The 230,686-nt window shown below is 71.4% G+C and carries 182 protein-coding genes, 9 tRNA genes, 3 rRNA genes, 1 pseudogene and 1 riboswitch (2 of these 196 only partly in view); of the genes and pseudogenes, 132 read left to right on the forward strand and 63 right to left on the reverse strand.

What is annotated here, in order from left to right:
- From ACI1MP_RS24850 to ACI1MP_RS24875, 6 genes are all read right to left on the reverse strand, one after another.
- Window positions 1-115, reverse strand: partial view of a Uma2 family endonuclease gene (locus ACI1MP_RS24850; RefSeq protein ID WP_404869502.1) — the 5' portion only. The gene continues 440 nt to the left of window position 1, outside the view; the window shows 115 of its 555 coding nt (coding positions 1-115); it begins with the start codon at window positions 113-115; its stop codon lies off the left edge, out of view.
- A 4-nt stretch (window positions 116-119) separates the two neighbouring features.
- On the reverse strand, window positions 120-851 hold the full coding sequence (locus ACI1MP_RS24855) for a hypothetical protein (RefSeq protein WP_404869503.1): 732 nt from the start codon (window positions 849-851) through the stop codon (window positions 120-122).
- A gap of 77 nt (window positions 852-928) precedes the next feature.
- A complete protein-coding gene (locus ACI1MP_RS24860; protein WP_404869504.1) occupies window positions 929-2,398 on the reverse strand; it encodes a glycoside hydrolase family 1 protein in 1,470 nt (489 codons plus the stop codon).
- Between the two features lie 52 nt (window positions 2,399-2,450).
- A complete protein-coding gene (locus ACI1MP_RS24865) occupies window positions 2,451-3,365 on the reverse strand; it encodes a carbohydrate ABC transporter permease (RefSeq protein ID WP_380341577.1) in 915 nt (304 codons plus the stop codon).
- A 1-nt stretch (window position 3,366) separates the two neighbouring features.
- Window positions 3,367-4,335: a carbohydrate ABC transporter permease gene (locus tag ACI1MP_RS24870; protein WP_380341574.1), complete on the reverse strand. Its 969-nt coding sequence runs from the start codon at window positions 4,333-4,335 to the stop codon at window positions 3,367-3,369.
- 109 nt (window positions 4,336-4,444) lie between these two features.
- Window positions 4,445-5,767, reverse strand: a complete 1,323-nt coding sequence (locus ACI1MP_RS24875) for an ABC transporter substrate-binding protein (RefSeq protein WP_404869505.1) — start codon at window positions 5,765-5,767, stop codon at window positions 4,445-4,447.
- 540 nt (window positions 5,768-6,307) lie between these two features.
- On the opposite strand from ACI1MP_RS24875, the gene ACI1MP_RS24880 reads away from it, so the two are divergent.
- Window positions 6,308-7,372 carry a LacI family DNA-binding transcriptional regulator gene (locus ACI1MP_RS24880; RefSeq protein WP_404869506.1) on the forward strand — a complete coding sequence of 355 codons (1,065 nt, stop codon included), beginning with the start codon at window positions 6,308-6,310 and terminating at the stop codon, window positions 7,370-7,372.
- A gap of 261 nt (window positions 7,373-7,633) precedes the next feature.
- On the opposite strand, the gene ACI1MP_RS24885 is transcribed toward ACI1MP_RS24880, so the two are convergent.
- The 5 genes and pseudogenes from ACI1MP_RS24885 to ACI1MP_RS24905 all read right to left on the reverse strand — a co-directional run bounded on the left by ACI1MP_RS24885 (window position 7,634) and on the right by ACI1MP_RS24905 (window position 12,995).
- Window positions 7,634-8,080: a DUF4442 domain-containing protein gene (locus ACI1MP_RS24885; RefSeq protein WP_043914047.1), complete on the reverse strand. Its 447-nt coding sequence runs from the start codon at window positions 8,078-8,080 to the stop codon at window positions 7,634-7,636.
- A gap of 290 nt (window positions 8,081-8,370) precedes the next feature.
- Window positions 8,371-8,446, reverse strand: a tRNA-His gene (locus ACI1MP_RS24890).
- A 114-nt stretch (window positions 8,447-8,560) separates the two neighbouring features.
- On the reverse strand, window positions 8,561-9,163 hold the full coding sequence (gene orn, locus ACI1MP_RS24895; protein WP_043914045.1) for an oligoribonuclease: 603 nt from the start codon (window positions 9,161-9,163) through the stop codon (window positions 8,561-8,563).
- Between the two features lie 581 nt (window positions 9,164-9,744).
- Window positions 9,745-10,902, reverse strand: a pseudogene (locus tag ACI1MP_RS24900) (helix-turn-helix domain-containing protein); the annotation flags it as partial.
- Window positions 10,903-12,035: 1,133 nt separating this feature from the next.
- Window positions 12,036-12,995: an HAD family hydrolase gene (locus ACI1MP_RS24905; RefSeq protein WP_404869507.1), complete on the reverse strand. Its 960-nt coding sequence runs from the start codon at window positions 12,993-12,995 to the stop codon at window positions 12,036-12,038.
- A gap of 1,031 nt (window positions 12,996-14,026) precedes the next feature.
- On the opposite strand from ACI1MP_RS24905, the gene ACI1MP_RS24910 reads away from it, so the two are divergent.
- The 3 genes from ACI1MP_RS24910 to ACI1MP_RS24920 all read left to right on the forward strand — a co-directional run bounded on the left by ACI1MP_RS24910 (window position 14,027) and on the right by ACI1MP_RS24920 (window position 17,710).
- Entirely contained in the window at window positions 14,027-14,536 is a 510-nt protein-coding gene (locus ACI1MP_RS24910; RefSeq protein ID WP_043914044.1) for a universal stress protein, read from the forward strand.
- Window positions 14,537-16,503: 1,967 nt separating this feature from the next.
- Window positions 16,504-16,662: a hypothetical protein gene (locus ACI1MP_RS24915; RefSeq protein WP_404869508.1), complete on the forward strand. Its 159-nt coding sequence runs from the start codon at window positions 16,504-16,506 to the stop codon at window positions 16,660-16,662.
- Window positions 16,663-16,903: 241 nt separating this feature from the next.
- Complete coding sequence (locus ACI1MP_RS24920; RefSeq protein ID WP_404869509.1) at window positions 16,904-17,710, forward strand: hypothetical protein; 807 nt, start codon at window positions 16,904-16,906, stop codon at window positions 17,708-17,710.
- 80 nt (window positions 17,711-17,790) lie between these two features.
- On the opposite strand, the gene ACI1MP_RS24925 is transcribed toward ACI1MP_RS24920, so the two are convergent.
- From ACI1MP_RS24925 to ACI1MP_RS24940, 4 genes are all read right to left on the reverse strand, one after another.
- Window positions 17,791-18,981 carry an acyl-CoA dehydrogenase family protein gene (locus ACI1MP_RS24925; RefSeq protein ID WP_043914037.1) on the reverse strand — a complete coding sequence of 397 codons (1,191 nt, stop codon included), beginning with the start codon at window positions 18,979-18,981 and terminating at the stop codon, window positions 17,791-17,793.
- A 59-nt stretch (window positions 18,982-19,040) separates the two neighbouring features.
- Window positions 19,041-20,036: a hydroxymethylglutaryl-CoA lyase gene (locus tag ACI1MP_RS24930; protein ID WP_404869510.1), complete on the reverse strand. Its 996-nt coding sequence runs from the start codon at window positions 20,034-20,036 to the stop codon at window positions 19,041-19,043.
- Window positions 20,033-22,258 (reverse strand): acetyl/propionyl/methylcrotonyl-CoA carboxylase subunit alpha, encoded by a 2,226-nt coding sequence (locus ACI1MP_RS24935; protein WP_404869511.1) that lies wholly within the window; start codon window positions 22,256-22,258, stop codon window positions 20,033-20,035. The genes ACI1MP_RS24930 and ACI1MP_RS24935 overlap by 4 nt, the downstream gene beginning before the upstream one ends.
- A gap of 92 nt (window positions 22,259-22,350) precedes the next feature.
- A complete protein-coding gene (locus tag ACI1MP_RS24940; RefSeq protein ID WP_404869512.1) occupies window positions 22,351-24,069 on the reverse strand; it encodes a carboxyl transferase domain-containing protein in 1,719 nt (572 codons plus the stop codon).
- Between the two features lie 130 nt (window positions 24,070-24,199).
- On the opposite strand from ACI1MP_RS24940, the gene ACI1MP_RS24945 reads away from it, so the two are divergent.
- Both ACI1MP_RS24945 and ACI1MP_RS24950 read left to right on the forward strand, forming a co-directional pair.
- Window positions 24,200-24,862, forward strand: a complete 663-nt coding sequence (locus tag ACI1MP_RS24945) for a TetR/AcrR family transcriptional regulator (protein WP_404869513.1) — start codon at window positions 24,200-24,202, stop codon at window positions 24,860-24,862.
- Window positions 24,863-25,085: 223 nt separating this feature from the next.
- Window positions 25,086-28,796, forward strand: coding sequence for an ABC transporter ATP-binding protein (locus ACI1MP_RS24950; protein ID WP_380341535.1), 3,711 nt, complete (start codon window positions 25,086-25,088; stop codon window positions 28,794-28,796).
- Between the two features lie 72 nt (window positions 28,797-28,868).
- On the opposite strand, the gene ACI1MP_RS24955 is transcribed toward ACI1MP_RS24950, so the two are convergent.
- Entirely contained in the window at window positions 28,869-29,792 is a 924-nt protein-coding gene (locus tag ACI1MP_RS24955) for an ATP-grasp domain-containing protein (protein WP_380341532.1), read from the reverse strand.
- Window positions 29,793-29,941: 149 nt separating this feature from the next.
- Between ACI1MP_RS24955 and ACI1MP_RS24960 the strand changes: the two genes are divergently transcribed.
- Complete coding sequence (locus tag ACI1MP_RS24960; RefSeq protein ID WP_380341529.1) at window positions 29,942-30,481, forward strand: NUDIX hydrolase; 540 nt, start codon at window positions 29,942-29,944, stop codon at window positions 30,479-30,481.
- 168 nt (window positions 30,482-30,649) lie between these two features.
- On the opposite strand, the gene ACI1MP_RS24965 is transcribed toward ACI1MP_RS24960, so the two are convergent.
- Entirely contained in the window at window positions 30,650-30,988 is a 339-nt protein-coding gene (locus ACI1MP_RS24965; protein ID WP_404869514.1) for a hypothetical protein, read from the reverse strand.
- Window positions 30,989-31,791: 803 nt separating this feature from the next.
- Here ACI1MP_RS24965 and trpS point away from each other — a divergent pair.
- From trpS to ACI1MP_RS25015, 10 genes are all read left to right on the forward strand, one after another.
- Complete coding sequence (gene trpS, locus ACI1MP_RS24970) at window positions 31,792-32,829, forward strand: tryptophan--tRNA ligase (protein WP_380341523.1); 1,038 nt, start codon at window positions 31,792-31,794, stop codon at window positions 32,827-32,829.
- 260 nt (window positions 32,830-33,089) lie between these two features.
- Window positions 33,090-34,019 (forward strand): LD-carboxypeptidase, encoded by a 930-nt coding sequence (locus tag ACI1MP_RS24975; protein ID WP_380341520.1) that lies wholly within the window; start codon window positions 33,090-33,092, stop codon window positions 34,017-34,019.
- 11 nt (window positions 34,020-34,030) lie between these two features.
- Window positions 34,031-34,765: a nucleoside/nucleotide kinase family protein gene (locus tag ACI1MP_RS24980; RefSeq protein WP_380341517.1), complete on the forward strand. Its 735-nt coding sequence runs from the start codon at window positions 34,031-34,033 to the stop codon at window positions 34,763-34,765.
- A gap of 514 nt (window positions 34,766-35,279) precedes the next feature.
- Window positions 35,280-36,796: ribosomal RNA gene (locus ACI1MP_RS24985) — 16S ribosomal RNA — on the forward strand.
- Between the two features lie 279 nt (window positions 36,797-37,075).
- Window positions 37,076-40,181, forward strand: a 23S ribosomal RNA gene (locus tag ACI1MP_RS24990).
- Between the two features lie 97 nt (window positions 40,182-40,278).
- Window positions 40,279-40,395 (forward strand): 5S ribosomal RNA (rrf, locus tag ACI1MP_RS24995).
- Together the 16S, 23S and 5S rRNA genes form the textbook arrangement of a ribosomal RNA operon.
- Window positions 40,396-40,514: 119 nt before the next feature.
- Entirely contained in the window at window positions 40,515-41,207 is a 693-nt protein-coding gene (locus tag ACI1MP_RS25000) for a SigE family RNA polymerase sigma factor (RefSeq protein WP_404869515.1), read from the forward strand.
- Window positions 41,200-42,309, forward strand: coding sequence for a hypothetical protein (locus tag ACI1MP_RS25005; RefSeq protein ID WP_404869516.1), 1,110 nt, complete (start codon window positions 41,200-41,202; stop codon window positions 42,307-42,309). The genes ACI1MP_RS25000 and ACI1MP_RS25005 overlap by 8 nt, the downstream gene beginning before the upstream one ends.
- A 300-nt stretch (window positions 42,310-42,609) precedes the next feature.
- Window positions 42,610-43,533: an ABC transporter ATP-binding protein gene (locus ACI1MP_RS25010; RefSeq protein WP_369879997.1), complete on the forward strand. Its 924-nt coding sequence runs from the start codon at window positions 42,610-42,612 to the stop codon at window positions 43,531-43,533.
- Window positions 43,534-43,541: 8 nt separating this feature from the next.
- A complete protein-coding gene (locus tag ACI1MP_RS25015) occupies window positions 43,542-44,207 on the forward strand; it encodes an ABC transporter ATP-binding protein (RefSeq protein ID WP_043914025.1) in 666 nt (221 codons plus the stop codon).
- 11 nt (window positions 44,208-44,218) lie between these two features.
- Here ACI1MP_RS25015 and ACI1MP_RS25020 read toward each other — a convergent pair whose 3' ends face one another.
- Complete coding sequence (locus tag ACI1MP_RS25020; RefSeq protein WP_380335625.1) at window positions 44,219-45,046, reverse strand: patatin-like phospholipase family protein; 828 nt, start codon at window positions 45,044-45,046, stop codon at window positions 44,219-44,221.
- A gap of 127 nt (window positions 45,047-45,173) precedes the next feature.
- On the opposite strand from ACI1MP_RS25020, the gene ACI1MP_RS25025 reads away from it, so the two are divergent.
- The 4 genes from ACI1MP_RS25025 (at window position 45,174) to ACI1MP_RS25040 (ending at window position 49,609) form a co-directional block, all read left to right on the forward strand.
- Complete coding sequence (locus ACI1MP_RS25025) at window positions 45,174-47,735, forward strand: ATP-binding protein (RefSeq protein ID WP_404869517.1); 2,562 nt, start codon at window positions 45,174-45,176, stop codon at window positions 47,733-47,735.
- The gene (locus ACI1MP_RS25030) at window positions 47,732-48,412 is read left to right on the forward strand and encodes a response regulator (protein WP_043914021.1); all 681 of its coding nucleotides are present in this window, start codon (window positions 47,732-47,734) and stop codon (window positions 48,410-48,412) included. Before ACI1MP_RS25025 ends, ACI1MP_RS25030 begins: the two co-directional genes overlap by 4 nt.
- Window positions 48,413-48,488: 76 nt before the next feature.
- The gene (locus tag ACI1MP_RS25035; RefSeq protein ID WP_043916373.1) at window positions 48,489-48,899 is read left to right on the forward strand and encodes an OB-fold nucleic acid binding domain-containing protein; all 411 of its coding nucleotides are present in this window, start codon (window positions 48,489-48,491) and stop codon (window positions 48,897-48,899) included.
- On the forward strand, window positions 48,896-49,609 hold the full coding sequence (locus ACI1MP_RS25040) for a DUF3159 domain-containing protein (RefSeq protein ID WP_232733894.1): 714 nt from the start codon (window positions 48,896-48,898) through the stop codon (window positions 49,607-49,609). The genes ACI1MP_RS25035 and ACI1MP_RS25040 overlap by 4 nt, the downstream gene beginning before the upstream one ends.
- Before the next feature lie 62 nt (window positions 49,610-49,671).
- Here the strand turns inward: ACI1MP_RS25040 and ACI1MP_RS25045 are convergent, their stop codons facing one another.
- Together ACI1MP_RS25045 and ACI1MP_RS25050 are read right to left on the reverse strand one after the other, a co-directional pair.
- Window positions 49,672-50,328: a TrkA family potassium uptake protein gene (locus ACI1MP_RS25045; RefSeq protein ID WP_035862848.1), complete on the reverse strand. Its 657-nt coding sequence runs from the start codon at window positions 50,326-50,328 to the stop codon at window positions 49,672-49,674.
- Window positions 50,328-50,996 (reverse strand): TrkA family potassium uptake protein, encoded by a 669-nt coding sequence (locus ACI1MP_RS25050; protein ID WP_100585654.1) that lies wholly within the window; start codon window positions 50,994-50,996, stop codon window positions 50,328-50,330. Before ACI1MP_RS25050 ends, ACI1MP_RS25045 begins: the two co-directional genes overlap by 1 nt.
- A gap of 246 nt (window positions 50,997-51,242) precedes the next feature.
- Here ACI1MP_RS25050 and ACI1MP_RS25055 point away from each other — a divergent pair, with 246 nt between their 5' ends.
- From ACI1MP_RS25055 to ACI1MP_RS25090, 8 genes are all read left to right on the forward strand, one after another.
- A complete protein-coding gene (locus tag ACI1MP_RS25055; protein WP_100585655.1) occupies window positions 51,243-53,294 on the forward strand; it encodes an APC family permease in 2,052 nt (683 codons plus the stop codon).
- A 495-nt stretch (window positions 53,295-53,789) separates the two neighbouring features.
- Window positions 53,790-55,112: a class I SAM-dependent RNA methyltransferase gene (locus tag ACI1MP_RS25060; protein ID WP_404870829.1), complete on the forward strand. Its 1,323-nt coding sequence runs from the start codon at window positions 53,790-53,792 to the stop codon at window positions 55,110-55,112.
- 202 nt (window positions 55,113-55,314) lie between these two features.
- Window positions 55,315-55,551: a toxin-antitoxin system HicB family antitoxin gene (locus tag ACI1MP_RS25065; RefSeq protein ID WP_035862820.1), complete on the forward strand. Its 237-nt coding sequence runs from the start codon at window positions 55,315-55,317 to the stop codon at window positions 55,549-55,551.
- Window positions 55,548-55,961: a fic family toxin-antitoxin system, toxin component gene (locus ACI1MP_RS25070; RefSeq protein WP_100585656.1), complete on the forward strand. Its 414-nt coding sequence runs from the start codon at window positions 55,548-55,550 to the stop codon at window positions 55,959-55,961. Before ACI1MP_RS25065 ends, ACI1MP_RS25070 begins: the two co-directional genes overlap by 4 nt.
- Window positions 55,962-56,078: 117 nt before the next feature.
- Window positions 56,079-56,909 carry a putative RNA methyltransferase gene (locus ACI1MP_RS25075; protein WP_404869518.1) on the forward strand — a complete coding sequence of 277 codons (831 nt, stop codon included), beginning with the start codon at window positions 56,079-56,081 and terminating at the stop codon, window positions 56,907-56,909.
- 98 nt (window positions 56,910-57,007) lie between these two features.
- Complete coding sequence (locus ACI1MP_RS25080; RefSeq protein ID WP_404869519.1) at window positions 57,008-58,360, forward strand: AAA family ATPase; 1,353 nt, start codon at window positions 57,008-57,010, stop codon at window positions 58,358-58,360.
- Window positions 58,357-58,683, forward strand: a complete 327-nt coding sequence (locus tag ACI1MP_RS25085; RefSeq protein WP_404869520.1) for a nucleotide pyrophosphohydrolase — start codon at window positions 58,357-58,359, stop codon at window positions 58,681-58,683. Before ACI1MP_RS25080 ends, ACI1MP_RS25085 begins: the two co-directional genes overlap by 4 nt.
- 262 nt (window positions 58,684-58,945) lie before the next feature.
- A complete protein-coding gene (locus tag ACI1MP_RS25090) occupies window positions 58,946-59,851 on the forward strand; it encodes a DUF6099 family protein (RefSeq protein ID WP_404869521.1) in 906 nt (301 codons plus the stop codon).
- A gap of 236 nt (window positions 59,852-60,087) precedes the next feature.
- Here the strand turns inward: ACI1MP_RS25090 and dapD are convergent, their stop codons facing one another.
- Window positions 60,088-61,077, reverse strand: a complete 990-nt coding sequence (dapD, locus tag ACI1MP_RS25095; RefSeq protein ID WP_100585661.1) for a 2,3,4,5-tetrahydropyridine-2,6-dicarboxylate N-succinyltransferase — start codon at window positions 61,075-61,077, stop codon at window positions 60,088-60,090.
- A gap of 101 nt (window positions 61,078-61,178) precedes the next feature.
- On the opposite strand from dapD, the gene ACI1MP_RS25100 reads away from it, so the two are divergent.
- The 3 genes from ACI1MP_RS25100 (at window position 61,179) to argF (ending at window position 66,936) form a co-directional block, all read left to right on the forward strand.
- A complete protein-coding gene (locus ACI1MP_RS25100; RefSeq protein ID WP_404869522.1) occupies window positions 61,179-62,993 on the forward strand; it encodes a 3' terminal RNA ribose 2'-O-methyltransferase Hen1 in 1,815 nt (604 codons plus the stop codon).
- On the forward strand, window positions 62,990-65,593 hold the full coding sequence (locus ACI1MP_RS25105) for a polynucleotide kinase-phosphatase (RefSeq protein ID WP_404869523.1): 2,604 nt from the start codon (window positions 62,990-62,992) through the stop codon (window positions 65,591-65,593). Before ACI1MP_RS25100 ends, ACI1MP_RS25105 begins: the two co-directional genes overlap by 4 nt.
- 341 nt (window positions 65,594-65,934) lie before the next feature.
- Window positions 65,935-66,936, forward strand: a complete 1,002-nt coding sequence (argF, locus tag ACI1MP_RS25110) for an ornithine carbamoyltransferase (RefSeq protein WP_043914012.1) — start codon at window positions 65,935-65,937, stop codon at window positions 66,934-66,936.
- A gap of 157 nt (window positions 66,937-67,093) precedes the next feature.
- Here argF and ACI1MP_RS25115 read toward each other — a convergent pair whose 3' ends face one another.
- The 4 genes from ACI1MP_RS25115 to ACI1MP_RS25130 all read right to left on the reverse strand — a co-directional run bounded on the left by ACI1MP_RS25115 (window position 67,094) and on the right by ACI1MP_RS25130 (window position 69,841).
- Complete coding sequence (locus ACI1MP_RS25115; RefSeq protein WP_404869524.1) at window positions 67,094-67,642, reverse strand: hypothetical protein; 549 nt, start codon at window positions 67,640-67,642, stop codon at window positions 67,094-67,096.
- A 192-nt stretch (window positions 67,643-67,834) separates the two neighbouring features.
- A complete protein-coding gene (locus ACI1MP_RS25120) occupies window positions 67,835-68,239 on the reverse strand; it encodes a type II toxin-antitoxin system VapC family toxin (RefSeq protein WP_043916367.1) in 405 nt (134 codons plus the stop codon).
- Between the two features lie 88 nt (window positions 68,240-68,327).
- On the reverse strand, window positions 68,328-69,206 hold the full coding sequence (locus tag ACI1MP_RS25125; RefSeq protein WP_404869525.1) for a hypothetical protein: 879 nt from the start codon (window positions 69,204-69,206) through the stop codon (window positions 68,328-68,330).
- Between the two features lie 116 nt (window positions 69,207-69,322).
- Window positions 69,323-69,841: a SigE family RNA polymerase sigma factor gene (locus ACI1MP_RS25130; protein ID WP_100585667.1), complete on the reverse strand. Its 519-nt coding sequence runs from the start codon at window positions 69,839-69,841 to the stop codon at window positions 69,323-69,325.
- 317 nt (window positions 69,842-70,158) lie between these two features.
- On the opposite strand from ACI1MP_RS25130, the gene acnA reads away from it, so the two are divergent.
- From acnA to ACI1MP_RS25155, 5 genes are all read left to right on the forward strand, one after another.
- A complete protein-coding gene (gene acnA, locus ACI1MP_RS25135; RefSeq protein ID WP_404869526.1) occupies window positions 70,159-72,804 on the forward strand; it encodes an aconitate hydratase AcnA in 2,646 nt (881 codons plus the stop codon).
- Between the two features lie 168 nt (window positions 72,805-72,972).
- Window positions 72,973-74,289: a glycoside hydrolase family 18 protein gene (locus ACI1MP_RS25140; protein WP_404869527.1), complete on the forward strand. Its 1,317-nt coding sequence runs from the start codon at window positions 72,973-72,975 to the stop codon at window positions 74,287-74,289.
- 379 nt (window positions 74,290-74,668) lie between these two features.
- Window positions 74,669-76,075 carry an N-acetylglucosamine/diacetylchitobiose ABC transporter substrate-binding protein gene (ngcE, locus tag ACI1MP_RS25145; RefSeq protein WP_380335582.1) on the forward strand — a complete coding sequence of 469 codons (1,407 nt, stop codon included), beginning with the start codon at window positions 74,669-74,671 and terminating at the stop codon, window positions 76,073-76,075.
- Between the two features lie 76 nt (window positions 76,076-76,151).
- Window positions 76,152-77,084, forward strand: a complete 933-nt coding sequence (locus tag ACI1MP_RS25150) for a carbohydrate ABC transporter permease (RefSeq protein ID WP_043914005.1) — start codon at window positions 76,152-76,154, stop codon at window positions 77,082-77,084.
- 13 nt (window positions 77,085-77,097) lie between these two features.
- Window positions 77,098-78,036 (forward strand): carbohydrate ABC transporter permease, encoded by a 939-nt coding sequence (locus ACI1MP_RS25155; RefSeq protein WP_100585672.1) that lies wholly within the window; start codon window positions 77,098-77,100, stop codon window positions 78,034-78,036.
- A gap of 74 nt (window positions 78,037-78,110) precedes the next feature.
- Here ACI1MP_RS25155 and pepN read toward each other — a convergent pair whose 3' ends face one another.
- Window positions 78,111-80,678: an aminopeptidase N gene (pepN, locus tag ACI1MP_RS25160; RefSeq protein ID WP_404869528.1), complete on the reverse strand. Its 2,568-nt coding sequence runs from the start codon at window positions 80,676-80,678 to the stop codon at window positions 78,111-78,113.
- A 173-nt stretch (window positions 80,679-80,851) separates the two neighbouring features.
- Between pepN and ACI1MP_RS25165 the strand changes: the two genes are divergently transcribed.
- Window positions 80,852-81,502: a disulfide bond formation protein DsbA gene (locus tag ACI1MP_RS25165; protein WP_404869529.1), complete on the forward strand. Its 651-nt coding sequence runs from the start codon at window positions 80,852-80,854 to the stop codon at window positions 81,500-81,502.
- A gap of 57 nt (window positions 81,503-81,559) precedes the next feature.
- Here ACI1MP_RS25165 and ACI1MP_RS25170 read toward each other — a convergent pair whose 3' ends face one another.
- The gene (locus tag ACI1MP_RS25170; RefSeq protein ID WP_380335572.1) at window positions 81,560-82,960 is read right to left on the reverse strand and encodes an amino acid permease; all 1,401 of its coding nucleotides are present in this window, start codon (window positions 82,958-82,960) and stop codon (window positions 81,560-81,562) included.
- A 280-nt stretch (window positions 82,961-83,240) separates the two neighbouring features.
- Between ACI1MP_RS25170 and ACI1MP_RS25175 the strand changes: the two genes are divergently transcribed.
- Window positions 83,241-83,837, forward strand: coding sequence for a biotin transporter BioY (locus tag ACI1MP_RS25175; protein ID WP_404869530.1), 597 nt, complete (start codon window positions 83,241-83,243; stop codon window positions 83,835-83,837).
- 69 nt (window positions 83,838-83,906) lie between these two features.
- Window positions 83,907-84,392, forward strand: coding sequence for a ribose-5-phosphate isomerase (locus ACI1MP_RS25180; protein WP_100585677.1), 486 nt, complete (start codon window positions 83,907-83,909; stop codon window positions 84,390-84,392).
- A 66-nt stretch (window positions 84,393-84,458) separates the two neighbouring features.
- On the opposite strand, the gene ACI1MP_RS25185 is transcribed toward ACI1MP_RS25180, so the two are convergent.
- On the reverse strand, window positions 84,459-85,712 hold the full coding sequence (locus ACI1MP_RS25185; protein WP_404869531.1) for a GNAT family N-acetyltransferase: 1,254 nt from the start codon (window positions 85,710-85,712) through the stop codon (window positions 84,459-84,461).
- A gap of 187 nt (window positions 85,713-85,899) precedes the next feature.
- Here ACI1MP_RS25185 and ACI1MP_RS25190 point away from each other — a divergent pair, with 187 nt between their 5' ends.
- From ACI1MP_RS25190 to ACI1MP_RS25200, 3 genes are all read left to right on the forward strand, one after another.
- Window positions 85,900-87,111, forward strand: a complete 1,212-nt coding sequence (locus ACI1MP_RS25190) for a PP2C family protein-serine/threonine phosphatase (RefSeq protein WP_380335563.1) — start codon at window positions 85,900-85,902, stop codon at window positions 87,109-87,111.
- A 388-nt stretch (window positions 87,112-87,499) separates the two neighbouring features.
- On the forward strand, window positions 87,500-87,694 hold the full coding sequence (locus tag ACI1MP_RS25195) for a hypothetical protein (protein ID WP_043913995.1): 195 nt from the start codon (window positions 87,500-87,502) through the stop codon (window positions 87,692-87,694).
- Window positions 87,695-88,066: 372 nt separating this feature from the next.
- Window positions 88,067-88,222, forward strand: a riboswitch (cyclic di-AMP (ydaO/yuaA leader).
- Between the two features lie 2 nt (window positions 88,223-88,224).
- Window positions 88,225-89,226 carry a peptidoglycan DD-metalloendopeptidase family protein gene (locus tag ACI1MP_RS25200; protein WP_404869532.1) on the forward strand — a complete coding sequence of 334 codons (1,002 nt, stop codon included), beginning with the start codon at window positions 88,225-88,227 and terminating at the stop codon, window positions 89,224-89,226.
- Window positions 89,227-89,452: 226 nt separating this feature from the next.
- Here ACI1MP_RS25200 and ACI1MP_RS25205 read toward each other — a convergent pair.
- Window positions 89,453-89,526, reverse strand: a tRNA-Gly gene (locus ACI1MP_RS25205).
- Window positions 89,527-89,676: 150 nt separating this feature from the next.
- Here ACI1MP_RS25205 and ACI1MP_RS25210 point away from each other — a divergent pair.
- The 5 genes from ACI1MP_RS25210 to clpX all read left to right on the forward strand — a co-directional run bounded on the left by ACI1MP_RS25210 (window position 89,677) and on the right by clpX (window position 94,465).
- Window positions 89,677-89,750, forward strand: a tRNA-Pro gene (locus tag ACI1MP_RS25210).
- Between the two features lie 205 nt (window positions 89,751-89,955).
- A complete protein-coding gene (tig, locus tag ACI1MP_RS25215) occupies window positions 89,956-91,341 on the forward strand; it encodes a trigger factor (RefSeq protein WP_380335558.1) in 1,386 nt (461 codons plus the stop codon).
- Between the two features lie 234 nt (window positions 91,342-91,575).
- Window positions 91,576-92,193, forward strand: coding sequence for an ATP-dependent Clp protease proteolytic subunit (locus tag ACI1MP_RS25220; RefSeq protein WP_100586005.1), 618 nt, complete (start codon window positions 91,576-91,578; stop codon window positions 92,191-92,193).
- Window positions 92,194-92,237: 44 nt separating this feature from the next.
- Window positions 92,238-92,900, forward strand: a complete 663-nt coding sequence (locus ACI1MP_RS25225) for an ATP-dependent Clp protease proteolytic subunit (RefSeq protein WP_043913990.1) — start codon at window positions 92,238-92,240, stop codon at window positions 92,898-92,900.
- A gap of 278 nt (window positions 92,901-93,178) precedes the next feature.
- A complete protein-coding gene (gene clpX, locus ACI1MP_RS25230; protein WP_043913988.1) occupies window positions 93,179-94,465 on the forward strand; it encodes an ATP-dependent Clp protease ATP-binding subunit ClpX in 1,287 nt (428 codons plus the stop codon).
- A gap of 83 nt (window positions 94,466-94,548) precedes the next feature.
- Here clpX and ACI1MP_RS25235 read toward each other — a convergent pair whose 3' ends face one another.
- Both ACI1MP_RS25235 and ACI1MP_RS25240 read right to left on the reverse strand, forming a co-directional pair.
- On the reverse strand, window positions 94,549-95,355 hold the full coding sequence (locus tag ACI1MP_RS25235; RefSeq protein ID WP_363475343.1) for a hypothetical protein: 807 nt from the start codon (window positions 95,353-95,355) through the stop codon (window positions 94,549-94,551).
- Window positions 95,356-95,394: 39 nt separating this feature from the next.
- On the reverse strand, window positions 95,395-96,438 hold the full coding sequence (locus ACI1MP_RS25240; protein ID WP_380335553.1) for a hypothetical protein: 1,044 nt from the start codon (window positions 96,436-96,438) through the stop codon (window positions 95,395-95,397).
- A 149-nt stretch (window positions 96,439-96,587) separates the two neighbouring features.
- Between ACI1MP_RS25240 and ACI1MP_RS25245 the strand changes: the two genes are divergently transcribed.
- Window positions 96,588-99,227: a valine--tRNA ligase gene (locus ACI1MP_RS25245; RefSeq protein ID WP_404869533.1), complete on the forward strand. Its 2,640-nt coding sequence runs from the start codon at window positions 96,588-96,590 to the stop codon at window positions 99,225-99,227.
- A gap of 276 nt (window positions 99,228-99,503) precedes the next feature.
- Window positions 99,504-100,022 carry a hypothetical protein gene (locus ACI1MP_RS25250; protein ID WP_100585685.1) on the forward strand — a complete coding sequence of 173 codons (519 nt, stop codon included), beginning with the start codon at window positions 99,504-99,506 and terminating at the stop codon, window positions 100,020-100,022.
- Window positions 100,023-100,085: 63 nt separating this feature from the next.
- On the opposite strand, the gene ACI1MP_RS25255 is transcribed toward ACI1MP_RS25250, so the two are convergent.
- Entirely contained in the window at window positions 100,086-101,630 is a 1,545-nt protein-coding gene (locus tag ACI1MP_RS25255; protein ID WP_404869534.1) for a chitinase, read from the reverse strand.
- Between the two features lie 175 nt (window positions 101,631-101,805).
- Here ACI1MP_RS25255 and ACI1MP_RS25260 point away from each other — a divergent pair, with 175 nt between their 5' ends.
- The 19 genes from ACI1MP_RS25260 (at window position 101,806) to ACI1MP_RS25350 (ending at window position 124,966) form a co-directional block, all read left to right on the forward strand.
- Window positions 101,806-103,200, forward strand: a complete 1,395-nt coding sequence (locus ACI1MP_RS25260; protein WP_043913984.1) for a folylpolyglutamate synthase/dihydrofolate synthase family protein — start codon at window positions 101,806-101,808, stop codon at window positions 103,198-103,200.
- A gap of 6 nt (window positions 103,201-103,206) precedes the next feature.
- Entirely contained in the window at window positions 103,207-103,563 is a 357-nt protein-coding gene (locus ACI1MP_RS25265) for a DUF4233 domain-containing protein (protein WP_100585687.1), read from the forward strand.
- Between the two features lie 84 nt (window positions 103,564-103,647).
- Complete coding sequence (ndk, locus tag ACI1MP_RS25270) at window positions 103,648-104,061, forward strand: nucleoside-diphosphate kinase (RefSeq protein WP_043913981.1); 414 nt, start codon at window positions 103,648-103,650, stop codon at window positions 104,059-104,061.
- 335 nt (window positions 104,062-104,396) lie between these two features.
- Window positions 104,397-105,422, forward strand: coding sequence for a rod shape-determining protein (locus ACI1MP_RS25275; RefSeq protein WP_043916362.1), 1,026 nt, complete (start codon window positions 104,397-104,399; stop codon window positions 105,420-105,422).
- 88 nt (window positions 105,423-105,510) lie between these two features.
- Complete coding sequence (gene mreC, locus ACI1MP_RS25280) at window positions 105,511-106,446, forward strand: rod shape-determining protein MreC (RefSeq protein WP_043913979.1); 936 nt, start codon at window positions 105,511-105,513, stop codon at window positions 106,444-106,446.
- A complete protein-coding gene (gene mreD, locus ACI1MP_RS25285) occupies window positions 106,446-107,093 on the forward strand; it encodes a rod shape-determining protein MreD (RefSeq protein ID WP_380335540.1) in 648 nt (215 codons plus the stop codon). The genes mreC and mreD overlap by 1 nt, the downstream gene beginning before the upstream one ends.
- Before the next feature lie 22 nt (window positions 107,094-107,115).
- Window positions 107,116-109,350 carry a penicillin-binding protein 2 gene (mrdA, locus tag ACI1MP_RS25290; protein WP_380335537.1) on the forward strand — a complete coding sequence of 745 codons (2,235 nt, stop codon included), beginning with the start codon at window positions 107,116-107,118 and terminating at the stop codon, window positions 109,348-109,350.
- A complete protein-coding gene (rodA, locus tag ACI1MP_RS25295; RefSeq protein ID WP_404869535.1) occupies window positions 109,347-110,546 on the forward strand; it encodes a rod shape-determining protein RodA in 1,200 nt (399 codons plus the stop codon). Before mrdA ends, rodA begins: the two co-directional genes overlap by 4 nt.
- Window positions 110,547-110,629: 83 nt before the next feature.
- The gene (locus ACI1MP_RS25300) at window positions 110,630-112,558 is read left to right on the forward strand and encodes a TIGR03960 family B12-binding radical SAM protein (protein WP_100585691.1); all 1,929 of its coding nucleotides are present in this window, start codon (window positions 110,630-110,632) and stop codon (window positions 112,556-112,558) included.
- Between the two features lie 281 nt (window positions 112,559-112,839).
- A complete protein-coding gene (locus ACI1MP_RS25305; RefSeq protein WP_043913969.1) occupies window positions 112,840-113,613 on the forward strand; it encodes a TIGR03936 family radical SAM-associated protein in 774 nt (257 codons plus the stop codon).
- A gap of 363 nt (window positions 113,614-113,976) precedes the next feature.
- Window positions 113,977-117,468, forward strand: coding sequence for a ribonuclease E/G (locus ACI1MP_RS25310; RefSeq protein WP_404869536.1), 3,492 nt, complete (start codon window positions 113,977-113,979; stop codon window positions 117,466-117,468).
- Between the two features lie 237 nt (window positions 117,469-117,705).
- On the forward strand, window positions 117,706-118,023 hold the full coding sequence (gene rplU, locus ACI1MP_RS25315; protein ID WP_043913967.1) for a 50S ribosomal protein L21: 318 nt from the start codon (window positions 117,706-117,708) through the stop codon (window positions 118,021-118,023).
- A gap of 39 nt (window positions 118,024-118,062) precedes the next feature.
- The gene (gene rpmA / locus ACI1MP_RS25320) at window positions 118,063-118,320 is read left to right on the forward strand and encodes a 50S ribosomal protein L27 (RefSeq protein WP_014135732.1); all 258 of its coding nucleotides are present in this window, start codon (window positions 118,063-118,065) and stop codon (window positions 118,318-118,320) included.
- 102 nt (window positions 118,321-118,422) lie between these two features.
- On the forward strand, window positions 118,423-119,883 hold the full coding sequence (obgE, locus tag ACI1MP_RS25325; protein WP_043913964.1) for a GTPase ObgE: 1,461 nt from the start codon (window positions 118,423-118,425) through the stop codon (window positions 119,881-119,883).
- Between the two features lie 239 nt (window positions 119,884-120,122).
- Window positions 120,123-121,259, forward strand: coding sequence for a glutamate 5-kinase (proB, locus tag ACI1MP_RS25330; RefSeq protein WP_380335526.1), 1,137 nt, complete (start codon window positions 120,123-120,125; stop codon window positions 121,257-121,259).
- A gap of 80 nt (window positions 121,260-121,339) precedes the next feature.
- Window positions 121,340-121,792, forward strand: coding sequence for a hypothetical protein (locus ACI1MP_RS25335; RefSeq protein WP_052509560.1), 453 nt, complete (start codon window positions 121,340-121,342; stop codon window positions 121,790-121,792).
- 74 nt (window positions 121,793-121,866) lie between these two features.
- Window positions 121,867-123,174 carry a glutamate-5-semialdehyde dehydrogenase gene (locus tag ACI1MP_RS25340; RefSeq protein WP_404869537.1) on the forward strand — a complete coding sequence of 436 codons (1,308 nt, stop codon included), beginning with the start codon at window positions 121,867-121,869 and terminating at the stop codon, window positions 123,172-123,174.
- A gap of 66 nt (window positions 123,175-123,240) precedes the next feature.
- Complete coding sequence (locus ACI1MP_RS25345; RefSeq protein WP_043913961.1) at window positions 123,241-123,810, forward strand: hypothetical protein; 570 nt, start codon at window positions 123,241-123,243, stop codon at window positions 123,808-123,810.
- Window positions 123,811-123,904: 94 nt separating this feature from the next.
- The gene (locus ACI1MP_RS25350) at window positions 123,905-124,966 is read left to right on the forward strand and encodes a hypothetical protein (protein WP_380335520.1); all 1,062 of its coding nucleotides are present in this window, start codon (window positions 123,905-123,907) and stop codon (window positions 124,964-124,966) included.
- 12 nt (window positions 124,967-124,978) lie between these two features.
- Here the strand turns inward: ACI1MP_RS25350 and ACI1MP_RS25355 are convergent, their stop codons facing one another.
- The gene (locus ACI1MP_RS25355; RefSeq protein ID WP_380335517.1) at window positions 124,979-126,046 is read right to left on the reverse strand and encodes a M48 family metallopeptidase; all 1,068 of its coding nucleotides are present in this window, start codon (window positions 126,044-126,046) and stop codon (window positions 124,979-124,981) included.
- A gap of 213 nt (window positions 126,047-126,259) precedes the next feature.
- Between ACI1MP_RS25355 and ACI1MP_RS25360 the strand changes: the two genes are divergently transcribed.
- The 15 genes from ACI1MP_RS25360 (at window position 126,260) to ACI1MP_RS25430 (ending at window position 142,953) form a co-directional block, all read left to right on the forward strand.
- Window positions 126,260-126,460, forward strand: a complete 201-nt coding sequence (locus ACI1MP_RS25360) for a hypothetical protein (RefSeq protein WP_380335514.1) — start codon at window positions 126,260-126,262, stop codon at window positions 126,458-126,460.
- A gap of 254 nt (window positions 126,461-126,714) precedes the next feature.
- On the forward strand, window positions 126,715-126,864 hold the full coding sequence (locus ACI1MP_RS25365) for a hypothetical protein (protein ID WP_167349406.1): 150 nt from the start codon (window positions 126,715-126,717) through the stop codon (window positions 126,862-126,864).
- A gap of 100 nt (window positions 126,865-126,964) precedes the next feature.
- Complete coding sequence (gene nadD / locus ACI1MP_RS25370; RefSeq protein WP_189270451.1) at window positions 126,965-127,630, forward strand: nicotinate-nucleotide adenylyltransferase; 666 nt, start codon at window positions 126,965-126,967, stop codon at window positions 127,628-127,630.
- A gap of 17 nt (window positions 127,631-127,647) precedes the next feature.
- Window positions 127,648-129,831, forward strand: a complete 2,184-nt coding sequence (locus ACI1MP_RS25375; RefSeq protein ID WP_404869538.1) for a LytR C-terminal domain-containing protein — start codon at window positions 127,648-127,650, stop codon at window positions 129,829-129,831.
- Window positions 129,832-129,998: 167 nt separating this feature from the next.
- Window positions 129,999-130,436 carry a ribosome silencing factor gene (gene rsfS, locus ACI1MP_RS25380; protein ID WP_043913955.1) on the forward strand — a complete coding sequence of 146 codons (438 nt, stop codon included), beginning with the start codon at window positions 129,999-130,001 and terminating at the stop codon, window positions 130,434-130,436.
- Window positions 130,433-131,080 carry a histidine phosphatase family protein gene (locus ACI1MP_RS25385; protein ID WP_404870830.1) on the forward strand — a complete coding sequence of 216 codons (648 nt, stop codon included), beginning with the start codon at window positions 130,433-130,435 and terminating at the stop codon, window positions 131,078-131,080. Before rsfS ends, ACI1MP_RS25385 begins: the two co-directional genes overlap by 4 nt.
- 143 nt (window positions 131,081-131,223) lie before the next feature.
- Window positions 131,224-131,296, forward strand: a tRNA-Ala gene (locus ACI1MP_RS25390).
- Between the two features lie 38 nt (window positions 131,297-131,334).
- Window positions 131,335-131,407, forward strand: a tRNA-Ala gene (locus tag ACI1MP_RS25395).
- A 170-nt stretch (window positions 131,408-131,577) separates the two neighbouring features.
- Window positions 131,578-131,650: transfer RNA gene (locus ACI1MP_RS25400), tRNA-Ala, on the forward strand.
- A 92-nt stretch (window positions 131,651-131,742) separates the two neighbouring features.
- Window positions 131,743-133,035, forward strand: a complete 1,293-nt coding sequence (locus ACI1MP_RS25405) for a tetratricopeptide repeat protein (protein WP_404869539.1) — start codon at window positions 131,743-131,745, stop codon at window positions 133,033-133,035.
- A gap of 387 nt (window positions 133,036-133,422) precedes the next feature.
- A complete protein-coding gene (gene leuS / locus ACI1MP_RS25410) occupies window positions 133,423-136,296 on the forward strand; it encodes a leucine--tRNA ligase (RefSeq protein WP_380335502.1) in 2,874 nt (957 codons plus the stop codon).
- Between the two features lie 483 nt (window positions 136,297-136,779).
- A complete protein-coding gene (locus ACI1MP_RS25415; protein WP_189270446.1) occupies window positions 136,780-137,559 on the forward strand; it encodes a hypothetical protein in 780 nt (259 codons plus the stop codon).
- A 117-nt stretch (window positions 137,560-137,676) separates the two neighbouring features.
- On the forward strand, window positions 137,677-138,591 hold the full coding sequence (locus tag ACI1MP_RS25420) for a DegV family protein (RefSeq protein WP_380335499.1): 915 nt from the start codon (window positions 137,677-137,679) through the stop codon (window positions 138,589-138,591).
- Window positions 138,592-138,703: 112 nt separating this feature from the next.
- Complete coding sequence (locus tag ACI1MP_RS25425; RefSeq protein ID WP_404869540.1) at window positions 138,704-139,888, forward strand: helix-hairpin-helix domain-containing protein; 1,185 nt, start codon at window positions 138,704-138,706, stop codon at window positions 139,886-139,888.
- Window positions 139,889-140,130: 242 nt separating this feature from the next.
- On the forward strand, window positions 140,131-142,953 hold the full coding sequence (locus ACI1MP_RS25430) for a ComEC/Rec2 family competence protein (protein WP_404869541.1): 2,823 nt from the start codon (window positions 140,131-140,133) through the stop codon (window positions 142,951-142,953).
- Window positions 142,954-143,112: 159 nt separating this feature from the next.
- On the opposite strand, the gene ACI1MP_RS25435 is transcribed toward ACI1MP_RS25430, so the two are convergent.
- Window positions 143,113-143,376: a hypothetical protein gene (locus ACI1MP_RS25435; RefSeq protein ID WP_404869542.1), complete on the reverse strand. Its 264-nt coding sequence runs from the start codon at window positions 143,374-143,376 to the stop codon at window positions 143,113-143,115.
- A gap of 150 nt (window positions 143,377-143,526) precedes the next feature.
- Between ACI1MP_RS25435 and holA the strand changes: the two genes are divergently transcribed.
- A complete protein-coding gene (holA, locus tag ACI1MP_RS25440) occupies window positions 143,527-144,522 on the forward strand; it encodes a DNA polymerase III subunit delta (RefSeq protein ID WP_043913947.1) in 996 nt (331 codons plus the stop codon).
- A 76-nt stretch (window positions 144,523-144,598) separates the two neighbouring features.
- Here the strand turns inward: holA and ACI1MP_RS25445 are convergent, their stop codons facing one another.
- The 3 genes from ACI1MP_RS25445 to ACI1MP_RS25455 form a co-directional block, all read right to left on the reverse strand.
- Window positions 144,599-145,189, reverse strand: a complete 591-nt coding sequence (locus ACI1MP_RS25445) for a hypothetical protein (RefSeq protein WP_404869543.1) — start codon at window positions 145,187-145,189, stop codon at window positions 144,599-144,601.
- Window positions 145,190-145,839: 650 nt separating this feature from the next.
- Window positions 145,840-146,103, reverse strand: a complete 264-nt coding sequence (gene rpsT / locus ACI1MP_RS25450; RefSeq protein WP_100585710.1) for a 30S ribosomal protein S20 — start codon at window positions 146,101-146,103, stop codon at window positions 145,840-145,842.
- Between the two features lie 164 nt (window positions 146,104-146,267).
- Window positions 146,268-146,573 carry an antibiotic biosynthesis monooxygenase family protein gene (locus tag ACI1MP_RS25455; RefSeq protein WP_404869544.1) on the reverse strand — a complete coding sequence of 102 codons (306 nt, stop codon included), beginning with the start codon at window positions 146,571-146,573 and terminating at the stop codon, window positions 146,268-146,270.
- A gap of 104 nt (window positions 146,574-146,677) precedes the next feature.
- Between ACI1MP_RS25455 and lepA the strand changes: the two genes are divergently transcribed.
- Window positions 146,678-148,546, forward strand: a complete 1,869-nt coding sequence (gene lepA, locus ACI1MP_RS25460) for a translation elongation factor 4 (RefSeq protein ID WP_380335481.1) — start codon at window positions 146,678-146,680, stop codon at window positions 148,544-148,546.
- Window positions 148,547-148,690: 144 nt separating this feature from the next.
- Here the strand turns inward: lepA and ACI1MP_RS25465 are convergent, their stop codons facing one another.
- The 3 genes from ACI1MP_RS25465 to ACI1MP_RS25475 all read right to left on the reverse strand — a co-directional run bounded on the left by ACI1MP_RS25465 (window position 148,691) and on the right by ACI1MP_RS25475 (window position 151,403).
- Complete coding sequence (locus ACI1MP_RS25465) at window positions 148,691-149,761, reverse strand: NAD(P)/FAD-dependent oxidoreductase (RefSeq protein WP_404869545.1); 1,071 nt, start codon at window positions 149,759-149,761, stop codon at window positions 148,691-148,693.
- 83 nt (window positions 149,762-149,844) lie between these two features.
- The gene (gene sigJ / locus ACI1MP_RS25470; protein WP_404869546.1) at window positions 149,845-150,747 is read right to left on the reverse strand and encodes an RNA polymerase sigma factor SigJ; all 903 of its coding nucleotides are present in this window, start codon (window positions 150,745-150,747) and stop codon (window positions 149,845-149,847) included.
- A 107-nt stretch (window positions 150,748-150,854) separates the two neighbouring features.
- The gene (locus ACI1MP_RS25475; RefSeq protein WP_404869547.1) at window positions 150,855-151,403 is read right to left on the reverse strand and encodes a MarR family winged helix-turn-helix transcriptional regulator; all 549 of its coding nucleotides are present in this window, start codon (window positions 151,401-151,403) and stop codon (window positions 150,855-150,857) included.
- A 104-nt stretch (window positions 151,404-151,507) separates the two neighbouring features.
- On the opposite strand from ACI1MP_RS25475, the gene ACI1MP_RS25480 reads away from it, so the two are divergent.
- A complete protein-coding gene (locus ACI1MP_RS25480; protein WP_404869548.1) occupies window positions 151,508-152,599 on the forward strand; it encodes an EamA family transporter in 1,092 nt (363 codons plus the stop codon).
- Window positions 152,600-152,606: 7 nt separating this feature from the next.
- Here ACI1MP_RS25480 and ACI1MP_RS25485 read toward each other — a convergent pair whose 3' ends face one another.
- A complete protein-coding gene (locus tag ACI1MP_RS25485) occupies window positions 152,607-154,505 on the reverse strand; it encodes an ABC transporter ATP-binding protein (RefSeq protein WP_404870831.1) in 1,899 nt (632 codons plus the stop codon).
- A 296-nt stretch (window positions 154,506-154,801) separates the two neighbouring features.
- A complete protein-coding gene (locus ACI1MP_RS25490) occupies window positions 154,802-156,538 on the reverse strand; it encodes an ABC transporter ATP-binding protein (RefSeq protein WP_404869549.1) in 1,737 nt (578 codons plus the stop codon).
- A 275-nt stretch (window positions 156,539-156,813) separates the two neighbouring features.
- Between ACI1MP_RS25490 and ACI1MP_RS25495 the strand changes: the two genes are divergently transcribed.
- From ACI1MP_RS25495 to ACI1MP_RS25510, 4 genes are all read left to right on the forward strand, one after another.
- Complete coding sequence (locus tag ACI1MP_RS25495) at window positions 156,814-158,715, forward strand: AMP-dependent synthetase/ligase (protein WP_380335466.1); 1,902 nt, start codon at window positions 156,814-156,816, stop codon at window positions 158,713-158,715.
- A 59-nt stretch (window positions 158,716-158,774) separates the two neighbouring features.
- Window positions 158,775-160,004 (forward strand): radical SAM family heme chaperone HemW, encoded by a 1,230-nt coding sequence (gene hemW, locus ACI1MP_RS25500; protein WP_189270435.1) that lies wholly within the window; start codon window positions 158,775-158,777, stop codon window positions 160,002-160,004.
- A gap of 146 nt (window positions 160,005-160,150) precedes the next feature.
- On the forward strand, window positions 160,151-160,804 hold the full coding sequence (locus tag ACI1MP_RS25505; protein WP_380335462.1) for an RNA polymerase sigma factor: 654 nt from the start codon (window positions 160,151-160,153) through the stop codon (window positions 160,802-160,804).
- On the forward strand, window positions 160,801-161,481 hold the full coding sequence (locus ACI1MP_RS25510; protein ID WP_404869550.1) for a hypothetical protein: 681 nt from the start codon (window positions 160,801-160,803) through the stop codon (window positions 161,479-161,481). The genes ACI1MP_RS25505 and ACI1MP_RS25510 overlap by 4 nt, the downstream gene beginning before the upstream one ends.
- Before the next feature lie 7 nt (window positions 161,482-161,488).
- Here the strand turns inward: ACI1MP_RS25510 and ACI1MP_RS25515 are convergent, their stop codons facing one another.
- The 3 genes from ACI1MP_RS25515 to htpX form a co-directional block, all read right to left on the reverse strand.
- A complete protein-coding gene (locus tag ACI1MP_RS25515; RefSeq protein WP_380335456.1) occupies window positions 161,489-162,322 on the reverse strand; it encodes a DUF3097 domain-containing protein in 834 nt (277 codons plus the stop codon).
- A 66-nt stretch (window positions 162,323-162,388) separates the two neighbouring features.
- Window positions 162,389-162,976 (reverse strand): hypothetical protein, encoded by a 588-nt coding sequence (locus ACI1MP_RS25520; RefSeq protein WP_043913931.1) that lies wholly within the window; start codon window positions 162,974-162,976, stop codon window positions 162,389-162,391.
- Between the two features lie 34 nt (window positions 162,977-163,010).
- Window positions 163,011-163,934 (reverse strand): zinc metalloprotease HtpX, encoded by a 924-nt coding sequence (gene htpX, locus ACI1MP_RS25525; RefSeq protein WP_100585722.1) that lies wholly within the window; start codon window positions 163,932-163,934, stop codon window positions 163,011-163,013.
- Between the two features lie 271 nt (window positions 163,935-164,205).
- Between htpX and hrcA the strand changes: the two genes are divergently transcribed.
- From hrcA to ACI1MP_RS25605, 16 genes are all read left to right on the forward strand, one after another.
- Entirely contained in the window at window positions 164,206-165,279 is a 1,074-nt protein-coding gene (hrcA, locus tag ACI1MP_RS25530; RefSeq protein WP_043913928.1) for a heat-inducible transcriptional repressor HrcA, read from the forward strand.
- Window positions 165,280-165,348: 69 nt separating this feature from the next.
- Window positions 165,349-166,488: a molecular chaperone DnaJ gene (dnaJ, locus tag ACI1MP_RS25535; RefSeq protein ID WP_380335449.1), complete on the forward strand. Its 1,140-nt coding sequence runs from the start codon at window positions 165,349-165,351 to the stop codon at window positions 166,486-166,488.
- Window positions 166,489-166,601: 113 nt separating this feature from the next.
- Entirely contained in the window at window positions 166,602-167,345 is a 744-nt protein-coding gene (locus ACI1MP_RS25540) for a 16S rRNA (uracil(1498)-N(3))-methyltransferase (RefSeq protein ID WP_380335446.1), read from the forward strand.
- Between the two features lie 212 nt (window positions 167,346-167,557).
- On the forward strand, window positions 167,558-170,761 hold the full coding sequence (locus tag ACI1MP_RS25545; protein ID WP_404869551.1) for a PDZ domain-containing protein: 3,204 nt from the start codon (window positions 167,558-167,560) through the stop codon (window positions 170,759-170,761).
- Window positions 170,762-170,853: 92 nt separating this feature from the next.
- The gene (locus ACI1MP_RS25550) at window positions 170,854-171,207 is read left to right on the forward strand and encodes an HIT domain-containing protein (RefSeq protein WP_043913922.1); all 354 of its coding nucleotides are present in this window, start codon (window positions 170,854-170,856) and stop codon (window positions 171,205-171,207) included.
- A 3-nt stretch (window positions 171,208-171,210) separates the two neighbouring features.
- Entirely contained in the window at window positions 171,211-172,128 is a 918-nt protein-coding gene (locus ACI1MP_RS25555; protein ID WP_404869552.1) for a ribonuclease Z, read from the forward strand.
- A 174-nt stretch (window positions 172,129-172,302) separates the two neighbouring features.
- Window positions 172,303-173,406: a PhoH family protein gene (locus ACI1MP_RS25560; protein ID WP_100585727.1), complete on the forward strand. Its 1,104-nt coding sequence runs from the start codon at window positions 172,303-172,305 to the stop codon at window positions 173,404-173,406.
- A 14-nt stretch (window positions 173,407-173,420) separates the two neighbouring features.
- The gene (gene ybeY, locus ACI1MP_RS25565; protein ID WP_043913920.1) at window positions 173,421-173,915 is read left to right on the forward strand and encodes an rRNA maturation RNase YbeY; all 495 of its coding nucleotides are present in this window, start codon (window positions 173,421-173,423) and stop codon (window positions 173,913-173,915) included.
- A gap of 13 nt (window positions 173,916-173,928) precedes the next feature.
- On the forward strand, window positions 173,929-175,257 hold the full coding sequence (locus ACI1MP_RS25570; RefSeq protein WP_189270427.1) for a hemolysin family protein: 1,329 nt from the start codon (window positions 173,929-173,931) through the stop codon (window positions 175,255-175,257).
- 115 nt (window positions 175,258-175,372) lie between these two features.
- Complete coding sequence (locus ACI1MP_RS25575) at window positions 175,373-175,612, forward strand: hypothetical protein (RefSeq protein ID WP_157815491.1); 240 nt, start codon at window positions 175,373-175,375, stop codon at window positions 175,610-175,612.
- Window positions 175,612-176,151: a DUF4383 domain-containing protein gene (locus ACI1MP_RS25580; protein WP_189270426.1), complete on the forward strand. Its 540-nt coding sequence runs from the start codon at window positions 175,612-175,614 to the stop codon at window positions 176,149-176,151. Before ACI1MP_RS25575 ends, ACI1MP_RS25580 begins: the two co-directional genes overlap by 1 nt.
- Before the next feature lie 83 nt (window positions 176,152-176,234).
- Window positions 176,235-177,221 (forward strand): aldo/keto reductase, encoded by a 987-nt coding sequence (locus ACI1MP_RS25585; protein WP_404869553.1) that lies wholly within the window; start codon window positions 176,235-176,237, stop codon window positions 177,219-177,221.
- A gap of 98 nt (window positions 177,222-177,319) precedes the next feature.
- On the forward strand, window positions 177,320-177,673 hold the full coding sequence (locus ACI1MP_RS25590) for a cytidine deaminase (RefSeq protein WP_100585730.1): 354 nt from the start codon (window positions 177,320-177,322) through the stop codon (window positions 177,671-177,673).
- A gap of 95 nt (window positions 177,674-177,768) precedes the next feature.
- Entirely contained in the window at window positions 177,769-177,930 is a 162-nt protein-coding gene (locus ACI1MP_RS25595; RefSeq protein ID WP_157815492.1) for a hypothetical protein, read from the forward strand.
- A 47-nt stretch (window positions 177,931-177,977) separates the two neighbouring features.
- Window positions 177,978-178,910 carry a GTPase Era gene (era, locus tag ACI1MP_RS25600; RefSeq protein ID WP_369880022.1) on the forward strand — a complete coding sequence of 311 codons (933 nt, stop codon included), beginning with the start codon at window positions 177,978-177,980 and terminating at the stop codon, window positions 178,908-178,910.
- A gap of 82 nt (window positions 178,911-178,992) precedes the next feature.
- A complete protein-coding gene (locus tag ACI1MP_RS25605; RefSeq protein WP_100585731.1) occupies window positions 178,993-179,706 on the forward strand; it encodes an alpha/beta fold hydrolase in 714 nt (237 codons plus the stop codon).
- Window positions 179,707-179,742: 36 nt separating this feature from the next.
- Here the strand turns inward: ACI1MP_RS25605 and ACI1MP_RS25610 are convergent, their stop codons facing one another.
- On the reverse strand, window positions 179,743-180,009 hold the full coding sequence (locus ACI1MP_RS25610; RefSeq protein WP_100585732.1) for a protealysin inhibitor emfourin: 267 nt from the start codon (window positions 180,007-180,009) through the stop codon (window positions 179,743-179,745).
- 376 nt (window positions 180,010-180,385) lie between these two features.
- Here ACI1MP_RS25610 and leuA point away from each other — a divergent pair, with 376 nt between their 5' ends.
- The 4 genes from leuA to ACI1MP_RS25630 all read left to right on the forward strand — a co-directional run bounded on the left by leuA (window position 180,386) and on the right by ACI1MP_RS25630 (window position 184,937).
- A complete protein-coding gene (gene leuA, locus ACI1MP_RS25615) occupies window positions 180,386-182,170 on the forward strand; it encodes a 2-isopropylmalate synthase (protein ID WP_043913907.1) in 1,785 nt (594 codons plus the stop codon).
- A gap of 403 nt (window positions 182,171-182,573) precedes the next feature.
- Window positions 182,574-183,119 carry a TerB family tellurite resistance protein gene (locus ACI1MP_RS25620; RefSeq protein ID WP_380335426.1) on the forward strand — a complete coding sequence of 182 codons (546 nt, stop codon included), beginning with the start codon at window positions 182,574-182,576 and terminating at the stop codon, window positions 183,117-183,119.
- Window positions 183,120-183,354: 235 nt separating this feature from the next.
- The gene (gene recO, locus ACI1MP_RS25625) at window positions 183,355-184,101 is read left to right on the forward strand and encodes a DNA repair protein RecO (protein WP_043913904.1); all 747 of its coding nucleotides are present in this window, start codon (window positions 183,355-183,357) and stop codon (window positions 184,099-184,101) included.
- Between the two features lie 2 nt (window positions 184,102-184,103).
- Window positions 184,104-184,937, forward strand: a complete 834-nt coding sequence (locus ACI1MP_RS25630) for an isoprenyl transferase (RefSeq protein WP_100585736.1) — start codon at window positions 184,104-184,106, stop codon at window positions 184,935-184,937.
- A 132-nt stretch (window positions 184,938-185,069) separates the two neighbouring features.
- Here the strand turns inward: ACI1MP_RS25630 and ACI1MP_RS25635 are convergent, their stop codons facing one another.
- The 4 genes from ACI1MP_RS25635 to ACI1MP_RS25650 all read right to left on the reverse strand — a co-directional run bounded on the left by ACI1MP_RS25635 (window position 185,070) and on the right by ACI1MP_RS25650 (window position 188,497).
- Window positions 185,070-185,492 (reverse strand): Fur family transcriptional regulator, encoded by a 423-nt coding sequence (locus tag ACI1MP_RS25635; protein ID WP_043913902.1) that lies wholly within the window; start codon window positions 185,490-185,492, stop codon window positions 185,070-185,072.
- A 35-nt stretch (window positions 185,493-185,527) separates the two neighbouring features.
- Window positions 185,528-186,547: a metal ABC transporter permease gene (locus ACI1MP_RS25640; RefSeq protein WP_404870832.1), complete on the reverse strand. Its 1,020-nt coding sequence runs from the start codon at window positions 186,545-186,547 to the stop codon at window positions 185,528-185,530.
- Entirely contained in the window at window positions 186,547-187,374 is an 828-nt protein-coding gene (locus ACI1MP_RS25645) for a metal ABC transporter ATP-binding protein (RefSeq protein ID WP_404869554.1), read from the reverse strand. Before ACI1MP_RS25645 ends, ACI1MP_RS25640 begins: the two co-directional genes overlap by 1 nt.
- Window positions 187,375-187,537: 163 nt before the next feature.
- Window positions 187,538-188,497, reverse strand: coding sequence for a metal ABC transporter substrate-binding protein (locus ACI1MP_RS25650; RefSeq protein WP_380335420.1), 960 nt, complete (start codon window positions 188,495-188,497; stop codon window positions 187,538-187,540).
- A 401-nt stretch (window positions 188,498-188,898) separates the two neighbouring features.
- On the opposite strand from ACI1MP_RS25650, the gene ACI1MP_RS25655 reads away from it, so the two are divergent.
- Entirely contained in the window at window positions 188,899-190,281 is a 1,383-nt protein-coding gene (locus ACI1MP_RS25655; protein WP_380335417.1) for a glycine--tRNA ligase, read from the forward strand.
- Window positions 190,282-190,474: 193 nt separating this feature from the next.
- On the opposite strand, the gene ACI1MP_RS25660 is transcribed toward ACI1MP_RS25655, so the two are convergent.
- The 3 genes from ACI1MP_RS25660 to ACI1MP_RS25670 all read right to left on the reverse strand — a co-directional run bounded on the left by ACI1MP_RS25660 (window position 190,475) and on the right by ACI1MP_RS25670 (window position 194,557).
- Window positions 190,475-191,209: a hypothetical protein gene (locus ACI1MP_RS25660; protein ID WP_404869555.1), complete on the reverse strand. Its 735-nt coding sequence runs from the start codon at window positions 191,207-191,209 to the stop codon at window positions 190,475-190,477.
- Window positions 191,210-192,424: 1,215 nt separating this feature from the next.
- Complete coding sequence (locus ACI1MP_RS25665) at window positions 192,425-193,000, reverse strand: NADAR family protein (protein ID WP_404869556.1); 576 nt, start codon at window positions 192,998-193,000, stop codon at window positions 192,425-192,427.
- Window positions 193,001-193,123: 123 nt separating this feature from the next.
- The gene (locus ACI1MP_RS25670) at window positions 193,124-194,557 is read right to left on the reverse strand and encodes an MFS transporter (RefSeq protein WP_404869557.1); all 1,434 of its coding nucleotides are present in this window, start codon (window positions 194,555-194,557) and stop codon (window positions 193,124-193,126) included.
- A 101-nt stretch (window positions 194,558-194,658) separates the two neighbouring features.
- Here ACI1MP_RS25670 and ACI1MP_RS25675 point away from each other — a divergent pair, with 101 nt between their 5' ends.
- A complete protein-coding gene (locus ACI1MP_RS25675; RefSeq protein WP_100585743.1) occupies window positions 194,659-195,510 on the forward strand; it encodes a helix-turn-helix transcriptional regulator in 852 nt (283 codons plus the stop codon).
- A 457-nt stretch (window positions 195,511-195,967) separates the two neighbouring features.
- Here the strand turns inward: ACI1MP_RS25675 and ACI1MP_RS25680 are convergent, their stop codons facing one another.
- On the reverse strand, window positions 195,968-196,468 hold the full coding sequence (locus ACI1MP_RS25680) for a hypothetical protein (RefSeq protein WP_404869558.1): 501 nt from the start codon (window positions 196,466-196,468) through the stop codon (window positions 195,968-195,970).
- Between the two features lie 135 nt (window positions 196,469-196,603).
- Here ACI1MP_RS25680 and ACI1MP_RS25685 point away from each other — a divergent pair, with 135 nt between their 5' ends.
- The 8 genes from ACI1MP_RS25685 to ACI1MP_RS25720 all read left to right on the forward strand — a co-directional run bounded on the left by ACI1MP_RS25685 (window position 196,604) and on the right by ACI1MP_RS25720 (window position 205,874).
- Window positions 196,604-197,875: a histidine kinase gene (locus ACI1MP_RS25685; RefSeq protein ID WP_380335403.1), complete on the forward strand. Its 1,272-nt coding sequence runs from the start codon at window positions 196,604-196,606 to the stop codon at window positions 197,873-197,875.
- A complete protein-coding gene (locus tag ACI1MP_RS25690; protein WP_043913889.1) occupies window positions 197,863-198,510 on the forward strand; it encodes a response regulator transcription factor in 648 nt (215 codons plus the stop codon). Before ACI1MP_RS25685 ends, ACI1MP_RS25690 begins: the two co-directional genes overlap by 13 nt.
- Window positions 198,511-198,701: 191 nt before the next feature.
- The gene (locus ACI1MP_RS25695) at window positions 198,702-199,448 is read left to right on the forward strand and encodes a DUF4097 family beta strand repeat-containing protein (protein WP_404869559.1); all 747 of its coding nucleotides are present in this window, start codon (window positions 198,702-198,704) and stop codon (window positions 199,446-199,448) included.
- A gap of 299 nt (window positions 199,449-199,747) precedes the next feature.
- On the forward strand, window positions 199,748-200,854 hold the full coding sequence (dusB, locus tag ACI1MP_RS25700; RefSeq protein ID WP_363475393.1) for a tRNA dihydrouridine synthase DusB: 1,107 nt from the start codon (window positions 199,748-199,750) through the stop codon (window positions 200,852-200,854).
- Between the two features lie 566 nt (window positions 200,855-201,420).
- Window positions 201,421-204,129, forward strand: coding sequence for a pyruvate, phosphate dikinase (ppdK, locus tag ACI1MP_RS25705; protein WP_229847143.1), 2,709 nt, complete (start codon window positions 201,421-201,423; stop codon window positions 204,127-204,129).
- Between the two features lie 272 nt (window positions 204,130-204,401).
- Window positions 204,402-204,917, forward strand: a complete 516-nt coding sequence (locus ACI1MP_RS25710) for a ribonuclease domain-containing protein (protein ID WP_404869560.1) — start codon at window positions 204,402-204,404, stop codon at window positions 204,915-204,917.
- Window positions 204,918-205,032: 115 nt separating this feature from the next.
- The gene (locus ACI1MP_RS25715) at window positions 205,033-205,545 is read left to right on the forward strand and encodes a hypothetical protein (RefSeq protein ID WP_404869561.1); all 513 of its coding nucleotides are present in this window, start codon (window positions 205,033-205,035) and stop codon (window positions 205,543-205,545) included.
- Entirely contained in the window at window positions 205,542-205,874 is a 333-nt protein-coding gene (locus ACI1MP_RS25720) for a transcriptional regulator (RefSeq protein WP_404869562.1), read from the forward strand. Before ACI1MP_RS25715 ends, ACI1MP_RS25720 begins: the two co-directional genes overlap by 4 nt.
- Window positions 205,875-206,101: 227 nt before the next feature.
- Here the strand turns inward: ACI1MP_RS25720 and ACI1MP_RS25725 are convergent, their stop codons facing one another.
- On the reverse strand, window positions 206,102-206,857 hold the full coding sequence (locus ACI1MP_RS25725) for a GNAT family N-acetyltransferase (RefSeq protein WP_404869563.1): 756 nt from the start codon (window positions 206,855-206,857) through the stop codon (window positions 206,102-206,104).
- Between the two features lie 651 nt (window positions 206,858-207,508).
- Between ACI1MP_RS25725 and ACI1MP_RS25730 the strand changes: the two genes are divergently transcribed.
- From ACI1MP_RS25730 to ACI1MP_RS25740, 3 genes are all read left to right on the forward strand, one after another.
- Window positions 207,509-208,450, forward strand: a complete 942-nt coding sequence (locus ACI1MP_RS25730; protein WP_189270409.1) for a PAC2 family protein — start codon at window positions 207,509-207,511, stop codon at window positions 208,448-208,450.
- A complete protein-coding gene (locus ACI1MP_RS25735; protein WP_404869564.1) occupies window positions 208,451-209,392 on the forward strand; it encodes a GDSL-type esterase/lipase family protein in 942 nt (313 codons plus the stop codon).
- 219 nt (window positions 209,393-209,611) lie between these two features.
- Entirely contained in the window at window positions 209,612-211,537 is a 1,926-nt protein-coding gene (locus ACI1MP_RS25740) for a hypothetical protein (protein WP_404869565.1), read from the forward strand.
- 190 nt (window positions 211,538-211,727) lie between these two features.
- Here ACI1MP_RS25740 and ACI1MP_RS25745 read toward each other — a convergent pair whose 3' ends face one another.
- Both ACI1MP_RS25745 and ACI1MP_RS25750 read right to left on the reverse strand, forming a co-directional pair.
- Entirely contained in the window at window positions 211,728-213,116 is a 1,389-nt protein-coding gene (locus ACI1MP_RS25745) for an MFS transporter (RefSeq protein ID WP_404869566.1), read from the reverse strand.
- Complete coding sequence (locus ACI1MP_RS25750; RefSeq protein ID WP_363475221.1) at window positions 213,113-213,736, reverse strand: helix-turn-helix domain-containing protein; 624 nt, start codon at window positions 213,734-213,736, stop codon at window positions 213,113-213,115. Before ACI1MP_RS25750 ends, ACI1MP_RS25745 begins: the two co-directional genes overlap by 4 nt.
- Before the next feature lie 193 nt (window positions 213,737-213,929).
- On the opposite strand from ACI1MP_RS25750, the gene ACI1MP_RS25755 reads away from it, so the two are divergent.
- From ACI1MP_RS25755 to ACI1MP_RS25765, 3 genes are all read left to right on the forward strand, one after another.
- Complete coding sequence (locus ACI1MP_RS25755) at window positions 213,930-215,204, forward strand: deoxyguanosinetriphosphate triphosphohydrolase (protein ID WP_380335377.1); 1,275 nt, start codon at window positions 213,930-213,932, stop codon at window positions 215,202-215,204.
- A 65-nt stretch (window positions 215,205-215,269) separates the two neighbouring features.
- Window positions 215,270-217,180 carry a DNA primase gene (gene dnaG, locus ACI1MP_RS25760; RefSeq protein ID WP_380335374.1) on the forward strand — a complete coding sequence of 637 codons (1,911 nt, stop codon included), beginning with the start codon at window positions 215,270-215,272 and terminating at the stop codon, window positions 217,178-217,180.
- Window positions 217,181-217,391: 211 nt separating this feature from the next.
- Window positions 217,392-218,612 carry an RNA polymerase sigma factor gene (locus ACI1MP_RS25765; RefSeq protein ID WP_404869567.1) on the forward strand — a complete coding sequence of 407 codons (1,221 nt, stop codon included), beginning with the start codon at window positions 217,392-217,394 and terminating at the stop codon, window positions 218,610-218,612.
- A gap of 31 nt (window positions 218,613-218,643) precedes the next feature.
- Here the strand turns inward: ACI1MP_RS25765 and ACI1MP_RS25770 are convergent, their stop codons facing one another.
- The 3 genes from ACI1MP_RS25770 to ACI1MP_RS25780 form a co-directional block, all read right to left on the reverse strand.
- Window positions 218,644-220,056: a glutamate decarboxylase gene (locus ACI1MP_RS25770; RefSeq protein ID WP_404869568.1), complete on the reverse strand. Its 1,413-nt coding sequence runs from the start codon at window positions 220,054-220,056 to the stop codon at window positions 218,644-218,646.
- Between the two features lie 98 nt (window positions 220,057-220,154).
- Window positions 220,155-221,594: an FGGY family carbohydrate kinase gene (locus ACI1MP_RS25775; RefSeq protein ID WP_380335366.1), complete on the reverse strand. Its 1,440-nt coding sequence runs from the start codon at window positions 221,592-221,594 to the stop codon at window positions 220,155-220,157.
- A 142-nt stretch (window positions 221,595-221,736) separates the two neighbouring features.
- Window positions 221,737-222,030 (reverse strand): hypothetical protein, encoded by a 294-nt coding sequence (locus ACI1MP_RS25780; protein ID WP_100585761.1) that lies wholly within the window; start codon window positions 222,028-222,030, stop codon window positions 221,737-221,739.
- Between the two features lie 301 nt (window positions 222,031-222,331).
- Between ACI1MP_RS25780 and ACI1MP_RS25785 the strand changes: the two genes are divergently transcribed.
- Together ACI1MP_RS25785 and ACI1MP_RS25790 are read left to right on the forward strand one after the other, a co-directional pair.
- Window positions 222,332-222,404, forward strand: a tRNA-Asn gene (locus ACI1MP_RS25785).
- A gap of 5 nt (window positions 222,405-222,409) precedes the next feature.
- Window positions 222,410-222,482 (forward strand) — tRNA-Asn (locus ACI1MP_RS25790).
- 152 nt (window positions 222,483-222,634) lie between these two features.
- Here the strand turns inward: ACI1MP_RS25790 and ACI1MP_RS25795 are convergent.
- Complete coding sequence (locus tag ACI1MP_RS25795; RefSeq protein WP_404869569.1) at window positions 222,635-223,396, reverse strand: trypsin-like serine peptidase; 762 nt, start codon at window positions 223,394-223,396, stop codon at window positions 222,635-222,637.
- A 696-nt stretch (window positions 223,397-224,092) separates the two neighbouring features.
- Here ACI1MP_RS25795 and ACI1MP_RS25800 point away from each other — a divergent pair.
- Window positions 224,093-224,166, forward strand: a tRNA-Ile gene (locus ACI1MP_RS25800).
- Window positions 224,167-224,628: 462 nt separating this feature from the next.
- Here the strand turns inward: ACI1MP_RS25800 and ACI1MP_RS25805 are convergent.
- Window positions 224,629-226,944, reverse strand: coding sequence for a collagenase (locus ACI1MP_RS25805; RefSeq protein WP_404869570.1), 2,316 nt, complete (start codon window positions 226,942-226,944; stop codon window positions 224,629-224,631).
- A 430-nt stretch (window positions 226,945-227,374) separates the two neighbouring features.
- Here ACI1MP_RS25805 and ACI1MP_RS25810 point away from each other — a divergent pair, with 430 nt between their 5' ends.
- Window positions 227,375-227,986, forward strand: a complete 612-nt coding sequence (locus tag ACI1MP_RS25810) for an ankyrin repeat domain-containing protein (RefSeq protein ID WP_380335358.1) — start codon at window positions 227,375-227,377, stop codon at window positions 227,984-227,986.
- 269 nt (window positions 227,987-228,255) lie between these two features.
- Window positions 228,256-229,227: a 1-aminocyclopropane-1-carboxylate deaminase/D-cysteine desulfhydrase gene (locus tag ACI1MP_RS25815; RefSeq protein ID WP_404869571.1), complete on the forward strand. Its 972-nt coding sequence runs from the start codon at window positions 228,256-228,258 to the stop codon at window positions 229,225-229,227.
- On the opposite strand, the gene ACI1MP_RS25820 is transcribed toward ACI1MP_RS25815, so the two are convergent.
- On the reverse strand, window positions 229,214-230,686 hold the 3' portion of the coding sequence (locus ACI1MP_RS25820; protein WP_404869572.1) for an LCP family protein. It continues 132 nt past the right edge of the window; 1,473 of the gene's 1,605 nt are visible here — the last part of the coding sequence; its start codon lies off the right edge, out of view — the gene reads right to left on this strand; it ends in the stop codon at window positions 229,214-229,216. The genes ACI1MP_RS25815 and ACI1MP_RS25820 overlap by 14 nt on opposite strands.

Here is a 230,686-nt window from a genome sequence, read left to right on the forward strand (position 1 = left end):
GGGTCAGCAGCAGGGATCCGCCGACCAGTTCGATTCGCCGGTGGGTGTCCTCGGGCAGGGTGCGCAGGTCTTCGACCGTCCACGGGCCGGGGTGGGCGGGGAGCGCCGGGTGCATGGGGTCAGTGTCCGCCCGGGAGGCCGCGGTGCTTGTAGGTGGCGGCGGCGGTGAGGAGGAGGCCGGCGGCGATGGGGAGCAGGACGGCGGCGGTGGAGTCGCCGTCGTCGGGGTCGGCGGGGTCGGCCGCGGTGAGGGCGAGGGGGGCGTCGCCCTCGGGGGTGGGGGTGGAGGGCGGGGGGAGCCGGTCGGGCGTGGTGGTGGTGAGGTTGTCGACATGCCGGCGGGACGGGATCGGGGTGGCCTGGTCGGGTGCCGGGTCGGCGGGGGGGTTGGGGGCCGAGGCCCGGGCTGCGGGTTTGCCGGGACGGCCTTCGGCGGGGCCGGAGCGGGAGGCGCGGTCCTCGGTGCGGTCCTGCGAGGGGATGGCGGAGAGCAGGCGGGCGGCGATGGCGAAGGCGTCGGGGCCGTCGGCGTGCTGGCCGGGGAGCGGGAGTTCACCGGTGCCGAGGTGCTGCTGAATCACGGTGCCGAGTTCGCCGACCGCACCGTCCAGGGCGGGCCCGGTGCTGCCGAGCAGCCCGCTCTCGTCGGCGGGGGAGCCCGGCCCGAGGGTGCGGGCGCGGGTGCTGAGGCCGGCCCGGCCGCTCTCGGCGGCCTGGGCGTCGGAGGTGCCGAGGGCCAGGCCGAGCAGCTGGACGGCGAGTATCCCGCTCGCCGCCAGCGCCCCGGGCCGGCCCCACCGGTGCCGAGGGGTGTCCGAACGTCGCAGCCGTTTCGCGTGGTTGGTTCGCACACCAGGGGAGAACGAGCCGGGCCCCCGGCAGTCACGCCCGTCGCTCACACTCCGTCACATCGAGTGGAGGGCGGAGGTCAGTCGAGCCCCCCGCGTCGGATCACCCCCGTGTACCAGTGGGCGCTGGACTTGGGGGTGCGCCGCTGGGTCTCGTAGTCGACGTGCACGATGCCGAAGCGCTTGTCGTAGCCGTACGCCCACTCGAAGTTGTCCATCAGCGACCAGAGGTAGTAGCCGCGGACGTCCGCCCCGGCGGCGATCGCGTCGGCCACCGCCGACAGGTGCAGCCGGAGGTAGCGGATCCGCTCCGGGTCGTCGACCCGGCCGTCCGGGCCGACCACGTCCTCGAAGGCGGCGCCGTTCTCGGTGACCATCAGCGGCAGGCCGAAGTCGCGGTGCATGCCGATCAGCGACTCGGACAGGCCGGTGGCGTCGATCGGCCAACCCATCGCGGTGAGGTCGTCGTTGGCGAGGTGGAAGACCACGTCCTCGGCGCCGGGCCAGGGGCTGTGCGCGCTGTCGCCGTGGCCGTCGAAGCGGGCGGGCCCACCGGTGTCCTCGGGGTTCTCGACGGGAGCCTTCCGCGGGGCCGAGACGACCGTCGGGTTGTAGTAGTTGAGGCCGAGCAGGTCGATCGGCCGGCCGATCTCGGCCTCGTCGCCGGGCCGGACCAGTTCGTCCCAGTCGACGATCGAGGCGGTGTCGGCGATCAGGTCCGCCGGGTAGCCGCCGCCGAACATGGGGCCGGTCCAGATCCGGTTGCCGACGGCCTCGATCCGGCGGGCCGCCTCCCGGTCCTCGGGGCGGTCGGTGAGCGGGCGGACCAGGTGCAGGTTGAGCGAGACGCCGATCTGCGCGGAGGCGGGCAGCAGTTCGCGCAGCGCGCCGACGGCCAGGCCGTGGCCGAGGTTGAGGTGGTGGGCGGCCCTGAGGGCGTCCGCCGGGTTGGTGCGGCCGGGCGCGTGCACGCCGGAGCCGTAGCCCAGGAAGGCGCTGCACCAGGGCTCGTTGAGGGTGGTCCAGAGCGGGACCCGGTCGCCGAGCGCACGGGCGGCGATCGACGCGTACTCGGCGAAGCGGTGGGCGGTCTCGCGGATCGGCCAGCCGCCGGCCTGCTCCAGGTCCTCCGGGAGGTCCCAGTGGTAGAGGGTGGCGACGGGGGAGATGCCGTGCTCCAGCAGGGTGTCCACCAGGGCCCGGTAGAAGTCGAGTCCGCGTTCCACGGCGGGGCCGCGGCCGGTCGGCTGGATCCGCGGCCAGGAGAGCGAGAACCGGTACGAGGTGAGGCCGAGGTCGGCCATCAGCCGGACGTCCTCGCGGAAGCGGTGGTAGTGGTCCACCGCGATGTCGCCGGTGTCGCCGTTCGCGACCTTCCCGGGGGTGCGGCTGAAGGTGTCCCAGATGGAGGGAGTGCGGCCGTCCTCGGCGACGGCGCCCTCGATCTGGTAGGCCGCGGTGGCGGCGCCCCAGGCGAAGCCGGACGGGAAGGCGCCCCGGGGGGCCGCGGCGGCGGCGTGGGAGGCGGTGGTCGGATCGGTCATGGTCATACGGGAGCGCTCCCATGGCTGAGGAATGGACAGGGCGGGGTCTTCCGGAGGGTCAGCTCTTGACGGCGCCGGACGTGATCCCGCCGACAATGTGCTTCCCCAGAACGGCGAATATCAGTAGCAGCGGCAGGGTGCCGACCAACGCGCCGGTCATGACCACGGCCTGGTTGATGTCGTGGCCCGAGCCGCCACCGATCGCCGAGAGCGCGACCTGCACGGTCGGGTTCTGCTGGGTGAGGACCACGAAGGGCCAGAAGAAGTCGTTCCAGGACTGCACGAACACCAGCATGCCGAGCACCGCCATCGCGGGCCGGGCCACCGGGAACACCACGTGCCAGATGATCCGCAGGCTGTGCGCGCCGTCCACCCGGGCCGCCTCGATCAGCTCGAACGGCAGTGCCTCGGACAGGAATTGACGCATGAAGAAGACGCCGAACGCGGCCACCAGCGAGGGCAGGATCACCGACTGCAGGTGGTTCCCCCAGTCCAGCTCGGTGATGATCCGGTAGAGCGGGATCACGCTGAGCTGCGGCGGGACGGTCATGGTGGCGACCACCAGGGTGAGCAGCGCGTTCCGGCCGCGGAAGCGCAGCTTGGCGAAGGCGAAGCCGGCCAGCGTGGAGAACAGCACCGTGGACAGCGCCACACAGCCCGCCACCACGGTGGAGTTCAGCAGTGCGGTGCCCATCTCGGCCTGCTCCCAGGCGGTGGAGACGTTGGTCCACAGCTGGCCTCCGGGCACCATCGGCGGCGGTGACTGGGCCACCCGCTCGCCGGTGTTCGAGGCCGCGACGAAGGTCCAGTACAGCGGGAACAGCGAGATCACCGCGGCGACGGCCAGCAGCAGGTAGGCGACCGGGCCGGCCTTGTCGTGCTCGCCGGCCCGGCGGCGGAACAGGCCGCGCGGACGTTCCCGCTCGGTGGGCCGGGCGCTGCCGGCGGTGGGGGTGGACAGGGTGGCGGCCATGTCAGCCTCCCAGCTCGTGGCGCTTGCGGTAACGGGTGATCAGGAACTGCACCAGGCCGACCAGCAGCAGGAGCAGCAGCATCGTCCAGGCCACCGCCGAGGCGCGACCCAACTGGCGCGACGGCCAGCCCAGTTCGTACATGTACAGGCTGAGCGTCTGGAACTGGTGCGCGGAGCCGCCGGAGACCCCCACCCCGCCGCCGAACAGCAGCGGCTCGCCGAACAGCTGGGTCGCGCCGATGCTGGAGACGATGATCGTGAACAGGATGGTCGGCCGGATCGACGGGACGGTGATCCGGGTGAACTGCTGCCAGCGGTTGGCCCCGTCCAGACCGGCCGCCTCGTACAGGTCCTTCGGCACCGCCTGCATCGCGGCCAGGTAGATCAGCGCGTTGTAGCCGGTCCAGCGCCAGGTCACGATGGCGGAGATGGCGATCTGCGAGGGCCAGGTGTCGGCGTACCAGTTGGTGTGGTGGACGCCGACCGCGTCCAGCGCCCAGTTGATGAACCCGTAGTCCGGGTTGAACAGTTGGACGAACACCAGGGTCGCGGCGGCGATCGAGGTGGCGTACGGGGCGAGGATCGCGACCCGGAAGAAACCGCGGGCCCGCATCCGGTAGTTCAGCAGGTGGGCGAGCCCCAGCGCCATCAGCAGCTGCGGGACGGTGGAGATCACCCCGATCGTGAAGGTGTTGCGCAGCGCCGTCCAGAACTGGTCGTTGGACCACAGCCGGGTGTAGTTGCCGAGGCCCCTCCACTCCATCACGTCGGGCTTCAGCAGGTCGACGTAGTGCAGCGACAGCCAGCCCGTCCAGATCAGCGGGAACAGGCCGAAGGCGGCGAAGCAGAGGAAGAACGGGGCGATGAAGGCGTACGGGGAGGCCTTCAGGTCGAACCGGTACAGGCGGGAGCGCCAGGCGGGGCGCGCCGGGGCGACGGGCGAGGCCTCGGCGCGGACGTTGGTGGCCACTTGGGGTTTCCTTCCCGGAGGTGGCGAGGGGGCGGCGGAACGGCGCCCGGCCGGGTGGGCGGACCCGGCCGGGCAGTTGGGATCGGTCACCGGCGCGTGCCGGCCCGGATCAGTGGCCGACCTTGTCGTCGACCAGCTTGGTGACGTTGCTCCAGGCCTTGGCCGGGTCGGTGCCGTGCTCCTCGATGTCGAGGACACCGTTGTCGGTGATGATCGTCTTCACGTTGCCGTCCTGCTCACCGATCGGCGCCGGCTTGATGGAGGTGGCGGACGCGGCGAAGATCTGGCCGGTCGGGGCGTTGCTGAAGTACTCCAGCTTGGCGCCCTGGACGGCGGGCTGCTGCAGGCCGCCCACGGTGGAGGGCAGGTTGCCGACCTTGGTGAAGACCTTGGCCTGCTGCTCCGGCGCGGTCAGCCAGGCGGCCAGTTCGGTGGCCTCCTTGATGTGCTTGCCGGCCTTCGGGACGGTCAGGAAGGCGCCACCCCAGTTCGAGGCGACCGGCGCGGCGGCGACGTCCCACTTGCCCTTGCCGGCCTCGCCGCCGTACTTGCTGAGGGAGGAGGTCATCCAGGACGGGCAGACCACGGCGGCGAACTTGGCGTTCGCGACGGCCGCGTTCCACGGCTCCTGGAACTGGCGCAGGCCGGCGCTGATCTTCGCCTTCGAGGCGGAGACCGCGAGGTCCCAGGCGGTCTTCACACCGGCGCTGGTCTTGTAGACGAGCTTGCCGGAGGAGTCCGAGTACTGCTCCGGCTGGGCCGACAGCACGGCGTTGAACAGGCCGGAGGCCGAGTCGGTGAAGAAAGTGCCGGCCGGGGCGTTCTGCTGGAACTGCTGGCCGACCGAGACGAACTTCGACCAGTCGCCCGTCCACAGCTTGCCGACCTGCTCGCGGTCGGTCGGCAGGCCGGCCTGCTGGAACAGGTCGGTGCGGTAGCAGATCGCCATCGGGCCGATGTCGGTGCCCAGGCCGATCAGCGCCCCGGACGGGGTGGTGGCCTGCTGCGACTTCCAGGGCAGCCAGTTGGAGGCGTTGACGCCCTCGGCCTTGCCGAGGTCGACGAACTTGTCGCCCAGGGTGTTGGTGGCCTGCGCGATGTAGCCGACCTCGACCGCCTGGATGTCGGACAGACCGCTGCCGGACGCCAGGTGGGTGGTCAGCGCGTCCCAGTACTTCTGGCCGTCCTGGACGGTGTCGTACTTGATCGTGACGTTCGGGTGCGCGGCCATGTACTCGTCGTACAGGCCGGCCTCCTTGTAACCGAAGGTGCCGAAGTCGCCGACGGTCAGGGTGATCTTCGCGTTGGCGTCGCTCGATCCGCTGCCGCCGCTGTCCGAGCCGGACGAGCAGGCCGAGAGCAGCAGCGCGGAGGCGGCCACGGCCACGGTGGCGAGGACGGCGGCTCTGCGGGGGCGGGAGGTGGTGCGCATGGGGGCGAACTCCTTTGTCCGGGTGGTGATCCGGGTCTTCCGGGGTGGAGCGGAGAGGTTCAGGGATGTTCTCTGTGCGCCGAATGTTGGCTACAGTGTGGGAGCGCTCCCACAATTGGCATGCCGGAAGGTTGCTGGGTCGCGGGGGTGAGTGTCAAGACGTGGTGACGCAAACGTTGCCGGAGCGTTTCCGGCACCGGGGCTCCGTCGGGCGGCGCGGTGGTGAGGGTGCCGGCGTCGGGGCTGCGGCGGTGGCTGCGGGTTTCTCGACGGCGGGACGGTGCCGGGATTCAGGCTGCCCGGGCGGCGGGCGCGGGTTGCCCCGAAGGTCGGGTGCGAGTTGCCCGGGGGCGGGCGTGGGTTGCCCGGGGCTCGGGGTGCGGTCCGCCCCGGATGCTTGTGGGCGGCTCGGGACCGGCCACAATGAACCTTCCGCACTGGGGTGGGAGGCCCGGCCGGAACCGGTGCCGACCGTCCCGCCCTGCCCCGTTCGTTCCGTCCGCCCCGTCCCATCCGTCCCAGAGACCGAGAGGTGCAGCGATGAGCCCGACTGCACAGCGCCCCGAGGCACCCCACCCGGGTGCCGGGGGCAGAGCCGCCGCGCGCCCCACCCTGGAGGAGGTGGCCGCGCTGGCCGGCGTCGGCCGCGGCACCGTCTCCCGGGTCGTCAACGGCTCGCCCCGGGTCAGCGCCAAGGCCCGCGAGGCCGTCCAGAACGCCATCGCCGAACTCGGCTACGTCCCCAACCGGGCCGCCCGCACGCTGGTCACCTCGCGCACCGACTCCATCGCGCTGGTCGTCCCCGAGGCCGAGACCCGGCTGTTCTCGGAGCCGTACTTCTCCGACATCATCAGCGGCGTCTCGGCCGAACTCGCCGAGACCGACCTGCAGTTGCTGCTGATCCTGGTCCGCAACCAGCGTGAGCGCGAACGCCTCTCGGCCTACCTGACCGCCCAGCGGGTCGACGGCGTCCTGGTGGTGTCGGTGCACCGGGACGACCCGCTGCCCGCCCTGCTGGAGAGCCTGGAGATCCCGTCCGTGCTGGCCGGCCGGCGCGGCGACCTCGAACCGCTCAGCTACGTCCACGCCGACAACGCCGGCGGCGCCCGGATGGCTGTCCGGCACCTGCTGCGCCGCGGCTGCCGCCAGGTCGCCACCCTCACCGGACCGCTGGACATGGAGGTCGCCCAGGCCCGCCTCGGCGGCTACCGCCGGGCCCTGGAGGAGGCCGGGCACCCCTACGACGAGGAGCTGGTCGGCCTGGCGGACTTCACCGAGGAGGGCGGCCGGAACGCGATGCGCGAACTCCTGGAGCGGCGGCTCGACCTGGACGGCGTCTTCTGCGCGTCCGACGTGATGGCGGCCGGCGCCATGCAGGTGCTGCGGGCCGCCGGCCGACGGATCCCCGACGACGTCGCGGTGATCGGCTTCGACGACTCGATCGTGGCCCGGCACACCGATCCGCCGATGACCAGCGTGCGCCAGCCGATCGAGGAGATGGGGCGCACGATGGTCCGGCTGCTGCTGGACGAGATCGCCGAACGCGGCCGGGCGCGGCGGCAGGTGGTGCTGGCGACGGAGCTGATCGTTCGGGACTCGGCCTGAGGGCTGCCGAGGTGCTGCGTCGCTGCGCGCGGGTGGGGCCGGTGCGGGGTGCCGCGCGGGTGGGGCCGGTGCGGGGTGCGGGCCGCGCGGGTGGGGCCGGTGCGGGGTGCCGCGCGGGTGGGGCCGGTGCGGGGTGCGGGCCGCGCGGGTGGGGCCGGTGCGGTGCGTGGGGTGCGCGGGTGGGGCCGGTGCGGTGCGTGGGGTGCTGGGCTCGGGCCCGTGCTCGGTGTGCTGGTTCCGGGCCCGAGATTCCGGCGTGGGTCAGGAGTTGGGGCGGAGCGTCCAGACGATCTCCAGCACGCCGGTGACGGCGCCGTCCTCGCGGGTGATCTCCACGGTGATCGGGAACTCGGGGCGCTTGCCCTCGTCCAGCTCGGCGAGCACCTCGGCGACCGGGCGGCCCAGGGTGGCCGTGGCCGTCACCACGCCGCGGGCGAGCTTCTTGAACGAGATCTCGCCGACGGTGGGCAGCGGCACCGCGCGGCCCAGCTGGTCGCCGAACGCGGCCAGCACGATCGCGCCGCTCGCCGACTCGGCCAGCGTGAACATCGCCCCCGCGTGCGGTCCGCCCACGTGGTTGCGGTACTCCGGCAGGTCGGGCAGCCGCAGCACGGCCCGCTCCGGAGTGGTCTCCAGGTACTCCAGCTGCAGGGTCTTCACCATCGGGACGGTGTCGGTGAGCAGCTGGCCGATCGCAGTAGTGGTCATGGGGCCGATGTTACTGACAGGTAGCTTCGACGTCCATGGCGGAACGGGTCGCCGTTCGCACTGATCTCCCGTCAGGTGTGCGGGTGGACGTTCGGGCTCGGTACTCGCGGCTCGGTGCTCGCGGCTCGGTACTCATGGCTCGGCGCGCGAGGCTCTGCGTGCGTGGCTCTGCGTTCCGTGTGCGGGCCGGTTCGAATCGGGGCTCCGGCTCGGGGCGGACGCGGCGACAGGTGCGTGCGGAGACGCAAGAAGAGCCCTGGCCAATTCCCTTGGCCAGGGCCCTTCTTTGATGGGGTGAGCGACGGGACTCGAACCCGCGGCCACCTGGACCACAACCAGGTGCTCTACCAACTGAGCTACGCCCACCATCTGTCCGGCGCTTTCCCGCTTTCGCGTTCCCGCTCCGACAGAAAGAACTCTACAGGATGCTGAGGGGTGCTCGTGCCAGGGTTTTCCCGGCGGTCCGGACCCGAGCCCTGATCAGGTGGTGGGCACCTGGTGGCGGGCGGCGATCTCCCGGGCGGTGTCGGTGTCCGGACCGGGCTGCGGAACGAACACCGTCTCGCGGTAGTACCGGAGTTCGGCGATCGATTCGCGGATGTCCGCCAGCGCGCGGTGGCTGCCGCCCTTCTGCGGGCTGTTGTAGTAGGCGCGCGGGTACCAGCGGCGGGCGAGCTCCTTGATCGAGGAGACGTCCACGATCCGGTAGTGCAGGTGGCCCTCCAGCTCCGGCATGTCCCGGGACAGGAAGCCGCGGTCGGTGGCCACCGAGTTGCCGCACAGCGGCGTCTTGCCGGCCTCCGGCACGTGCTTGCGGATGTACGCCAGCACCTGCTCCTGTGCCTCGGCCATGGTCAGGCCGTCCGCGAGCTCGTCGAGCAGACCCGAGGCGGTGTGCATCTCCCGCACCACCTCGGGCATGTTCTCGAGCGCCTCGGCGGGCGGACGGATGATCACATCCACGCCTTCGCCGAGCACGTTCAGCTCGGAGTCGGTCACCAGGGCGGCGACCTCGATCAGGGCGTCCCGATCGAGGTCGAGGCCGGTCATCTCACAGTCGATCCATACCAAACGGTCATTCACGCCCCTCACCCTACGGCGCGATCACGCGCCCCCGACACCGCACGCGCCCCGTCCGGGCCGAAGTCCGCCGTCCCCCGCGCCCTGCGCTCCGGCTCGGTCTCCGGACGCACCGACTGCCGACCGCGCGCGCTCGGCTGCTGGCTGTCCGGGTCCTCCGCGATCGCGTGCTCCACCGGACGGTCGGCACGCTCCGGACCGTTGGCACGGTCGGGCCGGTCGGCCGGGGTCGAGCCGCGACCGCCCGGGTACGCCGCACTGGGCCGCACCGGCTGACCGGGCGACGGCTGCGCGTGCGCATGCGCGGGCGGAGGGCCCTGGTGGGCACTCGGGTACGGGACGCCGGACTGCCCGTTCGGGACGCCGCCCGGGTGGCCCGGTTGCGCCGCACCCGCGCCGCCACCGGTGGGGCGGACGCCGTACCGGGGGTCGCCCGGACGTTCCGGCACCCGCGAGCCGAACGCCCCCGCCGGCGGACCGGCCTGCGGCGGCACCAGCGGACGCTGCCGCGGACGCCCCGCCGCACCACCCGCACCGGGGCCGTTCGCCGCGGTCTGGCCGTGCGTCACCCCGACGTTCCCGGACGGGCCCTGGGCCTGCTGCCCGTGCCCGCCCTGACCCGTCGCCGGACCGCCCGGCGCACCGGCGATCCGCTCGGCCGGAACGCCCGGCGAGGGCATCGCCGAGTTGCCGACCGCCGGACGGCGGGCCCGGAAGGTGGTCCGGTACGCGGCCGGGGAGACACCGAGCTGGCGGCGGAAGTGACCGCGCAGCGCCACCGGGGAACGGAAGCCGCAGCGGCGGGCCACGTCGTCCACCGACAGGTCGGAGGTCTCCAGCAGCCGCTGCGCCTGCAGCACCCGCTGGGTGATCAGCCACTGCAATGGGGCACTGCCGGTGAGCGTGCGGAACCGGCGGTCGAAGGTGCGCCGCGACATGTAGGCGCGGGCCGCCAGGACCTCGACGTCGAACTGCTGGTTGAGGTTCTCCAACGCCCAGGTGACCACCTCGGCCAGCGGGTCGTTGCCGATCTCTTCAGGTAAAGACTGATCGATGTACTGGGCCTGACCTCCGCCACCGCGCCGGTTGGGCACCACCAGCCTTCGGGCGAGCGCGTTGGCGGCCTCCGCGCCGTGGTCGCTGCGGACCACGTGCAGGCAGAGGTCGATGCCGGCCGCGGTGCCGGCGGAGGTCAGCACGTCGCCGTCGTCCACGAACAGTTCGCGCGGATCGACGTGGACCCGCGGGTACCGCTTGGCCAGCGTCGGTGCGTACATCCAGTGGGTGGTCGCCGGGCGCCCGTCGAGCAGCCCGGCTGCGGCCAGGACGAAGGCGCCGGTGCAGAGGCCGATGATCCGGGCCCCCTCGTGGTGGGCCTTGCGCAGGGCGGCGATGGCCTCGACCGGCGGCGGCTGCGAGATCGACCGCCAGGCGGGCACCACGATGGTCCCGGCCCGGGACAGCGCCTCCAGCCCGTAGGGTGCGGTGAGGGTGAGGCCGCCGGTGGTGGTCAGCGGTCCCTCCTCGCCGGCGCACACCAGCAGACGGTAGCGGGGGACCCCGGCGTCCTGGCGGTCCACGCCGAACACCGACAGCGGGATCGAACTCTCGAAGATCGGCGCCCCGCTGAACAGCAGCACCGCCACCGTCTCGCGCCGCCGACGCCCCGCCAGCTTGCGCGGTGCTCCCAGCAGGCCCGGGCCGGCGGCGGTGAGGGTGTCGGAGCCGGCTCCGGCACCCATGACGGAGGAGCTGGAAGGGCCGTTGGCGAGGTTGCCGTGACCGGCGACGGAGGACGGGGGCTGCGTGGCCGGATTCGTGGTGTACTGACCGGACGTCAATGGCGCGTTGCCACCATGAAGCTGACTGGCCGTCGATCCTGAGCCGAGTGAACCGGCCGACGTGCCACCGAACTTGCCGAGTCTTGAGCCGCCACCGGGAAGGCCCGACGGCTGACGGCCGCCTTCAGGACCCGCGTCGCTCCTACTCACCCTGCTCAAGGCGCTCCAGCCCCCTCGGTGGTGTGGTGGTCTCGGCTGCCGCTCTGCGAGCCAAGATCGAATCTACTTGGTGGACCGTTGCCGTTGTGACAAGTTCACCATCCGACGCTATGTCGACATGGCAATTTGGCGTGAAGCATTCGATCACGAAGCGTGGCACCCGTCGACCCCGCTGTGAAGGGGGCGCGGACAACCGTGGCTGGTTGTCGCACGACCTGCTCGTGATTCACCCACCAGCGGCGCACCCGCCGGCCGCTGTGTGCTGCGGCTTTGTCCGAAGGGTGGGTCGGGCCTGCAAGTTGGCTGAAAACATGCGGTTCAAATCAGGGGCGTGAACATACCTTCTGCGCGCCACAGCGCACACCTGAGCCAAGACTCCCGCGCCCCGTCAGCCCCTTGGCCCAACCCGAACTGGCCATCTCCGAACGCCTCCCACCTCACAATCCGTCACTTCGCACCCCTTGCGTCCCTCCTGTCACACCAGCCCCAGTAGCCTCATCCGCCCCACCGTCACCATCGGCCAGTCGCTCCGTCCGGTGCCCCACGGCGCCGCACATTCGTCCGAATCCGACCCCTGTCGGATGTGCCGCTCACGCCCTCGCCGCCGGGCCCTTGTTGCCGGGCCCTTGTTGCCCGCGCCGTCCTCGCCGACCGGGGGTGGGGGAGGGCCGTGCGGGCGGTGTGGGCGGGAGGTGTCCAACTCCGATGGAGGAGAGCTGTGGTGAGCGCGCGTGGGGGCGTGGCACCGGACGAATGCGCCGCCGGTCTCGCGTGCGGATCGTCGCCGGCGCGGCTTGGCCGGCGTGACAACTCGACGTTCTCTGCCGAAAGTTCGGGTGTCCCCGAGGCGGCCTGCGGGTGCCGCTCCGGCGGACCTAGGCGACGGGTGGCAGGGCCGGCGGCCGAACGGGCTGGGCGGCAGGCGATGTGCCGACCGATGCGCCGACCGTTGTGGCGGGCTGGGCGGCGGGAGCGGTGACCGGTCCGAGGTGGGTCAGCGGCACGGCCCGGGTGAACGATGCGGACTGGGCGAAGGGCGGCCTCAGCCCGTTCGCGGTGGGCGAGGGGGCCAGCCTGGAGGCCGGCACGGCGATGCGAGTGCGAGGCGGGCGCTTGCGGCCGGACGCCGTCGCGGCAGCGAAGTGCCGGGCGGCGTTGGGGCGTTCGGCTGCGCCGAGGACGAGGCGCACCGCCTCCGGAAGGCTCGGCGCGCTGACCGTCGGACGGTAGCCCCGTTCGGCCCAGGGCCGACCGTGGTGCAGCCAGACACTGCGGAGCCCCGTTGCCTCCGCTCCCGCGATGTCGGACGGACCGTAGTCGCCGACCATCCAGGTCTGCGCGGTCCAGTCTCCCGCCGGGCGGAACCCGCAGCGGCGGGCGGCGATTTCGAAGATCAACGGATCCGGCTTGATGCAGCGGGCCTCCTCGGAGATGACCCAGCCGTCCACCATGGCGGCCAGCCCGGTGAGTCGGATCTTCTCCAGCTGGGGCAGCGTCCCCCCGTTGCTGACGATTCCCAGCGTCCACCCCTCCTCGCGGGCCGCGCGTAACGCGCTCGCATGTGAATCCGGGCAGGCGATATGGGAGTTGATGCTGCGGCGATAGTGCTCGAGCATCGCATCGATCGACCGATCGATGCCGTAGCGACGCTTCGTTGCGCCCAGTACGGTGCTGCGCGGCACGTAGCCGCTGCCGTCGAGCATGACCAACCAGTCGAGGTCGCTTGCGGGCAGGCCGTTCTCGGCGAGGAAGTCTTCCGCCCAGGCTCTGAACGCGGCATCCCTGGGCAGCAAGGTGTTGTCGAGGTCGAGCAGGAGCAGCGGCATGTCGAGCATGCTGCCAGTGGGCGGCTCGTATGCATGTGGCAATTGCCAAAGGCGAATCGAATTCCCATGAATTGGCCGAATCCATCCGCTACGCACCCATCTCGGGTCATGATCGCCCGAATGCGCCCCTCGCGCCCCGCCGACTGCCCTTCGCAGCTCGGCTCGACCGTTCACTCGCACCGTCCTCGGGCAGCGACGATCTCTGGCGATGACAGTCGGATCACGTTGTGTGCCTGCCCTGTTGCGCGTACTGCGGGTCGTCGGTCAAGCTCCATGGAACCCGCCGCAGAAGGGGCGCACACGCCGGCGTGTGATTCCCCCACAAGCGGGAACCTTGTCGTACCGAGGGCTTCGCCGCTGGGTGCGGCCCATTCCGCGCCGTACTCTGAAAGGCACAGGTCGCCAACGGTGGTAGTCGTTTCCGAACGGTCCGCTGCCTCGGTCGTGCCTTTCCCCGGGCCAGGGCGGTCCGCCGCCATGTCCCCCTGTGTATTCCTCTCCCGGTTGAAGAGTTTTGAGCCATGGCTGGTCGAGATCCTTCCGGTTCTGCCCACGGCAGTTCGCGGGACGACAGTTCCCCTGCCGAGCTCCTCGGCATCCCGCCGGGAGCCGATTCGGCACGCCGCCCCGACGCCGACGCCACCGGGGACGGAGATGTCCGTGGAGGCGGCGGAGGGTGCCGTGAAGACGGGCGTGGAGGCGACCGTGGAGACGCGCGCGGGTGCGACTCCGGAGACGGCCCCGAGGGTGGACGCCATGGCGTTGAGGACGCGCCCGACTGTTCCATCCACCTGGAACGCTCCGATCGGACGGGCCACTCCGATCGGGCGGGCGACTCGAGCCGTTCTGGTTGGGCGAGTTGGACGTCCTGGGCGGGTCGGGCGGCTCCAACCGGGCGCGTCGGCATGTTCGGACGTCCCGCCCGCCCCCGAGGTTCGGACCGGCCCGGGCCCGACGACCCGAGACACTCGACCCCTGCTACTCCAGGCGCGGCGGCGGATCCTGCCGTCGCCCCACAACCCGGCACTGCGGAGGACGCGATGACCGACAGCTCCCGTCCGACCGTCGGCCGCCGCGATGGCGATGGCGAACCGCAGCTCCAGGAGCACGGCTCCCGCGCTTGCGACCCGCAGTTCCAGCACGGTGTAGTGGTCGGCTTCGACGGCTCGCTCTCCAGCGAACGCGCCCTGGCCTACGCCGTCGGCATGGCCCGCCGCTCCCAGTGCGGACTGGTGATCGTCCACGTCGCCAACCGGCTCCCCGCCACGGTCTGGGCCGGCTGCGAACCGCCCGTCTTCGTGGACCTCCCCGACCAGCGCACCGAGATCCTCGGCCTCGAACTCGCCTGCGCAGACTTCCTTTCAGGCGTCCCCTGGATCCTGGTCGAACGCGGCGGGGACATCTGTCACGAGATCGAAGAGGTCGGCCGCGAGTACGCCGCGGACGCCATCGTGGTCGGCAGCACCCACGGGCTGCTCGGGAAGATCTTCGGCTCGGTCTCCGGCCGCCTCGCCCGCCGCGCGAACCGTCCGGTCATCGTCATCCCCTAGCCGGGCTGACCGGGCTGACCGGGCCGACCGGCCCTCGCGCCTGTGCTCGCCGCGGCTTTGCGCTGTCCCGGTGCCATCTCCCGGTTCCGCTCCGTTGTTCCCGCTTTCCCGGGCCTATTCCCGGGCCTACTTCCCGGCCTCCTCCGCCCCCGTGCTCTCGCCTGACGTCCTCGCACGGCACCGGATCATGGCCGGATGCGGGCGGGAGGAACCGGCCATCCGCGGCGCGGGGAAACGTGCGGGGCCGGGCCGTTCGGCGCTCGGATACGGCCGAACGAGTCGTTCAAACGCTGCGGCGTGAGTCATATCAGCTGCCGAACCGGAGCATGGTGAACCATTCGTAGGTGATCCATCGTCATATCGGCCTACTGGCGGCCAGATGGTGTTCGGGCGAGGTGACCGCCGCTCGTCGCCCCATGCCGCCCTTACTCGGAGCTGCCCTGCTGGTGCCGGCCGTCCTCGCGACCTGGGCCTCGGAACCTGGGGCCACTCGGGGTGGGGAAGTGGGCGAGGTGCTGACCCTGAGCGTCAGCACCAACATCAGCACCGACCTCAACGTGCGGCTCCGCGCCGACGAGGTGGCCAGCCGGACCTACCACCTCGTCAACCACGCCGACTATCAGCTCACTGATCTCGTGCTGAACGACCCTCAACTTCCGGGCGGGCAAGCCCAATGTGACGCCGGTCGAAGCATCCCGCCGGGTGGCATCCTCGACTGCACAGCCTCCTTCACTGCCCTGGGCGGATCGCAGGCCGCCCAGGCCACTGCGACCGCCGATGCCCCGAACCGACTGCCACAGGCCCACGCGGATGCACCCGTGGGCTACTGGGGCATCACTGCAGGCCTTCGCCTCACCCGGGTGGGATCACCCACCGGTACGGGCGTGTCTCGATCCCGAAGGACCATCCCGGAGGCGGTGCCGCCCGCTGGCACCCGTCGCACCGCGCCGAGAGCGCTGACCGCAGTCGCGGGGACCCTTGAACTCCGGTACCACCTGGAGGCGTTCGGTGATGTCCCGATCACCGACATCTCGGTGGTCGAAGGGTTGCCCGATGTGGGCGCAGTGACCTGCTCCGGCCCCGATGCCGGCCGCACCCTCGCCCCTGGACAGGGCGTCGACTGCCAGGCCGCCGGGACCGCTCTCGCGGGCCACCAGACCGGTACGGTGCACGCCGACGGCTTGGCGGACGATGCGACCGTCGGACCGGACGGCAGCCGCCAAGCGCCGCGCCACGTGTTCGCCGACGCGCCCGGAGCCTATGACGGACTCAGTCCGACTCCTCCTGCCGCGGCACCGCTTCCGCCCGGTACAACGGGCGGAGGAACCGGCCCCGGCGCGGCCCCCGGCAGTGGTGTCGGTACGGGCACCGCGGCCGGCGCGGGCACGGCTACCGGCGTCGGCGCCGGAGGCGGCATCGGGACGGTGGCAGGAGTCGGTGCGGGCGCGGTCGGTGTTCCTGGTGCTGCCGCTCCCGGAGCTGCGGCCCCTGGAGTCGCTGCCCCCGGTGCCGCCCCAGGAGTTGCCGCCCCTGGCGTCGCGGGCGTGGGCGCGGCTGTTGGAGCGGCAGCCGCGGCGGGGCTGCTCCCCGTACCCGTCCCAGCCGGCGGGGCTGCCGCGGCCGCACCAGGGCTGCTGCCCGGTGTCCCGGCTCCCGGGCAGGCCGCAGCAGCGGCTCCCGCAGGCTTGCTGCTGACGCCCTTCCTGCCGGGGGCAGCACCAGCGTTGGTCCCCGGTGGGACGGCCTTCGCGCTGCCGGGCTCGCCCTTTGCGGCGCCGGGGGTGATCGGCACTTCAACCGGGCCTGGCGGCAGCCTGATTGGGGTCGGGACAGCCAGCCCGGGCGGGGGACTGGCGAGCAGTGGGACGGCAGTGCTCGCGCCGACTTCGAGCGCGGCTGCCGGACGGAGTGAGGGGGCGGGCTCGGGAGCGGGGGCGTCCGGCGGTGGGTCGTCACCAGGTGGACAGGTGCAGGCCCAGCCCGGGGCGGAGGACTGGACGCCCGAGGAGGGGGAGGACAACCAGTGGGACATCACAGAGGTGATGATGCTGCTGTTGGCGATCCTTCTTCCTGTGCTGTGCGTGCTGGCGGCGGCGTTCTCCGTTCGGGGTCGGTGGAAGCAGTGAGCGCGCGCGAAGAGATGATCCGACCGGCTGGCGATGGGCCCGTAACCGACCTGGTGATGTCCGGGGTTGTCGATGGCGCAACTGTTGTCGAGTCAAGGAACGATGCACCGCAGGCGGGAGCGCGAGGCCTGCGGCTGCTGGTGCCGGCCGACGGCAGACCCGGTGCGAGGCCGGTGGCGCGGTCGGGTGCGAGGCCCAGCGCGAGGGCGGGCCTCCGCGGCGGTGGGAGCAGGTGGTGCCGATGCTGATCGTCGCGATCGCCGCCGTCTCGGGTGCGGCGCTCGCGCTGGTGATCGGTCTGCTGCTCGGGCGGACCAGTCGGGCGCGGGAGGGGTCCACGACACCGCAAGCGCTGTCCTTTGCCGGGGCGGCGATCCTCGGCTTCTTCGCGCTCTTCCTGGGATTCAGCATCGCCGGCACCTGGCAGCAGTTGAACTCCGCGCGTCAGCACACCTACGAGGAGTCGCGGGCTCTCGCGGAGGCTTATTGGAACGCGGGCGGTCTGCCGGTCGCCGACCGGTCACTGGTGCGGGATCGGCTGCGGAACTACACCAGGGTGGTGATCGACGACGAGTGGGCGACGATGCAGCACGACACCGGCAGCCAGGCCGCCTGGCAGGCGGTCGACGAGGTGCGGGCCGCGGTCGATCACGCCGCGGTGCAGACTCCGGCGGAGACCAGCGCACGGACCGATGTGCTGCACAGCCTGTCCGACGTCAACGCCAAACGGAACGCGCGGTTGGGTGATATTCGTGCGTCCGTGCCGGTGGTGGCGATCGGTGGCCTGCTCGTGGGCGCGGTGTTCGTCCTCGCCACGCCGTCGGTGATCGGCCTGATGGCCAACACACGGAATCTGATGTTGATGTGCTTCGTGGGTGCCTCCGTGGCGTTCGGGGTGAGCATGGTGGCGGTGATGAGCGGGCCGTTCTCCGGCGCGGTGCGGATCGAACCGACTGCGTTCCAACTGGCGTTGGAGCGCTACGACCAGATCGACACCGACGCCAGGACGCCGGCACTGCCGCCGTTCCAGCCTTGGCCGACGCACTGACCTGCGGGTGGTCCGGGACGCGACGGTCCGGACACTCCGGCAGGCAGTGATCCGTCAGCAGGGCCGTGTCAGCGCATGGTTCAGGAGTTGACGCCGAGTTCGCGCGCGATCAGCATCCGCTGGACCTCGGAGGTGCCCTCGCCGATCTCCAGAATCTTGCAGTCGCGCCAGAACCTGGCGACCGGGTACTCGTTCATGAAGCCGTAGCCACCGTGGATCTGGGTCGCTTCGCGCGCGTTGTCGACCGCGGCCTCGGAGGCGAACAGCTTGGCGATGGCTGCCTCCTTCTTGAAGGGCTCGGAGTGCAGCAGCCGGGAGGCGGCGTCCCGCCAGGCCAGGCGGGAGGTGTGTGCGCGCATCTCCATGTCGGCGAGCTTGAACTGGATGACCTGGTTGGCGCCGATCGGCCGGCCGAAGGCGCGACGAGTGGCGGCGTAGGACAGGGACTGGTCGACGCATCCCTGGGCCAGACCGGTGGCCAGGGCCGCGATGGCGATGCGGCCCTCGTCGAGGATGCGAAGGAACTGGGCGTAGCCGCGGCCCTGGCGACCAAGCAGGTTGGCCGCGGGGACTCGGCAGTCGGTGAAGGACAGTTCGCGGGTGTCGGAGGCGTTCCACCCGACCTTCGAGTACTTCTTCGATACCTGGAACCCGGGAGTTCCAGTGGGGACGATGATGGAGGAGATTTCCCTCGTGGGCGAGTGATTTACGCCCTCGTCACTCGAATGTGCGATCGGTTCGGTCAGTGCGGTGACGGTCACCAGCCCGGTGATATCGGTGCCGGAATTGGTGATGAAGCACTTGCTTCCGTTGATCACCCACTCGTCGGTGGCCGCGTCGTAGCGCGCGGTGGTGCGAGTCCCGCCGGCGTCCGTGCCGCCCTCGGGCTCGGTCAGGCCGAATGCGCCGAGCATTTGGCCGGACGTCAACTTCGGCAGCCACTCACGCTTCTGCTCCTCGGTGCCGAAGAGGTGGATCGGCATGGCGCCGAGCGAGACCGCGGCCTCCAGCGTGATCGCCACCGAGGAGTCGACCCGGGCCAGTTCCTCCAGGGCCAGGCAGAGCGCGAAGTAGTCGCCGCCCATGCCGCCGTACTCCTCGGGGAAGGGCAGGCCGAACAGGCCCATCCGACCCATTTCCCGAATGATTTCGTACGGGAATTCATTCTGCTCGTAGTATTCGCCGATCTTCGGCGCAACTACATCGTTGGCAAACTCCGCGACGGTGCGCCGGAGTTCCTCGTAGTCACTGCTCAGCCGGTGGTCGAGCATGGGTGATCCTCCCGGGATCGAGGCCTGGTGGGCCGGGTGGGGGGTTTTGGAGTCAGCGGTCAGGCCGTGGGCCCGAGCAGGGCGCGGACGGTCCGCGAGGGGCTGGGGCGGCCGAGCTGACGCGCCATCCAGCCGCTGGTTTCGGTGAGCGACGCCAGGTCGACGCCGGTCTCGATGCCCAGGCCGTGCAGCATCCAGACCAGGTCCTCGGTCGCCAGGTTGCCGGTCGCACTCTTGGCGTACGGGCAGCCGCCGAGGCCGCCGGCGGAGGCGTCCACCACCGTCACGCCGGACCGGAGCGCGGCCAGCGTGTTGGCCAGCGCCTGCCCGTACGTGTCGTGGAAGTGCACCGCGACCTGGTCGACCGGAACGCCGGAACGAGTGAATTCGTCGATCAGCGCCTTGACCTGGCCGGGCGTTGCGACGCCGATGGTGTCGCCGAGGCTCAGCTCGGTGCAGCCCATTTCCAGCAGCGTCAGGCCGTGCCGGACCACCTGGGCGATCGGCACGGGGCCCTCCCACGGGTCGCCGAAGCACATCGACAGGTAGCCGCGAACCGGGACTCCCGCTGCCGTGGCACGTTCGACCACGGGCCGGAACATGGCCATCGCCTCGTCCGCCGAGCGGTTGAGGTTGCGTCGGGCGAACGTGTCGGTGGCGCTGGCGAACACCGCGACCTCACCGGCATGGTGGGCCAGCGCCCGGTCCAGTCCACGCTCGTTCGGCACCAGGACGGGCAGACGGAGCCCCGGGTACCGCGCGGGCAGCTCGGCCAGCCGAGGCATCAGTTCCTCGGCGTCGGCCAGCTGCGGCACCCACTTGGGGTGGACGAAGCTGGTGGCTTCCACGGTGCGCAGCCCGGCGTCGGCGAGTCGTGCGATGAACTCCGCCTTGACCTCGACGGGGACGAGGCTGCTCTCGTTCTGCAGCCCGTCACGGGCGCCGACCTCGTGGATGCGCACTCGGGCGGGCAGATCGGGGTCACGCACGGGGTCCGGAAGGCCGAGTTCCAGCACGGTCGGTTCGACTGCGGCCCGATCGGGAGCGGTGGTCATCCTGCGGCCTCCTGCAGTTTCGCGGTGGCGTCGGCTTCCGCTTCGGTGCGGACATCGGCTTCCGCCTCGGCGGTGGTGGCTTCCTCGTCGGCGGGGGCGACTGCGACCAGGGGCTCATCCATGGCGACGGTCGCACCGGCAGTGACCCTCAGGTCCTCGACGATGCCGTCGTGCGGCGCGGAGATGACGTGCTCCATCTTCATGGCCTCCAGGACGAGCAGCGCCTGTCCGCGGCTGACCTGTTCGCCGGCCTGGACCTTCACCACCGTGACGGTGCCGGGCATCGGAGCAGTCAGCGTTCCGTGGTGCACGGTTCCGGCAGCGGCACGCTCGGTGATTGCGTCGAACGGGTGAACGAGCCACGCATCTCCGTCGGCGCCGAGCCAGTGCGCAATGCCCTCCGCCGTACGCTCCTCGGCGACCGTGAAGGTGGCCTGCAGGCCGTCAACCGCAAGGCGGAGCAGGCTTCCGTCCCGGGTGGCGCGAGCCTTCCGGGCGGGGCCGTCGCCGAGTCGGATGTCCCACTCGGGAGTCTTCACGGCGGAAAAACCGATAGCGCTCTCGAATTCACCGCTGGTAGTCATTCGGCAACTCACGGCGACCGGTTCGCGGCCGGCGAGCCGGAGCCGGTGCGTGGTCCATGCGGCTTCGCCACCGAGTCGCCACCCAGAAGGGAGGGAGAAGGGATCGGTCCAGCCGTCGGAGGCGTCGGCGCGGCCGAGTTCGAGCTGCCGCACCAGTGCGGCGGCGAAGTAGAGCAGGTCGATCGTTTCGGGCCGGGTGTACGGAGAGCTGAGCAGGGAGGGGTCCTGCTGGGCGCTGCGTTCCACCAGGCCGGTGTCGAGCCGACCTGCCGTCACCTCGGGCTGAGCCAGCAGTCGGCGCAGGTAGCCGGTGTTGGTGGTGACGCCCAGGATGCGGGTCTCGGCGAGTGCGGCCCGCAGCCGACGGATCGCGGTCGGACGGTCGGGCCCATACGCGATCACCTTGGCGAGCATCGGGTCGTACAGGCTGCCGATCCGGTCGCCGGGTGCGATTCCGGAGTCCACCCGGATGCCCTCGCCCGAGGGTTCGTCCAGCAGCAGTACCTCGCCGCCGGTGGGCAGGAAGTCCCGTTCCGGGTCCTCGGCGCAGATGCGGGCCTCGATCGCGTGGCCCAGGAAGGAGATGTCGGACTGTGTGAACGACAGCGTCTCGCCCGCGGCGACGCGCAGCTGCCACTCGACCAGGTCGAGCCGCTGCGGGCCCTCGGGGCCGTCGACAGAGACGGCCAGCTCAGTGACGGGGTGTTCCACCTGGAGGCGGGTGTTCATCTCCATGAAGAAGAAGTCGAGGACGTCGTCCGCGTCGGACCCTGCGGGGTCACCACCGGGAACGATGAACTCGACCGTGCCGGCGCCGGTGTATCCGCAGGCTTCGGCAGCACGCACCGCGGCCGCGCCCATCGCGGCCCGGGTCCGGGCGTTCAACAGGACGGAAGGGGCCTCTTCGATGAGTTTCTGATGGCGGCGCTGGAGACTGCACTCGCGCTCGCCGAGGTGAACAGTCCGGCCGTGGGTGTCGGCCAGGACCTGCACCTCGATGTGGCGCGGTTGGTCCACCCAGCGCTCGAGCAGCAGGGTGTCGTCGCCGAACGCGGTGCGGGCCACCCGGCGGGCGGCGGCGAGCTCGGCGGGCAGGTCGGCCGGGTCGCGGACCAGCCGCATGCCCTTGCCGCCGCCACCGGCCGAGGGCTTGAGCAGCACCGGGTAGCCGATTCGGGCCGCCGCCTCGATCAGCTGCTCGTCGGTGGGCGCGCCGTCCTCGCTGCCGGGGACGACGGGCACCCCGGCGGCCCGGACGGCCTCCTTGGCGTTGATCTTGTCGCCCATCAGCTCCACCGCAGCCGGCGGTGGGCCGATGAAGACCAACCCGGCCTGCGTGCAGGCCTCCGCGAAGGCGGGGTTCTCGGCGAGGAACCCGTAGCCGGGGTGGACGGCCTGCGCGCCGGTCCGGCGGGCGGCGTCGAGGATCAGGTCGGTGCGCAGGTAGGTCTCGGCGGCCGAGCTGTCGCTCCGGTCGGCGGGCCCGAGTCGGACCGCGAGGTCGGCGGCCCGGACGTGCGGGGCGTCCGCGTCCGCGTCGCTGTGCACGGCGACCGAGCGCACGCCCAGCCGTCGCAGGGTGCGGATCACCCGCAGCGCGATCTCGCCGCGGTTGGCGACGAGCACGGTGTCGAACATGGAGGTGTGCCTCCGTTGCGAGGAGAACGGGTGAGCGAATTGACGATGCATCAGAAGCGGTGGCCGGTCGGTGGCTCGGCCCCGGCCGGGCGTTACATGCGGAAGACGCCGAACGGGCGGGGTTCGGGGAGCGGGGCGTTGGCGCACGCAGTGAGCGCCAGGCCGAGCGCGGTCCGGGTCTGCATGGGGTCGATCACGCCGTCGTCCCACAGCCGCGCGGAGGCGTAGTAGGCGTTGCCCTGCCGCTCGTACTGCTCGCGGACCGGGCGCTTGAACTCGTCCTCGGCCTCGACCGACCAGTCCTCCCCCCGGGCCTCGAACTGGTCGCGTCGGACCGTGGCGAGCACGGAGGCGGCCTGTTCGCCACCCATCACGGAGATCTTCGCGTTCGGCCACATCCACAGGAAGCGAGGTGAGTAGGCCCGGCCGCACATCGAGTAGTTGCCCGCGCCGTACGAACCGCCGATCACCACCGTCAGCTTCGGCACCCGGGTGCAGGCCACCGCGGTGACCATCTTGGCGCCGTGCTTGGCGATGCCGCCGGCCTCGTACTGGCGACCCACCATGAAACCGGTGATGTTCTGCAGGAAGAGGAGGGGGATGCCCCGCTGGTCGCACAACTCGATGAAGTGCGCGCCCTTGAGCGCGGACTCGGCGAACAGGACGCCGTTGTTGGCGACGATGCCGACCGGATGCCCGTGAATGCGGGCGAACCCGGTCACCAGGGTGGTGCCGTACTCCGCCTTGAACTCGGCGAACCGGCTGCCGTCGACCAGGCGGGCGATCACCTCGCGCACGTCATAAGGGGTGCGCGGGTCCACCGGCACCACGCCGTAGAGGCCGGCCGGGTCGACCGCGGGCGGCTCGACCGGGGCGAGCGGCCAGGGCTTCGCGGCGCGCGGGCCGAGTCCGGCCACGATGGTGCGGACGATGGAGAGCGCGTGGGCGTCGTCCTCCGCCAGGTGGTCCGTCACGCCGGAGGTCCGCGAGTGGAGGTCGCCGCCGCCGAGTTCCTCGGCGGTCACCACCTCTCCGGTGGCGGCCTTCACCAGCGGCGGGCCACCCAGGAAGATGGTGCCCTGGTTGCGGACGATCACCGCCTGGTCGCTCATCGCCGGGACGTAGGCGCCGCCCGCGGTGCACGAGCCGAGCACCGCCGCGATCTGCGGGATCCCGGCGGCGGACAGGCGCGCCTGGTTGTAGAAGATCCGGCCGAAGTGGTCGCGGTCGGGGAACACCTCGTCCTGCATCGGCAGGAACGCGCCGCCCGAGTCCACCAGATAGATGCAGGGCAGCCGGTTCTCCAGGGCCACCTCCTGCGCGCGCAGGTGCTTCTTCACCGTCATCGGGTAATAGGTGCCGCCCTTGACCGTGGCGTCGTTCGCCACCACCAGGACCTCGCGCCCGGCGACCCGTCCGATGCCGGCGATCACACCTGCGGCGGGGGCGGCCCCGTCGTACAGGCCGTCGGCGGCCAGGGGGGCCAGCTCCAGGAAGGGCGAGCCCGGGTCGAGCAGGGTGTCCACCCGGTCGCGGGGCAGGAGCTTGCCGCGGGCGGTGTGCTTGGCGCGCGCCTTCTCGCCGCCGCCGAGTGCCGCTGCGGCGAGCTTCTCGCGCAGCTCGGAGACCAGTGCCCGGTGGGCCTGGGCGTTGGCGAGTCCGGCGGGTGACGCCGGGTCGACCGTGCTCTCCAGACGCGGTGCCGGTGCGGCGGCCGCGTCGAACAGCAATACCGGCTGTGTCGACGCGGAAGCGTTCCGCGACGAAGCCGGAGACCACGATGAGGTCGGTGCCGAAGAAGAGGGGACCATCCCAGGAGCTCCCTTGCCCTCGGATTCGGATCCGGGCAGGCCGAAGGGCGAGCCGGCCAGCCCGTGTTAATGAGCGTTAACTCTGCCGCCAGGTTAACCAGCGATAACCCGACTGTCTACGATGGGCAGCATGCCCAACCGCCCTGCCGCCCCCGTGCTCCCACGCCGTGACCAGATCCGGAAGGAGGCCGCCAGGCTGTTCGCCGCCCGCGGTTTCCTCGGCGTCGGCGTGGACGAGATCGGTAAGGCGGTCGGCATCAGCGGACCCGGCCTGTACCGGCATTTCGCGGGCAAGGACGCGATGCTCGCCGACCTCCTGGTCGGCATCAGCGAGCGCCTGCTGGAAGAGGGCCGCCGACGGGCCGGAGCGGCCGACGGGCCGCAGGCCGCATTGGACTCCCTGATCGACGGCCACATCGACTTCGCCCTGGACGACCGGGACCTGATCATCCTGCACGACCGCGAGCTGCTCCACCTCAAGGAGGAGGACCGCCACCGGGTCCGTCGACTGCAGCGCGGTTACGTCGAACTGTGGGTCGCGGTGGTGCGCGAGGCCTTCACCGCACTGGCCGCCGCCGAAGCCGAACCGGTCGCCCGCGCCGCCGTGCACGCAGTCTTCGGCCTGCTCAACTCCACCCCGCACAGCGCTGCGCCGCAGGCCGCCCCGACGGAGCTCGTCGCCGAGCGGGCCGGACTGAGCCGCGAAGCGATGGCAGCCCTGCTGCGCGCGTTGGCCCAGGGCGCGTTCGTGGCGGCGGCCGCTGCGGTCGTGGCGCCGAGCCCGGCTGCCTGACCTGCAGGTTTCCAGGCAGGGCCAGGGTCTGGCGTGAAGTCTGCTGCACCCCCGCCTAGGACGATCGGCTGACCCAGGTGCAGCCGACCGTTGGAGGCGCACCCCCGCGTGCCGCGGGCAGGCTGTAGACGGGAAGGAAGCTCGACCTCGGGTCGTTCAGCCTCCTATGCGCCCGTCGAATCCGATGGACGCCCAATCGGCCGAATGGTTAGCATCACTAAATATGCCCGAGACTCATGGTTTCCCAGAGCAAGGCTGGCTCCGCCGGCTCGGTGGCTACTGCTGGCGCTACCGTCGCAACCTGTCGCTGTCCTTCGGGTCGTCGCTGGTCGGCATGGCGATCACCGCGATCGTCCCGCTCATCACCAAGCTGATCATCGATGACGTGATCACCACGCACCGCCGCCCGCTCACCCCCTGGGCAGTGCTGCTGCTGGTCGCGGCCGCCGCGGTGTTCCTGTGTACACAGATCCGCCGCTACTACGGCGGGCAGCTCGCGCTGGACGTCCAGCACGACATGCGCGCCGACCTGTTCCGCTCGCTGACCAGGCTCGACGGGCACCGCCAGGACCGGTTGGACGTCGGTCAGGTGGTCGGGCGCGCCACCTCGGACCTGCAACTGGTCAACGGGTTGCTCTCGATGCTGCCGATGATGACGGGCTACGCCCTGATGTTCGGCATGTCGTTGGTGGTCATGTTCTGGCTGTCGCTGCCGCTCACCCTGATCGCGCTGGTGATGGCCCCGGCCCTGTGGTGGATTTCCACCCTCAGCCGCAAGCGCCTCTTCCCGGCGACCTGGGCAGCCCAGCAGCAGGCCGCGGAGGTCGCCGGTGTGGTGGATGCCGCGGTCGGCGGCGTCCGGGTGGTCAAGGGCTTCGGTCAGGAGGCCCAGGAACGCGGCAAGCTGGAGCGGGTCTCGCGAGGGCTGTTCGCCGCTCGGCTCCGTTCGATCCGATTGAATGCCCGCTACACCCCCGCGATGCAGGCCGTTCCCGCGCTCGGGCAGGTCGCAGTGCTCGCCCTCGGCGGCTGGCTGGCCGTCCGGGGCGATGTCACCCTCGGCACCTTCGTCGCCTTCTCCACCTACCTCGCGCAGATGACGGGCCCGGTCCGGATGCTCGCCGTGGTGGTCACCGTCGCTCAGCAGACCCGCGCCGGCGTGGAACGCGTCATGCAACTGATCGACCAGCGCCCGCTGGTCGCCGAGACCCCGGACGCCCGGCCCCTCGATCCGGATGCGGCCCCGGCCGGCACGCCCGCGCTGGAGCTCGACCGGGTCGCCTTCCACTACCGGGCCGAGGAGCACCCCGAGCCGGGCAGCGTTCCCGACGGCGCCCCGGTGCTCGACGGTCTCAGCCTGCGGATCGCGCCGGGGGAGACCCTGGCCCTGGTCGGTGCGTCCGGCTCCGGCAAGTCGACCGTCGCCCAGCTGGTGCCCCGCTTCTACGACCCCACCTCCGGCGCCGTCCGACTGTTCGGACAGGACCTCCGCGAAGCCACTGTCGATTCGGTGCGCGCCGCCATCGGCATCGTGCCGGAGGAGAGCTTCCTGTTCTCCGACACGGTCCGCACCAATATTTCCTACGGCCACCCCGAGGCCACCGAGGAGCAGATCCTCGCCGCCGCCCGGATCGCCCAGGCCGACGGTTTCATCCGCGAGCTCCCCGGCGGCTACGACACCAAGGTCGGCGAGCAGGGCCTCACCCTCTCCGGCGGCCAGCGCCAGCGCATCGCCCTGGCCCGTGCGGTCCTCACCGACCCGCGCATCCTGTTGCTCGACGACGCCACCTCCGCGGTCGACCCGCAGATCGAGGCCGAGATCCACGACGCGTTGCACAGCGTGATGGCCGGCCGTACCACCCTGCTGATCGCACACCGCCGGTCCACCCTGCAGCTCGCCGACCGCATCGCCGTCCTCGACGCCGGTCGGCTGATCGACATCGGCACCCACGAGGAACTCACCGCCCGATGTCCGCGCTACCGGTCGCTGATCACCGACCCGGACGCCCTGGCTGCCCCCGCCGCCGAGCCCCAGCAGGACGAGGAACCCGCAGAGACCGAGAAGGCCGCACCGGTCGCGGAGAAGCCCGCCGCCGACACCGAGTTGCTGGCCCAGGTCGCCGCCCTGCCGGCGGCGAACGACACCCCCGACGTCCCCGTGGAGCTGGCCGAGACCGCCGACGCCAAGTTCAACCTGGCCCGACTGCTCGCCCCGTTCCGCCGTCCGCTGCTGCTCGCACTGCTGCTGGTCGCACTGGACACCGCCGCCGGCCTGACCTTGCCGGTGCTGATCCGGCACGGCATCGACGACGGCGTCAGCAAGGCCGCCATCGGGGGCGTTGCGATCGCCGCTCTGCTGGCACTCGTCGTGGTCCTGCTCGACTGGCTGGTGCAGGCCACCGAGAGCAAGGTCTCCGGGCGCACCGGCGAACGCGTCCTCTACACCCTGCGGCTGAAGATCTTCGCCCACCTCAACCGGCTCGGCCTCGACTACTACGAGCGCGAGCTGGCCGGCCGGATCATGACCCGCATGACGACCGATGTGGACTCCATATCTTCGTTCCTGCAGACCGGCGTGGTCACCGCCGTCGTCAGCCTGTTCACCTTCGTCGGGATCTTCGTGGCCCTCGTCGTGATCGACCCGGGTCTCGCCCTGGTGGTCCTCGCGGTGCTGCCGCCGCTGATCATCGCCACCCTGGTGTTCCGCAAGAAGTCCGCCCAGCAGTACCAGATCTCCCGCGACCTGATCAGCACCGTCAACGCCGATCTGCAGGAGAACGTCGCGGGCATGCGGATCGTCCAGGCCTTCCGTCGCCAGGACGCCAACATCGACCGGTTCGTCGAGCGCGGCCTCGCCTACCGGCACGCCCGGGTCAAGGCCCAGCTGTACATCTCGCTGTACTTCCCGTTCGTGCAGTTCCTGTCCAGCGTCGCCGCCACCCTGGTCCTGATCGTCGGCGCCTCCCGGGTCGACCACGGCACCCTGACCATCGGCGCCCTGGTCGCGTACCTGCTGTACATCGACCTGTTCTTCGCCCCGGTCAACCAGCTCTCACAGATCTTCGACGGCTACCAGCAGGCTGCCGTCGGCCTCGGCCGGATCCGTGAGCTGCTGCGCACCCCGACCAGCACGCCCCAGGCCGAACAGCCCATTCCGGTCGAGACGCTGCGCGGTGAGATCACCTTCGAGAACGTCGGCTTCGCCTACAACGGCGGAGGAGAGGGCAACCCCGAGGTGCTCGCCGGCATCGACCTGCACATACCCGCCGGCCAGACCGTCGCGCTGGTCGGCGAGACCGGCGCCGGCAAGTCCACCCTGGTCAAGCTGGTCGCCCGGTTCTACGACGCCACCGGCGGCACCGTTCGGGTCGACGGCACCGATCTGACGCGGTACGACCTGGAGGGTTACCGGCACCGGCTCGGCGTCGTCCCGCAGGAGGCGTACCTGTTCGCCGGGACGGTCCGCGACGCCATCGCCTACGGGCGCCCCGGGGCGAGCGACGCCGAAGTCGAAGCCGCCGCCAAGGCGGTCGGCGCACACGACATGATCACCCGGCTCACCGGCGGCTACCGGCACACCGTCGCCGCCCGCGGTCGCAACCTCTCCGCCGGGCAGCGCCAGCTCATCGCCCTCGCCCGGGCCGAACTGGTCGACCCCGACATCCTGCTCCTCGACGAGGCCACCGCCGCTCTCGACCTCGCGACCGAAGCAGCCGTCAACCACGCTGCCGACCGGCTCAGCGGCGGACGCACCACCCTGGTCATCGCCCACCGGCTCACCACCGCCGAACGTGCCGACCGGATCGTCGTCCTCGACCACGGACGAATAGTGGAGGACGGCACCCACACCGATCTGCTCGACCGCGACGGCGCCTACGCCAAGCTGTGGAAGGCCTTCATCGCGGAGGGGCACCCTGCCCCGGTACTCGGCTGACCGTCCCGACAACGGCTCCCGGGCCCGGCGCCTCGTCGGGTCCGGGAGCCGTCCGGTCGAGAGCCGGCCTGCTCAGGCCTGCGCGGACTGCGCAGCACCCACCAGTGCCCGGAACAGCACCTCGGCATCCACCCCGGACGGCAGCTCGCTGACCTGACCGTCCCCGACCTCCACCACCCGCCATCCGCTTTCGGCACCGCCGTTGTGGTCGCCCGTGCCCGGGGCCGGTCGCGCCAGGTCGGTGGTGACGAAGCGGCACCCCAACTTCCGCACCAGCGGGCGTACGGCGGACAGGTCGGGCTCGACCCGGCTCAGCGGGCAGTCGGGGTGCGGTCCGATCAGCACGGGCTCGCCGTCCAACCACCAGACCCGGGCCTCCTCGGCCCGGCCGTCCGCCGTCCGTGCGAAGTCTTCGAAGCGACGGAGCACCAGCCCGCCCGCGAGGAACTCGCCCTGCAGTTCGGCGAAGCGTGCAGCCACGCGCTCCACCGCTTCGAGGTCGGCCAACTCGGGCACGTAACAGGCCTCGTGCCACTCGTGCTTGCGGGACTTGACGTAGTCCTTCACGATCGCTGGTCCCTGCCCGCCCAGGGTCGAGGCGGCGGAAGCCAGGGCGGAGCGGTCCCAGGAGCGGCCGGGGAGCCAACTGCTGGCAGGTGTCACGGGCTCGAACGTCCGGTACCAGCCGGGCAGTTCATGAGCGGTGGCGTACTCGCCCGAGCCGGTCAGCAGGTTGCAGCCGCGGTCGACCAGTGCCTCGGCCAGCGCGGCATAGCGGGCGACGGGAATCATCCAACCCCGGTACCAGAGCCCGCCCGACCCGGCGGGGACGCGCCGGACGGCAGCCTCGACGTCCCCGGCCAGCAGAGCGTCGTGGTCGAGCAGCGCCGGACGGCCGCCGGCGCCCCGAATCAGCCCGGCCTCCCAGGCGAAGTGCGGGTCGGTCCGACGCGGCAGGAGCGGGTCCGAGGGGAGGATGACGGTGGGGTCGACCATGCGGCTCAGATTAGATCCACCGATCGGTTGACAGGCTGTCCTTGACCCTGCGTTGACCAGGCATTCTGTTCCACGTTCCCGCGCCGGGCGGGTCGCAACGGCCGAAAACTCGATCGACAGTCCGTCACTTGCACTGCCAGGCTTCCCGTGTGCGATGGATCACAGGACGTCAGAAGTCCAAGGGCGAACGGCTACCCCGTCGAGCGGCGCGAACGGTGGTGCTCTCGCCGGAGGGCGAGGTGTTCCTGTTCCGATCGGACAACTCCGAAGTCGGGGTGCATTGGAACGCTCCGGGCGGCGGCCTGGAGCCGGGCGAAACGCCTGCCGAGGGAGCACTCCGTGAGCTGCGCGAGGAGACCGGCTGGACCGACCTCCGGCCCGGTGAACTCCTCTGCACCTGGGAGCACGACTTCACCTGGCACGGCACGCCTGTCCGTCAGCACGAGCACATATTCCTGACTCGCGGTCCGCGACGTGAGCCCGGAGACGTGGCGGCGGTCCACCGCGTCGACGGCATCCTCGGATGGCGCTGGTGGACGCCGGACGAGTTGGCCGCGCCGGACGCCGATCCGCTCTGGCCGCCGAACCTGGCGGCCCTGGTCGCCGGACTCCGCACTGCGGAAGCCGGGCCGATCGCCCCCGTCCACCTCGGCTACGTGCCCAACGCCACTACACATCAGCGCAGTTGACGCCAGTCCGGCGAGTCGCCGCGCCCCGGCCGCGCCGAACTCCGGCAGCCCGCAGAGAGGAGCCGCCCAGCCCGGGCACCCACATCCGTCACCCGCCTCGCCCGACACCAGCCGCCCCGGCGCACCTGCACTCGCAACTGCCCCGCAGCTGAAGCCGGTCGAGACCGCTCAACGGACCTGGCGCCGCCCCCTCCGGCGTCCGCGAGCCGCCGGGACCTCGGCCTGCCAGTCGCGCAGCCCCAGTTCGCGGTCGTGCACGGCCTCCGGGTTGATCACCACCGACAGCAGAGCGGAGCGCAACTCCTCCGGGCTCATCCCGGTCGAGCGCTGCAACTGCTCGGTGGGGACCGACACGGCGATGGCCGACCGCCACTCCGGCAGCACCACCTGGCAGGTACCGGAGCCGAACCGCAGCAACTGGGCGGACACCCGGCGCTCCGCGGTCCGGGCCGCGCCGGGGCCGGCACTGTCGGTCGGTCCGAGCGACCCGCCGATCAGCACGCCCATCGGCACCCCCACGGGGGAGATCGGTGCGCTCTCCGGCTCGGCGCCGACCAGCCCGCTCGCCGCTGTGTCGTCGAACGGTGCCGACGCGGGCGGAACGGCCCGTACCTGGCTCAGCCGCCGCGAGGGGGTCGGCCGTCGTGGTGGCCGGACCCGTCCTGCCACCGCGCCCGCGCCCCAGGCCCCCGACGACCAGCCGGGCGACCTCGGAGTGCCCGCGGCCCTGCCCGTCACCAAGCCATCGGCACCTGCCGCTGCGAGAGCATCGCCTTCCCGTGCAGGCCCGGGCACTGCCGGCAAGCCGGTGGGAGCTCCGCCGCGGCCGTTCGGCGCTCTGTGGCTGTCCGTATCGGCGTCCGAGTGCCCGCCCAGGTCCGATCCGGACGGCGTCGAGCCGTGCCCCGAACCGGAGCCTGTCGAATCCGCGCTCGCCGCAGGGCTGTTGGCATCCGCGGCCGGCCGGTTCGGCGCGTTCTGGTCGAGCGAGGTCATGGCTGCAAACCCTCCGGATTCTCGGCTCGCCCGATCCTGCACCACCAGGGCACGCCGGGCCAAGGGACGTGTGTGGACAGCCTGACGGTTCCTTCCCACCCCGCCCGAAATCCGCCCGCCTACCCGCGCGACCGCGTTATGGTGAACGCATGTCTCTCATGTCATGCCTGTGCTGGTGGCCGTCCTAGGACGGCCGATCCCCTCGCATGACTCCAGGGCCGTCCGTACGGGCGGCCCCGGTACGAGCATCTCCGACGGACACGGGCTCACCCCGGCGGGCGGTCACCACCGCAAACCGGAGGAGAACTCCCGCCATGACCACCGTCCCGGACACCGCACCCGGCACCGCCAACCCGCTGATCGCCCCCACCGCCGAAGGCCACCGCCGTGTCCTGACCGGCGACCGCCCGACCGGACCACTGCACCTCGGGCACTACTTCGGCACGCTCCAGAACCGCGTCCAACTCCAGCTCCAGGACATCGAGTTGATGATCGTGATCGCCGACTACCAGGTGATCGCCGACCGGGACCGGGCCGACCGGGTCGCCGAGCACGCCGAGAACCTGGTCCTCGACTACCTGGCAGCCGGAGTCGACCCGGACCGGGCCACGATCTTCGCCCACAGCGCCGTCCCTGCCCTCAACCAGCTGATGCTGCCCTTTCTCAGCCTGATCAGCGTCGCCGAACTCTCCCGCAACCCCACCGTCAAGGACGAGATCACCCACTCCCGGCAGGCGGCGGTCAGCGGGCTGATGTTCACCTACCCCGTCCATCAGGCCGCCGACCTGTTGTTCTGCAAGGCCGACCTGGTCCCGGTCGGTCAGGACCAACTGCCGCACCCGGAGATCACCCGCACCATCGCCCGCCGCTTCAACGACCGCTACACCCCGCTGTTCCCCGAACCGCAGGCTCTGCTGTCCGAGGCCCCGCTGCTCCTCGGCACCGACGCCGGCAAGATGAGCAAGAGCCGGGGCAACGCCATCACCCTCGGCGCCGACGAGGACGAGACCGCGCGACTGCTGCGCGGCGCGGTCACCGACAACGACCGGCACATCAGCTACGACCCCGAGACCCGCCCCGGCGTCTCCAACCTGGTGCTGCTGATCGCCCTCTGCCAGGGTCGCGACCCGCATGCCGTCGCCGAGGAGATCGGTTCCGGCGGCGCCGCCCGGCTCAAGCGCACCGCCACCGAGGCGGTCAACGAACACCTCCGCCCGCTGCGCGCCCGGCGCACCGAGCTGGCCGCCGACCGCGCCCTGCTCCGAGAGGTCCTGCACACCGGGAACGCCCGCGCCAACGCCATCGCCGACCGCACCCTCGCCGAAGTCCGCACCGCGATGGGCACCTTCTGACCGATCCCGTGGCCGGTGTGCGGGTCGTCCGCGGCGACGACCCGCACACCGGCCACGGTCGGGCATCCCGTTGATCACGAGCCGGGGTGCCGCGCGGTACCGAGCACTGGAAGAGGTGATGGGCCGGCAGTCATCGCACCAGGGTGGTGAGTTCACGACCGGGGGATACCGTCAGCAGGCAGATCGTCCGTCCTGCGGACAGACCATGTGCACCCCGTTCGCGGTCCCACCCGCGCTCCACACCATGAAGGAGCCTCCTGATGTCCTTGCGCCCGCTCCGTCCCGGTGACCGCATCGCCCTCGTCGCCCCCAGTGGCGCAGTCGACCCCGTACGGCTCGCCCTCGGAACCGACATCCTCCGGTCCTGGGGCCTGGAGGTGGTCGTCCTCCCGCACGTCCACGACACCCACCCCACCCTGCCGTACCTCGCCGGCACCGATGCTCACCGCGCCGCCGACCTGCAAGCCGCCTGGCTGGACCCCGACATCGCCGCCGTCCTCTGTGTACGCGGAGGCTTCGGCGTCCACCGGATGGTCGACCTCCTGGACTGGGACGCGATGCGCGCCGCCCCGCCCAAGCTGCTGATCGGCTTCAGCGACACCACCGTTCTGCACGAGGCCGTCGCGCAGCAGCTGGGCACTCCCACTCTCTACGGGCCGATGTCCGCCGCCGGCGTGTTCACCACTGACGCCCCGACCGCGGAACACCTGCGCCGCACCCTGTTCGAGCCGGCCACCACGACCGTCCTCGGCGGACCCGACGCCGCGACCCTCGTTCCCGGCCGTGCCCATGGCGTCCTGATGGGCGGGTGCGCCTCCCTGCTGGCCGCCGACCGAGGCACCCCCGGTGCCCGACCGTCCTTCGCGGGCGGGCTGCTCCTCCTGGAGGACATCAATGAGCAGCCCTACCAGCTCGACCGCATCCTCACCCAGCTGCGACGCAGCGGAGCCCTGAAAGGAGTGGCCGGCGTGGCCCTCGGCTCCTGGGACCTCTGCGGGCCGCTCGACGGCGTACGCGCCGTGATGCTCGACCACTTCGGCGACCTCGGAATCCCGGTCGTCTGGGAACTCGGTTTCGGTCACGCTCCGTCCGCCATCACCGTCCCGCTCGGCGTCCCCGCCACGCTCGACGCCGATGCCGCCACGCTCACGCTCGACGCCCCCGTTCTCACCCCCTCCACCGACGCGTAGGGTGGCGGGCCATGCACGTCGAAGGCACCTCCGCCGTAGGAACATCTCCCACCGCACCGGCCGCCGAACGCATGCCCGCCCCCGCGGCGGCGGCCGTGACCCGCGCGCTCGGCCTGCTGCGCGGCCCGGGCAGTGGAACCGGCCGAGCACTCCTCGGCCTGGCCGGCCCGCCCGCGGCCGGGAAGTCCACTCTCGCCCGCCTGCTGATCGACGAGGTCAACCGCCACGAGGGCCCCGATACCGCGGCCTACCTCCCGCTGGACGGCTTCCACCTCTCGAACGCCCAGCTCGATCGTCTCGGTCTGCGTTCCCGCAAGGGCGCCCCCGAGACCTTCGACGCCTTCGGCTACCTCGCCCTCGTCCAGCGCGTCGCCACCGACCGCTTCCACGACATCTACGCGCCCGACTTCGACCGCACCCTGGACGAGCCCGTCGCCGCCCGTCACCTGATCCGCCCCTGCACCCGCCTGGTCATCACCGAAGGCAACTACCTCGCGTCCCCCGCCACCCCCTGGACGAACGCCCGGGCACTGCTGCGCGAGCTCTGGTACGTGGACGCCGACCACACCACCCGGGACGCCCGACTCCTCGCCCGCCACACCGCCGGCGGCCAGGACCACCCCACCGCGCGCCGCCGGATCGACAGCAACGACCAACCCAACGCCGCTCAGGTGGAGGCCACCCGAAGGGCCTGCGACTGGGTGGTTCGTCCAGAGGCATTTGCACCTGCCCACCGATCGGCGTAGTGTTACCTAGTCGCTCGGCAGGGAGCACCGGACACGCATCTGTGTGGACGGTCCCGGGGCGGCCAATCCTCAAGAACCATCCAGTTGATCCGTGCCGGGTCGCGTCTTTTTCGCGTCTCCGTTCGTATTTGCTGTGCGCGTTTTCGGAGATTGCGGCGGATTCGCTTTTCGGAGCGGGGATCGGCTAGAGTTTGAAACGTCGGACGGGCCGTCAGGTCGGGAAGACGAACAGCAAGTCGGATCGAAACTCCGGAAAACGGAGCGGAAAACATCTGATAAGCTGGGAACACGAAAGAACGAAGCGCCCGGAGGGCCGGTCGGAAGGCCGCCTGAAGGAAGTGTCCGTTCCTTGAGAACTCAACAGCGTGCCAAAAGTCAACGCCAGATATGTTGACATCCCCGGCCGGTCCTTATGGATCGGTTGGAGATTCCTTTATGAAGTATCACTAGCGAGGACGCAGTGCGCAGGGCCGCCTTATTCCGGTGGTTGCTGTGCCGCTCTTTCGTGGAAGCATTCACGGAGAGTTTGATCCTGGCTCAGGACGAACGCTGGCGGCGTGCTTAACACATGCAAGTCGAACGGTGAAGCCCTTCGGGGTGGATCAGTGGCGAACGGGTGAGTAACACGTGGGAAATCTGCCCTGCACTCTGGGACAAGCCTTGGAAACGAGGTCTAATACCGGATATGACCTGCTCCTGCATGGGAGTGGGTGGAAAGCTCCGGCGGTGCAGGATGATCCCGCGGCCTATCAGCTTGTTGGTGGGGTAATGGCCTACCAAGGCGACGACGGGTAGCCGGCCTGAGAGGGCGACCGGCCACACTGGGACTGAGACACGGCCCAGACTCCTACGGGAGGCAGCAGTGGGGAATATTGCACAATGGGCGAAAGCCTGATGCAGCGACGCCGCGTGAGGGATGACGGCCTTCGGGTTGTAAACCTCTTTCAGCAGGGAAGAAGCGCAAGTGACGGTACCTGCAGAAGAAGCACCGGCTAACTACGTGCCAGCAGCCGCGGTAATACGTAGGGTGCGAGCGTTGTCCGGAATTATTGGGCGTAAAGAGCTCGTAGGCGGCCTGTCGCGTCGGATGTGAAAGCCCGGGGCTTAACCCCGGGTCTGCATTCGATACGGGCAGGCTAGAGTGTGGTAGGGGAGATCGGAATTCCTGGTGTAGCGGTGAAATGCGCAGATATCAGGAGGAACACCGGTGGCGAAGGCGGATCTCTGGGCCATTACTGACGCTGAGGAGCGAAAGCGTGGGGAGCGAACAGGATTAGATACCCTGGTAGTCCACGCCGTAAACGTTGGGAACTAGGTGTTGGCGACATTCCACGTCGTCGGTGCCGCAGCTAACGCATTAAGTTCCCCGCCTGGGGAGTACGGCCGCAAGGCTAAAACTCAAAGGAATTGACGGGGGCCCGCACAAGCAGCGGAGCATGTGGCTTAATTCGACGCAACGCGAAGAACCTTACCAAGGCTTGACATACACCGGAAACTGGTAGAGATATCAGCCCCCTTGTGGTCGGTGTACAGGTGGTGCATGGTTGTCGTCAGCTCGTGTCGTGAGATGTTGGGTTAAGTCCCGCAACGAGCGCAACCCTTGTTCTGTGTTGCCAGCGAGTAATGTCGGGGACTCACAGGAGACTGCCGGGGTCAACTCGGAGGAAGGTGGGGACGACGTCAAATCATCATGCCCCTTATGTCTTGGGCTGCACACGTGCTACAATGGCCGGTACAAAGGGCTGCGATGCCGTGAGGCGGAGCGAATCCCAAAAAGCCGGTCTCAGTTCGGATTGGGGTCTGCAACTCGACCCCATGAAGTTGGAGTTGCTAGTAATCGCAGATCAGCATGCTGCGGTGAATACGTTCCCGGGCCTTGTACACACCGCCCGTCACGTCACGAAAGTCGGTAACACCCGAAGCCGGTGGCCTAACCCGTAAGGGGAGGAGCCGTCGAAGGTGGGACCAGCGATTGGGACGAAGTCGTAACAAGGTAGCCGTACCGGAAGGTGCGGCTGGATCACCTCCTTTCTAAGGAGCACATAGCCAGATCCGAGCGAACGTCTCGGATTGGTTGCTCATGGGTGGAACGTTGACTATTCGGCACACACGGTGATGACCGCAAGTACTGCCCCTCGGGGTGTGGAACGCGGGTTCGGAGTCGGGTGTGTCGGGCACGTTGTTGGGTCCTGAGGGAACGAGTGATCGTTTCTTCTGGGATGCCGGCCTCATGCGAGGCGCCCGCAAGGGTTGCCGAGTTTGGGTGTCTGGTCGTTGTTTGAGAACTGCACAGTGGACGCGAGCATCTGTGGCCAAGTTTTTAAGGGCGCACGGTGGATGCCTTGGCACCAGGAACCGATGAAGGACGTGGGAGGCCGCGATAGGCCCCGGGGAGCTGTCAACCGAGCTTTGATCCGGGGGTGTCCGAATGGGGAAACCCGGCAGTCGTCATGGGCTGTCACCCGCTGCTGAACACATAGGCAGTGTGGAGGGAACGCGGGGAAGTGAAACATCTCAGTACCCGCAGGAAGAGAAAACAACCGTGATTCCGGGAGTAGTGGCGAGCGAAACCGGATGAGGCCAAACCGGCATGGTGTGAGACCCGGCAGGGGTTGCCATGTTGGGGTTGTGGGAAAGTTCTTCAGTCGTCTGCCGGCGGCTGGGCGAGTCAGAAACCGTATGGGTAGTCGAAGGACATGCGAAAGGTCCGGCGTAGAGGGTAAGACCCCCGTAGACGAAATCTGTACGGCTCGCTTGAGCTTCTCCCAAGTAGCACGGGGCCCGAGAAATCCCGTGTGAATCTGGCGGGACCACCCGCTAAGCCTAAATATTCCCTGGTGACCGATAGCGGATAGTACCGTGAGGGAATGGTGAAAAGTACCGCGGGAGCGGAGTGAAATAGTACCTGAAACCGTGTGCCTACAAGCCGTGGGGGCAGCCTTCGGGCTGTGACTGCGTGCCTTTTGAAGAATGAGCCTGCGAGTTTGCGGTGTGTAGCGAGGTTAACCCGTGTGGGGTAGCCGTAGCGAAAGCGAGTCCGAACAGGGCGTTTGAGTTGCATGCCCAAGACCCGAAGCGGAGTGATCTAGCCATGGGCAGGTTGAAGCGCGGGTAAGACCGTGTGGAGGACCGAACCCACCAGGGTTGAAAACCTGGGGGATGACCTGTGGTTAGGGGTGAAAGGCCAATCAAACTCCGTGATAGCTGGTTCTCCCCGAAATGCATTTAGGTGCAGCGTCGTGTGTTTCTTGCCGGAGGTAGAGCACTGGATAGGCGATGGGCCTCACCGGGTTACTGACCTTAGCCAAACTCCGAATGCCGGTAAGTGAGAGCACGGCAGTGAGACTGTGGGGGATAAGCTCCATGGTCGAGAGGGAAACAGCCCAGAACACCGACTAAGGTCCCTAAGCGTGTGCTAAGTGGGAAAGGATGTGGAGTCGCAGAGACAACCAGGAGGTTGGCTTAGAAGCAGCCACCCTTGAAAGAGTGCGTAATAGCTCACTGGTCAAGTGATTCCGCGCCGACAATGTAGCGGGGCTCAAGCACATCACCGAAGTCGTGTCATTGCAGCAATACTCCCAACGGAGGCTGTGATGGGTAGGGGAGCGTCGTGTGCCGGGTGAAGCAGCCGAGGAATCGAGTTGTGGACGGTTCACGAGTGAGAATGCAGGCATGAGTAGCGATACAAGAGTGGGAAACTCTTGCGCCGATTGACCAAGGGTTCCTGGGTCAAGCTGATCTGCCCAGGGTAAGTCGGGACCTAAGGCGAGGCCGACAGGCGTAGTCGATGGACAACGGGTTGATATTCCCGTACCCGCTTTGAAGCGCCAACGCTGAACCTCTTGATGCTAAGCCCGTGAAGCCGGCCCGGAGTCTTCGGACAATGGGACGTGGTGGAGCCGGTGGCCCAACGGGGTAGTAGGTGAGCGATGGGGTGACGCAGGAAGGTAGTCCAGCCCGGGCGGTGGTAGTCCCGGGGTAAGGGTGTAGGCCGTGAGGTAGGCAAATCCGCCTCACATCAAGGCTGAGACCTGATGCCGAGCCGATTGTGGTGAAGTGGATGATCCTATGCTGTCGAGAAAAGCCTCTAGCGAGTTTCATGGCGGCCCGTACCCCAAACCGACTCAGGTGGTCAGGTAGAGAATACCGAGGCGTTCGGGTGAACTGTGGTTAAGGAACTCGGCAAAATGCCCCCGTAACTTCGGGAGAAGGGGGGCCATTGCTGGTGATGGGACTTGCTCCTTGAGCTGGTGGTGGCCGCAGAGACCAGCGAGAAGCGACTGTTTACTAAAAACACAGGTCCGTGCGAAGCCGTAAGGCGATGTATACGGACTGACGCCTGCCCGGTGCTGGAACGTTAAGGGGACCGGTTAGTCCGATTTCGGTCGGGCGAAGCTGAGAACTTAAGCGCCAGTAAACGGCGGTGGTAACTATAACCATCCTAAGGTAGCGAAATTCCTTGTCGGGTAAGTTCCGACCTGCACGAATGGCGTAACGACTTCTCGACTGTCTCAACCACAGGCCCGGTGAAATTGCATTACGAGTAAAGATGCTCGTTTCGCGCAGCAGGACGGAAAGACCCCGGGACCTTTACTATAGCTTGATATTGGTGTTCGGTTCGGCTTGTGTAGGATAGGTGGGAGACTTTGAAGCCGTGACGCCAGTCATGGTGGAGTCGCCGTTGAAATACCACTCTGGTCGTGCTGGATGTCTAACCTGGGTCCGTGATCCGGATCAGGGACAGTGTCTGGTGGGTAGTTTAACTGGGGCGGTTGCCTCCTAAAGAGTAACGGAGGCGCCCAAAGGTTCCCTCAGCCTGGTTGGCAATCAGGTGTTGAGTGTAAGTGCACAAGGGAGCTTGACTGTGAGACTGACGGGTCGAGCAGGTACGAAAGTAGGGACTAGTGATCCGGCGGTGGCTTGTGGAAGCGCCGTCGCTCAACGGATAAAAGGTACCCCGGGGATAACAGGCTGATCTTCCCCAAGAGTCCATATCGACGGGATGGTTTGGCACCTCGATGTCGGCTCGTCGCATCCTGGGGCTGGAGTAGGTCCCAAGGGTTGGGCTGTTCGCCCATTAAAGCGGTACGCGAGCTGGGTTTAGAACGTCGTGAGACAGTTCGGTCCCTATCCGCTGTGCGCGTAGGAGTGTTGAGAAGGGCTGTCCCTAGTACGAGAGGACCGGGACGGACGAACCTCTGGTGTGCCAGTTGTCCTGCCAAGGGCATGGCTGGTTGGCTACGTTCGGGAGGGATAACCGCTGAAAGCATCTAAGCGGGAAGCCTGCTTCGAGATGAGCACTCCCACCTCCTTGAGAGGGTAAGGCTCCCAGTAGACGACTGGGTTGATAGGCCGGATATGGAAGCCCTGTGAGGGGTGGAGTTGACCGGTACTAATAGGCCGAGGGCTTGTCCTCAGTTGCTCGCGTCCACTGTGTTGGTTCTGAAACCACGAACAGAACCCCGCCCCACTTTGTGGGGTGTGTGGGTTCCGGTTCGACAGTTTCATAGTGTTTCGGTGGTCATAGCGTGAGGGAAACGCCCGGTTACATTCCGAACCCGGAAGCTAAGCCTCACAGCGCCGATGGTACTGCAGGGGGGACCCTGTGGGAGAGTAGGACGCCGCCGAACAATTATTCAGGGAAAGCCCCTCGCCTTTACGGCGGGGGGCTTTTTCGCGTTCCCGGACAGCGGGCGAACAAGTCCGAGGCTGTTGCCGGGTGCCTCGGTGCACGGCACACTGTGGCGTCATGGTCGTGGAGCAGGGCGAGGGGGCCGGCGGCAGAGCCGGCCGGGGCGGCGACGACTTTCGAGTGTTCTACGAGGCCGCGTACGGTCAACTGGTCGCGCACTTGTATGCGCTGACGGGTGATCTGGGTGAGGCGCAGGATGCTGCCCAGGAGGCGTTCGTCCGGGCGTGGAACCACTGGGGGCGGCTGGTGTCGCACGAGAACCCGGTGGCGTGGGTCCGGCTGACGGGGCAGCGGATCGCGATCAGTCGCTGGCGGCGGGCGCGGACGGCGTTGCAGAGCTGGATCCGGCATGGGGACGCGAGTTCGCCGGTTCCGGGGCCGGGGCCGGAGACGGTGGCCTTGGTGGAGGCGCTGCGGAAGCTGCCGGAGGCGCAGCGCTCGGCCCTGGTGTGGCATCACATGGGGGGTCGTTCGGTGGCGGAGATCGCCGCGGACGAAGGGGTGCCGGTAGGGACGGTCAAGGCGCGGTTGCATCGCGGGCGGCAGGCGTTGGCGGTGCTGCTGGGGGAAGAATCGGCGGCGGTCGCGGAGGAGTCGACGGTCGCGCCGCTGCGGTCGGCTCCGGCGGCTGCCGCGGGTGAACGGGCTGCGGGGAGAGCGGAGTTGACGGGGGTCGGCGAGGGTGACGGGGAGCCGGTGGCGATGCGGTTGACGGAGGCTCGGCTGCGAGTGGCGGATTCGCATGTCTAGACCCGAGGTGGAGACGCCGGGGTCGGTGGCGGAGGACCGTCCGGCGATCGGCGCGGCGCGGCTGGACGCGATGTTCGACGGGTTGCGGCGCGAGGTGGTGCTGGGAGTGTCGGCGCCGCCGAGTGCGGAGGTGGTGCGGCGCGGGATGAGGCGTCGTCGCCGTCGGGCGGGTGCGGTGGCGGTGGCGGGCGTGCTGGGCGTCGCGGTGCTGTGGTCCGTGGCGGCGGTGGTGCCGGCGCCGACGGGGCACGGGGTGGCGGGGTATCCGGTGCCGCCGACGGCTGCGGCGCCGCGGCCGACGGTGGATCTGCCGTTCCCGGAGCCGCGGTTGTCGGCACCGCCGTCGGTGGACGGGGCGGCGGAGTGGGCGTCGTTGGAGTCGGCCGATGCCGCGGTGCGGGCGCTGGTGCTGGATGCGTCGCGGCTGCCGAGCGTGCTGGGCGGGTACGGCCCGTGGACGGTGCCTCAGGCGGAGGGCCCGTCCACGTCCGGTTCGCCGGCGCAGCCCACCGCGCCGGCTTCGCCTGCAGGCGGCAACTCCGCGGGCACCGGCGGTACTTCACCGTCCGGCAGTCCGTCCGGAAGTGGAAGTCAGTCCGAAAGCGGAAGTCCGTCCGGGAGCCCCTCCGGACCTGCCGCAAGCCCATCGGGAGGCGTGACCGGAACCCCTGGTGCGGGCTCGTTCGCGGACGGCTGTGTGTCGCGGCTGGTCCGTACGGCTGGCGCCGAGCAGTTGTGGGGGCAGCGGTACGTGGACGCCGGTCACCCGGAGGCATCGGCGCAGCAGGTGGTGATGCGGTTCGGGTCTCCGTTGGCGGCGGAGTACCAGGCGACCCGGCTGATGCGGGGTGGGGAGTGTGTGAGCTCGGGGGCCGGCTGGACGGTGGAGCAACAGGTCGGTGCGGTGGTGTCGTTGGGGGTGCGGCAGCCGGTGGCGTACGCGGAGGAGGTGGCGGTGCACATCAGCGGGACGATGGTGGCGGTGTTGACGGTGCGTCGCGGTGGTCGGGGGGTGACGCCGGCGGCGGGGTTGTCGGATCCGTTCCGGGCCTCGGCAGAGGAGTTCCTGCAGCTGCGGGCGTCCGATCCCGGGGTCGGCTGAGGCCCGCGCGGGAGCGGAACGGCCGGGTGGGGCGAGGTGGCCGGGCGGTGTTCGGAGGGTTTCGAAAAAAGTCCGCGAACCGATGCAACCGGGCTGCTGCGGGCCGCGTTGGTGTGGTGAGGTCGCTGCCGATCGGGGTGGTGGCCTACGGGGGTACGCCCGGTCGGGTGGTCGGGGCAGAACAGGGGACTGCCCCGCCCGCCCGGCCGGGTGTCGGACCGGAACGCAGGCCGTGGTGAGCGGTGGCTCCGGCGGCCGGAGGGGAACGCGGTGGGGGCTGAGACGGTGGGGGTGCCGGCGGTGTCGGAGCCCGAGGGGCTGGACGAACTGCGCAGGCGGGCGGTCGCGGCGGGGCCGCCGCCGGTCGAGGGCATGGTGGTGTGCGAGAACCTGGTGCGGATCCACCGTTCCGAGGGCGTCGAGGTGCAGGCCCTGCAGGGGCTCGATCTGACGGTCGAGGACGGCGAGTTGATCGCGGTGGTGGGCGCCTCGGGTTCCGGCAAGTCGACGTTGCTGGGGATCCTCGCGGGGCTGGACGTGCCGACGGCGGGCAGTGCCCGGGTGGCGGGGTACGACCTGCTGGCGATGGACAAGAAGGAGCGATTGGCGTTCCGGCGCCGGACGGTGGGGTTCGTCTGGCAGCAGACGGCACGGAATCTGTTGCCGTACCTGACCGCGGTGGAGAACGTGATGCTGCCGATGGGGTACGCGCGGGTGCCGCGGCGGGATCGGCAGCGGCTGGCGGCGGACCTGTTGGGGATGCTGGGCATCGCGCATCTGGCGGGTCGTCGGCCGGCGGAGATGTCGGGCGGTGAGCAGCAGCGGGTGGCGATCGCGGTGGCGAACGCGAACTCGCCGGCACTGCTGCTGGCGGACGAGCCGACGGGTGAGCTGGACAGTGCGACCAGCGAGGAGATCTTCGCGGCGCTGCGTTCGGTGAACGAGGAGTTGGGGGTGACGGTGCTGATCGTCACCCATGACCCGATGGTCGCTCAGGAGGTGCGGCGCACCGTGCGGATCCGCAACGGGCGGACCTCGACGGAGGTGCTGCGTCCGGAGCGGGGCGAGCCGGGAGTGGAGTACGCGGTGCTGGACCGGGTGGGCCGGTTGCAGTTGCCGCAGGACTTCACGGAGGCGTTGGGGCTGAGCCGCCGGGTGCGGCTGGCGTTGGAGGAGGACCACATCGGGGTGTGGCGTGCGGAGGGATCGGAGGTTCGCGGGTGACCGGCGCAATGGTGGTCGTGGAGGACGTGCACCGGACGTTCGGCGCGGGTGACCGGGCGGTGCACGCGGTGCGCGGGGTGTCGTTCACGGCGAAGGCCGGGGAGTTGACGGCGCTGCGGGGCCGGTCGGGGTCGGGGAAGACGACGCTGCTGAACCTGGTGGGCGGTCTGGACATGCCGTCGGCGGGGCGGATCAGCATCGCGGGGATGGACCTGTCGGGTCTGGACGAGTCGGGCCGGTTGGCGCTGCGGCGGGACCGGATCGGTTTCGTGTTCCAGTCGTTCGGGCTGATCTCGGTGCTGACGGCGGCGGAGAACGTCGGGGTGCCGATGCGGTTGCGCCGGGTGGCGGTGAAGGAGCGCGAGGAGCGGGTCCGGACGCTGCTGGCGCTGGTGGGCCTGGCCGATCACGCGGCGCAGCGGCCGACGGAGCTGTCGGGTGGTCAGCAGCAGCGGGTGGCGGTGGCGCGGGCGTTGGCGAACGAGCCGGCGCTGCTGATCGCGGACGAGCCGACCGGGCAGCTGGACTCGGACACCGGTCTGGCGATCATGGAGCTGCTGCGGGCGGTGGTGCGCAGCGAGGGCGTGACGGCGCTGGTGGCGACGCACGACCCGCAGCTCATGGACCTGGCGGACCGGGTGCTGGAGCTGCGGGACGGCAAGATCGTCGAGTAGCCGCGCGAAGGTCAGGCCCAGAGTTCGCGGACCTGGTCGGCGACCCGTCGGGCCTGGGTGCGGCCGGCCTCGGCGGCGGGGGCGCGGACGGTGGTGTCGAGCGGGTTGACGCCGAAGGCGGCGAGCGCGTCCTCGTCGGGGGTGAGGGCGAGGGCGGTGCCGGTGGCCCGGAGCGTCTCCAGTTCGGTGGCAAGGTGGTGGTCGGTCATCGGGGCGATGACCAGGACGGTCTGCCGGCCGGCCATCAGGTCGGCGTTGGTGTAGCTGCGGATGCCGCCGTCCATGTAGCGGTGGCCGTCGATCTCGACGGTGGGCCAGATGCCGGGGATGGCGCAGCTGGCGGCGACGGCGTCGACCAGGGGGACGCCGCTGTGGCGGTCGAAGGTGCGGAGTTCGCCGGTGTCGGCGTCGACGGCGGTGAGGGTGAGCGGACGGTCGGGCCAGTCGTGGGCGGGGAGCCGGCCGGCGATGACGTGGCGTCGTTCGGCGGCGGGGACGGTGTCGGCGTCCAGGGCGAGGCGGCCGAGGCGGCGGCGCAGCTCGGCGGGGTCGGTGATCTCGGCGAGCAGGGCGCCGTAGGTTTCGAGGAAGGCGCCGAGGGTTTCGGTGGGCGGGACGATCTCGTGGTTCTGCCGGGCGGGGTCGGTCTGTCGGAGGTGGAGTTCGGCGAGCGGGAGTCCGGAGGCGAGTTGGCCGCCGACGGTGGCTCCGGCGGAGGTGCCGAGGATGTGGTCGGCGGTGCCGGGGAGGTCGAGGCCGGCTTCGGCGAGGCCGTGGAGCAGGCCGGTCTCCCAGGCGATGCCGGCGAGTCCGCCGCCGCCGAGTACGAGTCCGCGCATGTGGTCCCCCTGGAGTCGATCGATTCGTTCGGCATTGTGGCGCAACGGGCGTCAAGAAGTTGACAATTCTTCAGCCAAGCCAGCCTGATCAGCGGATATTCCGATTGCAGGGCTTAATCTCAGGGGCATGGTGCACACGGGCCGCGGCCGGCTGCGGATCTACCTCGGGGCGGCCCCGGGCGTCGGCAAGACGTACGCCATGCTCGCCGAGGCGCACCGCCGACTCGAGCGCGGCGCGGACGTGGTGGTCGGATTCGTGGAGACCCACGGGCGCGCCCGCACCGCCGAACTGCTGGACGGCCTGGAGATCGTCCCGCGCCGCACCATGACCCATCGCGGCGCCGAGTTCACCGAACTCGACCTGGACGCGGTGCTGGACCGCGACCCCGCGGTGGTGCTGATCGACGAGCTCGCCCACACCAACGTCCCCGGTTCGCGGCACGCCAAGCGCTGGCAGGACGTCGAGGAGCTGCTGGCGGCCGGGATCGACGTGATCTCCACCGTCAACATCCAGCACCTGGAGTCGCTCGGCGACGTGGTCGAGGGCATCACCGGCGTCCGCCAGCGGGAGACCGTCCCGGACGAGGTGGTGCGGCGCGCCGACCAGATCGAGCTGGTCGACATGTCGCCGCAGGCGCTGCGCCGCCGCCTGGCGCACGGCAACGTGTACGCGCCGGAGAAGGTGGACGCGGCGCTCGCCCACTACTTCCGGCCCGGCAACCTGACGGCGCTGCGCGAGCTGGCGCTGCTGTGGACGGCCGACCGGGTCGACGAGTACCTGCAGCGGTACCGGGCCGAGCAGGGCATCCAGGGCACCTGGCAGGCCCGGGAGCGGATCGTGGTCGGCCTGACCGGCGGCCCGGAGGGCGCCACGCTGATCCGCCGGGCCGCCAGGATCGCGGCCCGCGGCAGCGCCGGCGAACTGCTGGCGGTGCACATCTCGCGCTCCGACGGCCTGTCGGGTTCCTCGCCGCAAACGTTGATCGAGCAGCGCGCGCTGGTGGAGAGCCTCGGCGGCAGCTTCCACTCGGTGCTCGGCGACGACCCGGCGGCCGGGCTGCTGGACTTCGCGCGCGGCGTCAACGCCACCCAGATCGTGATCGGCACCAGCCGCCGCAAGGTCTGGCAGTACGTGTACGGGCCGGGCGTCGGCTACACGGTGACCCGGGACTCCGGGGACATCGACGTCCACATGGTCAACCACGAGCACGCGGCGCGCGGCCGGGGCCGGATCCCGATCCGGAAGGTCACCGACCTGGGCCGGACCCGGACGGTGGCGGGCTGGCTGATCGGCGTGGCCGGGCCGCCGCTGCTGGCGCTGGTGCTGAGCCGGTTCCACGGGCAGGGGCTCTCCACCGACATGCTGCTGTTCCTGTCGCTGACGGTGTGCGCGGCGCTGGTCGGCGGGCTGTACCCGGCGATCGCCTCGGCGCTGGTCGGATCGACGGCGCTCAACTACTACTTCGCGCCCCCCATCCACGCCTTCACCATCGCCGAGCCGCAGAACATCCTGGCGGTGGCGATCTTCACCGCGGTCGGCATCGCGGTCGCCACCGTGGTCGACCTGGCCGCCCGGCGCAGCCATCAGGCGGCCCGCGCCCAGGCCGAGGCGCAGACCATGTCGGCGCTGGCCGGCACCGTGCTGCGCGGCGCCCCCACCGGCGAGGGGGTGCTGACAGCGCTGCTGGAGCAGGTCCGGGAGACCTTCCAGCAGGAGGCCGTGGCGCTGGTCGAGCGCGCCGACCCGCACGCCCCCTGGCGCGCCGCCGCCGCGGTCGGTCCGCGCCCGCCCGCCGGGCCCGAGCAGGCGGACGTGGACGTGCCGGTCGGCGAACGCCTCGCCCTGGTGCTGCGCGGCCGGGTGCTGCCCGCCGCGGACCGGCGGATGCTCGGCGCGTTCGCCAACCAGGCCGCCGTGCTGCTGGAGCGCCGCCGGCTGGCGGGGGAGGCCGTCGCCGCCCGCCGCGAGGCCGAGGGCAACCGGATCCGCACCGCGCTGCTGGCCGCCGTCTCGCACGACCTGCGCACCCCGCTGGCCGGGATCAAGGCCGCCGTCACCTCGCTGCGCGCCGAGGACGTCGAGTGGGACCCGGAGGACGAGGCCGAGCTGCTGGCCGGCATCGAGTCCGGCGCGGACCGCCTCGATCATCTGATCAACAACCTGCTGGACATGAGCCGCCTGCAGACCGGCACCGTCACCCCGCTGCTCCAGCCCACCGACCTGGACGAGGTGGTGCCGTTCGCCCTCGGCGGCGTACCGCCCGGCAGCGTCCGGCTGGACGTGGCGGAGTCGCTGCCGATGGTGCGCGCCGACACCGGGCTGCTGGAGCGGGTGCTCGCCAACCTGGTGGAGAACGCCGTCAAGTACGGCCCGCCCGGCAGCCCGGTGCTGGTCAAGGCGGACCTGCTGCCCCGCGACGGCCGGGTCGAGCTGCGCGTCGTCGACCGCGGCCCGGGCGTCCCCGAGGAGGCCCGGGAGCGGATCTTCGCCCCGTTCCAGCGCTACGGCGACGCCCCGCGCGGCACCGGCGTCGGCCTCGGCCTGGCGGTGGCGCGCGGCTTCGCCGAGGCGATGGGCGGCGCCGTCACCGCCGAGGACACTCCCGGCGGCGGGCTGACCATGGTGGTCTCCCTGCCCGCCGTCGACCTGCACGACCACGCTGACAACGGAAAGGCCGGTCCCGCATGACCCGGGTCCTCGTGGTGGACGACGAACCGCAGATCGTCCGCGCCCTGGTGATCAACCTCAAGGCCCGCAAGTACGAGGTGGACTCCGCGCACGACGGCGCGAGCGCCCTGGAACTGGCCGCCGCCCGCCACCCCGACGTGGTGGTGCTCGACCTCGGCCTGCCCGACATGGACGGCGTCGAGGTGATCCGCGGCCTGCGCGGCTGGACCCGGGTGCCGATCATCGTGCTGTCCGCCCGGCACGCCTCCGACGAGAAGGTCGAGGCACTGGACGCCGGCGCCGACGACTACGTCACCAAGCCGTTCGGCATGGACGAGCTGCTGGCCCGGATGCGGGCCGCGGTGCGCCGCGCCGAGCCGGTCACCGCCGAGGGCGAGCCGGTGGTCGCCACCGAGTCGTTCACCGTCGACCTGGCCGCCAAGAAGGTCAACCGTCAGGGCCACGACGTCCGACTCACCCCCACCGAATGGCACCTGCTGGAAGTGCTGGTGCGCAACTCCGGGCGGCTGGTCAGCCAGACCCAGCTGCTGCAGGAGGTGTGGGGACCGGCCTACCGCAAGGAGACCAACTACCTGCGGGTCTACCTGGCACAGCTGCGTCGGAAGCTGGAGGCCGACCCGTCGCACCCCCGCCACTTCATCACCGAACCGGGCATGGGCTACCGCTTCGAGCCGTGACCGGGGCGTGACCGGGGCGTGACCGGCGCGGCCGGAGCTCTGCCGCCCGGCGGGGGTGAACCGGTACCCTTCCGGCATGAGTGGTGACAACATCGGCGACCAGCCGCAGGGCCGTTTCCGCCGCATGCTGAGTCGGCTGACGACCTCCTCGGAGGAGCTGGCGGCCGAGGAACTGCGGCAGGACACCGCCGAGGCGGGCTGCACCCCGATCGCCGCCTGCGGCGACCGTGAGATCGTCACGGTGGCCGGCACGCTGCGGACCGTCACGCTGCGCCCGCGCGCGGGCGTGCCCGCGCTGGAGGCCGAGCTGTTCGACGGCACGGAGGCGCTGGACGTGGTATGGCTGGGCCGTCGCTCGATCGTGGGGATCGAGCCGGGCCGCCGCCTGATCGCCAGCGGCCGGATCGGCCACGCACGCGGGCGCCGCGTGCTCTTCAACCCCCGCTACGAGCTGCGTCCGGTGGGACACGGGAGCGAGTCCGCGTGAGCAACGAGGCCGAGGCGGTCAGGATGGCCGCGCACGACCCCCAGGGCGGCGATGACGAGCGGGACGCCTCCAAGGAGGCGGCCGAGACGGTGCTGAAGGCGTTCGGCGGCGTCCGCGGCATGATCGACATGACGCTGCCCGGCCTGGTGTTCATCGTCGCCTTCAACATCACCCACAAGGTGCCGGTGGCCGCCTGGTCGGCGCTGGCCCTGTGCGCGGTGTTCGTGGTGGTCCGACTGGCCCGCCGGGAGACCATCCAGCACGCCTTCTCCGGCGTGTTCGGCGTGGCGCTCGGCGCCTGGATCTCGATGAAGACCGGCAAGGCCGAGGACTTCTACCTGCCGGGTCTGCTGTGGAACGTCGGCTACTGCGTGGCGCTGGCGATCTCCGCACTGGTGCGCTGGCCGATGATCGGACTGATGCTGGGCCCGATCACCGGCGAGATGTTCACCTGGCGCAAGCAGAACCCGGGCCGGCTCGCCGCCTACACCCGGGCGACCTGGGCCTGGGTGGTGATCATGGGCCTGAAGCCGATGATCCTGTTCCCGCTGTACTTCACCCACAACGTCAACCTGCTGGGCTGGCTGAAGGTCGCCCTCGGTATTCCGCCGATGCTGCTGGCGATGTACGTCACCTGGCAGATCCTGCTGAAGGCGCCGCCGCCGATCAAGGCGGAGCTGCCCGAGGACGAGGAAGAGCCGCAGAAGTAGAGCCCCGGATGCGACGAAGGGCCCGCGCATCGCGCGGGCCCTTCGTCGTACGGCGGGGCGGATCAGCCGGCGAGCAGCGTCTCCAGCTCCTCCTCGCGCTCCTGGGCGGCCACGAACAGCAGCTCGTCGCCGGCCTCCAGGGTGTCGCTGCCGCCGGGGACCAGCACCCGGCCCGCGCGGATGATGGTGACCAGCGCGGTGTCCACCGGCCAGGCCACGTCCGCGACCCGGGTGCCGACCAGGCCGGTGTCGGCGGCCAGGGTGAGTTCGACCAGGTTGGCGTTGCCCTGCGAGAAGCGCATCAGCCGGACCAGGTCGCCGACGCTCACGGCCTCCTCGACCAGCGCCGACATCAGGCGCGGGGTGGAGACTGCGACGTCCACGCCCCAGGACTCGTTGTACAGCCACTCGTTCTTCGGGTTGTTCACCCGGGCGACCACCCGGGGCACCCCGTACTCGGTCTTGGCGAGCAGCGAGACGACCAGGTTGACCTTGTCGTCACCGGTGGCGGCGATCACCACGTGGCAGCGCTGCAGGGCGGCCTCGTCCAGCGAGGTGATCTCGCAGGCGTCGGCGAGCAGCCACTCCGCCAGCGGGACCCGCTCCACCGAGATGGAGTTCGGGTTCTTGTCGATCAGCAGGACCTCGTGGCCGTTCTCCAGCAGCTCTCCGGCAATGGAACGACCGACGGCACCGGCTCCGGCGATTGCGACGCGCATCAGTGACCAGCCTCCTCGGGGCCCTTGGCGAAGGCCGCCTCGACCGCGGTCAGTTCGTTGCGGCGCAGCATCACGTGCACCAGGTCGCCCTCCTGCACCACCATCTGCGGGGTGGGCAGCACGCCCTCGCCGACCCGCGTGACGAACGCCACCCGGACACCGGCCTCGGCCTCCAGCTCGGACAGGCGGTGGCCTATCCAGGCGGGGTTGAAGGCCACCTCGGCGAGCTGCACGGCGCCCGACGGGTCCTGCCAGACCGGCTCGGCGCCGCTGGGCAGCAGCCGGCGCAGCATCTGGTCGGCCGTCCAGCGGACGGTGGCGACGGTCGGGATGCCCAGGCGCTGGTAGACCTCGGCGCGGCGCGGGTCGTAGATGCGGGCCGCGACGTGCTCGACGCCGAAGTTCTCGCGGGCCACCCGGGCCGCGATGATGTTCGAGTTGTCACCGCTGGAAACGGCGGCGAAGGCGCCCGCCTCCTCGATTCCGGCTTCCCTCAGGGTGTCCTGGTCGAAGCCGACACCGGTGACCCGGCGGCCGTTGAAGCCCGCTCCGAGCCGACGGAAGGCGGTCGGGTCCTGGTCGATGACCGCGACCGAGTGGCCTTGTTTCTCGAGCGTTCTGGCGAGGGCGGAGCCCACGCGCCCGCAGCCCATGATGACGATGTGCACGCGACTACCTCACCCGATCCGTTGGGGTCATGACCTGCGTAAACACCGCTCATCGTCCTTCCGTGCCCCCGATTGCGGGGGCGAGTTCTCGATCGCGCCTGTGATCCGACGCGAGGGGGCAACGAGGTGTTGCCCGCTAACCCGTATTCCGACACGCTAGCCGGTCCGCCGAACACAGTCGCGACCAAGGTGCCCCCGTGCGGCGTCGGTTGCCGCCGCGAGCCTTTAGCATTCCTTGCTGTGCCTATGCCTGCTGACCTACCGAAACGCATCCTGATCGGGCGTGCGCTGCGCAGCGACAAGCTGGGGGAGACGCTGCTCCCCAAGCGGATCGCGCTGCCGGTGTTCGCCTCGGACGCGCTCTCCTCCGTGGCGTACGCGCCCGAGGAGATCCTGCTCACGCTGTCGCTGGCCGGCGCCGGGGCGATCCACTTCTCCTGGCAGATCGGCGTCGTCGTCGCCATCGTGATGCTCGCGGTGGTCGCCTCGTACCGGCAGAACGTGCACGCGTACCCGAGCGGCGGCGGCGACTACGAGGTCGCCACCGTCAACCACGGGCCGAACTCCGGCCTGGTGGTGGCGAGTGCGCTGATGGTCGACTACATCCTGACCGTGGCGGTGTCCACCACCTCCGGCGTGGCCAACGTGGTGTCGGCGGTGCCGGCGCTGCGCGGGCACGAGATGGCGCTGTCGGTCTTCGTGGTCATCCTGCTGATGGGCATGAACCTGCGCGGTGTCCGCGAGTCCGGTTCCGCGTTCGCGGTGCCGACGTACGCGTTCATGGTGGGCGTGCTCGGCATGGTGGTCTACGGCCTGGTGCGGCACTTCGGGTTCGGTGCGGCGCTGCCCGCGGAGAGCTCGGCGTACCACCTGGAGGCGACGCCCGGGAACGGGGCGCTGGGCGGGTTCGCGCTGGTGTTCCTGCTGCTCAAGGCGTTCTCGTCGGGCTGTGCGGCGCTGACCGGTGTGGAGGCCATCTCCAACGGCGTGCCGGCCTTCCGCAAGCCGAAGAGCAAGAACGCGGCGACCACGCTGCTGATGATGGCGTCCATCGCCGTCACGATGTTCATGGGCATCATCTACCTGGCGCACCTGACCGGGACGCAGATGGCCGAGAACCCGACCGAGCAGCTGATCGGCGCGCCCGAGGGCTACCACCAGAAGACCGTGCTGGCGCAGATCTCCGAGGCGGTGTTCTCCAACTTCACCCCGGGCTTCTACTTCGTCGCGGGCACCACCGGCCTGATCCTGGTGCTGGCCGCGAACACCGCGTTCAACGGCTTCCCGGTGCTCGGCTCGATCCTGGCCCAGGACCGCTACCTGCCGCGGCAGCTGCACACCCGCGGCGACCGGCTGGCGTTCTCCAACGGCATCGTGCTGCTGGCCGGCGCGGCGGTCCTGTTCATCGTGGCGTTCGGCGCCGACCCGAACCGGCTGATCCAGCTGTACATCGTCGGCGTGTTCGTGGCGTTCAACATGAGTCAGTCCGGCATGATCCGGCACTGGACCCGGCTGCTGAAGACCGAGACCGACCCGAAGAAGCGCGCCCGCATGCAGCGCAGCCGGGCGATCAACACCTTCGGCCTGGTGATGACCATGGCCGTGCTGATCGTGGTGCTCGCCACCAAGATCGGCCACGCCTGGATCGCCATCGCGCTGATGGTGGTGCTGTTCGTGATGATGAAGGCGATCCGCCGGCACTACGACAGCGTCAACGCCGAGCTGAAGGCCGCCGAGGAGCCCGCGGACGTCGCCCCGCCGACCCGGGTGCACGCCGTCGTGCTGGTCTCCAAGCTGCACAAGCCCGCGCTGCGCGCCCTCGCCTACGCCCAGCTGTCCCGGGCGCACATCCTGGAAGCCGTCACCGTCAACGTCGACCCGGTCGACACCGCGGCACTGCGCAAGGAGTGGGACGAACGCGGCATCGAGGTGCCGCTGAAGGTCCTCGACTCGCCGTACCGCGAGATCACCGGCCCGGTGCTGGAGTACGTGAAGAACCTGCGCCGGGACAGCCCGCGCGACGTGGTCGCGGTCTACATCCCCGAGTACGTGGTCGGCCACTGGTACGAGCACCTGCTGCACAACCAGAGCGCGCTGCGGCTCAAGGGACGTCTGCTGTTCAAGCCCGGTGTGATGGTGACGTCCGTACCCTGGCAGTTGGAGTCCTCGGAACGGCGCAAGGCGCCCAAGGCGTGGTCCGCGCCCGGCGCGGTGCGCCGCGGCGAGCCCCGTCCGCGACGCGGACAGGCTCCCGGGGAGTCCCGGGGCGGCAAGGACGACGCCGCGCCGCGCGACTAGCCGCGCAAGCCCGTCCGGCCTCCCGATGGCCTTCAATGGGCCCGTGGCGGATCGTTCCCGGTCCGCCACGGGCCGCCGTGTTCTCCACCGTCCGTCCCCCGTCTTTCGTATCGCGTAAGGAAGCGCCCCGTGACCCGCAACAACCCGCCCCGCTCCTCCGGTCGCCAGGGCCGCCCCGGCCGCACGTCCGGCGCCAAGCCCGGGCAGGTGGCGCACCCGCGCTGGAGCAGCCGGCCGTCCCGGCCCGAGGCCACCGACCGGGAGGGCAACACCGCCCGCAGCCTGCCGCCGGTGCCCGGCGAGCAGCGCCCCGCCGCCGAGCGGCAGGCGGTCGCGAAGCCGGCGGTCGAGAAGTCGGCCAAGGGCGCGGCGAAGGGCGCCCAGGGCGCTCGGGACGGCAAGGGCGCCCAGGGCGCCGCGGCGAAGAAGGCCGAGCGGCAGGGTCGCAAGCCCGGCGCGGTGCGGGCGCCCAAGGCGGTGCGGCCGACCAAGCCGGTGCTGCGGCAGCCCTCCGGGGACCCGCTGGTCGGCGAGCGCTACGAGGTCGAGGTCGGGCCGGTCGCGCACGGCGGGCACTGCGTGGCCCGGCACGAGGGCCGAGTGCTGTTCGTCCGGCACGCGCTGCCCGGCGAGCGGGTGATCGTGCAGGTCACCGACGGCACCACCACCTCGCGGTTCCTGCGGGCGGACGCGGTGGAGGTGCTGGAGGCCGCCAAGGAGCGGATCGAGGCCCCCTGCCCGTTCTCCGGCCCCGGCAAGTGCGGCGGCTGCGACTGGCAGCACGTCACCCCCGGCGGGCAGCGCAAGCTCAAGGGTTCGGTGCTCACCGAGCAGCTCGCCAAGCTGGCCGGCCTCACCCCCGAGGAGGCCCACTGGGACGGCTCGGTCGAGCCGGTCGGCGGCAAGCTCCAGGCCGGCGAGGTCCCGGCCTGGCGCACCCGGGTGCAGTACGCCGTCGACGAGGACGGCACCATCGGGCTGCGCAAGCACCGCTCGCACGACATCCAGCCGATCGACCGCTGCCTGATCGCCGCGCCCGGCGTCACCGAACTCGGCATCGAGTCCCGCGACTGGACCGGCGTCGCCGCCGTCGACGTGATCGCGGCGTCCGGCTCCTCCGACCGGCAGGTGATCCTGCGGCCGCAGCCCGGCGAGCAGCTGCCGCTGGTCGAGCTCGACCGGGAGACCTCGATCGCCCGGATCGACGAGCAGGACCTGTTCCACCGCGTGCACGGCCGCACCTTCGTCCGCGAGCGCGCCGCCGGCCGCACCTGGCGGGTCTCCAACGGCGGCTTCTGGCAGATCCACCCCGAGGCCCCGGACACCCTGGTCGACGCCGTCCTCAGCGGCCTCGACCCGCAGTGGGGCGAGAACGCCCTCGACCTGTACTGCGGCGTCGGCCTGTTCGCCGGCGCGCTCGCCGAGCGGGTCGGCGAGGACGGCGCGGTGCTCGGCATCGAGTCCGGCAAGCAGGCCGTCGCGGACGCCCGGCACAACCTCGCGGCGCTGGAGAACGTCCGCATCGAGTGCGACAAGGTCGAGACCCTGCTGCCCCGCACCGGCATCACCTCCACCGACCTGATCGTCCTCGACCCGCCCCGGGCCGGCGCCGGCCGCGACACCGTCGCCCACCTCTGCTCGCTCTCCGCCCGCCGCATCGCCTACGTCGCCTGCGACCCCGCCGCGCTCTCCCGCGACCTGGCCTTCTTCCGCGAGGGCGGCTACCGCCCGGTCTCGCTGCGCGCCTTCGACCTGTTCCCGATGACCCACCACTTCGAGTGCGTGGCCATCCTGGAGCCGATCGCCGGCCGGCAGTAGCCGATTCACTGTCGCAACGGGCGCGGGAGCCTCCCCCGCGCCCGTTCGGCGTTTCCGGGCGGGCGGCGCCCAGGTGTGAGGTGTCGGCGGATCGGGCCCGGTGGCCGGTTTTCGCGGGGGCGCGGGCGGACAGGGTGGGGGAGTGGGGGGTGCGGCCGGTTTGCGCCCTTGTTGTGCTAGCACCACGGCGCTAGCGTGAAGCATGGCCAAGAAGCAGCTGAACGTCAGGGTGGATGCGACCACCGCCGAGATGGCCCGCGAGCGGGCCGAACAGCAGGGGATCAGCATGAACCAGTACATCGAGCGTCTGGTCCAGCAGGACATGGGCGAGGCGGGGCGCAACTTCGTGGATGCCGCGGCGCAGTTCATGAAGGAGCACGAGGCGGCGTTCCTCGCCGAGTTCGGGTCGCCGAGCGAACTCCAGGACGTGCGCCGTTGAAACTTGAGGTCGACCTCTCGTGGCTGCTCATGACCGCCGAGCAGTACACGCCCGGTGACCCGCAGGTCACCGACTACGGATCGCTGCTCGCAGCGGTCACCAGGCACCAGGCCGAGATCTTCGACATCGCCGTCTACCCGGAGCCGCAGGACCGTGCGGCCGCGCTGATGCACCAGCTGATCCGGGTCCCCGCGCTGGAGCGCAACAACGAGCTGTTCGCCACCGCCGTGGCCTACGCGTACCTGGTGGCCAGCGGCTGCCGGGTGGCGACCACCGCGCGGGAGGTGCGCAGCCTGGCCCGGGCGATCCGGGAGGGCAAGCTCGGCATCACGGGTGTGGCGGAGCGGCTGGCGATGTGGGTGGTCGACGAGGCGGAGGAGGAAGAGGTCGGCGACGACGGCGAGGAGTGAGCCGTCGGCAGGTCGGCGCAGGTGGGGTCAGGGGCAGGGAGAGCGACGAGGCGTCCGCAGCCGGGATACCCTCGACGTTCCCCCGGCCCCTGACGATCCCGCGAGGATGCGACCGAGTTGCTGCAGGACATCGAGCCCTATCTGGTCTGCCCGCACTGCGCCCGCCCACTGACCCTGGACGGTCGGACCCTGCGCTGCCCGCAGGGCCACAGCTTCGACCAGGCCCGGCAGGGCTACGTCAGCCTGCTGGCCGGTGACGCGAAGGCGGGCACCGCCGACACTGCGGAGATGGTCGCCGCCCGCAGCGAGTTCCTGGCGGCCGGCCACTACCGTCCGCTGGAGCAGGCGCTGGCCGAGGCCGCCGCCGACGTCGCGGTGGACACCGGCCTGGTGGCCGACCTGGGCGCGGGCACCGGCCACTACCTGGCGCGGGTGCTCCAGGCGCGGCCCGGCGCGGCCGGCGCGGCCCTCGACCTGTCGAAGTACGCGCTGCGGCGCGCCGCGAAGGCGCACCCGAGGATCGGCGCCGTGGTGTGCGACGCCTGGCGCCCGCTGCCGCTGCGGGACGGTGCGGCGGACGTGCTGCTGAACGTGTTCGCGCCGCGCAACGGACCGGAGATGCGCCGGGTGCTGCGCCCGGGCGGGCAACTGCTGGTGGCCGCGCCGACCTCCCGCCACCTGCGGGAACTGGTGGGCGCGCTGGGCCTGCTGTCGGTGGACGAGGACAAGGACCGGCGGATCGAGGAGAAGCTCGGCCCCTGGTTCGCGCCGGTGGGGCGCACCGAGGTGGAGTTCACGCTGCGGCTGTCGCGGACGGACGCCGCCGCGGTGGTCGGGATGGGCCCGAGCGCCTGGCACACCGACCCGGCCGCGCTGGCCGCCGCGCTGGACGCGCTGCCGCAGCCGGTGGAGGTCACCGGTTCGGTACGGATCACCGCGTACGGGTGACACTTCGCCGGCGGCCCGGGGACGGTTGGGACTCGAAGGGGTGAAAGGCCGTCAGGAGAGACGTTTCTCCAGCTCACTGCGGGCCTAGAGTGCTCGGAGTGACCAGCGAAGCCCCCTTGGCCCCGCCTCCGGTCGGCCCGCCCGACCGCTCCTCCGTCCAGTCGGGCGGACGCCCGCCCGCGGAGCCCACCCCTCTGGTGAAGCGCCCCACCGTCGAGGAACTGCGGCTGACGTCCTTCAAGTCCTACCGGCGCGCCACCCTGCCGCTGTCGCCGCTGACCGTCCTGCACGGCCCGTCCGGGGCGGGCAAGTCCAACGCCCTGGACGCTCTCGCCGTGCTCTCCCGGCTCGCCCTCGGCGAGGAGATCAAGCCCTCGCTGGACGGCATCGGCGGGATCGGCGGCCCGCTCGCCGTCCCGGTGCGCGGCGGGCTGATCGGCTGCGTGCCGCACGGGCGCAACGCGATCATCCTGGGCTGCACCGTGCGCTCCAGCGTCGGGCCGGTCCGGCTCGAAGTGGTGGTGCGCACCGACGAACGCGTCCGGATCGCCCGTGAGTGGCTCACCCTGGACGGCCGGACCCTGATGGAGACCGGCGAGCAGGACCTCGCCCGCGGCCGGGTCAACGTCACCTGGCACAACGACTCCCGGCAGGGCGACATCCGCGCACCGCTGTCCAGCAGCAGCCTGATCACCGCCCAACTGCCGCTGCGGGTGGCCGGATCGTCCAACGGCGAGCGCAAGGTCCTGGCCGCCTCCGAACAACTGCTCACCGCACTGCGCGAGGTGTTCGCCCTGCACCCGGTGCCCGCCGCGATGCGCGGCTGGGCCAGGCCCGAACCGCAGGCCCGGTTGCTCGGCACCGCAGCCAACATCTCCGCCGTCCTCGGTCGCCTCGAACACGAATGCCAGCGCCGGTGGGCCCGGCTGCTGCGCACCGTCCAGGCCGCCGCCCCGCACCCGCTGCTCGGCCTGGACGTCGCCCGGCGCGGCGACGGCGCGCAGCAGCGACTGATCGCCGTCTTCGACGAGGGCGTGCTCGGTCGGACCGGCGCCGACCAGGCCTCCGACGGCATGCTGCGGCTGCTCGCCTTCGCCGCCGTCCTGCTCACCGGCGCCGACGTCATCGACGTCGACCCGGCCGCCGAGGTCCCCGACGCGCACCGGCAGTTGGTGCTGCTCGCCGAGGACCTCGGGGCCGGCCTGGCGGCCGAGCAGGTCGCCGCGCTGCTGCGGCTGGCCCGCGAAGTCACCGGCAAGGGCGACATCCGGCTGCTCGCCACCCTTCAGGAACCCGGTCTGGCGCTCGGCCTGGACGGCGTCGAACTGGTCGAGTGCCGCCGCGATCCGGCCACCGGCCACAGCCTGCTGCGGCGCACCGAACCCGCCGCCCGGGTGCCCGTCCAGGGCGCGGCCCGCGACGGCTCCGCAGTGGTAGACCTGGGGGAATGAACGACGATCTCACGGTGCCCGAACTCCAGCGGCGACTGGCCGAGTTCGCGGCCGCCAGGAACTGGCAACCGTTCCACACCCCGAAGAACCTGGCCTCGGCGCTGAGCGTCGAGGCCGGTGAACTGCTGGAGATCTTCCAGTGGTTGACGCCCGAACAGGCCGCCACGGTGATGACGGACCCGGACACGGCGCACCGCGTCCGGGACGAGGTCGCCGACGTGCTGGCCTACCTGCTGCAGCTGTGCACGGTGCTGGAGGTGGACCCGCTGCGGGCGCTCGCGGAGAAGATCGAGCGCAACGAGAGCCGGTTCCCGGCGGCCTGACGCGGTTCCCGGGTGGGCGGCTGTCGGTTGAGGTGGTGCTCGTTCCGGACGGTTCCGGCAGAGGCGCCTCAAGTTCGGGGCGGTTCCCGGCGGGCGGAGAAATCATCCGGTTTTCCCTCCTACGGGGGACCGGAGTTTTCCACAGGACCGGGTTGTCCACAGGTGCGGCGAATGCGCTGGGAGTGCCCGGCCGACGGCGGCACGCTGAGCCCCTGACCGACCGCCGACCGACGGCGGCGGCGAACGAGGGGAGCGCTGCACCGTGGAGGCACTGCGACTGATCAAGACCGTCCGGCACGCCCTGGTCGAGTCCCGGGCGACCGGAGACATCCTGCACCAGGCCTGGCAGTCCGGGCTGCTCACCGAGGCGGTCGGGGCCCGGATCGGCGACCACGACGGCGAGGAGTTCGCCACCCTCGGGCAACTGCTCTCGGAGGCCGGTTCGCACGCCGCGAGCTGCCTGCGACCGCCGCCCGATCGCAGCCGCTACGGGCCCGGCGGCGTGCTGGGCAGCGGGCCGGGCGACTGGTCCGGGCCACCGCTCGTGGAGCGGCTCACCGAACTCGGCGAGCTGGAACCGGTGCTGACGGAGCTCGCCGGGTTGCTGGCGGAGGCCGGCGAGAACCTGGTGGTGCTGGCCTGCGGAGCGGAGACCGAGAGCCTGTACTGGGCCTGCATCGACGGGCTCGACGCGAACTCCGAATGCCGCGACCTGGTCGCCGAGTTGCTGCGCGAGCAGCAGCGGCGGACGACGGTGCCCGACGGGGCGTCACCGGAGGACGGGGAAGCCGCGCAGGACGCCGAAGATCCGGCGGACGCGGCGGCACTGGTGGCAGCGGCGGCGCTCCCGGAGCCGGAGGAGGGGAGTGCGCCGCCGGGCGGGGCCCGGCGGGAGGAGCCGAGGCTCGTGGTCCCGCTGGGCCCGCCGGTTCCGGCGGCGCGCGCTCAGGCGCGGGCCGAGTCGTCCGGCTCGCTCGTGGGTGCGGTGTCCCGCAGGTCGGAGTCGAGTCCGGCCAGGTCGGTGTTGATCGAGGCGAGCAGCTCCTGCATCTGCTCCAGCAGCGACTTGGTGGTGACGGGCGCGCCGTCCGTGGGGGTGCCCGGGGTGGGCGGCTCGGTCCAGGGCTCGGACATGAGAGGGCCCCTTCAGCTCGGTGGTGCGGGGTGAAGCGCCGGGGGTCGACGCCGCCGGTCCAACGAGCCCCCGCCGCGCGCGGTCACCCCGGACCACCCGTAGCGGTCCAACCCCGCGGCCCGGTCAGCCCCAGGGGTGAGCCGAGTTTGCGAGCCCGGCCCCCGCTCGGCTACGGCGCCGAGCGGGGGCGGGGAGAGCTCCGCCGGCAGCCGTCGGACGGCTGCCGGGCAGCCGCGGCCGCGGCTGCTGAAGCGTGACCTGGAAGGAGGTCAGTTGTGCGAGTGCAGATCCGCGTTCAGGCCGCCCCACGAACCGCTGCGGGCGATCACCTCGACCGCGCCGGACTGCGAGTTGCGGCGGAACAGCAGGTTGTCCTGGCCGGACAGCTCCACGGCCTTCGCCACCGTGCCGTCCGGGGCGGTGACCCGGGTGCCGGCGGTGACGTACAGGCCCGCCTCCACCACGCAGTCGTTGCCCAGCGAGATGCCGATGCCCGCGTTGGCGCCCAGCAGGCAGCGCTCGCCCACCGAGACGACCTGCTTGCCACCGCCGGACAGGGTGCCCATGATCGAGGCGCCGCCACCGATGTCGCTGTGGTCGCCGACCACCACGCCCGCGCTGATCCGGCCCTCCACCATCGAGGTGCCCAGGGTGCCGGCGTTGAAGTTGACGAAGCCCTCGTGCATCACGGTGGTGCCCTCGGCCAGGTGCGCGCCGAGGCGGACCCGGTCGGCGTGCGCGATGCGCACCCCACTCGGCGCCACGTAGTCGGTCATCCGCGGGAACTTGTCGATGCCGTACACGGCGAGCTGCCCGCCCTGGGCACGCACCGCCAGCCGGGCCTGCTCCACGTTGCCCACCGGCACCGGGCCGATCGAAGTCCAGGCGACGTTCGCCAGCAGGCCGAAGACGCCGTCCAGGTTCTGGCCGTGCGGCTTCACCAGCCGGGAGGAGAGCAGGTGCAGGCGAAGGTAGACGTCGTGCGCGTCCAGCGGCTTCTCGTCCAGCGAGGAGATCACGGTGCGCACCGCCACCACCTCGACGCCGCGCCGTGCGTCGGCGCGCAGCGCCTCGGCGGCGCCGGGACCGAGCGCTTGCTCGGCCTCCTCGGCGCTCAGCCGGACGGTGCCCGACGGGCCGGGGGCGGCGGCCAGCTCGGGCGCGGGGAACCAGGTGTCGAGGACGGTGCCGTCGGCGGCGATGGTCGCCAGGCCGGCGGCCACCGCGCCGCTTGCGGAAGTGGAGGTCTCAGCAGTCACATCCCGCACGTTAACCAATCAGGGCAAGGGCTGACCAACACGCTCACCGGACGGACAAAACCTGATGCCCGGAAACCGGCCCAACAGCCATACTCGGCCGGGTGTTCGTATCCATCTCCACCACCGGCACTGCCGAGAATCCTGCCTCCGACCTGGGCTTCCTCCTGCACAAGCACCCTGACAAGGTGCAGCGGTTCACCACCGCGCACGGCACCGCGCACGTCTTCTACCCCGAGTCCGGGGAGCAAACGTGCACCGCCGCGCTGCTGCTGGAGATCGACCCCGCGGCGCTGCTGCGCCACGGCCGTGGCAAGGGTCGCTCCGGGTCGCCCGACCTGGCCCTCGCCGAGTACGTCAACGACCGGCCGTACGCCGCGTCCTCGCTGCTCGCGGTGGCGCTGCGCACGGTGTTCCGGTCCGCGATGAAGGGCGAGTGCCCGCACCGCCCCGAACTGCCCGGCCGTGCCATGCCGCTGCGGATCGTGCTGCCCTCCGTCCCGGTGGCGGGCGGCGGACCGGAGCTGGTGGATCGACTGTTCGAGCCGCTGGGCTGGCAGGTCGGGGCGACGCCCGTCCCGCTGGACGAGTCCTTCCCCGAGTGGGGCGACTCCCGGTATGTGCGACTCGAACTCACCGGCACCCTGCGGCTCGCCGACGCCCTGCAGCACCTGTACGTGCTGCTGCCGGTGCTGGACGGAGCCAAGCACTACTGGGTCGCGCCCGAAGAGGTCGACAAGCTGCTGGCGGCCGGCCAGGGCTGGCTCGCCGACCACCCCGAACGCGCCCTGATCACCCGCCGCTACCTGTCCCGCCGCTGGTCGCTGACCCGGCTCGCGATGGAACGCCTCGCCCTGGCCCGCCTGGCTGAGGCCGACGACCGCGAGGCCGAGGAAATCGACAACGCCGTCCCCGACACCCCGGAGGAGGTGACTGCCACCGACCTGACCACCGACCTGACCACCGATTCGGGTGCCGTTCTTCCGGCCGACGCCGCTGCAACTCCGGTACGTCCGGTACAGGGGTCGCCGACCACAGAGCCGGAGTCGATATCGGAGCCGGAGCCGGGCCGTTCCACCGTCACCGGTGCCGTCACCGGTACCGAGGCCGACGGCGAGGGCGCCGGGCGCGGCGAGTCGCTGGCGGCTCAGCGGCGCACCGCGATCCTGGCCGCGCTGGCCCGCACCGGTGCCGCCCGGGTGCTCGACCTGGGCTGCGGCCAGGGCGAGTTGGTGGGCGCGCTGCTCAAGGAGCCGCGGGTGACCGAAGTGCTCGGTGTGGACGTGTCCTCCCGGGCGCTGACGATCGCCGCCCGCCGGCTGCGGCTGGACCGGATGCCGGAGCGTCTGGCGAGCCGGGTTCGGCTGGTCCAGGGCGCGCTGACGTACACCGATGCCCGGCTGAAGGGCTACGACGCGGCAGTGCTGTGCGAGGTGATCGAGCACCTCGACCTGCCCCGGCTGCCCGCGCTGGAGTACGCCGTGTTCGGTGCGGCCCGGCCGGCCGCGGTCGTGGTCACCACCCCGAACGCGGAGTACAACGTGCGCTGGGAGACCCTGCCCGCCGGACACCTGCGGCACGGCGACCACCGGTTCGAGTGGAACCGCGCCGAGTTCACCGCCTGGGCGGAGCAGGTGGCCGACAGCTTCGGCTACACGGTCGCGTTCGAGCCGGTCGGCCCGGTCGACCCGGAGGTCGGCGCACCCACCCAGCTCGCACACTTCCGCCTCACCGAGCCCGCTCCGACCACCGTCGAAACCGCAGGAACGACCGCCACCACCGACAACACCACCACCATCGACAACGCCATCACCGACCGCACCGACGCCGACCGCACCGCCACCGACCGCACGACCGCCACCGACCGCACCGACGCCCCGTCGAACGACCTCGCCCCGGAAGGGAGCGCCCACCGATGACCACCGAAACCCTGGAGGCCGGCACCCCCACCGGCCGGCGCCTCCCCGTCACCGACGTCTCGCTGGTGGTGCTGATCGGCAGCACCGGCGCCGGAAAGTCGAGCTTCGCCAGGAAGCACTTCCTGCCCACCCAGGTGATCTCGTCGGACTCCTGCCGGGGGCTGGTCTCCGACGACGAGAACGACCAGTCCGCCTCGGCCGACGCCTTCGACGTGCTGCACTACATCGTCGGCAAGCGGCTCGCGGCCGGCCGGCTCACCGTGGTCGACGCCACCAACGTGCAGCAGCACGCCAGGCGTGCGCTGATTGCGTTGGCCCGGGAGCACCACGTGCTGCCGATCGCGATCGTGCTGGACGTGCCCGCCGAGGTGTGCGCCGAACGCAACCGGGCCCGGCCGGACCGGCAGCTGCCGGCCCACGTGATCCCCCGCCACCAGCGCGACCTGCGGCGTTCGTTGCGCGGCCTGGAGCGCGAGGGCTTCCGCAAGGTGCACGTGCTGCGCGGGGTCGAGGAGATCGAGCACGCCGAGATCGTCCCGGAGAAGCGGTACAACGATCTGCGGCACCTGACCGGCCCGTTCGACATCATCGGTGACATCCACGGCTGCCGCTCCGAGCTGGAGACCCTGCTCGGCCGGCTCGGTTACGCGATCACCCGGGACGAAGCGGGCCGCCCGGTCGACGCCGCGCACCCGGACGGCCGGACCGCCGTGTTCGTCGGCGACCTGGTCGACCGCGGCCCGGACAGCCCGGGCGTGCTGCGCCTGGTGATGGGCATGGTCGCGGCCGGCCACGCGCTCTGCGTGCCCGGCAACCACGAGAACAAGCTCGGCCGCTGGATGGACGGCCGCAAGGTCACCGTCTCGCACGGCCTGCAGGAGACGATCGATCAGCTGTCCGGCGAGAGCGAGGAGTTCCGCGCCCAGGTGCGGGCGTTCATGCGCGGCCTGGTCAGCCACTACCTGCTGGACGGCGGCGAGCTGGTGGTCTGCCACGCCGGCCTGCCGGAGAAGCTCCACGGCCGGGCCTCCGGCCGGGTCCGCTCGCACGCGCTGTACGGCGAGACCACCGGTGAGACCGACGAGTACGGCCTGCCGGTCCGCTACCCGTGGGCCGAGGAGTACCGCGGCCGCGCCATGGTGGTCTACGGCCACACCCCGGTGCCGGTGGCGAGTTTCCTCAACAACACCATCTGCCTGGACACCGGCTGCGTCTTCGGCGGCAGCCTCACCGCGCTGCGCTACCCGGAGCGGGAGATCGTCGGCGTGCCCGCCGAACAGGAGTGGTACGAGCCGGTCCGCCCGCTGCGCGCGGACGCGCCCGGCGGCCGGGAGGGCCGTCCGCTGGACCTCGCCGACGTGGCCGGCCGCCGCGTGGTGGAGACCGCCACCCTCGGCAACGTCTCCGTCCGGGAGGAGAACGCCGCCGCCGCGCTGGAGGTGATGAGCCGCTTCGCGCTCGACCCGCGGCTGCTCGCCTACCTGCCGCCGACCATGGCGCCCTCGCCGACCTCCCGTCGCGAAGGCTTCCTGGAACACCCCGAGGAGGCGTTCTTCGCCTACCGGCACGACGGGGTGCGGCAGGTGATCTGCGAGGAGAAGCACATGGGCTCCCGCGCCGTCGTCCTGGTCGCCCGCGACGACACCGCGCTGGACAAGCGCTTCGGCCTGCCCGGCCGGGGCGCGATCTGGACCAGGACCGGCCGCGCCTTCCTGTCCGACGAGCAGCTCACCGACGCGATACTCGACCGGCTGCGGGCCGCCGCCGAGCAGTCCGGCCTGTTCGACGAACTCGACACCGGCTGGCTGCTGCTGGACGCCGAGCTGATGCCGTGGTCGCTGAAGGCCGTCGAACTGCTGCGCCGTCAGTACGCCGCGGTCGGCGCGGCCGCCGGTGCCGCGCTGCCAGTCGCGCTCGACGCCCTCGCCCGGGCCGCCGCCCGCGGCCTGGACGTGGCGGAGCTGACGGACCGCCAGCAGCAGCGCGCCGCCGACGCGCTGGCCTTCACCGAGGTGTACCGGCGCTACTGCTGGCCGACCGAGGGCCTCGGCGGCATCCGGCTGGCGCCGTTCCAGCTGCTCGCCGCCGAGGGCGCCAACCTGGCGCTGCGCCCGCACACCGAGCACCTCGACCTGATCGACCGCCTGGTGGACGCCGACCACCGGCTCGCGGCGGAGGCCGACGGCGTCACTCCGCTGCTGCACCGCACCGGGCGGATGCTGGTCGACACCGAGGACGAGTCCTCGGTGGCCGCCGCCGTCGCCTGGTGGGAGGAGCTGACCGGTGCGGGCGGCGAGGGCATGGTGGTCAAGCCGGTCGAGGCGCTGCACCGCGAGAGCAACGGGCGGCCGGTCCAGCCCGGGCTGAAGGTCCGCGGCCGTGAGTACCTGCGGATCATCTACGGCCCGGACTACACCCGGCAGCTGGACCGACTGCGGCAGCGCTCGCTGGCCCACAAGCGCTCGCTCGCCCTGCGCGAGTACGCGCTCGGCATGGAGGCGCTGGACCGGCTGGCGGCCGGCGAGCCGCTCTGGCGGGTGCACGAGGCGGTGTTCGCGGTGCTGGCCCTGGAGTCCGAGCCGGTCGACCCCCGTCTCTGACACCACCCGGGGAGTCCCGCTCCCGACCGCGCCCGGGGCGGACGGTTCGCCGTCCGCCCCGGGCGCGGTCGCCCGCCCCGGGCGCGGTCGCCCGCCCCGGGCGCGGTCGCCCGCCCCGGGTCCGGTCGCCCGCCCCGGGTCCGGTCGCCCGCCCCGGGTCCGGTCGCCCGCCCCGGGTCCGCCGTCCCGCTGCCGTCCTCGCTGTCCCGCCGTCCTCGCCCATCTCCCCGTCCTCGCCGCCCCGCCGTCTTCGGCAGGCCTGGCAACCTCGATGTGCATGATTATTCGATGACTCGTATACACTTCCTACTTCGGCCCATTGACTGACCCAGGAGACGGGTATGGCGTTCAACCTCCGGAACAGGCACTTCCTCAAGGAGATCGACTTCACTCCCCAGGAGTTCCGTCACCTGGTCGACCTCTCCGCGCAGCTCAAGGCCGCCAAGTACGCCGGTACCGAGCAGCCGCGGCTGCGGGGCAAGAACATCGCGCTGATCTTCGCCAAGACCTCCACCCGCACCCGCTGCGCGTTCGAGGTGGCGGCCCACGACCAGGGCGCGTCCACCACCTACCTGGACCCGGCGGGGTCGCAGATGGGCCACAAGGAGTCGATCAAGGACACCGCCCGGGTGCTGGGCCGGATGTTCGACGGTATCGAGTACCGGGGCGACGGCCAGGAGATCGTCGAGGAGCTGGCCGCCCACGCCGGCGTCCCGGTCTGGAACGGCCTGACCGACGAGTGGCACCCCACCCAGATGCTGGCCGACGTGCTCACCATCCAGGAGCACTCCACCAAGCCGCTGAGCGAGACCACGCTGGTCTACCTCGGCGACGCCCGCTCCAACATGGGCAACTCGCTGCTGGTCACCGGCGCGCTGCTGGGCATGGACATCCGGATCGTCACCCCGGCGCAGCTGTGGCCGTCGGAGGAGGTCCAGAAGGCCGCCCACACGCTGGCCGAGGCCAGCGGCGCCATGATCACGCTGACCGAGGACGTGGCGGCGGGCGTGGCCGGCGCGGACTTCCTGTACACCGACGTCTGGGTGTCGATGGGCGAGCCCAAGGAGGTCTGGGCCGAGCGGATCGCCCTGCTGAAGCCCTACCAGGTCTCGATGGACACGGTGCGCGCCACCGGAAACCCGGCGGTCAAGTTCATGCACTGCCTGCCCGCGTACCACGACCTCGGCACCGAGATCGGCCGGCAGATGTTCGAACTCACCGGCATGGCCGAACTGGAGTGCACCGACGAGCTCTTCGAGTCGCCGCACTCCGTGGTCTTCGACCAGGCCGAGAACCGCCTGCACACCATCAAGGCCGTGATGGTGGCGACCCTCGGCTCCTGACGCTCCCGACCCCCCCGGCTCCCGACCCCCCGGCTCCCGACCCCCCGGCTCCCGACCCCCGGCTCCGAGGCGCCCGCTCCCGAGGCCGGTCCCGCCGCCCGCTCCCGCGCCCGCGCCGAGGCCCCCGGCTCCCGGGCGCTCGTTCCCGGGCGCTGGTTCAGAAGTCGACGTCCACGCAGCCCACCCGGTCGGCGGGCGCGTGGGCTCCGGCGGCGGGGCCGGCGTGCAGCACCAGCGAGTGCGCCTCGTCGGGCCGGAACGTCCAGGGGACGGTTGCCGAGGCGTCGCCGCCCCCGCCGGGATCGGTGCGCACCGTCATCCGGACTTCGTTGTCCGCGGCGTCCGAGCCCGTCGTGTGCTGGTAGTGCGGTCCGGACGCCGCGGGGTCGGTGGCGCAGTGGCCCGTGTGCACATGCGCCGGGAACTCGTGCGAGCCGGCCACCTCGGCGAGTTCCACCGCGACGGTCGTCCGGCCCGCCTCCCGGTGGACGGTGACCCGCACCTGCGCGCCGTACGGCACCAGATCGGGCGCGTGGGTGATCGCCTTGGCGGGGACGATGCCGTTCGCCCGGTCGAACTGGGCGTCCACCACCTGGTCGGGGACGGTCGCGGCGGGCGTCCCGCCGGGGCCGGTGATTTCGGGCGGCCCGATCGGCAGCAGGGTGAGCGGCGCCAGCAGTGCACCGGCGGCGGAGGACAGGGGCATCGCGGACCTTCCGACGGACCGTCAGGGAACACCGCCCACCGTGGCCGTCGCCCGCCCCGTCACGCACGTCGCCGTGCCGCAGCACCGCCCGCAGTCACCCGTACGAGAACGCCCGGTCGGGCACCGCCCGGCAGCTCCTCGCCGGACCGGGCGGGCCGGAGGCCGGCCGTCCGCCCGCCCGTCCGCCCCGGCTCAGCCGGCGGCGGTGATGCCGCGGATCTCGCAGCGCGGCCCGCTGGCGCGCATCAGCCGCAGGTCGGCGGTGATCAGCGGGGCACCGCAGTGTTCGGCGACCGCGACGTAGGCGGCGTCGTCCGGGGTCAGGTTGTCCTTGAGTTCCCAGATCCGGCCGAGCAGCGGTGCGATCTCCATCTTCCGGATCGTCAGCTCCGGCAGCCGCTGGGCGATCCGGGCCGCCTGCTCGGCGGTCACCTCCTTGGCGAGGTAGAGCCCGCGCAGCGACTGCATCACCTCGATCAGCACGTGTTCGGGCGCGACCCAGTCGGGGTCGGCGGCCAGTGCGGCCCGGGCTGCGGCCCCTCGCGGGCCCTGGTCGGCGAGCGAGAGCACCACCGCGGAAGCGTCCACCACGATCACCCGCCCACGGTAGCCCGCGCGCGCCGCGGTCCGGCACCGGGGTGCCCGACGACGGATCCGGCCCGCCGATCAGGTCCCGCACGGCTGCCTACTGCACGGTCACTGCGCGGTCCCGCTCGTCGGCGCGGGTGCCCTTGGCCGGTTCCTGCACCACCGAACTCGGCCGGCCCGTCGGGCTCCTGATGAGGTCGGGCGTCGGCTGCGCGCCGAGGTCCGCAGGCTCCTCCCGCGCGACGAGGGCCGACCAGTCCGGGTCGGTCGTCCAGCGCGTGACGTTCTGCCAGGTCACCAGCGGCGCGTTCCCGTCGGCGCCGGTGGCGACCAGGGTGACCAGCAAGCCGTCGCCCCGCCGCAGCTCCGCCACGTAGCTGAGCTGCCCGGCCTCGTCGTACCTGGTGACGGCGATCCCGGTGCCGCCGGCGCCGGTGAGAGTCGCGCACTTCTCGCCGACGGGGCGGGTGGCGCAGTCGAGGCCGTCGGAGGGCCACGGCGAGCGGCGGCCGGTCGGGGCCGTCAGCTGGATCCTGAGGGTGCCGGTGTGGTCGTCGCCGAGGCTGCGCAGGCCGGCCAGGAAGACGGTCTGCACCTCGGCGTCGGAAGTGGAGCGGCGGCCGTCCCAGGTGTCGACGACCAGCATCGGGCCGAGCAGCTTGCCCAGCAGGGCCCGGGCGTTGGAGCCGTTCACCGGCACCAGGCCCGACGGCAGGGTCGACTGCGGCGTGGGAACGGGCGGCATCGATCCGCCGGCACCCGGGGAGACGGTGAGGGCGGGCGGGGCGGGGCGCAGCAGCAGTCCGCCGCCGAGGGCCAGGCCGGCGACCGCGAGGACCGTCCCGGCGAGCGCGGCCCGCCGTCGCAGCCGGATGGCCCGGCCTTCGGCGGTGGCTCCGGCGACGAGCAGGCCGAGGTCGGGCACGGCGTCGCCGACCGCCCGTTCGAAGACGTCGCTCAGCTCCTGCTCAGGCATCGGGGCGTTCTCGCTTTCTGACGGCGCATCGGTCGGTTCGGTGGACGGCCGGTCGGCCGGACGGTTCTCCGCAGGGGCGGCGGGGCCCGGGTGACGGGGGCGGGGCGAGGGTCCGGTCACGGGACGAGGGTGTGCAGCTGCGGGGCGAGCTGGCGGCGCAGCCGGGTGAGGGCGCGCAGCGCGCGGACCCGGACGGTGCCGGGGGCGAGCTGGAGTTCCGCGGCGGTCTCCTCGACACTGCGGTCCTCCCAGTAGCGCAGCACCAGGACGGCCCGGTCCTTGGGCGGCAGTTCGGCGAGGGCGGCGAGCAGGGCGACGCGCAGTGCGGGGTCGGTGTCGGGGGCGGCCTGTTCGGGGAGCAGGTCGAGGCCGGGCAGTTCGCTGCTGCGGCGCAGCCGCCGGTGCGAGAGGTAGCAGCGCAGCAGCACGGTGCGGGCGTAGGCGACGGGGTTGTCGGCCTGCCTGACCCGGCCCCAGGAGGCGTAGATGCGGGCGAGCGCGGTCTGGGTGAGGTCCTCGGCGAGGTGCCAGTCGCCGCACAGCAGCAGGGCGGTGCGGAACAGCGCGGTGCCGCGGGCGTGCGCGAACTCCTCGAACTCGCGCCGCTCCTCGGCCCTTCGCCGCCCCACCGCCATCCGCACCCCTCGTCACGTGCCGGGTTCCGGCGGCGCTGCGGGCTGGACGCGGAGCCGCTCGGTACATGAGGACAGATGCGCCGGGGCTGCGGTTGCGTTACAGGATGTGCGGGTGAAGTTTGGACGGAGCCATGCACTATGGTTTATCTCGACATCGAGATACATTCGGCGTTAGACTTTATCTTGACGTCAAGATACTTGCCGAGAGGCGCAGGCCCCGCGTCCGGCGGGCCTTCCATCATCGGCTCGGTGGGCCGGCGGCCATCAGGTTAGCCAAGCCTTACCTTATCACCGGGTGGACCAAGAAGGAGTCAGTCGTGTCCGCGAACAGCTTCGACGCCCGCAGCTCGCTGCAGGTGGGCGACGAGTCGTACGAGATCTTCAAGCTCTCCGCCGTCGAGGGTTCCGAGCGGCTGCCGTACAGCCTCAAGGTCCTGCTGGAGAACCTGCTCCGCACCGAGGACGGCGCCAACATCACCGCCGACCACATCCGCGCGCTGGGCGGCTGGGACCCGACGGCCGAGCCGTCCGAGGAGATCCAGTTCACCCCGGCCCGCGTGATCATGCAGGACTTCACCGGCGTGCCCTGCGTGGTCGACCTGGCCACCATGCGCGAGGCCGTGAAGGAGCTGGGCGGCGACCCGTCCAAGATCAACCCGCTGGCGCCGGCCGAGCTGGTCATCGACCACTCCGTCATCGCCGACAAGTTCGGCACCCCGGACGCCTTCGTCCAGAACGTCGAGATCGAGTACGGCCGCAACAAGGAGCGCTACCAGTTCCTGCGCTGGGGCCAGACCGCGTTCGACGAGTTCAAGGTCGTCCCGCCGGGCACCGGCATCGTCCACCAGGTGAACATCGAGCACCTGGCCCGCACCGTCATGGTCCGGGGTGGCCAGGCGTACCCGGACACCTGCGTCGGCACCGACTCGCACACCACCATGGTCAACGGCCTGGGCGTGCTGGGCTGGGGCGTCGGCGGCATCGAGGCCGAGGCCGCGATGCTCGGCCAGCCGGTCTCGATGCTGATCCCGCGCGTGGTCGGCTTCAAGCTCAACGGCCAGCTGCCGGCCGGCACCACCGCCACCGACCTGGTGCTCACCATCACCGAGATGCTGCGCAAGCACGGTGTGGTCGGCAAGTTCGTCGAGTTCTACGGCGAGGGCGTCACCTCGATCCCGCTGGCGAACCGCGCCACCATCGGCAACATGTCGCCGGAGTTCGGCTCGACCTGTGCGATCTTCCCGATCGACGCCGAGACCATCAACTACCTGAAGCTCACCGGCCGCGACGCGCAGCAGCTCGCCCTGGTCGAGGCGTACGCCAAGGAGCAGGGCCTCTGGCACGACCCGTCGGTCGAGCCGGTCTACTCCGAGTACCTGGAGCTGGACGTCTCCACCGTCGTCCCGTCGATCTCCGGCCCGAAGCGCCCGCAGGACCGGGTGATCCTGGCCGAGGCCGCCGAGAAGTTCGCCGAGGCGCTGCCGACCTACTCCGCCGAGGCCTCGAAGCCGACCGCGGTCACCGCGGCCGACGGCTCGACCTACACGATCGACAACGGCGCGGTCGTGATCGCCTCGATCACCTCCTGCACCAACACCTCCAACCCCTCCGTCATGCTGGGCGCCGCCCTGCTGGCGAAGAAGGCCGTGGAGAAGGGCCTCACGGTCAAGCCGTGGGTCAAGACCACCCTGGCGCCCGGCTCCAAGGTCGTCATGGACTACTACGAGAAGGCCGGCCTGCTCCCGTACATGGAGAAGCTGGGCTTCAACCTGGTCGGCTACGGCTGCGTCACCTGCATCGGCAACTCGGGCCCGCTGCCCGAGGAGGTCTCCGCCGCGGTGAACGAGTCCGACCTCGCGGTCGTCTCGGTGCTCTCCGGCAACCGCAACTTCGAGGGCCGGATCAACCCGGACGTCAAGATGAACTACCTGGCGTCCCCGCCGCTGGTGGTCGCCTACGCCCTCGCCGGCAACATGAACATCGACCTGACCAAGGACGCGCTGGGCCAGGACGCCGACGGCAACGACGTCTTCCTCGCCGACATCTGGCCGTCCGAGCAGGAGGTCGCCAACGCGGTCGCCGGCTCGATCGACGAGGCCATGTTCGACAAGGGCTACCAGGACGTCTTCGCCGGCGACCACCGCTGGCAGTCGCTCCCGGTCCCGACCGGCAACACCTTCGAGTGGGACGCCGAGTCGACCTACGTCCGGAAGCCCCCGTACTTCGAGGGCATGGCCAAGACCCCGAGCCCGGTGACGGACATCGCCGGCGCCCGCGTGCTGGCCAAGCTGGGCGACTCGGTCACCACCGACCACATCTCCCCGGCCGGCAACATCAAGCCGGGCACCCCGGCGGCGCAGTACCTCACCGAGCACGGTGTGGAGAAGCGTGACTTCAACTCCTACGGCTCGCGCCGTGGCAACCACGAGGTCATGATCCGCGGCACCTTCGCCAACATCCGCCTGCGCAACCAGATCGCGCCGGGCACCGAGGGCGGCTACACCCGCGACTTCACCCAGGCCGACGCGCCGGTGTCGTTCATCTACGACGCGTCGCAGAACTACCAGGCCGCGGGCATCCCGCTGGTGGTCCTGGCCGGCAAGGAGTACGGCTCCGGCTCGTCCCGCGACTGGGCGGCCAAGGGCACCGCGCTACTCGGCGTCAAGGCCGTCATCGCCGAGTCCTACGAGCGCATCCACCGCTCCAACCTGATCGGCATGGGCGTCCTGCCGCTGCAGTTCCCGGCCGGCCAGAACGCCGACTCGCTGGGCCTGACCGGCGAGGAGACCTTCGAGTTCACCGGTGTCACCGAGCTGAACGAGGGCCGCACCCCGAAGACCGTCAAGGTCAAGGCCGGAGATGTCGAGTTCGACGCGGTGGTGCGCATCGACACCCCCGGTGAGGCGGACTACTACCGCAACGGCGGCATCCTGCAGTACGTGCTGCGCAGCCTGATCGGCTGACAAGGCGTCACCGAAGAGCCGCACCGCCCCGCGAGGGACGGTGCGGCTCTTTGCCATTTCTTGGAGGAATCCCGGCCATCCCCTTGTGCGGTGCCCGCAGGGTGGACTAGACCTCTCCATCAGCACTTGGTCCATACCAATTGACGCTGAATCGGAGAGATTCACGGAATGACCACCAGACGAACCTCCGCACTCCTCGCCGCCGCGACCATCGGCGCCCTGCTCGTCTCCCCGGCCACCGCGCAGGCCCAGGAGAAGGGCCACCGGCTGAACGGACAGCGGGTCGGCTACTTCACCCAGTGGGGCATCTACAGCGGGTTCTCCGCCAAGAAGGTCCAGGACAGCGGCCAGGCCGGCCGGCTGACCGTGATCAACTACGCCTTCGGCAACGTCTCCGCCGACGGCTCCTGCTTCGAGGCGAACGCGGCCGGGGCGGGCGACGCCTGGGCCGACTACCAGCGCCCGGTGGGCGCCGAGGAGTCGGTGGACGGCGTGGCGGACGTCCCGGGCCAGGCGCTCAAGGGCAACTTCAACCAGCTGCGCAAGCTGAAGGCGAAGAACCCGCAGCTGCGCGCGGTGATCTCGCTGGGCGGCTGGAGCTGGTCCAAGCACTTCTCGGACGCGGCGCTCACCGACGCCTCCCGGAAGAAGTTCGTCTCCTCCTGCATCGACCTGTACCTCAAGGGCGACCTGCCGCAGCTGGGCTCGGCCGAGGGCGGCGCGGGCGCGGGCGCCGGGGTGTTCGACGGCATCGACATCGACTGGGAGTACCCGGGCAGCCCCGGCGACGAGGGCAACGTGGTGCGTCCCGAGGACGGGCGGAACTTCACCCTGCTGATGCAGGAGTTCCGCACCCAGCTGGACGCGCTGTCCGGCAGGAAGGGCCCGCACTACCTGCTCACCGCGGCGGTGCCGGCCGGCGAGTCCGCGATCGACAAGTTCGAGATCGACAAGGTCGCCAGGTCGGTGGACTGGCTGAACCTGATGGCCTACGAGCTGCACGGCCCGTGGGAGACCAAGGGCCCGACCAACCACGAGTCGAACCTGTACTCCGACCCGAACGACCCCACCGGGCTGCAGCTGAGCGTGGACCGGCTGGTCGGCACCTACACGGACCGCGGCCTGCCGTCGAAGAAGGCCGTGGTGGGCGTCCCGCTCTACGGCTTCGGCTGGACGGGCGTGCCGGGCGGCCCGCGGGGCAACGGCCTGTACCAGTCGGCCACCGGGCTGGCCCGGGGCGGCACCCTGTCCTACAAGCAGATCAAGGAGCTGCCCGGCACGGTCCACAACGACCGGGCGCACGGGGCGAGCTGGAAGTTCGACGGCACCGACTTCTGGACGTACGACACCCCGGAGCTGGCCACCCGCAAGGCCCGCTACGTCCAGGAGAACGACCTGGGCGGGGTGATGGTCTGGTCGCTGGACGGCGATGACGCCCAGGGCAGCATGATCGCCGCGCTGGACAAGGGGCTTCGGGACGACTGAGGATAACTGAGGGTTCGTCAGGCGCTCACCGATGCGCGGCTTCGTCGTCACGGTTCTCGAACCGTAATGCGCGAAGCTGCGCATTTCTATGTTCAAACGAACATTTGCGCGCTAGATTCGCGCTCATGGCTGGCGCGGACACGTAATGTGCAGGGTCCCTGCACATTGCACATGCTGCACCGCCGACAACGCTTTGACTGTCAGGTTTGTTATCAGACCGGCGGCCTATTGCTGTCAGATGAACAGTGGACTATACCTTTGCGCATCATCACACAGCCTCTGACCGGCATCTTCGCCGCTGGGCACCTTTCGGGCCAAGGAAGTTGACGCGTCGTCAGCTTCGGCTCATATCTTCTGGAACTGAGGGGTTAGGGCACGCATGGGCTCTGCAACTGAGTACAACCGCCGCGACCTGTTCAAGCGCGCGGCCGCGATCACCGTCCTGGCGGCCGGCAGCAGCTCGCTGCTCGCGGCCTGCGCCGGCGGTACCGGGAGCTCCGACAAGGGCACCAAGGCGGCGGGCGGCTTCAACCTGAGCGACGCCAAGAACCCGTTCGGGGTGAAGGACGCCGACGGTCTCGAGGTCTTCATCTTCGACGGCGGCTACGGCAACGAGTACGCCAAGGCGTTCGAGGCGATCTACTCGAAGCAGTTCCCGGGTGCGAAGATCAACCACCAGGCCGACAAGGACGTCACCGGCAAGCTCCAGCCGCGCTTCAACGCCGGCTCCCCGCCGGACGTCATCGACGACTCGGGCGCCAAGCAGATGAAGCTGGACGTCCTCGCGGACTCCAACCAGCTCACCGACCTGGCCCCGCTGCTGGACGCGCCGTACATCGACGACCCGTCGAAGAAGGTCCGCGACGTGCTGATGCCCGGCACGATCGAGTCCGGCACGGTCAAGGGCAAGGTCTACAACCTGTCCTACGTGTACACCGTGTTCGGCTGGTGGTACTCCGGCAAGCTGTTCAAGGACAACGGCTGGACCGCGCCGAAGACCTGGGCCGAGTTCATCACCCTGTGCGAGCAGATCAAGGCCAAGGGCATCGCCCCGGTCGCGCACCAGGGCAAGTACCCGTACTACATCAACGTCGTCATGATGGACATGATCGCCAAGCAGGGCGGCCTGGACCTCATGAAGCGGATCGACTCCCTCGACGCCACCGCGTGGGACGACCCGGCCGTGAAGACCGTGCTCGACGCGTTCTACCAGATCGTCGACAAGGACTTCCTGCTCCCCGGCACCAACGGCATGACCCACACCGAGTCGCAGACGGCGTGGAACCAGTACAAGGCCGCGTTCATCCCGTCCGGCTCCTGGCTGGAGAACGAGCAGCTGCCGACCACCCCGGCCGACTTCGACATGAAGTTCCTGCCGATGCCGTCGCTGCCCGGCGACAAGCTGCCCTTCGAGGCCATCCGGGCCGGTGCCGGCGAGCCGTTCATCGTCCCGTCGAAGGCCAAGAACGTGGCCGGCGGCCTGGAGTTCCTGCGGATGATGCTGACCAAGGAGGCCTCGGGCAAGTTCGCCCAGACCGCCAACAGCCTCACCTGCCTGAAGGACGGCGTCGGCCCGGAGGTCCAGCTGAAGCCGGGCACCGCCTCCACCGTGGTGGCGCTGAAGGCCGCGGGCGACAAGACCTTCAACTTCCAGTACCCGAACACCGCTTCGAAGTTCGACGAGGACCTGCAGAACGCCTCGGGCGAGCTGATGGCCAAGCGCATCACTCCCGCCGAGTGGATCAAGCGGGCCAAGGAATCGGCCACCAAGAACAAGACCGCCTGATCGGTCACTCGATCAACGCACCGGGGGCATCGAGACGCCCCCGGTGCGTCTTCCTGACGGACAGGAGAAAGTGACCATGCGTCACGGCAAGTACCCCTTCATCGTGGGGTTCCTCTTCCTTCCGATCGTGCTGTACGTCGGCCTGGTGCTCTGGCCGTACCTGCAGACCTTCGGATACTCCCTGACCAACTGGTCCGGGGCGAGCCAGGAGATGGATTTCATCGGCCTGGACAACTACACGAGACTCCTCGATGACGAGGTCTTCGCCGGTGCCCTCTGGCACAACCTGCTGCTGCTGATCCTGCTGCCGGTCGTCACCATCCTGATCGCGCTGTTCTTCGCCTTCATGCTGAACGTCGGCGGCAAGGGCGGCACCGGTGGCGTGCAGGGCGTCAAGGGCGCGCCGTTCTACAAGGTCGTCTTCTTCTTCCCGCAGGTGCTGTCGATCGCGATCCTCGCCGTGCTCTGGGGCGCGGTGTACCGCACCGACCAGTCCGGCCTGGCCAACGGCATCCTGATCAAGCTCGGCCTGGCCACCGTGAACGACCCGGTGCAGTGGCTGTCCGACCCCGACCTGGTCATGTGGTGCGTGCTGGCGGTGCTGGTCTGGTCCGGCGTCGGCTTCTACCTGGTGCTGTTCTCGGCCGCCATGCAGGGCATCCCGAAGGACATCTACGAGGCCGCCCTGCTGGACGGCGCCAAGCGCGGCCAGACCTTCTTCAAGATCACCCTGCCGCTGCTCTGGGAGACCGTCCAGACCGCCTGGGTCTACCTGGCCATCGTCGCCATGGACGCCTTCGCGCTGGTCTCCTCGATCACTCCCGGCGCGTACTTCGGCGGTGGTCCCGACCACCACAGCGAGCTCATCTCGACCTACCTGATGCGCAGCTTCCTGCGCAACGGCGAGGCGGGCTACGCCTGTGCGATGGGTGTGGTGATCTTCTTCTTCACCCTCATTCTGACCATCGTCTCGCTGTGGGCCACCAAGCGCGACAAGATCGAGTACTGAGCGGGGACCGGACATGACCACTCTCGACAAGACCGCGAGCGTCCCCGGTCAGCGCGGTACCAAGCCCAAGCCGGGCAAGGACCAGCGCTTCGCCGACGGCGGCGGCGCACTGAACGTCTTCTCGCACGGCTTCCTGGCCGTCTGGGCCGTGCTGATCCTCCTGCCGCTGCTCTGGGTCGTCCTCGGCTCGTTCAAGACCGACGCGCAGATCAACGGCTCGGCCTGGAGCTGGCCGGCCCACTGGGGCTTCGACGCCTTCTCCCGTGCCTGGTCCAAGGGCATCGGCGGCTTCTTCGCCAACACCGTCATCGTGCTGCTGGGCTCCGTCACCCTGACCATGCTGCTCGGCTCGATGGCCGCCTACGTGCTGGCCCGCTACGAGTTCAAGGGCAACCGGTTCATCTACTACCTGTTCGTCGCGGGTTCGATGTTCCCGGTGTACCTGGCCCTGGTGCCGCTGTTCTTCATGGTCCGCAACCTCGGTGAGATCTCGCCGTACCTCGGTCTGAACAGCTACGCCGGCCTGATCCTGGTGTACGTCGCCTACTCGCTGCCGTTCACCGTGTTCTTCATGTACTCGTTCTTCCGCACCCTGCCGAGCGCGGTGCACGAGGCCGCGATGCTGGACGGCTGCTCGCACACCCGGACGTTCTTCCAGATCATGGTGCCGATGGCCAAGCCCGGCCTGATCAGCGTGGGCATCTTCAACGTGCTCGGCCAGTGGAACCAGTACATCCTGCCGGTCACCCTGATGCAGCCCACCACGGCCGGCGAGGCCGACCACTCGATGCTCGCCCAGGGCCTGGTCAACCTGGCCCTGCAGTCCGGCTACAAGAGCGACGCCCCGGCGCTGTTCGCCGGTATGACGATCGCGATGCTGCCGGTGCTGGTGGTGTACCTGTCCTTCCAGCGCCAGGTCCAGGCGGGTCTGACCTCCGCCACTCTCAAGTAGCGTCCGCCGTACGGCAGAAGGCCCGGCCCCCGTTCCAACTCGGAGCGGGGGCCGGGCCGTTGCGCGCGGGTGGGCTACTGGACGTCGCAGGCCTGGGCGCGCAGGGCGCGGTCCAGGTCGTCGCGGCACTCCAGCACCAGGCGGCGCAGCGCGGGCGCGGCGTCCTGGTGGGCGGTCAGCCAGGCGTCGGTGGCCGCCAGGGTCTCGGGCGTGGTCTGGTACTGCGGGAAGAAGCCGCCGACGATCCGCATCGCGATCTCGATCGAGCGGTCTGCCCAGATCGACTCCAGCATCGCGAAGTACGGCTCGGCGTAGCCGGCCGTCAGCTCGCGCTGCCCGGCCTGGTTGAAGCCGGCGATCTGCGCCTCGACCAGGGCGTTGGGCAGCTCGTCGGAGTCGACCACGGCGCTCCAGGCCGCGGCCTTGGCCCCCGGGGTGGGGAGCGCGGCCAGGCACTGGGTGTGCTGGCGGCGGCCGCTGGCGGTGTTGTCGCGGGCCAGTTCGGCGGCCAGCTCCTCGGTGCCGGCGTCGCCGTTGGCAGCGAGGGCCAGCCAGAAGCTCCAGCGCAGTTCCTGGTCCACCGTCAGGCCGTCGATCCGGGCGGTGTCCTCCAGCAGGCCGCGCAGCAGCTGCAGGTGGTCGGCGCGCTCGGCGGTGTCGGCCAGGAAGCGGGCCCAGGCGAGCTGGTGGTCGCTGCCGGGGGCGGCCTGCGCGAGCTCGCGCAGCGCGACCTCGGCGAGCGCGGTGCCGTACTCGGCGCGGCGGGCCGGGTCGGCGTACAGCTCCAGGGCGGTGCCGGCCTGCTGGTGCAGGGACTGCAGCACGCCGATGTCGGACTCCCGGCCGGCGAAGCGCTGCACCAGGTCGAGGTAGTCGCGGGTGGGCATCAGCCCGTCCCGGGTCAGGTTCCACACCGCGGACCAGGCCAGTGCCCGGGCCAGGCCGGTCTCACCGGTGAGGTCGCCGAGGCCGGTGCGCAGGGTCTCCAGTGAGCGCTCGTCGAAGCGGACCTTGCAGTACGTCAGGTCGTCGTCGTTGAGCAGCACCAGCGCGGGCAGTGAACGGCCGGCCGCGTCGGCGACCACGGTGCGGGCGCCGGTGACGTCCAGCTCGTAGCGGTCGGTGCGGCGCAGCGCGCCGTCCTCGGCGAGGTCGTACAGGCCGACCGCGATCCGGTGCGGGCGGATCACCTCGCCGTCCTGGCGGATCGCCAGTTCGGTGATCCGGCCCTCGGCGTCGTAGGTGACCTCCGGGGTGAGGGTGTTGACGCCGGAGGTCTGCAGCCAGGCGGCGGACCAGCTGCGCAGGTCGCGGCCGCTGGTCTCCTCCAGGGCGTCCAGCAGGTCGCCGAGGACGGTGTTGCCGAAGGCGTGCTTCTTGAAGTAGCGGCGGGCGCCCTCGAAGAACGCGTCCCGGCCGACGTAGGCGACCAGCTGCTTGAGGACGGACGCACCCTTGGCGTAGGTGATGCCGTCGAAGTTGAGCTTGGCGTCCTCCAGGTCGCGGATGTCCGCGGTGATCGGGTGGGTGGTGGGGAACTGGTCCTGCCGGTACGCCCAGGCCTTGCGGCGGTTGGCGAAGGTGATCCAGGCGGCGCTGTACTTGGTGGCCTCGATCTGCGCGAAGGAGCCCATGAAGTCGGCGAACGACTCCTTCAGCCACAGGTCGTCCCACCACTTCATGGTGACCAGGTCGCCGAACCACATGTGCGCCATCTCGTGCAGGATCACGTTGGCGCGCGCCTCGTAGGCGGCCTCGGTGACCTTCGAGCGGTAGATGAACTCCTCGCGGAAGGTCACGCAGCCGGGGTTCTCCATCGCGCCGATGTTGTACTCGGGGACGAAGCACTGGTCGTACTTGCCGAACGGGTACGGGTAGTCGAACTCGTCGTGGAAGAAGTCCAGGCCCTGCTTGGTGACGGTGAGGATCTCGTCGGCGTCGAAGTAGGGGGCCAGCGACCGGCGGCAGGTGGCGGCGAGCGGGATCTCCAGCACGCTGCCGTCGGCCAGCCTGCGCGAGTAGTGGTCGCGCACCACGTGGTACGGGCCGGCCACCACGGCGGTCAGGTAGGTGGAGATCGGCTTGGTCGGCGCGAACTCCCAGGTGCGGGCGGCGCCGTCCTCGGTGATCTTCTCGTGCACCGCGTTGGCGTACACGTCCCAGGCCGCAGGGGCGGTCACCGTGAAGCTGAACGGGGCCTTCAGGTCAGGCTGTTCGAAGTCGGCGAACACCCGGCGGGCGTCGGCCGGCTCGTAGTGGGTGTACAGGTAGGTCTCGCCGTCCACCGGGTCGACGAAGCGGTGCAGGCCCTCGCCGGTGCGGCTGTAGGCGCACTCGGCGACCACCGTCAGCTCGTTGTGCGCGGCGAGCTCCGGCAGCGCGACCCGGGCCCCGTCGAACACCTCGGCCGGGTCGAGCCGGCGCCCGTTCAGCTCGACGGAGACCACCTCGGGGGCGAGCAGGTCGGCGAAGCTCGACGCGCCCGGGGTGTTGCAGTCGAACGAAATCCGGGTGGTGGAACGGAAGGTGGGTCGGCCGGGGTCGGCCGCCGCACTCACGTCCAGGTGGACGCGGTAGCTCTCCACCCGGATGATCCCGGCCCGGTCGCGGGCCTCCTCACGGCTCAGGTTCTTGCCCGGCACGGCGGTACTCCTCTGTACGGAACACACGGCTTTCGGAGTGTTCATGGCACCCCGTCGGGGGCAATCCTTTCACGCCCTCCCCACGGTGCCATTGCACTGGGCGAGGAATCATCACGGCCGGGTCCGGGTTGCAGCTCCGCGGGGGAGACCCCGCACCGCTCGACCGCCGATTCATGGGGACGCCGCACGTGAGCACTGCCGACAGCCGCAAGACCGCCGACTTCTGGTTCGACCCGATCTGCCCGTGGGCCTGGATGACCTCCCGCTGGATGCTGGAGGTCGAGCGGCTCCGCCCGGTGGACGTCCGCTGGCACGTGATGAGCCTGTCCGTCCTCAACGAGAACCGGGACGACGTGCCCGAGCAGTACCGCGAGCTGCTGGCCGCCGGCTGGGGCCCGGTCCGGGTGCTGATCGCGGCCGCTGAGGCGTACGGCGAGGAGGTGCTCGGCCGGCTCTACACCGAACTCGGCCTCCGCTTCCACAACCAGGGCCTGCCCAACACCCGGGAGACCGTGGTCGCCGCGCTCACCGCCGCCGGGCTGCCCGCCGAGCTCGCGGACGCCGCCGACACGGACGCGTTCGACGAGAAGCTGCGCGCCTCCCACCGGGAGGGCATCGGCCTGGTCGGCGAGGACGTCGGCACCCCGGTCATCGCCGTGGAAGGCCCGGACGGCGACCGGGTCGCCTTCTTCGGCCCGGTCGTCACCCCGACGCCGCGCGGCGAGGCCGCGGCCCGGCTCTGGGACGGCACGCTGCTGGTGGCGTCGACGCCCGGCTTCTACGAGATCAAGCGCACCCGCACCGCGGGGCCCTCGTTCGAGTAGCCGGACACGGAGGAGCCCCCGCGCCCGCTCCGGGGTGCGGGGGCTCCTCCAGGTGCGTCAGACCGCCGGTCGGCGGCTCCGCAGCTGGCCGACGACCGCCAGCGCGACCGTCAGGCCGGCGGTGAAGTACAGCTGGATGCGGTTGGCGGAGTCCATCGTCATCAGCACCAGGACCACCGCGATCGCCGCCAGCGCGGCGTACGTCAGGTACGGGAACGCCCACATCCGGACGGGGAGCTGCGCCGTGGGCACGTGGCGGCGCATCCGGAGCTGGGCGACGGCGATGAAGGCCCAGACCACCAGGACGGCCGCGCCGACCATGTTGAGCAGCCAGGTGAAGACCGTCTCCGGCCACCAGTAGGAGAGCAGCACGGCGAGGAACCCGAACGCGCAGGACGCCAGCACCGCGCGCCGCGGGACGCCGCCGGACAGCCGGGCCATCGCCCGGGGGCCGTGGCCGCGGGCGACCAGCGAGTGTGCCATCCGGGACGAGCCGTAGATGTTGGCGTTCATCGCGGACAGCAGCGCGATCAGCACCACCACGTTCATCAGCTGCGCGGCGCCCGGGATGCCGAGGGTCTGCAGCACGGCCACGTAGGGCCCGGGCCGGACCACGGCCGGGTCGTCCCACGGCACCAGGGTGACGATCACCGCCATCGAGCCGACGTAGAACAGGGCGATCCGCCACATCGCGGTGCGCACCGCGAGGGCCACGCTGCGCCGGGGGTTCTCGGACTCGGCGGCGGCGATGGTGACGGTCTCCAGACCGCCGTACGCGAAGACCGAGGCGAGCAGGCCGGTGACCAGCCCGCTCGCGCCGTGCGGCAGGAAGCCGTGGTGGCCGGTCAGGTTGTCGGCGCCGGGGGAGGCGGTGCCGGGCAGCAGGCCGAGCACGGCCAGCACGCCGATCACCAGGAAGGCGCTGATCGCCAGCACCTTGATCGCGGCGAACCAGAACTCGAACTCGCCGAAGTTGCGGACGGCCGCCAGGTTGGTGGCGCAGAAGAACGCCATGAACATCGCGACCCAGGCCCAGGACGGCACGGCGGGCAGCCAGCCGGAGACGATGCCGGCCGCGCCGATCGCCTCCACCGCGACGCCCACGCACAGCAGCACCCAGAACAGCCAGCCGACGGTGAAGCCGGCCCACGGGCCGATCTCCCGGTCGGCGTGCACCGAGAACGAGCCGGAGGCGGGCCGGGCCGCGGACATCTCACCGAGCATCCGCATCACCAGCATCACCAGCAGCCCGGAGGCGGCGAAGGCGAGCACCACGGCGGGGCCGGCGGCGGCGATGCCGGAGCCGGAGCCGACGAACAGGCCGGCGCCGATCACTCCGCCGAGCGCGATCATCGACAGGTGGCGCTGCTTGAGTCCGTGGGCCAGGCCGGTGTCCTCGGCCGCGCCGTCGGCGGCCGGCCGGGCGGTCGCCTTGGCGGTGGGTGGAGTACGGGTCATGCGGAGGGTTTTCCAGACTGTGTGACGGTCCGACCGTTTCGGAGGGATCTGTCCACTATTCGGCATGTGACGTGGACGCCCCAACCGGGACCGGCATCCGGACGCCGTTCCGACGGACAGTGACGGCGGAACCACCGTGAGCACCCGGTGAGGGCTTGGTCACAGGCCGGACCCGACAAGCCCGGCCCGGTCGGCTTTGTCGTGCCCCGACGCGGTGGCGGAGCCCTGACAGCGCGTAGGTTCACAGATGATCCATTCCGTCGGAATCCCGGGAGCAGCCATGGCCATCGCCGCGTCGACACCGTCCACCGCCGTCCTTGCCGACCTGCTGCCGCAGGCGTCCACCCGGATCGGCGCGCGGACCCGCGACCTGGCCCTGGTGGCCGGCGGCGCCGCGCTGACCGGCATCGCCGCCCAGCTGTCCGTCCCCGTGCCGGGTTCGCCGGTGCCGGTGACCGGGCAGACCTTCGCCGCGCTGCTGGTCGGCACCGCGCTCGGCGCCCGCCGCGGCGTCGCCGCGCTCGGCCTCTACCTGGCGGCCGGCGCGGCCGGCCTGCCCTGGTTCGCCGAGGGCACCTCCGGCGCGGGCATGGCCACCTTCGGCTACGTGATCGGCTTCGTGCTGGCCGCCGCCCTCACCGGCGTGCTGGCCCGCCGCGGCGCCGACCGCAGCCCGCTGCGCACCGCCGGCGCGATGGCGCTCGGTAGCCTGGTGATCTACGCGGTCGGCGTGCCGTACCTGGCGTTCGCCCTGGACGTCCCGCTGGCCAGGGCCGCAAGCCTCGGCATGTACCCGTACCTGATCGGCGACGCGCTGAAGATGGCGCTCGCGATGGGCGCCCTGCCGCTCACCTGGAAGCTCCTCGGCCGCCGCTGACGACCCGTCCGAACCGGGCCCGCCGCCCCTGCCGGGGCGCGGGCCCGGTGGCATGTCACACTCGTGTCCATGCGCGTCTACCTGGGCTCCGACCACGCCGGATACGAACTGAAGAACCACCTCGTCGAGTGGCTGAAGGAGGCCGGGCACGAGCCGGTCGACTGCGGCCCGCACATCTACGACGCCGAGGACGACTACCCGCCGTTCTGCCTGCGGGCGGCCGAGCGCACCGCCGCCGACCCCGAGGCGCTGGGCGTGGTGATCGGCGGCTCCGGCAACGGCGAGGCGATCGCCGCCAACAAGGTCAAGGGCGTCCGCGCCGCGCTGGCCTGGAGCGAGCAGACCGCCGCCCTCGGCCGCGAGCACAACAACGCCAACGTGATCTCGGTCGGCGGCCGGATGCACACCCTGGACGAGGCCACCAAGTTCGTCGAGATCTTCCTCAACACCCCGTACAGCGGCGAGCCCCGGCACACCCGCCGGATCGAGATGCTCTCCGAGTACGAGACCACCGGCGAGCTGCCGCCCATTCCGGCGCACCACCCGCAGGGCTGATCCGGCCACAACGCACCGCGCCCGCCCGGGAGTTGCCCGGGCGGGCGCGCGTATTCCGGCAGCCGGTCAGAAGCCGTGCGGCAGCCAGGGCTCCAGCCCCGAGCGGAACGCCGCCGACACCGGCTCCAGCACACCCGGCCGCAGCTCGTGCACCAGACCCGCCGCGGCCAACGCCGTCAGCGAGGTGCCGCCCAGGTAGGCCGAGCCCAACTCGCGCACGTCCAACGCCAGATCGGCCGGCTCGTCGGTCGGCACGCAGGTGGCCGGCTTGCCCGGCGCGGCCGTCAGCCGCCAACGGCCCGCGTTCCACGGGCAGAACGCGTCGGTGACCTCCAGCACCGCGTCCACCGGCTGCGCCCAGCCGCGCGCCCCGAGCGCCTTCGGCAGGTCCACCAGCCGCACGAACATGGCGTCCACCATCCGGGGCGTCAGGTGCCGGACGTCCGACACCAGGTGCAGCAGCGGGTCGTCCGCCGGCAGGTTGAACGCCTCCACCCGCTCCGTCAGGTCCAGGTCCAGCAGGAACTCCCACAGCCGGGCGTACACCCAGGGCTGCTCCGCCTGCACCGCACGGACCCGGACCACGCCGGCCGCGCCGCGCTCGTTCCAGTCGTCCTTCACCGCGTACCGCGCGTAGCCGAGCAGCTCTCCCGTCTCCGGGTCCTCCGCCAGCACCGACTGCAGCGGGGAGAAGCCGCTGCGGGACTCCGGCGCGTCCAGCACCGGGAGCTTCTCCCAGCCGGGCTGCCGCAGCAGGGTGCCCGGGCGGCGAGTGGCGAGGCGGGCGTACAGCTCCTCGCAGCGCGCCAGTTCGGCCGTCGGATCGGCCAGCCGCAGCACCAGCTCGCCGCGGCGCTCCGGCGTGTGCACCTTCGCCCGGCCGCGGAGCATCGACACCACGGCCTTGCGGGTGCCCTGCCCGTAGCCGAACCGCCCGTAGATCGCCGGCTCGGACGCCGTCAGCACCGCCAGCGACTCCCCGGCCGCCCGCACGTCCGCCAACTGACGGCGCATCATGGCGGTCAGCGCGCCCCGGCGCCGGTGGGTGGGCAGCACGCCCACCATCGTCACGCCCGCCGCCGGGACCACCGCGCCGCCCGGCACCACCAGTCGGAAGCTGAACGCCGAGCCGCCGCCGACGATGCGCTCGCCCTCGCAGATCGCCAGCGAACGCTCCACCTCCGTCAACTCGTGCCACAGCGCGCGCTCCGCGGGGGCCTCCCCGCCGCCGCCGAACGCCACGTCCAGGGTGCTGTACCAGGTCTCCCACTCCTCGACGCGCAACGGCCGCAGGGTCAGTTCGGGGTGTCGAATCGTCATGAGGCCCTGCCTACCACCCGAACCGGAAGCGTGCGACCGATTTGTCGCGCCCATGCCGGTCTCCGGTCTCCGGTGCTCCCCGTCGCGGCGCCCGCGGCCGAAACCCACCGGAGCGTGCCGCTCTCGTTGCACTCGGTGCCACCCGGGCCGTCGACGCGGGCACCGCCGGTGGATAAGGTCGGTCCCCATGGCCGACAGCGCGCGCACCGGAGCGACGGGCCGGGGCGGCAGACCGCCCCGCGAGCCCGTGACGGCCCGGCTGCGCGCTGCGCTGTACCGGGCCCGACGCAGGCTGCGCCGCACCGGCGTCGACTACTTCCGCGGCGACGGCGCCGACTGGTGGGCGTTCGCCGCCCTCGCCCTCGCCGTGCCCGTGCTGGTGCTGCTGAACATCGCGATCCCCGACTGGGCCCCACCCACCGCCCTGGTGCTGCCGGTGCTGGCCGGCGCCCTGCTGCTGCGCCCCGGCACCCTGGTGCTGCTGTACGCCGTCGCGGCGGGCGGGCTGATCGCCGAGTCCCTGGTGCACACCGGGGAGCGCGTCGCCAGCGCGCAGCCCGAGGCCTACACCCACGGCGTGACCCCGGGTGCCGCCCTGGTGGTCGGCGCGGTCGGCGTCGCCGGGCTGCTGGTCGCCCAGTTCCGCCGCCGGATCGGCGTGCCCTGGCGGGGCGGCTCCACCATGCTGTTCGACCTGCGCGAGCGGATCCGGGTCCAGGGCCGCATCCCGCAACTGCCCGACGGCTGGCACACCGACACCGCGCTGCGCCCGGCCGGCGGCCAGTCCTTCTCCGGCGACTTCATGGCCGCCGCCCGCACCGGCCCCGGCGGGCGGGTGCTCGAAGTCGTCCTCGCCGACGTCTCCGGCAAGGGCATGGACGCCGGCAGCCGCTCGCTGCTGCTGTCCGGCGCCTTCGGCGGACTGCTCGGCTCGCTGCCCGCCCACGACTTCCTGCCCGCCGCCAACGGTTACCTGCTGCGCCAGGACTGGGCAGAGGGCTTCGCCACCGCCGTCCACCTGGTGGTGGACCTGGACACCGGCGAGTACGAACTGCTCTCCGCCGGACACCTGCCCGGCATGCACCGCCTCGCGGGGGCCGGTTACTGGGAGGTCAAGGAGGCCGAGGGCCCGCTGCTCGGCGTCTACGACGAAGCCAAGTTCGAGGGGGTGCGCGGCACCCTCGGCCCCGGCGACGTCCTGATGCTGTGCACCGACGGCATGGTGGAGATCCCCGGCCGCGACCTCGCCGAGGGCATGGACCGGCTGATGGGCGAGGCCGACCGGCTGGTCGCCGCCGCACCGGCGGCGATCCGGTCCGGGGCGGCGGTCCGGCTGATCGACACCGTCGCCAAGCACGTCAACGACGACCGCGCGGTGCTGCTGATCTGGCGCCGCTGAACCCGCGGCGAGTGCAGACCCGGTGAGCGCGGAGTGTCCACGGAGTGTCAAACCCGGGCGTTGATCTTCGGCCAATTCCGGTGCGGCGTCCGGGCCGACCGGTGACACCGGATCTGCCTGCCGGTTTACCGCGCCGGCCTGCGCGGACCGCCGCCCGCCGACGGGCCGTCAGAACCCGTCCGCTATCGTCGCGGTCGGCGAAAATCAGTCCTACCAGGCGGGTTCGGGCGCAGGAGCCCCGGGCAAGTTCTTTACGCACTCCGCACGAGCGACCACACTGAGTCCGGATGGAGTGGTGGGGACACGGGGGGCTGGGGCCGGTTTCCGCCTGGGAGCCATCGCCGGCTTTCACCCGAACCCCCGCCACGAATCGAGGAAGTGAGTCCCGGTGGCCTTCTCCGTCTCCGCGCTTGTCCTGTTCGGCATCATCGTCGCGATCTTCATTCGCAACAAGCAGCTGAAGTCCGGGCACGCCATCGTCGCCGCCCTGTTCGGCTTCATGCTGAGCCAGTCGACCATGGCCGGCCCGATCCAGCAGTTCCTCACCTCGGTCTCCAAGGCCATCGCCTCGATCGCGGGTTGACGCCGCGTCGGCTCTCCGGCGACACGCCACGACGGGCGGGAGGCACCCCCGCACCGTCCATTCGGCCTGCCCGCAGGTGACCAGGGTCACCCACGGCGTCACGCCGGGTCCGCGACCGAACGCGCACGGTGGCCGAGGTCGCCCACCGTGCGGGGTTCGTGTGCGCACCGTCATGATCCCGTACGCGCACCGCAGCGGCCCGGTCGACACCGCGTGACCTGGTGGACCGTCAGCCCCTTCCCGATCTTGGGAACGGGGCCGGTCGGCGTTTGCCAGCCTCGCGGGCCGTGGGATTTGCTTCGTCCGCAGCCCGGCCAGTGACCGGGCGGGCCACCGGACGGAACGCCTAGTCCTGCCGTCGTCCGGTGCCGACCAGATACCACGCCACGGCAGGAGCGGGGGAACCACAGGTAAGTCGCCGGGCCCGGGAACATCCGGGAACGGCTCGGGGTGAAGCCGCAGTTCTGCGGCCGGGCAACTCTCGCCCGAACCCGACAGCTCACCTCGCAGGCGTCGGAGAGGAATGCTTCATGTCCGTTCAGGGCAAGCACCGCAAGCCGCGCCTGGCCACCGTCGCCCGCATCGCCATCGCCGCCGGTGTGGCCGGCGCCGCGATCGGTCTCCCGGTCACCGCCGCCTCCGCGCACACCGCCACCGAGCAGGGCGCCAACCGCCCGGCGTCCCAGGTCTCGACGGACGCGACGCCGGTCGCCTCCGCGCACGACTACCGGGTCGTCTCCGGCGACACCCTGTCCAAGATCGCTGCCGCGCAGCACGTGGACGGCGGCTGGGAGAAGCTCTACCAGGACAACCACTCCGTGGTCGGCGGCAACCCCGACCTGATCTTCCCCGGCCAGCAGCTGACCATCAACGGCCAGGCCGCCGCCCCCGCGAAGGCCCCGGCCGCCAAGTCCACCTCCTCGGACACCGCCGCGAAGCCCGCCGCCGCGCCGAAGCCCGCCGCTGCGCCGAAGCCCGCCACCAAGCCGGCCGTCACCGTCACGAAGCCGGCCGTCGCCGACACCGCCAAGACCCAGCAGGCGGCCCCGGCCCCGAAGGCGTCGACCCCGGCTCCGGCCGTCACCACCGTGCCGGTCGCTCCGGTCGCCGCGACCACCAGCGCCAACGCCGCGTACGTGGCCCCCGCGCCGGGCAAGGTCACCACCGGTTACAAGGTGGCCGGCTCCAACTGGTCCAGCGGCTACCACACCGGCATCGACTTCCCGGTCGCCACCGGCACCAGCCTCAAGGCCGTCGCCGCGGGCACCGTGGTCTCGGCCGGCAACGGCGGCGCCTACGGCAACCAGGTCGTCATCAAGCTGGCCGACGGCAAGTACGCCCAGTACGCCCACCTGTCCTCGATCTCCGTCTCGGCCGGCCAGGCCGTGACGGCGGGCCAGCAGATCGGCCTCTCCGGCGCCACCGGCAACGTCACCGGCCCGCACCTGCACTTCGAGATCCGCACCACCCCGGACTACGGCTCCGACATCGACCCCGTCGCCTACCTGGCGGCCCACGGCGTCAACGTCTGATCCACGCCTCACCCCCCGAAGGCCCCGCGCAGCCACCCGGCCGCCCGGGGCCTTCGGGCTGCCCGGGGTGCGGCGCTCCGGGCGGGCGGCCGGGGTGCGGCAGCGGGGTGCGGCAGGGGGGTCGAGGGGTGCGGCCGGGCGCGTGGTCGAGGGGTGTCGCCGAGGGGGTGACCGGCCGAAACGCCGACGGCCCCGACTGCGTGGGCAGTCGGGGCCGTCGGCCTGCTGGAGCGGGTGACGAGAATCGAACTCGCGTGACCAGTTTGGAAGACTGGGGCTCTACCATTGAGCTACACCCGCAAAGGCGTACCCGCACCGCAGTCGCGGTGGCGAGGACTGGATCAGGGTACCTGGTCGCGCCGGTGGATTGCACACTTCTTCCGCGTTGTCGGCTCGCGGATATCGCCCCGGTCGAGGGGTGGCCGACGTGTACTCTTCTGCTCGGCACCACGGGGTGTGGCGCAGGTTGGTAGCGCGTCCGCTTTGGGAGCGGAAGGCCGTCGGTTCGAATCCGGTCACCCCGACCGTGCGGCAGGGTCTCGTCGGTGGGCGGGGCCCTGTTGTCGTTGTGGGCGCGGGTGTTGGGGGGAGTCGCCCCGACCTGCACCCGGTGCCGGGCACAGTCGCTTTCGTGGTACCGGTAGGATGGACCGCTGGCGGTAGTACGGACAGCATTTCAGCCCCAACCGCCTATCGCCCTGACCGCAAGCCCCCCTAGGAGACCCAACCGTGAAGAGCGCCGTCGAGACTCTGAACCCGACCCGGGTTCGACTCACCGTCGAGGTGCCCTTCGAGGAGCTCAAGCCCAGCCTCGACGCGGCGTACAAGAAGATCAACCAGCAGGTCACCGTCCCGGGCTTCCGCAAGGGCAAGATCCCGAACCGGGTCATCGACCAGCGCTTCGGCCGTGGCGCGGTGCTGGAGGAGGCCGTCAACGACGCGCTTCCGCGCTTCTACACGCAGGCCGTCGACGAGGGCCAGATCGACGTGCTGGGCCAGCCGGACATCACCGACATCGCCGGTGTCGAGAACCTGGCCGACGGCGGTGACCTGAAGTTCACCGCCGAGGTCGACGTCCGTCCCGAGGTCACCCTGCCGGACTTCACCGAGATCGCCGTCGTGGTGGACCCGGTCGAGGTCACCGACGAGGACATCGAGAAGTCGCTGCAGCAGCTGCGCGAGCGCTTCAGCTCCGTGAAGGACGTCGAGCGCGCCGCCGCCGAGGGCGACGTCGTGGTCGTCGACCTCGAGGCCAAGGTCGACGGTGAGGTGCCGGAGGACGGCACCGCCACCGGCGTGAGCTACGAGATCGGCTCCGGCCGCCTGCTGGACGGCATCGACGAGGCCGTGGTCGGCCTGTCCGCCGGTGAGGCCAAGACCTTCACCACCACCCTCAAGGGTGGCACCCAGGCCGGCAAGGACTCCGAGGTCACCGTCACCGTGACCACCGTCCAGGAGAAGGAACTCCCCGAGCTGGACGACGAGTTCGCGCAGCTCGCCTCGGAGTTCGACACCCTGGAGGAGCTGCGCGGGGACTCCCGCAAGCGCCTTGAGCGGATGAAGGAGTTCGACCAGGCCACCCAGGCCCAGGAGAAGGTCCTGGACGAGCTGCTGACCCGGGTCGAGATGGACTACCCGGAGAAGCTGCTCGCGGACGAGATCGGCACCCGCAAGCACAACCTGGAGCACCACCAGCTGGAGCCGATGGGCCTGACCCTCGACACCTACCTCGCCTCCCAGGACAAGTCCCGCGAGGACTACGACAAGGAGACCGAGGAGCAGGCGAAGAAGGGCATCAAGACCCAGTTCGTCCTGGACCAGATCGTCAAGAACGAGGAGCTGGGCGTCAACCAGGAGGAGCTCACCGAGCACCTCATCCGTCGCGCCGCCGGCTCCGGCATGACCCCGGACCAGTTCGCCCAGCAGGTCGTCCAGGGCGGCCAGGTCCAGCTGCTGGTCGGCGAGGTCGCCCGCGGCAAGGCGCTGGCCCTGGTCGTCGAGGCCGCCAAGGTCACCGACACCAACGGTGAGGTCGTCTCCTTCGAGGACGAGGAGGAGGAGGCCGCCGAGGCCGCCACCGCCGAGGCCGCCGCCGAGGAGACCACCGAGGCCTGAGCCTCGTAACCGCCGGGAATCCGGCGGAACGCAGCACCGGGACGGGCCCGGGCACCGCATGGTGCCCGGGCCCGTCCGCGTCGGGCCCGGTCACCCTGCGCTCACAGCGAACAGTTCTGCGTGGGGGATTCAGCGGCGGGGCCTGCGCGTTAGGGTCGGTGGACAGCGACACACACGCAGATCGACTGAGCAGGTGGCTAAGTGACGTTCCCGCAGATGCAGATGCCTGGCCCGATGGCACCGCACGCCGCCGGCGGCGACGTGGGCGGCGGCCTGGGCGACCAGGTCTACAACCGGCTGCTCAACGAGCGCATCATCTTCCTCGGCCAGCAGGTCGACGACGACATCGCCAACAAGATCACCGCCCAGCTCCTGCTGCTCGCGGCGGACCCCGAGAAGGACATCTACCTCTACATCAACTCCCCGGGCGGCTCGATCTCGGCCGGCATGGCGATCTACGACACCATGCAGTACATCAAGAACGACGTGGTGACCATCGCCATGGGCATGGCCGCGTCGATGGGCCAGTTCCTGCTGACCGCGGGCGCCAAGGGCAAGCGCTTCTCGCTGCCGAACGCCAACATCCTGATGCACCAGCCCTCCGCGGGCCTCGGCGGCTCCGCCACCGACATCCGGATCCAGGCGGAGCAGCTGCTGCGCACCAAGAAGCGGATGTCGGAGCTGATCGCCCAGCACAGCGGTCAGTCCTTCGAGCAGATCACCGCGGACTCCGACCGTGACCGCTGGTTCACGCCGGAGGAGGCCAAGGCGTACGGCCTGATCGACGAGATCATGCACAGCGCCGCGGACGTCCCGGGCGGCGGCGGCACCGGCGCCGGCCAGGCCGGCTGACCGGCATCGGAACCCAGACCGCACGCTTCGGAGGACCAGAGAACATGAACATCCCCAGCCTGTCCGGTGCCAAGGCCCGCCTGGAGGACATGCGGGCCGAGGGCCGCTACATCGTCCCGCGGTTCGTCGAGCGCACCTCGCAGGGCATCCGCGAGTACGACCCGTACGCCAAGCTGTTCGAGGAGCGCATCATCTTCCTCGGCTCGCAGGTGGACGACGTCTCCGCGAACGACATCATGGCGCAGCTGATCTGCCTGGAGTCGATGGACCCGGACCGGGACATCTCGCTGTACATCAACTCGCCCGGTGGCTCGTTCACCGCGCTGACGGCGATCTACGACACCATGCAGTTCGTGAAGCCCGACATCCAGACGGTCTGCATGGGCCAGGCCGCCTCGGCCGCCGCGGTCATCCTGGCCGCCGGCACCCCCGGCAAGCGGATGGCGCTGCCGAACGCCCGGGTGCTGATCCACCAGCCGTACACCGAGACCGGCCGCGGTCAGGTGTCGGACCTGGAGATCCAGGCCAAGGAGATCTTCCGGATGCGCGAGCAGCTGGAGACCATGCTGGCCAAGCACTCCAACAAGGAGGTCGAGCAGGTCCGCGAGGACATCGAGCGCGACAAGATCCTCACCGCCGAGGAGTCGCTGGAGTACGGCCTGATCGACCAGATCATCTCGACCCGCAAGAACTCCTACATGGAGTGATCGCTCGCCCCGGGGCGGTGCGTACGTGACGTACGCCCCGCCCCGGGGCGTTCCGGTCGGGGCCGCCGCCCCGGCACAATGGCTGTCGGGTCATGCACCCGCGACGGCATCTGTTCGGTATCAATTCGCCCAGGGCGTAGGGCAGAGCGGCCGAAGTCGACGGAAACAACGGCTCGGCAGAGTACCGTCGGATACCAGACCGACCGCCGACGGCGAAGCCGGTCTCACAGCACCAGGCCCCGACCCCCGCGGGGCCCCTGGCGAAGGGGAAGCACCTCGTGGCACGCATCGGAGACGGTGGCGACCTGCTCAAGTGCTCGTTCTGCGGCAAGTCGCAGAAGCAGGTGAAGAAGCTGATCGCCGGGCCAGGCGTGTACATCTGTGACGAGTGCATCGACCTGTGCAACGAGATCATCGAGGAGGAGCTCGCCGAGAGCTCCGAGGTGCGCTTCGAGGAACTCCCGAAGCCCCGCGAGATCTACGAGTTCCTGGACCAGTACGTGGTCGGCCAGGACCTCGCCAAGAAGGCGCTGTCGGTCGCGGTCTACAACCACTACAAGCGCGTCCAGGCGGGCGAGGCCGGTCGTTCCGGCTCCGGCCGGGACGACGCGATCGAGCTGGCCAAGTCGAACATCCTGCTGCTGGGCCCGACCGGCTCCGGCAAGACGCTGCTCGCGCAGACCCTGGCCCGGATGCTGAACGTGCCGTTCGCGATCGCGGACGCCACGGCGCTGACCGAGGCCGGCTACGTCGGCGAGGACGTCGAGAACATCCTGCTGAAGCTGATTCAGGCGGCCGACTACGACGTCAAGAAGGCCGAGACCGGGATCATCTACATCGACGAGATCGACAAGGTCGCCCGCAAGAGCGAGAACCCGTCGATCACCCGGGACGTCTCCGGCGAGGGCGTGCAGCAGGCCCTGCTGAAGATCCTGGAGGGCACCACCGCCTCGGTGCCGCCGCAGGGCGGGCGCAAGCACCCGCACCAGGAGTTCATCCAGATCGACACCACCAACGTGCTGTTCATCGTGGGCGGCGCGTTCGCGGGCCTGGAGCGGATCATCGAGGGCCGGGCGGGCGCCAAGGGCATCGGCTTCGGCGCCACCATCCGCTCCAAGCGCGAGCTGGACGCCTCGGACCACTTCCGTCAGGTGATGCCGGAGGACCTGGTGAAGTTCGGGATGATCCCGGAGTTCATCGGCCGACTGCCCGTCATCACCAGCGTGCACAACCTGGACCGCGAGGCGCTGCTGCAGATCCTCACCGAGCCGAAGAACGCGCTGGTGAAGCAGTACCGCAAGCTGTTCGAACTGGACGGCGTGGAGCTGGAGTTCACCCGGGACGCGCTGGAGGCGATCGCCGACCAGGCGATCCTGCGGGGCACCGGTGCGCGCGGTCTGCGGGCCATCATGGAGGAGGTGCTGATGTCCGTGATGTACGAGGTGCCGTCCCGTCAGGACGTCGCCCGCGTGGTGGTCACCGGGGACGTGGTCTCCAAGCACGCCATCCCGACCCTGGTCCCGCGCGACATGATCAAGCGTGAGCGCCGGGACAAGAGCGCCTGACCCGGGCGCCGCGACGGCGACACGAAAGCGGCCCCGCACCGGTGAACGGTGCGGGGCCGCTTTCATGTCCCGTGCGGTACGGGCTACTTGGGGACCTCGGAGAGCTTGCGCAGCTCCTGGGTGTCGGCGATGATCCGGTCCTTCGAGACACCGGAGTCGCTGGAGCCGTCGAGCTCCAGGACGACCACCACGGACGAGCTGTCGGCCCACACGCAGATGCCGCCCTGCTCGCCGGCGATCTCGGTGGTGCCGCAGGACAGTCGGCCGCCCAGCGGGCCCGGGTCGACGTCGCTGCGGTCCTTGATGCCGTCGCCGCCGGCCGAGAAGCTGCTGAACGCCGCGTCGACCTGCTTGGACGGGAGCAGCACCTTGCCGGTCATGCCGGACACCAGCAGCATCTTCTGCTGGTCCGAGGAGCGGTAGATGGTGCTGACCGGCTCGGCGTTGGTGAACGAGTTCTTGTCCTCGCCGAGGCCGCTCTGGAGGGTGCTGGACAGGCGCTTGGCGTCCGCGTCCTCCGGGTCGCTCTTCAGGTCCTTGAAGGACTGCGGCAGGACGACCTTGTTCTTGCCGGTGTTCGACGCGGTGTCGTAGATCAGGTAGCCGATCGTGGCGGCGCCGCCGAGGACGACCGCGGCCACCACGGACAGGCCGATCCACAGGCCCTTGCGGGACTTCTTCGCCATCGGCACGCCGGGCGGGTAGCCGCCGGGGGCGCCGGGCGGGAAGCCCGGCGGCGGGACGGCGCCGCCGCCCCACGCCTGCTGCTGCGGCGGCACGGGCTGGCCGTAGCCGCCCTGGGGCGCGCCGGGCGCGCCCTGCGGGGGTATCGGACCGTCCTGGGGCGGGCCGAAGCCGGGCTGCGGCGGGCCGAACTGGTTGTCGGACACGGGGGCTCCGTTCGAGCGTGAAGTGTGCTGCGGTGAGGCTTACTTGGCGACGGTCGCGGCGTCGCGGAGCTGACGCGTGCGGGCCGCGGCCTCGGTGGTGCTGATGGTCTTGCCGGTCGAGTCCATGGAGACGAACGCGACCACGCCGATGGTGGAGTGGCTGGCGAACATGCAGATCGGGACGCCGATCGAAGCCTTGCCGCTGCCGCTGTCCGAGGAGCCCACGCCGCAGCGGAGCTTGGCGCCCGGGTCGGTCGGGTCGCTCGCGTCGACGTCCGCCAACTCCTGCTTCCAGACCGGCTTGTCCTTGGCCGAGCCGTCGCCCTCGTTCAGCTTCTGGGTGGCGGTGTCGAGCGCCTTGGCCGGGTCCGGGACCTTGCCCCAGGAGCCGCTGAAGCTGGCCACGTCGGTGGCGGTCTTCTGGTACGTCGCGGTGAGCGAGCCCTCGAAGGTGCCGACGCCGTCCAGGCCCTTCAACTCGCCCTTCTCGGAGGCGTTCTTCTTGGTGTAGCCGGCCGCGCTCTCCGGCGCCGCCAGCTTGTACTTGCCCTCGGTGTCCGAGCCCTTGCCGCCGCTCAGCGCCCACCAGCCGACTCCGCCGCCCACCACCGCCAGCACCAGGACCACCACCAGGGCGATGATCCCGCCCTTGCCCTTGGCCGGGGCGGCCGGCGGCGGGTAGCCGCCGTAGCCGGGCTGGCCGGGCTGACCCGGCTGCTGGGGCATGCCGCCCCACTGCTGCTGGGGCGGCACCTGCTGCGGGTAGCCGTAACCGGGCTGCCCGGCGGGCGGCTGGGGTGCGCCGTAGGCCGGCGGCTGCTGCTGGGGAGCGCCGTAGGCGGGGGGCTGGGGTGCGCCGTAGGCCGGCGGCTGCTGCTGCGGGGCGCCGTAGGCGGGGGGCTGGGGTGCGCCGTAGGCCGGCGGCTGCTGCTGGGGAGCGCCGTACGCGGGCGGCTGGGGAGCCCCGTAGGCCGGCGGCTGCTGCTGCGGGGCGCCGTAGCCGGGCGGCTGCGGAGGAGCGTCGTACGGCTGCTGCGGCTGTCCCTGTGGATACTGCTGCGGTCCCTGACCCTGGCCGTACATGCGTCTTGGTTCTCCCCCGCCGCCTCTGTTGCGCGGCCCCGTCCGATCGAGTATGCGGGCACGCTACCGTACGGCCCCCCCGCCGCGCCCGCATGGTCGGTGCACTGTCGGGTCACGATCGGTGTTCCGGCTTCCGTAAACTGTGCGTCGTGACCGACACGACGAACCAGCGCCCCGAGAGCTCGAAGCCCGGGGACGAAGCAGCCACCCTCCCGACGACCTACGCCCCGGCCGAGGTAGAGGGCGTGCTGTACGAGCGCTGGGTGGAGCGTGGCTATTTCACCGCCGACGCGAAGAGCGAAAAGCCCGCGTACACCATCGTCATTCCGCCGCCGAACGTCACCGGCGCGCTGCACCTGGGCCACGCGTTCCAGCACACGCTGATGGACGCGCTGACCCGCCGCAAGCGGATGCTGGGCTTCGAGGCGCTCTGGCTCCCGGGCATGGACCACGCGGGCATCGCCACCCAGAACAAGGTGGAGCAGCAGCTCGCCGAGTCCGGCCTGTCCCGGCACGACCTGGGCCGCGAGGCCTTCGTCGAGAAGGTCTGGGAGTGGAAGGAGAACTACGGCGGCCGGATCCTCGGCCAGATGCGACGTCTCGGCGACGGCGTGGACTGGTCGCGCGAGCGGTTCACCATGGACGAGGGCCTGTCGCAGGCCGTCCAGACCATCTTCAAGAAGCTCTTCGACGACGGCCTGATCTACCGGGCCGAGCGCATCATCAACTGGTGCCCGCGCTGCCTGACCGCGCTGTCCGACGTCGAGGTCGACCACAAGGACCTCCCCGGCGAGCTGGTCTCGATCCGCTACGGCGACGGGGACGACTCGATCGTGGTCGCCACCACCCGCGCCGAGACCCTGCTCGGCGACACCGCGGTGGCCGTCCACCCGTCCGACGAGCGCTACGCGCACCTGGTCGGCCGGACCATCAAGCTGCCGCTGACGGACCGTGAGATCCCGGTCGTCGCCGACGAGCACGTCGACCCGGAGTTCGGCACCGGCGCCGTCAAGGTGACCCCGGCGCACGACCCGAACGACTTCGCCATCGGCCAGCGCCACAACCTGCCGAACCTGACCGTGATGGACGAGCGCGGCACGATCACCGTGCACGGCCCGTTCCTCGGCCTGGACCGGCTGGAGGCCCGCTCCGCCGTGGTCGGCGCGCTGCGCGAGCAGGGTCGCATCGTCGCCGAGAAGCGCCCGTACGAGCACGCGGTCGGCCACTGCTCGCGCTGCCACACCGTGGTCGAGCCGCGGCTGTCGCTGCAGTGGTGGGTCAAGGTCGAGCCGCTGGCCAAGGCCGCCGGCGACGCCGTTCGCGACGGCAAGGTCGAGATCCACCCGAAGGAGCTGGAGCGCCGCTACTTCGACTGGGTCGACAACATGCACGACTGGTGCATCTCGCGCCAGCTGTGGTGGGGCCACCGGATCCCGGTCTGGTACGGCCCGGACGGCGAGGTGATCTGCGTCGGCCCGAACGAGGAGCCGCCCACCGGCGAGGGCTGGGTCCAGGACCCGGACGTGCTGGACACCTGGTTCTCCTCCGGCCTGTGGCCGTTCTCCACCCTCGGCTGGCCGGAGAAGACCCCCGAGCTGGAGAAGTTCTACCCGACCGACGTCCTGCTGACCGGCCACGACATCATCTTCTTCTGGGTCGCCCGGATGATGATGTTCGGCCTGTACGCGATGGACGGCGAGATCCCGTTCAAGACGGTCGCGCTGACCGGCCTGGTCCGCGACCAGTTCGGCAAGAAGATGTCGAAGTCCACCGGCAACGCGGTCGACCCGCTGGACTGGATGGACGCCTACGGCGCCGACGCCGTCCGCTTCACGCTGGCCCGCGGCGCCAACCCCGGCGCCGACGTGCCGATCGGCGAGGACTGGGTCAAGGGCTCCCGGAACTTCTGCAACAAGATCTGGAACGCCACCCGCTTCGCGCTGATGAACGGCGCCACCGTCGAGGGCCCGCTGCCCGCGCCGGAGGAGATCACCGCCGCTGACCGCTGGATCCTGTCCCGGCTGAACGCCACCATCGCCGAAGTCGACGCGTTGTACGAGGACTTCGAGTTCGCGAAGGTCTCCGACACGCTGTTCCACTTCGCCTGGGACGAGGTCTTCGACTGGTACGTCGAGCTCTCCAAGACCACCCTGGGCAAGGGCGGCGCGCAGGCCGACCACGCCCGCCGGGTGCTCGGCGAGGTGCTGGACGTGACGCTGCGCCTGCTGCACCCGATCGTCCCGTTCGTCACCGACGCGCTGTGGACGACGCTCACCGGCGCCGAGTCGGTGGTGATCGCCGAGTGGCCGAAGGACTCCGGCTACCGGGACGCCGACGCCGAGTCGGAGATCGCGCAGCTCCAGCAGCTGATCGTGGAGATCCGCCGGTTCCGCGAGGCCCAGGGCCTGCGCGACACCCAGAAGGTCCCGGCGCAGCTGGAGCTGGCCGGCCACCGGCTGGAGGCGCACGAGGCGGCGATCCGCTCCCGGGTGCGGCTGACGCAGCCGGAGGAGGGCTTCCACGCCACCGCCTCGCTGCCGATCGCCGGCACCACCGTCTCGCTCGACCTGTCCGGCACCATCGACGTGGCGGCCGAACGCAAGCGCCTGCAGAAGGACTTGGCGGCGGCCGAGAAGGAGAAGGCACAGAGCAACGGCAAGCTCGGCAACGAGGCCTTCCTGGCCAAGGCGCCGGACGAGGTGGTCGCCAAGATCCGCACCCGGCTGGCGGCCGCCGAGGCCGACATCGCCCGGATCACCGCCCAGCTCGCGGCGCTGCCGCAGGGCTGACCGCGCGTCAGGAAGGGTCGCCGCTCCCGCATCGCGCGGGCGGCGGCCCTTCGCCTTTCCCGAGTTGGCCCCGACGGCTTGTCAATTCCCTTGGCCGCGCGTCGTCGTAACGGTTTCGCTGCGGCTATTCGTCCGGTATTCCCGGCAATTGGCGCACTCCGCCAAAGGGAATACAACGGGTTGCCGCCCCCCGCGCGTTCAGCGAACTTCGCACATCGAATGTGTACGGTGGGCGGAGTTCCCATTCGGGCGGGGCATCGAACGGAGGGCAGACGCATGGTGGCGACCAGGGAGTTGGCCGACGAACTTCCGATGGAAGAGGTGGAGGCGGCCAAGGCCCGGGCGGCGACCCTCCTGCTGGCATTCCGGCACGGAAACCAGCTCGCCTTCGACACCGAACTCGACCTGCTGCTCGCCGAGGACGCCGAGCGCGAGACGACCACCCTGCTGGTGTGGATCGCCGCCGAGGCGGTCCGCAAGGCCTACGCCCCCGACGTGGCCGACCGGGTGCTGCGCGGCCTGGCCCGGCGCGCCCCGTACGGCGCCTGCGAGGTCGCGGTGGACGAGGAGGCGGCGAGCGCCGCGCTGCTGCTGGAGGCCGTCGCGGACGGGGACGTCGCCGCGGTCCGTGCCCTGGTGGCCGGCACGGCCGACACCACCTACCTGCTGGGCGGCCTGGTGCAGGCGGTGGCGATGATGCTGCCGCTGCTGCCGGACGGCGAGGCCGAGGAGATCGCCGCCGAACTGCGCCGCCGCCACGCCGCCCGACTGCCCACGCCCCGCGTCACGACGTGACGGATCGTCACTGCCGGGGCCCGGCGCGGAACCTCCCGCGCCGGGCCCGGTGCTGACCCGCCGTTACGGCATGGCGTGCAGGTGGGAGCCGACGGTGCCCGCGATGCCGCCGCCCGCGAGGGCGTCCCAGTTGGTGGACCAGGTCATCGCGCCGCCGATGCCCGGCCAGGTCTTCGACGGCTTGAAGGAACCGCAGTTGGTGCCGGCGGCCAGGCAGTCCAGGGCCGCGTTCACGGTCGCCGGACTGGTGTAGCCGCCGCCGGCCGCGCTGGTCGAGGCGGGCACCCCGAGGCCGACCTGGCTCGGGTCGAGGCCGCCCTGCAACTGGATGCAGGCCAGGCCGGTGAGGAAGTTCTCGGTGCCCTGCGAGTACACGCCGCCGTCGCAGCCGAGCATCGCGCCGGAGTTGTAGTACTGCATGTTGACGATGGTCAGGATGTCCCTGGTGGCCAGCGCCAGCTTGAAGTACTCGGTGCCGGTGGACTGCATGTCGATGGTCTGCGGCGCCATGGTGAGCACGAACCCGGTCCCGACCTTGGCCGCCAGGGTGTGCAGCGCCTGCGCCATGTAGGTGGCGTTGACGCCGTTCTCCAGGTCGATGTCGATCCCGTCGAAGCCGTAGGTCTGGATCAGGCTGTACGCGGAGTTGGCGAAGTTGCTCGCCGCGGCCGAACTCGCCACCGAGACTGTGCCGTTCTGCCCGCCGACCGAAATGATCACCTTCTTGCCGGCCGCGTGCTTGGCCGCGATGTCGGCCTTGAACTGGGCGTCGGTGTAGCCGTTCAGCTTCGAGGACAGCGCCGGGTCCAGGGTGAAGGAGATCGCGCCCTGGGTGCCGGTGGCGTCCGCGAAGGCCACCGCGATGATGTCGTACGCCGCCGGGACGTCACTGATCCGCTGCGGCGTCGCCCCGTTGTAGAAGTTCTGCCAGTAGCCGGTCAGCGTGTGCTTCTGCTTGGGCGGCTGCGTGGTGGTCGAGCTGCTCGGCGACGGCGACGAGGAGGTGGACGTCGACGGGGACGGCGAGGCGGAGTCGGACGGCTTCGGCGACACCGAGGACGAGCCGGAGGCGGACGGGCTGGGCGAGCCGGTGCCCGGGCCGACCATCGTCACCTTGTCCACCAGGTACGCGGACTGGCCGTACCAGCCGTGGAACCACACCTGCACCGAGGTGGTGGCGGCGCCCGTGGTGAAGGTGCTGCTGAGCGTGTTCCACCCGGTGTCGGAGCTCCAGGTGGACGGGTCGGTGCCGCCGGTGCCGGTGGCGCCCAGGAACACGTACGTGCCCTGCACCGCCGCGGACAGGGTGTACGTCGAGTTGGGCAGCACGGTGACCTGCTGGCTGCAGTTGGCGTAGTCCGAGCCGGCCGGGGCGCCCTGCAGGTCCCAGCCGGTGGCGGAGTTGTTCACCGCGGTGACGGTCGGGCCGCAGGTCCACGGCGCGATGTGGTTGCCGGCCGAGAAGTCGCCGTTCTGGATCACGTCCACGTTCGCGGCGGTGGCCGTGCCGGTGCCGGTCAGCACCATGCCGACCAGGGCCAGCGCGGCCGACAGCAGCCCGGCGAGCAGGGCCCGCGCGCCGCGCGGGTGTCGATGTGGTGCACGCATGCCATCTCCATGTGGGGGAGTGTCGATGGGGGTGCGGTGCGGGGGAGCCGAGGAGCGGGACGAGCGACTCACACGGTGGAGTAGACCAATTCAGGTGTCAAGAGGGCCCGGGCCGGTTCGCCGGCCTCCGGGGTGGCCGTCGGGGCCCGGCGTCGGGAGTCCTTAGACTGGCGGGGTGAGCGACAAGGCCGAGCCCAACCCCTACACCGTCCGTCCCGCCGACGCAGGCGGCACCGACTCCGAACTGCGCGCCGTCGAGGCGGAGCTGGCCACCCGCTGGCCGGAGAACAAGCTGGAGCCCTCGCTCGACCGGATCGAGGCGCTGATGGACATCCTGGGCCAGCCGCAGCGCTCCTACCCGTCCATCCACATCACCGGCACCAACGGCAAGACCTCCACCGCCCGGATGATCGAGCAGCTGCTCGGCGCCTTCGAACTGCGCACCGGCCGGTACACCTCCCCGCACGTGGAGTCCGTCACCGAGCGGATCAGCCTGGACGGGGCGCCGATCAGCCCGGAGAAGTTCGTCGAGACCTACCGCGACATCGAGCCGTACGTGCAGATGGTGGACGCGGCGCAGCCGGTCGCGATGTCCTTCTTCGAGGTGCTCACCGGCATGGCGTACGCGGCCTTCGCGGACGCCCCGGTGGACGTCGCGGTGGTCGAGGTCGGCATGGGCGGCTCCTGGGACGCCACCAACGTGATCGACGCCCAGGTGTCGGTGATCACCCCGATCGGCCTGGACCACACCGACAAGCTCGGCGACACCACCGGCAAGATCGCGGTCGAGAAGTCCGGGATCATCAAGCCGGGCGCGCTCGCCGTGGTCGCCCAGCAGCAGCTGGACGCCGCCGAGACCATCCTGCGCCACGCCGTCGAGGTGGACGCCACGGTGGCCCGCGAGGGCATGGAGTTCGGCGTGCTGCGCCGCGAGGTCGCGGTCGGCGGCCAGCTGGTCACCCTGCGCGGCCTCGGCGGCCACGAGTACCAGGACCTCTTCCTGCCGCTGCACGGCGACCACCAGGCGCAGAACGCGGCCCTCGCGCTGAGCGCCGTCGAGGCGTTCTTCGGCGTCGGCCAGGGCGGCGCCGAGCACCTGGACGAGGACAAGGTCCGGCAGGCGTTCTCCGGCGTCTCCTCCCCGGGCCGCCTGGAGGTGGTCCGCCGCAGCCCCACCGTGATCCTGGACGCCGCGCACAACCCGCACGGCGCGCAGGCCGCGGTCTCCGCGCTCGGCGAGGCGTTCGGCTTCACCAAGCTGGTCGGCGTGATCGGCACCAGCGGCGACAAGGACGTCACCGGCCTGCTGGAGGCCTTCGAGCCGATCCTGGCCGAGGTCGTCATCACCCAGAACTCCACCCACCGCGCGATGCCCGTCGACGAGCTGGCCGCGCTGGCCGTCGAGGTGTTCGGCGAGGACCGGGTGCAGGTCGAGCCCCGACTGGACGACGCCATCGACGCCGCGGTCACCCTCGCCGAGGAGGAGGACCTCGGCGGCGCCGGCGTCCTGGTCACCGGCTCCGTCATCACGGTGGGCGAGGCGCGCCTGCTGTTCGGAAGGAAGAAGTAGCCGCCGATGCGCACCCTGTGCTCCTCCACCCTGATCGGCGAGGCACTGCTGATCATGTTCGCCGGCCTGGTCGCGATGAAGCTGACCGACGTCGGCACCGGCACCATCTGGGCGGTCAGCGGCGTCGCCATCCTGCTGTGCGTGCTGCTGTGCGGCGTGATCACCCGGCCCGGCGCGGTCTGGGTCGGCTGGGCGCTGCAACTCGGCGTGCTGGCCAGCGGCCTGGTGCTGCCGACGATGTACGCGTTCGGCGTGGTGTTCGGCGGCCTGTGGTGGTGCTCGGTGCACTACGGACGCAAGATCGACGAGTTCAAGGCGCAGCGCGCCGCGGCCGCCGAGGCGCCCGCCCCGGCCGCCGCCTGACCGGGCTGGGCGCGGGGGCGGCCTCCCGCCCGGGGTAGTGTCAGGTGCACACACCGCACCACCGACCTCCTCAGGAGCCGCCCCGTGTCCCAGCGCACTCTCGTCCTGCTCAAGCCCGACGCCGTCAAGCGCGGCCTGGCCGGCGAGATCATCAGCCGGATCGAGCGCAAGGCCGGCTGGCGCTTCGCTGCGATGGAGCTCCGCACCTTCGACCGCGGCACCCTGGAGCAGCACTACGCCGAGCACGTCGGCCGCCCGTTCTACGAGCCGCTGCTGGAGTTCATGACCTCCGGCCCGTCGATCGCGCTGATCGTCGAGGGCGAGAACGTGATCCCGGGCATCCGCGCGCTGGCCGGCGCCACCGACCCGCTGCAGGCGGGCGCGGGCACCATCCGCGGCGACTACGCGACGATCACCCGCGAGAACCTGATCCACGCCTCGGACTCCCCGGAGTCGGCCGAGCGCGAGATCAAGATCTTCTTCCCGGCCCACGTCTGAGGACGCAGGGCGAGGACCCGGTAGGAGTCCTGCACGACCCCGGTGCCCCTGCCTCGGCAGGGGCACTTCGCCCAACTGGGCGTTAATCCTCAAATCACGGAACCCTACTCTCCGACACGGCGTCCCAATGCCAGGAGAAGCCGATCCGGCCCCGGAGAATGGGCGGCACGCCGTACCCGCCGCTCGCACTGTTCGGCGTGATTACGATGGACCCCAACTCACGGGCGCGGAGCGGCTGCTCAGCCGCCGTCAGCCCGTCGGGCCCGCGCGGCGGCGCTCTCCCCCCGCCCTTGATCCACATTCGGGAAGGCACTCGACATCCCATGGCGAACAACCTGTCGTTCCTCGGCCGGGACCTGGCGATCGACCTCGGCACCGCGAACACACTGGTGTACGTCCGGGGCAAGGGCATCGTCCTGAACGAGCCGTCGGTGGTCGCGGTGAACACCAACACCGGCGGCATCCTCGCGGTGGGCGCCGAGGCCAAGCAGATGATCGGTCGCACCCCCGGCAACATCGTGGCGATCCGCCCGCTGAAGGACGGCGTGATCGCCGACTTCGAGATCACCGAGCGGATGCTGCGGTACTTCATCCTGAAGATCCACCGCCGCCGCTACCTGGCCCGCCCGCGGGTCGTGGTCTGCGTGCCGTCCGGCATCACCGGCGTCGAGCGCCGCGCCGTGGTGGAGGCCAGCATGCTGGCCGGTGCCCGCCAGGTGCACATCATCGAGGAGCCGATGGCCGCCGCGATCGGCGCCGGCCTGCCGGTGCACGAGCCGACCGGCAACATGGTCGTCGACATCGGCGGCGGCACCACCGAGGTCGCGGTGATCTCGCTCGGCGGCATCGTCACCGCCCAGTCGCTGCGGGTGGCCGGCGACGAGCTGGACAACGCGATCGTCCAGCACATCAAGAAGGAGTACAGCCTGCTGCTGGGCGAGCGCAGCGCCGAGCAGATCAAGATGTCGATCGGCTCCGCGTTCGGCCTGGAGGGCGAGAAGGACGAGCACGCCGAGATCCGCGGCCGCGACCTGGTCTCCGGCCTGCCGAAGACCGTGGTGATCTCCGCCGCCGAGGTCCGCGCGGCCATCGACGAGCCGGTGAACTCGATCATCGACGCGGTGAAGACCACCCTCGACCAGTGCCCGCCGGAGCTGGCCGGTGACGTGATGGACCGCGGCATCGTGCTCACCGGCGGCGGCGCCCTGCTGCGCGGCCTGGACGAGCGGCTGCGCCGGGAGACCGGCATGCCGGTGCACATCGCCGAGAACCCGCTCGACTCGGTCGCCCTGGGGGCGGGCAAGTGCGTCGAGGAGTTCGAGGCACTGCAGCAGGTACTCGACGCCCAGCCGCGTCGCTAGACAACTTTCCAACTGAAGAACAGACAGGGCTGACAGAGCTGATGGACCAGCAGATGGACAATCGGCACGAAGGGGCGGCACCAGCACCGTGAGGGACACCCGACAGAGTCGACTACTGCTGGTCCTCCTGGTCGCGCTCGCATTCGCCCTGATCACCGTCGACATCAAGGGCGGCCAGGACTCGCCGCTCGGCGCCCCGCGCCGGGCGGCGGCTTCCGTGCTCGGCCCGGTGGAGAACGCCGCGGCGGGCGCCGTCGACCCGGTCGCCGGATACATCCGGGCGATCCGCGACGCCAGCACCCACCAGCAGCGCCTGGACCAGATCACCCGGGAGAACACCGAGCTGCGCCAGAAGCTGGCCTCCTCGGACGCCGCGGCCGGCCGCACCAAGCAACTGGACGACATGCTGCGCACCGCCGGCACCGGCGGCTACACCATCAAGGCCGCGCAGGTGATCGCGGTCGGCGCCGCCCAGGGCTTCTCCTGGACCATCACCATCGACGCCGGCAGCGACGACGGCCTGACCCGCGACATGACCGTCATCGACGGCCAGGGCCTGGTCGGCCGGATCACCACCGTCGCCCCGACCACCGCCACCGTGCTGCTGGCCTCCGACCCCGGCTTCACCGCCGGCGTCCGGTTGGAGGGCAACAACGAGATCGGCTTCGCGGCCGGCCAGGGCGCCTCGCCGATGAAGATCGAGCTGCTCAACGGCCGCGCCCAGGTGAAGGCCGGCGACCGGCTGGTCACCTTCGGCTCGCAGAGCGGACGCCCGTTCGTCCCCGGCGTGCCGGTCGGCACCGTCAAGGAGGTGCAGGCCACCCCGGGCCAGCTCACCAAGACCGTCCTGGTCGAGCCGTACGTGCAGTTCACCCGCCTGGACCTGATCGGCGTGGTGGTCGTCCCGCCGCGCACCGACCCGCGGGACGCCGTGCTGCCGCCGGTCCCCGCCCCGTCCGCCGGCGCCGCGGGCAACCCGCAGGCGCCGATCGCCGCCGCACCGCCCACCACCGGGGGGAACTGATGTTTCGTCCGTCTCGGATCCTGCTGTCCGCCGTCCTGCTGGTGCTCGCCCTGGTGATCCAGGTCAGCGTCCTCGGCCGGCTCCAACTGCCCGGCGCCACCCCGGACCTGCTGATGCTGGTGGTGGTCGGCCTGGGCCTGGTGTACGGCTCGACCGGCGGCTGCCTGGCGGGCTTCTCCGCCGGCCTGCTGGCCGACCTCGCCCCGCCGTCCGACCACGCGGTCGGCCGGTACGCGCTGGTGCTCTGCCTGGTCGGCTACGGCGCCGGCCTGCTCCGCCCGGAGGGCGGCCGGCAGCGCTCAGCGCTCAGCGCGATCGGCGTGGTCGCGGTCGCCGCGGTGGTCTCCACCCTGCTGTACGCCACCGTCGGCGCCCTGGTCGGCGACACCGCGGCCCGGCACGTCGGCCTGACCGGCCTGGTGATCAGCGCCCTGCTGTACGACGTGCTGCTGGCCCCGTTCACGGTGCCGCTGGTGATGCTGATGGCCCGCCGCTTCGACGGCGACCGGGTGGTCAACGAGACGGTGCGCGGCGCGGACGGCGGCTCCGGCCTCGGCGCGCTGGCCCGCTACCGGACCACCCGCGATCCGTCGTCCACCGCGTCCTACAAGAAGAGGCGCGTGCTCGGCCTCGCCAAGCGCCCCTGAGTCCGGGACGGAGTCCGCACACGTGACGAACATTCCCGAGACCGGTCGCACCCGACGGGTGACGATCCGGCTGGTGGTGCTGCAGATCCTGGTGCTGTCGCTGCTGGCGACCCTCGGCGGCCGGCTGTGGTACCTGCAGATCCGCAACGGCAAGGAGTTCACCGCCAAGGCCCAGGGCAACCACATCCGCGAGGTGGTGGAACCCGCGGTCCGCGGCGAGATCCTGGACGCCTCCGGACGGATCCTGGCCGGCAACGAGACCAAGCTGGTGGTGTCGGTGTCCCGCACCGCGCTGATGCAGCAGAAGGACCACGGCAAGGCGGTGCTGACCAGGCTCGCCGACGTCCTCGGCGTGCCCGCCGACGACGTGAAGAACAAGGTCCGGCTGTGCGACGCGAAGACCCCGCAGCCGTGCTGGAACGGCTCCCCGTACCAGCCGATCCCGGTCACCCAGCAGGCCACCACCCAGCAGGCGATGCAGATAATGGAGCGCCGCGAGGACTTCCCCGGCGTCACCGCCCAGCCGACCGCGCTGCGCCGCTACACCGGCGCGGAGGGCGCCAGCGCCGCCCAGATCCTCGGCTACCTGTCGCCGGTCACCGACGAGGAGGTCACCAAGACCGCCGACAAGTCCGGCCGCGAACGCCGCCTGCCGTCCGACCAGATCGGCCGGGCCGGCCTGGAGTCCGTCTACGACGACGACCTGCGCGGCACCACCGGCGTCGACCGGCTGGAGGTCGACAACCTCGGCCGGGTGATCGGCAGCGCCGGCACCACGCCCGCGCAGTCCGGCAACAACCTGGTCACCTCGATCGACGCCCGGGTGCAGAAGGTGGTCGAGGACCAGCTCAACCAGGCCATGGTCGAGGCCCGCAAGGTCTACGACAAGGAGACCAGCAAGAACTACGTCGCCGACTCCGGCGCCGCCGTGGTGATGGACGTGCACACCGGCCGGATCGTCGCGATGGCCAGCGCCCCCACCTACGACCCCAACCTGTGGGTCGGCGGCATCACCGCCAAGGACTACGAGGCGCTGAACAGCAAGGACTCCAACTACCCGCTGATCAACCGGGCCATACAGGGTCAGTCCGCCCCCGGCTCGACCTTCAAGGTGATCTCCACCACCGCCGCCGTGCAGGCCGGTTACGACCTCAACGGGCACTACCCGTGCCCGAAGTCGCTGACCATCGGCGGCCGCGAGTTCAAGAACTTCGAGTCCGAGCAGTTCGGCGACATCTCCCTGGAGAAGGCGCTCGAAGTCTCCTGCGACACCGTCTTCTACGGCCTGGCCTACGACCAGTGGATGAAGGACGGCGGCCTCAAGCCCAAGAAGGACGCCCCGGACTGGTTCTTCAAGACCGCCCACGAGTTCGGCCTCGGCGCCAAGACCGGCGTCGACCTGCCGGGCGAGGTGGCCGGCCGGGTCCCCGACCGGCAGTGGAAGCAGTCCTACTACGACGCGATGAAGCAGTCCTGGTGCGACCAGGCGGCCAAGGGCGGCCACGAGTACACCGACGAGATCGCCCGCGAGAACTGCGCGGACGGCAACCAGATGCGCGCCGGTGACATGGTCAACTTCGCCATCGGCCAGGGCGACACCCTGGTCACCCCGCTGCAGATGGCCCGGATCTACTCGGCGCTCGCCAACGGCGGCACCCTGTACCGGCCCACCGTGGGCAAGGCGATCGTCAGCCCCGACGGCACCCTGGTGCGCGACATCGCCCCGCACGAGGACGGCAAGATCCCCGCCCAGGGGCAGCTGCTCGAGTACATCGACCAGGCCACCGCCGGCGTCGTCACCGCCGGTACCGCCGCCTGGAAGTTCACCGGCGCGGGCTGGCCGCAGGGCAAGATCGAACTGCACGCCAAGACCGGCACCGCCGAGGTCGTCGGCAAGCAGACCACCTCCTGGCTGACCACCTACAGCAAGGACTACGCGGTGGTCATGACGATAAGTCAAGGTGGCACCGGCTCCGGCGGCTCCGGCGACTCGGTGCGCCGGATCTACCAGGCGCTGTACGGCGTCGACGACAAGGGCAACATCGACAACGCCAAGGCGCTGCTGCCCCGGCCGCAGGCCGAACTGCCCAAGTTCAACCCGGACGGCACCGCGATCGTCCCGACCGCGTACACCTACGAGGGCGACCGGACCTTCCTGGACCCGGCCCGCCCGGCCCAGGCCGACCCGGCCACCGCGGTGGCGCTGGCCGCGCTCGAACCCAACCGGGCCGGAAGCAACGGAAGGGGCCGGTCATGACCTCCTACGGCTCGTACCGCACCGTCCGGCTCTCGCCGCGGCGCTCGTCGCTGTCCCGGGCGCTGGCCAAGGACTCCCCGCTGCGCAGGCTCGACTGGATCATGATCCTGGCGGCGCTGGCGCTCTCGCTGATGGGCTCGCTGCTGGTCTGGTCCGCCACCCGCGGCCGCGACTCGCTGACCCACGGGGACCCGCAGTACTTCCTGTATCGGCACCTGACCAACCTGGTGATCGGCATCGGCCTGTGCGTCGCGGTGATCGCGCTGGGCACCCGGCGGCTGCGCACCGCGGTGCCGTTCGTCTACCTGGCCGTGGTCCTGATGCTGTTCGCGGTGCTCAGCCCGCTCGGCTCGACCATCAACGGCGCGCACTCCTGGATCCAGTTCGGCGGCGGCTTCTCCATCCAGCCCGCCGAGTTCGCCAAGCTGGCGATCGTGCTGGGGATGGCCGTGCTGCTGTCCGCCCGGGTAGACGCCGGCGAGCGGGAGTACCCGCCCACCCGCAGCGTGCTGCAGGCGCTGGCCGTGGCGGCGTTCCCGATGGGCGTGGTCATGCTGATGCCCGACCTCGGCTCGGTGATGGTCATGGCCGTCACCACGCTCGGCGTGCTGACGGCCTCCGGCGCCGCCAACCGCTGGACGTTCGGCCTGCTGGCGGGAGGTGTGGCCGGCGCCCTCGCGGTGTGGAAGCTCGGCGTCCTCGACCAGTACCAGATCGACCGTTTCGCGGCGTTCGCCAACCCGGCGCTCGACCCGTCCGGCGTCGGCTACAACACCGCCCAGGCCCGGATCGCCATCGGCTCCGGCGGCCTGACCGGCATGGGCCTGTTCCACGGCACCCAGACCACCGGCCAGTTCGTGCCCGAGCAGCAGACCGACTTCGTGTTCAGCGTGGCCGGCGAGGAACTCGGCTTCATCGGCGCCCTGGTGATGATCGGTCTGCTGGGCGTCATCCTGTGGCGGGCCTGCCGGATAGCGCGTCAGGCCACCGACCTGTTCGGCACGGTCCTGGCGGCCGGCGCGGTCACCTGGTTCGCCTTCCAGGCCTTCGAGAACATCGGCATGAACCTCGGCATCATGCCGGTCGCGGGCATCCCGCTGCCGTTCGTCTCCTACGGCGGCTCGTCGATGTTCGCGGTGTGGATCGCGATCGGACTGCTGCAGTCCGTCCGCTCGCAGCGGCCGATAGCGATCTGACCCTCCACGCGGCGAAACAGTGACCCTCGGGGCTCGGCTACCCTGAAGGGTCACTGCTTTTTCTGCCGTAAAGGTCCTTGCGCATGACTGTCGAATCGGTCTTCCCACGCCTGGAGGCCCTCCTCCCGCACGTCCAGAAGCCGATCCAGTACGTCGGTGGCGAGCTCAACTCGACCGTCAAGGACTGGGACGCCTGCGACGTCCGCTGGGCGCTGATGTACCCCGACGCCTACGAGGTCGGGCTCCCCAACCAGGGCACCATGATCCTCTACGAGGTGCTGAACGAGCGCGAGGGCGTCCTCGCCGAGCGCAGCTACAGCGTCTGGCCCGACCTCGAGGCCCTGATGCGCGAGCACGGCGTCCCGCAGTTCACGGTCGACGCGCACCGCCCGATCAAGGCCTTCGACGTGTTCGGCCTGTCGTTCTCCACCGAGCTCGGCTACACCAACATGCTGACCGCGCTCGACCTGGCCGGCATCCCGCTGAACGCCGCGGACCGCACCATGGACGACCCGGTCGTACTGGCCGGCGGCCACGCCGCGTTCAACCCCGAGCCGATCGCCGACTTCATCGACGCCGCCGTCATCGGCGACGGCGAGCAGGCCGTCCTCGACATCACCGACATCGTCCGCGCCTGGAAGGCCGAGGGGCGCCCCGGCGGCCGCGACGAGCTGCTGCTGCGCCTCGCCAAGACCGGCGGCGTGTACATCCCGCGGTTCTACGACGTCGAGTACCTGCCGGACGGCCGGATCGGCCGCGTGGTCCCCAACCGCCCCGGCGTGCCGTGGCGGGTCTCCAAGCACACCGTCATGGACCTCGACGAGTGGCCCTACCCCAAGCAGCCGCTCGTCCCGCTCGCCGAGACCGTGCACGAGCGGATGTCCGTGGAGATCTTCCGCGGCTGCACCCGCGGCTGCCGTTTCTGCCAGGCCGGCATGATCACGCGCCCCGTGCGGGAGCGAAGCATCACCGGCATCGGCGAAATGGTCGAGCGCGGCCTGAAGGCCACCGGCTTCGAGGAGGTCGGCCTGCTCTCGCTGTCCTCCGCCGACCACTCCGAGATCGCCGACGTCACCAAGGGCCTCGCCGACCGCTACGCCGAGGACAAGATCGGCCTCTCGCTGCCCTCCACCCGGGTCGACGCCTTCAACATCGACCTCGCCAACGAGCTCTCCCGCAACGGCCGCCGCTCCGGCCTCACCTTCGCCCCCGAAGGCGGCTCCGAGCGGATCCGCAAGGTCATCAACAAGATGGTGTCCGAGGAGGACCTCATCAACACGGTGGCCACCGCGTACGGCAACGGCTGGCGCCAGGTGAAGCTGTACTTCATGTGCGGCCTGCCCACCGAGACCGACGAGGACGTCCTCCAGATCGGCGCGATGGCGAAGAACGTCATCGCCAAGGGCCGCGAGGTCACCGGCACCAACGACATCCGCTGCACCGTCTCCATCGGCGGCTTCGTCCCCAAGCCGCACACCCCCTTCCAGTGGGCCCCGCAGCTGTCCGCCGAAGCCACCGACGAGCGGCTCACCAAGCTCCGCGACTCCATCCGCGGCGACCGCAAGTTCGGCAAGAACATCGGCTTCCGCTACCACGACGGCAAGCCCGGCATCGTCGAAGGCCTGCTCTCCCGCGGCGACCGCCGCATCGGCGCCGTCATCCGCGCCGTCTACGAGGACGGCGGCCGCTTCGACGGCTGGCGCGAGCACTTCTCCTACGACCGCTGGATGGCCTCCGCCGAGAAGGGCCTCGCCGGCACCGGCGTCGACGTCGACTGGTACACCACCCGCGAGCGCACCTACGAGGAGGTCCTCCCCTGGGACCACCTCGACAGCGGCCTCGACAAGGACTGGCTCTGGGAGGACTGGCAGGACGCCCTCGAAGAGGTCGAGGTCGAGGACTGCCGCTGGACCCCGTGCTTCGACTGCGGCGTCTGCCCCCAGATGGACACCCACATCCAGGTCGGCCCCACCGGCAAGAAGCTCCTGCCCCTGACGGTCGTCAACAACTGACGTCCCCGAAGCGGAAGTTGGCCCCCGTCGCACTCGTTGCGGCGGGGGCCTCGTGCACTGTGCGCGGCGGACCTCGCGGAGCGCGGCGGAGCCCGGTTCGGTCCGCTGGGCGTTCTGTGCGGGAGCAGGCCCGGCGCGGGTGGGGTGGGGTACCGCGTACCCTTGGAACGACAGAGTTCGGCCGGAGCCGCAAGCGGTGCGAGGCCGGACGGGGACACACTGACGAAGGACTGAGCTCCCTGGCACGCCGCACGCCCGACGGTCCGCCGCCCGCGCCGACGGTGCAGCGCATCCGTCTGCGCTACACCAAGCGCGGCCGTCTGCGCTTCACCAGCCACCGGGACTTCCAGCGGGCGTTCGAGCGCGCGCTCCGCCGCTCGGCCGTCCCGATGGCCTACTCCGCGGGCTTCACCCCGCACCCGAAGGTCTCCTACGCGAACGCCGCCCCGACCGGTACCGCCAGTGAGGCCGAGTACCTGGAGATCGGCCTCGCCGCTGCTCGCGACCCCGAGGCGCTGCGCCGCCAACTCGACGAGTCGCTGCCGCCCGGTCTGGACATCACCGACGCCGTCGAGGTCCGCACCAGCAACTTCGTCGAGCGGCTGGAGGCGTCCGAGTGGCTGCTGCGCCTGCCCGGCGTGGAGCCCGCGGAGGCCGAGCGGGCCGCCGGCGTCTTCCTGGCCGCCGAGGCGGTCGAGGTGCAGCGGATGACCAAGAACGGCCTGCGCACTTTCGATGCGCGCGCCGCCGTCGCCGCCATGGAACTGCTCCCGGAAGGCTCCGTGCAGGTCGGGATCGGTGACGACACACTCACCCAGGGTGCGGACGATGTTCGTACGGCTGCTCCCTGTGCGATACTGCGCCTGGTAGTACGACACGCCACACCCGCCGTACGACCCGACGACGTATTGTCCGGCCTCCGTTCGACGGCCGACCTCGCGCCGCCGGTCCCCGCAGAGGTGACCAGGCTGGCGCAGGGGCCGCTCGACGAGCAGACCGGCACGGTGACCGACCCGCTGGCGCTCGACCGCGCCGCGGCCGAGGTCGGCCGGTAGGCCGCCCCGCCGCGCGCATCCGCCGTCCGCCGAGTGGGCGGGAGCGCAGGCACGGAGTTCAGCTCCGGGCCTGCGGCTCCCCGGCCTCCGCGGCTCCCCAGGGGAGCGAGCGTCGTTGCGCGCAGGCCCGGCCACCCTCGGCCCGGCCGCTTGAAAACTGAGAAGACTGGTCAGACCAGAAGACTTTTCGACTTCCCGCGCCGTGCGGGGGTCGAGCGAGACTACGAGCCCCTGTGCGGCCTCGCGTCCGAACGACGGCACCGTGGGAGCCGGAACCGCCCGAAAGGCGCGGCCGGCTGGTGAAAGCGGTGGCACGTCGTGCCCGGATGCGGAGCCCGGGGGCCTGACGGGAGACACACCCGCATGCTCGAAAACACCGAACCGCAGTCCGCTGCGGCCGACAACACCGACGACGGCACCTCCGCCGCTCCGCCGCGCCGCCGCCGCCGGGCGGTCTCCCGCCCGGCCGGCTCCCCGCAGGGCGCCGCCACCGAGGGCGCCGAGACCGTCGTCGGGGCCGCCCCGGCGAGCACCGAGGAGCCGCCGGCCGCCGAGAAGCCCGCCCGGGCCCGGCGCACCCGCAAGCGCGCCGAGTCCCCGGCCGGTGCGCCGGAGACCGCCCCCGTCGCGGCCGAGGAGCCGGTCGTCGAGGAGCCCGCGGCCGAGGAGCCCGCCGCCGAGCCGGTCGCCGAGGAGAAGCCCGCTCGTGCCCGCCGGGCACGCAAGCGCGTCTCCGCGCCCGCCCAGAGCCCCGTCGCGGCCGAGGAGCCGGTCGTCGAGGAGCCCGCGGCCGAGGAGCCCGCCGCCGAGCCGGTCGCCGAGGAGAAGCCCGCTCGTGCCCGCCGGGCACGCAAGCGCGTCTCCGCGCCCGCCCAGAGCCCCGTCGCGGCCGAGGAGCCGGTCGTCGAGGAGGAGCCCGAGGCCGAGCCGGTCGTAGAGGAGCCGGTCGCCGAGCCCGTCGTCGAGGCCTCCGCCGAGCCGCCGCGCGCCCGCCGCCGTGCCGTCCGCCCCTCCACCGCGATCTTCCAGGCCCCGGTCTTCCAGGAGCCCGCGCCCACTGCCGCCGCCGCCAAGGCCGCGCCCGCCGCCAAGGCCGCGCCCGCCGCCAAGGCCGAGCCGGCCCAGGCCGCCGCGCCGCAGGTCGAGGACGAGGGCGAGGGCGACGACGAGTTCGAGTACAGCGGCGTCGGCCGCCGCCGCCGGGTGCGCACCCAGGTGCGCGTCCAGCAGTCCGCGAAGGGCGGCAGGGGTGCCAAGGCCGCTGCCCAGCCCGCCAAGGCCGCTGCCCAGCCCGCCAAGGCCGCGGAGCCGGTGAAGGCCGCTCCGCCGGTGAAGGCCGAGGCCCCGGCCGAGGTCGAGGCGCCCGCCGCCGGACCGGAGCAGGAGTCGGAGTGGGAGGACGACCGTCCGTCCCGCCGCCGCCGTCGGGGTGGCCGCCGCCGCCGTCGCGGTGACGCCGAGGACGCGGGCGAGCCGACCGAGACCGTCGAGACCGAGGCCGAGGACGCCCACGAGGAGCCCGAGGCCCAGGACGGCCACGACGAGGACGATGACGAGGGCGAGGACGACCTGGCCGCCGGCCTGTCCTCCTCGCGCCGCCGCCGTCGCCGTCGTCGCCGCAGCGGCGAGGGCGGTGCCGACGCGGGGGAGACCACCGAGGACGGCGTGCGCACCGTGGTGAAGGTCCGCGAGCCGCGCCGTCGCTCCACCGAGCCCGCGTTCGACCCGGACGAGGTGCAGTCCATCAAGGGCTCCACCCGCCTGGAGGCCAAGAAGCAGCGCCGCCGCGAGGGCCGCGAGCTGGGCCGCCGCCGGGTGCCGATCATCACCGAGGCCGAGTTCCTGGCCCGCCGCGAGTCCGTCGAGCGGGTCATGGTGGTCCGCCAGACCGGCACCCGCACCCAGATCGGCGTGCTCGAGGACGGCGTGCTGGTCGAGCACTACGTCAACAAGGAGCAGGCCACCAGCTACGTCGGCAACGTGTACCTGGGCAAGGTGCAGAACGTGCTGCCGTCGATGGAGGCCGCGTTCGTCGACATCGGCAAGGGCCGCAACGCCGTGCTGTACGCCGGCGAGGTCAACTTCGGCGCGCTCGGCGGCCACAGCGGCCCGCGCCGGATCGAGTCGGTGCTGAAGTCCGGCCAGTCCGTGCTGGTGCAGGTCTCCAAGGACCCGATCGGCCACAAGGGCGCCCGCCTGACCAGCCAGATCTCGCTGCCCGGCCGCTACCTGGTGTACGTGCCCGAGGGCTCGATGACCGGCATCTCCCGCAAGCTGCCGGAGAACGAGCGGGCCCGCCTCAAGCAGATCCTCAAGAAGATCGTCCCGGACGACGCGGGCGTGATCGTCCGCACCGCCGCCGAGGGCGCCTCCGAGGAGGAGCTGACCCGCGACGTCCAGCGCCTGCAGACGCAGTGGGAGGAGATCCAGAAGAAGGCCGCCTCCGGCAACGCCCCGGCGCTGCTCTACGGCGAGCCCGACATGACGGTGCGGGTGGTCCGCGACATCTTCAACGAGGACTTCACCAAGGTCATCGTCAGCGGCGCGGACGCGTGGAGCACCATCCACGACTACGTCTCCAACGTGGCCCCCGACCTCACCGAGCGCCTGCAGAAGTGGACCTCGGACGTCGACGTGTTCGCCACGTACCGGATCGACGAGCAGCTGATGAAGGCGCTGGACCGCAAGGTCTGGCTGCCCTCCGGCGGCTCGCTGGTGATCGACCGGACCGAGGCGATGGTCGTCGTCGACGTCAACACCGGCAAGTTCGTCGGCCAGGGCGGCAACCTCGAGGAGACCGTCACCCGCAACAACATCGAGGCGGCCGAGGAGATCGTCCGCCAGCTGCGGCTGCGCGACCTCGGCGGCATCATCGTGATCGACTTCATCGACATGGTGCTGGAGTCCAACCGGGACCTGGTGCTGCGCCGCCTGCTGGAGTGCCTGGGCCGCGACCGGACCAAGCACCAGGTGGCCGAGGTCACCTCGCTCGGCCTGGTCCAGATGACCCGCAAGCGGGTCGGCCAGGGCCTGCTGGAGTCCTTCTCCGAGCCCTGCGTGCACTGCAACGGCCGCGGCGTGATCGTCCACATGGACCAGCCGCACAGCCACGGCGGCGGCGCCGCCGCGGCGACCACCACCGCCGCTGCGGGCGAGGGCGGCGGCAAGCGCCGTCGCCGGGGCCGCGGCGGGGCGGGGCAGGCCGAGGCGGAGGCCGTCGAGACGGTCGAGAGCGTCGAGCCGGTCGAGGCCGTCGAGGAGCCCGTCGTCGAGGTCGAGGTCGAGGAGATCGTCGAGCCGGTCGCGGTCGAGGAGCCGGTGGCGGCCGAGCCCGTCGTCGAGGAGAAGCCGAGCCTGGTGGAGATCCCGCCGGCCGCGGCGGCCCCGGCTCGCACCCGGCGCCGCGCGGTGCGCAAGGCCACCGCTCCGGCCGGAGCGTCCGGCGAGGCCGAGATCGTGGTGCTGCAGGCCCGCGCCGAGGCTGCGATGGAGGCCGCGCTGAGCGCCGCGGAGAAGTCCGCCGCCGAGCAGCCGGTCGCCGAGACCGCTGCCGAGGTGACGGCCGAGGCCGTGGCCGCGGTGGAGCCCGAGGCCGAGGTCGCCGTGGCGGTCGAGACCGAGGAGCCCGTCGAGGAGCCGGCGCCGAAGAAGCGGGCCCCCCGCAAGGCGGCCGCCAAGACGACGGCTGCCAAGACGACGGCCGCGAAGAAGACCACCACCGCCAAGAAGGCCGCGGCGAAGAAGACCACCACCGCGGCCGCCAAGAAGACCACCGCCCGCAAGACCGCCACCAAGCGGACGAGCGCGGCGGCCAAGAAGGCCGCGGCCGCCGAAGGTGACGGCGCCGCAGAGTGAGCCCCGGGGCCGGGACCACCACCGATCCGGTGACGGTCCCGGCCCGCTGTACGGCCCGGTTTGTCTTCGGCTGGACCGGTCCGTATTCTTGACCCTCGGCGTGTTGACGCCATGCTCCTGAGCACCTCACCTCCTGGACGAGGGCCGGTTCCGGCTCTTTTCGGGGGAGGCGGCCTGTGTCCATACCCAGGCTGCTGGCATCCGGAGCTCCGACCGAGTTAGGAAAGTAGGTACCGCATGTACGCGATCGTTCGCGCCGGCGGCCGCCAGCACAAGGTTGCCGTGGGCGACGTGCTGGAGATCGACCGTATCGAAGCCAAGCCGGGTGACTCGGTCGAGCTCTCGACCATCCTCATCGTCGACGGTGAGTCCATCACCTCCGACCCGTGGGTGCTCGGTGGAGTGAAGGCCCACGCCGAGGTCGTCGACCAGACCAAGGGCGACAAGATCGTCATCCTGCGCTACAAGAACAAGACCGGCTACCGCCGTCGTCAGGGCCACCGCCAGAAGTACACCGCGGTGCGCATCACCAGCATCGACTCGGTCAGCAAGTAATCACACTTACTGCGGTCTTCCTAGAAAGGGGATAGCCAGATGGCACACAAGAAGGGTGCGAGTTCCACTCGCAACGGTCGTGACTCGAACGCTCAGCGCCTCGGCGTGAAGCGCTTCGGTGGTCAGGTCGTCTCCGCCGGCGAGATCATCGTTCGCCAGCGTGGCACCCACTTCCACCCGGGTGCGAACGTCGGCCGTGGCGGCGACGACACCCTGTTCGCCCTGACCGCCGGTGCCGTGCAGTTCGGCAACCGTCGCGGCCGCAAGGTCGTCAACATCGTGGCCGTCGAGGCCTGAGTCTGTACAGACTCGCTGTGAAGGGTGGGCCGGGACTATCCGGGCCCACCCTTCGTGCTTTACCAGCAGGACCATTTTTCTCATCGCACAGGAGGCAGACACATGACCACCTTCGTGGACCGCGTCGAACTGCACGTCGCCGCGGGTAACGGGGGCCACGGCTGCGCCTCCGTGCACCGTGAGAAGTTCAAGCCGCTCGGCGGCCCCGACGGGGGCAACGGCGGCGAGGGCGGCTCGGTGACGCTGGTGGTGGACTCGCAGGTCACCACCCTGCTCGAGTACCACCACTCGCCCAAGCGCAAGGCCACCAACGGCAAGCCCGGCGCCGGCGGCCACCGCACCGGCGCCGAGGGCCAGGGCCTGGTCCTGCCCGTCCCGGACGGCACCGTCGTCCTCGACCGCAAGGGCAACGTGCTGGCGGACCTGGTCGGCCACGGCACCACCTTCGTCGCCGCCCAGGGCGGCCGCGGCGGCCTCGGCAACGCCGCGCTGGCCTCCGCCCGCCGCAAGGCCCCCGGCTTCGCACTGCTCGGCGAGCCCGGCGAGGCCCGCGACATCGTGATGGAGCTCAAGTCCGTCGCCGACGTCGCGCTGGTCGGCTACCCGAGCGCCGGCAAGTCCTCGCTGATCTCGGTGCTCTCCGCCGCGAAGCCGAAGATCGCCGACTACCCGTTCACCACCCTCGTCCCCAACCTCGGTGTGGTGACCGCCGGTTCGACCGTCTACACGATCGCCGACGTGCCCGGCCTGATCCCCGGCGCCAGCCAGGGCAAGGGCCTCGGCCTGGAGTTCCTGCGGCACGTCGAGCGCTGCGAGGTGCTCGTCCACGTCCTCGACTGCGCCACCCTGGAGCCGGGCCGCGACCCGCTCACCGACCTGGAGACCATCGAGGACGAACTCGCCCAGTACGGCGGCCTGGAGGACCGGCCGCGACTGGTCGCCCTCAACAAGATCGACGTCCCGGACGGCCAGGACATCGCCGACCTCACCCGCGCCTCGCTGGAGGAGCGCGGCTACCGGGTCTTCGAGGTCTCCGCGCTCGCCCACAAGGGCCTGCGCGAACTCTCCTACGCCCTCGCCGAGATCGTCTCCGCCGCCCGCGCGGCCAAGCCGGTCCAGGAGAACACCCGCATCGTCATCCGGCCGACCGCCGTGGACGACGCCGGCTTCACCATCGAGGAAGAGGACGGCGCGTACCGCATCCGCGGCGTCAAGCCCGAACGCTGGGTCCGCCAGACCGACTTCGCCAACGACGAGGCCGTCGGCTACCTCGCCGACCGGCTCGCCCGGCTCGGCGTCGAGCAGGAACTCTGGAAGGTCGGCGCCAAGGAGGGCGACACCGTCATCATCGGCCCCGACGAGAACGCCGTGGTCTTCGACTGGGAGCCCACCATGGCCTCCGGCGCCGAGATGCTCGGCCGCCGCGGCGAGGATCACCGCTTCGAGACCCAGCGACCCGCCGTCGACCGCCGCCGCGAGAAGCAGCGCGGGCGCGATGCCGCGGAGCAGGAGTTCCTGGACTTCTCGGCGCTCAGCTCCGGCCGCGAGGAGCTGGAGCAGTAGCAGGAGCGAAACCAGGGGCGCGGGGAACTGCGCGCAGCGGAAGGCAACCGCCGGCAAGATCGCGACGCAGGGCAATGACTTGCACGTGTTCGCGACCTTGCTGACGGTGCGTGGCCGCTCGCGCAGTTCCCCGCGCCCCTGTGTGTGCTCCCACTGCTTTCGCGCCCGGATTTCGTTACCCGCGTGCCGGATGGCTACATTGCGGGCGTACAGGACGTCGTGTCGGAAGGGTCGGACTGATGGTGGATCAGTTGCTCCGCGAGGAGGTCGTCTCGGCGCGGCGGATCGTGGTGAAGGTCGGTTCGTCGTCGTTGACCACCGCCGCCGGCGGGCTGGACGCGGACCGGGTGGACGCCCTGGTGGACGCGCTGGCGAAGTCGCGGACGGGTAAGGACGCGCCGGAGATCGTGCTGGTCTCGTCCGGGGCGATCGCCGCCGGCCTGGCGCCGCTCGGGCTGGAGAAGCGGCCCAAGGACCTCGCCCGGCAGCAGGCGGCGGCCAGTGTCGGGCAGGGCCTGCTGGTGGCCCGCTACACGGCGTCGTTCGCGCGGTACGGGGTGCGGGTCGGGCAGGTGCTGCTGACCGCCGAGGACGCCAGCCGGCGGGCGCACTACCGGAACGCGTACCGGACGCTGGAGCAGCTGTTGACGATGGGCGCGATGCCGATCGTCAACGAGAACGACACGGTGGCCACCGCCGAGATCAGGTTCGGCGACAACGACCGGCTGGCGGCGCTGGTGGCGCACCTGGTGCGGGCCGACCTGCTGGTGCTGCTGTCGGACGTGGACGGCCTGTACGACGGCGACCCGGCGAAGCCCGGCAGCAGCCGGCTCGACGTGGTGCGCGGCCCGGCGGACCTGGCGGGCGTGGAGGTCGGCAGCGCCGGCAAGGCGGGCGTCGGCACCGGCGGCATGGTGACCAAGGTGGAGGCGGCCCGGATCGCCACCGGTGCGGGCATCCCGGTGGTGCTGACGGCGGCCAGCCAGGCGGCCGACGCACTGGCGGGCCGGCGCACCGGCACGCTGTTCCTGCGGACCGGCAGCCGCTCCGCGGACCGGCTGCTGTGGCTGGAGCACGCGTCCACGCCGCGCGGCACGCTGACCCTGGACGACGGGGCGGTGGCGGCGGTGGTGCACGGTGGGAAGTCGCTTCTCCCGGCCGGAGTGACCGGGGTGGAGGGGGAGTTCGTCGCGGGTGATCCCGTCGACCTTCTTGGCGAAAACGGTCACATCGTCGCCCGCGGACTGGTCAACTTTGATGCGAGGGAGTTGCCCCGTCTGCTCGGTCGGTCCACGCGAGACCTGGCCCAGGAGCTCGGTGCCGCGTACGAACGCGAGGTCGTCCACCGTGACGACCTGGTGGTGCTGCGCGGCTGAGCGCTGGTGGCGGGGCCGGTACGGGGGGTGGGAGCAGCGGGCCGGGGGGCCCGCGCGACACGCTGAATGGGAGGCCGCCGGTGGTTCGCAGGCGGGAGGAAGCGCTGCCGGGACAGAAGTCCGAGCGGCGGCTCACCAGCATCGAGGGCGGCCGGGGCGTCGAGGAGCAGGAGGACGTGCAGGAGCCGGAGCAGGGCCGGCTGTGGCACGTGGTGCTGAGTGTGGCCGGGGCGGCGACGCCGCTGCCGGAGCTGCGGGCGGCGCTGGAGAAGCTGGCGCACGACCACTCCTTCTTCCTGACGGCCCGCTACGCCGCCGACCACGCCGAGGTCCGGTACTGGGAGGAGGCGCGGGACCTGCACGACGCGGCGGCGATCGCGCTGCGGCTGTGGGGCGAGCACAAGGCCAGTGCCAAGCTCCCGGCGTGGGAGATCGTCGGCCTGGAGGTGGTGGACCGCCCGACGTACCACAAGCGGGTCGCGGAGGGTTTCGGCGGCCCACTGCCGCAGCTGGGCGGGGTGTACCCGTACTGACCGGCCCGGGGGGCCGCGTCTCAGCGGGCGAAATGTACCCCGGGGCGGGGTGGGTGTCTCGCTAGGCTTGGTGCATGAGCGACCTCACCGCCACTGCCGACAGCCCCGTCCTCGCCGCCGCGCGCCGTGCCCGGGAGGCGGCCGCCGCCCTGGCGCCAGTGCCGCGTTCGGTGAAGGACGCCGCGCTGCTGGCGATCGCGGACGCGCTGGTCGCCCGGGCCGGGGAGATCACCGCCGCCAACGCGGAGGACGTCGCCCGGGCCCGCGAGGCGGGCACCGCCGAGTCGGTGATCGACCGGCTGACGCTCACCGAGGAGCGGATCGCCGCCATCGCGTCCGACGTGCGCAGTGTGGTCGGCCTGCCCGACCCGGTGGGCGAGGTGGTGCGGGGCTACACCCTGCCGAACGGCCTCGACGTGCGCCAGGTGCGGGTGCCGCTCGGTGTGGTCGGCATCATCTACGAGGCCCGGCCGAACGTCACGGTGGACGCCGCGGCGCTCTGCCTGAAGTCCGGCAACGCGGTGCTGCTGCGCGGCTCGGGTTCGGCGTACCGCTCCAACACGGCGCTGGTGGAGGTGCTGCGCGCGGCGGTCGCCGGGGCGGGCCTGCCGGCCGACGTGATCCAGCTGGTGCCGGGGGAGAGCCGCGAGTCGGTGCAGCAGCTGATGCGCGCCCGCGGCCTGGTGGACGTGCTGATCCCGCGCGGCGGCGCCTCGCTGATCCGCACCGTGGTGGAGGGCTCCACCGTCCCCGTGATCGAGACCGGCACCGGCAACTGCCACGTGTACGTGGACGCGCAGACCGACCTGGCGATGGCCGTCGGTGTGCTGCTGAACTCCAAGGCCCAGCGGGTCAGCGTCTGCAACGCCGCCGAGACCCTGCTGGTGCACCAGGACGTCGCGGACGCCTTCCTGCCGTTGGCGCTGGCCGCCCTCGCCGAGTCGGGCGTCACCGTGCACGGCGACGACGCGGTGCTGAAGGCCGCCGAGGGCACCGGCGTGACGGCCGTCCCGGCGACCGAGGAGGACTGGGGCACCGAGTACCTGTCGCTGGACCTGGCGGCCGCCGTGGTGCCCTCGCTGGAGGCCGCCGTGGAGCACATCCGCCGCTGGTCCTCCGGCCACACCGAGGCGATCGTCACCACCTCGCAGGCCGCCGCCCGCCGCTTCACCCAGCTCGTCGACTCCACCACGGTGGCCGTCAACGCCTCGACCCGGTTCACTGACGGGAGTGAGTTCGGCTTCGGCGCGGAGATCGGCATCTCCACCCAGAAGCTGCACGCCCGCGGCCCGATGGGCCTGCCGGAGCTGACCAGCACCAAGTACATCGTCACCGGCGACGGCCACGTGCGCGGCGAGGCCCGGCAGACCGTCGGCGGCTGAGCGCCGGAGCAGACCCGATCGGCCCGACCCACAGACAAAAGCCCCGACCGGTAATACATTGAGTCCGTGGCTGAGGATGTGGGGGGCTCGCCGTACTCCGACGGCGCCGACCACGGTGGTGCGGACGACGAGTTCGCCACCGTGGTCTTCGACGAGAGCTTCGTCCGCTCCGCCGCCGTGCACGAGCCGAGCGCCCGGGAGCGGCAACTCGCCGCCGCCGAGACCAGGTTCGAGCCGGATCAGGCCGGAGCGGCCCGGAGCTACGAGTTCACCTCCGGGAGCGAGGTGCTGCCGTTGGAGCTGCGCCCGCTGCCCGGCGGACTGGACGACGACCGCTTCTACCCCGACCCGTGGTCGGGCGGCGACCGCCAGCACCGGCGCACCCGCCGCTCGCGCCTGCGGGCCTTCGACCCGCTGCGCGGCGGCATGGTCGCCCAGCAGCGCTGGCACCGGCCGGTGGCCTGGGTGCTGGCCCTGGTGATGGGGGTCGGCGTGGTCGCGCTGGCCGTCGCCGCCGTGTACCGGGGCGTCGGCGGCAGTCCGGAGTCGCCGGCCCGGCCGTCCAGCGGGACCAGCAGCCCCGGCGCGACGCCTTCCGCGCGCCCGGTCGTGACGGTGGCCGTCCCGGCGGGCTGACCGGTCCGCAGGACTGCTGTCGATCACCCACCGTGGCAGTCTCGTTACCCTCTCACCTCTCGTCGCGGGCGGCGGGCGAGCCTACCCTGGTCACATGGGTGACCCGCGCGAGCCTCCCGAGGGCACGCCCGAGGGTGGTTCCAATGACGACGAGTTCCGGTCCGTCGTCTTCGACGAATCGTTCGTGAAGGCTGCCCGGATCCAGGAGCTCTCCGCGCAGGAGCGGCTGGCCGGTGCGTTCGGACGGGCCACCCGGAGACGCGGCTGGGGCTGGTTCGGGTCGCTGCCCCGGCAGGCCGTGATCCTCCTGCTGCTGGTGACGATGGCGTTCGCCGCGGCCGTCTACTTCGGCATCAGCTCGCCGCACGGCCAGGTCGTGCCGCCCAGCGGCACCCAGCTGACCGCCGCCGTCACCCCGCTCAGCCCGCCCGGCACGGTCGGCGCCGTCCCCGACCCGGCCCACCCGTTCGCGGCGCTGCCACCCGGCTACGCCGACGGCCAGGCCGGCCTCGGCATGCCGCCCGCCTCGCCCACCTCGCACTTCGCCGTGACCGACGTGCAGCGCGCCCTGGACTCCGTCCAGCACTACCTGGTGGTCTCCGAGCTGACCCCCGCCACGCTGACCGCCAACGAGACCGGCCAGGTCCGCGAGCTGCTCACGTCCGGTGAACTCGCCCAGTACGACGCGAGCGTCAACACGCCGCGCGACGACCAGCAGCACGCCGCCACCGGCTGGATGGTCCGCTTCGACCCCGGGCAGATCGCGCTGGCCACCGACACCGTGAAGGTCACCGGCGCCGTCCAGGTCGGCGAGGTCGACTCCGGCACGCTGGAGATCACCGCCGACCACACCCTGGTCTACGCGCTGCGCCCGGCCGGCACCACCAGCGACCCCTCGGTCACCCTGTACGCGGTGCGCCGGGAGGTGCGGATCGACGTCGACCGGGCCGACCTGGACGCCGGCCGCGTCCGGGTGGTCGACTCCACCGTCCAGGCCGGGCCCACCTCGTGCGGCACCGTGCAGAGCGACTACCTGCAGCCGACCCTGGCCACGGCGAGCGGCGTGCAGCCGAGCACCCCGCCCGCCGTGAACCCGACCGACCACAGCCGGCCGGCCTGGCAGACCTGCGGAGTGCTCGGGCCGATCACCCGCTGAAGCGCTCCCGGATCAGTCCTGCTGCTCGCCGCCGCTGCCGTTGCTCCCGTTGCTGCGGCCGGCACCCGTGAAGGTGTCGCGGAGCTTGCCGCCGACCGTGCCCACGCCGTTGCCGAGGTCGCGCAGCAGGCCCATCAGCGGGTCCTTGCTCTCCTTCACCGACTGCGAGTACGAGTCGGCGGCGGCCTTCCACTGCGCGCCGATCGAGGTGTCCGGGTCGTCGCCGCGGCGCGGGTACGCGCCCGCCAGGATCGAGCGGTACTCCTCGCTCTCCGCCCACTTCTTCAGCTGCGCCACCCGCACCACCGCGAACGGGTGGGTCTGCGGCAGCACCTGCAGCAGCTTCAGCACGCTGTCGCGGAGGTCGCCCGCCTTGTCGTACTCGGCGGCCTGCTCCAGGAACGCGTCCACGTTCATCTCGGCCATGTTCGCGCCGCCGGCCAGCTTCATCAGGCCGCGCATCGACGCCTGCAGGTCCTGGCCGGCCAGCAGACCGGCCCGGTCGCTGGACAGCTCCGCCTTGCGGAACCACTCCTTGAGCGCGGTGATCACCGCCGTGATCGCCAGGTTGCCCAGCGGCAGCCAGCCGATCCGGGCCGCCAGGTTGGTGAGGATCAGCAGCATCGTCTGGTACACCGCGTGCCCCGACATCGCGTGACCGACCTCGTGGCCGATCACCGCGCGCAGCTCCTCCTCGTCCATCAGGTCGATCAGCCCGGTGGTCACCACGATCACCGGGGTGTCCATGCCGATGCAGTACGCGTTGACCTTCGGGTCCTGGGTCACGTACAGGTCCGGGACCTTCTCCAGGTCCAGCACGTACGCGGCGTCCCGCACCATGTCGTACAGCTCCGGGAACTGCCGCTCCGACGTCTTGACCGCCGTGGCCAGGAACAGCAGCCGCACGCTGCGCTCGGACACCAGCCCGGCCAGCTTCTTCAGGATGTCGTCGAAACCGCTCAGCCTGCGCAGTGCCACCAGCCCCGAGCGGTCCGCCGGGTGCTCCCAGGCGCGGGTGGAGATCTCCGGGAACCGCTGGCGGCGGCGGCTCGGCGCGTTGCCCTTGGTCATGTCGGTCATTGAGTACCCTCCTGGATCGACGCCGGCACCGGCTCCCGTGGCCGGCCCCCGCTGCTTTCCTCTTAACGTCGCTGTGTCCGTACTCGTCCCCGGACGTCACGGTACGCCGTCGGCCCGCAGTGCCCCCGGGCGGGCGTACGGGGCGGGGTGCGGAGCGGGAGCGGCGATAAACGGGTCTACCCTGGCTGTGCCGTACCGAAAAGGAGCCCCGTGATGTCCCCTGCCGACCTGGTCCAGCTCGCCGGACCGATCTCCAGCGAGAACGGCCCCGGCCTGTTCCTGAGGATCATCGTGATCGCCTCCTTCGTCGGAGTCGGCCTGCTGGTGTGGGCGATCGCCCGGGCGAGCCGCGACGGCGACAAGCGCGAGGCTGCGCGCGAGCAGGCCCGCGCCGAGGCCGCCGAGCAGAACTGAACCCGGGGCCGAGCAGGCTCTCGTACCGGGGCCGGGCAGGGTCTCGTACCGAGGCCGGGCAGGGCTGAACCGGGGCCGGTACCGCCTCGGGCGGCGGGCCCGGCGGCCGGGCCGGGGCCCGGGGCGGCTCACGGACGGTCAGCCGCGGTGGGCCGCCGCGCGGTTGCGTGTCAGGCCCCCGTACGATGAGCCCGCGGGCCGCACGGTCCGTGACCGCCTGGTCCTCACACCGAGCCGAGAAGGTCCCGCCGATCATGACCTCTGCTGCCCTGCCCACCCTCGTCCACCTCGCCGAGGAGGGCGGTAACCACGACAGCCTCAACCCCTTCCTGACGGGCGGCGCGGCGCTGGCCATCCTGCTCCTGCTGCTGTTCGTCACCACCCGCTTCAACCGCGACCGCTGACCCGGCCGCGCCGCCGTCCGCGGCGACCGGACACGGAGCGCCCGGGGCCCGCGAGCGGGCGGAATCCCCGGGACATCCGGGTCGCGTAAGGTGTGGCGCCATGAGAGAGCAGGTCGACACCTCCGGGACGGACACGGCGCCGGGCACCCCCGCGCCGGGCAGTGCGCCGCGCGGGCGACGCCGGCTGGGCGTGATGGGCGGCACCTTCGACCCCATCCACCACGGGCACCTGGTCGCCGCGAGCGAGGTGGCCAGTGCCTTCCATCTGGACGAGGTCATCTTCGTCCCCACCGGCCAGCCCTGGCAGAAGTCCGACCGGGACGTCTCGCCGGCCGAGGACCGCTACCTGATGACGGTGATCGCCACCGCCGAGAACCCGCAGTTCTCGGTCAGCCGGATCGACATCGACCGCAACGGCCCCACCTACACCGTCGACACCCTCCGTGAGCTGCAGGCCCTGCACCCCGACGCCGAGCTCTTCTTCATCACCGGCGCCGACGCCCTCGCCCAGATCATCTCCTGGCGCTCCTCCGAGGAACTCTTCGACCTCGCCCACTTCATCGGCTGCACCAGGCCGGGCCATACTCTCTCCGACACCGGCCTGCCGGTCGGCGGCGTCTCGCTGGTCGAGGTGCCCGCCCTCGCCATCTCCTCCACCGACTGCCGGATGCGCGTCGCCAAGGGCGAACCCATCTGGTACCTGGTGCCGGACGGCGTGGTCCGTTACATCCACAAGCGGGCGCTGTACGCGTCGGCCCGGCCCTGATCCCCGGGAGGGAAGGCATGACCGGAACGTCCGACGACGAGCAGTGGTACGGCCGCCAGCCCCAACCGCCCTACCAGCAGCAGCCCGGGTACTACCCCCCGCAGGGGTACGAGCAGCAGCCGGTCGAACAACAGCCTTACCAGCAGCAGTCGTTCGAGCAGCACGGCTACGACCAGGGCGGGTACGACGCGTCCGGGTACGACGCGTCCGGGTACGGCCAGGCCGGGTACGACCAGAGCGGGTACGGCCAGGCCGGGCACGGGGGTGCCGGGTACGGGCAGCAGACCGGGCAGCCGGGGCAACAGGGGCAACAGGGGTACGGGCAATCGGGGTACGAGCAGCAGCAGTCGTACGGGCAGGCCGATCCGTACGGTGGGTACGACCAGCGGGGCGGGCAGCAGGCCGGGCAGCCCGGGGTGTACGCGCCGGACCCGTACGGCGGCGACCGCGGCGACCGGCCCGGGTACGGGCAGCAGGCCGGGTACGCGCAGCGCGGCGGCCATGAGGCCCAGGCGTTCGAACAGGGCGGCTACGGGCAGCAGTTCGGCGGCCGGGAGGGGGCCGGGCAGTCGCCTGCCGGGGACGTCTACGGGCAGCAGACCCATGACTCCTACTACGGGCAGCAGCCCGCGCAGGGGTTCTACCAGCAGCAGTCGCAGTCGCCCGGGCAGACGCCGGGCACGCAGACGTCAGGCACGCAGACATCGGGCGGGCAGACGCCGGGCGGGCAGGTGCTCGACGGCCGGGTGCCGACGCAGGCCGGTGCCGCCGGGCGGGCGGTGCCGCCGGTGAATCCGGTCGCGGCGCCGGCCGGAGCGGGGATGCCGCCCCGGGCGCGAGCGGCCGCGGCGCCGGTGCCGGAGACCGAGGCGGTGCCCGAGCCGTCCGAGATGGTCGGCGGGCGGGCGGCTGCCGCGGCGGCGGCCCGGGCCAAGGGCGCGGCCGACGACTCCTACACCACGGGCGAGTTCAACTTCGTCGACGAGGAGACGGAGGACTCCGAGGACGCCATCGACTGGCTGAAGTTCGCCGAGTCCCGCAGCGAGGTCCGGGCCGAGCGGCGTCGACGGCTGCGCAACCGGCTGATCGCGCTGCTGGTGGTGCTGGCAGTGCTGGCGGCCGGCGCGGTGGGCTACCTGTGGTGGTCCGGCAAGTTCGGCGACGACAACGACGCGAACAAGGCGGTCGGCGGTCGGTACGTCAACGTGGTGCACCTGATCGACCCGCAGGGCAAGATCACCACCGCGCTGCTGGTCGACGACCGGGACGGGCAGAAGGCGACCGTGCTGCTGCTCCCCGACACCCTCCAGCTCCCGAGCAACGGCGACATCACGACCGTCGGCCAGGCCCCGACCGCGATCGGCGCCTCCGCCACCCGCGACGGCCTGTCCTCCGTGCTCGGCGCCAAGGTGGCCGGCACCTGGCGGCTGGACACCCCCTACCTGCAACTGCTGGTCGCCCAGCTCGGCGGCGTCCGGGTGGACACCAACGCCGAGGTGCGCGAGAACAACAAGCCGGACGGCAAGGTGATCGCCGCGGTCGGCAAGGACGTTCTGCTGAGCGGCCGTGCCGCCGTCGACTACGCCACCCTGCAGGCCCCCGGCGAGACCCGGGACGCCCAACTCGCCCGCTTCGGTCAAGTGATGGCGGCCGTGATCAACACGATGCCGGTCACCATGGCGGACGCCACCGAGGACGTGCACCGGATGAACTCCGTCCCCGACCCGTCGCTGCCGGAGAGCGCGCTCGCCGGCGTCCTGGTCAACCTCTCCAAGCAGGCCAAGGCCGGCCACCTGTCCACCACCGTGCTCACCGCGAAGCCGGACGGCACCCTGGACGACGCCACCGCCGGCAAGCAGGTGAAGGACATCCTCGGCGGCGCCATCGGCAAGGCCAAGCGCACCGGCAACTCCACCCGCGTCACCGTGGTCGACGCTTCCGGCAGCGACACGGCAGCCGCAGCGAAGGTGGTCGTCACCAACGCGGGCATGGACCCGCTGCCGTCCACCGCGAAGGCTCCCGCGCAGGCGACCTCGGAGATCCGCTACACCGACGACGAGAAGAAGCCCGCGGCGCTCAGCCTGGCGACCAGCCTGGGCCTGCCGGACTCCGTGGTGAAGAAGGTCACCGATACGCAGAACGCGGACCTGGTGCTGATGCTCGGCAAGGACTACCAGCCGCCGCAGAAGTCCGTGCAGTAGCGCGGACGGCCGGACGGTCCGCCGCGCGGTCGGTCGGACGGTCAGCCGCGCGGTCGGTCGTGCGGCCGGCGGTGCGGTCGGGGCCCCGGGGTGGAAATCACTCCGGGGCCCCGGCGCGTTCGTGAGATCCTGGGAAGGTATCCCCGCAGCCGATCCGGAAGAGCATCGTGACCGTCACCGACCGAAGCCAGGAACTGATCACCGTCGCCGCGCAGGCGGCGGCCGACAAGCTGGCGCACGACATCATCGCCTTCGACGTCAGCGAGGTGCTGTCGATCACCGACGCCTTCCTGATCGCCTCCGCCGCCAACGACCGCCAGGTCCGGGCGATCGCCGAGGAGATCGAGGACCAGCTGCGCGAGAAGCTCGACGCCAAGCCGGTGCGCCGCGAGGGCGAGCGCGAGGGCCGCTGGATCCTGCTCGACTACCTGGACATCGTGGTGCACGTCCAGCACTCCGAGGAGCGCTCCTTCTACTCGCTCGACCGCCTGTGGAAGGACTGCCCCGAACTGCCGATCCCCGCGGACGCGCTGGCGACCCGCAACCGGCCCGAGAACGCCGTCACCGACGCCGCCGGCAATGCCGTCTCCGGAGGCGACCTCTGAGCCGGTCGGCGGGGCGGCCGCGCATCGTTCTCTGGCGGCACGGTCAGACGTCCTGGAACCTCGAATCGCGGTTCCAGGGCACCACTGACGTCGATCTCACCGAACAGGGGCTGTTCCAGGCGCAGCGAGCGGCCCGGCTGCTCGCTGGGCTCCGCCCCGACCTGCTGATCTCCTCCGACCTGACGCGGGCTCGGCGCACCGCCGCCGAGCTGGCCGCGCTCACGGATCTGGAGGTGCACCACCACGAGGGTCTCCGCGAGACCTTCGCGGGGGAGTGGCAGGGGCTCACCAACTCCGAGATCCGGGCGCGGTATCCGGAGCAGTACGAGGCCTGGGCCCGTGGTGAGCCGGTGCGGCGCGGTGGCGGTGAACTCGCCACCGAGGTGGCCGACCGGGCCGTTCCGGTGGTGCTGGACGCCGTCGGCAAGCTGCCCGAGGGCGGCACCCTGGTGGTGGTCAGTCACGGCGGCACCATCCGCACCATGATCGGCCGACTGCTGGGCATGGAGCCGCAGTTGTGGGAGCGCTTCGGCGGTCTCTCGAACTGCTGCTGGTCGGTGCTCGGCCAGGACGCGCGCGGCTGGCGGCTCCTCGAGCACAACGCGGGCACGCTTCCTCAGCCGGTCATCGGCGACGAGACCTGAGGCGTGACCGGGGGCGCGACTGGGGGCGCGACTGGGGGCCGCGCAACCCGGATTTCACAGTTCCGGCTCTGACCAGCTAGAGTCTTCCTCGTTCGCAGTGAGGAACGCAGACGGGAAACCGAAGGCGGGAGTCGCGGAACTGCGGGGCTATAGCTCAGTTGGTAGAGCGATTGCATGGCATGCAATAGGTCAGGAGTTCGATTCTCCTTAGCTCCACTCCGCACCGATGGTCCGTGAGTGGTCGTCAGTGTTGCGGGGCTATAGCTCAGTTGGTAGAGCGATTGCATGGCATGCAATAGGTCAGGAGTTCGATTCTCCTTAGCTCCACAGCAGTTCCGCGAGGCCGCTACCCGAGACGGGTAGCGGCCTTCGGCGTTCCCGGGGCCGCCTGTGGAGCGCCCGGAACGGATTAGGGCATGGACCGTCGACCGTGTACAGTTGTCGATGTCGCCAAGGGGAACCGCAAGGGAAACTGCAGGTGAAGGCAGTAACAGTATGGGGCTATAGCTCAGTTGGTAGAGCGATTGCATGGCATGCAATAGGTCAGGAGTTCGATTCTCCTTAGCTCCACAGTAATCCGAAGGCCGTCCCGCAAGGGGCGGCCTTCGGTCGTTCATCCGACTCCCCTGCCACGCGGGGCGCGGGGCCGCTACCGTCGTGCCATGGCCGATCTGGCGCGAAAACGGAACGACGAGCTCGCCCGGATACTCCACCAGCTGGGATGGAGCCCGGAGCGGCTGGCCCGCGAAGTGAATGCGGTGCTGCCGCCCGGCATGGCGATCAGCTCGACCGCGCCCTACAAGTGGCGCGACCGGGGCATGGTGCCGCGCTCGCCGCACGACCAGACCGTCTGCGAGGTCCTCGGCCGCTGCGTCGGCATCGCCGTCACCTACGAGCAGTTGTGGGGGCAGATGGGCTCCAACCGGGGCGCCAAGATGCTCTCGCCCCGGCTGCTGACGGATCCGTGGACCGCTGACACCGCGCAGACCGCGCTCCGCGAGGCCGGCGCGGACGGTGCCCCGGTCCGGCTCACCGACCTGTTCCGCGGCGACGAGTTGGAGCAGGCGGCCCGGCACTGGGCCTCGCCGCCACCGCCCGTCACCGGCGGCGAGGGCGCGCTCCGGATCGCCCCCGAGCAACTGGCCGACCTGCGGCTCTCCTACGACTCCAAGCAGCGCCTGGAGCGTGCCTACGGCGGTGGACTGATCCTCGACCTCGCCAAGGCCGAACTCGCCATGGTGGGGAAGCTGCTGGAGCTCGGCAGCTACGACGAGCCGCTCGGCCGGGAACTGTACGGAGCCGCCAGCAGGCTGGCCCGGCTGGTCGGTTGGGCGAACTACGACATGGGCAACGACGCTGCCGCGCAGCGCGCCTTCGTCGCGGCCCTGCGCGCCGCCCACGTCTCCGGCGACTCGCGGCTCGGCGTCGGCGTGGTCGGCTGCCTCGCCGTCCAGGCGACCTACAACTCCGGAGGGCGGGGCCTGGACCCGGTGGCGATGCTGTCCACCGCGCTGCGCGCCGCCGACGACGTGCTGACACCCCGTGAGCGGGCCCTGCAACTCGGCCGGATCGCCCGGGCGCACGGCCGCAAGGGCGAGCAGATCAGCGCCGAGGCGGTCGCCGAGCGGGCGTTCCGGGTGCTGGAGGGGCTGGACGGACACGACCAGGAACGCGCCGACCTGGAGGGCATGATCGGCGAGGGCTTCCTGCTGCTCGGCGAGCACGAGCAGGCCCGGGGCCTGCTGCAGCGCGCGATCGAGGCGCTCACCGCGGAACGCGCCCGGGTCAAGGCGCTGCTGATGGTGCGCCTCGCCGACTCCTACCGCCGCACGGGCGAACGCGCGGAGGCCGAGGACATCGCCGACCGGGCCCGCCGGCTCGCCGCCGGCATGCAGTCCGCCCGAGTGGCGCGAGCGCTGCGGGACTTCGACTCCGCGATGCGCGCGGAGGCGTAGTGACAGGTCGGACGGCCGGCTGGGCGGGGCGGGCAGTCGGTTGGGGGGAGCGGGTAGGGCGGGCAGCAGGTTGGAGGGAACGAGCAGTCGGTTGGAGGAAGCGGGCGGGGGAGTGATCCGAGAGCCGACTGTGGCTGTGGTCGTGGTCGACGGGGTGAGGGGAGATCCGGCCGCGGCCGTGGTCGGGGGATTGACGCGGTGACGCGAAAGGGTGTTGAAGGGGTGCGGTACCCTGAGCCCATGCGAACTGTGCGCCTGCTTCTTAGCCGGCCGCGCTGACCAGGACCGGCTTGGGTGCCGGAGTCGGCGTGGCGTCCCCTCCTGCGGAGGGGTTTTCTGCTTTCTACGGCCTGTTCGCTGACTGATGACGATGGAGCCTGAAGGACCATGAGCGAGACGACCCCCGCTTCCGGCGCGGCCGAAGCCGCCACCGAGCCTTTCCGCTACGGCGCCGCGCTGGCCGCCGAGATCGAGTCCCGCTGGCAGGACCTGTGGGAGAAGGAGGGGACGTTCAACGCCCCCAACCCGACCGGCCCGCTGGCTGACGGGTCGGCCGTCGCCGCGAAGCCCCACAGCTTCATCATGGACATGTTCCCGTACCCGTCGGGCACCGGTCTGCACGTGGGCCACCCGCTGGGCTACATCGCCACCGACGTGTACGCCCGCTACCAGCGGATGACCGGCCACAACGTCCTGCACACGCTGGGCTACGACGCCTTCGGCCTGCCCGCCGAGCAGTACGCCGTGCAGCACGGCGTGCACCCGCGGGTGTCCACCGAGGACAACATCGCCAACATGCGCCGCCAGCTGCGCCGGCTGGGCCTGGGCCACGACTCGCGCCGGTCGATCTCCACGATCGACCCCGAGTACTACCGCTGGACGCAGTGGATCTTCCTGCAGATCTTCAACGCCTGGTACGACGAGGCGGCCGGCAAGGCCCGCCCGATCTCCGAGCTGGTCGCCCAGTTCGAGGCCGGTGAGCGTGAGGTGCCGGGCGGCCGTGCCTGGGCCGAGCTGACCGGCGTCGAGCGCGACGAACTGCTGGGCGACTACCGGCTGGCGTACTCCAAGGAGGTGCCGGTCAACTGGTGCCCCGGCCTGGGCACCGTGCTGGCCAACGAGGAGGTCACCGCGGACGGCCGCTCCGAGCGCGGCAACTTCCCGGTGTTCAAGTCCAACCTGCGCCAGTGGATGATGCGCATCACCGCCTACGCGGACCGCCTGATCAGCGACCTGGACCTGCTGGACTGGCCCGAGGCGATCAAGCTGCAGCAGCGCAACTGGATCGGTCGATCCGAGGGCGCCCGGGTCGACTTCGGCGTCGGCGGCGACACCGTCACCGTCTTCACCACCCGCCCCGACACCCTGTTCGGCGCGACCTACATGGTGCTGGCCCCCGAGCACGCCCTGGTCGACACCGTCGTCCCGGCCGAGTGGCCGGCCGGCACCCGTGACGAGTGGACCGGCGGTGCCGCGACCCCGGCCGAGGCCGTCGCCGCATACCGCGCAGCCGCCGCCGCCAAGTCCGACGTGGAGCGCCAGGCCGACGCCAAGGTGAAGACCGGCGTGTTCACCGGCGCGTTCGCGACCAACCCGGTCAGCGGCGAGCAGATCCCGGTGTTCATCGCCGATTATGTGCTGATGGGCTACGGCACCGGCGCGATCATGGCCGTCCCCGCGCACGACAGCCGCGACTTCGCGTTCGCGCAGGCGTTCAACCTGCCGATGCGCTGTGTCGTCCGGCCCACCGACGGGCGCGGCGAGGACCCGCACACCTGGGACGACGCCTTCGACACCTACGACTCGGTGCTGATCAACTCCGAGCGTGACGGCGTCTCGCTGAACGGCCTGTCCGTGGTCGACGCCAAGGCCCGGATCACCGCCTGGCTGGCCGAGCAGGGCATCGGCGAAGGCACCGTCAACTTCCGTCTGCGCGACTGGCTGTTCAGCCGCCAGCGGTACTGGGGCGAGCCGTTCCCGATCGTCTACGACGAGAGCGGTGCGATGCACGCGCTGCCCGAGTCGATGCTGCCGGTCGAGGTCCCCGAGGTGGACGACTACTCGCCGCACACCTACGACCCCGACGACGCCACCTCCTCGCCGAAGACCCCGCTGTCCCGCAACGAGGACTGGGTCAACGTCGAACTGGACCTGGGCGACGGCCCGAAGACCTACCGCCGCGAGACCAACACCATGCCCAACTGGGCGGGTTCCTGCTGGTACGAGCTGCGCTACGTGGACCCGGTCAACTCGACCTCGGTCGTCGACCCCGCCAACGAGGCCTACTGGATGGGCCCGACCGCCGAGAAGCCGGCCGGCGGCGTCGACCTGTACGTCGGCGGCGCCGAGCACGCGGTGCTGCACCTGCTGTACGCCCGTTTCTGGCACAAGGTGCTGCACGACCTGGGCTACGTCTCCTCGGTCGAGCCGTTCCACAAGCTGTTCAACCAGGGCATGATCACCGCCGACGTCTTCCGCGACGACCGGGGCTTCCCGGTGCCGGCCGCGGAGGTCGAGGAGATCGACGACGAGTTCTTCTGGAACGGCGAGAAGGTCCGTCGCGAGGCGGGCAAGATGGGCAAGTCGCTGAAGAATGCGATCGCCCCGGACGAGTTCGCCGACGAGTACGGCGCGGACACGCTGCGCCTGTACGAGATGTCGATGGGCCCGCTGGACGTCTCCCGCCCGTGGGACGCCCGCGCGGTGGTCGGCTCCTACCGCTTCCTGCAGCGGCTGTGGCGCAACATCGTCTCGGAGATCACCGGCGAGCTGGTGGTGACGGACGAGGAGCCGGACGAGGCGACGCTGCGGGCGCTGCACAAGACGATCGACGGCATCCGTGGCGACATGGCCAACCTGCGGTTCAACACCGCGGTGGCCAAGGCCATCGAGCTGAACAACTTCCTGGTGAAGCGCGGTTCCACGCCGCGTTCGGTCGCCGAGCAGATCGTCCTGCTGATCGCCCCGCTGGCACCGCACATCGCCGAGGAGCTGTGGCGCCGCCTGGGCCACGAGCAGTCGCTGGCCTTCGCCGACTACCCGGTCGCCGACCCGGCGTACGTCGTCGACGAGACCGTGACCTGCGTCGTGCAGATCAAGGGCAAGGTCAAGGCCCGCCTGGAGGTCTCGCCGGCCATCTCGGACGCCGAGCTGGAGGCGCTGGCCCTGGCCGACCCCACCGTGGTCGCCGCCATCGGCGGTGCGGAGGTGCGCAAGGTCATCGCCCGCGCGCCGAAGCTGGTGAACATCGTCACTGGCTGACGTCGCCTCTGCTGAGCGATCGTCGGATCGGCAGGGCCGGTTGTCCCGAACACGGGGCGGCCGGCCCTTCGCCGTCTGTGGGCGCGGGAGAGTGCACTCCTGGGCTGCGGCGCAGGCGAGAGCGAGCGCGAACAGGAAGGACAGGGGCAGGACGCAAAGGGTCCGCAAGGTCGGCGCGGCTCGCGCGGTCCGTGTCGTTCGTGGGGCGTGGCAGGTCTGTCGGACTCGTCGGACAGGCCGGAGACGGTGGAAGAGCTCGAACAAGGTGGCTCCGTTCTTCGTAGGGGTGTGTCGATCGCGTGGCGTGTACTGGCGGTCTCCGGGTGATCGCTTGGGGGACATCCCTGAGCTGTCCCTGATCTCCGCTCTTCAGGCGGTTGAACGTCTGCTGCCCGCTGCCGGGCCGAGCTACGGTGGAGACCGGTGGACAGGCGGGCCGCATTCGGCGGACCGCCGCCGGTCACGGGCGGAGGTGGGCTCCCGATGGAAGCGCTCGGTGTCGTCGTAGCGCTGGTCGCGCTGCTCGGAGTGACGCTGCTGGTGATGGCGGTGGTCGGGACGGTCAAGGCGGCGAAGGCCGTGGCCGCCAAGGTCGAGCGGCACAGCTCCAACGCCCAGCGGGCGGTGGAGAACGCCACCCTCCGGGCGAAGACCATCACCAAGCCCGGCGACCAGGGCCGGATCGCCGGCCTCCGCCTGTCCCTGCGTACCGCGCTGGATTCGACCCGCCAGGTGCTGCAGGGCGGCCTCCCGCAGGACGGTCAGCTCGGTGACGCGCTCCAGCTCCTCGCCCGCCTCGACTCGCACGCAGCCGAACTCGACACCGAACTGCGCCTACTGGAACGCGAGCCGATGAACAGCCGCGTCGCCGCCAAGCTCCCCGAACTGCGCGAACGCACCGAGCGGATCACGCACTCCGCGGACTCCCTGCGCTGGGCTGCCCAGGACCGCATGCGCCGCTTCGCCGACGACGAGCTCGCCCGTCTCAGTCAGGAGTGTCGGGACGAGGCCGGAGCGCTGCGGCACTGGACTCCTGCCGAGCCCGCCGCCGACCGCGGCTCCGAATTCGCCGCCGGCCCTGCGTCTACCGCCGATGCCCGGAGCGCCGCCGCTTCCGCCGATGGCCCCGCCGACCGCCGGAAGGGAATCGGCACCGGACGCCAGAGCAGTGCCGAGGAGTTGCTCGGGCTGGCTGCCGAGCCGCTCTCCCGCCTCGCCGACCGCCTGCGCAAGCCGAACCCGGCCGGACCCAACCACCCGTAACCCCGCGTCACGAGTCGGTTGCGGTCCGTGGCGTGAAAGTTACCCGGCGTTGTGGAGGTCAAACCGCCACAGGACGGGCACTGTCATCCTGGCTCTGCGGAGGGTAACCTCCGCCTCATGCTCGGCCACCTCGCACTTGTCACGGATTCCACCGCGTATCTGCCCCAAGAAGCGGTGGACCGGCACCGCATCCAGGTGGTACCGCTCAGCGTCGCGGTCGGTGACGAAGTCTTCGCGGAAGGCGTCGAGATCTCCCCGAAGGATGTCGCCGAGGCCCTGCGCGCCAAGCACCGGGTGACCACCTCCCGGCCCAGCCCCGAGACGTTCACGGCCGCCTATCGGGCCGCCGCCGAGGCCGGTGCCAGGGGAATCGTCTCCGTCCACCTGTCCGCCGAACTGTCCGGCACAGCGGAGGCGGCCCAGCTGGCGGCCGCCACGGCACCGATCCCGGTCAGGGTGGTCGACAGCCGGCTGGTCGGCATGGCGCTGGGAAGCTGCGTACTGGCCGCCGCCGAGCTCGCCGATGCCCTCGATGCCGCTCGGGCCGCGGAGTCGGCCGGTGAGGTGGACGGTGACAGCACTGAAGCGGACCTGGATCGGGTGGTCTCCGCTGCCGAGCGGCGGGCCGAAGTCACCAACGGTTTCTTCTACGTCGACACCTTGGAACACCTGCGGCGCGGAGGCCGGATCGGAACCGCCCAGGCGCTGGTCGGCTCTGCGCTGGCCGTGAAGCCCCTGCTTCACCTCGCCGGTGGTCGGATCGAGCCGCTGGAGAAGGTGCGCACCGCTTCCCGCGCCATTGCCCGGCTCGAGGAGATCGCTGTCGAGCACGCCGGGGCACAGCCGGTGGACATCGCCGTCCACCACCTGGCCGCGGAGCAGCGGGCCGAGGCGCTGGCCGAGCGGCTGCGGGAGCGGGTGCCGGAAATCAACGAGCTCTACGTCAGTGAAGTCGGTGCTGTCATCGGTGCGCACGTCGGCCCCGGCCTGCTGGCGGTCGTCGTGGCACCGGTCGTCGCATCTCCGCGCTGAGCGACGCCAAACTCACTCGTCCGAGCGACGAGAGTAATCCACAGGCCCGGGTTATCCACAGGGGCAGGCCTATTCTCTGACCGGGCGTCAGGTCGGCCCTACTGTCCTCGCCATGAGGACCATCACCACACCCCAAGCCCGCCGTCGTCAGACCGTCGCCACTGCCAGAGCCCGCCTCGGCCTGCTTTTCCCGCCCGTCCTGCCCACCGATCTCAACCCGACCACCGATTCAACGACCGAGTCGGTGTCCCAGGCTCCGGTGCCTGCGAGGGCCGCAGAAGTGAGCAGTGGCGAGTCGTCGGCGTCTGCGGACCATGAGGCGATCAGCGCTGCTCCAGAGCCTGCGCTGGCAGCGGCACAGGCGACAGCCGCTCCCGATCCGCCGTACGCACTGTCGTCGCCGCGCATCCTGGCGATGTACGGGGTGGCCGCGCGCTCGGCCGGCACGGCTGCCCCGCGCTCCACCGACCGGGTCACCGGGCAGCCTGCGATTCGGCACGGTGCGGTCCCGGAGCGAGATCCGCCCGCGGTGTCCGACATCGACTCGTCGACGCCTGCCGATCCCGATTCCCTGCTGGACGACTGGGCCGACCTCCAGTCGTACTCAGACCCGCCCCGGCCCGACACCCCGTCAGCTCCGGAACCTACAGCCGTGTCCCACCAAACCGACCAGCCACGACTTCCCCTGCGGTTCCGTCTCCCCGCAGCCTTTGCCCTCGACCGCCGCGCCGTTCTCGGCCTCGCTGTCCTGCTCGTTCTCGCCATCGGCTACGCCGCGCAGCACTTCTGGTTGGGACGGCCACACCCTGTTGCCGTTCCCGCCATTTCCATCGCCGATTCCACCACCGACCTCGCCACCGAAGGAGCACCCACTCACCACTCAGCCCGGCCGTCCCTGGTCATCGACATCGCCGGCAAGGTCCAGCACCCCGGCCTACGAACCCTCCCCGCAGGTTCACGGGTCGCCGATGCCCTGACCGCCGCCGGCGGCCCGATCCCCGGGACGGACACCAGCCCCCTGAACCTCGCCCGTCCACTCACGGATGGAGAACAGATCCTCGTAGGTGTCGAAAACGTCATCGGCGGAGTACCTGCCGCTCCCGCCGGACCAGTCAGCCTCAACCACTCCAGCGCCGAACAACTCGACTCGCTACCGGGTGTCGGGCCCGCCCTGGCCCAGCGCATCCTCCAGTACCGCCTGACGCACGGCCCCTTCCAGTCCCTCGACCAACTCCGCCACGTCCCCGGTATCGGCCCCCGAAAGTACGAGGACCTCAAGCCACTGCTCACGCTGTGATCCCCGCCGCCCGTCTCCCGTCAGGAGGCTGTCCCATGCTCTAGCCCCCAACCTGAGCGGCTCCCCGCCCCCTACCCGCTGAGGAGGCTCAGTCGCTCGCGCGCTGCTCTGTCCGGGCCTGACCCGCCGCCACCCACTACTCGCCCACCAGCTGTCCGGCTGGCACGGCACGGCCGCGCCGTTGTGCCGCAAGCCGCCAAATCAACAAGTCGACCAACGAACACGCCGAGAGGAGATGCCCGATGCCGGCCCTGCCCTCCGCCGCCCCCGACCGAACCGACTACCGGCTTCTCGTCCCGGCCATCACCGCGTGGCTGGTCACTGCCGTCGTCCTCGACCTGGACGCCCGACACCGCCCGGCGCTGCTCCTGAGCGCTCTGGTGGGCGGCGCGACGGCCTTCGGCCTCCTCACCTCGAAGGGACCTCATCACTCGATCCACCGACTTGCAGCCGCCGTCCTGCTCACCGCAGCAGCGGCGGCGACCACGACCGTCCTCCACACCGCCGACCTGCACCGGGGCCCGCTGCCCGCCCTGGCGCATCCAACGCCGACACCTGCCCGGGGAGAGCCGGACTCCCCGGGCAGCCCGGAGCTGCTCCCGGACGCGAATGGGCAGCCCGCTCGGTCCGACTCCGGAGACGGGCCGACTTCACGGTCCCTCTCCGGAGACGGACGAACAGCCAAGCCGGAGGTAACCGTTGAAGCGACCATCACCGGCGACCCCAAGCTGCACGGATCGCACACCCGGGGCAGCGCCCTCTCTCAGCCGACCCTCACCGTCTCCGCCCTCGTCACTCGCGTCCGCCCAGCAGCCGGCGTCGAGCAGGCAGGCGCGGTCGCCACCGTGACCAGAACGCCCGTCACGCTACTGATCCGCACCCAGGACGCGGAGCAGTGGCAGCAATTGATCCCCTCCACCCAACTGGAAGTGCAGGCAGAGGTGTTGCCGGAGCAACCGGTCAACCCTTCTGCGGGGGCGGGCTCCGCCGTACGGCCCCGGACCGACTCGGCGGCACTGCTCGCCCCGCAAGGGCAGCCCAGGATCCTTGCGCAGCCCAGCCTCCCGCAACGCCTTGCCGCCCAGCTCCGCAGGGGGCTTCGCGATGCCTGCGACCACCTGTCGCCGGACGTTCGTGGCTTGCTCCCCGGACTGGTGGTGGGTGATGTGACGAGGCTTCCGGACGACCTGGCGGACGCCTTCCGGTCCACTGACCTCGGGCATCTGGTGGCGGTGAGCGGGGCCAACCTGGCGATCATCCTGGCGGTTCTGGTCGGAGGCACCCCGGCCGACCCGGACGTGCCGGGGCGCGGCGGGCTGGCCGGGCTGCTCGGCCTCTCCTTCCGGACGACGGCACTGCTCGGAACAGGACTGACGCTGGCCTTCGTCACCATCTGCCGACCAGACCCGAGCGTGCTCAGAGCGGCCGCCACCGGCCTGATCGGACTGCTGGCCCTCGCCACCGGCAGACCGAGACGGGGTTTGCCCACGCTGGGCGGCGCCGTGCTGATCCTGGTCCTGGTGGATCCCTACCTGGCCCGCTCCTACGGGTTCCTGCTCTCCGCGCTCGCCACGGCAGGGCTCCTGATCCTGGGCCCGAGATGGACCGCCGCGCTGCGTGCACGCCGCTGGCCGCACCACCTCGCATCGGCGGTCGGTGCCACCGCGGCGGCGCAGGCGTTCTGTTCTCCCGTCACTGTCCTGTTGGCACCGCGGATCAGCCTGGTCGGAATTCCGTGCAACCTGCTGGCTGAGATCGCAGTCGCACCCGCCACGCTGCTCGGCTTCGGCGCGCTCTCGGTGGCGCCCCTCTCGAAAGGAGCGGCGGAATTCCTGGCGGACCTTGCTGCTTTGCCCGTCGGATGGCTTGCGGTGGTGGCGCGCCGGGGCGCTGAGCTTCCCGGTGCCGAACTCGCCTGGCCTGGTGGCATGTTCGGCTCGGCGCTGCTGGTGGTGGTCATCGTCGCGCTGGCCTGGGCGCTGCCGCCACTGCTGGGCGAGCGGCGGCGGTCCGGACGTTGGCGCCCCAGGGTGTGGTCCGTGATTGCGGTCGCCGTCCTGTTGCCGATCGTCCTGCTGCGTCCACCCGTCGTCAGCCGGCTGGCGACCGGGTGGCCGGTCCGGGGCTGGCGGTTGGCGATGTGCGACATCGGCCAGGGCGACATGACTGTCCTGCCGGTCGAGCCCGGCAGCGCGGTGGTGGTGGATGCCGGACCCGACCCCAAGTCAGCCGATGCCTGCCTGCGGGAACTCGGGGTGACCAGAGTGCCGGTCCTGATCCTCACGCACTTCCACGCCGACCATGCGGAGGGCATTCCCGGGGTGCTGCGCGGCCGGGAGGTCGGCGCGATCGAGGTGACCGCCTCGAACGAGCCGGAAGGCGAACGGATCAGGGTGCTGCGCTGGGCAGCCGACGGCCGAGTCCCGGTGCTGCGGGCCGAGCGGGGCGAGCGCCGAACGGCGGGGGCCCAACTCGCCTGGCAAGTGGTGTGGCCCACGTCGCCGCCGGCACCGGACGCGACCGGTCCCAACAACTCCAGCATCGCGATCCTCGCCACCCTCGGCCCACCCGCCGCCCCGATCCGGGTAGCCCTGCTGGGCGATCTGGAACCTCCGGCTCAGGCAGCCCTGCTCACCCTGGGCCTGCCGCCGATGCCTCGACCCGACGAGCGGGCTCCACCCCCGCCTGCGGGCACGGAGCCGACAGCGGTGCACGGTACGGCTCGGACGCTCGACGGCTGGGCTGCGACAGTGAACGCCGCCGACTCGGTCGATCGCTACGGCGGGCCCGGCCCTCCCAGGTTGGGGCGAGTGGACGTCCTGAAGGTGGCGCACCACGGATCGGCGAACCAGGACTGGGCGTTGATGGCCGTGCTTCGCCCGAGGCTGGCCCTGATCTCCTGCGGTATCGGCAACCCGTATGGGCATCCGGCGCCCCAGACGGTGAGCGGGCTCAGGGCGCTGGGGGCGACGGTGGTTCGCACCGACCGGGTGGGGGACATCGCGGTACTGGGAGATGCGCCGTCCCTGGCCGTGGCATCCCATCTGCGCTCCGCCCACGGCTGACGCCCAGGCAGCCTGGGCAGCCCAGGCGTGCTGTTGGCGATGGCGGGAGGCCTGAACCGAGAGGCCGAACGGTGCAGACGGAGCGCCCGTCCGAGCGGGTGGGTGCGCCTCGCTCGGACGGGAACCAGGCCAAGCCCGGAGGGCCGGTGGTGGGGCAGGTCAGTCCTGCTCGCGCCACCCGTCCAGCTCGGCGACGAGCCGGTCGAGTTCGGACAGCAGCTGCGGCGTCCAGTCCTCGTCCTCGGGGGCCTCGACGACCACGATCCACTGGGCGTCCTCGGCGTCGTCCTCTCCGGCGAGGGAGTCCCGGACCACCTCCACCTCGCCCAGGTCGGGCCAGCGCGCACTCAACTCCTCGGCAATCTCATCCGCCGCGTCGCGGTCAGGAAGGACGAGCAATTGACGGTCATTGTTCTTGATCACGGCATCATTCTCCCCAGCCCGCCAGGCGGTGCGGCGGCGGCCCGCCCCATGTTCCGTCCCGTCGTGCCGGGCTGGCGGACGGTGCTGGCGGAGAGCTGCGGGGACGTGCCGGAGCAGGCCTGTCGGCACGGCGTGCGATCCTGGTAGGCGATGGCCAGGAAGAGTGCACCCGACGACCTGCTCGCCCCGCTGACCGTTGCGGTCGGCCAGGAGGAGCTGCTGCTGGACCGCGCGGTCGCCGAGGTGGTGGCGGCGGCGAGGGCGGCGGATCCGGAGACGGACGTTCGCGACCTCGCGCCGGGGGCGCTGCAGGCCGGGCAGTTGGCCGAGCTCACCACCCCCTCGCTCTTCGCGGAGCGGAAGGTGATCGTGGTTCGGGCCGCGCAGGACCTCGCGGCCGACGCGGTCAAGGAGGTCAAGGCGTACCTGGAGTCGCCGGTCGAAGAAGTGATCATGGTGCTGGTGCACGCGGGCGGCGCCAAGGGCAAGGGCCTGTTGGACGCGGCGAAGAAGGCGGGCGCGCGGGAGGTCCTGTGCGCCAAGCTCACCAAGGCGAGCGAGAAGCTGGCGTTCATCCGCAACGAGTTCCGCACCTTGGGCCGGGCTGCCAGCCCGGAGGCGTGCCAGGCGCTGCTCGACTCGCTGGGCAGCGACCTGCGCGAACTGTCGGCCGCCTGCAGCCAGTTGACAGCCGACATCGAGGGCCCGATCGACGAGACTGCGGTCGCGAAGTACTACAGCGGACGGGCCGAGGCGACCGGCTTCGAGGTGGCGGACCTCGCCGTCACCGGCCGGGCCGCCGAGGCGCTGGAGCGGCTGCGCTGGGCGCTGGCCGTTGGCCAGCCGCCCACGGGCATCACGTATGCGCTGGCCTCCGGAGTGCGCAGCATCGGCCGACTCGCCAGCGCCGGCCGCAATCTGCGTCCTGCGGACCTGGCCCGCGAACTGGGCATGCCGCCGTGGAAGGTGGACCGGGTCCGCCAGCAGATGCGCGGCTGGACGGGCGACGGCGTGGCTGCCGCCCTCACCGCTGTCGCCGAGGCCGACGCGGCCGTCAAGGGCGGCTCCGACGACCCCGCGTACGCCCTGGAGCGTGCCGTGGTCGCCGTGGCCCGCGCCTCCCGGGCCGGCTCGCGCCCCTACTGAGCCACCTCGACGGCGCTGCCGAAGCAGCTCCATCCGGGGGGATGCCGGGGAGGCCCCGTCAGGTCCCCGGATTCGTTCAGGCGGATCCGCCGAGGGTGCGCAGGAGTTCGCGGGTGTCGGACACCAGCGCGGTGCGGACCTGGTCGCGGTCGGGGGCGGTGCCCCTGCCGTCCTGGTAGGACGCGGACCAACTGGTGTAGCAGGTCATGCCGCCCTGACGGACGTACAGGACCTGGGTGAGGTAGTGCCGGCCCGGGCTGCTTCGGTCGGGGTCGTCGAGGTAGCCGACGTAGGCCGCGTCGCCGAGGCCGGGCGCCGTGCTGATCAGGTAGCGGCGTTGGGCCAGCCCGTCGCGCTGCGCGTCGAACTCGGGGCGCGGGTCCACCTCGTGGTGGAGCTGCACCTGTAGGTAGAGGGTGTAGAGGTCCTGGTCGCCGCCGACCTTCTTGCGGTACTGGCTGCAGTACATCTCGTCCAGTGCCCGGTGGCGCGTCGTGTAGTGGTAGGGGCTGCCCGACGGAGCGGGATACAGCTGGCTGAAGGTGGTCAGGCGGGCCGTGGTGCACAGGTCGTCGACCACCCGGTAGCCGGCCACGCTCGGGGAGCCCGCCGTCGAATCGCCGTTGATCAGTGAGGGGACCGTCAGGACGGTTGCCGCCCACACCACCGAAGCCGCCAGAGCGCCGCCGATGCCCCACCACAGCCCGTGCCCGGAACGGCTCCGGCGAGGGCCACCCGGGCCCGTTTCGTCGGGGCCGCCGCCGTCGACGGAAGGCCCGTCCGGGCCGATGGTGGTGACCGTGCCCGCCCTGACGCCGGTCGTCGAGGAGGTGCGGGTGCTGCGTGAGAAGCTGCTGGTGGAGCGGTGGCCCTGGAGCTGATGCGGCGGCGGAGTCGACATCGTTCCCCCGAGTAGTTGGTCACGCACGGGCAGTGTCAGGCACCCCGCACCCTACCTCGCCGCACCGTTCGCGCCGATGCCCTTTCCTGTCACGGTGGTTGAGCCCTCCAGCCGCCGGGGGCAGTCGTCGTCCGGGGCCGGAAACGCGAACTGCCCGCCCGGTGGAGACCGGGCGGGCAGTCGGAGGAAGTGCCCTGAGCGGAGACTTCCCGTGGTTCATCGGGTACCGCACCCGCGTGGCGAACGCAGGCCGCGTGCGGTACGGGTCGTGCAGCTCATCGGAAATCCGGGTAGAGGGCCGGATTCCCGGGAGCGGACGGTCGGCGGTCGCGGGTAGAGGGCCGCTGATTCACGCCGTCCGAGGTGGTGCCGGAGCACCGGGTCGTAACGGCCGGGCCGTACAGGAAGGACCAGGATCAGGCAGCGGTGTTGACGCGCTTGGTGATCGCCGACTTCTTGTTGGCGGCCTGGTTCTTGTGGATGATGCCCTTGCTGACGGCCTTGTCGAGAGCCTTGGAGGCGGCGCGAGCCAGCTCGGTGGCCTTCTCGTTCTCGCCGGCGGCAGCGGCCTCGCGGGCCTTGCGCAGAGCGGTCTTCAGCGAGGACTTGACGGCCTTGTTGCGCAGGCGCGCCTTCTCGTTGGTCTTGTTGCGCTTGATCTGGGACTTGATGTTCGCCACGAAAGAGCCTCAGTCTGTGTGAATCGGCAGTTCAACGGGTTGCACTACCTGCCGTCGGACCTGCTGAGAGGGCATGCCGAGGGCGGAGTGCAGCGGCCCACGCTACCAGGGCCGCCCCGCGCCGCCCAAACCGGACCGGCCCGGTCGCGGGCGGCCGGAGTCCGTCAGGCGGAGATCAACGGTTCGCCGTAGTGCTCGACCGTCGGGAACGGGTCGTAGTAGTGGTGCAGCAGCTCGCGCCAGCGCCCGTACTCGGGGGAGCGGCGGAAGCCCTCGGTGTGGTCCTCCAGGGTCTCCCACTCGACCTGCAGCAGGAAGCGCGAGGTGCTGCCCTCGTCCAGGCAGCGGCGCAGTCCGAGGGAGCGGAAGCCCCGTTGGGCGGCGATCAGCGGCCGGGCCTCGGCGAAGGCGGCGAGGAAGTCGTCCTCCTGGCCGGGGCGGACGTCGAGCAGGGCGCTTTCCAAGATCATGTGGGGATCCTGCCGCATGCCCGCCCGGGCGGAAAGACCGGTCGGGGCCTCGGGCATGGGAGGATGGGCGGAACCATATTGATCGGATCAGAAATCGGACCAAGGTGCCCGCGACCCCCAGCAACGTGCCAGAGCCCAGCCGTACTGACCCGGCGGTGATTCGCAACTTCTGCATCATCGCCCACATCGACCACGGCAAGTCGACGCTCGCCGACCGGATGCTGCAGATCACCGGCGTGGTGGACCCCCGGCAGATGCGCGCCCAGTACCTCGACCGGATGGACATCGAGCGCGAGCGCGGCATCACCATCAAGTCGCAGGCAGTCCGCCTTCCGTGGGCGCCGCGGACCGGTGAGAACGCGGGCAGGACGCACATCCTCAACATGATCGACACCCCCGGCCACGTGGACTTCACGTACGAGGTGTCCCGCTCTCTCGCAGCCTGCGAGGGAACCATCCTGGTGGTCGACGCGGCCCAGGGCATCGAGGCGCAGACCCTCGCCAACCTGTACCTGGCGCTGGAGAACGACCTCACCATCATCCCGGTGCTCAACAAGATCGACCTGCCGGCCGCCCAGCCCGAGAAGTACGCGGCGGAGATCGCGCACATCATCGGCTGCGACCCGGACGACGTGCTGAAGGTCTCAGCGAAGACCGGCCTCGGCGTCGAGGACCTGCTCGACCACGTGGTCGAGAAGATCCCGGCCCCGGTCGGCGTCAAGGACGCCCCGGCCCGCGCGATGATCTTCGACTCGGTGTACGACGCCTACCGCGGCGTGGTCACCTACGTGCGAGTGGTCGACGGCCAGCTCACCAAGCGTGAGCGGATCGCCATGATGTCCACCGGCGCGACCCACGAGCTGCTGGAGATCGGCGTCATCTCGCCGGAGCCGAAGGTCGCCGACGGCCTCGGCGTCGGCGAGGTGGGCTACATCATCACCGGTGTGAAGGACGTCCGGCAGTCCAAGGTCGGTGACACCATCACCTCCCAGCACAAGGGTGCCACCGAGCCGCTCGGCGGCTACAAGGACCCGCGCCCGATGGTGTTCTCCGGCCTGTACCCGCTGGACGGCTCGGACTACCCGCTGCTCCGCGACGCCCTCGACAAGCTGCGCCTGAACGACGCCGCACTGGCCTACGAGCCGGAGACCTCGGTCGCCCTCGGCTTCGGCTACCGCTGCGGCTTCCTCGGCCTGCTGCACCTGGAGATCATCCGGGAGCGCCTGGAGCGCGAGTTCAACCTCGACCTGATCTCCACCGCCCCGAACGTGATCTACCGGGTGATCATGGAGGACGGCACCGAGCACACCGTCACCAACCCGAGCGAGTTCCCCACCGGCAAGATCGCCGAGGTGTACGAGCCGGTCGTGCGCGGCACCATCCTGGCGCCCAACGAGTTCGTCGGCGCGATCATGGAGCTCTGCCAGTCCCGCCGAGGCAACCTGCAGGGCATGGACTACCTCTCCGAGGACCGGGTGGAGCTGCGCTACACCCTGCCGCTGGCCGAGATCGTCTTCGACTTCTTCGACCAGCTGAAGTCCAAGACCCGCGGCTACGCCTCGCTGGACTACGAGCCCATCGGCGAGCAGTCCGCCAACCTGGTCAAGGTCGACATCCTGCTGCACGGCGACGCGGTGGACGCGTTCTCCGCGATCGTGCACAAGGACAAGGCCTACAACTACGGCGTGATGATGGCCGGCAAGCTGCAGAAGCTGATCCCGCGCCAGCAGTTCGAGGTGCCGATCCAGGCCGCGATCGGTTCCCGGGTGATCGCCCGTGAGACGGTCCGCGCGATCCGCAAGGACGTTCTCGCCAAGTGCTACGGCGGTGACATCTCGCGTAAGCGCAAGCTGCTGGAGAAGCAGAAGGAAGGCAAGAAGCGGATGAAGATGGTCGGCCGGGTGGAGGTCCCGCAGGAGGCCTTCATCGCCGCGCTGTCGACGGACGCGGAGCCGCCGAAGGAGAAGAAGTAGCTCCTACGGTCGGCCACACGGGCCGGGGTCCCCGCACGGGGGCCCCGGCCCGTCGCCGTTTCCGATGCCGACTCGGCGCCGCCGGCCAGCCTGATGCCATCGACGTCGATGCCGTCGGGGTGAGTCGCCGATCAGGACGGACGGTCAGCGCAGGGACAGCGGCAGGACGTTGACGATGACCGACTTGACCAGCCGCCCGGCCGCCCCGGTCACCACCCGGGGCTTCATCGAGTCGTCGCCGTGGATCAGCTGAACCAGCGCCTCGCCGCGGCCCAGGCTCAGGCACTGGGTGAGGTAGCGGAACGCGAACGGCTTGTCGGTGCGTCCGGTGAGCAGCTTGCCCAGGTAGCGGCCCTGCGGCTGGGCGGTGGCGCAGGCCATCCGCAGGTGTCCGACGCCGGGCAGATCGACGGAGGCGGCGTCCCCGGCCACGTACACGTCGGGGTGCGACACCGAACGCAGGCGGTCGTCCACCACGGCCTGGCCGCGGTCGGTGACGGCCAGGCCGGATTCGGCGGCCAGCGGGTGCGGCTCCAGCGAGCCGGCCCACACCACCACATCGGCCGGGACCGGGCCGGCCGCGGTCTCCAGTCCGGCGGCGGTGACGGCGGTGACCTGGTGCGCTTCGTCCACCCGGACGCCGAGCCGGCCGAGCACCGACAGGACGTGCGCCCGGCCGCGCTGCGACAGCCAGCCGCCGACCGGGCCGGACGCCACCAGCCGGACCTGCCAGTCGGGGTGCGCCTCGGCGAGTTCGGTGGCCAGTTCGATGCCGGTCGCGCCGCCGCCGACCACCGCGATCGTTCCGGGCGTCGGCGCGCCGGTGATCCGGCGGTGCAGTTCCTCGGCGTTCTCCGCCGAGTACGCGTGCTCGGCGGCGCCGGGCACGTCGCTCCAGGCGACCCGGCTGCCGAGCGCGTAGACCAGGGTGTCGTAGGCGATCCGCTTGCCGTCCTCGGTGACCACCTTCCGCCCGGCCAGGTCGAGTTCGACGACCCGAGTGGCCAGGTGGGTGACCTTGCGGCCGCGCAGCACGTGGGAGACCTCGGGCCGGGAGATCCGGCGGCCGACGGCGATCTCGTGCTGGCGCACCCGGTGCGCGAAGCGCTGCTCCGGGGCGATCAGGGTGACCTGGTTCGGCCCGCGGCCGATCCCTGCGGCGGCGGACAGTCCCGCGTAGCCCGCGCCGATCACCACGATGTGCTTGCCGGTCATCTCGTCCTCCTTCACGGACCCCGCCGGGTGGCGGATACGGAAGGGGGACGGAGCGGCCCGCAGGAGTGTGACCGTGAGCTGCGTCACGCCTCCGAGAGGTGGGCGAGCTTCTCCGGGTTGACCATCACGTACGCGGAGGTGATCCGGCCGTCCGCGACGGTGAACGCCAGTACGCCGCCGACCACGCCCGGTTCGGCGTACCAGACCGCGCCCAGCTCGCCGTTGACCAGCATCGGCACCAGCGGGCGCTGGGCATCCAGCGAGCGCTCGGACAGCTTGCGCACCAGCCGGCCGACGTGGATCGCGCCGAACAGCGGGCGGCGGCCCGCGCTGACGATGCCGCCACCGTCGGCGTGCCAGACCACCTCGGGGTCGAGCACCTCCATCAGCGTCATCAGATCGCCGCCGGTCGCCGCGGCGATGAACGCCGTCACGACCTGGCGGTGCTCGGCCGGGTCGACGGTGCTGCGCCGGCCGCCGTCCCGTACCCGGCGGCGGGCGCGCGAGGCGAGCTGGCGGGTGGCCTCGGGCGAGCGGTCCAACGCCGAGGCGATCTCCTCGAAGCCCACCGCGAACACGTCGTGCAGCACGAACGCCGCGCGCTCCGCCGGGCTCAGCTGCTCCATCACCGCCAGCATCGCCACCGACACCGCCTCGCCGACCTCGGCCAGCTCGGCGGGGGAGTCCTCGGCGCTCAGCAGCGGCTCCGGCAGCCACTCGCCGAAGTACGCCTCCCGGCGGGCCCGGGCCGAACCCAACTGGTCGTAGCAGAGCCTGGTCACCACCGTGGTCAGGTAGGCGCGCGGCTCGGCGATGTCCGAGCGGTCGGCCGACTGCCAGCGCAGCCAGGCCTCCTGCAGCACGTCCTCGGCGTCGGCGACCGAGCCCAGCAGGCGGTAGGCCACCGCGGCCAGGTAGCGGCGCTCGGCCTGGAAGGCGTCCGCGGGGGCGGACGGCGCGGAGTCGACCGCGGTCGGATCGGGCATTCGCCAACGGTAGCGCGCCGAACCGCCGGAGCAGCACGGGGCGCTGGTCCGGCGTCAGGGTCCCGGCAGTCGCGCGACCGTCGACGGCCGCGCGGCTGCCGGGGCCGTCAGAAGCGGGACGGCGCCGGACGCGAGGTGCTCTCCACGCTGTGCAGCAGATCCCGGAGCAGCGTGTTCAGCTCGGACAGCCGCTGCTCGCCCAGCCGGTCGATGATCAGCTGCTGGACGGCGGTGCCCGCCGCCACCGCCCGGTCGACCGTCTCCCGGCCGAGGTCGGTGAGGGTGATCCGCAGGCCGCGCCGGTCGTTCGGGTCGGGGGAGCGGGTGACCAGGCCGGCCCGCTCCAGCTTGTCCAGCCGGCCGGTCATCCCGCCGGTGGTGAGCATCAGGGTGGCGGTCAGCTCGCGCGGCGACAGCGAGAACGGCTCCCCGGAGCGGCGCAGCGTGGCCAGCACGTCGAACTCGCCGTTGCCGATGCCGAACGGCGCGTACGCCTGCTCCATCAGGTCGCCGACCGCGCGGGAGACCCGGTGCACCCGGCCGAACGCGGCCATGGCCTGCGTTCGGTCGGCGAGGTCGGGGCGCTCGTGCCGCCACTGGTCGGCGATCGCGTCCACGGGGTCGTGCGCAGTGCTGCGAAGGTCCACTCGGTCCATTCAGCCAGTCTGGCACAGGGCTGCTCGGGAGTGAGTGGGTGAGCGTCGAGATTTCTTTCGTTAATTGACTCGACAGCAAGTAGCTTGTCGCTAAGCTATCTCCCATGCGAACCGTAGCTCTCACCGCGCTCGCCCCGCTCGCGTGGGGCTCCACCTATGCCGTGACGACCGAACTGCTCCCCGCAGACCGGCCGTTGCTCACTGCGACTCTGCGCGCCCTGCCCGCCGGCCTGGTGCTGCTGGCCGTCACCCGCCGACTGCCCAGCGGCTCCTGGTGGTGGCGCTCGGCGGTGCTGGGCACGCTCAACATCGGCGTCTTCTTCGCCCTGCTCTTCGTCGCCGCCTACCGCCTGCCCGGCGGAGTGGCCGCCGTCCTCGGCGCGATACAGCCGCTGCTGGCCGCCGGGCTGGCCGTGCCGCTGCTGGGGGAGCGGTTCGGGCGGCGGGCCCTGCTGGCCGGCACCGTCGGCGTGTTCGGCGTGGCCCTGGTGGTGCTGCGCGCCACCGCCCGGCTGGACGCCATCGGCGTGCTGGCCGGCCTCGCCGGAGCCGGGGCGATGGCCGCCGGCACGGTGCTCACCAAGCGCTGGGGCCGCCCGGAGGGTGTCGGCCCGCTCGCTCTGACGGGCTGGCAGCTCACCGCCGGTGGTCTGCTGCTGCTCCCGGTCGCCGCTCTGGTCGAGGGCGCCCCGCCGGCGCTCGGCGGCACCAACCTGCTCGGGTATGGCTACCTCGCGGTGGCCAACACCGCGCTGGCGTACTGGGTCTGGTTCCGTGGCATCGGTCGCCTGCCCGCCACGTCGGTCGCCTTCCTGGGCCTGCTCAGCCCGGTGTCGGCGGCAGTGATCGGCTGGGCCGCCCTCGGCCAGTCCCTCAACGCGGTGCAGCTGCTGGGCATGGCCCTCGCCCTGGGCTCCACCCTGCTCGGCCAGCGGTCAGCGGGCCGAGCCGCCACCACCGTGGTCGCCACCTCGGGCAGCGCTTCCACCGGCCCGACCGCCACCACCTCGACGGCATCCGCCCCGGCTGCCCCAGCTGCGACAACCCTGGCCGCTCCCACTGTCACCGCCACCGCCGTCCCCGCCGCCCCCGTCCGGGCTCGCGCCCTCGCCGCGATACGCGAGGGGGAGGCCCGCGGTGCGGACCTCCCCCAGGGCGGCGGACCGGTCGAGCCGATCGGCCGGGTAGCGCGCTGACGCTGCGTCAGTCGACCTCGGCCACCGCCTGAGCGAACTGCGCCTGGTACAGCCGGGCGTAGGCGCCGTCGGCAGCGATCAGCTCGTCATGGTTGCCCTGCTCCACGATCGAACCGTTCTCCATCACCAGGATCACGTCGGCATCCCGGATGGTGGAGAGACGGTGGGCGATCACGAAGGAGGTGCGGCCGGTGCGCAGCTCCGCCATCGCCCGCTGGATCAGCACCTCGGTGCGGGTGTCGACGGAGCTGGTCGCCTCGTCCAGCACCAGGATCGAGGGCTGGGCGAGGAAGGCCCGGGCGATGGTGATCAGCTGCTTCTCGCCCGCGCTGACGCCGGTGCCCTCGTCGTCCAGGACGGTGTCGTAGCCGTCGGGGAGGGTGCGCACGAAACGGTCCACGTGCGCGGCCTTCGCCGCCGCGATCACCTGCTCTCGGGTGGCGGATTCGGCGCCGTAGGCGATGTTCTCGGCGATGGTGCCGCCGAACAGCCAGGTGTCCTGGAGCACCATGCCGATGCCGGAGCGCAGCTCCTCGCGGGACATCGCAGCGATGTCCACGCTGTCGAGGGTGATCCGGCCGCTGCTCACCTCGTAGAAACGCATCAGGAGGTTGACCATGGTGGTCTTGCCGGCGCCGGTCGGTCCGACGATGGCCACGGTGTGGCCGGGTTCGACCTTCAGCGACAGGTCCTCGATGAGCGGCTTCTCCGGGTCGTAGCGGAAGGCGACGTCCTCGAAGGCGACGCGGCCGTGCACCTCGGCGGGGCGCTGCGGGTGCTGCGGCTCGGGGGACTGCTCGTCGGCGTCGAGCAGTTCGAAGACCCGCTCGGCCGAGGCGACACCGGACTGCACCAGGTTGGCCATCGAGGCGACCTGGCTGAGCGGCTGGCTGAACTGACGGGAGTACTGGATGAACGCCTGGACGTCGCCGATGGACAGCGCGCCGCTCGCCACCCGCAGGCCGCCGACCACCGCGACCAGCACGTAGTTGATGTTGCCGACCAGCATCATCGCGGGCTGGATGATGCCCGAGATGAACTGCGCACGGAAGGAGGCTTCGTAGAGTGCCTGGTTCTCCTGCTGGAAGAGCTCCCTGGCCTCCTTCTGGCGGCCGAAGACCTTCACCAGGCTGTGCCCGGTGAACATCTCCTCGATGTGGGCGTTCAGCTTGCCGGTGGAGCCCCACTGCTTGATGAACTGAGGCTGGGCCCGCTTGCCGACCTTGGCGGCGACCACCACCGAGACCGGGACGGAGATCAGCGCTATCAGGGCCAGCAGCGGGGAGATCCAGAACATCATCGCCAGCACGCCGACGATGGTCAGCAGGGAGTTGATGACCTGGCCCATGGTCTGCTGCATCGATTGGTTGATGTTGTCGATGTCGTTGGTGACCCGGCTCAGCACCTCGCCGCGCGGCTGGCGGTCGAAGTAGCTGAGCGGCAGCCGGGCCAGCTTCGCCTCGACCTCCTCGCGGAGTCGGAACACCGCGCGGTTGATCGCCAACGCGGACAGCCGGCCCTGGACCACACCGAACACCACGGCGGCCAGGTAGATGCCCAGAACCCAGAGAAGGATGGTGCCGATGGCGCCGAAGTCCATGCCCTGGCCGGGGGTGAAGTCGATCGAGGCGAGCAGGTCGGCGATGCTGCCCTCGCCCCTGGCGCGCAGGCCGTCGAGCACGGCCTGCTTGCTCGGGGCTCCGGCGAAGCGCGGCCCGGTGGCTCCGGCGACGATCAGGTCGGTCGCCTTGCCGAGCACCCGGGGGCCGACCACCGCGCAGCCGACGGAGAGCACGCCGAATCCGAGCACGGTGAACAGCAGCTTGCGCTCCGGCTTGAGCAGGCCGAGCAGGCGCTTCGCGGAGCCGCCGAGGTCCTTGGCCTTCTCGGTGCCCTGGGCTCCCATGAACCGCGCGGGTCCGGGCCCACCGCGGCGGGCGGCCGCCTCCTGCGAGGTCGAGGCAGCGTCCTGCTCCTTGCCACTCTCCCCGGCGGCGGTCTTGCCGAGGTCGGGCTTGCCGGCCTTCGACCCGGTCGTTCCGGCCTTGGCCAGGTCGGGAGCGGTCACTCCGGTCGCGGTGGATCCGCCCGTGGCAGACGGGGCCATGCCGGGCCCGGTCGCAGCGGCTCCGGTCGCGGCGGGCACGGTGACGTCGGGCACGGTGACGTCGGGGTCGGTCACGTCGGGGCTGTCGGGGGTGGTCACGCCGCCGCCTCCTGCTCGGTGAGCTGGGAGAACACGATCTCCCGGTACGTCGGGTTGTCGGCCATCAGCTCCTGGTGGGTACCGGTGCCGACGACGGCGCCCTCGTCGAGGACGATGATCCGGTCGGCGTCGCGGATGGTGGAGACGCGCTGGGCGACGATCACCACGGTGGCGTCCCCGGTCTCGCCCGCGAGCGCGGCGCGCAATCGGGCGTCGGTTGCGTAGTCGAGGGCCGAGAAGGAGTCGTCGAACAGGTAGATCTCGGGCTGGCGGACCAGGGCCCGGGCGATCGCCAGGCGCTGGCGCTGGCCGCCGGAGACGTTGGTGCCGCCCTGCGCGATCGGGGCGTCCAGGCCCTCGGGGAACTTCTCGACGAAGTCCTTGGCCTGGGCGATCTCCAGGGCGTGCCAGAGTTCCTCGTCGGTGGCCTCGGGCTTGCCGTAGCGCAGGTTGGAGGCGACGGTGCCGGAGAACAGGTAGGGCTTCTGCGGGACGAGGCCGATGACCTCGGAGAGCTTCTGCGGGTCGAGTTCCCGGACGTTCACGCCGTTGACCAGCACCTCGCCGCCGGTGGCGTCGAAGAGCCGGGGGACGAGGCCGAGCAGGGTGGTCTTGCCGGAGCCGGTGGAGCCGATGACGGCGGTGGTCTCGCCGGGCCGGGCGGTCAGGTCGATGCCGCGCAGCACGGGCACCTCGGCGCCGGGGTAGCGGAAGTCGACGTCGCGCAGCTCCAGCGTTCCGTGGGTGCGCAGTTCGGTGACGGGGGAGAGCGGCGGGACGACGCTGGAGGAGGTGTTCAGGACCTCCTGGATGCGCTCGGCGCAGACTTCTGCGCGCGGCACCATCATGAACATGAAGGTGGCCATCATGACGCTCATCAGAATCTGCATCAGATAGGAGAGGAAAGCGGTGAGCGCACCGATCTGCATGCCGCCGCTGTCGATGCGGTGCGCGCCGAACCAGAACACGGCGACGCTGGAGATGTTCACCACGCCCATGACAATCGGGAACATCAGCGACATCAGTCGGCCGACGCGCAGCGAGTAGTCGGCGAGTTCGCCGTTGGCGCCGGTGAAGCGCTGCTTCTCGTGGTCGTCCTTGACGAAGGCGCGGATGACCCGGATGCCGGTGATCTGCTCGCGCATGATCCGGTTGACCGAGTCGATGCGGGTCTGCATGCCGCGGAACTGCGGCCGCATCTTGCCGACCAGCACGGTGACGACGGCGCCCAGCGCGGGCACCACGGCCAGCAGTAGGCCGGACAGCGGCACGTCCTGGTTCAGCGCCATCACGATGCCCCCGACGCACATGATCGGTGCGGCGACCATCAGCGTGAAGGTCATCATCGCCAGCATCTGGACCTGCTGGACGTCGTTGGTGGTGCGGGTGATCAGCGAGGGCGCGCCGAACTGGTTGAGCTCGCGGGCGGAGAACTCCTGCACCCGGGAGAACACCCCGGCGCGCAGGTCGCGTCCGACGGCCATGGCGGTGCGGGCGCCGTAGTAGACCGCGCCGATCGAGCAGACGGCCTGGGCGAGCGAGACGCCGACCATCACGCCGCCGACCCGCAGGATGTAGCCGGTGTCGCCCTTGAGGACGCCGCTGTCGATGATGTCGGCGTTCAGTGTCGGCAGGTACAGCATGCCGATGGTGGAGATCAGCTGGAGGAGCACCAGCACTGTGACGTCGCGGGAGTAGGGGCCGAGGTGGGCCCGTAGAAGTCTGAAAAGCACCGTGCCACTCTCGTCTTCGAGGGGGACGCACGCATCCCAAATTCGGGTACCTGTGAAAAAGCTTCACCCGTGGACCGGGCCTGTACTTCGGGTGTCCACTCTGCCTGCACTGCCGCCCCGTGAGTGTGCCAGCTCACGTAACCCCCTTACGGAACGGCTTTTCACCCCCTAGGCTGCTGATTGCCCTCTTGTTACTCACCGGTTAAGTCGGTTGCCGGCCGCCCCCACGGCCGTCGCTCACCCACTCTCGGTCCACCCGCCCCCGGAGGTCCTCGTTGAGTTCCGCGCAGTCCATGATCGAGCGGCGTCCGCCCTCTGTGGCGCATCTTCTGCTCAGCAGGGTAAAGGCCACCCCGAACGGTGAGGCCTACCGGTACCCGGTCCCGGTGGACGAGCAGGCTGCGGACAGCGCGCCGGGCGCGGAGCAGTGGCGGTCGCTGACCTGGGCCCAGGCCGGCGAGCGGATCCGCGCGGTCGCGGCGGGCCTGATGGCGCTGGGCATCCGGGCCGAGGACCGGGTCGCGATCGCGTCCGCCACCCGGATCGAGTGGATCATCGCCGACCTGGGCAACATGTGCGCCGGCGCGGCCACCACCACGGTCTACCCGAGCACCAACGCCGACGAGACGGCGTTCATCCTGGCCAACTCCGGCAGCCGCGCGCTGTTCGCCGAGAACGCGGGCCAGCTGCGCAAGGCCGTCGAGCAGAAGGCCGAGCTGCCCGCGCTGGAGTACGTGATCCTGTTCGACGCGGCGGGCGAGGACGCGCCGTCGGCCGACGGCCTGACCGTGCTGACGCTGGCCGAGCTGGAGCAGCGCGGCGCCGCGTACCTGGGCGAGAACCCGGACGCCGTCGACAAGGCGATCGACTCGCTCGACAAGGAGCAGCTGGCCACCCTGATCTACACCTCCGGCACCACCGGCCGCCCCAAGGGCGTGCGCCTGGTGCACGACTGCTGGTCGTACGAGGGCGTCGCGCAGGAGGCGAGCGGGCTGCTGCGCTCCGACGACGTGCACTTCATGTGGCTGCCGCTGTCGCACGTGTTCGGCAAGACGCTGATCTCCGGCCAGATCGCCACCGGCCACGTGATGGCGGTGGACGGCCGGGTGGACCGGATCATCCACAACCTGCCGGTGATCCGCCCGACCCTGATGGCGTCCGCGCCGCGGATCTTCGAGAAGGTCTACAACGGCATCGCCGGCAAGGCCCGGGCCGAGGGCGGCGTCAAGTACAAGATCTTCATGTGGGCGGCGCAGGTGGCCCGCGACTACGCGCAGACCATCCAGGCCAACATGGTCGCGCACGGCCACGAGAGCGCCCCGCTGGGCCTGCGGCTGAAGCACGCGCTGGCCGACAAGCTGGTGTACACCAAGATCCGGGCGGCGTTCGGCGGCCGGCTGCGCGGCGCGGTGTCCGGCAGCGCGGCGCTCGCCCCGGAGATCGGCTACTTCTTCAAGGGCGCGGGCGTCCCGGTGCTGGAGGGCTACGGCCTGACCGAGACCTCGGCCGGTTCCACCGTGAACCGGGCGGAGGACTTCCGGGTCGGCACCGTCGGCATCCCGCTGCCCGGCACCGAGGTGCGGATCGCCGAGGACGGCGAGATCCTGCTGCGCGGCCCGGGCGTCATGCGCGGCTACCACGAGCTGCCCGAGCAGACCGCGGAGGTGCTGGAGCCGGACGGCTGGTTCCACACCGGAGACGTCGGCGAGCTCGGCGCGGGCGGCTACCTGCGGATCACCGACCGCAAGAAGGACATGTTCAAGACCTCCGGCGGCAAGTACGTCGCGCCGAGCGAGGTCGAGGGCAAGTTCAAGGCGATCTGCCCGTTCGTCAGCAACATCCTGGTGATCGGCAACGGCCGCAACTACTGCACCGCGCTGATCGGCCTGGACGAGCCGGTGATCATGCCGTGGGCCGCCGAGCACGGCATGGCCGGGAAGTCGTACGCCGAGGTGGTGGCGGACCCGGCCACCGTGGAGCTGATCGACGGCTACGTGAAGCGCCTCAACGGCGAGCTGCAGCGCTGGCAGACGATCAAGAAGTTCACCCTGCTCCCGCGCGACCTGGACATCGAGCACGGCGAACTCACCCCCAGCCTGAAGATCAAGCGCCCGGTGGTGGAGAAGACCTACGCCGACCGGGTGACCGCGATGTACGCGGGTGCCAACGAGGCCTGAGCACCCACGGTTCCGGTACGGCCTTCGGACTTTCGCGGGCTGTACCGGACAATGGGCACATGCCCTCCGCACTCCCCGACGGCGAACCGGTGCCGTCCGACGGCTCGCTGCCCGCCCACGCCCTGGACGGACTCGGCGCCCGGCCGTTCGGTTTCTACCTGCACGTGCCGTACTGCGCCAGCCGCTGCGGCTACTGCGACTTCAACACCTACACCGCCACCGAACTGCGGTCCTCGGGCACGGTCGCCTCGCAGGACACCTACGCGGACAACGTGATCGCCGAGATCCGCCTCGCCCGCCGGGTGCTGGGCGACGCGGACCTGCCGGTGCAGACGGTGTTCCTCGGCGGCGGCACCCCCACCCTGCTGCCCGCCCGTGACCTGGTGCGGATGCTGGCCGCGCTGCGCGAGGAGTTCGGCCTGGCCGAGGGCGCGGAGGTCACCACCGAGGCCAACCCGGAGTCGGTGGACCCGGCGTACCTGGCCGAACTACGCGAGGGCGGCTACAACCGGATCTCCTTCGGCATGCAGAGCGCCCGCCCGCACGTGCTCAAGATCCTGGACCGCCACCACACCCCGGGCCGCCCGGAGGCGTGCGTCGCCGAGGCCCGCGCGGCCGGCTTCGAGCACGTCAACCTGGACCTGATCTACGGCACCCCCGGCGAGTCCGACCAGGACTGGCAGGCCTCGCTGGACGCCGCGATCGGCGCCCGCCCCGACCACGTCTCCGCGTACTCGCTGATCGTCGAGGACGGCACCCGGCTGGCCGCCCGGGTCCGGCGCGGCGAGCTGCCGATGATCGACGACGACGTGCACGCCGACCGCTACCTGATGGCCGAGCAGGCGCTCGCCGCCGCCGGGTACTCCTGGTACGAGGTCTCCAACTGGGCCACCACGCCGGAGGGCCGCTGCCGCCACAACGAGCTGTACTGGACGGGCGCCGACTGGTGGGGCGCCGGCCCGGGCGCGCACAGCCACGTCGGCGGGGTCCGCTGGTGGAACGCCAAGCACCCGGCCGCGTACGCGCAGGCGCTCGCCGAGGGCCGCACGCCCGCGCTCGGCCGCGAGGTGCTGGCCGGCGAGGACCGCCGGGTCGAGCGGATCCTGCTGGAGCTGCGGCTGATCGAGGGCTGCCCGCTCGACCTGCTCACCGACACCGGCCGCAAGGCCGCCGACCGGGCCCTCGCCGACGGCCTGCTGGAGCCCGGCCCGTACGCCCTCGGCCGGGCTGCGCTGACCCTGCGCGGGCGGCTGCTGGCCGACGCGGTGGTGCGCGACCTGGTCGACTGAGCCGGGCCGCCGGTCGGGGACGGGACGAGCCGGTCGGGCGTCAACGTGGCGACCGGCGGACCGGACCGGCGTGAAACGCTCCGCGGGGCTGCGGCCAAGTACTCGGTGAAGGGACCCACCGGGTTCCCCCGACCGAGGAGGGACGCATGCGCATCCGTGAGCACCCTCGCCACGAGGCGCGCCCCGAGGACCGTCCACCGGAGCTGACCACTCCGGACGGCTTCGGCGTGTTCTACCGCCAACACGTCAACGCCATACTCGACTTCGTCACCCGCCGGGTCAGCGATCCGCACCTGGCGGCCGACCTCACCGCGGACATCTTCGTCGCCGCGCTGGAGGCCGCCGGCAGCTACCGGCCCGAGCGCGGCACCGCGATCGGCTGGCTGTACGGCATCGCCCGCTACGTCATCGCGGGGCACCGGCGCGGCGACCACCGCGAGCGCCGGGCGATCGGCCGGCTGTCCGGCCGCCGGCTGCTCGACGAGGAGGACATCCTCGCCCTGGAGGAGCGGATCGACGCCCAGCGCGCCGTCCGCGACCTCGCGCAGCGGCACGCGGGCCTCAGCGCCCCGCTGCGGGAGGTCCTCGACCTGGTCGTCATGGACGGTCTGAGCACCGCCGAGACCGCGCAGGTGCTGGGCATCTCGCAGGCGACCGTCCGGGTGCGCATGCACCGGGCCCGCCGCCGGCTGGGCGCCGAACGGCAGCCCGCCCGCAAGGACCTGCCCCGTCCCGGCGCCGCCCTGCTGATGCCCCGCCGGAGCACCCCCGCCGACCCGATGATCGAGGTGTCCCCGTGAACAGCACCCGCCGCACGCCGTCCACCAGCAACTTCGAGCAGAAGCTCGGCGAGGAACTGCTCGCCCTCGCCGCCGAACGCGGCGCCGCCACGTCTCCCGCCGGGCGCCCGAGCGTGCTGCGCCGCCGCCCGCTGACGGCTGCCGTCGCGGTCGGTGCGGCGGCCGTCGTCACCGCGCTGGTGCTGCCCGCGGTGCTGGGCGTCGAGCACGGCGGGAACGCCGCGTACGCCGTCACCCAGGAGTCCGACGGCACCATCGCGCTGCAGCTGCGCGATCCGGCGGCGCTGTCCGACATGGTCGCCACCCTGCAGCGGTACGGGGTGCGGGCGGCCGGCCTGGAGGAGGCCAGGACGCCCGAGGAGTGCACACTGCCGGAGCCGAACGGCACCCGCGCCCAGCCCGACCGGGTGCGGCCCGGTGACGGCCCGGGCACGGTGCGGATCGACCCCAAGCTCGTCCCGCCCGGGTCGACGGTGCTGCTGACGGCGGGCCGGACCCGGATCGGCGGCGGGGCGGTGACCACCTTCCGCGCCGTCGTGGTGGAGGCCGTGCCCGCCTGCGCGCCCGCGCCGCGGATCTTCGCGTGGAACACCGCCGACCCGTCCGACCCGTCCGCCCCGCCGAACGCGACCCCGACCCCGACCCCGACCGTCCTGCCGTCCGCGACGTCGTCCTGAGCGGCCGTCAGGCGCTGCCGGGCTGAGTGACGAAGTCGATCAGCTCCTCGACCCGGCCGAGCAGTTCGGGTTCCAGGTCCTTCCAGCCGTCGACCGAGGCGAGGATCCGCTTCCAGGCGGCGGGGGTGTCCACCGGCCAGCCGAGACGGCGGCAGACGCCCTCCTTCCACACCTCGCCGCGCGGCACCTCGGGCCACGCCGCGAAGCCGAGGCCGACCGGTTTGACGGCCTGCCAGACGTCGACGTACGGGTGGCCGACGACCAGCACGTGGTCGCCGGTCACCCGGCCGGCGATCCGGTGCTCCTTGGTGCCCGGCAGCAGGTGGTCGACCAGCACGCCCAGCCGGCGGCCCGGGCCCGGGGCGAACTCGGCGACGATCGCGGGCAGGTCGTCCACGCCCTCCAGGTACTCGACCACCACGCCCTCGATCCGCAGGTCGTCGCCCCAGACCCGCTCGACCAGTTCGGCGTCGTGGCGGCCCTCGACGTAGATCCGCGACTCGCGGGCCACCCGGGCGCGCGCACCCGGCACCGCGACCGACCCGGACGCCGTCCGCCCCGGCCCGCGCTGCGCAGCCGGACCGGTCGGCCGGACCAGCGTCACCACCCGCCCCTCCAGCAGGAACCCGCGCGGCACCAGCGGAAACACCCGGTGCTTGCCGAACCGGTCCTCCAGCGTGACGGTGAACCCCTCCGCGGTCCGCTCGCACCGCACCACCGCCCCGCAGAACCCGGTCGCGGCCTCCTCCACCACCAGATCCCGCTCCGCCGCCACCTCCGGCGCGGGCTGCTGCCGCTTCCACGGCGGGGTCAGATCCGGCCCGTACTCCCTGCTGCGCATGCCCCGCAGTCTACGAAACCGCCCCCGACGACCCGTCAGCCGCTGTACGGCGCCGCCACCGGGAGCTCAGTCGTCCAGACCCGGGGCGCCCCAGACCGGGAACCAGCGGGAGAGGTCGGGCTCGATGCGGAGGTCGTTGCGGAGGAGGTTGGAGATCTCGATCTCCAGGGGGTTGTTGCGCTTCTCCTGACCGGGGAGCTTGCACAGGGGGTAGAACGTGCCGCGCTTGTAGAGGTAGACCAGGCCCAGGGAGCGGCCCTCGGGGTCGCGGAAGGCGACGATCGAGCAGAGCAGTTGGGGGCCGAAGCCGTTGGCCTCCAGCTCGCTGTTGACCGCGTGGAGGTCGTTGACCAGGTCGGGGAGTTCCTCGGGGGTGTGCCGGGCGAGCAGCCAGGAGTAGCCGTAGTCGTCGCGGGAGGCTTCGACGGGGGTGCCGCCGCGTTCGGTGTCGGCGTCGAGGAGGGCCCGCACCTGCTTCTGGACCTCGGCGAACGCACCGCCCTCGACGGCGGCGAAGCAGACCGAGCCGAGGCCGGTGGGGAGGAATCCGGTGGCGGCCTGCAGGGTGAGCGCGGCCGACGGGATGCCGAACAGCTGGTCGAGGTCGGGCTTCACCGGCTTGCTGCGGCCGAACAGGGCGTCCAGGAATCCCACGCGGAGTGCTCCTTGCTTCAGGGGTGGGGCGGGGTCACTGCCCGAGTTCGGCGGAGATCTTCGACAGCTGGGTGAGGCGCTGCTCCAGCGAGGGGTGGGTGGAGAACAGCTGCGCGGCGGTCTCCTTGGCGCTCAGCGCGGGCGCGAAGTAGAAGGCGTTGTAGGGCTGGGCCTTGCGCAGGTCCTCGGTGGGGATGGCGGCGATCTGCCCGGTGACCTTGGTCAGGGCGGAGGCCAGTGCGCTGGGCCGTCCGGTCAGCTGGGCGGCGGCCCGGTCGGCGGCGAGTTCGCGGTAGCGGGACAGCAGCCGGGTGAGCAGGAAGCTGATCGCGTAGACCACCATCGAGGCCAGCGGGACGATGATCATCGCGATGGCGGCGTTGGAGTCGTTGCTGTTCCGGTTGCCGCCGCCCATCATTCCGCCGTACAGCGCGATCCGGGTCATCGCGCCGGCCAGCACGCCGAGGAAGCCGGCGATCGTCATCACCGCCACGTCCCGGTGCGCGACGTGCGAGAGCTCGTGCGCGAGGACGCCCTCCAGCTCCTCCGGTTCCAGTCGGCGCAGCAGGCCGGTGGTCACGCAGATCACCGCGTTCTGCGGGTTGCGGCCGGTGGCGAAGGCGTTCGGCATGTCGTTGTGGGCGACCGCGACCCGCGGTTTGGGCATGTCGGCGAGTGCGCACAGCCGGTCCACCGCGCCGTGCAGCTGCGGGAACTCCTCGGGGCTGACCTGGTGGGCGCCCATGGCCCGTTCGGTGATCTTGTCGGAGAACCAGAACTGCGCGACGAACAGGCCGCCGGAGATCAGCACCACCAGCGGCCAGGCGCCGCGCAGCAGCACGATCAGCAGCCCGGTGAAGCCGACGTAGAGCAGGCCGATCAAGAACATGGTGGTGACCATCCGACCGGTCAGGCCGCGGTCGGGGGTGAACCGGGAGTGCTGCCGTGACGCCGACATCGCTGCTCCTCCTTCGCCTCTTCGCCTTCGATGCTGCCACCGGCAGGCCCCGCGGGCACCATCCGAAACGATGGGAATCCGATGGGAATGCGGCCGGGGCGGCCTCCGGGCGTCGGCCGGTCCGGTATTCGGTCGAGGATCACGTCGGCGGACCGTTCCTGCCATCAGGCCCGGGCCGTACACTGGCAGATACGGTTCTGGCACTCTGCCCAGTTGAGTGCCAGAGTGGATCGACCACCGGTACAACGGACGACGACGGAGGTGCGCACCGATGCCGGACGACGGCAAGCCCGACGGCCGCCTGATCGACACGCGTTCGTCCGTGCGCCCGCTGGACGAGCGTCGGCTCGCCGTGCTGCGCGCGATCGTCCAGGACTACGTGGGCACCGAGGAGCCGGTCGGCTCCAAGGCCCTGGTGGAGCGCCACAACCTGGGCGTGTCACCGGCCACGGTGCGCAACGACATGGCCGCGCTGGAGGAGGACGGGTTCATCCACCAGCCGCACACCAGTGCGGGGCGGATCCCGACCGACAAGGGCTACCGGCTGTTCGTCGACCGCCTCGCCGAGGTGAAGCCGATGACGGCTCCGGAGCGCCGGGCGATCCGGCACTTCCTGGAGGGCGCGGTCGACCTGGACGACGTGGTGGCCCGTACGGTGCGGCTGCTCGCGCAGCTGACCCGGCAGGTCGCGGTGGTCCAGTACCCGTCACTGACCCGTTCCACGGTGCGGCACATCGAACTGGTGTCGCTCACCCCGACCAAGCTGATGCTGGTGCTGATCACCAACACCGGCCGGGTCGAGCAGCGGATGGTGGACTGCCCCGGTCCGGTCGGCGAGAGCCTGCTGGCCGAGCTGCGGGCCAGGCTCAACGGCACGGCGGGCGGCTGTCGGCTGCCCGAGGTGCCGACCCTGCTGGAGGACCTGCCGGCCGGTTTCGAACCGGCCGACCGGCCCTCGGTCAGCACCGTGCTGACCGTCCTTTTCGAAACGCTCGCCGAACAGAACGAGGAACGGATCATGCTGGCGGGCACCGCCAACCTGACTCGTTTCGGCCACGACTTCCCGCTGTCCATCCGTCCGGTGCTGGAGGCACTGGAGGAGCAGGTGGTGCTGCTGCGCCTGCTGGGTGAGACCGGAGACTCCGCGATGACGGTCCGGATCGGCCACGAGAACGCCTACGAGGGCCTGAATTCCACGTCGGTGGTCTCCGTCGGTTACGGTTCGGGCGACCAGAGCGTGGCAAAGCTGGGAGTGATCGGTCCGACCCGGATGGATTACCCGGGCACAATGGGGGCGGTGCGAGCGGTGGCACGGTACGTCGGCCAGATCCTGGCCGAGTCATAGCAAGGCTGCGTGAATCCCTCACGCAGCCGTCGCAAGCACTTCTAGAGGCGGAACAAACCGGAGCATTTGGTGGCCACGGACTACTACGCGGTACTCGGCGTCCGACGCGACGCGGGGCAGGACGAGATCAAGAAGGCGTTCCGACGCCTCGCCCGTGAACTGCACCCGGACGTCAACCCGGACCCGAAGACGCAGGAGCGGTTCAAGGAGATCAACGCCGCCTACGAGGTGCTCTCCGATCCGCAGAAGCGTCAGGTCTACGACCTGGGCGGCGACCCGCTGTCGCCCAACGGCGGCGGCGCGGGCGGTTTCGGCGCCGGTGCGGCCGGGTTCGGCTTCTCGGACATCATGGACGCCTTCTTCGGCGCCGCGACCGGCCAGCGCGGCCCGCGTTCGCGGACCCGCCGGGGCCAGGACGCGATGATCCGACTGGAGATCACCCTGGAGGAGGCCGCGTTCGGCACCACCAAGGAACTCCAGGTCGACACCGCCGTCACCTGCACCACCTGCAGCGGAGAGGGCGCCGCGCCCGGCACCTCCGCGCAGACCTGTGACATGTGCCGCGGCAAGGGCGAGGTCTCCCAGGTCACCCGGTCCTTCCTGGGCCAGGTCATGACCTCCCGCCCCTGCCCGCAGTGCCAGGGCTTCGGCACCGTCGTCCCGACCCCGTGCCCGGAGTGCGCGGGCGACGGCCGGGTCCGGGCCCGCCGCACCCTCACGGTGAAGATCCCCGCCGGTGTCGACAACGGCACCCGGATCCAGCTGGCCGGCGAGGGCGAGGTCGGCCCCGGCGGCGGCCCGGCCGGCGACCTGTACGTGGAGATCGCCGAGTCCAGCCACGCCGTCTTCCAGCGCCGGGGCGACGACCTGCACTGCACGGTCACCATCCCGATGACGGCCGCGGCACTCGGTACCCAGGTGCCGCTGCAGACCCTGGACGGCCTGGAGGAGGTCGACATCCGGCCCGGCACCCAGTCCGGCCAGTCGATCCCGCTGCACGGCCGCGGCATCACGCATCTGCGCGGCGGCGGCCGGGGCGACCTGATAGTGCATGTCGAGGTGCAGACGCCCACCAAGCTCGACCCGGAGCAGGAGGAGCTGCTGCGGCGGCTCGCCATGCTCCGCGGCGAGGAGCGGCCGTCCGGCCAGTTCGCCCCTGGCCAGCAGGGCCTGTTCTCCCGGCTGAAGGACGCCTTCAACGGCCGGTGAGACCTGTTCCTTCCGGGCCGGGAGTGGTGGCACGCCACCGCTTCCGGCCCGGGTTTTTTTGTTGTCCGTTCCGTTCTTCGCCCGTTCCGCTCGCTGAGAGGGTTCCTGTTCCGATGACCGCACCGGTGTTCGTCGTCGACGACCTGACGGGCGCCGCACCCGGCGCCACCGTCCGCCTCGACGGCCCCGAAGGACGGCACGCCGTCGCCGTCAAGCGCCTGGAGCCCGGCGAGGCCGTCACCCTCGCCGACGGGCGCGGCCGCGGCGCGGACGGCACCGTCGCCGCGGTGCACGGCAAGGACGCGCTGGACGTGCTGGTGGCCGCCGTCCGCGAGGAGGCTGCGCCCGCGCCCCGGATCACCGTCGTCCAGGCGCTGCCCAAGGGCGACCGCGGCGAACTCGCCGTCGAGACGATGACCGAGGTCGGCATCGACGCGGTGGTGCCGTGGGCGGCCTCCCGGTGCATCACCCAGTGGAAGGGCGAGCGCGGCACCAAGGCCCTCGCCAAGTGGCGGGCGACCGCCCGCGAGGCGGGCAAGCAGGCGCGGCGGCTGCGCTTCCCCGAGGTGCACGACCTGATGACGACCCGTCAGCTGCTCCCGCTGCTGTCCGGCGCCTCCTTCGCCGCCGTCCTGCACGAGGACGGGTCGCTGCCGCTGGCCACGGCGGAGCTGCCCGCTTCCGGTGAGATCGTGCTGATCGTCGGGCCGGAGGGCGGGGTGTCCCCGGACGAGATCGCCGCGTTCGCGGAGGCCGGCGCGAAGCCGTACCGACTCGGGGCGTCCGTCCTGCGCACCTCCACGGCGGGGGTCGCGGCGGGAGCGCTGCTGCTCGGCCGCACGGGTCGCTGGGGGTAAAAGGAGCGCAGCGACAGGGGCGCGGGGAACTGCGCGAAGGGGAACGCATACGTCCGCAAGATCGCGACGCAGGACAATGACCTGCACTTGATCGCGACCTAGCGGACGTGGTGTGCGCTTGTCGCGCAGTTCCCCGCGCCCCTGTCCTCGCACCCCTCCGCTCTCGCGGAAATTGCCCCTCACCCCTGAGTTCGCACCCCTATGGTGGCCGGGTGACCGATTCGACGCGCGGGTATCTGCGCCACCCCCATCTGCATGGTGACGTTGTCGCCTTCGTTGCCGAGGACGATGTCTGGCTGGCTCCCGTCGAGGGTGGGCGGGCCTGGCGGTTGACGGCGGATCAGGTGCCGGTCGGCACCGTGCGCATCTCGCCGGACGGCCGGACGGTGGCGTGGACGTCGCAGCGGGACGGGGCGCCGGAGGTGCATGTCGCGCCGGCGGCCGGCGGGCAGGCGCGGCGGTTGACGTACTGGGGGAGCCCGTTCACGGCGTTGGTGGGGTGGAGCGGCGACGGGCGGCCGATCGCGATCACCACCGCGGGGCAGGAGACGATCCGCCGGACGTGGGCGTTCGCGGTGCCGTTGGACGGCGGCGAGCCGGAGCGGCTGCCGTACGGGCCGATCGGGTCGCTGGCGTTCGAGGCGGTGCCGGCGGGGGCGACCGGTGGGCGGGTGCTGCTGGGGACGCACAACCGGGAGGCCGCGCACTGGAAGCGCTACTGGGGCGGCCGGGCGGGCAAGCTGTGGGTCGGCGGGGCCGAGTTCGAGCGGCTGCACGCCGGGTTGGACGGCCAGCTGGAGTGCCCGATGTGGGTGGGCGACCGGGTGGCGTTCCTGTCCGACCACGAGGGGGTCGGGCGGCTGTACTCCAGCCTCCCGGACGGCACCGATCTGCGGGCGCACGGCCCGGCGGACAGCGGGTTCTACGCCCGGCAGGCGTCCACCGACGGCACCCGGGTGATCTGGCAGAGCGCCGGCGACCTGTGGCTGCTGGACGACCTGGAGGGCGCCGAGCCGCGCCGGCTGGACATCGACCTGGCGGGTCCGCGCAGCAGCCGCCGACCGCACCCGACCCGGGCCGACGGGCAGGTGGAGTCCGCGGCCGCGGACCGGACCGGCCGGGCCGCCGTGGTGGTGGTGCGCGGCACCGTGCACTGGGTGACGCACCGCGAGGGCCCGTCCCGGGTGCTGGACGAGACCCCGGGGGTGCGCAACCGGCTGGCCCGGGTGGTGCCCGGCGAGGACGGCGCACAGGGCGCGGTGTGGGTGACGGACGCGGACGGCGACGACGCGATCGCGTACGCGCCGTCGGTGCTCGGCGCGGAGCGGCGCCGGCTGGCGGCCGGGCAGCTCGGCCGGGTGCTGTCACTGACGGTCTCGCCGGACGGGCGGCAGCTCGCGGTCGCCTCGCACGACGGCCGGCTGCTGCTGGTGGCGCTCAGCGACGGCGCGGTGCACGAGCTGGCGCGCAGCGGCGAGGGCGAGGTCAGCGGGCCGGTGTTCAGCCCGGACTCGGGCTGGCTGGCCTGGTCGCAGCCGGTGCTCGGGCCGTGGTCGCTGCGGCAGATCATGCTGGCCGACCTGACCTCGCGCACCGTCAGCGAGGCCACCCCGCAGCGGTTCCACGACTATTCGCCCGCCTTCACCTCGGACGGCAAGCACCTGGCGTTCCTGTCGGTGCGGAACTTCGACCCGGTGTACGACGAGCACGTCTTCGACCTGTCGTTCCCCGGTGGCACCCGCCCGTTCCTGCTGACGCTGGCCGCCGACACCCCGTCGCCGTTCGGGCCGCAGCGGGCCGGGCGGCCGGTCGGCGGCGAGGACGAGGACGGCAAGGACGGCGACAAGGGCGAGTCCGGGGCGCCGACCACCAAGGTCGACCTGGAGGGCCTGGCCGACCGGATCGTGGCGTTCCCGGTGGCGGCCGGGCGGTTCGGTGCGCTGCGGGCCGCGAAGGACGGCGTGCTGTGGGGCCGGATCCCGTTCAGCGGTGAACTCGGCGACAGCGCCGCCTCGTTGGACGACACCCCGGCCGGGACGGCGCTGGAGCGCTACGACCTGAAGAAGCGCAAGGTGGAGGAGCTGCTCACCGGCGTCGACACGTTCGCGGTCTCCGCCGACGGAGCCCGGCTGGCGGTGCTGGAGGACGGCAGTCTGCGGATCGTCCCCGCCGACCAGAAGGCCGACGACAGCGAGGACACCGAGGTCGACCTGGACCGGGTCCGGGTCACCGTCGACCCGGCCGCCGAGTGGCGGCAGATGTTCGACGAGAACGGCCGGCTGATGCGCGACAACTTCTGGCGCGCCGACCTCGGCGGCGTCGACTGGGCGGGTGCGCTGGCCCGCTACCGTCCGCTGGTGGACCGGGTGGCCTGCCACTCGGACCTGGTGGACCTGCTGTGGGAGACGGTCGCCGAACTCGGCACCTCGCACGCCTACGTGATGCCGCCCGGCCGGGGCGTCGAGGCGGCCCGCCGGCAGGGCCTGCTCGGCGCGGACCTGGTCCGCGACGGCGAGGTGTGGCGGGTGGCCCGGGTGGTGCCGGGCGAGTCCTCCGACCCGCGGGCCCGCTCCCCGCTGGCGGCGCCCGGCGCGGCGATCCGCCCCGGCGACGCGGTCCTCGCCGTCAACGGCCGCCCGGTCGACCCGGTGACCGGCCCCGGCCCGCTGCTGGCCGGCACCGCCGACCAGCCGGTCGAACTGACCGTCAGCGGCAAGGACGGCGGCGAGCGCCACCCCGTGGTGGTGCCGCTGGACGACGAGGAGGCGCTGCGCTACCACGACTGGGTGGCCGGGCGGCGGGCCGCCGTCCACGAGCTGTCCGGCGGTCGGCTCGGCTACCTGCACGTGCCCGACATGCAGAGCGCCGGCTGGGCGCAGCTCCACCGCGACCTGCGGATCGAGATGGCCCGCGAGGGCGTGGTGGTCGACCTGCGGGAGAACCGCGGCGGCCACATCTCGCAGCTGATCGTGGAGAAGCTCGCCCGCCGGATCGTCGGCTGGAACCGCGGCCGCGACCTGGACCGGCCCGAGCCGTACCCGGTGGACGCCCCGCGCGGCCCGGTGGTGGCGGTGGCCAACGAGTTCTCCGGCTCGGACGGCGACATCGTCAACGCCGCGATCCAGGCGCTCGGCATCGGCCCGGTGGTCGGCACCCGCACCTGGGGCGGTGTGATCGGCATCGACAACAAGTACGACCTGGTGGACGGCACGGTGGTCACCCAGCCCAAGTACTCCAGCTGGCTGGAGGGTTACGGCTGGGGCCTGGAGAACGGCGGCGTCGCCCCCGACGTGGAGGTGCCGATCACCCCGCAGGACTGGGCGGCGGGCCGCGACCCGCAGTTGGAGACCGCCGTCCGGGTCGCTCTGGAGTCGCTGGCCGTCACCCCGGCCAAGGTCGCGCCGCCGATCGACTGAGGCAACAGGGGGGCGCGGGTCCGCCGTGGCCCGCGTCCCCTCCCTGTAAGGTCGACGTCACCAGTGACGGGTGTTCAGAAGGAGTGCGGGAGATGGCCGGGGAGCCGCAGGCGGACTGTGTGTTCTGCAAGATCGTGTCGGGGGACATCCCGGCGACGGTGGTGCGCAGGGGCGGGCGGACGCTGGCGTTCCGGGACATAAACCCGCAGGCGCCCACCCACCTGCTGGTGATCCCGCACGTGCACCACGCCAACGCGGCCGAACTGGCCGCCGCGGAGCCGGAGATCGCGGCGGAGCTGCTGGTCGAGGCGGGCGAGGCCGCGAAGGGCGAGGGCCTGGAGTCGTACCGGCTGATCTTCAACACCGGCGCGGACTCCGGTCAGACGGTGTTCCACGCGCACGTGCACGTGCTGGGCGGGCGCAAGCTCGCCGAGGGGCTGGTCTGAGCGTTGTCGCAGCGTGAACTCGTCGTCCTCGGCACGGCCAGCCAGGTGCCGACCCGGCACCGGAACCACAACGGGTACCTGCTGCGCTGGGACGGCGAGGGGCTGCTGTTCGACCCGGGGGAGGGCACCCAGCGGCAGATGCTGCAGGCCGGCGTGACCGCCACCGGGATCACCCGGATCGCGGTGTCGCACTTCCACGGCGACCACTGCCTGGGCCTGCCGGGCGTGGTGCAGCGGATCAACCTGGACCGGGTGCCGCACCCGGTGGACGCCTACTACCCGGCGTCCGGCCAGGTGTTCTTCGACCGGCTGCGGCACGCCAGCGTCTACCACGCCACCGCCGACCTGCGGGAGCGCCCGATCGCCGGGCCGGGTCCGCTGGAGGCGCCGGGCGCGCCGTTCGAGCTGTCGGCGGTGCGGCTGTCGCACCCGGTGGAGTCGTTCGGCTACCGGCTGACCGAGCCGGACGGCGTCCGGCTGCGCCCCGAGCGGCTGCGCGAACTGGGCCTGCGCGGACCGCTGGTGGGGCAGTTGCAGCGCGACGGCCGGGTCGAGGTGGACGGCCGGACGGTGCTGCTGGCGGAGGTCGCGGAGACCCGGCCCGGGCAGCGCTTCGCCTTCGTGATGGACACCCGGCTGTGCGACGGGGTGGCCGAACTCGCGGAGGGCGTCGACCTGTTGGCGATCGAGGCGACCTTCCTGGAGGCGGACGCCGCACTCGCCGAGGAGCACGGCCACCTGACCGCCGCGCAGGCCGCCCGGGTGGCCGCCGAGGCGGGGGTGCGCCGACTGGTGCTGACCCACTTCTCGCAGCGCTACCCGGACCTGCAGGCGCACCGCGCGGAGGCCGAGAAGCACTTCGACGGCGAGGTCGTGATCGCCGAGGACCTCGCCAGGATCCCCGTCCCGCCGCGCCGTTGAGCGCCCCCGGGGCGCACGACGGCGGAAAACCGCTCGCACATCGGGGCGACAGCCTCCACCATCGAAGCCGCCGCGCCGCTCCGGCGAACATGCGCGCGGCGTACCCTGGTGGCCTGGAGAGCACTGGCCACACGACACGACGGATTGGGATGAGGCAGGCCGTAGCGCCGACCCATGACTGACACACCGCAGACCCGCACCGACGGACAGCGGCGCCCCGATGCGGCGGCCGCCAGCACCCGGATAGTCATCCCGGAGAAGCACCCGATGGTCACCCTGCTGGGTGCGGCCGACTCGCTCCTGCGAGTGATCGAGGGCGGCTTCCCGGATGCCGACATCCATGTCCGAGGAAACGAGGTGACGGCCACCGGCTCTCCTGCCGAGGTCGCGCTCGTCAAGCAGCTCTTCACCGAGATGATGCTGGTGCTGCGCACCGGCCAGCCACTGACGGAGGACGCCGTGGAGCGCTCCATCACCATGCTCAGGAGCGCCGCCGAGGACCCGGCCCACCCGGCCCCGTCCGAGGTGTTCACGGCGAACATCCTGTCCAACCGGGGCCGCACCATCCGCCCCAAGACGCTCAACCAGCAGCGCTACGTCGACGCCATCGACAAGCACACCATCGTCTTCGGCCTCGGCCCGGCCGGCACCGGCAAGACCTACCTGGCGATGGCCAAGGCCGTGCAGGCGCTGCAGGCCAAGGAGGTCAACCGGATCATCCTGACCCGGCCGGCCGTCGAGGCGGGGGAGCGGCTGGGCTTCCTGCCCGGCACCCTCTACGAGAAGATCGACCCCTACCTGCGGCCGCTGTACGACGCGCTGCACGACATGATGGACCCGGACTCGATCCCGCGGCTGATGGCCGCCGGCACGATCGAGGTCGCTCCGCTGGCGTACATGCGCGGCCGCACCCTGAACGACGCGTTCATCATCCTCGACGAGGCGCAGAACACCTCGCCCGAGCAGATGAAGATGTTCCTGACCCGCCTCGGTTTCAACTCCCGGGTGGTGGTCACCGGCGACACCAGCCAGATCGACCTGCCGGGTGGCACCCGCAGCGGTCTGAAGGTGGTCCAGGAGATCCTGGTCGACGTGCCCGACATCCACTTCTCGGTGCTGACCAGCACCGACGTGGTGCGGCACAAGCTGGTCGGCCGCATCGTCGACGCGTACGAACGCTGGGACGCCCGGCAGGAGGCCGAGGAGTCCGGCGACCGCAAACCCGTCCAACGGCGGGGCGCCCGGGCGCCCCGGCAGTCCCATCGCACCGAAAGCTGAGTACTGAGCCCTCCATGTCGATCGACATCGCCAACGAGTCCGGGTGGGACATCGACGAGGAGTCCATCCTCGACGTCGCCCGCTACGCCCTCGACAAGATGCGGATTCACCCGCAGTCCGAGCTCTCCGTGATCCTCTACGACAGCGAGTCGATGGCGGAGCTGCACGTCCAGTGGATGGACCTGCCCGGTCCGACCGACGTGATGTCCTTCCCGATGGACGAGCTGCGTCCGGGCAAGGAGGGCGAGGACCTGCCGGAGGGCCTGCTCGGCGACATCGTGCTCTGCCCCGAGGTGGCCCAGCAGCAGGGCCTGGCCGCCCCGACCAAGCACTCCATGGACGAGGAACTGCAGCTGCTCACCGTCCACGGGGTGCTGCACGTGCTCGGCTACGACCACGAGGAGCCCGACGAGGAGCGCGAGATGTTCGCGCTGCAGAAGCGGATCCTGGACGACTGGCGGGCCGGCCGCGGGCTGACCGGGCTGTCGCCCGCGCCGACCGTCCACTGAGGGCCGGCCGTCTGTGAGTGGTGAGAGTACGACCTTCCTGATCGGGGCGCTGCTGCTGGTGGTGCTCGGCTGGCTGGCCGCGTGCGCCGAGGCGGGGATCTCCCGGATGTCCCGGTTCCGTGCGGAGGAGGCGGTCCGCTCGGGCCGCCGCGGTTCCGGGCGGCTGCTGACGCTGGCCTCCGACAACATCCGCTACCTGAACCTGGCGACGCTGATCCGGGTGGCCGCGGAGATGGCCGCCGCGGTGCTGGTCACCGTGGTGTGCGTGCGCAGTTTCCAGCAGACCTGGCTGGCCGTGCTGGTGGCGTTCGCCGTGATGGTGCTGGTGTCGTTCGTCATGGTCGGGGTCTCCCCGCGCACGATCGGCCGCCAGCATCCGCTGAGCACCGTCACCGCGGCGTCCTACGTGCTGCTGCCGCTGGCCCGGATCCTCGGGCCGATCCCGCGGCTGCTGATCCTGCTGGGCAACGCGCTGACGCCCGGCAAGGGCTACCGGGAGGGCCCGTTCGCCTCCGAGGCGGAGCTGCGGGCACTGGTCGACCTCGCCGAGAAGGACGACCTGATCGAGGACGAGGAGCGCCGGATGGTGCACTCGGTCTTCGAGCTGGGCGACACCATCGTGCGCGAGGTGATGGTGCCGCGCACCGACCTGGTGATGATCGAGCGGCACAAGACGGTCCGTCAGGCGCTCACCCTGGCGCTGCGTTCGGGCTTCTCGCGGATCCCGGTGGTCGGCGACAACGAGGACGACGTGGTCGGCATCGTCTACCTCAAGGACCTGGTGCGGCGCACCCACATCAACCGGGACGCCGAGTCGGAGCAGGTGGACTCGGTGATGCGCCCGGCGGTGTTCGTGCCGGACTCCAAGCCGGCCGCGGACCTGCTGCGCGAGATGCAGCAGATGCGCTCGCACGTGGCGATCGTGATCGACGAGTACGGCGGCACCGCAGGCCTGGTCACCATCGAGGACATCCTGGAGGAGATCGTCGGCGAGATCACCGACGAGTACGACCGGGAGATCGCCCCGGTCGAGGACCTCGGCGACGGCTCGTACCGGATCACCGCCCGGCTCACCGTGGAGGACCTCGGCGAGCTGTTCGGCATCGAGCTGGACGACGAGGACGTGGAGACCGTCGGCGGTCTGCTCGCCAAGTGCCTGGGCCGGGTGCCGATCCCCGGCTCGTCCTGCGAGGTGCCGGTACCGGAGGGCAGCGGGCTGGCCGCGATCAGCCTGACCGCGGAGAGCTCCGCGGGCCGCCGCAACCGGATCGGCACCGTGGTGGCCGCGCCGGTGTGGGCCGAGGAGCACGTCGAGGAGTCGGCCGAGGAGCACGCACCGTAGTTCCCCGTACGCGCAGCGGGCCCTGGACGGGCCGTCCCAACCGGCTTGCCGGGTCGGACGGTTCGGCCCAGGGCCCGTTTGCCTGACCGCCCGGGGCGCGCCGACCATGGGAGACATGGCACATCTACTGCGCGCGGAATACGGCCCCACCGGGCCGGCCGGCGGGGTGGCCAGGTGGCATGTGGTCCGTGACACCGACCTCTCGCACGGCATGTGCGGCGCCGAGATCGCCTCGGACGCCGAGAGCAAGCCGGAGGAGGCCTGGGGCACCGGGCTGCACTGCTGCCAGCAGTGCGGGTCGCTGTACCTGCACGAGGTGCCGTTCCTCCGGTCCGACCATGCGGGGAGGACCTGATGAGACTCCACGACGAACTGCCGGTCGACCACCGGCTGGGCCAGGTGTACCGCTACGGCGCCGGACTGGGCGGACTGTTCCTGGTGGCGTTCGGCATCCTCGGGCTCACCGGCGGCAGCCCCGGCTTCATCGACACCACGGGCAAGCAGGTGCTGGGCATGTCCAGCAACGGCGCGCTGAGCGTGCTGTCGCTGGTGGCCGGCGGAATCCTGATCCTGGGCGCGATCATCGGCGGCAACACCGCCTCCGACATCAACATGATCATGGGCGTGCTGTTCGTGCTGGCCGGCTTCGTCGGCCTGATGGTGCTGGACTCCAGCGCCAACCGGCTCGCCTTCCACATCGGCAACGTCGTCTTCAGCTTCATCTTCGGCTTCGTGATCCTGACCTTCGGCATGTACGGCCGGGTCAGCAGCCACCTGCCGCAGGACAACCCGTACTGGAAGCGGCGGCACGAGCACGACGCCGAGCGGCCGGACGGCCCGCCGGTGCTGGTGAAGGTGCTGCGCCCCGGTCCGCCGAACCCCACCGGGCACTGATCGTCCCGTCGTAGAGTGAGCTGTCATGGCCCGACGGATCGTCAGATCCGTTGGGCCGCAGCACGCTTGGACGGGGAGACAGGATGACGGAGCGCATGCTCGGGGCGCTGGCCGGATCGTCGATCGGGTTCGGGGCGATGGTGCTCTCGCCCGGTGTGTACGGCGAGATCGACGAGCAGCGCGGCCGGGCCGCCCTGCACGCCGCGGTCGACGCCGGCGCCCGGATGATCGACACCGCGGACGGTTACGGCCGCGGGCACAACGAGCAGCTGATCGGCCGCGCCCTGGCGGGCCGGCGCGACGAGGTGGTGCTGGCCACCAAGTTCGGCCTCTGCATCCCGGAGGGCGCCGAGGCGCACCGCTTCCCGGTGCACTTCGCGTTCGAGGAGCTGGCGGTGAACTGCGAGCCCGAGTACGTGCGCGGCTACGCGGAGCAGTCGCTGCGCAACCTCGGCACCGACGTGATCGACCTGTACTACCCGCACTTCCCGGACCCGCAGGTGCCGTTCGAGGACACCGTCGGCGCGGTCGCCGAACTCGTCGCGGCCGGGCTGGTGCGGCACCTCGGGCTCTCCAACGTGACGGCCGCGCAGCTGCGCGCCGCGCACGCGGTGCACCCGGTGGCGGCGGTGCAGGTGCAGTGGTCGATGTGGCAGCCGATCGACCCGGAACTGCTGGCCGCCACCCGTGAACTGGGCGTCGGCGTGGTGGCCTGGAGCCCGCTCGGCGGCGGCTTCCTGACCGGCGCCGTGCAGCAGGTCGCCGAGGGCGACTTCCGGCAGAACATCGCCCGGTTCTCCGCCGAGAACCTGGCGGCGAACAACGACCGGTACGCCCCGGTGCGCGCGATCGCCGCCGAGCTGGGCGTCACCCCCGGCCAGTTGGCGCTGGCCTGGCTGCTGCGGCAGGACGACCACGTGGTGCCGATCCCCGGCAGTCGGACCCCGGCGCACATCGTGGAGAACCAGGCGGCCGCGGAGCTGGTCCTGGACGACGCCGTGCTGGCCCGGATCGACGCGGCGCTGGCGGAGTTCGTGCCGGCCGGCGAGGGTGCGCTGCTCAAGGACTGAGCCGTCGGCGAGGGGCGCTGTTCAAGGGTTGAGCCGGTGAATGGCCGAGGGTCGGGACACCCTGGCTGGCACGCCGGTGGGGCACCTATGCTCGGGCCATGACCGAGATTTCCGAGCTGGACCCCGAGGACAAGAAGATCATCACGCTGGCTCGCTCGGCCCGCGCCCGCAACGGCGTGGCCGAGGGCGCCGCGGTCCGCGACGAGACCGGCCGCACCTACGTGGCCGGGACGGTCGCGCTGGAGTCGCTGCAGCTCAGCGCGGTGCAGACGGCGGTGGCGATGGCCGTGGCCAGCGGGGCGAAGAGCCTGGAGGCGGCCGCCGTGGTCTCGGCCGCGGACGAGCCCGCGGCAGCCGACTTGGCGGCCGTGCGGGACTTGGGCGGGGCCGGGACCCCGCTGCTGCTGGCCGGACCCGACGGGACGCTGAAGGTCGCCGCCGAGGCGCGCTGAGGCCCTGCCGGGCGCGGTGTTCGCGGCCCTGGACAACCCCCTGGCCGGTGCGATAATCGCATCGGCCAGGGGGTTTCCCGGGCAGGGGAGGGGTCATGGGGATCGCCGCGTTCTTCTGCGGACTGCTGCTGTGCGTCATGGGCTTCGGCCGCTGGCACGAGACCGGATCCCCGTGGTGGCTGGCCGGCACCCTGGTGCTGCTCGCCCTGGTCCTGGTCGGCGGCATCGTGGGCGGCGGGAAGAAGAAGGCCGGCTGAACCCCCGATGGCCGGGTCGCCCCGGCGGATCGGGGACAATGGGTGCCATGAATGCCCCTTCCTCCCCGTACCGCTCCGGGTTCGCGTGCTTCGTCGGCCGTCCCAACGCGGGCAAGTCGACCCTGACCAACGCCCTGGTCGGGACGAAGGTCGCGATCACCTCCGACCGCCCGCAGACCACCCGGCACACCGTGCGCGGCATCGTGCACCGCCCCGACGCCCAGCTCGTGCTGGTGGACACTCCCGGCCTGCACAAGCCCCGCACGCTGCTCGGCGAGCGCCTCAACGACCTGGTCCGCAGCACCTGGGCGGAGGTCGACGTGATCGGCTTCTGCGTGCCCGCCGACCAGAAGCTCGGCCCCGGCGACAAGTTCATCGCCAAGGAACTCGCCGAGATCAAGAAGTCCACCCCGAAGGTGGCGCTGGTCACCAAGACCGACCTGGTCGACTCCAAGCGGCTCGCCGAGCAGCTGATCGCCGTCCAGCAGCTGGGCGCCGAGCTCGGCATCGAGTGGGCCGAGATCATCCCCGTCTCCGCCGTCGGCGACAAGCAGGTGGACCTGGTCGCGGACCTGCTGACCAAGCTGCTGCCGGAAGGCATGCCGCTGTACCCGGACGGCGACCTCACCGACGAGCCCGAGCAGATCATGGTCGCCGAGCTGATCCGGGAGGCCGCGCTGGAGGGCGTGCGCGACGAACTGCCGCACTCGCTGGCCGTGGTGGTCGAGGAGATGATCCCGCGCGAGGGCCGGCCCGCCGACCGTCCGCTGCTGGACATCCACGCCAACGTGTACATCGAGCGGCAGAGCCAGAAGGCCATCGTGATCGGCGCCAAGGGCTCCCGGCTCAAGCACGTCGGCACCACCGCCCGCAAGCAGATCGAGGCGCTGCTCGGCACCCCGGTCTACCTGGACCTGCACGTCAAGGTCGCCAAGGACTGGCAGCGCGACCCCAAGCAGCTGCGTAAGCTCGGCTTCTGACGGGACGTCGGGCCGCCGAGCGGGGCCGAACGGGCGGACCGAGCCGGGCAGGGCCGAACAGGCGGACAGGGGAGGGCCGGTCGTGAGACTGCACACCCACGAGTGGGGCGGGGGCGACCGGACCGCCCTGCTGATCCACGGCATCCAGTCCGACCACCGCACCTGGCGGGTGATCGGCCCCGCCCTCGCCGAACGCGGCTACCGGGTGATCGGCGTGGACCTGCGCGGCCACGGCGCCTCGCCGCGCGGCGAGGGCGCCACCCCCGCCGACCGGTATGGGCCCGAGCAGTTCGCCGAGGACCTCGCCGAGACCCTGCCCGCCGGGGCCGCGCTGGCCATCGGCCACTCGATGGGCGCGCTCGCGCTGTGGCGGGCCGTGGACCGGCTCAAGCCGGACCGCGCCGTCTACAGCGACCCCGCGTTCGTCTACGACCGCCCCGGGATCGGGCCGGAGCCGTTCGTCGGCTTCAAGCGCTTCGGGACCCGGCAGTTCATCACCACCATGCACCCCGGCTGGGCCGAGGAGGACGTGGACGCCGAACTCGCCGGCCTCGCCGTCTGGGACAGCGACACCGCCGTCGGCCTGTGGGCGCACCCCGAGCTGTCCGTGCTGCCGGGCGCTCCCGCCGTCCCCTCGCTGGTCCAGCTCGCCGACCCCAGCGTGCTGGTGACGCCCGAGGAGGCCGCGGAGCTGCGCCGCCGCGGCTTCGAGGTGCGCACCGTCGCGGGCGCCGGCCACTGCATCCACCGGGACGACCCGGCCGGATTCCTGGCCTCGCTGGACGGCTGGCTGTGAGACGCCCCGGGCCCCGGGGCGTCGGCCGGGCTGTCGTCAGGCGCCTTCGCGGAGTATCAGGCTGACCAACTCGCGCTGGGAGTCGGTCAGTTCGGGGTCCGCGCAGTGGACGGTGCGGCCGTCGACGGTGATCTCGTAGTGGAAGCCGTCGGGCACGCCGTACGCGGGCGCGCGCAGCCCCCCGGCCATCGCCTCGCGCGCCAGCGCGTGCACGTGCGGGGCGTCCGGGCGCTCCTGGGTGTCCATCTCGGCATACCGGAGCAGGCCGGCGAACCCGCCGGTGCGGGTGACCTGGATACGCATGGATGTCAGTGTGCAGCGCGGCGAACGGGTTTGCCGAGGCTTTTCACCAACTTGCCGCACCGGTCGGGCAGCTGTTCCGGATCCGTTGTCCCGGGCAGGTCCGGCAGCCGGACGCCGTCTCACTGGGTGGGATCGTGGCGGTGGTCACTGCGGCCGGGTCGCCGCCCGGGTTACAGTGACGACATCATGCGTATCCGGCTGCTTCTTCTTAGCTGCCGCGGCGAGGGCCTGTAGTCCAGTGAAGGCCGGCCCCCTCGTCGCGGGGAGCCGTGTTGCGCTCAGCATCAGCTGTCGCGGCGCATCGAGTCGGCCGAGTCGGGTGTCCTGATCCCCGACCGCAGACCGCCTTCGACAAGGGAAGCCGAGAGCCCCAGCCATGACCGAACAGTCCTCCGTCGCCCGCGCGTTCGTCGACCGTCCCACCCCGATCACCGCCGCGAGCGTGCAGCAGAAGCCCTCGGGGATGCCGTTCCGGCGATACGTACCCTTCGGCACCGTGGACCTGCCGGACCGCACCTGGCCGAGCAAGGTGATCACCCAGGCCCCGCGCTGGCTGTCCACCGACCTGCGTGACGGCAACCAGGCCCTGATCGACCCGATGTCGCCGGCCCGCAAGCGCAAGATGTTCGACCTGCTGGTGAAGCTGGGCTACAAGGAGATCGAGGTCGGCTTCCCGTCCTCCGGCGCCACCGACTTCAACTTCGTCCGCTCGCTGATCGAAGAGGACGCGATCCCCGAGGACGTCACCATCTCGGTGCTGACCCAGGCCCGCGAGGACCTGATCGAGCGCACCGTGGAGTCGCTGAAGGGCGCCCCGCGGGCCACCGTCCACCTGTACAACGCCACCTCGCCGATGTTCCGCCGGGTGGTGTTCAAGGCGAGCAAGGACGAGATCAAGGCCATCGCGACCGACGGCACCCGGCTGGTGATGGAGTACGCCGAGAAGATCCTGGGCGACGAGACCGTCTTCGGCTACGAGTACTCGCCGGAGATCTTCATCGACACCGAGCTGGACTACGCGCTGGAGGTCTGCGAGGCGGTGATGGACGTCTGGCAGCCCGGCGAGGGCCGCGAGATCATCCTGAACCTGCCGACCACCGTCGAGCGGTCCACTCCGAACGTCTACGCCGACAAGATCGAGTGGATGTCGCGCAACCTGTCGCGCCGCGAGTTCGTCTGCGTGTCCGCGCACCCGCACAACGACCGCGGCACCGGCGTCGCCTCCGCCGAGCTGGCCGTCATGGCCGGCGCCGACCGGGTCGAGGGCTGCCTGTTCGGCCAGGGCGAGCGCACCGGCAACCTGGACCTGGTCAACGTCGGGATGAACCTGTTCTCGCAGGGCGTCGACCCGATGATCGACTTCTCCGACATCGACGAGATCCGCCGCACCGCCGAGTACTGCAACCAGATGCCGGTGCCCGAGCGCCACCCCTACGCCGGCGACCTGGTCTTCACCTCCTTCTCCGGCTCGCACCAGGACGCCATCAAGAAGGGCTTCGACGCCCTGGAGGCCGACGCCGCCGCAGCCGGCGTCCCGGTCGGCGAGTACACCTGGGGCGTGCCCTACCTGCCGATCGACCCGAAGGACGTCGGCCGCAGCTACGAAGCGGTCATCCGGGTCAACTCGCAGTCCGGCAAGGGCGGCATCGCCTACGTGCTGAAGAACGACCACAAGCTGGACCTGCCGCGCCGGATGCAGATCGAGTTCTCGAAGATCATCCAGGCCAAGACCGACGCCGAGGGCGGCGAGGTCACCCCCGGCGACATCTGGGCGGTCTTCCAGGACGAGTACCTGCCCACCCCCGCCAACCCGTGGGGCCGGATCTCGCTGAGCGGCTCCCGCAGCCTGACCACCGAGGACGGCCGCGACGCGCTGTCCACCGAGGCGGTCGTCGACGGCACCCCCGTCACCCTGACCGGCACCGGCAACGGCCCGGTCTCCGCCTTCGTGCACGCGCTGGCCTCGATCGGCATCGACGTCCGCGTCCTGGACTACGCCGAGCACGCGCTGAGCGAGGGCGGCGACGCGCAGGCCGCCGCGTACGTCGAGTGCGCCGTGGGCGACAAGGTGCTGTGGGGCGTGGGCATCGACGGCAACACCGTGCTGGCCTCGCTGAAGGCTCTGGTCAGCGCCGTCAACCGGGCCGCGCAGCGCGACTGACCCGCCGTCGGTCGGGCCGCGCGGCGCGCGGCCCGACCTGTGGCCAACAGGCCGCGCGGAGCGGCTTGCTGACGTACCGTCAGGTAACGTCCGGGCCACGCCCGGAGGGTGTGGCCCCGGTCACAAATTTTCCCCTCGGCACCCGTTCAGGGTGCTGACACGAGCCGGTAACCATGGCAACATCGACGGACCGGAACCGGGGTCGGTGGGACGACCACGGCGTCCGGTCGCGTGACCTGCCCGTTGACGTGCAGGCCGCCTGCCATGTCTGGGGAGTGGCGCCGTGACAGGGTTGTGGGGTGTTCGCCCTCGCTGGCGGACGGATGTCCTCGGTGAATTCTTCTGCCCGGGCTGCGGCGGGGACCGCAACTACCGTCGGCAGCACGGCCGGCGGTGGCTGCGGTTGTTCGGCACCCCGGTCCTGCCGCTCGGCGGGGTGGTCCGCAGCGTCCAGTGCACCTCCTGCCGAGGCCGCCACAGCACCGAATCGCTGGAGCAGCTGACCTCCGGCCGGCTCGGCGCGATGCTCCGCGACGCCCAGTACACCATCGCCCTGGCCGCGCTCGCCGCCGGCGGCACCGGCAGCCGCAGTGGACGCGAAGTCGCCTGCGCCGTCATCAAGGAAGCCGGCTTCGACGACTGCGGCGAGGCCCAGGTGCTGGCCTCCCTCGCCGCACTCTCCGGGCACAGCGGCGGCGACCCCCTCGACGTGGACGTCGAGGGCGGCGGCCTGGCCGTCGAACTGCACGCCGCGCTCGAACCGCTCGCCCCGCACCTGCTGCTCCAGGGCCGCGAACGCCTCCTCACCCTCGGCGCGCTGGTCGCCCTCGCCGACGGCCGCTACCTCCCGCAGGAGCGGGCCGCGCTCGCCGTGGTCGGCCGCTGCCTCGACCTCGGCGCCGCGCAGGTCGACCGACTGCTGGAGGCCGCGACCCGCGCCCCGCACTGACGGCTCCGCCCTGCCGTCCTCGGCGTTCCTTGTCGTCCTGTCCGTTTCACCGTTCCGCTGTTCCCACCGAGCCGGGCCCGTACTCCCCCTCCCGGGCCCGCCGTGTCCCGCACCGCACGGGTGAATGCCCTGCAGCCCCGGTGCGGGCTCACGGCTGCGCGCCGCGGGTTCCTGCCGTCCGCCGGTGTCGAACGCGGCCGCGCTGTCGGTGGGGTACGGGACAATGGGAACCACCATGAGTCTCTTCCGCGACGACGGCATCGTGCTGCGCACCCAGAAGCTCGGCGAGGCCGACCGGATCATCACCTTCCTGACCCGCCAGCACGGCAAGGTGCGGGCGGTGGCGCGCGGCGTGCGCCGGACCAAGTCGAAGTTCGGCGCGCGTCTCGAACCGTTCTCGCACGTCGACATCCAGTTCTTCAGCCGGGGCAGCGAGCTCGTCGGCCGCACCCTGCCGTTGTGCACCCAGGTGGAGACCCTCGCCCCCTACGGCGCCCGGATCGTCGACGACTACACCCGCTACACCGCCGGCACCGCGATGCTGGAGACCGCCGAACGCTTCGCCGAGAACGAGGGCCAACCCGCCGTCCAGCAGTACCTGCTGCTGGTCGGCGGCCTGCGCACGCTGGCCGACGGCACCCACCAGTCGCACCTGGTGCTGGACGCCTTCCTACTGCGCTCGCTCGCCGTCAACGGCTACGGCGCGAGCTTCACCGACTGCGCGCGCTGCGGACTGCCCGGCCCCAACCGGTTCTTCTCCCTCCAGGCGGGCGGTGTGCTGTGCGGCGACTGCCGGGTACCCGGAAGTGCCGTACCCTCCCCTGAGACACTGGTACTGCTCGGCGCGCTGCTGTCCGGGGACTGGCGGACCGCCGACTCCTGCGAACCGCGGTACTGGCGCGAGGGCAGCGGGCTGGTGGCCGCCTACCTGCAGTGGCACTTGGAGCGGGGCATCCGCTCGATGAGATACGTGGAGAAGTGAACATGGTCGCGCGACGCCTGTTCGGCAGCAAGCGGACGTACGAAGTCCCCGCCCCGCACCCGAGCGGTGCGAAGCCGCCGAAGATCCCCGGCGACCTGGTCCCGAACCACGTCGCGGTGGTCATGGACGGCAACGGCCGCTGGGCCAAGGAGCGCGGCCTGCCCCGCACCGAGGGCCACAAGGTCGGCGAGGGCGTCGTCCTCGACGTGCTGCGCGGCTGCCTCGAGGTCGGCGTCAAGAACCTCTCGCTGTACGCCTTCTCCACCGAGAACTGGAAGCGCTCACCGGAAGAAGTGAAGTTCCTGATGAACTTCAACCGGGACGTCATCCGCCGCCGCCGTGACGAGATGGACGCCATGGGCATCCGGATCCGCTGGGTCGGCCGGATGCCGAAGATGTGGAAGAGCGTCGTCCAGGAACTCCAGGTCGCCCAGGAGCAGACCAAGAACAACGACGCCATGACGCTGTACTTCTGCGTCAACTACGGTGGCCGGGCCGAGATCGCCGACGCCGCCCTGGCCATCGCCCGTGACGTGGCCGCCGGGAAGCTCAACCCGGAGAAGGTCAACGAGAAGCTGTTCGCGAAGTACCTCTACTACCCGGACATGCCGGACGTGGACCTCTTCCTGCGCCCCAGCGGCGAGCAGCGCACCTCCAACTTCCTGGCCTGGCAGTCCGCGTACGCCGAGCTCGTGTTCCAGGACGTGCTCTGGCCCGACTTCGACCGCCGTGACCTGTGGCGTGCCTGCGAGCAGTACGCCCGCCGTGACCGCCGCTTCGGCGGGGCGGTGCCCAACGACTCGGCCGCCGGCGCCGAGGTGCCGCCGCAGCGCTGACGCGGGGCGGGGGCGGGTGTGATGCCCGCCATTCGCCCGTGGACGGCGAGGGCCCGGATCGGACTGTTCCGATCCGGGCCCTCGGTGCTGTGCTTTCGGTGCTGTGCTTTCGGTGCTGTACGGGCAGCGGTGTTACTGCGGCGTCTGCTGCTTCGCGGCACACTCGCCGCAGGTGCCGAAGATCTCCAGGGTGTGCGCGATGTCGCTGAAGCCGTGCTCGGCGGCGACCGCGTTGGCCCAGCGCTCGACCGCCGGGCCCTCGACCTCGACGGTCGCCCCGCAGTGCCGGCACACCAGATGGTGGTGGTGCCCGCTGCTGCAGCGACGGTAGACCGCCTCGCCCTCGGCGGTGCGCAGCACGTCCACCTCACCGGCCTCGGCGAGGGACTGGAGCGTCCGGTAGACGGTGGTCAGCCCCACCGAGTCGCCCCGGTGCTTGAGCATGTCGTGCAGTTCCTGCGCGCTGCGGAAATCCTCGATCTCGTCCAGAACCGCCGAGACGGCGGTGCGCTGCCGAGTCGATCGCGCGCGCGGCGACGGGCCTGCGGTGGTCACCGGGGTCCTCCTGCTGGTCGGCTGGGTTTCGCACATCATTGTGCCAGCCCCCGACTTGACAGCGTCTCCCCCGACAGCGGCGCCTTCACCGCCGTGCCCGCCGTTGCGGGGGTGGTGTCCGCTGCGTCTTCCGTGCCGTCGGCGCTCAGGCTCTGGGCGCTCAGGCCCTGGGCATTCGGGTTCTGGACGGGCAGGGCGACGTCGCAGACCGCCGGGCCGTGTTCGGCGGCGGCCCGGTGCCGGTGCCGTCGCTTGGCCAGCGGCGCGGCGATCGCGCTGAACAGGGCGAAGGCCAGGATGGCCAGGATCACGATGGTGGGGCCGGAGGGCAGGTCGGCCTCGTACGAGGTGCCGACGCCGAGCAGGGCGGTCACCACGCCGACGCTCACCGCGGCGGCCTGGGTGGCCGCGAAGGAACGCGTCAGCTGCTGGGCCGCCGCGACCGGGACCACCATCAGCGCGCTGACCAGCAGCAGGCCGACCACCCGCATGGCGACCGTCACGGTGACCGCGGCCATCACCGCCAGCAGCAGGTTGAGCACCCGCACCGGCAGGCCGGTGACCCGGGCGAACTCCTCGTCCTGGCACACCGCGAACAGCTGGCGGCGCAGGCCCGCGGTGACCGCGACGACGACGGCCGCCAGGCCGCCGATCACCGCCAGGTCGCCGGGGGAGACGGTGAGGATGGAGCCCCACAGGTAGCTCTCCAGGCTGCCGGAACCGGCCTGGCTGCTCATCGAGACCAGCAGCTTGCCGCCGGCCATGCCGCCGTAGAACAGCATCGCCAGGGCGATGTCGCCGCGCTGGTTGCCGCGCGCGCGGACCAGCTCCATCACGATCGCGCCGAGCACGCAGACCAGCACGGCCATCCAGATCGGGTTGGCCTGGAACAGGAAGCCGAGGCCGACACCGGTCAGCGCGACGTGCCCGATGCCGTCGCCCATCAGCGCCTGGCGGCGCTGCACCAGGTAGATGCCGACCGAGGGGGCGGTGATGCCGACCAGCAGGGCGGCGAGGAAGGCCCGCTGCATGAAGTCGGGTTGGAACATCTCGATCATGCCAGCAGCCCCTGGGTGGTGCGGTGGTGGTGGTCGTCCGCGTGCGGGTGGACGTGGTCGTGGCCGGGCAGCGCGTGCTGGCCGACGCCCCGCGGCGGCGGCCCGTCGTGCGCGACGCAGCCGTCGCGCAGCACCACGGCCCGGTCGATCAGCGGCTCCAGCGGGCCCAGTTCGTGCAGCACCAGGAGCACCGCGCAGCCGCGCTCCACCTCGCTGCGCAGGATGTCGGCGAGCACCTGCTGGCTGTCCACGTCGACGCCGGCCATCGGCTCGTCCATGATCAACAGGTCGGGCAGTCCGACCAGGGCACGGGCGATCAGCACCCGCTGGTGCTGCCCGCCGGACAGGTTGGTCACCCCGTCGCCGGCCCGGTCCAGCATGCCGACGGAGGCCAACGCCCGGTCCACCGCGTCGCGGTCCTTGCGACGGAACGGCAGCAGCCCGTGCTGCGGCAGCCGACCGGTGGAGACCACCTCGCGGACCGTGGCCGGCACCCCGCCGGCCGCGGTGGTGCGCTGCGGCACGTACCCGATCCGGTGCCAGTCCCGGAACCTGCGCAGCGGCCGCTCGAACAGCTCCAGGCTGCCCTGCTCCAGCGGCACTGACCCTATGACGCTCTTCACGGTGGTGGACTTGCCGGATCCGTTGGCGCCCAGCAGTGCCACCACTTCGCCCGGCCGGACGGTGAGGTCGACGCCGCGCAGCACCGGCCGACCACCGACGGTGGCGACCGCGCCCCGGAGGCTGACGACCGCCGGCCCGGTGTCCTCACCGGAGGACGGCCGCAGCCGGTCGGAGTCTGCCGTGGAGATGACAGTACTCATGGTGTTCCTCGCTCGGCTCGCGCCGCTTGGTCTCGGGTCGATCGGCCGGGTGGGGTCGGTCGGGTGGGGTCGGTCGGGTGCTCGGATGTGGGGTCGGTTCGGGTGGCCGGTGTCGTCTGTGCTGGCCGGTCCGCCGGTTGGGCGGTCGGGCCGTTCGGACCGGTCAGCTCGCGCCGAGGGCGGCCTTCAGGTTGTCGAGGTTCTGCCGCATGACCGAGAAGTAGTCGTTCTTGGTCGGCTCCTTGATCCCTTCCAGAGGATCGAGCACGGCCGTCTTCAGGCCGAGGTCGGCAGCCACGGTGTCGGCCAGCTTGGGACTGACCAGGGCCTCGAAGAACACGGTGGTCGCACCGTTCTCCTTTGCGGCGCGCTGGATCGCGGCCAGCCGGGACGGGGTGGGCTCGGCCTCCGGGTCGACGCCGTTGATCGCCACCTGGTTCAGGCCGTAGTGGTCGGCGAGGTAGCCGAAGGCGGCGTGGCTGGTGATGAAGGTCTTGGTCTTGACGTTCTGCAGACCGTCCCGGAACTCCTGGTCCAGGGTGGCCAGTTGGGCGACCACGTGGTCGGTGTTGCGCTGGTAGTCGGCGGCGTTCGCCGGGTCCACCTGGGCGAGTTCCGCGCCGACGCTCTTCGCGACCGCCGCGTACCGGGTCGGGTCCAGCCAGATGTGCGGGTCGCCGGCGGCGTCGGTGTGCTCGTGTTCGCCGTCGTGGCCGTCGGGCTCGCTGGCGCCCTCGTCCAGGTGGTGGTCCACCAGCGGGGAGGCGGCGGTGGCGTCCACCACATGCTTGGGGTGGGTCTGCGCCACGGCCTTGTCCACGGTCGGCTGCAGGCCCTTGAGGTAGATCACGGTGTCGGCCCGCTGCACGGCCGCGACCTGCTTGGCCGTCAGCTCCAGGTCGTGCGGCTCCACGCCGGCGGCGGTCAGACCGGTGACCTTGACGTGCTCGCCGCCGATCTGCCGGGCCAGGAACTCCATCGGGTAGAACGACGCCACCACGTTCAGCTTCCCGCCGTCGCTGCCGGCCGCGCTGCTGGTGCCGCCGCAGGCGGAGAGCAGGAGCGCGCCGACCGCTGTCGCGGCGGTGAGGGCTATCGAGGTCGACAGGCGGCGAATCTTCATGACAACGATTCTCATCTTATGTGGAAATGATTGTCAACTTGCGTTCGGGTGGATCGGGGTCACACTTCCGCCCCGGCGACCTTCCGCGAGCCGGTGCCGACGGTCCCGTGCGCCGCCGTCCGCCGCCTGCGCGCCGCCCGCGGGTCGGGCTGGAGCGGGACCTGGAGTGGGGCCCGGGGCGGGATCGGAGCCGGGGCCGGAGTCGCAACCGGAATCGGCACCTGTGGCCGGTGCCAACACGCCGGAACGCACACGGCTGTTCACTGCGATACGGCCTCCCGGCCGCCTGTCTGCGCCACTATCGAGTTGAATCCCGCCCCCGCATGCCCGGTACCCTGAGTTTCTTCGGGCGCGCGCAACCAGCCGCGCCCTGACCGTGCCGTCGTACTGAAGAGAGCACTGTGGCCGCCGACAAGATCGACACGATCGTCAGCCTGAGCAAGCGCCGTGGCTTCGTCTACCCCTGCAGCGAGATCTACGGCGGTACTCGCGCCGCCTGGGACTACGGTCCGCTGGGAGTCGAGCTCAAGGAGAACATCAAGCGCCAGTGGTGGCGTGCGATGGTCACCGCTCGGGAGGATGTCGTCGGTATCGACTCCTCGGTGATCCTCGCCCGCGAGGTCTGGGAGGCCTCCGGCCACGTCGCCACCTTCAACGACCCGCTGACCGAGTGCCTCTCCTGTCACAAGCGCTTCCGCGCCGACCACCTGGAAGAGGCCTACGAGGCCAAGCACAAGAAGCTCCCGGCCAACGGCCTGGCCGACATCAACTGCCCGAACTGCGGCAACAAGGGCGCCTTCACGGAGCCCAAGGAGTTCTCGGGCATGCTGAAGACGCACCTCGGTGTCACCGAGGACGCGTCCGGCCTTGCCTACCTCCGCCCGGAGACCGCGCAGGGCATCTTCACCAACTTCCGCGCCGTGCAGACCACCTCGCGCAAGAAGCCGCCGTTCGGCATCGCCCAGGTCGGCAAGAGCTTCCGCAACGAGATCACGCCCGGCAACTTCATCTTCCGCACTCGCGAGTTCGAGCAGATGGAGATGGAGTTCTTCGTCAAGCCGGGCGAGGACGAGACCTGGCACGAGTACTGGCTCGAGCAGCGCTGGAACTGGTACGTGGACCTCGGTCTGCGCACCGAGAACATGCGCTTCTTCGAGCACCCCAAGGAGAAGCTGTCCCACTACGCCAAGCGCACGGTGGACATCGAGTACCGCTTCAACTTCGGCGGTAGCGAGTTCTCCGAGCTCGAGGGTCTCGCCAACCGCACCGACTACGACCTGACGGTGCACAGCGAGGCCTCCGGCCAGGACCTGAAGTACTTCGACCAGGACGCGAACGAGCGGTACTACCCGTACGTCATCGAGCCCGCCGCCGGCCTCAACCGTGCCATGCTGGCCTTCCTGATCGACGCCTACTTCGAGGACGAGGCGCCGAACGCCAAGGGCGTCATGGAGAAGCGCGTCGGCATGCGGCTCGACCCGCGCCTGGCCCCGGTCAAGGTCGCGGTGCTCCCGCTGTCCCGCAACGCCGACCTCTCCCCGAAGGCCCGCGGCCTGGCCGCCGACCTGCGTACCGCCTGGAACGTCGAGTTCGACGACGCCGGTGCGATCGGCAAGCGCTACCGCCGCCAGGACGAGATCGGCACGCCGTTCTGCGTCACCGTCGACTTCGACACCCTCGAGGACAACGCGGTGACCGTTCGCGAGCGTGACACCATGGCGCAGGAGCGTGTGTCGCTCGACCAGGTGAAGTCCTACCTGGGCGCCCGCCTGATCGGCTGCTGACGCCGCACCACTCGGTGCATCCCACCGACTGGGCATCACCTCCGGCTCCCGGCCCGCGAATTCGAGTTCGCAGGCCGGGAGCCGCGGCGTTTCCAGCAGGGGGCGTTTCTCTTGTGCCGGGGGCGGGTGGCAGCCGCGGTGTTCACCGATGCCTGGCGTCCGCCGGTCGGTGCTTCGAGCGCCGACCGGCAGGTCAGCGGCGCTGGCGGGACCGGGAGCGGGGACGCGGCGCCGGTTGGGTCGGCAGCCCACCGGTGCGCAGCGCGGCGAACACGCTGCGGGCCCGGCTCTCCTCCAGGTCGTCGGCGGTGAACAGCAGGGTGTCGTACAGCTCGGTCGCCCCCTGGATCGCGGCGCCGAACCTGCCGATGTCGCTCGCGGACCGCAGCCGCACCAGCTCGCCGACCAGCTCCATCGCGGTTTCTTCGTTCAACTCGCCGGCGATCGCGGCGACCTCGTTGATCGGCCGACCTGCCGCCTGCCGCAGCAGGTGGCGTACGTCGTCGGTCCGCCCGGCGGCCTTCAAGTGCTGTGCCAGCTCGGCGAGTTCCTCTGCCGGTGCAGAGGCGCGCTCCCACAGCAGGGTCTGGCCGTCGGCCGACTGGCCGGACTGCTCCAGGGCGGCCAGCAGTGCCGGCAGGGCCGCCGAACTCGCCGACCACAGCGTGTGGAAGAGGTCGGCCGCCTCGTCGATCATCCCGTCGCGACGCAGTACCGCGAGTGTGGCCGCCGCGTGCTCCGGGGCGCCGGCGGAGACCGAGCGTGCCAGGTAGGTGGAGGAGCCCGTCGGGCCGTTCTCCTGGAGCAGGGTGGCCAGCCGAGCCACGTCCTCGGGCGTGATCATCACGGCCACCTGGCGCACGATGGCCGCCGACTCATGTGTGGCGCCTTGCTGGTGCAGTCCGCTGATGCGCTGCACCAGGGCCACCAGTTCCACCGTCGTCCGCGGTCGCAGCTGGCCGGACGGCGGCGTCGGGTCTTCGACGCCGTGGGGCCCGCCCTGGTTCGAGGCAGCGGGGCCGCGCCCCGGGGCGGCCGGGCTGTGTCCTGGGTCGGCGGGGCCGTGTCCTGGGGCAGCCGAGCGGAAGCGATCGCCGTTGTGGTCGACGGTCTGCGCCGCCGGGGCGGATGCCCTGCCGGCGGGTGCGGCACCTGCTGCGGCGCCGGCTTCGGAGGACCGAGGGTTCCACGCGCCGGCGGTGCCCTGGGGCTGAGCAGGGCGTTCCGCGTGCGGACGTTCCGCGCGGGGGAACTCGGCGTCGGCGGGGCGCGGGCTGCCAACGGCCTGGCCCGGTATGCCGGTTCTGGCCCAGGAGGCCTGTTCCGTCGCCGCCTCGCGGCGGTCGGCACCGAGGCGGGCACGGTTCGGAGCGGTCCCGGCGGTCGGAGCGGCGGCCCCCGGGCCCGGTCGTCCAGCGGGTACGCCGCGTCCGACGGGCGTCCCGGGGTGGTTCGCGTCGAAGCGGGCGGCGGGCGAATGCGGCCGCTGTTGAGGGATCGGAGAGGCGCTCCAGCCCGCAGGGGCGTTCGTACGCTGCTGCTCTGCGAAGCCTGTCGTGATGTGGCCCGGGTGGCGGGGCGGCTCGGCGAACCGGCCGGTCAGCAGACGGTCTTCTGCCGCCAGCAGTCGGTCACTCAGTTCGAGGCAGCGTGCACCGAGGCCTTCGCGAAGGTTCTGGGCCTGGGCAAGTTGCCGGAGCAGTTCGGGGTCGGGCTGGCGGGACGGGCGGCCGGACCCGGGGGCGTGGTCGGATTCGTGGCCGGCCCGAAGCGCTTCGCTGAGCCTGCGTTCGCGCTGTGCGGCGAACTGCCGTGCTCTGAGCAGTTCGTCCAGCTCGGCTCTGAGTGTCTGGACATCGGCCGACTCCGGCCCCCGATCGCCTACGGTCATCGCGCCCCGCCCTGGCCTTTCCACGGGGTCCCCCGATTGGCCCCCGCCACTACGACTGGTGGCCATCCTGGTGCTGCCGTACGGCGGCCACGTTACGGGAGTAAGTCATAACGTTTTCGAGACGGAAATGCGAGTGGCGATGCACCCGGAGACCGACGAGTTTTGCGGACGGCGGTCAACTGCCGTCCGACTCGCCCCACTTGCGGGGATAAGGGCCACTGTTCACAGCTGTGGAGACGGGTTGATGAGGCGTCAGTTCACCAGTCGGGCCCGCGCTTCCATCAGTGCGAAACCGAGCAGGTTCAGTCCGCGCCACTGCGACGGCGAACTCGCCCGCTCGCTGTCGGCCGCCAGCCCGATGCCCCAGATCCGGTCGAGCGGGCTGGCCTCCACCAGGACACGCGTCCCGGTGCGGAGCAGGTAGTCGCGAAGCCGCTCGTCCTGTCCGAACTTGGCGACGTTGCCTGTCACCACCAGTTCGAAGCGGTGCGCCTCCCAGACGTCCTGGTCGAAGTCCTTGACCAGACGGCCCAACTTCTGGGCCTCGGCGGGCGTCCGAGCCCGGAGGATGCGAGGGACGCTCTCCTCGTCGCCGAACAGCCGCGCCTTGCCGGCCATCATCCAGTGCTCGGCGGTGAGGTACTCGACCCCGTCGACGGTGAACGGCGACGGGGTCCACTGGCTGAAGACACCGGCCCCGATCTGCCCGTTCCCCTGCGGCTGGTGGCGCCAGAAGAACAGGTACTTGGGGCTGCTCCCGGACTCGATCGCGGCCACCAACTGTTCGCTGGTCCGTGCGTCGCTCGTAAGGATGGTCGGATTTGCCATAGCGCCATCCTTGCACCGCCGCGGCGGCCGGGCCCGGCATTATTCGCGGGCCACGGTCTCCGCCGGTTCGGCCCGTCGTGGGCCCGGTGTTCGCTCCGATCCCGGCTCGGCAGGGTGCGGGCATCAGCCGACCGAGCGCGGCAGGCGGATGCTCAGCCAGCAGATGACGAGGGAGCCGAGCGCCTGGATGCCGAGCACCAGAGCCAGCGCGTTCGCCATTCCCAGAGTGGGGACCATGGCGATGAAGAGAGTCCCGAGCGTGGCCACCCCCAGGGCCAGGCTGGACTGCTGAGTGGTCGCCAGCACCCCGCTGCCGACCCCCGCGCGTTCGGCGGGAACCCGGGAGAGCACCACCCGGAACAGGGGCATGCTCACCAGGCCCTGTCCGATGCCGGCGAGTGCCACGCCGGGCAGCATCCGGAGCGGGGAGAAGTGCGACCAGTCGCCGAGTGCGGTGGCGATCAGCGTGATCAGGCCGAGGCCCTGGATCACTGCGCCGCCTGTGATGACCCGGCTGCCGAAGCGGCCGACCAGCCGCGGCCCGGCCAGCGAGGCGCCGAAATAGCCGACCGCCATCGGCACCAGGGCCCAGCCTGCGGCGATCGGGTCCCGGTGCAGCCCGTCCTGCAGCAGCAGGGCGATCACGAACATGAAGCCGCCGAATCCGGTGAAGTAGGGCACGGCCACGCCGAGGCCGCGCCGCATCTCCGGAATCCGCAGGAGCGAGAGCGGGACGAGAGGAACCCGCCCTTCCCGCTCGGCCCGTCGCTCCACCGCCAGGAATGTTGCGGCGAGGACGGGGAACGCCGCCAGGGACACCCAGGTCCAGAGCGGCCAGTCGAGGGCCCGGCCCTCCATCAGGGGTACGAACAGTGCCAGCAGAGCTGCCGTGAGCAGCAGGGTGCCGGGGAGGTCCACGCCGACGGCCCGTTCCGCCCGGCTCTCCGGGACATGACGCGCCGCCAGGACCGCGGTGAGCAGCGCGAAGGGGACGTTCAGCAGGAACACGGCGCGCCAGCCGGTGCCGAAGAGGTCCGCCGAGACCAGGAACCCGCCGAGTACCTGGCCGATCACCACCGAGATGCCGCCGACGGCTCCGTAGATGCCGAGGGCTCGGGCGCGCTGCTGACCGCTGGTGGTGGCGGTGATGGTGGCGAGGACCTGGGGGAGCAGCAGAGCGGCGGAGGCGCCCTGGGTGACCCGGGCGGCAACCAGGGTCCATGCGGTGGGGGCGACACCGCACGCGAGTGAGGTGACGGTGAAGGCGGCGGCTCCGGCGATGAACAGCCGCCGTCGGCCGAAGGCGTCGCCCAGCCGCCCGCCCAGGACGAGCAGGACGGCGAAGGCGATGCCGTAGCCCGCCGCCACGAGTTCCAGGACGGCGGGGCCGGCGACCAGATCGTGGTCGATGGTCGGCAGCGCGACATTCACGATGAAGAAGTCAAGCAGCGGAAGGAAGGCGCCCAGAAGGACGATGATCAGGCCGGCGGCGCCCAGTCCGGGTGCCGCGGGCCGGGCCGGCGACGAGATCTGCGGTAGCAATGTCTGCTGAGTCACGGGTACTACGATGAGGCTCCCCTCAGCCTGGTACCAGGCGGTGTTTATCCAGGTATAAGCAGTACCTGGCAACAGGATCTGTGGTAGTCCACCCTGGTGCCATGGCTATCTCCACGGACCTTCACACCCCCGCCGACGACAGACGGCAGGAACTGGCCACGTTCTTGCGGAGCCGCCGGGAACGCATCTCGCCCGAACAGGTCGGCCTGCCTGCTGTCGGACGCCGTCGCACCCCGGGGCTGCGCCGCGAGGAGGTCGCCGGTCTGGCCGCGGTCGGGGTCACCTGGTACACGTGGCTGGAACAGGGGCGGGACATCCAGGTGTCGGTCCAAGTCCTGGATGCGGTGGCCCGGGCTCTGCTGCTCGATCGCAATGAGCGGTCGCACCTGTTCGCACTGGCCGGTGCCGAGGACCCGACGCCGGTGAAGGAATGCTCCACCGTCTCCTCGGCGATCCGGGCCGTGGTCGACCAACTCGACCCGTTCCCCGCCGTGGTGATCAGCAGCCGGTTCGACATCCTCGCGTACAACCGGGCGTACACCTGGCTCGTCGGGGACTTGGACACGATCCCCGAAGAGGATCGCAACATCATGTGGATGATCTTCACTGACACTCCAATCGCGAGGAACCTGGCGGACCTGGCGGCCGCCAGAGCAGGGGTGGTGGCGCGCTTCCGGACCGTGATGGCCGACCATGCGGCGGAACCCGCCTGGAAGACGCTGGTCGGTCGGCTGCGCAAGGTCTCCCCGGACTTCGAGGAGGCCTGGGAACGCCACGAGGTGGCGGGGATGGTCAACGGGTTCAAGCAGTTCGTGCTGCCCGAGGTCGGCCTGCTGCGCTTCGAGTACACGAACCTGTGGCTGGGCCCCAGGAGCGGCACTCGACTGGTCGGGTACGTGCCCCACGACCAGGACACCCGGGACCGGCTCCACCAACTGGCCAGTGCCCGCTGACCGCTGACCGGGCGTCGAGGTGCGAACGGCGAACCGCCCGCACCCGGGCCGGACCGTCCGAGCGCCACCGAGCAGCACAGGGCGGCGAGCGGAAGCTCCGCGCAGACGGCCATCAGCAGGGCCGCCACCAGCTCGGGCCCGGTTGCCGCCGTCGCCACGTCGCAGCCGGCATCGGCGACCAGCAGCACGACAGCCGTCCAGGCCGTCCAGCGCGGACGCCGGCCCTGCCGAAGCAGGACGGCGCTGGCCGACAGCGCCGCCGACTCGACCACGTCGAGCACGGCCCAGGTCGACCCGCCCGGCAGCGTGGCCAGCAGCGCCGCCCAAGGCAGCAGGGCCACCCCGCAGCCCAGGAGCAGCAGCTCCACCCACACCGGCCCGACCCGCAGGCCCAGGCCCTCGGGTCGGACCGGACGCACGCCGCTGCCGGCCCGGACGAGGGTCGAAGCAAACGCGCTCATGCCGCCCTCCCCGACTCCGGGCGCTCCGCGTGGCCCGCCGGCCCGCAGACCTGGACCCAGCGGAACTCGCCGGCGGCCGAGGCGAACCAGAAGCGCCCTGCCGTCCGCACGACATCGGCCTGCACCGCGCGGCGGCGCAGCCCGCCGGCGCGAAAGAGCACCGGCCGGGGTGTGGCACCCGGTGGCCATCGGCCCCATGCGCACGAGACCGACCCTTCGTCCGGTCCACCGGCCCGGCCGCGCCGCGCGCCGCGCAACTGGGCATCACCGAGCGAGGACTCGACCACCACGTCGAGCAACTCGCCGTACTCGTACACCTCCATGGCCGGTCGGCGGCCGGCGCGCAGGCGTACCGACCAGGGGCCGACCGCGGCGAGCAGGCCCATCTGGCCCGCACCGTCGATGAGTTCGGGACCGGCCGGCGGGAGCTCCAGGGCGGCGCCACCGGCGACACCGAGCGGGCTGCGGCCACAACGCATCAGGTTCGTATTCGTCATGCCGTCAAGAATCCTGTGGTGCAACGATCTTGTCGGTAGCGTGCGGCTCCGTCTTTGGGGTGTAGCCAGGTACACCCCAAAGACGGAGGCCCGGGCCATGGAAGCCGAGATCGGCGCGGCCCTACGCTGTGCCGCATGTTCCAGTCGAAGATCCAGTCGCGGCCCGTCCGGGCAGCCGACCCCGGCGCGGTCGGCCCCGCAGTGCTCCGTGCTGTCCGGGAGCGTGCGCCATGGTCCGCGGGCACTCGACGGGATTCGCTGTTCCTGGCAGCCGGCCTCCCGCTGGGCCTGCCTTGCATCATCGTCCTCAGCCTGCCGGGGACGTCACTGCTGGTCGGGCTGCTCCTGCTGGTGGTCCTGCTCGACCTGGCGACCACTGTCCAGCGCAGCCGGGTCCGCACCCTGCGCGGCCTGGAGATCCCCGGCCGACTGCCGCCGGGCGCAGGCTGGCTGCCCCGCCTTCGCGCCGGGTTGACGTGGCGTCAGGCCACCCACCACTTCCTCGTGGCACCGCTCCAGACCTTCTGCGCTGCTCTCGTCCTCAGCCTCTGGGGCACCTCCCTCGTGCTGCTCAGTTTCTTCGGCTGGGTCTGGCTGCTTCCGATGGGCAACCCGCTGCGGGCCGGAGCCGGTTGGACGATCGAGGGGGCGGTGATCACCCTCGGCGGCCTCCTCCTGCTGTTCCTCACCCCATGGCTGGTCGCCCTGCTCGCCGCGCTCGACCTCTGGACGGTCCGCGCCCTGCTCGGCCCCAACCGCGCGGAGGTGCTGGAACGCCGCGTGGAGCACCTCGCCCAGAGCCGAGTGGACGTGGTGGACGCCGCCGACGCCGAACGCCGCCGGATCGAACGGGACTTGCACGACGGCGCACAGCAACGACTGGTCTCGCTCGCCATGAACCTCGGCCTCGCCCGGCGCACCCTCAAGAACATCCCACCTGAGGCGATGGAGGTCATCGTCACCGCCCACGAAGAGGCCCAGGCCGCCATCAAGGAACTGCACGACCTGGTCCGAGGCCTGCACCCCGCCGTACTGGAGGACCGCGGGCTCGATGCGGCCCTCTCCGGCGTCGCCGCGCGCAGCCCCGTCCCCGTGCACCTCGCGGTCGACCTGCCGGGCCGGATAGCCCCCACCGTGGAGGCGGTCGCGTACTTCACGGTCTCCGAGGCGCTGGCCAACGCCGCCAAGCACGCCAAGGCCTCCCGGGTCGACCTCGTCCTGCGCCAGGCCGCCGGCCGGCTGCTCATCACCATCGCCGACGACGGCATCGGCGGCGCGGACGCCACCCGCGGCACCGGGCTCGTCGGCCTGCGCAAGCGCGCCGCGTCCGTGGACGGATCACTTGCCATCACCAGCCCCCGTGGGGGCCCCACCACTATCACCATGGAGCTGCCATGCGAGCTGTGATCGCCGAGGACTCCGTCCTGCTGAGGATCGGCATCGTCAAGGTGCTGGAGAGCGAAGGCTACGAGGTGGCCGCAGCCGTCGAGGACGCCGAGGCGTTGCTCGCCGCCGTCGAGGAGCACCGCCCGCAGATCGTCGTCGCGGATGTCCGGATGCCACCCGGATTTACCGACGAGGGAGTCCGCGCCGCCCTGATGATCCGCCAGCAGTGGCCGGACACCGCGGTCGTGCTGCTCTCCCAGTTCGTCGAGGAGCGCTACGCGGCCGATCTGCTGGCCAAGAACACCAGCGGCGTCGGCTACCTGCTCAAGCAGCGGGTCGCCAACGTCGACGAGTTCGTGGAGGCGCTCCAGCGAGTGGCCGAGGGCGGCACCGCCCTAGACCCCGAAGTGGTCGCCCAGCTGTTGCTGCGCCGCGACCGCGATCCGCTGCACCGGCTGACGCCCCGCGAGCGGGACGTACTGGCGCTGATGGCCGAAGGGCGCTCCAACACGGCGATCGCCGAGTCCCTGGTGGTCAGCGACAGCGCGGTCTCCAAGCACATCAACTCCATCCTCACCAAGCTCGACCTCCCGCCCGCCGAGGACACGCATCGGCGCGTCCTCGCGGTGCTCCGGTTCCTGGAGATCAGCCAATGACCCGACGATCCGCCACAGGGCCGGAGCCGGCACCGGGGCCTGGGCGTGGGCCGGGTTCGGGCCCGGGGCCGGGTTCGAAGCCGCACCCGGACGACGAGGGCCGCCTCGCCCGGTGGCTGCCGACACCCGGTCCGGACGTTCCGGCTGCCGGGCTGCGTCCGGGCGAGCGCCGCATCTGGCGAGTCATCGGGGTGCTGGCACTTGCCTGCGCCCTGGTGGGCGGTGCCGCCACCACCGGTGCCGCGCTGGTCCAGCAGGACACCGTTCGGGAGCGGTCGTACTTCGAAGCGATCGACCGGCTCGACCTCGAGTCCGGGCCGGCCCTGGTCACAGTGCGGGCCGGCGGCACCGATCGAGTGATCGTCACTGAGCGCGTGGGCTGGTCCCTGCGCAAGCCCACCGTGAACGAGCAGATCGAAGGGGACACGCTGTCGGTGTCCGTCGACTGCTTGGCGGCCAGCCGGCTGTTCGGTTGCGCCGTCGTCCTGGAGATACAGGTCCCGGCGACGACGGTGGTCAAATCCCGCAGCGGGTCGGGACGGACGGAGATACTCGACATCTCCGGGGACACCTCGGCGGAGACCGGTTCCGGGCAGATCGAACTGAGCCGGGTCAGCGGTGCCATCTGGGCCAAGAGCGGCTCCGGTCAGATCATCGGCACCGGGCTGACATCGACGGAGACCAGAGCGTTCTCCTCCTCCGGTCAGGTCACCCTCCAGTACGACCGGCCGCCGACCTCGGTGACAGCCCGGCTGGCCTCCGGCAACCTCTTGCTGCAAGTCCCCGACGATCGCAGTCAGTACCGGATCGACCTCAGCAACGCAGGGGGCGACCAAGTGATCGATCAGTCCTTGCCGAACTCGTCCTCGTCAAGGGTGCTCGACGTCGTCACCGCCTCCGGCACCGTCGCCATCAACCGGATGGGCGACCACCACTGACCGGGCGCCCCGCCGGTGCCGGCGCGGTGGACCCTGCTCCAGGTCTGCTTCCATACCGGCCGCTTCCGACCGACCGCTTCTGATCGTCCGAGCCCGAGTCGTCCGAGCCCGAGCGGGGCTGTTCAACAGGAGCGGGCGGCCCGCTCGGCCGGTGGGGGAGAATGGAGAGTCCGGAACTCCCGCCGTTGGGGCCCTACCCGTTTGAGGATCTGCCGCGCATGACCATCACGCCCGACTCCGCCCAGGCAACTCCGGCAGCACCCGAAGCGCCGGAGTTCGCCCCGCTGAACATCGGGCCGATGCAGGTGTGGCCGCCGGTGGTGCTGGCCCCGATGGCCGGCATCACCAATGCCCCGTTCCGTACCCTATGCCGGGAACAGAGCGGTGGCCGTGGCCTGTACGTCTCCGAGATGATCACCACCCGGGCGCTGGTCGAGCGCAACGCCAAGACCATGCAGCTGATCAAGTTCGACCCGAGTGAGAAGCCCCGCTCGATCCAGCTGTACGGCGTGGACCCGGAGACCGTCGGCAAGGCGGCGCGGATGATCTCCGAGGAGGGCCTCGCCGATCACATCGACCTCAACTTCGGCTGCCCCGTTCCCAAGGTGACCCGCAAGGGCGGTGGCTCGGCGCTGCCGTACAAGCGCAACCTGCTGCGTGACATCCTGCGTCAGGCGGTCGGCAACGCGGGTGACCTCCCGGTCACCATGAAGATGCGCAAGGGCATCGACGACGACCACCTGACCTATCTCGACGCCGGCCGGATCGGTGCCGAGGAGGGCGTGGCCGCGATCGCCCTGCACGGCCGCACCGCCGCCCAGCACTACGGCGGCACCGCCGACTGGTCGGCCATCGCCCGGCTGCGCGAGTCCGTGCCGGCGGGCATCCCGGTGCTCGGCAACGGAGACATCTGGTCCGCCGACGACGCGGTGCGGATGATGCGCGAGACCGGCTGCGACGGCGTGGTGGTCGGTCGCGGCTGCCTCGGCCGCCCGTGGCTGTTCAGGGACCTGGTGTCGATCTTCGAGGGCGACGTCGACTACGCCCGCCCCACCTTCGCGTACGTGGCCCGCGCCATGGTCCGGCACGCCCAACTGCTGGGGGAGTGGCTCGGTGACGAGGCCCGCGGTGTCATCGACTTCCGCAAGCACGTCGCCTGGTACACCAAGGGATTCTCGGTCGGCTCCGAACTGCGGGTGAAGCTCGCCAATTCCAGCTCGCTCTCCGAACTCGACGAGACCCTCGCGCTGGTCGACCAGGAGCAGAGCTGGCCGCTCGGCGCCGACGGCCCGCGAGGCCGTACCAGCGGCAACAACCGGGTGGTCCTGCCTGAGGGCTGGTTGGACGATCCGTACGAATGTGCCCGACTCGGCGAAGATGCCGAATCGGACACCTCTGGCGGCTGATCTGTACGGCCTGGCAAAAATTGCCTCGCCCGACGCCTGGCCGAACCGGCCCGGAGGAGTTGTCCAAGATGGACAGTAGGGCTCCTCAAAGGCGAAATTCCGCCACGCAGAGCAATGGGTCTGTCAACAGAAAGCGACGGCAGGCGTAGGGATGCTCAGCTTGACAGCTGAGATGCGCCCGTGACGCTGGCCACATATCGTGGCGAGTGACGGCCAGTCAGTGGACTTCGCCAAGCTGTACAAGTCCGGATCGCTTCCCGAACGGGTCCTGCGGCGGATGGCGGTGGCTGGTTGCAGGAAATCAAGCCGGGGAAACGCGGTGGGGCGGATGGCGTCACTGTGTGTCCGGTTCGTATGAGCTTCGCGTGGCGGTGTCTTCACTTCTTGAAGGCTTGCAAGCGTCACCCGGACGATTTCGGCAACGCAGGCAAACGTCCCGCCGGGCATTCGATCTGCTGGTCAACGGCCCGCTTCGCAGCTCGTACGACCTATTCGCTCCCCTAAACAGCCTTCGAAATGGGTATGTTCTCCGGCGTCAGGGCAACCGTGTGCGAGGAGAACCACCCGTGGCGGCGCAGCAGAAGTTTGTTTACTCCTTCACCGAAGGAAACAAGGACCTCAAGGATCTTCTCGGCGGGAAGGGTGCGAACCTCGCCGAGATGACCAACCTGGGCCTCCCCGTCCCTCCGGGGTTCACCATCACCACCGACGCCTGCAAGGTGTTCCTGGAGACCGGCACCGAGCCGGGCTCGCTGAACGAGGAGATCACCGGCCACCTGGTCGCCCTCGAGGCTCAGATGGGCAAGCGGCTCGGCCAGGCGGACAACCCGCTGCTGGTCTCGGTGCGGTCCGGTGCCAAGTTCTCCATGCCGGGCATGATGGACACCGTCCTGAACATCGGCCTCTCCGACGCCTCGGTGACCGGGCTCGCCGCCCAGTCCGGCAACGAGCGCTTCGCGTGGGACTCCTACCGCCGCCTGGTCCAGATGTTCGGCAAGACCGTGCTGGGCGTCGACGGCGAGCTGTTCGAAGAGGCGTTGGACGAGGCCAAGCACGCCAAGGGCACCGTCAACGACCTGGACCTCACCGCCGAGGACCTCAAGAAGCTGGTCGAGACCTTCAAGGCGATCGTGCTCCGCGAGACCGGCCGGGAGTTCCCGCAGGAGCCGCGCGAGCAACTGGACCTGGCGATCCACGCGGTCTTCCACTCCTGGAACGGCGACCGGGCCCGCCTGTACCGCCGCCAGGAGCGCATCCCGAACGACCTGGGCACCGCCGTCAACATCTGCACGATGGTCTTCGGCAACCTCGGCGAGGACTCCGGCACCGGCGTCGCCTTCACCCGCGACCCCTCCACCGGCACCCAGGGCGTCTACGGCGACTACCTGCAGAACGCCCAGGGCGAGGACGTGGTGGCGGGCATCCGCAACACCCTCCAGCTGGCCGACCTGGAGCAGCTCGACAAGAAGTCGTACGACCAGCTGATGTCCATCATGCAGACCCTGGAGAACCACTACCGGGACCTGTGCGACATCGAGTTCACCATCGAGCGCGGCAAGCTCTGGATGCTGCAGACCCGGGTCGGCAAGCGCACCGCCGCTGCCGCGTTCCGGATCGCCGTCCAGCTGGTCGACCAGGGCCTGATCGACCTGGACGAAGCGCTGCACCGGGTCACCGGCGGGCAGCTCGCCCAGCTGATGTTCCCGCGCTTCGCCCCCACCTCCGAGACCCGGCCGGTCGCCTACGGCATCGCGGCCTCGCCCGGTGCGGCGGTCGGAAAGGTGGTTTTCGACTCCTACACCGCGGTGAAGTGGTCGCGCTCCGGCGAGAAGGTCATCCTGGTCCGTCGCGAGACCAACCCCGACGACCTGGAAGGCATGATCGCCGCCGAGGGCATCCTCACGTCGCGCGGCGGCAAGACCTCGCACGCGGCCGTGGTCGCCCGCGGCATGGGCAAGACCTGTGTCTGCGGCGCCGAGGAGCTGGAGGTCGACACCAAGAACCGCCGGTTCACCACCTCCGACGGCCAGGTCGTCCACGAGGGCGACGTGGTGTCCATCGACGGCGCCAACGGCAAGGTGTACCTGGGCGAGGTCCCGGTGCTGCCGTCCCCGGTGGTCGAGTACTTCGAGGGCACCCTGCACGCCGGCGCCGACGTCCAGGGCGGGCTGGTCCAGGCCGTGCACCGGCTGATGTCGCACGCCGACGGCCGCCGTCGTCTCGCGGTCCGTGCCAACGCCGACAACGCCGAGGACGCGAACCGCGCCCGCCGGTACGGCGCCCAGGGCATCGGCCTGTGCCGCACCGAGCACATGTTCCTCGGTGAGGAGCGCCGCAAGGAGGTCGAGCACCTGATCCTGGCGGACAACGACAAGGACCGCGAGGCCGCGCTGTCCAGCCTGCTGCCGCTGCAGAAGGGCGACTTCCTTGAGCTCTTCCAGTCGATGGACGGGCTTCCGGTGACGGTCCGGCTGCTCGACCCGCCGCTGCACGAGTTCCTGCCCGACTTCACCGAGCTGTCGGTGCGCGTCGCCCTCGCCGAGGCCCGCAAGGACCCGAACGAGAACGACCTGCGCCTGCTCCAGGCCGTCCACCGCCTGCACGAGGCCAACCCGATGCTGGGCCTGCGCGGCGTCCGCCTCGGCCTGGTCATCCCCGGCCTGTTCGGGATGCAGGTCCGGGCGATCGCCGAGGCCGCGGCCGAGCGCAAGCTGGCCGGCGGCGACCCGCGCCCCGAGGTGATGATCCCGCTGGTCGGCACCGTCCAGGAGCTGGAGCTGGTCCGCGACGAGTGCGAGCGGGTGCTCGCCGAGGTCTGCGCCTCCACCGGCGTCAACCTCGACATCAAGCTCGGCACCATGATCGAGCTGCCGCGTGCCGCCGTCACGGCCGGGCAGATCGCCGAGGCCGCGGACTTCTTCTCCTTCGGCACCAACGACCTGACCCAGACCGTGTGGGGCTTCTCCCGCGACGACGTCGAGGCCTCGTTCTTCACCGCCTACCTGGAGAAGGGCATCTTCGGCGTCAGCCCGTTCGAGACCATCGACCGTGACGGCGTCGGCTCGCTGGTCCGGAGCGCCGCGCAGGCCGGCCGGGCCACCCGCCCCGACCTGAAGCTCGGCGTCTGCGGCGAGCACGGCGGCGACCCCGACTCGGTCCACTTCTTCCACGAGGTGGGGCTGGACTACGTATCCTGCTCTCCCTTCCGGATTCCGGTGGCGCGCCTGGAGGCAGGCCGCGCCGCCATCGAGACGGCGGGAAGCGACTCGCGCTGACACGAAGCAGCGCGGATCACTGACCGCACCCCTCCACACCGGAGGGGCGTACGGCGGAGCTCGGCGCAGGAGAGCCGCCGTACGGAGCAGCCGGGGCGGGAACGGACAATGGCGTCCGTCCCCGCCCCGGCGGCATTTCTCCGGAACCGATCCACCACGTCCCGCGGCCCGGCGCCGACCCTCTCCGATCGACGGGTGCCGGACGCGACGCCCGCCCGGGGTGCGCGCCGGCTTGCGCCGTTCGGGTGAGGCGGTACGGCAAGCTAGAGGCCATGAGCAGCCGCAATCGCCTGATCAGCCTCATCGTCCTGGTAGTCGCCGGCCTCGTCGCCACAGTGGTCGCCCTGCTGGACGGCGGGGGTGACACCGGCAGCCCGAGCGCCGTGAAGTCCCCGTCCGCGCCTGCCGCCACGGCGACCCGGAGCGGCGCCACGAGCGCCCCCAAGCCGTCCGCCCCGACGAAGTCGCCCACGGACCTGCCGACCTGGGTGCCCACGAGCACCGCGCTGGCCGACGTCTGCCGCAGCAAGCTGCCCTCGCAGGCCCTCGACACCCTCGGACTGATCGCCAAGGGCGGGCCCTACCCGTATCGCTCGGACGGCATCGTCTTCGAGAACCGGGAGAGCCGGCTGCCGCGCCAGAGCAACGGTTACTACCACGAGTTCACCGTGGTCACCCCGGGGTCGGACGACCGCGGCACCCGGCGGGTCGTGACCGGCGGCGCCGGTGAGCAGTACTGGACGGCCGATCACTACGCCTCCTTCCAGGAGATCGACTCGCGCTGTTGACCTCACTGCTGACGGTCCGTCGGAAAATTACTTTCCATCACGGAAAGCATGTGTCAGAGTGACAGCACTTGATCCGGCAGTGGGCCGGGTCCGACGCGCTCTGCTCGGGGGTTCGATGGCTGAGGACAGGCAGTTCACGTACGGAGACGCCGAAGGGATCCCGCCCGGAGGCACCCTCACGCCCGCCGAGGCGCTCGCCATCGCCGGGCGGGCCGAGGCTGCGGCCCGGCGGCCACAACCGTTGCCCTGGTGGTACGGGCCGGGCGTGGGTCTCTCGCTCGCTGCCTACGGGGCGGCGCTCGGGCAGTCATTCGAGCGTCAGGCCCAGTGGCTGATACTGCTGTGCCCGCTCGGGCTGGTGCTGGTGCAGGCCGCGATATTGCGGGTGGCCATCCGCGCCCGCGGTGTCGCCGGGCTCGTCGAGCGCGGCTTCCCGCCGCACGCCGTGCGGGCGCTCGGTGCCGTCGTCCTGGTGGCGGCGCTGTCCGGCCTCGTCGCCTGGTTCGCCACCGGAGACCAGGGCTGGGTCGGAGCGGCCGTCGGCGCGGGCGGCGGCCTGACGCTGTGGGCCGCCATCGTCCTGATCAACCGCCACGTCAAGGAGCAGAGCATGAGCGACGCGCAGTGAACGGGCTCGACCCGCTTCTCCACCAGCCGACCAAGCTCACCGTCCTGGCCTTCCTCAGCGGGTGCCAGGAAGCGGAGTTCTCCGTGGTCCGTGACTACTGCCAGGTCTCGGACTCGGTGCTCAGCAAGACCGCGGCGAGCCTGGAGGCGACCGGCTACCTGCGGGCTCGCAAGGGCTACGTGGGCAAGCGGCCGCGCACCTGGCTCTCCGCGACCCGGGACGGTCGCGCCGCGCTGGCCGCCCACCTTGCCGCTCTCCAACAGTTGGCCGCCGCCGCGGAGGCAGCCGGCTCGGAGACCGGCACCGAGGGCGACCGGCAGGAGGACTGAGGTGGAGGCCGGGCGAGAGTCAGACCTGGCGGAGTGTCAGAAGGATCACACCCGGGATTGGAGGTGGAGCCAAACCGTGTGCGGCCCACGCTCCTTGACAACTCGACAGAGCGTTGAAGCTCCATCGCGGCAGAAAGCCGTCCGGGGTGGGTGAGCGGGGGCCGACCCCGTCGCACACCCACCCCGGACGGGCCGGCCCCCGCCGGAGCGGGAGCCGGAAGGCCGTCTCAGGCGGCCGGGAGCAGCGAGCTGCCGATCACAGGCTCGCCGACCAGGGAGCCGCCGTGTCTAAGGCACTCCTGGTTGAGCGGCGCCGGATCCGGCGCGCTGGGCGAGGTCGCGGCGGCGATCCGCAGCTCGATGATGTCGCGGACGGCCGGCCACTCCTCGTCCAGGATCGAATAGAACGCAGTGGACCTGACCACTCCGTCCAGCCCGCGCGAGTGCGCCCGGCGAATCCCCTCGGAGGTGGCGCCCAGCCGCTCGATGGCGATCCGGGAGCGGGCGTTGCGGGCATCGGCCCGCAGCGAGATCCGCTGCACGCCCCAAGCCTCGAAGGCGTGCCGCAGCATCAGCAGCTTCGCCTCCGTGTTGATGCCTGTGCCCTGCGCCCGCGGAGAGAGCCAGGTGTTCCCGATCTCGGCGGCGTCCGGCACCGCTTCCAGCGGATCGCCGTACGGGATCCCCGGCACGGGCGGCCAGACTAGCGGCCCCTGCCAGTAGTCGAGTTCCAGGAACCGGGTCGAGCCAACGACCCGATTGTCGACCGTACTCACGGTGGCGTACGGCATCGACCGGCCCGCCGCCTGGTCGGCGAGGGCGCGGGCGATGTACTCCCGCGCGGCTTCCAGGCCGTGCGGGACAGGGGTGAAGGCGTAGGTCGTACGGTCCTCAGCGCCGGCCTCGGCCAGGGCCGCGGCGTGGTGCTCGGCGAGGGGCTCCAGCCGCACGGTGCGGCCGTAGAGGGTGACGGGTACGGGCACGGATCCTTCGGTCCTTCGGCTGTCGTCGGGGCCCGCGTGCCGGATTCGCGGCGCGTGGGCAGTGGTCGTTCGCCCCGGCTCCGGACAACGGCCGCCCGGGCGCGCTACGCCAGAGGCTCGGGCGTGCGGTGGGTCGGCAGCCCGGAGGCGGGCAGCGCGGTGCCGGTACGGACACGGGTCGACGGACCGATCCGGCGGGATGAGCGACGGGACAGTGTGCGTCCGCGAGATGGCCGAGAGAGAAACGAGATCACGAAGCGAAGCAGGCGGCCAGATGAAGGCAAGGTGCGCAATGGATGGCTGGCAGCACAACGGACCGGGGCGTGGCCCACGACGTGACAGACGGCGTGGCGCGACGACGCGACGATGCGAGGCAGCGAGAGGACGATACCCGCCAGAAGGCGGTGCGTCACTTCGCGGCGCGCCAACGGGGACGCGCGGGTCCTTTCGGCACGCCGAGACGCCCCGTCATATTACCGCTCGGCCCCTCCGCCACGTCCACGACCAGCGGCTTTTCCGGAGGGTGAGAGGATTCCCGAGACGGAGTGAAGACGCGTGCGCGGACGGGAATTCCGGCGAGCCGTCGCACGCTGGACAGAGCAGATCCGGAAACATTCGGAGCCAACGAGACAGAACGGGGTTGGGTGCGCTGTGCGTGATCCCAAGGAGCTGTACAAGCTGGAACCGCAGGGCGTGACCGCCCTGGCGGCGGCCCGCGCCGCCGCGGAGGCCGGTGCCGGCCTGGTGCTGCTGTACCACTTCGAGGGCTTCATGGACGCAGGCGAGGCGGGCGGCCAGGTCGTGGCGCACCTGCTGGAGCACGGTTCGCCCCAGGTGGTCGCCAGGTTCGACCACGACCGGCTGGTCGACTACCGGGCCCGTCGGCCCGCAATGACCTTCGACCGGGAGAGCTGGACGGACTACGACCCGCCGGAGATCCTCCTCCAGTTGGTGCACGACTCCGTCGGTGCGCCGTTCCTGGTGCTCACCGGCCCCGAGCCGGACACCGAATGGGAGCTGTTCGCCGCCGCCGTACGGGATTTGGTGGAGCGGTTCGAGATCCGCCTGGCCGTCTCCTTCCACGGCATCCCGATGGGCGTGCCGCACACCCGGCCGGTCAGCCTCACCCCGCACGGAAACCGGATCGACCTGGCGGCCGGCCACCCCAAGTGGTTCGACCAGGCGCAGGTCCCCGGCAGCGCACAGGCACTGGTCGAGTACCGGCTCGCCGAATCCGGCCACGACGTGCTGGGCTTCGCCGCGCACGTACCCCACTACATCGCGCGCTCCGCGTACCCGGCGGCCGCGGTGGTGATCCTGGAGGCCGTGCAGTCCGCGACCGGTCTGGTCATGCCCGGCAGCGAGCTGCGTGCGCGGGTCAATGAGGTCTATGCCGAGATCGAGGACCAGCTCTCCCAGGGAGACGGCGAACTGCGCTCCGCGATCCAGGGCATGGAGAGCCAGTACGACGCGGTCTCCGGCGCGGTCGACCGCGAGAGCCTGCTGGCCGAGACCACCGACCTGCCCTCGGCCGACGAGCTCGGCCGCCGGTTCGAGGAGTTCCTCGCCGAGCACGAGCGCGGCGCGGACTAGGTGCGCCGCCGCCTGCTGGCCGCCACCGCCGCGGTGCTGATCGGCACCGCGGCGTGCAGTGCCGCCGAGACCTCCTCGAAGCCGGGCCCCGGTACGGCGGCATCGCCGAGTCCTTCCGCGACGCCGATCACCGGGCCGTACGTGGCCGTCGGGGACTCCTACACCTCCGGCCTGAAGATCCCGCCGCAGAACGGCTCGCCCCTCGGCTGCGGCCGTTCCGGGGCCAACTACCCGTCCCTGGTGGCCCGACAGCTCGGCCTGCAGGACTTCACCGACGTCAGCTGCAGCGGCGCACGGACCGGAGACCTGACGTCCGCCCAGCGGACCGACAACGGGGTCAACCCTCCCCAGCTGGACGCGCTCGGCCCGGCGACCCGCCTGGTCACGGTCGGTATCGGCGGCAACGACGCCGGCTTCCTCGACGTCCTGGGCCGCTGCGCGCTGGAGAACGTCCGGTACAACCTGATCGGCGGGAACAGCGACGCGCCCTGCCGCAGCTACTACACCACCGGCGCCGGGCGGGGCGAGGTCCAGCGGAAGGTGCAGGACACCGGCGAGCGGCTCACCACCGCCCTCGGCGAGGTCAAGCGGCGCTCACCGCAGGCCAGGATCCTCCTGGTCGGTTACCCGGCGCTACTGCCGCAGGATCCGGCCCGATGCGAGCAGACACTCGGGGACGGGATCGCGGCCGCCGACATCGGATTCGTCGCCGAGCAGGAGCAGCAGCTGAATGCCATGCTCCGCCAACGGGCCGAGGCGGCGGGAGCGACCTTCGTCGACACCTATGCGTCGTCCGCCGGCCACGACATGTGCGAGGCGGAGGGCACCCGCTGGATCGAACCCCTCAGTACAACGGGCGGCCTGGCCCCGGTGCATCCGAACGCGCAGGGTCAAGAGGGCATGGCCGAAGCCGTCCTGACATCCCTGCGGCAGCGGCACTGACCCGATCGCCCGGCCCGTGGCCGGCAAGGGCACGGAGAGACGCGCCCGATCATGACGGCCCGAGGCTCCTATAGCAGGTCAGGGGCCCGGATGGGGGCAGGATCGCCGATCCCGTAGCTGATTCCCGGAGAACTAGGTACGGCGGGGTGGCGGAGTGCGTACCCTGCACGCAGAGGGGCAGATCCGAAGATCCGTCCCAAGTCCGGCCGGGGAGCTGGCATGGCAGTTGACGTGCGGGTGAGGGGCCGTGTCGCCCACTCCCGGGTGCTGTGCGAACTGCTCCTGCTCTGGGAGGCTGCCCGCCAGGCCGACGGACGGACGATCACTCGGAAACGGTTGGCCGGGCTGGGTGGGATCGGCCCGTCCACTCTCAACGGCTGGCTGTCCGGCCGTTCCGTGCCCCGCGACGTCGACCGACTCGCCATCGTGGCGGGGGAACTGTCCCGCGCGGCCGGTCGCCCGGTGCGAAACGCCCGCTACTGGGCCGTCCTGATGGAAGCCGACCGGGCGCACCGCAGCCCGACTGCGGTGACGTCGAGCCCGGCCGAGCGGCAGGTGGCAACGGGCTTCCCGCACGCTGCCTCGTCCCCGACCGGCAACGGCGCGCGGCCCTCCGTCGAGGACGGAGACGTCGAAGCGCTCTGCCGGTGCGCCGAAGGCCGCACGGGCGAGATCGCTGAGGCACTGGAGCGTTCCGAAGCGGAGACCGAAGCCGGTCACCTGGCCGCCCATGACCGTACCGGGCAGCCGGTCGTCGGGCTCGACCGCGCGGACGAGGCCATGAGCCGGTTCGAGTGGGCGCCGGTCGACGGACATCCCGAGGTGCCCGCTGCCCGCGCCGGGATCTGCGCGGTGGTCGGGAGAACGGACCAGGCGATCGCCTGGTGGGAACGTGCGTGGGAACAGGGGGTCACCACGATGCACGAGGCAGCAGACGTATGGGCAGCAGGAGTGTGGGCGGCGACGGGCCGGATCGGCGAGACGGTCTGGCACGAGGCGGCGGCACTGTCCGCCGGACACGGTCAGTTCGGCGACCTGCCCCGGTTCGGGCACATCGGCGACCACGTGACCCTGCGGGAGCGTGGCGAACAGTGCGAGCGGGACGGCGACCTGGTCGAGGCGCTGAGCTGGTACCGCAAGGCGGCCGAGGCGGGCAGCGAAGCGGCCCTGTTCCAGGCGGCCGACATGCTGGAACGGAACGGCGACCGCGATCGGGCGGTGCACTGGTACGAGCTCGCCGCCCATCGTGGCGACACCTACGCGATGCGTGAACTCGGCCGGTTGCTGGGCGAACTCGGCCGGTCACGGGAATCCATCAGCTGGTACCGCGCCGCCGTCAAGGCGGGCGACCGGCATGCGCTGCCCGAGGTGGTCCACGTGGTCGAGCAGCTCGACCCGCGGTCGGCGACGGCGTCCGACCGTCCTCGCTCCCGCCCCCGGCTGCTCCTCGGAGCGGCCGAGGAGACCGAGGGCGGTGCGGTGGTGCCGCGGTCCGCGACGGATCGGGGTACCGCGGGCACCGCGCTGCTGCCGGATGCGGTGGATCTGCTGAAAGACGCCGGTCGGTACTTCGAAGCGGATCTGCTGCTGCGTTCGGCGGACCGTCCTGAGTCGGACCGGCTGCGCGAGGCGTCCCGGATGCTGTCCGGGTCGGTGAGCACGGACGAGGCCATCGAGTGGGTGCAGCGGTTCGCCGACACCGGAGACCTGCAGGCCGTGTCCGAAGCGGCCGAGATGCTGGAGAACCGGGGCCGGATCGACGAAGCGCTCGACTGGTACGCGCGGGCCGCCGACGCCGGCGACCGGGACGCCCTGCTCGCGGCCGCCCGGATGCTGGCCGATCGTCACCAGACCGAGCGCGCCCTGGACTGGTACGGGCGGGCTGCGGAAGCGGGCGTGCCGTCGGTGCACCGCGAGGCGGTGATGTTCCGTCAGCAAGTCGATGAGGCCGAGGCGGCGGACACTCAGCGGAATCTGCGGGCCCTGTCCGCCGCGCCAGTGGTGCCCACCCAGCGGGGGCAGGCCATGGCGGAGGCCGGCAGCCCCCACCCCGGAGCCGAGCCCGCCGTACCCCCTGTGCCCGCGCCGGCCCGTCGGGTCCGAGCCCCACGCAAATCGGCCACCTCCACCCCGCGCCAGCGCTGACAGTCCGGGCGGTACCGGCCGTCGGAGTGCTGCGTCGCCGAGGTCCCGGGCCGTCCGGCCGCAGGTTCTGATCGCGGTCCGTGCGGCTCCGCGGTGCCGTTCGGGCGGGGTTCGGCGTCAACCCCTCGGTGACCTTCCTGATGCCGGCAGGGGACCACAGTTCGGCGGTGGCACCCGAAATGAGAGGAAGTCAGCTCGTGGAGGCCGGGGTGACGGGTAGGTCGGCGCCGTTCAGCGTCCGGCGTTCGGTGGGCAGTTCGCGGACGCGGCGCATCGGGGAGCACCAGAGGATCAGTGCGGCCAGCGGCACACCGATGGTCATCAGCCACATCGCGGGGCGCACACCCAGCTGGGTGCCGAGGAAGCCGGCCAGCAGGGCGCCGAGCGGGATGGAGCCGAAGTTGAGTACGGCGCTGCTGGCGGAGAGCCGGCCGAGCAGTTCCGGCGGGCAGTAGCGCTGCTGGAAGGTCGACTTGATGACGTTGCCGGCGACCACACCGGCGGAGGCGCCGAAGCCGCCGATCAGGTACCAGGCCAGTCCGAGACCGCGGCCGGTGAGCGGGATGAGGACGGTCAGGGCGGGCAGGACGAGTTCGAGCATCAGCATGGCGCGGGAGGTGCCGAGCCGGGCGGCGACCCGGCGGGCGAAGGCCGCGCCGACGATGCCGCCGGTGGAGGCCAGGCCGACCAGCAGGCCGACGGTGCCCTCGTCGATGCCGACCTCGCGGATCAGGAAGACCACCAGCAGGGACTGGTAGCCCGTCAGCACCAGGTTGGAGGTGGCGCCGAACAGGGTGAAGGTGCGGAACCAGACGTCGGAGCCGAGCAGCCGCAGGCCTTCGCCGATCTCCTGGCGCAGCGCCCGTCGCGGTCGGTCCGTGCGGTCGGTTTCGCGGTGGCCGATCCGGGCGGTGCACCAGAGCGAGAGCAGGAACGTCGCGGTGTTGGCGAGCAGTCCGTTGACGGGGCCGGCGAGCTGGGCGATCAGGCCGCCGCTGCCGAGTCCGACGATGCCGGCCGCGGAGGCGCTGCCGTGCAGTTTGGCGTTGCCCTCGGGCTGGTCCGCGGGGTCGAGCAGCTGCGGCAGGTACGCGGTGTACGCGGTCTGGAAGAACACCCCGGCGGCCCCGGCGAGCAGGGCCACGGCCAGCAGGTGCCCGAGGGTGAGCGTTCCGGCGAGGGCGGCCAGCGGCACGGTGGCGTACAGCACCAGTGAGACGGCGGTCGCAGTGAGCATGATCGGGCGGGAGCGCAGCCGGTCCACCCACACTCCGGCGGGCAGGCCGATCAGCAGCCAAGGCGCCCAGCCCGCCGCGCCGAGCAGGCCGACCTGGAAGGTGCTCGCGTTCAGCGTGCTGACCGCGATCAGCGGCAGGGCCAGACCGGTGACGGCGGAGCCGTACTTGTTGGCGGTCTCACCGATCCACAGCAGCCGGAAGTCGCGGTGGCGCCGCAGCAGTCCGGCGGGCCGACGGACGGTCGGGCCGGTGACGGCGGGCTCCAGGCGACGCGGCCCGGCGGTGACGGGCTCGGCGACCGGCTCGGCGGGGTGGGACTCGGTGGAGGCGGTCGACGTCATGGCCGGTCGGGTTCCTTTCGCGGCAGTACTTGGATCTGGACGATGGCCGGTCGTGCATCGGGGTCGGGGGCGGCGGCCGGGTCGGGCGTGTGGCGGGCGACGACCGCGGCCAGTTCGTCGCTGAGGGCGCGAAGCTGATCCGGCGTCAGGCGCAGGTTGCTCCAGTCGCTCACGAAGCCCACGCTGCGCCAGTCGCCCTCCCACTCGGCTGCCAGCGAGTCCGCGACCCGCTGGTACTGACGGCGCAGGTTCTCCGCCTGGTAGACGGAGACCGCCGCCTTGGCGCCGGGGTCCTGCTCGAAGTCGGTGGCGGAGAGCGAGATCGCGCCGGGCATGGCACGCCACCAGCGCTCCCGCTTGGTGCCGCGCCCGGCCTCCTCCTCGATGAACCCGTGCTCGGCGAGGTGTCGCAGGTGCCAGCTGATGGTGCCGGTGGACTCGCCGGTGCGGTCGGCCAACCGGGCGGAGGTCGAGGGGCCGTGCAGCCGGAGTTCGTCCAGCAGTCGCATGCGCAGCGGGTGGGCCAGCCCGCGGAGGCTGTTGGCGTCGAGTCGGCGTCGCGGGTGCTCGCCCTCCGGGGCGGGGGTTGCAGGGTGTTCTTCGGGGCGGTGCTCGTTCATGGGGGCAACACTAGAGTGCAGAGGCTTCTCTGCATAGGGTTCTTTGCAGAGAAGTCTCTGCACATTTCCCAGGCCGTTCCGAGGCACCCGTCCGACCCCCCGGTGCGCGCGGCGCACGCGACAGGCGCGCGACTCCCGGAGTTTGCGCGGCGCACGTCCGAATGTCCGTCACCCGGCGTACGGTGGCTGATATATGAAGACCACCACTCCGTACGATCCGCAGTCCGAGGCCCGCTGGGTGCCCGAGCCCGACAAGCGGCCCGGCCGCACCGCCTTCCAACGCGACCGTGCCCGGGTGCTGCACTCGGCCGCGCTGCGTCGCCTGGCCGGGACGACCCAGGTGGTCGCGCCGATGCGCCGCGACTTCCCACGCACCCGGCTCACCCACTCGTTGGAGTGCGCGCAGGTCGGCCGGGAGCTGGGCGCGGCCCTCGGCTGCGATCCGGACCTGGTGGAGACCGCCTGCCTGGCCCACGACATCGGCCACCCGCCGTTCGGCCACACCGGCGAGGAGGCGCTCGACCAGGCCGCCGAGGCCTGCGGCGGCTTCGAGGGCAACGCCCAGTCGCTGCGCATCCTGACCAGGCTGGAGCCCAAGCGGTTCGCCCCGCTCGACGAGCCCGAGGTCCGGCTCGCCCCGTGGCCCGGCCGCAGTGTCGGCCTCAACCTGAGTCGGGCCGCCCTGGACGCCGCCACCAAGTACCCGTGGGCGCGCGGCGGCCACCCGACCGACCCCGCCTCCACCAAGTACGGCGTGTACGGCGACGACCTGCCGGTCTTCCGCTGGATGCGCACCGGCGCGCCGGACGGCCGGCGGTGCTTCGAGGCCACCGTGATGGACTGGTCCGACGACGTCGCCTACTCCACCCACGACGTGGAGGACGGCCTGCAGGCCGGGCACATCGACCCGGCGGCGCTGCGTGCCCCGCAGGAGCGGGCCGAGCTGTTCGCGATCGCCGAGCGGTTCGCCGCGGAGACCGGGCCGGAGGAGTTCGGCGCCGCTCTCGACCGGCTGCAGGCCGAGGAGTGGTGGCCCGCCTGGTACGACGGCACCGCCCGCGCCCGGGCCGGCCTCAAGGACTTCACCAGCCAGCTGATCGGCCGGTTCTGCCTGGCCGCCGAGCAGGCCACCCGGGCCCGCTACGGCCCGGGCCCGCTCACCCGCTACGCCGCCGAACTGGTCGTTCCGCGCACCGTCCGGCTGGAGTGCGCGGTGCTCAAGGCGGTCGCCGTCCGCTACGTGATGCAGCGGGACGAGCAGGCCCAGCTCCGCTCCCGCCAGCGGGTGGTGATCGCCGAACTCGCCGACGCCCTGCTGCGCACCGCCCCGGACGGGCTGGACCCGGTGTTCGCCGCCCAGTACGCCGAGGCCGAGGACGACCGTGCCGCGTTGCGCACCGTGATCGACCAGATCGCCACCCTGACCGACGCCTCCGCCCTCGCCCTGCATACCAAGCTGGTCGGCTGAGCCCGGTGTCGTGCGACCGCCCGCACGGCAGCTTCGTACGAACGCCGCTCCCGTAGACTTTCCCAGTGGCCGGGAGGATCAGGGACGAGGATGTGCAGGCGGTGCGTGCCGCTCTGCCGATCGATGCCGTGGTCGGCGACTACGTGCAGTTGGCCAATGGCGGCGGCGCCCAGCTGAAGGGCGTGTGCCCGTTCCACGACGAGAAGTCCGCGTCGTTCTACGTGCACCCGGGCAAGGGCGTCTTCCACTGCTTCGGCTGCGGCGAGTCCGGCGACACGATCACTTTCCTGATGAAGATCGAGCACTGCTCGTTCGCGGAGGCGGTCGAGCGGATGGCCGCCCAGGCGGGCATCACGCTGCGCTACGAGGAGGGCGGCTACAGCCCGCGGCACCAGCAGGGCGAGCGGACCAGGCTGATCGAGGCGCACAAGGTCGCCGCCGCCTGGTTCCAGGAGCAGCTGGCCACGCCCGAGGCGGAGATCGGTCGGCGCTTCCTCTCCGAGCGAGGCTTCGACGAGGCCGCGGCCAAGCACTTCGGGGTGGGCTACGCCCCGGTCGGCTGGGAGCACCTGGTGCGCTTCCTGCGCGGCCGCGGTTTCACCGACAAGGAGATCTCGGTCGGCGGTCTGGCCTCGCAGGGTCAGCGCGGCGGCCTGATCGACCGCTTCCGGGGCCGCCTGGTCTGGCCGATCCGGGACAGCTCGGGCGACGTGGTCGGCTTCGGCGCCCGCCGGCTGCGCGAGGACGACAACGGTCCGAAGTACCTGAACACCCCCGAGACGCCGATCTACAAGAAGTCGAACGTCCTGTACGGCATCGACCTGGCTCGCAAGGAGATCGCCAAGTCCGGCCGGGCCGTGGTGGTCGAGGGCTACACCGACGTGATGGCCTGTCACCTGGCGGGCGTCACCACGGCGGTGGCCACCTGCGGCACCGCGTTCGGTGAGGACCACATCAAGATCATCCGTCGGCTGCTGATGGACACCTCCACCTACCGCGGTGAGACGGTCTTCACCTTCGACGGTGACGCCGCCGGACAGAAGGCCGCCCTGCGCGCCTTCGAGGACGACCAGAAATTCGCCGCCCGCACCTCCATCGCCATCACCCCGGGCGGAATGGACCCGTGCGACCTGCGCCTCGCCCAGGGCGACGAGGCGGTCCGCACCCTGGTGGAGAACCCCGTCCCGCTGTTCGAGTTCGCGCTCCGCTCGGCGGTCGCCCGGCACCGGGTGGACACCGCCGAGGGCCGCGCCGCCGCGCTCGAAGAGGCCGCCGGGATCATCGTCAAGATCAAGGACCGCTCGATCCAGCACGAGTACGCGGTCCAGCTGGCCGGCATGGTCGGCATCCTGGACGAGCAGTTCGTGGTCCGCCGGATCTCCCAACTCGCCCGCTGGCAGCGGGAGAACCAGCAGAACGGCCAGCGGCAGCCGCTGCGCCGCGCCGCACCCGCGGAGCAGCAGCCGGCCCGTCCGGAGCGCCCGGTGTTCCGGCTCAACCCGCGCGACCCGGCGCAGTTCGTCGAACGCGAGCTGCTCAAACTCGCCCTCCAGCACCCCGATCTGGTCAGTCCGGCGTTCGACCAGTACGGCGAGGACGAGTTCCCCACGCCGCCGTACCAGGCCGTCCGCCGCGCCATCGGCCAGGCCGGCGGCGCTGCGTACGGCGCGAGCCTGCCGGACTTCACCGCTGCCGTCCGCGAGGCCAGCCCGGACGACCAGGTCCGCGGCCTGGTCACCGAACTGACCGTGGAGCCGATCCGCTCCCGGCGCAAGGCCGACGAGGTGTACGCGGGCGAGTTCCTGGTCAAGCTCCGCCTGCAGGCGGTGGACCGGCGGGTCGACGAGGTCCGCGCCCACCTGCGCCGGCTGGGCGACCGGGCCGGCGCCGAGGAACTGCACCCGGTGCAGAGCGAACTGTGGGCCCTGCAGCAGTACGGCCAGCAGCTGCGCTCCCGCGGCGTCGCCGCCCTCTGACCGCTTCCCCGGGTACCCCCTGGCCGCCTCCCGGCGCCTCCTGACCCGCCGTCACGCCCTCGGCCGCCCCTGCCTGTCCGATGGCACCCGCGTGTGCGCCGGGTGCCGCAGGTGTGGCTCGCGGCCGCCCGCAGGTGCCCGGGCACGCCGGGCTGGGTATCCCCTCCGGTGTGGCGCGGCAACCCCCAGGCCGCGCGCGGCCCCTGGAGGGATGCCCGTGGAGCTCTCAGTCGCCCGCCCGCACCGCACCGCCCCCGCCCGGCACGACGCCGCGATCCCACTCCGGCCCGCCGGCACAGAACTCCCCACCGGCACTGAACTCCCCGCCGGCGCCGAACCGCAGCCCGGAACCGCCCCCGCCTCCGCCCCCGGGCTCGGAACCGAAGCCGAATCCGAAACCGCTGCCGGAACCGAAACCGCCGAGACCGCCGCCGAGACCGAGACCGAGCCCGAATCCGAGCCCACCGCCGAGGATCTCGCCGGCGAGCCCCCGGAAGTCGCCCTGGACGAGGGCACCGGCCCGGCCGCCGACCTGCTGCGGCAGTACCTGCGCGAGATCGGGCGGATCCGGCTGCTGACCGCCGCCGAGGAGGTCGAGCTGGCCTGCCAGATCGAGGCCGGCCTGTTCGCCGAGGAGGCCCTGGACCGCACCACCCCGGGCGAGGACGAGCGGCTCGCCGACGACCTGGACCGGCTGGTCGTGCTCGGCCGGATCGCCAAGCGCCGCCTGATCGAGGCCAACCTGCGGCTGGTGGTCTCGGTCGCCAAGCGCTACGTCGGCCGCGGCCTGACGCTGCTCGATCTGGTCCAGGAGGGCAACCTCGGCCTGATCCGGGCGGTCGAGAAGTTCGACTACGCCCGCGGCTACAAGTTCTCCACCTACGCGACCTGGTGGATACGCCAGGCGATGAGCCGGGCCCTCGCCGACCAGGCCCGCACCATCCGGGTGCCGGTGCACGTGGTCGAGTTGATCAACCGGGTGCTGCGGGTGCAGCGCGCCCTGCTGCAGGAACGCGGGGTGGAGCCCACTGCCGCCGAGGTCGGACTGGTGCTCCAACTGTCGCCGGAGCGGGTCCGGGAGGTTCTCAAGCTGGCCCAGGAGCCGGTCTCGCTGCACACCCCGGTCGGCGAGGAGGACGAGGTGGCCCTCGGCGACCTGATCGAGGACGCCGACGCCGCCTCCCCGCCGGAGAGCGCCGCCTTCCTACTGCTGCGCGAACACCTGGAGGCGGTGCTGGCCATCCTCGGCGAGCGCGAACGCCAGGTGGTCCAGCTCCGCTACGGTCTCGACGACGGCCGTCCCCGCACCCTGGAGGAGATCGGCCACCTCTTCGGCGTGACCCGGGAGCGGATCCGGCAGATCGAGGCGAAGACCCTTCGCAAACTGCGCGAGCACGCCTTCGCCGATCAGCTCCGCGGCTACCTGGACTGACCCGGACCCGACCGGCCGCCCCGCCGGCCCGTCAGTGGTGGAAGCCGCTGCGCTGCGGCATGCCCAGCTCGCTGAGCGGCGCGGGCTGGCGCTCCAGCTCGGGCAGCACCCGCCGCAGGTCGTTGAGCAGCAGGTCCGCCAGGTCCCGGGTGAACCCGTTGCGGCACACCACCCGCAGCACCGCCAGGTCGGTCCGCCCCTCCGGGAAGGTGTACGCGGGCACCTGCCAGCCGCGTTCGCGCAGGCGTCGCGACACGTCGAAGACGTCGAACGGGCTGTCCTCGACGGTGGTGAAGGCGAACACGGGCAGCTGGTCGCCGCGGGTGATCAGCCGGAAGGGGCCGAGCTTCTCGATCTGCTCGGCCAGGTACTCGGCGACGTCCCGGCAGGCCTGCTGGACGGCCTGGAACCCGGCGCGTCCGAGCCGCAGGAAGGTGTAGTACTGGGCGACCACCTCCGAGCCCGGCCGGGAGAAGTTCAGGGCGAAGGTCGGCATCTCGCCGCCCAGGTAGTTGACCTTGAACACCAGTTCCTCGGGCAGTGCCTCGCCGTCCCGCCACAGCGCCCAGCCGACGCCGGGGTAGACCAGTCCGTACTTGTGGCCGGAGGTGTTGATCGACGCCACCCGGGGCAGCCGGAAGTCCCACTTCAGGCCCGGGTCCAGGAACGGCGCGACCATGCCGCCGGACGCGGCGTCGACGTGCACCGGAACGTCGTGCCCGGTGCGCTGCTGGAGTTCGTCCAGGGCGGCGCAGATCTCGGCGATCGGCTCGTAGGAGCCGTCGAAGGTGGAGCCGAGGATCCCGACCACGCCGATGGTGTTCTCGTCGCAGTGCGCCGCGGCCTGATCGGCGGTCAGGTGGAAGCGGTCGCCCTCCATCGGTACCAGCCGTGCCTCGACCTCCCAGAAGTTGCAGAACTTCTCCCAGCAGACCTGCACGTTGATGCCCATCACCAGGTTGGGCCGCGCCCCGGCCGCGTACCGGTCGGCGTTGCGCCGCATCCAGCGCCGCTTGAGCGCCATCCCGGCGAGCATGCAGGCCTCGCTGGAGCCGGTGGTGGAGCAGCCGACCGCCGCACCGGGGTCGGGCGCGTGCCACAGGTCGGCGAGGATCGCCACGCAGCGCCGCTCCAGCTCGGCGGTCTGCGGGTACTCGTCCTTGTCGATCATGTTCTTGTCGCGGCACTCGGCCATCAGCCGGTCGGCGTGCTCGTCCATCTGCGTGGTGACGAAGGTCGCCAGGTTGAGCTTGGCGTTGCCGTCCAGCATCAGCTCGTCGTGGATCAGCTGGTACGCGACGGGCGGCGGGATCGGGATCTTGGGCAGCCGGTGCAGCGGCGGGGCCACCTGCATCGCGCCCAGCGGGTCGGTCAGCACGTGCAGCGGGCTGAACGGCAGCCGCCGATCGTCCTGCTCGTGTCCCTGCCCCTTGTGCAACGCCATGACGAACCGTCCCTCCAGTCGTGGAGCCCCCACGCTGCCACTCCGCGGTCGCTGACGCATCCTCAGCAGCCGGTCGGCCCAAGGTTCCGGACGGTGGGTCAGGCGTTCGCGGCGGTCTCCGGGTGGTGCTGCTCGCGCATCGCCGCGAACTGCTGGCGCACCGCGTTGCCGACCGCCAGGTCGTGCTCCTGGTCGGGGGTCAGCAGGGTGACGTCCGGCAGCTCCCAGTGCGGGGGCTCGGCCGTTCCGGCGAGGGCCCAGGCGGCCTGGCGGGCCGCGCCGCGCGCCGCGTGGTCGCCGCGCGGCGGTATGACCACGGGCAGCCCGAACACCAGCGGGGCGATCTGCTGGACGGCGGGCAGCCGGCCGGCCGTCCCCAGCAGGAACACCCGGTTCACCGCGACGCCGTGCCCGCGCAGCACGTCCAGGGCCTCGGCCAGGTTGCACAGCATGCCCTCGACCGCGGCCCGCGCCACGTGCTGCGGCGCCATCGACTCGGCCCGCAGCCCGGTCAGGGTGCCCGCCGCCTGGGGCAGCTTCGGGGTGCGCTCGCCGTCCAGGTACGGCAGGAAGACCATCCCGTACGCGCCCGGCGAGGACTGCAGGGCCAGGTCCGACAGGCCCTCCAGGTCGGTGCCGAGCATCCCGGCGGTGGAGCGCAGCACCTGCGCGGCGTTCAGCGTCGCCACCATCGGCAGGTGTCGGCCGGTGGCGTCGGCGAACGAGGAGACCAGCCCGGACGGGTCGACCACCGCCCGGTCGTGCACCGCGAAGATCGTGCCGTTGCCGCCCAGCGACACCACCGCGTCGCCCGGGCCCAGCCCGAGGCCCAGCGAGGCGGCCATGTTCTCGCCGGTGCCGGCCGAGATCAGCAGCCCCTCGGGGGTGTGCCCGGCGGGCTCGGCCGGGCCGAGCACGTCCGGAACCTTCAGCTCGTGGCCGAACGCCAGCTTGATCAGGTCCTGCCGGTACTCGCCGGTGATCGGCGACCAGTAGCCGGTGCCGGAGGCGTCGCCGCGGTCCGTGGTGCGCCGCCGGGCGCCGCCCAGCAGCTGGGAGACCAGCCAGTCGTGCGGCAGCAGCACCTCGGCGATCCGCTGCGCCGACACCGGCTCGAACTCGGCCAGCCAGCGCAGCTTGGCGATGGTGTACGTGGGGCCCGGGACGGCGCCGATCGCCTCCACCCAGGGCTCCGCCCCGCCGAGCGCGTCCAGCAGCGCGGCCGCCGAGCCCGCCGAGCGCGGGTCGTTCCACAGCAGCGCGGGCCGTACCAGGACACCGCCGGCGTCCAGGCCGATCAGCCCGTGCTGCTGGGCGGACACCCCGATCGCCCGGACGCTCTCCAGCAGGCCCCCGGCGGCGGCGTCGCCGAGCGAGTGCAGCCAGGTCTGCGGGTCGACCTCGGTGGAGCGGGCGTCGTCGCCCTCGGGCAGCGGATGGGGGGCCCGGCCCTGTCGCAGCACGGCGCCGGTGTCGGCGTCGCACGCGACGATCCGGGTGCGAGTGGTGGAGCTGTCGATGCCCGCGACGATGGCCATGCCGAGATCATGCCGCAGTCGGCGGCCGGGGCGGGCCCGACTGCCGCAAGTGTTGCCCAGTCGGTACCGGAACCAGCCCCGCCGCCGACCGTCCGTGCCTGGTCGGGGGCGTTCCGTGCCCGGTCGGGGACGTTCGCCGCGATCAGGGGCGGACGGTGCCCCAGCCGTCGTCCTCGCCGTTGTGCTTGGCGAAGTACGGGACGCGTTCGGTCAGCGAGTTCGGCAGCTTCTCGCCGACCTTGTCGGCCACCGCCCCGGCGGCCTTCCCGGCGACCGCGCCCGCCTGCTGCTTGGCCTTGCCGGCCGCGCCCTGCACCCGCGGGTTCTCCCGCAGCTGTCGGGCCGCACCGGCCAGCTGGTCGTACCGTTCCCGCCCGGCCCGGGCGCCGAGGACGTACCCGATCCCGACGCCCACGATCAACGAGACCTTCCACATGCCCTGGTTCCACCCTTCGTCGCCGCGCGATTGTGTGCCGCGTCTACCCGTCCGGCCGGGCCGTGAACCGCCCTGCCGGTGGCGGGTCCGGGCCAGCCGGAGCCGCCGTGCACCAGCATCCCCGTCCGCCCCGTACGGCGCGCGCGGGGCGCGCCGGACCGGCCCGCGGCCGAGGTGGGGGAGGCCGGTGCCGAAAGCGATTGGCGGAACACCCCCCTGAGTGCGCTAATGTATGTCCCGCAGCGAGCACCGTGGGCCCCGGAGAGATCCGGAGATCGGGGTGGGCGAGGCGGAAGCACGATCCTCCATAGCTCAATTGGCAGAGCAGCCGACTGTTAATCGGCAGGTTATTGGTTCGAGTCCAATTGGAGGAGCGCGGTCCCCCATAGCTCAATTGGCAGAGCAGCCGACTGTTAATCGGCAGGTTATTGGTTCGAGTCCAATTGGGGGAGCTTCACCGGACGTCACGGTGATCAGTACAGAGCGAAGGCCCTTCGGCGAGACCGAGGGGCCTTCGTGTTTTCCCCGCGCCGCCCGGGCCTGCCTCCTGCGCCGCCCGAGCCGCGGGCCGGCCGGTGGGCGGGCGCGGGTGGGCGCGGGCGGCTCAGCCGCCGGCCTGCCGGTAGAGGTCCGCGAGACGGTCGCCGAAGGCCACGCTGTAGGAGACCTCCGGGCTGTTTCCGCCCTGCTGGTAACCCCCTATCACTCCGATCACCTGGCCCTTCTCGGTCACCCACGGGCTGCCGCTGGTGCCGTCGGTGAATCCGGCGCAGTCGAATCGCTGCTGGGTGTTGCTGCGCGAGGTGGTGCGGCCCGCGCAGGTGATCGGGGACACCGCGCTGTTGGGATAGCCGGTGACGGTGACCTCCAGGCCGAAGCCGAGACCGGTGGCGAGCGGGTAGGCGCCCATCACGTCCTCGATCTGCCGGCCGTTCAGCGGGCCGACAGTGAGGAACGCCACGTCGTACCCCTCGTTCTCCTCGGGCCCCCAGCGCGGGTCCACCACCACCTCGGTGACCGGCCAACTCCCGTGCGGGGAGTGTCGGTCGCGGTAGCCGGGGGCGAACACCAGGTCGTCCAGCGGGACGCCCCGCGGGGCCGCGCAGTGGGCGGCGGTGATCAGCAGGTTGCGGCCGCGACTGTGCACCACGGCGGCCGTGCAGGCCCGCATGCCGTCGGTGTCGTCCACGAACAGCGGCCCGATCCGGTCGCCCACCGGGTCCGCGGGCGCGGGGTGGGCGGTGGGGAGCGCGTTCTCGGCCGGCCCGGCGGAAGTGCAGCCGGTCACCGCCACCGCCAGTGAGAGCAGCAGTGCGCAGGCCGCGGCGGCCGGACCACGGCCGGTTCGGGGGGAGGTGCGCGGCACCGTCACTCGCTTCCGCTCGGCGGCCCGCCCGGGAGGTGCCGGGCGGTGGATGCAGCAAGATCTACCAGGGCCCGTGCCGCAGCGGCAACCGCCTCGGCGTTCGGCCGCCCGAGCGGGCCAACCGTCCCGTTGGCGGGAGTGCTCGACCGGGCATCAGGAATGCTTGCCCGCAGGGCGCCTGCACCTGATTGCCGCCGAAACTGCGGTACGGGACGTCGGCGGTGCTGCCGCCTTGCCGGTGGCTGCCGATCGTCCCGACCGCGGTGCCGGGGCGGCAGTGGCGATGCCGATCGGCCGGACACCTGACGACATGTCATCCGTGGGCCTGGGGCGAACGCCGGGCCCGTGCGGGAGTTGCCGACGGCCGGGCCGACCGGGCGATGCGGCGCCGCCGCGACCGGGCTGTCACCGCGTCGGCGGCACCGGCATGGTCGCCGCCCGCAGCCCGGGTCCGGCTCCAGCCGTGCGCGGAGGTCGGCGGCCGCCGCTGCCCTGCTCGTTCGCTCGTCGGGGTGTCCGTCGGACGGGTGCGACCGGGGCCACGAACGGGCGACGCGGAGGGGACGGGAGCGGGCGGACCCGGATGCGCCCCCGGCGCGCACCACGGGTGACCGACCGGCTATGCTGCCGGGGGCGTCCCTGAGGGGCCGTCTGCTGCTGCCAGGACCGCACGTCGGCCCCGGCGGGTCGAGTCGGGGGGCGGTAGCTCAGCCGGTTAGAGCAGGGGACTCATAATCCCTTGGTCGTGGGTTCGAGTCCCACCCGCCCTACCTCGGCCGCTGACCGACCGTCAGCCGATGGGGCTCCCTGACCAGGCGAAACGCCGGACTTGTTGAGCTCTGAGCGTAGATTAGCGCCCACGGCAGCTCCTGTGCGCAGCGCCGCGAGCGGGTACCGAGGAAATTCCGGGGAACTCGGGCAGGGCCCGGCCCCCGAGCGGTGCTTCCGGGTGGCCCCGGCGACCTGGGCCGCATCGCCGTCCGCCCTTGCCGGAGCCCGTGGTTCCCCAGGGACGCCGAAACGGTCCGGCGCTTGGCCGCGGCGGGGAGATTCACCCCATCGGGAATCGCTGCGCGGTGACCGTTCGGGCACGCATGAATCGGTGCGGGGACTCCTGGGGGCAGGGGCCGCGATCGCCGGGTGTGGCGGCCCGGGGAGTCCGGCGGCCGAGCCGGATGCGGCGCGAGGCCCGCGGTCCTGGGATCCGCGGGCCTCGGGTGTCACCGGGCGGGTCAGTACTGCGTGGTGACGGTGACTCCGGAGAAGGAGCTCTGGGCGTAGAGGCTGAAGTACACCCAGCCCGCGGGCGGGTTCGTGATGGTCAGGGTCTCACCGTTGCCGCTGTTGGTGGACTTGGTGGCGTAGGAGCCGGTGGTGGCCCAGGCGCTGGGGTTCCAGTAGAGGTCCGCGTTGCCGGTGCCGCCGGTGGTGGTGATGGTGAGCTGCTTCACGCCGGCCGGCAGGTTGAGGAAGCTGTAGCTGTAGTTGCCGGAGGTGGCCGCGACGTTGTCGCGGCGGCAGTTCTGCCCGTACGAGCGGGTGTCCGGGTTGGCGCAGAGCGGGGCGGCGGGCGGCAGGGTGCCGCAGTTGCCGGTGCCGCAGGCGGCCAGGTAGGTGGCGAAGTCGGCGTCGTACTTGGTGCCGATGCCGGTGAGGACGGCGCGGGCGCCGGTGAAGTCGCCGGTGCGGGTCTTGGCCAGGTAGGCGGCGACGTCCTGCGGGTGCGACTGCAGCATGTACCGGACGGCCAGGTAGCCCCAGTTGTAGGTCCGGGTGGAGTCGGTGTTCTGGTAGGTGGTGTCGAACAGCGTGCTCAGCTTGTAGGTGCCCTTGGCGGCCTGCGCGATCGCGTCGTCGTAGCGCACGTCCCGGTAGGTGTAGGACATGTACTCGGCGAAGCCCTCGATCCACCAGATGTTGGGGACGGTCTGTCCGGCGTCGAAGCCGCCGTAGAAGTTGAAGCGGCCGTCGAGGTAGTGCGCGTACTCGTGGTTGAGGTTCCAGATCGAGAACGCCGGGCGCAGCCACTCCGCCTCGTGGGCGATGAAGCGGGCCTGGTTGCCGGCCTCGTCGGGCTTGCCCTCCAGGTACATGCCGCCGTTGTCCACCTCGATGTCGAACATCGACCAGGCGTACAGGCGGTAGTCGTAGGAGGAGTCGTAGACCACGACCTCCAACTGGGTGTTGAGGTCACCGGGGACGGGGCCGTTGTCCTTGACCACGCTGTGGAACAGGGCGTCCTCGTTGGCCAGGCTGGAGCAGGTGCTGTCCAGTTCGGCGGTGGTCAGCGCCTGGGCGCGGATGTGCAGGGTCGGGCTGCAGATACGGTCCACGGTCAGGACCAGCGGGGCGAGCCGGGTCGGCAGGTCGCACAGCCCGTAGTAGGAGCAGTGGCCCTCGTCCTTCTTCTCGGTGAACCAGGCGAGGTTCATCGTGAGCGGGCCGGTGGCGCCGATCAGCGGGAAGGCGTTGACCAGGTCCTTGACCAGCGGGCGGGCCTGGGCCTGCAGCACCGGCTGCTCCAGGAAGGAGCCGAGGTCGATGCCGAGGCCGGTGGCCAGGTCGCTGCCGTTGAGCATCCGGCTGTTGCGCTTGACGAAGGCGGAGATCGAGGCGGCCACGGACGGGTCGGCGGCCAGCGCGGCGTTGAAGGAGTCGGTGCCGAGGCCGTTCTCCAGCACCAGCTTGGTGTTGGAGACGGCGTCCCACATGCCGCCGGTCCAGGAGCCGGTGTAGCGGTCCAGCAGGTCCTTGATCACGCCGGTGTAGCGGGCGTTCTCCTGGGCGGAGTCGATCAGGATGACCGCCTCGGAGAGGATCTGGCCGTTGGCCTCGGTGACGTCCTTGGCGTGCGGGGCGGCGTAGAAGGCGTCCAGCGCGCCGCGGATCGAGGTCTGCAGGGCGGTGCCGTACGGGCCGACCGCATCGGGGTGGTACCACTGGACGTAGTAGCCGGCCCGCAGGAAGGCGATCAGCTGGGCGGCGGACGTCGAGTCCGTGCCGTCGTAGCCCGCCGAGGCGGTGCGCAGGGCGTCGGCGACGGCGACCATCTGCGGCTCGCGGAAGGTGTTCTTCGCGTCGGTGCCGGTGATCGAATAGAGCTTGCCCAGACAGTCCAGGCCGGCCGACTTGACCGTGTTGACCAGGGCGGTGCCGCCGGCGGAGCCGAACGACGAGGTGTCGCAGCCGCCGGCGTCGGCGGCGCGCGCGCCGAGCTTCTTGGCCGTGGGCGCCTGGGTGGCCTGCCGCGGTGCGGACTTGGTGCCGGTCTCGACCTGACCCGGGGTCGGGCGGGCGTCCTTCGGCTCGTCGGCCGACTTCGGGACGGGGTGCGACACGGGGGCGGCGGCGGTGTCGGCGGGGGTGGCACCGGTGGCGGGCTGGGCGGGCGCAGCGAAGGCGCGGCCCTGCGGGGCGAACAGTCCGACGGTGAGAACCAGCGCAAAAGCGAGCGCGAGCAGCCGACCCAACTGGGCGGCGGATATCCGGATATGACGCACGGTGGGGGACTCCGAGCGGTAGTGGCCGGGCTGGGGGGCGCCGACCATCTGACGTGTGACATGTAAAATGGCACAGAATTCCGGCGGGCGGAAGGGGGAGATCGCCATGGTGATCGAATCTCCACGTTCGCGGCCCCGCCGGGCCTCCTCGGCCGCCCCGCCTGCGTCGACTTCTCAACGCCCGGCCTGTGTCGGCCCCTTGTAGCGGATCGTCAGTACCGTCGACTCTGCATCGGGTGCCGGAGCCGGCCCTCGCGGACGTCGCGCATCGACTGATCGGATGACGTCGGTATCAGCCGGAAGGCTCGCGGGAACTGGCCGGTTCGACGACGAATCGAGCCCGGGGGCGGGGCAAATATGGAGGTGAGAGGTTCGTCGGAGTCATTCGGCGGGCCCACCGTTCGGCCCGGTCCGACCTCGCCCGTGCACCGAGGACTGCCCGTGCCGTACCTGCCGTCCCTTCAGGAGGAGGACCGTGATGACGACCGCAATCGACCAACGCCTGCTCGGCGCTGCGCACACCGGCGACCTCGCCGCCGCCAGGGCCGCCCTGGCGGCCGGCGCCAACCTGGAGGCGCGCGATCCGCAGGGGCGGACGGCGCTGCTGACGGCCGCGCTCGCCGACCAGGTGGCCGTTGCCGAGTTCCTGGTCGCGGCCGGCGCGGATCCGGACGCGCAGGACCACCGGGAGGACAGCCCGTGGCTGGTCACCGGCGTCACCGGCAGCGTCGCCATGATGCGGGCCCTGCTGGCCGCCCGGCCGGATCTCGGGCTGACCAACCGGTTCGGCGGCGTCAGCCTGATACCCGCCGCAGAGCGTGGCCACGTCGCCTACGTGCAGGCGGTGCTGGAGGAGACCGACATCGACGTCGACCACGTCAACCGCCTCGGATGGACGGCCCTGCTGGAGGCCGTGATCCTCGGCGACGGCGGCCGCGCGCACACCGAGATCGTCCGCCTGCTGCTCGCCGCGGGCGCCGACCCGCAGCTCGCCGACGCCGACGGCGTGACCGCGCTCCAGCACGCCGAGCGCCGCAGCTTCGGCGGCATCGCGACCGTGCTCCGCGAGGCCGTGTCCGATCCGAGGTAGGGAGTTGCCGAATGACCATCCGTCGACGGCGCCAGGTGCCGCTGCTGATGGCCGTCGTGTCCGCGCCGGCCGCGCTTCGGGCCGGAGCGGAGCCACGAGCGAGGCGGCGCGGTGGGGGCCTGGCAGGGGCATCCAGCGTGGCGGGGAAGGCATGGTCGGGCGGGGTGCCGCAGCCGATCAGCGGGCCATCGCGCGGCCGCCTGGCGCTGTCGGGGTGCCGGCGCACAGGGGCCGGCGGGGTGCTGCCGGTCCCCGGCTAGGGTGAGTGGATGCTCGTGCCCGCTGACCTGCCCACGCCGTTGACGGTGGTCGACGACCCGGAGCTCGCCGCGGCGGGGGTGGAGCTCCGGCTGAAGCGGGACGACCTGGCGCATCCGACGGTGCCCGGCAACAAGTGGCGCAAGCTCGCACCGAACCTGGAGCGGGCGGTCGCGGACGGCTGCCGGGTGCTGCTCACCTACGGCGGGGCGTACTCCACGCACGTGCGGGCGGTGGCGGCAGCGGCGCGGGCGCTCGGGTTGGAGAGCGTCGGGGTGATCCGCGGGGCCGAGCTGGCCCGGATGCCGCGGAACTGGTCGCTGGCCCGGGCCGAACGGGACGGGATGGTGCTGGAGTTCGTCGAACGCTCGGTCTACCGCGAGATCGCCTCCGGGCGGCAGGAGCGGCGCGCCGGGCACTTCGTCCTGCCCGAGGGCGGGTCGAACGCGGCGGCGGTGCGCGGGGCCGCGGTGGTCGCCGAGGAGCTGGCGGCGCAGCTGCCGGACCTGGGCGCCCGGGACGTGGTGTGCTGCGCGGTCGGCACCGGCGGGACGGTGGCCGGGATCGCCGCCGGCCTGCCGTCGGGTACGCAGGCGCTCGGTGTGGCGGTGCTGCGCGGCGAGGGCTACCTGGAGCGGGAGGTGGCGGCGCTCCAACTCGCCGCGCACGGGCGGGAGTCCGGTAACTGGCGGCTGGCGCACGACTGGCACGGCGGCGGGTACGGCCGGGTGCCGGAGGAGTTGGAACGGTTCGCAGCCCGGTTCGAGGGCCGGCACGGCGTCCCGGTGGAGCGGCGGTACGTGGCGAAGGCCCTGTCCGCGGTGTACGGCCTGGCCCGGGCGGGCGAGTTGACGGACCATCGGGTCACCCTCGTGGTGACGGGCGTTCCGGACCCGACCGCGGAGGCGGCCCCGGCCCCGGCCGCACCCCCGTTCGCGGGAGGGCGGTCGGAGCGGGGCCGGTCCGGGGTCAGCCGAAGCTGAGGTCGCTGCAGAGGTCGCTGTCGGCGGGGCGGGTGTTCTCCGTGATGCCGCTCGGGATGTCGGACGGGATGGCGGTGCCGGCGGAGGCCCCGGAGTCGGGGGCGCCGAGGGCGTCGGTGCCGGCCCGGTCCTGGCCGAGGGTCAGGACGATGGCGTCGCTCTTCGGGACGGCGCGGAGTTCCGCGCCGGGGTAGAGCTGGGCCAGACGATCGGCGGCGGGGCGCAGGTCGAGCGGGTACTCGATCAGCGTGGTGCTCCGGGCGGGGGTGTTCTGGCCGATGGTGATGTTCCGGTAGCCGTTGCTGCGCAGCGCGAGCGCCGTCCGGCCGGCCAGCCCGGCGGACTTGCGGGCGTTGTGCACCACGATCGGCGCGTCCAGGTTCGCGCTGTCGGAGCCGCCGCTCGCGGACGGCCCGCCGGACGCGCCACTCGACGGGGAGGCGGACGCACCGGCGGAGGGACTTCCGGACGCACCCGCGGACGGGCTGCCCGACATGCTGCCCGACGGACCGCCCGAGGGCCCGGCGGACGGGTTCGCGAGGTCGCCGGTGAGGCGCCCGTCCAGGGTCCGGTCCTGGCGGATCAGGTTCCACAGGATGTCGGCGTCGGGCTGCACGACGGCGACCCGGGCGCCCTGGAAGCGCCACGGCAGGGTGACGAACTGGATGTCGGCGAGCTTGATGTCCTTCAGCGACTGGGCGAACTCGGCGAGCTTGTACGGCGAGCCGAGGTCGGGGTCCACGGTGAGCGACTTGGTGGCGGCGTCGGCCAGCGGCAGCAGGGTGGTGAGGTCGAAGCCCTCGCCCTGCACCTTCTTGATCAGCGAGGACATGAACGCCTGCTGACGGCGCATCCGGCCGATGTCGGAGCTGTCGCCGAGGCCGTGCCGGGCGCGGACGTAGTCGACGGCCTGCTGCCCGGCGACGGTTTGGCGGCCCTTGGTCAGGTGAATGCCGTAGGAGTCGACGTCGTTGGGGACGCAGACGTCCACGCCGCCGACGGCCTGGGTGATGGAGGCGAAGCCCTTGAAGTCGACGACCAGGGTGTGGTCCACCCGCAGGCCGGTCAGCTCCTCCACGGTGTTCTGCGTGCAGGCGGGGTTGCCGTTCTTGAACTCGCCGATGGTGAACGCCGAGTTGAACATCTGGTTGGCCCGGGCGGTGGTCCACCGGCCGTCCGCGAGCCGGCACGGCGGGATGGTGACCAGGGTGTCCCGGGGGATCGACACGCCGACGGCGTGTTTGTGATCGGCGTAGACGTGCAGCAGGATCGCGGTGTCGGAGTGGCCGACTCCCTCGTCGCCGCCGCCGAGGTCGCTGTTGCCGTCGCTCCGGGTGTCGGAGCCGAGCAGCAGGACGTTGACGGGGTGGCCGCCGGCGGGAGCGGGAGGCCCGGCCGGCGGCCGGCTGGACGCGATGCCTTCCGGGGCGAAGGTCGTGATGTTGTGGTCGAGCCGCTG

It is taken from the genome of Kitasatospora griseola (genome assembly GCF_044999035.1).
GTDB classification, from domain to species: Bacteria; Actinomycetota; Actinomycetes; order Streptomycetales; family Streptomycetaceae; genus Kitasatospora; species Kitasatospora griseola.

Excerpts from the sequence above, each read along its gene's own strand:
- ACI1MP_RS25650 (WP_380335420.1), bottom strand. The coding sequence starts at position 188,497 with ATGAAGATTCGCCGCCTGTCGACCTCGATAGCCCTCACCGCCGCGACA.
- mreD (WP_380335540.1), top strand. The coding sequence starts at position 106,446 with ATGTTTCGTCCGTCTCGGATCCTGCTGTCCGCCGTCCTGCTGGTGCTC.
- ACI1MP_RS24905 (WP_404869507.1), bottom strand. The coding sequence starts at position 12,995 with ATGCTCGACATGCCGCTGCTCCTGCTCGACCTCGACAACACCTTGCTG.
- ACI1MP_RS24940 (WP_404869512.1), bottom strand. The coding sequence starts at position 24,069 with ATGGTCCCCTCTTCTTCGGCACCGACCTCATCGTGGTCTCCGGCTTCG.
- ACI1MP_RS25005 (WP_404869516.1), top strand. The coding sequence starts at position 41,200 with ATGTCTAGACCCGAGGTGGAGACGCCGGGGTCGGTGGCGGAGGACCGT.
- ACI1MP_RS25485 (WP_404870831.1), bottom strand. The coding sequence starts at position 154,505 with ATGGGAGCCCAGGGCACCGAGAAGGCCAAGGACCTCGGCGGCTCCGCG.
- ACI1MP_RS25780 (WP_100585761.1), bottom strand. The coding sequence starts at position 222,030 with ATGTGGAAGGTCTCGTTGATCGTGGGCGTCGGGATCGGGTACGTCCTC.
- ACI1MP_RS24950 (WP_380341535.1), top strand. The coding sequence starts at position 25,086 with ATGCCCGAGACTCATGGTTTCCCAGAGCAAGGCTGGCTCCGCCGGCTC.
- ACI1MP_RS25430 (WP_404869541.1), top strand. The coding sequence starts at position 140,131 with ATGCCGGCCCTGCCCTCCGCCGCCCCCGACCGAACCGACTACCGGCTT.
- ACI1MP_RS25225 (WP_043913990.1), top strand. The coding sequence starts at position 92,238 with ATGAACATCCCCAGCCTGTCCGGTGCCAAGGCCCGCCTGGAGGACATG.
- ACI1MP_RS25455 (WP_404869544.1), bottom strand. The coding sequence starts at position 146,573 with ATGATCTTGGAAAGCGCCCTGCTCGACGTCCGCCCCGGCCAGGAGGAC.
- ACI1MP_RS25350 (WP_380335520.1), top strand. The coding sequence starts at position 123,905 with ATGGGTGACCCGCGCGAGCCTCCCGAGGGCACGCCCGAGGGTGGTTCC.
- ACI1MP_RS25560 (WP_100585727.1), top strand. The coding sequence starts at position 172,303 with ATGACTGACACACCGCAGACCCGCACCGACGGACAGCGGCGCCCCGAT.
- ACI1MP_RS25420 (WP_380335499.1), top strand. The coding sequence starts at position 137,677 with ATGCTCGGCCACCTCGCACTTGTCACGGATTCCACCGCGTATCTGCCC.
- ACI1MP_RS25715 (WP_404869561.1), top strand. The coding sequence starts at position 205,033 with ATGGCTGAGGACAGGCAGTTCACGTACGGAGACGCCGAAGGGATCCCG.
- ACI1MP_RS24880 (WP_404869506.1), top strand. The coding sequence starts at position 6,308 with ATGAGCCCGACTGCACAGCGCCCCGAGGCACCCCACCCGGGTGCCGGG.
- ACI1MP_RS25375 (WP_404869538.1), top strand. The coding sequence starts at position 127,648 with ATGACCGGAACGTCCGACGACGAGCAGTGGTACGGCCGCCAGCCCCAA.
- ACI1MP_RS25585 (WP_404869553.1), top strand. The coding sequence starts at position 176,235 with ATGACGGAGCGCATGCTCGGGGCGCTGGCCGGATCGTCGATCGGGTTC.
- ACI1MP_RS25575 (WP_157815491.1), top strand. The coding sequence starts at position 175,373 with ATGGCACATCTACTGCGCGCGGAATACGGCCCCACCGGGCCGGCCGGC.
- ACI1MP_RS25740 (WP_404869565.1), top strand. The coding sequence starts at position 209,612 with ATGGCAGTTGACGTGCGGGTGAGGGGCCGTGTCGCCCACTCCCGGGTG.
- ACI1MP_RS24980 (WP_380341517.1), top strand. The coding sequence starts at position 34,031 with ATGCACGTCGAAGGCACCTCCGCCGTAGGAACATCTCCCACCGCACCG.
- ACI1MP_RS25165 (WP_404869529.1), top strand. The coding sequence starts at position 80,852 with ATGGGGACGCCGCACGTGAGCACTGCCGACAGCCGCAAGACCGCCGAC.
- ACI1MP_RS25675 (WP_100585743.1), top strand. The coding sequence starts at position 194,659 with ATGGCTATCTCCACGGACCTTCACACCCCCGCCGACGACAGACGGCAG.
- ACI1MP_RS25255 (WP_404869534.1), bottom strand. The coding sequence starts at position 101,630 with ATGCGTGCACCACATCGACACCCGCGCGGCGCGCGGGCCCTGCTCGCC.
- ACI1MP_RS25105 (WP_404869523.1), top strand. The coding sequence starts at position 62,990 with ATGACCACCGAAACCCTGGAGGCCGGCACCCCCACCGGCCGGCGCCTC.
- ACI1MP_RS25265 (WP_100585687.1), top strand. The coding sequence starts at position 103,207 with ATGCGCACCCTGTGCTCCTCCACCCTGATCGGCGAGGCACTGCTGATC.
- ACI1MP_RS25015 (WP_043914025.1), top strand. The coding sequence starts at position 43,542 with ATGGTGGTCGTGGAGGACGTGCACCGGACGTTCGGCGCGGGTGACCGG.
- ACI1MP_RS25115 (WP_404869524.1), bottom strand. The coding sequence starts at position 67,642 with ATGCCCCTGTCCTCCGCCGCCGGTGCACTGCTGGCGCCGCTCACCCTG.
- ngcE (WP_380335582.1), top strand. The coding sequence starts at position 74,669 with ATGGGCTCTGCAACTGAGTACAACCGCCGCGACCTGTTCAAGCGCGCG.
- leuS (WP_380335502.1), top strand. The coding sequence starts at position 133,423 with ATGAGCGAGACGACCCCCGCTTCCGGCGCGGCCGAAGCCGCCACCGAG.
- ACI1MP_RS25065 (WP_035862820.1), top strand. The coding sequence starts at position 55,315 with ATGGCCAAGAAGCAGCTGAACGTCAGGGTGGATGCGACCACCGCCGAG.
- ACI1MP_RS25030 (WP_043914021.1), top strand. The coding sequence starts at position 47,732 with ATGACCCGGGTCCTCGTGGTGGACGACGAACCGCAGATCGTCCGCGCC.
- obgE (WP_043913964.1), top strand. The coding sequence starts at position 118,423 with ATGACCACCTTCGTGGACCGCGTCGAACTGCACGTCGCCGCGGGTAAC.
- trpS (WP_380341523.1), top strand. The coding sequence starts at position 31,792 with ATGACCACCGTCCCGGACACCGCACCCGGCACCGCCAACCCGCTGATC.
- ACI1MP_RS24975 (WP_380341520.1), top strand. The coding sequence starts at position 33,090 with ATGTCCTTGCGCCCGCTCCGTCCCGGTGACCGCATCGCCCTCGTCGCC.
- ACI1MP_RS25170 (WP_380335572.1), bottom strand. The coding sequence starts at position 82,960 with ATGACCCGTACTCCACCCACCGCCAAGGCGACCGCCCGGCCGGCCGCC.
- era (WP_369880022.1), top strand. The coding sequence starts at position 177,978 with ATGAATGCCCCTTCCTCCCCGTACCGCTCCGGGTTCGCGTGCTTCGTC.
- ACI1MP_RS25240 (WP_380335553.1), bottom strand. The coding sequence starts at position 96,438 with ATGTACGGCCAGGGTCAGGGACCGCAGCAGTATCCACAGGGACAGCCG.
- ACI1MP_RS25745 (WP_404869566.1), bottom strand. The coding sequence starts at position 213,116 with ATGACGTCGACCGCCTCCACCGAGTCCCACCCCGCCGAGCCGGTCGCC.
- ACI1MP_RS25190 (WP_380335563.1), top strand. The coding sequence starts at position 85,900 with ATGGCCGACAGCGCGCGCACCGGAGCGACGGGCCGGGGCGGCAGACCG.
- ACI1MP_RS25805 (WP_404869570.1), bottom strand. The coding sequence starts at position 226,944 with ATGGTCGGCGCCCCCCAGCCCGGCCACTACCGCTCGGAGTCCCCCACC.
- ACI1MP_RS25250 (WP_100585685.1), top strand. The coding sequence starts at position 99,504 with ATGGTGGCGACCAGGGAGTTGGCCGACGAACTTCCGATGGAAGAGGTG.
- ACI1MP_RS25590 (WP_100585730.1), top strand. The coding sequence starts at position 177,320 with ATGACCGAGATTTCCGAGCTGGACCCCGAGGACAAGAAGATCATCACG.
- ACI1MP_RS25360 (WP_380335514.1), top strand. The coding sequence starts at position 126,260 with ATGTCCCCTGCCGACCTGGTCCAGCTCGCCGGACCGATCTCCAGCGAG.
- ACI1MP_RS25300 (WP_100585691.1), top strand. The coding sequence starts at position 110,630 with ATGACTGTCGAATCGGTCTTCCCACGCCTGGAGGCCCTCCTCCCGCAC.
- ACI1MP_RS24935 (WP_404869511.1), bottom strand. The coding sequence starts at position 22,258 with ATGTTCGACACCGTGCTCGTCGCCAACCGCGGCGAGATCGCGCTGCGG.
- ACI1MP_RS25665 (WP_404869556.1), bottom strand. The coding sequence starts at position 193,000 with ATGGCAAATCCGACCATCCTTACGAGCGACGCACGGACCAGCGAACAG.
- ACI1MP_RS25550 (WP_043913922.1), top strand. The coding sequence starts at position 170,854 with ATGGCCGGGGAGCCGCAGGCGGACTGTGTGTTCTGCAAGATCGTGTCG.
- ACI1MP_RS25200 (WP_404869532.1), top strand. The coding sequence starts at position 88,225 with ATGTCCGTTCAGGGCAAGCACCGCAAGCCGCGCCTGGCCACCGTCGCC.
- rodA (WP_404869535.1), top strand. The coding sequence starts at position 109,347 with ATGACCTCCTACGGCTCGTACCGCACCGTCCGGCTCTCGCCGCGGCGC.
- ACI1MP_RS25085 (WP_404869520.1), top strand. The coding sequence starts at position 58,357 with ATGAACGACGATCTCACGGTGCCCGAACTCCAGCGGCGACTGGCCGAG.
- hrcA (WP_043913928.1), top strand. The coding sequence starts at position 164,206 with ATGCCGGACGACGGCAAGCCCGACGGCCGCCTGATCGACACGCGTTCG.
- ACI1MP_RS25130 (WP_100585667.1), bottom strand. The coding sequence starts at position 69,841 with ATGGCGGTGGGGCGGCGAAGGGCCGAGGAGCGGCGCGAGTTCGAGGAG.
- ybeY (WP_043913920.1), top strand. The coding sequence starts at position 173,421 with ATGTCGATCGACATCGCCAACGAGTCCGGGTGGGACATCGACGAGGAG.
- rpmA (WP_014135732.1), top strand. The coding sequence starts at position 118,063 with ATGGCACACAAGAAGGGTGCGAGTTCCACTCGCAACGGTCGTGACTCG.
- ACI1MP_RS25175 (WP_404869530.1), top strand. The coding sequence starts at position 83,241 with ATGGCCATCGCCGCGTCGACACCGTCCACCGCCGTCCTTGCCGACCTG.
- ACI1MP_RS25630 (WP_100585736.1), top strand. The coding sequence starts at position 184,104 with ATGGTCGCGCGACGCCTGTTCGGCAGCAAGCGGACGTACGAAGTCCCC.
- sigJ (WP_404869546.1), bottom strand. The coding sequence starts at position 150,747 with ATGCCCGATCCGACCGCGGTCGACTCCGCGCCGTCCGCCCCCGCGGAC.
- ACI1MP_RS25415 (WP_189270446.1), top strand. The coding sequence starts at position 136,780 with ATGGAAGCGCTCGGTGTCGTCGTAGCGCTGGTCGCGCTGCTCGGAGTG.
- argF (WP_043914012.1), top strand. The coding sequence starts at position 65,935 with ATGGCGTTCAACCTCCGGAACAGGCACTTCCTCAAGGAGATCGACTTC.
- ACI1MP_RS25025 (WP_404869517.1), top strand. The coding sequence starts at position 45,174 with ATGGTGCACACGGGCCGCGGCCGGCTGCGGATCTACCTCGGGGCGGCC.
- ACI1MP_RS25425 (WP_404869540.1), top strand. The coding sequence starts at position 138,704 with ATGAGGACCATCACCACACCCCAAGCCCGCCGTCGTCAGACCGTCGCC.
- nadD (WP_189270451.1), top strand. The coding sequence starts at position 126,965 with ATGAGAGAGCAGGTCGACACCTCCGGGACGGACACGGCGCCGGGCACC.
- ACI1MP_RS24910 (WP_043914044.1), top strand. The coding sequence starts at position 14,027 with ATGACCGACAGCTCCCGTCCGACCGTCGGCCGCCGCGATGGCGATGGC.
- ACI1MP_RS25055 (WP_100585655.1), top strand. The coding sequence starts at position 51,243 with ATGCCTGCTGACCTACCGAAACGCATCCTGATCGGGCGTGCGCTGCGC.
- proB (WP_380335526.1), top strand. The coding sequence starts at position 120,123 with ATGGTGGATCAGTTGCTCCGCGAGGAGGTCGTCTCGGCGCGGCGGATC.
- ACI1MP_RS25750 (WP_363475221.1), bottom strand. The coding sequence starts at position 213,736 with ATGAACGAGCACCGCCCCGAAGAACACCCTGCAACCCCCGCCCCGGAG.
- ACI1MP_RS25595 (WP_157815492.1), top strand. The coding sequence starts at position 177,769 with ATGGGGATCGCCGCGTTCTTCTGCGGACTGCTGCTGTGCGTCATGGGC.
- ACI1MP_RS25710 (WP_404869560.1), top strand. The coding sequence starts at position 204,402 with ATGAGCAGCCGCAATCGCCTGATCAGCCTCATCGTCCTGGTAGTCGCC.
- ACI1MP_RS25690 (WP_043913889.1), top strand. The coding sequence starts at position 197,863 with ATGCGAGCTGTGATCGCCGAGGACTCCGTCCTGCTGAGGATCGGCATC.
- ACI1MP_RS25515 (WP_380335456.1), bottom strand. The coding sequence starts at position 162,322 with ATGCGCAGCAGGGAGTACGGGCCGGATCTGACCCCGCCGTGGAAGCGG.
- ACI1MP_RS25680 (WP_404869558.1), bottom strand. The coding sequence starts at position 196,468 with ATGACGAATACGAACCTGATGCGTTGTGGCCGCAGCCCGCTCGGTGTC.
- ACI1MP_RS25355 (WP_380335517.1), bottom strand. The coding sequence starts at position 126,046 with ATGACCGACATGACCAAGGGCAACGCGCCGAGCCGCCGCCGCCAGCGG.
- ACI1MP_RS25810 (WP_380335358.1), top strand. The coding sequence starts at position 227,375 with ATGACGACCGCAATCGACCAACGCCTGCTCGGCGCTGCGCACACCGGC.
- holA (WP_043913947.1), top strand. The coding sequence starts at position 143,527 with ATGGCCAGGAAGAGTGCACCCGACGACCTGCTCGCCCCGCTGACCGTT.
- ACI1MP_RS25755 (WP_380335377.1), top strand. The coding sequence starts at position 213,930 with ATGAAGACCACCACTCCGTACGATCCGCAGTCCGAGGCCCGCTGGGTG.
- ACI1MP_RS25045 (WP_035862848.1), bottom strand. The coding sequence starts at position 50,328 with ATGCGCGTCGCAATCGCCGGAGCCGGTGCCGTCGGTCGTTCCATTGCC.
- recO (WP_043913904.1), top strand. The coding sequence starts at position 183,355 with ATGAGTCTCTTCCGCGACGACGGCATCGTGCTGCGCACCCAGAAGCTC.
- ACI1MP_RS25310 (WP_404869536.1), top strand. The coding sequence starts at position 113,977 with ATGCTCGAAAACACCGAACCGCAGTCCGCTGCGGCCGACAACACCGAC.
- dusB (WP_363475393.1), top strand. The coding sequence starts at position 199,748 with ATGCAGGTGTGGCCGCCGGTGGTGCTGGCCCCGATGGCCGGCATCACC.
- ACI1MP_RS25765 (WP_404869567.1), top strand. The coding sequence starts at position 217,392 with ATGCCCGTGGAGCTCTCAGTCGCCCGCCCGCACCGCACCGCCCCCGCC.
- ACI1MP_RS25645 (WP_404869554.1), bottom strand. The coding sequence starts at position 187,374 with ATGAGTACTGTCATCTCCACGGCAGACTCCGACCGGCTGCGGCCGTCC.
- ACI1MP_RS24945 (WP_404869513.1), top strand. The coding sequence starts at position 24,200 with ATGCCCAACCGCCCTGCCGCCCCCGTGCTCCCACGCCGTGACCAGATC.
- rplU (WP_043913967.1), top strand. The coding sequence starts at position 117,706 with ATGTACGCGATCGTTCGCGCCGGCGGCCGCCAGCACAAGGTTGCCGTG.
- leuA (WP_043913907.1), top strand. The coding sequence starts at position 180,386 with ATGACCGAACAGTCCTCCGTCGCCCGCGCGTTCGTCGACCGTCCCACC.
- ACI1MP_RS25580 (WP_189270426.1), top strand. The coding sequence starts at position 175,612 with ATGAGACTCCACGACGAACTGCCGGTCGACCACCGGCTGGGCCAGGTG.
- ACI1MP_RS24965 (WP_404869514.1), bottom strand. The coding sequence starts at position 30,988 with ATGGGCGTGCTGATCGGCGGGTCGCTCGGACCGACCGACAGTGCCGGC.
- ACI1MP_RS25685 (WP_380335403.1), top strand. The coding sequence starts at position 196,604 with ATGTTCCAGTCGAAGATCCAGTCGCGGCCCGTCCGGGCAGCCGACCCC.
- ACI1MP_RS25365 (WP_167349406.1), top strand. The coding sequence starts at position 126,715 with ATGACCTCTGCTGCCCTGCCCACCCTCGTCCACCTCGCCGAGGAGGGC.
- ACI1MP_RS25505 (WP_380335462.1), top strand. The coding sequence starts at position 160,151 with ATGCGCATCCGTGAGCACCCTCGCCACGAGGCGCGCCCCGAGGACCGT.
- ACI1MP_RS25035 (WP_043916373.1), top strand. The coding sequence starts at position 48,489 with ATGAGTGGTGACAACATCGGCGACCAGCCGCAGGGCCGTTTCCGCCGC.
- ACI1MP_RS24875 (WP_404869505.1), bottom strand. The coding sequence starts at position 5,767 with ATGCGCACCACCTCCCGCCCCCGCAGAGCCGCCGTCCTCGCCACCGTG.
- ACI1MP_RS24865 (WP_380341577.1), bottom strand. The coding sequence starts at position 3,365 with ATGGCCGCCACCCTGTCCACCCCCACCGCCGGCAGCGCCCGGCCCACC.
- ACI1MP_RS24930 (WP_404869510.1), bottom strand. The coding sequence starts at position 20,036 with ATGACCACCGCTCCCGATCGGGCCGCAGTCGAACCGACCGTGCTGGAA.
- ACI1MP_RS24955 (WP_380341532.1), bottom strand. The coding sequence starts at position 29,792 with ATGGTCGACCCCACCGTCATCCTCCCCTCGGACCCGCTCCTGCCGCGT.
- htpX (WP_100585722.1), bottom strand. The coding sequence starts at position 163,934 with ATGTCGGCGTCACGGCAGCACTCCCGGTTCACCCCCGACCGCGGCCTG.
- ACI1MP_RS24925 (WP_043914037.1), bottom strand. The coding sequence starts at position 18,981 with ATGCTCGACCACCGGCTGAGCAGTGACTACGAGGAACTCCGGCGCACC.
- ACI1MP_RS25180 (WP_100585677.1), top strand. The coding sequence starts at position 83,907 with ATGCGCGTCTACCTGGGCTCCGACCACGCCGGATACGAACTGAAGAAC.
- ACI1MP_RS25340 (WP_404869537.1), top strand. The coding sequence starts at position 121,867 with ATGAGCGACCTCACCGCCACTGCCGACAGCCCCGTCCTCGCCGCCGCG.
- ACI1MP_RS25405 (WP_404869539.1), top strand. The coding sequence starts at position 131,743 with ATGGCCGATCTGGCGCGAAAACGGAACGACGAGCTCGCCCGGATACTC.
- hemW (WP_189270435.1), top strand. The coding sequence starts at position 158,775 with ATGCCCTCCGCACTCCCCGACGGCGAACCGGTGCCGTCCGACGGCTCG.
- ACI1MP_RS25480 (WP_404869548.1), top strand. The coding sequence starts at position 151,508 with ATGCGAACCGTAGCTCTCACCGCGCTCGCCCCGCTCGCGTGGGGCTCC.
- ACI1MP_RS25125 (WP_404869525.1), bottom strand. The coding sequence starts at position 69,206 with ATGCCTGAGCAGGAGCTGAGCGACGTCTTCGAACGGGCGGTCGGCGAC.
- ACI1MP_RS25475 (WP_404869547.1), bottom strand. The coding sequence starts at position 151,403 with ATGGACCGAGTGGACCTTCGCAGCACTGCGCACGACCCCGTGGACGCG.
- ACI1MP_RS25020 (WP_380335625.1), bottom strand. The coding sequence starts at position 45,046 with ATGCGCGGACTCGTACTCGGCGGCGGCGGACTCGCCGGCATCGCCTGG.
- ACI1MP_RS24860 (WP_404869504.1), bottom strand. The coding sequence starts at position 2,398 with ATGACCATGACCGATCCGACCACCGCCTCCCACGCCGCCGCCGCGGCC.
- ACI1MP_RS25815 (WP_404869571.1), top strand. The coding sequence starts at position 228,256 with ATGCTCGTGCCCGCTGACCTGCCCACGCCGTTGACGGTGGTCGACGAC.
- ACI1MP_RS25220 (WP_100586005.1), top strand. The coding sequence starts at position 91,576 with ATGGCACCGCACGCCGCCGGCGGCGACGTGGGCGGCGGCCTGGGCGAC.
- ACI1MP_RS25000 (WP_404869515.1), top strand. The coding sequence starts at position 40,515 with ATGGTCGTGGAGCAGGGCGAGGGGGCCGGCGGCAGAGCCGGCCGGGGC.
- ACI1MP_RS25610 (WP_100585732.1), bottom strand. The coding sequence starts at position 180,009 with ATGCGTATCCAGGTCACCCGCACCGGCGGGTTCGCCGGCCTGCTCCGG.
- ACI1MP_RS25150 (WP_043914005.1), top strand. The coding sequence starts at position 76,152 with ATGCGTCACGGCAAGTACCCCTTCATCGTGGGGTTCCTCTTCCTTCCG.
- ACI1MP_RS25770 (WP_404869568.1), bottom strand. The coding sequence starts at position 220,056 with ATGGCGTTGCACAAGGGGCAGGGACACGAGCAGGACGATCGGCGGCTG.
- ACI1MP_RS25775 (WP_380335366.1), bottom strand. The coding sequence starts at position 221,594 with ATGGCCATCGTCGCGGGCATCGACAGCTCCACCACTCGCACCCGGATC.
- ACI1MP_RS25185 (WP_404869531.1), bottom strand. The coding sequence starts at position 85,712 with ATGACGATTCGACACCCCGAACTGACCCTGCGGCCGTTGCGCGTCGAG.
- ACI1MP_RS25540 (WP_380335446.1), top strand. The coding sequence starts at position 166,602 with ATGACCGCACCGGTGTTCGTCGTCGACGACCTGACGGGCGCCGCACCC.
- ACI1MP_RS24885 (WP_043914047.1), bottom strand. The coding sequence starts at position 8,080 with ATGACCACTACTGCGATCGGCCAGCTGCTCACCGACACCGTCCCGATG.
- ACI1MP_RS25465 (WP_404869545.1), bottom strand. The coding sequence starts at position 149,761 with ATGACCGGCAAGCACATCGTGGTGATCGGCGCGGGCTACGCGGGACTG.
- ACI1MP_RS24920 (WP_404869509.1), top strand. The coding sequence starts at position 16,904 with ATGCTGATCGTCGCGATCGCCGCCGTCTCGGGTGCGGCGCTCGCGCTG.
- ACI1MP_RS25155 (WP_100585672.1), top strand. The coding sequence starts at position 77,098 with ATGACCACTCTCGACAAGACCGCGAGCGTCCCCGGTCAGCGCGGTACC.
- ACI1MP_RS25140 (WP_404869527.1), top strand. The coding sequence starts at position 72,973 with ATGACCACCAGACGAACCTCCGCACTCCTCGCCGCCGCGACCATCGGC.